The following is a 230686-nucleotide window of genomic DNA, read 5'->3' as shown; positions in this document are numbered from 1 at the left end:
CCAGGTCGGAGACGTGGATGTAATCGCGCACGCAGGTGCCGTCCGGCGTCGGGTAGTCGTCGCCGAAGATGAGCGGGGCCTTGCCCTTCTTGAGTCGGTCGAGCAGCATCGGGATGAGGTTGAGGATGGCCGGGTCCTCAAGCTCGACGGGACCGCAGCCGGCCACATTGAAGTAGCGCAGCGCGCAGAAGCGGATGCCGTAGCGGCCTTCGCAGGCGCGGGCCATCCACTCGCCGAACAGCTTGGTCTGGCCGTACGGGTTGATGGGGAGCATGGGGACGACATCCTCGGGCACCACGTCGACCGGCGGGACGCCGTAGGTCGCCGCGGAGGACGAGAAGACCAGCTTGCGGGTCTTCTTCGACTCGCTCATGCCGGTGAGCACGTTGAGCATGCCGCCGATGTTCTGCTGGTAGTACCACAGCGGCTTCTCGACGGACTCGCCGACCTGCTTGCGGGCGGCGAAATGGATGACGGCGTCGACGTCCTCGGCGTCGAGGATCTCGGCGAGGCGCTCCCCGGAGCCGGGCGCGGAAATGTCCATGCCGTAGAGTCGCGAGCCTTCGATGCGGGTGGGCTTGCCATAGCTCAGATCGTCGACGACGACGACCTTTTCGCCGGCCTGATGCAGCGCATGGACGACATGCGCGCCGATGTAGCCGCAGCCTCCGGTAACCAGAACAGTCATGACGTTCCTTCCTATACAATGAGCGAAGCGATCGCCGACGCCGATCGAATCAGTCGTCGATGCGACCAGCCATCAGGATGTTAGTTTTTGCTCGTTTTTGTTACTTTTTCTAACATCTTCAGTATAGCGCAAATCCGAACGACGACAACCTCGACATGACGAGACCGGCCATGCGGCACGCAACGACCATGCGGCACATGCCCGCATCCCCACGCAACCCCGCACACCCCACGACCCCGGTTTTGTGGGTCCATCCGCTCGCCACAATCGAAAAGTGGGTCCATCCGCTCACCAAACCACCGATTCTCACCTCCTCACGCATACTCTAGACCCACAAACCCCGTACATCCCCACGCAACCCGGTTTTGTGGGCCTATCCATTCGCCAAAATTAAAAAATGGGCCTATCCGTTCATAAAGAAGGGGTTTTCGACCTCCCCATGTATGCCTTAGACCCACAAACCCCTTAATGAACGATTTTGCCCACTGTTATTGAATAGCTCGGACCCACAAAACCGAATCCCGAACCCGTGGACCCACAAAACCGACTCAATAGACCCACAGAGCCGAATCGACAGACCCATCAATTCGACCCGATGGACTCACAAATCTGCCGAACGTCAAACTCGTCCGCCGCAGACAGCCGACTGACCCGCAAAACCAACGAGGTAGACCCACAAATCTGACGTGGTAGACGCAGCAGACCCACAAATCCATCAAGCGTCAACTCCGATTGGCACAGACGAACCGATGGACCCACAAAACCATTGACACCCTTGGAATATCGGGGATACCGAGACCGCACACCACACTGGAGAACAGCCGCGACACGCCGAACGACAGTCCGGACTTGCACCATCCACAGACCTGTGTAATATATACATTCGTTGCCTGCACAGCAGACAGCAGATGGCTCCGTAGCTCAGTTGGTTAGAGCGCCGCCCTGTCACGGCGGAGGTCGCCGGTTCAAGTCCGGTCGGAGTCGCTTGGATGCAGAGGCCCGGTGTTCCGGGTCTTCTCGTATTCATGGCTCTGTAGCTCAGTTGGTAGAGCGAGCGACTGAAAATCGCTAGGTCAACGGATCGACGCCGTTCGGAGCCACCATGAATCCCCGGCGGGCGATGCCCGGCCGGGGATTTCTCATATCATCCCCGGTTTGTGGTGCCTTTCCGCCGTTTCCAAGCGGAAAAACGGCGGAAAGACACCACAAACCGGGAACAACGGGGATTTCGGCACGTTATTCACAGCAGCTGTTCTGAACGACCCACAAATCCACCGCTCAGATCTGCGTTTCGATCCAGTCGACGATGTACGGCGCGACCTCCTCGATCTGGTCGATGGCGATGTCGAAATCGCGCGGACCGCCGAACCACGGATCCACCAGGTCGATCTCATATTCATGGCCGCGCTTCGGCGTCGGCAGGTTCGGGTCGAAACTGCGGTACATGTGCATCTCGGCGCGCTTGCCCGCCGGCAGCTGCCGCACGAGCGCCCGCATATGGTCGGCCGTCATCGGCAGGAACAGGTCGGATTCCTCGATCTCCTCGCGCGTGATCCTATGGGCGAAATGGTTCGGGTCCACGGCGTATCCACGCTCGCGAAGCACCTTCTGCGCACGACGGTCGATGGGGTTGCCGTGCTCCTCGTCGCTGACGCCGCTCGACATCACCCGCACACGGTCGTCAAGGCCACGTTCCTCGATGAAGTGGCGGAGGATGATCTCCGCCATCGGGGACCGGCAGATGTTACCGGTGCAGACGGTCATCACGGTGTACTTATGCGCGGTTTCGCTCATGACTTCCTTTCATAGTTGACGAAACGGTAGCGTTTGATGCCGGGGGCGTTCTTCGGCTTCATCCAGCCGGTCTCGCCCGTCACCCGCCACAGCCCGGCCTTGACCAGGTCCCCGATGGGCGGGGCGAACGTGTCGGCGTCGAATTCGGCGTCGATCTCGGTGACGAAGATCTTCGACGCGAACGGCAGGGCGTCGCGGAACACCTGCGCCCCGCCGATCACCCACAGCTCGTTGCGTTCGATGCCGTCGTCGGGGATGGATTCCTGCCGTGCGAGGTCGAGCGCGGCGTCGAGGTTGTCCATGACCGTGGCCCCCACGGCACGGTAGCGGTCGTCGTGGGAGATGACGATGTTATCGCGGTTCGGCAGCGGACGGTATTTCTCCCCCAGGGATTCCCACGTCCTGCGGCCCATGATGACCGGATGGGATATCGTCAGATTCTTGAAATGTCTGAGATCCTCGGCAAGATGCCACGGCATCCCGCCCTCAAAGCCGATCGCGCCCTCGCGACCGTCGCGGCTGCGGGCCTGCGCCCAGATGAGGTTCACACGGATCGGACGTAAGCCGTCGTCATGCAGGTCCTCGTTGGCGAGCTCCTCCTCGTAACGCCCGGCGGACCCGGGCCCGGGTTCGTGATAGCCGCTGCGACTACTGTCGTGCTCCATTGTTGACAACTCCTTCGATGATTGATGCGGTATGCAACATCTATACCCAACGATGCTAACGATTCGGCCGGACGCGTACCGTCCGGCCGCGCCGGCCCGTCATACGGCGACGGGCGCCTTGATGGCCGGATGATGACGGTAGCCGACGATGGTGAAGTCGTCGTAGTCGTAGTCGAAAACAGAATCGGCCTTGCGGATGTCGATCGTCGGATATGGGTAGGGTTCGCGTCCGAGCTGTTCGAGCACCTGGTCGATGTGGTTGTCGTAGACGTGGCAGTCGCCGCCGGTCCAGACGAATTCGCCGGGCTCGAGGCCGGCCTGCTGCGCCATCATGAGCGTGAGCAACGAATACGAGGCGATGTTGAACGGCACGCCGAGGAACATGTCGCAGCTGCGCTGGTAGAGCTGGCAGCTCAGCTTGCCGTCGGCCACGTAGAACTGGAAGAGCGCGTGGCAGGGCGGCAGGGCCATGTTCTCCACTTCGGCGGGGTTCCATGCGGTGACGATCATGCGCCGCGAATCGGGATGGTTCCTGATGAGGTCCATGACGTTGGCGATCTGGTCGATGGTGCGGCCGGGGTCGTCGGGCGTGGGCGCCGGCCAGCTGCGCCACTGCACGCCGTAGACGGGGCCGAGGTTGCCGTCGGCGTCGGCCCATTCGTCCCAGATGTGCACGTTGTGTTCCTGCAGCCAGCGGATATTGCTGGAACCCTTGAGGAACCAGAGCAGCTCGTAGGCGACTCCCTTGAAATACACGGTCTTGGTGGTAAGCAGCGGGAACGCCTGGGCCAGATCGAAGCGCATCTGCTGGCCGAACAGCGAGATGGTGCCGGTGCCGGTGCGGTCGGATTTCAGCGTGCCCTCGGCGATGATTTTGCGCACCAGGTCCTCGTACGGCATGGGGATGTCGGTTGCGGGGCGCGCCGGGATGCGTGCCCGGATGTCGTCGAGCTGTTCTTGAGTCAAAGCCATGACCACCAGTCTAGCGGCAGACCGTGGCGCATCGTGGCCGGGCCGGCCGGGGATTCCTCTGACCGCTTACATGCGCCGGCACCCGGTACGGGTTACATTGGTATCGGCAATGATGTCCATCACAAGGAGGAAAACCATGGGCAAGCGTATTTGGGTCGAGCGCAACAAGGACGGCTCCTGGGACGCCCGTTCGGAGGATGGCGCCCACATCAAGTTCGGCAAGGGCAAGGGCCTGTTCACCCCCGGCGACCTGATGAAGGTGGCGCTGGCGGGCTGTGCCGCATTGAGCAGCCAGTTCGCCGTGGAGAACGCGCTGGGCGAGGGCGCCGGCGCGACGATCACCGTGGACGGCACCGCCGACGCGAAGCACAACGCCTACAGCGATTTCAGCGAGAAGGTGGAGATCGACGCCTCCGAGGCGGGCCTGCGCAAGGCCCAGGTCGACGACCTCAAGGAGCGTGTGCGCCGCCACATCGAGAAGGGCTGCACCGTGCAGCACACGTATCAGCGCGAGACCCCGGTGAGCCTCGCCATCGACATCAAGGAGTAGGGCTTCCGGCTTCATATGCATATCGCGCCCGCCGGCGGGGGCTGCCGGCAAAGCCGACTGGGGGTGGCTGGTGCGCCATGAACGCATCCAGCCACCCCCAGTCCGTCGTAAAGACGGACAGCCCCCGCCAGCGGGGGCGATATTCCGGGTCCGAACTGCCAGCGGGGGCGATATGACCTTACGCCTTGTGCTCGGGGTCGATGGTGGCTTCGATGTCGTGCACGGTGGCGTCGTCGGCCGTGGGCACGGACACCTTCTGCACGCCGTCGATGTCGTCGATCGGCTTGGTGGGCACCTCGGCCGGGGATGCGGGCACGGTGTCGAGACGGGATTCGGCGGCCTCCACGTACTTGCGCGGCACCACATACACCGGACTGACGGAATGCTGGAGCAGCCCCTGGCTGGTGGAACCGAGGATCAGGCCGGTGAATCCGCCGCGGCCGCGGGAGCCGACGACCACGACATCACTGGTGTGGCTGGCCTCGGTCAGCGCGGTGACGGCCGAGCCGGGCACCACGGACTTGGCGATGACGAGGTCGGGGTACCGTTCCTGAATCGGCGCGATGCGCACGTCAAGGTCCTCGAGATACGATTCCATGATGCTGTTCGCCTCGGCGCCGCCCGCGCCGCCGGACGCGAACATGCCCATGCCGCCGAAGCTCGGCACGGCCGACATGACGGTGAGCTGGGCGCCCCACTGATGGGCGAAGCTGGCGGCGATGTCAAGCGCCTTGAGGCCCCACTTGGATTCGTCGGAGCCGACGACCACCTTGGTGATGGTGTTGTTGAGATGCATGAGGTTGCCGTCGTCGTCGGTGTACGGCACGACCACGATCGGGCAGTACGCGTAGGCCGGCAGCGAGGAGCTCGTGGTGCCGAGCAGGCGTTCCGCCAGACCTCCCTTCCCGCGGTTGCCGATGACGATGAGGTTGTAGTTGCGGGAGAGTTCCACGAAGACGGAGCTCGGATCGCCGGTGACGATGAGCGTCGCCGCCTCCACGCCCTGCTCGTCGGCGATGGCCTTGGCCTTCGACAGAATCTCCTGGGCGTCGGTGTGCGCCACGTTGTCGTCGCCCATGGCCGTGTAGGTGGCGTCGAAGGATACCGCCGCATAGCTCGGCAGCGAATACGCGCAGACAATCTGCAGGGTCAGGCCCGCGTGCTTGGCGTAGTTGGCCGCCCACCACGTGGCCTTGTAGCTGGCATCCGAACCGTCCACACCAACAAGAATGGCCTTTTCGTTGACAGTCATGATGTACCTCCCCGGTTAGGTTGGTGAGCCCATGCGCCTATGCATGGCTCCTATCTCCCTAGGATAGCGGGGAAAACGAAAAAACGCCGAAGCAACATTCGCGAAACGCGTAACGCCGTGGGCATGGGAACGCCCCCGGCGACGGTCGGTCGACACGCCGGGGGCGTACGGGAATGGCGTGGCCGGGCTGGCCCGGCGCCGTCACATCACGCGGTGGAAGGTGTATCCGCCGCCTCCCATCCATCCGGGGGTGAGGTCGGAGATGGTGACCTCGGTGAACGTCATATGAATGATCTTGCCGTTGCCCATGTAGATGGCGGCGTGGCCGGGACGGGCGACGATGTCGCCGGGACGGGCCTCGGACTCGGAGACCGTGGTGCCGAACGTCGTCAATGCGTGGGACGAGTGCGGCACGGCGATGCCGGCCTTCGCGAAGACGACCTGCACGAACCCCGAGCAATCCCAGCCGGTGTTCGGATCGACGCCGCCGACCACATACGGATGCGGTCCCATGAAGGTGGACGCATAGCTCAGCAGCGCGCTAGCGTCGGCGCTGGCCGGCGTGGAGACCGCCGTGGACGTTCCGGCGGAGGACGTCGATGCGGAGGACGCGGATGCCGAGGAGCGTTCGGCCGCGCGCGACACGGCCTCGGCCGCGGCCTTCTCGGCCTCCTGTTCGGCCTTCTTCTCGGCTTCGGCCTTGGCCTTGGCCTCCTTCTCGGCCTTGGACGCGGTCTTGGGGACGTTCAACGATTCGATGCCGCCGTAGTCGACGTCCGACTTGACGTCGATGGACGTCGCCTCCTTGAGCAGGTCGGCGTTGCGGGACTGCTGGCCCTTGAACGAACGGGACGATGTGACGGGGTGTTCGGTTTCGTCCGCCGCCGCAAACGGCACCACGGCGGCCGCGGAGAACATCGCCGTCGCGACGACGGCGGAAAAAGCGGAAAGACAGGTGAGGGATTTTCGTGGTGTAATCATCGTATTTGACCTTAGCAGACGTCAGAGGACAACGGCTATGCCGACGGATGAAACCACCCCTACGCAAAGACCCCGACCATGGTGGCCGGGGTCTTTGGAAAGCACGGTTGGAATCAGAGCGAGCCGCCGCCCATGAAGTTGGCGGAACCGGGGTTCACGGCGCGGACCTGGACGCCGCCGCCGGGGGCGGAGTCGACCATGGTGCCGTTGCCGATGTAGATGCCCACATGGCCCGGAGAACGGCCGGCGTACTTGAAGAAGACCAGATCGCCGGACTTGAGCTGGGAAAGATCCGTGGTCTTGTTCGAGACCATGCCGTAGTACTTCTCAGGCCAGTTGCTGTTGGACGGGTAGCCGAGGGCGAAGTCCACGAGGCCGGAGCAGGTGAACGACGAGGTGCTCACCGTGCCGGTCCAGTTGTAACCGCTGGACTGGTATCCGGCGCCGATGACCGACAGTGCGCGGTTGACGAAGCCGGAGGGCAGCTGCGTCGGGGTCGTGGAGGCGTCGGAGGACGACGTGGACGTGCGTTCGCTGGAGCGGGAAGCCGACTGCGTGGAGGCGAACGGCGAGGTGGAGGCGGCAGCGGCGGCCTTCTTCGCGGCCTCGGCCTGCTCCTTGGCGGCCTTGGCCTCGGCGGCGGCCTGCGCCTTGGCCTCCTTCTCGGCCTTGGATTCGGTCTTGGGAACGTTCAGCGACTCGATGCCGCCGTAGTTGGCATTGGCGTTGACCTCGACCGACGTGGCCTCCTTGAGCATGAGCGACGAACGCGTCTCAACGCCCTTGAAGGAGCGGGACGACGTCACCGGCCCATCGCTTTCGGCGGCGTTCGCGGCGGGAATCACCAATGCGCTGGAAAAAGTGGCCGCCGCCAATACGGCGGTCAGAATGGAAATGGATTTACGTGCTTTCATCATCGTGTCCCAACTGTAGCAGGGTGTCATGAGAAATATGGAGAAAACGTACGCATACGGGGATATTCTCAGGATATTCCAAGGTACGAAGTGATAGGGGTCACAATCCCGGAACCGTCCATGACCGGCGTCTCCGGCCCCTGACGGAATCCTCCCTCATCGGAGGGGAGGACAAGGGGGACATGGCATCAGTAGTGGATGTACTGGAAGTCGTGCACGTTCTTGAAGTTGCGGCTGAACGTCTTGCCATGATACGAGGCGCCGCATTCGCTGGTGGTCACACTGCCGTCGGCGTTGACCTTCTCGACGATGGCCACATGGCCGTACTGGGCGCTGGCGCCCTCCTGACCACGCTGGAAGACCATCACGTCACCCACACGCGGGGTGTTGTCCACCCAGTAGCCGTGGGCACGGGCGGAATCCGCCCACATGGCCCCGTCGCCGAAGTAGGAGCCGACCGGCAGGCCGAGCTGGTGACGTCGGGTGTAGGCCCACCACGTGCACTGCGAGAACGAATACGCGTTGCCGGAATCGCCGGTGGCGTGATTGGGGTTGAAGCCGGCGGGAAGCTCGCCCGCATCGCGGTCCATCAGCGCCGCGACCTTGGCGTTGCTCGCCGTGGACTTCGACATCTGCGAGGCATCGACCTCGTCCACGTTGGAGGTCATGGACCACTGCGCGGAATCGGACACCGGGGTACGGGCCTCGGAACGGGAGACCTGGGCGGTGCCGGCCGCCACAGAGGACGACACATCGTCGGAGGCCATGGAATCGTTGGCGATCACCGAGGAATCAGCCTCGCTCGCCGACGGAAGACCGGTGGAATTGGCGGAGGACGCGTAGGTGAAGCTGCCTGCCGTGGCCGCAAGCAGCGCGAAGGCGGACGCCGTCACGAACTGCTTCTTGTGGGCCTGCTGCCTGGCCGCCTGGCGAAGTGCGCGCCGCGTGCGCGGCACCGCTTCGTTCATCGCCTTGGCCACCTCGGGAACCAGCGCCATCGGGGTGTTCGCGTACACCACCGCAGCGGTATGCGCCGCGCGCACCTCACGTGCACGTCCGGCCGCAGCGTCGTTTGTCGGACGCTGGGCATTGCGTGCCTTATGAGCCGCATGTCTCATTACGAATCACTCCTTGGTCATGAACTACCAAACGACGATGATAACCGTCTCGTATTGCGCCCACAAGTCGGCGATTGCCGCCTCGCCATCATCCCCGAAGATGATTTTCGCCCGACGCCGGGCGTCGGCGGGCGGTTCCGGCCAACACGGCGTCCACCAACCGAACGGTAGAGAAATCAGGGGTTTATCACCATTTCGTCATATTGCATACAGTCTGACGCCATAAACACGGCCGGACCGTCGCATCCATCGAAAACCCCTATATCACACGATGTCCAAATTCTCATATTCTGAGAAAATACAGTCTGCTCACTAGTGTTGGGACTCATGATCGACTCCATGAAAATTCCTTCCTCCATGCTGCCCGAAGACGGCCGTTTCGGCTGCGGGCCAAGCAAAATCCGCCGCAAACAGGTCGCTGCGCTCGCCGAGGCCGGCACCACGCTGCTGGGCACATCGCACCGCCAGTCGCCGGTGAAGCACGTGGTCGCCTCGATTCGCGAGGGTCTGGCGGAATACTTCTCCATCCCCGACGGATGGCAGGTGGCGCTGGGCAACGGCGGTGCCAGCGCGTTCTGGGAGGTTGCCTGTGCGTCGCTGATCGCGAGGCGCGGTGCGTTCGCGTCCTACGGATCCTTCAGCGGCAAGTTCGCCGCAAGCGCCGCCAAGGCTCCGTTCCTCGAGGAGCCTGTCGTCTACAAGGCCGACTTCGGCTCCTGCACGCTGCCGCAGTACACCGACGACGTCGACGTCTACTGCTGGGCGCACAACGAGACCTCCACCGGCGTGATGGCACCCGTGCGGCGCATCGAAGGCAGTCGGGAGCAGGGGGCGCTCACGCTCATCGACGCCACGAGCGGCGCCGGCGGCCTGCCCGTCGACATCGCCCAGACCGACGCCTACTACTTCTCCCCGCAGAAGGTCTTCGGCTCCGACGGCGGACTCTGGTTCGCCATCCTCTCCCCCGACGCCGTCAAACGCGCCGAGGACGTGGAGAACAGCGCCACCCTGGAAGGCGCCCGCCGCTGGGTGCCGCCGTTCCTCTCCCTTACCCAGGCGCTGGCCAACTCGAACAAGAACCAGACGCTCAACACGCCCGCCATCGGCACGCTCGTGCTCATGAACGAGCAGGTGAAGTGGCTCAACGAGCACGGCGGGCTCAAGTGGGCGTCCAAGCGCTGCGCCAAGTCGGCGAAAACGCTGTACTCCTGGGCCGAGAAGTCGGATTACGCCAAGCCGTTCGTCGAGGACGAGTCGATTCGTTCCAACGTGGTCGTGACCATCGACCTCGACGACTCCATCAAGGCGTCCACCGTGGTCTCGGCACTGCGCGAGAACGGCATCGTGGACACGTCCGGATACCGCAAGCTCGGCCGCAACCAGCTGCGCATCGGCGTGTTCCCCTCCGTCAAACCCAGCGACGTGGAGGCCCTCACATACTGCATCGACTACGTGGTGGAGCACCTGCAGTAGCCGATGCGGCGGTCGGGACGGCGACGATTCCCGACGACGCCGGGACCATGACCGCTAGATGCCGGTGGAGGCGACGAGGAAGCCTCCACCGGCATCGTTCGTATGGGCGTCCATATATATATGCGCGTCACCGTCCGCTGCGGGTACGAACACCGACTGGCCACGCTTGAGCGTCATCGCGCCGGCATGCGCCGTATCCACATGCACGTCGTCGCCCAGCGCGATGACCACGCGCGGACGCGCCGGGACCATCGCATCGGCACGGACGGGTCCGCGGCCGGAGCCGTCCGATACGCCGCCGACCGTCAGCGAGAACTCCTCCAAGGCGGGCGGCGCATAGGTGACCGCGTCTCCGGAGATGGGGTGGGTGATTGCCGCGGGCATCGGCGCCCCGGCAGCCGTGACGATGTTGCGCAGGACGTTCGGGATGTCCTTGTGCTTCACCGTCAGTCCGGCGCGCAGCACATTGTCCGAATTGGTCATGATCTCGGCCGCCACGCCATGGATGTAGGCGTGCACGGTCCCCGGAGGCACGACGCATGACTCTCCCGGCCGCAGACGGACCGCGTTCATCATCAGCAGGCACAGCACGGCCGCATCCCCCGGGAACGCCCTGGCCGCGGTGATGGCGTTGTCGAACACGGCGGTGATACGACCGCCCCTCGCCGCCCCGCGCGCACGGCACAGCAACGAGAGCCACGGCACCTCGACGCCGCCGTTCCTTCGCTCCCCGTCCGTCACCGCGAGCGCGAACGCACGGAACACCCGCCGCCGTCTGCCGTCCCAGGTGCGGGAGGCCACCGGCATCATGGCGTCGGCGGCCGCGGCGCCGTCATTACCGCCGTCATCGCCGCCATCGAGGGCATCGGCCATGCGCTGGGCGAGCGGATGGTCCACCAGCCGCAGCGCCGCGATCTGCGCGCGCACGGGCATGAATCCCACGGCGGCGGCGAACGGCTCCAGGGCCACCACCATCTCGAACTTGCCCACGGTGTCCTTGAACGAGCGTTCGGGGGCCTCCAACGGCACGCCGAGCGCGTTCTCCCGGTTGAAGCCCGCCCTCGCCTCGAAATCCACGGGATGCACCTGCAGCGAAAGCGGCCGGTGCACGGCGATCACCTTCATCAGGTACGGCAGCGTCGGCCCCCAGAGCGCCGATGCCCGCTCCCCCAACGCCGCCGTGGGATGGCGCCGGATCCATTCGGCCAGGGGCATGGGCCGGCCATCGTCCGCGACCGTGGAGGAGAACCGCGTATGGCCGCTGAACCAGAGCTCCGCCAATGGTCCGCGAACGTCATGGAAGCGGGGGAACATCGACTGCAGCCTGCAGGCCGACCCCCACGCGTAGCGGCGGAGAAGCGGTTGCATCGGCAGCATGGCCATGATTCCTTTCCACGCCGTCCCGCTGGATGGACGGCGTTCGACGGGCGTCTGACCGGGCCTGGCGGGCTCGCCGGCGCGGCAATCCACCTAAGGATACCCCGAGTTGTAAGGTATTCTCTATGAAATTGGCACCCATTGTTGATCCAGGCGCCCGCAAGCCCGGCCCGAAGCCGGCGCAGGTGGACCTGCATCGGGTGTTCTTCATCGGCACGGCGATGTGGCTGATCGCCGCCGTGATCTGTCTGGTTCTCGTGTTGTGTGGCGTCGACTGGGCGTTCAAATCACTGATTTCCTGCGTCGCCGGCATGATCATCGGCGTGGCACTGCTCACATGGGAGCATTTCAACCGCTGGTATTACCGCCGTCTTGGCAACCAGAAGTGATTCCCTTTGTGTCGTCCTGAACGCAGTCCGTCAGGACGAAGTCGAAGGCTCCCCTTGTCAGGGGAGCTGTCACGCGTAGCTCGACCGAGGGGTAATCGGCACCTCACCTTCTCGGTGAGTTCCGGTTCTTCCCCGGCCTCCCTCTCCGACCGGCTTACGCCGGCCACCTTCCTCGTCAGAGGGAGTTCATGTCGAGATTCTTCGACTCGCTTCGCTCGCTCAGAATGACAATGGGCCACCCCAATCAGCGGATGACAATGGGCCACCCGATCGGCGGATGACAATGGGCCGAGCATGGCCCCTATCGTGTCAGCGGCAGCGTGAAAGTGAAGGTGCTGCCCTTGTTCGGGGCGCTCCATACCGACACCGCGCCATGGTGCGTAAGCGCCACGTGCTTGACGATTGCGAGGCCCAGTCCCACGCCGTCCTTGTTGGCCGCCGCATCCTGATTGCCGCCGCGGTAGAAGCGTTCGAAGATGCGGGCCTGGTCCTCCTTGGCGATGCCGCAACCCTGGTCGACCACACGGATCACCGCATGCTCGCCGTCCTTCGACGGCGACACGGCCACGCCGACCGCGCTGTTCGGCCGCGAATACTCGATGGCGTTCTCGATGAGCTTGCCGATGGCCCCCTGCAACTGCTCGCGCTCCGCATGGACCATCAGCGTGTCGTTGCCGTTGACGACCAGGCGCACGCCGCGTTCGACGGCCTGCGGACGCACCCGCTCGGCGACCTCGCGCACCTGTTCGAGCAGATTCACTCGGTTCGCGTCACTGGGCACCACCTTGGACTGCGCTTTGATGAGCAGCAGGAGGTCGGAGACCAGATGCCCGAGATGCCCCGCGTATTCGCGCACCTGCGACGCCTCCACGAGGATCTGGCTGATGTCGACGTCGTCCTGCTCGAGGTCCTCGCCCAGCGTCTCCAACGCCTTCGTGGGCTTGAGCAGCTGTTCGGTCACATTGGAGACGAAGTCGTCACGCATCTGTGCGAAGCGCCGTTCCTCGCTCACGTCGTTGATGAGCACGATGGTCTTGCCGTCGCTGATCTGCCCGACCGTGACCTTCAGCCAGTTCGGCCGAGAGACGCCCGTGTCGCCGGAGCCGGCGTCGCCCTCGACGGCATCGACCATCGGATCGGCAAAACGCATCGACGTCTCGGTCACGAGCTCGCACGATCGTTTGCCGCCGCTTTCGCGCACGCTGTGGATTGCGGCGAGCACACGGTCGTTCACGATGCGCTCATCGTCGACGATGCCGAGACGGTACGCCGCCGTGCCGGCAATCATCACCTCGTCCTCGTCGTTGACGACGATGGATATGGAGGGGATGACGGCGAGCAGGCGCATGGTCTCGTAGTCGAGCTCCTCATCGTCGTCGTCATCGTCGTCATCGCGGGAACGGCCGCCCCGATATCCCATACGGGCACGCCAGTGGGCAATAGTATCGGCGTTGATGTACCGTGAAAGAAACGGATACGCCCAGTTGTAGAGCTTGGCGAGTATCGCCATAAGCGCGATGATCACCATCACGCCGAACACGACGAGAACTATCGTTGAGAAAACATCCGGGCTGCCTTGCGTCACGGCACCATTGTGTCACGAGTTGCGGCGTTGCAACAAACCGGACGCGGTTCCCGCAGGGATTTCGCGGTCTTCGGGGGCATAAGGGGACGCACGGCGATTCGTTATTGATAAGTGAACAAGCAATGAACACAGGGGTGAACACTCAGACAATTCGGGGTTTACTCTCCGAGTCGGTTGTAGGCCTTTCCCGTTCTTCCCATAGAATAGGAGAGGTTGCACTCAGACCAAATGGAAAGGCAATAGAACAATGCGCGTTATTTTCACCGAGGAGCTGAAGCAGGTGGCTGACGACCTCGACCGCATGGCGCAGGAAGTGCATACGGCGATCGTCGGTGCCGGCAAGGCGCTGCTCGAGTCTGATGTTGAGGCAGCTCAGAACGTTATCGACGGCGATCTTGAGATCGACGCCCTGGAAACCAGCGTCATCAACCAGTGCGTCCAGCTGCTGGCCAAGCAGAGCCCGGTGGCCACCGACCTGCGCGTGGTCGTCTCCACGCTGCGTCTGGCCTCCACGTTCGAGCGCATGGGCGATCTGGCCCGTCACGTCGCCGAGATCGCACGCCGCACCTACCCGGAGTCGGCCCTGACCCCGGAGACCCGTGAGACCTTCGAGAAGATGCAGGCGTTCCTCGACGACACCTCCGCCAAGCTGATCACCGTGCTCGCCAGCCGCGACGACAAGGCCGCCGAGCAGCTGATCATCGACGACGACAAGCTCGACGATCTGCACCACCACATCTTCGACATCGTCAACGGCGCCGACTGGACCGGCAACACGCAGCAGACCATCGACGTCGTGCTGCTGAGCCGCTTCTACGAGCGCTTCGGCGACCACGCCGTCTCCGTCGCCCGTCGTCTGGTCTACATCGTCTCCGGCTTCGACCCTTCGAAGGCCCCGAAGTCCAAGGCCGACGATTCCGCTAACGATCCGTACCTCGCCGCCCCGGCCAAGTAACAAGTAATACGGCTTCGCGGCCCCCGAAATCCCCGCCCGGTCGATGTCCCGGCGGGGATTTTTCGTATCCCGTCCGGTAGGCCGCCCACGGTTGGTCAAGAAATACGGGCGGAAGACGGGCGGAAAGCATACACAACGCAAACAAAAGGGTCCGCCGATGTGCATCGACGGACCCTTCGCGTTATGCGTTATGCCTTATTCAGCAGGACGAAATCACTTGCCCTGGTTGGCGACGGCGGCGGCACCGGCGGCGGCGGCCTCCGGGTCGAGGTACTCGCCACGCGGCTTGATCGGCTTGAAGTTCTCGTCCAGCTCATAGAGCAGCGGGATGGCGGTCGGAATGTTGACCTTGGCGATCTCCTCTTCGCTCAGGCCGTCAAGCATCTTGACGATGGCGCGGAGGCTGTTGCCGTGGGCGGCGATCAGCACGGTCTTGCCGGACTTGAGCTCGGGGATGATCTCGGACTCCCAGTACGGGGTCACGCGGGCCACGACGTTGGCCAGGGCCTCGGTCTCGGGGACCGGGTCGCCGGCGTAACGCGGGTCGTTGTTCTGGGAGTACTGGTCGTTCGGGTCGATCTCGGGCGGCGGGGTGGCGTAGGAACGACGCCACAGCATGAACTTCTCGTCGCCGTACTCCTGACGGATGGCGGACTTGTTCTTGCCCTGCAGGGCGCCGTAGTGGCGCTCGTTGAGGTGCCAGCTGCGCTTGACCGGAATCCACAGGCGATCGGCGGCGTCAAGGGCGATGTTGGCGGTGTTGATGGCACGACGCAGCAGGGAGGTGAAGACGATGTCCGGAAGGACGTTCTTCTCCTTGAGCAGCTCGCCGCCGCGCTTGGCTTCGGCTTCGCCCTGCTCGGTCAGCGGGACGTCCACCCAACCGGTGAACTGATTGGTCTTGTTCCATGCGCTCTGTCCGTGACGGAGCAGTACTAGTTTGTAAGTCATAACTAGCAGTCTAAGCCATTCTTGCGACGAAACACAACGGCCATCCACGGTGTTGGATGACGGCTCGGTGAACTTTCCGGCCGCGGCCCCCGAATCGTCACCATACGGCGCCCACGACGACGCCGACGGCCGCCGCGACGGCGAAAACCAACGTCTGCAGACCGGCAAGACCCAGCGCCCGGCCGAAGTCACGGCGGGAGACGGCGCGCAGCATGGCCACGGTCACGGCCGCGAAGGCGACCCAGGTCGCCAGCCCCCACGGCAGCCACGACATCATCATGACGAGCAGGGCGGCCATCCAGTCGACGGCGCAGCAGACGGCGAGCGCCGCACGCGAGCCCCGCTCCCCCAGTCGTACGGCCACGGTGCGTTTGCCGTGCAGACGGTCGTCGTCGATGTCGCGCATGTTGTTGACCATCAGCAGCATGACCGCATTGAGGCCGACGCATATGGCGGCGAGGATGCCCGTCGCGTCGATGCCGAACTGGCCTTGGGCGAACCAGGCCCGGCTCCATTCGGAGCCGTCGCCGGGCGTGGAGAAATCGATGACGGAGACGTTGGGGATGCCGAATCCATCGAGCGACTGGCAGATGGCGTATTCGGTGCCGAGTGTGGCCACGAGGCCGAAGAATATGAATACGAAGAGCTCGCCGAAGCCGGCGTAGCCATAGGGATGCCTGCCGCCGGTGTAGCCCCAACCGGCGAGCACGCATACGGCGCCGACGGCGATGAGCCAGTATTGATGGGAGATGATGGCGACGGCGAGACCACAGATGCAGGCGAGGAGTGCGGATGCTCCGGCCGCGGCGAGCACGGCCCTCGGTTTCACAAGGCCTGAGGCGACGAGGCGCTGGGGCTTGCCAGTGCCGGATTCAGGGCCGGCGCGATGGGCATCGGTGCCGCGGATGCCGTCGGAGTAGTCGTTGGCGAAGTTGACGGCGATCTGGAGGAACAGGGCGACGCCGGCGCACAGCAGCGTCATGCCGAGAAAACGCGGGAAGGCGCCATCGAGTGCATACCATGGCGTGGCGCAGGGGCCGTAGCCGGATTCCATATCCATCCACGTGCCGTCATCAGCGGCGATGCAGCGCAGTCCCCAGCCGCCTGACCGGGTGAGGACGCCCCACGCCGCCGCCGCGCCGACGACGACCGGCGCGATGGACGCGGGCAGTGTCCTGGGACGTATGCCGTGGAGCCAGAGTCGTGCAAGCCGTATGTTTTGAGTCACGTGCGGTATGGTACCTCCGACGATGCCTTCCGAGATATGGAAAGGCCTCCTCTGCCGAGGAGGCCTATGCCGTGTAATCGGGGATGGGGTCTAGCGCGTCCTGCCGTAGGCGCGGAAGAACATGGCCATGCAGGCGATGTACACCACGCCGACCGACATGACGAGGATGGCGCCGAGCTGCATGCCCATGGCGTCGGATGCCAGGCCCATGAGCGGCGGGAAGATGGCGCCGCCGATGAGGCCGATCATCATGAGCCCGGAGACCTCGTTCTGGCGTTCCGGCAGATGCAGCAGTCCGGTGGTGAGCATGATGGAGAACACGTTGGCGTTGCCGAGGCCCACGAACGCGAGTCCGGCGTAGGCCAGCCACACGGGCAGGCCCGACACTCCGGAGAACAGCAGGAAGCATACGGAGGAGGCGGCCATGAGCGCGCCGCAGACACGCAGCATGGCCTTGCGGCTGAAGCGCTGCAGCAGTACGGATCCGGAAAGGCAGCCGAGCGTGCGGAACGCGAAGTACACGCTGGTGGCGCCGCCCGCCGCCTCGAGGCCGAGACCGGAGTGCTCCATGAGGATCTTCGGCGCGGTGGCGTTGATGCCGACATCCACGCCCACGTGGCAGACGATGCCGAGGAAGCACAGGAGGATGACCGGGTTCCGCAGCAGCGCGAAGCAGCCGGCGATGCTGGTGTGGCCGGCGTCGGGCGCGTTCTCGTGTATTTCGTCGAAGCTCAGCATGGCGAAGGCGAGCACGGCGACGATGAGGTAGATCGGGTAGAGCAGCCACCACTTGCCGAACGTGACGGCGGCCCAGCCGGCGATGAGCGGCGCGATGAACGAGGCGATGGCCTTGACGAACTGGCCGAAGGTGAGCATGCCGGCGAGCTTCTCGTCGTGGGCGAGGTTGCCGACGAGCGGGTTGAGCGAGACCTGCATGAACGTGTTGCCGATGCCGAGCAGACAGAACGAGACCACGATGAACACGAGCTGGGCGTCCTTGGCGGGGATGAGGTAGCCGATGATCGGCAGCAGGCATCCGAGCGCGGTGACGGCGATGCTCAGCAGCACGGTGTGGCGGCGGCCGATGCGGTTCATGAGCATGCCGGCCGGCACGGAGAGCACCAGGAACCAGAAGAACACCATGGTGGTGAAGATGTTGCTCACGGAGTCGGAGAGCCCGAAGTCGGACTGCACGTAGTTGGATGCGGTGCCGACCAGGTCGACGAAGCCCATCACGAAGAACGACATCATGACGGGGACCAGCACGGTGAAGGGCGCGCTGCCGAGCTTGTCGGCCTCGGCCGGGACGTTCCGGGACGCGACCTCCTCGGGAACGGTCTGGGAGTTGCTCATCGGTTACTCTTTTCTGCGTTTCGTGCCGCGGACGGCCACGACGGTTGTGCGATGCCGGTTGCGCCTCCATGGGATTCGCCGGCATGCGCATCTGCGGCAGATATGAAGTAACGCCCTTAATCGATTAACGGAGTTTATTTATTGAACGTTCAAACCGCAAATCGAGACACGCTGGAGGAACTTCGGGACGCGTCGTGGGGCACGGATCCGCGGGAACACGCCGATGGGCGCAAGAACACAACGAAGCGACGAGACGACGGACGGGAACCCGACGCCGCATACGGTTCCCGTTCGTCCTCCGGCATGCAACGGACGGGAACCCGATCTGCGGTTCGATTCCCGTTCGTCACATACCTCGCAACGGATGGGAAACCGACGCCGCCCACGGTTCCCGTTCGTCACACGGAGCACAACGAACGGGAACGGAGCATCCCCTATAACGACATCACCCCTCCACATGGGAGGGGTGACGGAGAGCGCAATGCGGCCTACAGCGCGAGGGGCTTGACCAGCGGGAAGGTGATGGTCTCGCGGATGGTGGCGCCGGTCAGCGCGATGAGCAGACGGTCGATGCCCATGCCCATGCCGCCGGCCGGGGGCATGCCCACACCGAGCGCCTCGAGGAAGTCCTCGTCGATGTCGCACGCCTCCTCGTCGCCGGCGAGCGCGTCCTTGGCCTGGGCGACGAAGCGTTCGCGCTGCACGACCGGGTCGTTGAGCTCGGAGTAGCCGGTGGCCAGCTCGAAGCCGCGCACGTAGAGGTCCCACTTCTCCACGACGCCGGCCTTGGAGCGGTGGCCCTTCACCAGCGGCGAGGTCTCGACCGGGAAGTCGCGCACGAAGGTGGGCTCGTAGAGCTTGTCCTCGTAGAAGTGCTCCCAGAGGTGTTCGACGAGCTTGCCGTGGTTCTCCACCTCGTCGCGCTCCACGCCGAGCTTGTCGGCGATGGCGCCGAGATGCTCGACGGAGGTGCCGGGGTTGTCGGGGCCGCCGTTGGGCACGATCTCCTCGCCGAGCGCCTTGGAGAGGGAGTCGTACATGCTGATGGTCTTCCATTCGCCGCCGAAGTCGTATTCGGTGCCGTCGAGCAGCGTGACCTTGTGGGAGCCGTAGACGTCCATGGCGGTCTTCTGCACGAGCTCCTTGACGAGCTCGCCGATGGTGTCGTACGTGCCGTACGCCTGATACGCCTCGACCATGGTGAACTCGGGGGCGTGCGTGGCGTCGACGCCCTCGTTGCGGAAGTCGCGGTTGATCTCGAACACGCGGTCGATGCCGCCGACGAGGCAGCGCTTGAGGAACAGCTCCGGCGCGATGCGCAGGTAGAGGTCGAGGTCGAACGCGTTCATGTGCGTGGTGAACGGGCGGGCCGCGGCGCCGCCGTGCACGGTCTGCAGCATCGGGGTCTCCACCTCGATGAAGTCGTGGTTCGCGAACGTGTGGCGCAGGGAGGCGACGGCCTTGGAGCGGTTGCGCACCATGTTGCGGATGTTCTCGTCGGCGATCATGCCGATGTACGGCTTGCGGGTGCGGGTGTCCTCGTTGAGGTCCTTGTGCAGGGCGGGCAGCGGCTGCAGCGCCTTGGAGGCGATGGCCCATTCGGTGGCGAACACGGAAAGCTCGCCCGTCCGGGAGGCGATCACACGGCCGCGGATGTACAGGTGGTCGCCAAGGTCGACGAGCTGCTTGAACTGCTTGAGCGAGTCGGCGCCGATCTCGCGCTTGGAGACCATGCCCTGGATCTTCGTGCCGTCGCCGGCGGAGAGCTGGACGAAGCACAGGCCGCCCGCGTTGCGCAGGAACAGCACGCGGCCGGCGATGCCGACCACGTCCTCGGTCTCGTCGCCGGCGTTGAGCTTGCCGTCGTACTTGGCGCGCACGGCCTCGATGGTGTCGGTCACGTCAAGATGCACCGGGTAGGGCTCCATGCCCTCGTTGAGCATCATGGCGCGCTTGGCCACGCGCATCTGCACCTGCTCGGAGTGGGCGAGCGGACCGAATTCCTTGTTGGAGGGATCGACGGCGTCGTCAAGGGAGGCGCCGTCCTTCACACGCTCGGTGATGGCGGCATCCTGCCTGAGGAGCATCTCGGCGCGTTCGACGGTGGTCATGCGGGGGGCGGATTCCTGCTCATGCTCGGCGGAATCAGCGATGGGAGTGTTCTCATTCGACTCAGTCATATCTTCACAGTGTAGCGATGCGGCGATACACGCGGAAAATCACGCGACACGCCGATGTTTTGCCATAAATGGGCACTCGTGTAATATCTATCGAGGTCTTACGGGCTGTAGCGCAGCTTGGTAGCGCGCTTCGTTCGGGACGAAGAGGCCGCGGGTTCAAATCCCGCCAGCCCGACCAGCAAACCCCGCTCTTCACGAGCGGGGTTTTTCATTTTCCTACGCAGTCGCACAACCCATCGCACACGTGGAGAGAAGAAGATGAAGAAAAGCCTTGTCGCGTTGGCCTTCGGCGCGTTTGCGCTCGGCGCCGCGGAATTCGTCATGATGGGCATCCTCGCGCAGGCCGCGCACGACATGCACGTCACCATCCCCCAGGCGGGCCACTACATCTCCGCATACGCGATCGGCGTATGCGTCGGCACGCTCATCCTCGTGTTCGGCCGCCGCATACCGCCGAAGCGGCTCATCCTGCTGTTCATGGCGCTCGTCGTCATCGGCAACGCCATGTCCGCGTTCTCCGTCGGCAGCGGCATGCTCATCCTCGCCCGGTTCATCTCCGGGCTGCCGCACGGCGCGTTCTTCGGCACGGCGACCGTCATCGCCAAGACCGTGGCCGACAAAGGCAAGGAGGCGCAGGCCGTCTCCGCCATGGTCACCGGGCAGACCATCGCCAACATGCTCGGCGTACCGGCCGGCACCATGCTCGGCGAGTTCCTCTCCTGGAGGCTGGCGTTCGGCGTGCTCGCCGTATGGGCGGCCGTCACCATCGCGCTCGTTATCGCATGGATCCCCGCACTGCCGGCCGTGAAGGACGTGGGACTGGCCGGGCAGTTCGCGTTCCTGCGGCGGCGCGGCCCGTGGCTCATCCTCGCCGCCGTGTTCCTTGGCAACGGCGGCGTGTTCTGCTGGTGGAGCTACGTCTCCCCGTGGCTGACCACCGTGGGCGGCTACGATTCCGGATTCGTGCCGATGCTCATGATGCTCGCCGGCTTCGGCATGGTCGTCGGCGGCCTTGTCGGCGGCAGGATCTGCGACGCGTGGCGCTACGCCGGAACCGCCGCGCTCGGCCAGACCATCTCCATGATCGGCCTGGTCGTCGTCTTCCTCATCCCCGGCGGCCACGTCGGCACCGCGGTCATGACGTTCGTCGTGGCGTTCGGCCTGTTCTTCGTCTCCTCGCCGCAGCAGCTGCTCATGGCCAACGCAGGCAAGGGCGGCGGCGAGCTCATCGGCGGCGCGGCCGTGCAGGTGGCCTTCAACTTCGGCAACGCCGTGGGTTCCATCATCGGCGGCGCCGCGTTGAACGCGACCGGCATGAACTACCACTATCCCGCGCTGGCTGGCGCGCCGCTGGCGTTGCTGGCCGTGGTCTGCCTCGCCGTGTATTCGCTGCGTCACGAGACCCATACCGACGCCTACGAGCGACTGCGCCGCGTCGAGGTGTGACGGGCGTCGTGACCGCATCCCCGTCGTCGTCCCAAGCGGAGCCGCGCCACTTTTCGGCATCCTGAGCGGAGCCTCACCACTTTTCGGCATCCCAAGCGGAGCCGCGCACTTTTTGTCATCCTGAGCGGAGCCGCCTGCGGCGAAGTCGAAGGATCTTGAAGCGTCAAAAGATCCTTCGACTCGCTATGCTCGCTCAGGACGACATGATGGCATGAAAAGGGCCCCGCTCAGGATGACATGAGGGAAGAGTCCGCTCAGGTGACGACTCGGGGGAAAGACTCCGCTCAGGTGACCGAAGTGGGCTGTGGGTAATATCACATGGGTTTTACGGCCGTCGTCCGGCATACTCCCCCGCCGGACGTCTAGACTTGATGTGAATACAAACCCGCTATCGAATCAGGGGGATGCATGGGCAACGAAGCGTTTGACGTCAATGGTTTCATCAAGGGTCTCGACGCGATTTTCTCGGCGCATGACGCGGCCACCAAGGCGGAGCCGTATCTGCTGGAATCGCTGGACGAGGCCCGACGGCTCGGCGACGACGCCGGCCAGCTGACGGTCATCAACGAACTGCTGGGATTCTACCGTTCGCAGGGACGTCACGACGACAACCTGCCGCTGGTCAAGGAGTCGTTGGATCTGGCGAAACGCATGGGACTCGAGGGCAGCGACGCCTGGGCGACGACGCTCATCAACGCGGCCACCGCCACCCGCGCGGCCGGCAAGTACGACGACGCCGAGAGGCTCTACCGCGAGGCGCTGGAATCCAGCGAGAGGACGCTGGCGCCGACCGACCGTCGTCTGGCCGCGTTGCACAACAATCTTTCTATCCTGTATTCCGAAACCAACCGTCTGGAACCGGCCGAGCAGGAGCTGCGCAAGGCGCTGTCGATCCTTGAATCGTCGAGTGTGAACGTGACCGAGGACGTGGACGTGGCGTCCACGCACACGAATCTCGCGCTGATCCTCATGAACGAGGGACGCGACGACGAGGCGCTCAAGCACGCGGCCGAGGCGCTGCGCATCTACAAGCGCGGCCATCTGGAAAACAGCGCCCACTTCGCATCGGCGCTGGCCGGCTACGCGCAGGCGTGCTTCCATGCGGGCGATCTCGCGAACGCGGTGCGCGCCTACCGCAAATCGCTGGCCGTCATCGAGGAATGCTACGGCCACAACGACTACTACACGATCACCAAGGAGAACCTCGAAGGCGCGGAGGCGGCCGCGGCCAAGGCCGGCGTCGCCGTGCCGGCCGACGACGGCTCCGACTTCTGGGACGACGAGGGCTCGCGGTTCGCCGACGACTCGGCCACGGCCACGAAGCTTGCGGGCGCGGCGCAGTCGTTCGACTGGCATGTGGACCAGGAGCGTCAGGCGATGACGTCGTCGGCCGCACAGGCGGGTGCCGGCGTGGCGGCCTCCCCGGCGCCGGCCGTACCCGATGCCAGGCCCGTCGCCACGGCACGCCCGGCCATCACCGGACTGAAACTGGCGAAGGAGTACTGGAAGCACTGCGGCAAGCCGATGATCGCCGACCGCTATCCGGAATACAAGGGCCGCATCGCCGCCGGTCTGGTCGGCCACGGTTCGGAATGCTACGGATTCGACGATGAGATCTCGCAGGACCACGACTTCGGCCCGCGCTTCTGCATGTGGCTGACCGACGAGGACTATGCGAAGATCGGCGAGCAGCTGCAGCATGATTACGAGACGCTGCTGCCGAAGGAGTTCATGGGCTTCACGGTGAAGAGCGCCGATTCGGCGACGCCGCGCGCCCAGGGTGCGAACCGGCGCGAGGGCGCGTTCTCCATCGGCGACTTCTTCGAGGGCATCACCGGCTACCGGCAGGCGCCCGGAGACGACCCCTCCAAGGCGCACGAGTGGCTGATGCTCGACGAGGCGACGCTTGCCGCCGCCACCAACGGCCAGATCTTCGCCGACCCGCTGGGCGCGTTCTCCAAGACCCGCCAGGGCTTCAAGGACATGCCCGAGGACGTGCGCATCGCGCTGGTCTCGCGCAGGCTGGGCATGATCTCGCAGGCCGGCCAATACAACTTCCCGCGCATGATCCAGCGCGGCGACGGCGCGGCCGCGTGGCTGTCCATCGAGGAGTTCGTCAAGGCGGTCTCGTCGTTCGTCTACCTCGTCAACGAGCCGATCACCGTGGGATACCTGCCCTACTACAAGTGGCAGTTCGCCGCGCTGCGCAAGCTGTGCCGCGGACCGGTCACGCGCATGGACGACTCGGCCGAACAGCTGGAGACGCTGCTGCGGCTCTCCTCGGCCGCCTGCTTCGGCGGTGCCGGTTTCGGCGAGGGCGGCAAGGGCGCGGGCCCGGTCGTCGACCAGGTGAAGTCGATCATCGACCACCTATGCGCCGAAGTGCTCACGGAGATCCAACGCGACGGCTGGACGCGCAGCGATGAGACGTTCCTCGAATGGCAGCGCCCGTACGTGGAGGAACACATCGCCAACCCCTGGCTCAAGAGCCTGTAGAACCGACCCACGGAACCCATCATCGGAGGCAATGCAATCATGTCCGTCACCAACACGACCAACGAAAGCGCCGACCACACGCTCATCAGCACGCTGTGGTACGACGAGCAGCACGACATCAACGAGCAGGCGCATAAGGCCGAGCTCATCGTGCGCCACGAATGGAACCAGTTCCAGGAGGTCAACAACCAGGGAGGCCGCGCCAACTGCCAGGGCAACTGGCCGACGTTCCACCAGATGCGCATCAGCCAGTTCCTCACCTGGCGCATCGACCTGCTCGACAGCTACGCGCAGGACCTTGACGACGCCGACGCGAACGGCCGCAACCTGCTGACCGAGAAATACGCGCGCATGATGGAATCCACCGAGCCCGAACGCTACCACAAGGAGCTCGAACCCTCGCTGCCGAAGCTCGACCATGAGCGCGTGGAGGCCCAGGAGGCCGTCATCAGGCAACAGGTGCAGTGGGCGCGCGAGTTCCGTGAACGCTATCCCAAGCTCGGCGAGGCCATGCGCGTGCTGACCACCGATCAGGACGAGATCGGCACCACGTCGTTCGAGACGTATCTGCGCGGCGAACTCGGCACGTATTCCGACCGCACGTTCCACAAGTACGCGCTGATGATCATCGACCTGCGCAACGCCGGCGTGAACATCACCGAGCAGACCATCGCCACGACGGTGATCCTCGGTGGCTTCGACGGCCTCGACGAGGCGGAGGCCGCGCAGTAGACTTCGTGGCCCTGCGTGTGGCCCACACGCGGGGCCACGCACGTCCGCACGCAACCCGCAATAGGGTTTTCCTATATGTGGAATAGGTATTCACTTGGGCGGCAATCTGACCTATGATGAAGGTGTTCTCACCAATCAGAGCGTTGCCGCCCTTTCCGCGATCACGTCACGACCATGGCCCATGCCGACCGTGGCATCAGTGTACGTATGCGGCGAAAACACGGCGGCGAGGCTCCCTACATGCTAAGGAGCATGATGCTGAACAACGAATATCTCAAGCGCGTCTACGATCAGGTGGAGCAGCGCGACGGTGACCAGCCGGAGTTCCTGCAGGCCGTTCGCGAGGTCTTCGAATCCCTCGAACCGGTCGTCGAAAAGCACCCCGAATACGAGAAGAACGGCGTCCTCGAGCGCATCGTCGAGCCCGAGCGCATCGTCAAGTTCCGTGTGGCCTGGGTCGATGACGAAGGCAAGGTGCAGGTGAACCGCGGCTACCGTGTTCAGTTCAACTCCGCCATCGGACCGTACAAGGGCGGCCTGCGCTTCCATCCGACCGTGAACGAGGGCGTCATCAAGTTCCTCGGCTTCGAGCAGATCCTCAAGAACAGCCTGACCACGCTGCCGATGGGCGGCGGCAAGGGCGGCTCCGACTTCAACCCGAAGGGCCGTTCCGATGCCGAGGTCATGCGCTTCTGCCAGGCGTTCATGACCGAGCTGTGCCGTCACATCGGCCAGTTCACCGACGTCCCCGCCGGCGACATCAACGTGGGCGGCCGCGAAATCGGCTACCTGTTCGGCCAGTACAAGCGCATCCGCGACGAATACTCCGGCGTGCTCACCGGCAAGGGCCTGGAGTTCGGCGGCTCGCTCGCCCGCACCGAGGCCACCGGCTACGGCGTGTGCTACTACACGGCCGAGGCCCTGCGCGTGCTGAAGAACGATTCGTTCGAAGGCAAGACCGTCGTGATCTCCGGTTCCGGCAACGTGGCCATCTACGCGGCGCAGAAGGCCGAGCAGCTGGGCGCGAAGGTCGTGACCGTCTCCGATTCCAACGGCTACGTCTACGATCCGAACGGCATCAACGTCGACGTGGTCAAGCAGATCAAGGAGGTCGAGCGCGGCCGCATCAAGGAGTACGCCGAGCGCGTGCCGGGCGCCGAATACCATGAGGGCTGCAAGGGCGTGTGGACCGTGAAGTGCGACATCGCCCTGCCGTGCGCCACCCAGAACGAGATCGACGAGGAATCCGCCAAGGCCCTCGTCGCGAACGGCGTCCAGGCCGTGGTCGAGGGCGCCAACATGCCGTCCACCCCGGAGGCCATCGCCGTCTATCAGGAAGCCGGCCTGCTGTACGGCCCGGCCAAGGCCGCGAACGCCGGCGGCGTCGCCGTCTCCGGCCTGGAGATGAGCCAGAACAGCTACCGCCTGTCTTGGACGTTCGACGAGGTCGACGCCAAGCTGAAGAACATCATGGAGACCATCGTCGCCGAATCCCTGGCCGCCGCCAAGGAATACGGTCACGAGGGCGACCTCATGCTCGGCGCCAACGCCGCCGGCTTCGTCAAGGTCGCCAACGCCATGGTCGCCCAGGGCATCCTGTAGCCACATGAGGAGGCGGCCGTCCGCACGTCGGCCGCCTCGTGAACAACCGTGCCGTTCCCGGCACTTCCCGACGCCATGACCATATGGCGGGAACCGGCCCGTCCACCCGTCCACACCGCGGGAGGACGGGCCGGTTTTTCATCCACCGCGAACAGTTCGTGCAGGCTTCAACGTTCCGGCACCTGTTATTCAGGTTGGTGAACCCCACGGATATAGAGTGGTGTCCATGACACTTCGATTTCGCGAGAACGGCACGTTCCGTGTGCTGCAGATGGCCGATATCCAGGACGGTCCCGACGTCAACGAGGATACGATACGACTGATCCGCGAGGCCATCGCCGTCTCCGACCCCGACCTCATCGTGCTCACCGGCGACCAGATCCGCGGATACGACCCCGCCTACATCGACACGTTCCTCCGTCGGCGCGGCGATCGGCCAGGCGCCCATGTGCGCGCCATCACGAAGTTCGAGGCGGCCGTGCAGGGCGTGAAACCCTCGGACGACAACGCCGCCGCGGCCATGAACCGCACGCGAGAGAAGGTGCGCGCGACGTTCTCCTCGTTCCTGGAACCGGCCACGACCGCCGGGGTGCCGTTCGCCGCCACCTACGGCAACCACGACTTCCAATGCGGCGTGCTCGCCGACGAGCAGGACGACATGTATCGCGAATTCCCCGGCTGCCTGAACCGGCGCTGCATCCCCGACACGCCGAGTGCGCTGGCCGCCGACCACAACGACCCGCTGGCCTGCGAGCCGGGCACGTTCGCTTTGCCTGTGGAGGCGTCCGACGGCGCGGGACGCATCACCATGAGCGTGATGATGGTGAACTCCGGCGACTATGCCGGCGAGACCGGCGGCGAGGACGGCGAGCCCGGATCGCACGTGGAAAGCCCCGTCCAGCTTGCCTCCCAGACCGCCGACACCGTCCCCTACGAACTGTACGCGAGCCATTCCCGCGCCCTCGACCTGGCCGACAGCGCCGGATACGGCACGCCCAGCCCCGAGGCCATCCAATGGCTGCACGACGTGCAGCGCCATCTCGGCGAACGCAACGGCGACGGCCGACCGGTGCCGGCCATCGCCTTCCAGCACATCCCCCCGCAGGAGTTCTACCAGTGCCTGCGCGAAGTGCCGGCATGGACCCCATACGCCGTGGAGGGCACACGCACGTTCGCCGGCAAATGCTATCTGCTCGACGAATCGAAATGCCGGCCGGGCTCGCTGCTCGGCGAATCCATCGGCTGCGCCGACGTGAACTGCGGCGAGGTGGAGGCCATGCGCAAGGCCGGCGGCTACTTCGCCCTGTTCGCCGGGCACGACCACAAGAACGCATTCGTCGGCAACGTCGACGGATTCGACCTGGGCTACGCCCCCACCTGCGGATTCACGTCATACGGGCCGAAATCGGCGTTGCGCGGCATCCGCCTGTTCACGTTCCACGAGGACGACCCGGCCGCATACGACACCCGCATGCTCACTTATGGCGAACTCATCGGCCGCCATTCCGGCAACGAGGTGCGCGTGTTCGTCGGCGACCATATCGTGACCGATGGCGCGTCCCTGCGCAACGAACTACGCAAACCGAAGGTGGCGGCCACGGTGGCGCTTACCGGAGCCGCACTCGCGCACGTCGTCTGGCATGGCCTGATCCACCGAAAATAAGCCCGTGCCTGCCAGCCGCGCATCGGTCGCGGCGCGCGGCGAATCCTGCCCGGCCGCCGGTCGCCCTACAGCCGTACGCCGGCCTGCGCCAGCTGGCCTCGGGCGTCCATGGCGTTGACGAACACGAACGCCTGGAATCCGGCGTCGCGCGCGGCCTCCACGTTCCATGGCTTGTCGTCGATGAACACCGACCGCGCCGGGTCGACGCCGAACCGTTCTGCGGCGAGCTCGTAGATGCGCCTATCCGGCTTCTTCAGACGTTCCACGGACGAGACGACGACGTCGTTCAGCAGCCGCATCGCCGGATACCGGTCCTGCGCGTAGGCTACCGCGTCGGCGGTGAAGTTCGTCAGCCCCCAGGTGGGGACGCCGCGCGCATGCAGCAGTTCAAGCAGCGTGTCCATGCCCGGAATCATGCCGCGGAACGCCAGATCACGATGGGCGAGGTAGAGGTCGAACGCTTCCTCCCCGCGCTCCCCCGCATGACGGCGGCGGTAGTCGGCGGCGGCCTCGGCGGCATCCATGCCGGCGTCGAGCAGGCCGTCGTAATGCCAGAATCCGTAGTCGGCGTCCTTGTCGTAGAACGCCTTCCACACGTCCACGGACGACCGTTCGGCGAACAGGTCGTAGGTGCCGCCCTTCGGGTCCCACTGCAGCAGTACATCGCAGAAGTCAAAAATGACGTTGGCCTCTTCGGAACGACGGTTTTTCGGCGTATACGGCATCGGAATCCCCCTGATGTTGGCTGTTACTAGGCCACTGTACTCCCGTGTTGCCGTTCACTCTTTTCAACGGGGCTAGAAAGAGTGAATAGGAACCATTCTCAACAGAACATGACATTCCCGGAATCTCAACGATTGCGCAGTTGCATAATGTTGCGTTTCGACCATTTGACGATTCACTCTTTTACAGGGTGGAAAAAGAGTGAACCGGTCGGCAACGAAAAAGGCTCCCGGGAAGGTTCCCGGGAGCCGATGGCGGACAGGGCGAGATTCGAACTCGCGGAAGCTTGCGCTTCAACGGTTTTCAAGACCGTCTCTTTAGACCGCTCAGACACCTGTCCATGCGATGCACGGCCGTCGTGGACGACGTTCGTGCAAAAGCACGCGTTACATCATAATCCATAATGCGGGTTTCGCCAAACCCTGCGGGACGTCACGCCTTGGCGGCACCGCCCCCGGCGGCCTCGCGACGCTTGAGGTCGACGTTGAGCCACACGGCGGTCAGGAACGCGCACACGGCGAACACGGCGCCGAACGGCCCGAGCCAGCGCATGCCGATATGGTCGGTCACCAAGCCGCCGACGGCCGAACCCAGCGCGATGCCGATGTTGAACGACATCGAATTGAACGACGAGGCGAGGTTCAGCGAGCCGGGATGCGTGGCGGCGGCCACGTCCATGTACAGCACCTGCGAGGCGGTATTCTGCAGATACATGAGGAATCCGAGCACCAGCAGCACCACGCATCCGACCACGATGTTGAGCACGGCGAACGGCAGCGCCGCCATGAACACCGCCTGAATCAGATAGATGGGCCGCCCCTTGACCAGCGGTACGACGCCGCGGCCACGGTCGCCGAGCTTGCCGCCGTACAGGTTGCTGGCGAGGCATGCCACGCCGTACGCGCCCAACGCCAATGAAATGTACTGCGCGGGGATGCCGATCTCCTGTTCAAGAATCGGCGTGAGATACGTATAGAACACGTAGGTCGACGCCGCCGCGAACACGACGGCGAGGATGCCGCCCCAGATGCGCTTCTCGGTGAAGATGAAGAACTGCGCGAGGAAGCGCGACTTCGGCCCGTAATGGTTCTTCGGCAGCACGAGGCACATGACCACGATGAGCACGACGGTGAGGATGTTGATGACGTGGAACGCCCAACGCCAGCCGAACGCGTTCGCGATGGACGTGCCAATCGGCACGCCGAACACTGAGGCGATGGAGAAGCCGGAGAACACCCAGGCCACGAACTTGGTGCGGTTGCGTTTGGAGGCGACGTCGTCGGCGAAGGTCATGGAGACGGCGACCGTGGTGCCGGAGATGAGCGCGATGACGATTCGGGCGGCCACGAGCATGCCGTAGCCGACGGCGAACGCGCACATGAGATTGCCGATGAGAAAGACCACAGCGAGGAAGATCATGGTGCGGAAGCGTTCGAACCGGGAGCTGATGGACGCGCCGATGGGCGTGGCCGGCGCGTAGACGAACGCGAACAGCGAGACGAGGCCGCCGACCGTGGTGAGCGGCACGTTCAGACCTTCGGCGATGTCGGGCAGGATGCCGACGACGATGAACTCGCTCATGCCAAGCATGAAGCTCATGGAGATGAGCGAGATGACCGGCAGGGTGAAGAAGCGGCCGGCGCCGGGGGCTGAGGCGGGGCGGCCGGCGGATGCGGCGGACTCCACCGCCGCCTTGGAGGATTCGCTCTTGACGTTCTTCTGACTGGCGCTGTTCTGCTCCTGCGTCATCGTTGGTCTCTTCCATACGAGGCCCGCCGTCGTAGCCATCGAAGGTCATCTCAGCGACGCCTCGGGCACGGTCGAACGGGATTGTTGGTTTACTCGGAACGAGAAAAAAGTAACGCTGTCATCCGACAATTATCAGCGTTTACGACACGCTAACAATTGCAGTAGAGACAGCGCTTGCGCACAGTTGACGCAGCATGATTTTGGCGCCATGCCACGGAAGAAAGATTCATGACCATGTTGCGTTCCGTGCCGGAATATCGCGGCAGGGAACGACGACGGTCGTCATGATTGCATTCCCTGACACGACGCCCAGCACCCGACTTCGGGGAATCATTGAAATTCCAACGATTGCCAGAAGCGCCCGCATCCGTGACGCGGCACGGAACGCGCGCAGATACGACAATGCGGTTCCGTGCCACGGATGTATGGCACGGAACCGCATCATGCGTCAATCAATGATTCCCTGACGGAATCAGGCCTCCAACTTAGACGAACAGCCCAGTGGACTGTTCGTAGCAGGAGGCGAAGCATCGGGCCTCAGTCGCGGAATACCGTGGGCCGTCAGGCCTCCCACTTCGTCGGCTCGATGACCTCGCGGCCGCCCATGTACGGGCGCATGGCCTGCGGGATCACAATGGAACCGTCCTTCTGCTGGTGGTTCTCGAGGATGGCGACGAGCCAGCGGGTAGTGGCCAGCGTGCCGTTGAGCGTGCTCACCGGACGGGTGCCGCCGTCCTCCACGCGCTCGCGGATGTTGAGGCGGCGGGCCTGGTACTCGGTGCAGTTCGAGGTGGAGGTCAGCTCGCGGTAGCGTCCCTGGGTCGGCACCCAGGCCTCGCAGTCGAACTTGCGGGCGGCGGAGGAGCCGAGGTCGCCGGCGGCGGTGTCGATGATGCGGTACGGCACCTCGACCTTGCCGAGCATCTCCTGCTCCATGGCCAACAGCGCCTGGTGCTGCGCGCGGGAATCCTCCTGCTTGCAGTAGACGAACATCTCGACCTTGTCGAACTGGTGCACACGGATGATGCCGGAGGTGTCCTTGCCTGCGGCGCCGGCCTCACGGCGGTAGCAGGAGCTCCAGCCGGTGTAGCGCAGCGGGCCGTCGGACAGGTCGAGGATCTCGTTCTCGTGCATGCCGGCGAGCGCCACCTCGGAGGTGCCGACGAGGTACTGGTCGTCGGGTTCGCGCAGGCGGTAGATCTCATCGGCGTGGGAGTTGAGGAAGCCGGTGCCGGCCATGACCTCGGGGCGCACGAGCGTCGGGGTGATGGCGAGGATGAAGCCGTTCTTCTCGGCCTGGTCCACGGCCATGGTGAGCATGGCGATCTGCATACGGGCCACGGCGCCGCGCAGGAAGTAGAAGCGGGAGCCGCCGACCTTGACGCCGCGGCGCATGTCGATGCCGGCCACGCCGGTGCCGAGGGTCAGGTGGTCCTTCGGCTCGAAGCCCTCGGCCGCGAAGTCGCGGATCTGGCCGACCTTCTTGACGACCACGTAGTCGTCCTCGCCGCCTTCGGGGGCCTCGGGCTCCACGATGTTGGAGAGCTTCCACATGGCGGTGGTGTATTCCTCGGACGCCTTGTCGGCCTCGGCCTTGAATTCGGTGACCTTGTTGGCGAGCTCCTTGGTCTGGGCGATGATGGCGGCCTTCTCGTCGGCCGGGGCGGAGGCGACCTTCTTGCCCATGGCCTTCTGCTCGGCGCGGGCGGTCTCGAACTCCTTGAGCGCGGTGCGACGCGCCTCGTCGGACCGCAGCACCTCGTCGACGAGCTCGACGGACTCGCCGCGCTTGCGCTGGGATTCCTTGACGACGTCCGCATGTTCACGAATGAATTGAATATCAAGCATAGGGCTTACGATAATGCCCGCGTAAGACACGCCGGCCCCTGTCCGGGACCGTATGATTCGTGCAGAAAACGAAGAAATTCATGGCACCGCGGCGCCTCCACGACCGTCGGTTACGACAATGGACTCATGTCTGTAGGCTGGATCATCCTCATCGTCATCGTCGCCGCGGCCGCGGCCGCGGCCGTCGTCGCCGGCATCGTCGCCGTGGTTCGCCGCCGCCGTCTGATCACCGCCATCGAACGGCGTGACGAGGCATCCGCCACCTACGCTTTCATTCTCAACCCGTCCAAGCCGGGTGCGGAGGACATCCGCGCCCAGATCATCGAGTTCTTCAAATCTCGCGATATGACCCCGCCGATGTTCATCGACACGCAGCTCGACAAGGACGGCAAGGCGTGCGCGCTCGAGGCCATGGACCGTGGCGCCGACGCCATCGTGGCGGTGGGCGGCGACGGCACGGTGCGTACGGCGGCCAGCGCGATGGCCGGCACGGACCGTCCGTTCGGCATCGTGCCCATCGGCACCGGCAACCTGTTCGCCCGCAACATGGGCATTCCAATCGGCGACGTCGACGCCGCCCTGCAGGTGGCCATCTCGCACGGCTCACGCAAGGTGGACATGGGACGTATGACACTGCTGGACTCCGACGAGCCGGAGCGCCGACACGCGTTCCTCATCATCGCGGGCATCGGCTTCGACGCCGCGATGATCGACGACACCGATCCGGCGTTGAAGAAGAACATCAGCTGGCTGGCGTATTTCGTGGGTGGGGTGAAGAACCTGTTCACGCCGAAATACCGCGGCAGCTTCACCATCTGCGGGCCGGACGGGCGCGAGGAGACGTCCGGCGACGTGGCGTTCCGCACGTTCATGGCCGGCAACTGCGGCCAGATCCCCGGTTTCGCGCTCATGCCCGAGGCCTCGTACGACGACGGCATCCTTGATTTCGAGCTCATCGACACGACCGGCGGCATCATCGGATGGGCGAACCTGTTCGGCGACGTATTGCATCAGACGATCACGAGGAAAGCCGAGCAGAATCCGTTGTCGACGAATTCGTCGGTCGACCAGATCCAGGGGTCGCGTGCGGAAATCCGTCTGGAGAAGCCGGCGCTGGCGCAGGTGGACGGCGATATCCTCGGCAGGACCTCGCATATCGAGTTCACCGTGGAGCATCGCGCGCTGTGCGTGCGCGTGCCCGAGCCGGCGGCGTCCGCCGCGTAGACCGACGAATCTCGACGCCTGGCCACCGGCGGTCAGGCGTCGAGATTCGTCGCGAGCAGTGCGGCCAATGCATCCAGCCGTCCGGCGACGTCGGCGATATCGTCCCGTCCGTTGTCGTCGACCGTCAGCGTCACCGTGTCGCCGCCGTTGACGTCCAGCGACATGACGCCGAGGATGCCGGCGGCGTTGACCGTGCGGCCGTCGCGCGTGATGGTCACGTCGAGTCCGGTGTCGGCCACGGCCTGCACGAACCGGGCGGCCGGACGGGCGTGCAGTCCGAGCGGGGTGCCGATGACGACCGTGCGTGCGATCATGCCGAATCCCTCCAACGATGCGATACAAACAAACGACGCGATACAGCTCCGATACGGAATATATATCATATGGCCCTCGCCATGCATCGCACGGCGAGGGCCATATCATGTAATCCGAATGATCGGATGCCGGAAAATTGCCGGACTACGTGCCGGACTATTCGGCGGCTTCGGTCTTCTCGGCCATGTCCTTGAGCTGGGCGGGGGTGTACTTGTCGCGCTTGAATTCGGTGATGAAGTACAGGCCCACGATGGCGAGCTCGACGGCTGGCAGGATGAAGGAGAACTGCATGGTGGAGGCGTCGGAGAGGGCGCCCTGCAGGGTGGGCAGGAACGCGCCGCCGACGAGCGCCATCACGATGATCGCGCCGGCGGTCTCGGTGTGGCGACGGTCCTCGACGGTCTTCAGCGTACGGGAGTAGATGGTAGGCCAGCCCGGTCCGAGGAAGAAGCTCACGGCCACGGCGAACCATACGGCGGTCATGCCGGGCAGGAACGCGGTGCCGAGCAGCACGATGGCGCCGCCGATCATGAACACGGCGAGCACGCGGGTCTCGCGGAAGCGGGAGAGCAGGTAGCTGGCGCCGAGTCGTCCGACGAAGAACACGATGTAGCTGATGATCATGAAGTTCGCGGCGTCACGGTCGGTCATGGAGGCGCCGCCCTGGTTCAGGGCGAGTCGGATGGTGAACGACCAGATGCCCGTCTGCGCGCCGGCGTAGATGAACTGCACGGCGATGCCCTTCCAGAAGCGGCCGTTGTGGAACAGGTAGTTCATGGTCTCGCCGAGGGTGGCCTTGGCGACGGCGCCCTCCTTGGTGGCGGGGCGGCACTTCGGGAACTTGGTGATGGCGAACAGCACGATGAGCACGGCGAGCACGATGAGCAGGTACTTGTACGGTTCGAGCGTGCGGCCGAGCTGTTCGGCGCCGTAGGCCTTGGCGGCGTCGGGGGCCATCTTGGCCATTTCGGCGTGCAGGTTGGAGTCCTGGAACACGAGGTACTTGCCGAGCAGGATGCCGGTGATGAGGCCGAGGGCGTTCATGGTCTGCGCCACATTGAGTCGCACGGTGCCGAGACGCTTCGGACCCATCAGGGTGGCGTACGTGTCGGCGGAGGTCTCGAGGAAGCTCAGGCCGATGGCCTCGACGAAGATGGCGAAGAGGAAGACCTCGTACGTCACCAGTCGGCTCGCCGGGAAGAAGATGAAGCATCCGACGGCGAAGAACGACAGGCCGGCGATGATGCCCAGCTTGTAGCTGGTCTTCTTGATGAACAGCGATGCGGGGATGGCGATGAGGAAGTAGCCGCCGTAGAACGCGCTCTGCACGAACGCGGTGGCGAGGTCGCTCAGCGAGAACACGGCCTTGAACTGGGTGATGAGCACGTCGTTGAGGCTGGATGCGACGGCCCAGATGCCGAACAGGATCGCCGTCATGGCGAACTGGAGCACCGGGGTGCGGTCGAGGTAGCCGTCGGAGAACTCGATCCACTTGGTCTTCCTGCCGGTGGCCTCGGCGTTCTCGGGCTCCGTGGATTCGGGGTCCATGGTGGGGATGGTTGCTGCTTGTGTCATGATGTCTTCTCTCATGAGGTGCGCAACCCGGCGACGCATGGCCGCGGGACGGCATGGCGGGCCGTCGTCGACGCCTGTCGTCGGCCTTGGCTCGGCAAACACGCCGGGTTACGCGAATGGGTAATCGATACTCAGGCCCTCGATCGCTTCGCCGCGACCGTCCGTCATGCACCGGCGCATGCCATATGCGCCGGGAGACGGCTGGAGAGCCTGGAGGATTCGCCGTAACCCGCGGAAGCTAAGGCCAACGAAAGAAGAATGGCGTTCAGTTATGGATATTCGGTTATCGGTTGCGGCCGGGAGCCGTTTGCGGGTATCTCGGCCTGATGCGATTCGGATTCGTGGGATTCCCCGGAGAATCCAAAGGTTCTTAGAGGATCTGGCAGAATTCGATGGTCTCGTGGTTCGGTCCGAGGACGTTGAAGTAGCGGATGCCGTTCTCGTGGAACGTGGGGATGTGCTGGACGGAGCCCTCGACGAGGTTCAGCCCGAGCTTTTCGGCCTCGGCGAACGCGGCGTCGATGTCGGTGACGTCGATGGCGAAGTGGTTGATCGCGCCGGTGACGCCGGCCGGTTCCGCCATCGTCCACACCTCGAGGACGAGGTTGTTGAGATGCAGGAAGGTGCAGCGGTCGTCGCCGTTCGGATAGATGCCCTCGCATTCGAAGCCCAGCTTCTCGTAGTATGCGATGGTGCCTTCAAGGTCGTTCGTGGGGATGCCGACATGCCCGATACCGGTGAGGTGATCGCGGATGCTCATAGTTCGTAGCCTCCATTGCCTACAGATTTGTGTTTGCGAAAAACAATATACATTAACGTCGTTAATAGGTCAACGTGAATAACGTATCGGCGTGTCGAACGTTTGATGCAGGTCGGATGGCGACGAATCGGGCATCATAGGGCATCCGCTTCGGACCGGACCGACCACCCTCAGTCCGCCTGCGGCGGCCAGCTCCCGCCAGCGGGAGCGAAGGCGTCTACCTACTCGGGGGTTTTTCGAATGATGTGCTGAGGCGTCAAGCGGACAGTCCAGTGGACTGTCCGTAGCCGATGCGAGCGCGATCCATCGAGCGCGAGGCATGCGACGGCAGGCGAAGGCGTACGAAGGTACGTCGAGTCTGCCGACGTGCCGATGACGCTTCTCTACTCGGCGATTTCAGGATTTCCGAATGATGCGTGCGACTTCAAGGCGCACCGAAGGAAGGCGTACGAAGGTACGTCGACTGAGGAGCAACGCGGAAGGCGCTCCATCATTCGGAAATCCCGCTGACGCGGGCGATGTGGAGAGCCAAATACGCCACCTCGTCCCGTGTGAGGTTGGCGTCGAGCCGCATTTCCAGTACCGCGGCGATGCGTTGGGCGCATTGGAGGGCTTTGGGGTAGGACTGGCCGATGGCGTGGATGATGGGGGCGGGTTCGTCGGTGAGCTGGTTGTTTTGGCGGATGCGGACGAAGAGGTAGCGGACGTGGGTGATGAATCGGCTGACGTTGACGGAGTCGCGGTCGAAGACGACGTCGAAGGTGGCTTCGATGATGGTCATCATTTGTTGGATGACGCCGGTCATGGTGTAGGTGTAGGAGAGGTCGCCGGTGGCGAAGCCGGCGTTGACGAGGTGCATGGCGAGGGCGGTGGTTTCGTCGGCGGGGAGGGTGGGGTGTCCGTCGGCGGCGAGGTGGGTGTTGATGGCGTCGAGGAGCCGTGTGGCCTGATCGTATTCGTCCGGGTAGAGGTTGCTGACTTCGGCGCGGAGCGGGTAGGCGATCTGGGTTCCGGCGGCGATGCGTTTGAGGGCGTTGTCGATGTGGTCGGACAGTGCGGTGACGACGGTGGTGTTGTCGCCGAGTGATGCGAGGCCGGCGTCGCGGAGGGCGTTGATGACGGTGCGGACGGTTTCGGGGGCGATGCCGGCGAGCATTTGGGCGAGGTGGTCGGGGTCGCGGCCGTCGGCGGGGATGAATTTCCGTACGATTTTGGTGGTGTCGACGGGTCGGCCGGGTTTGCCTTGGAATCCGATGCCTCGTCCGGTGAGGACGGTTTCGGTGCCGTCGTCGTCTTTGGCGAGGACGACGTTGTTGTTGAATACGCGAAGAATCTCCATGATGCCGCCTTTCGCCGCCGTTACCGTTCGACCATGATCACCGGGTCGCCGACGTCGGCCGTGAATCCGGTGTGGGGGGCGACCGTCGTCATTTTCGCGGTGTTGGTGATGGTCATCATCGTCGTGGCGTCGTATCCGGCCCGGCGTATCGCCGCGAGGTCGACCGTGGCCAGCGGTTCGCCGGCCTGTACGCGTTCGCCTTTGGACACCGTCATGGTAAAACCTTCACCTTCCAGTCTTACTGTATCAACTCCGATGTGCAGGAGTATCTCGATGCCGTCGTCGGTGCGGACGCCGAAGGCGTGTCCGGTGCCGGCGACGGTTTTGAGCACGCCGGATGCGGGGGCGTGGATGGTGCGGACGTCATCGCCGTCGGCCGGGCGGATGGCGACGCCGTCGCCGAGGGCGCGCGAGGCGAAGACGGGGTCGGCGACGTCGTCGAGCGGCTGTACGGCGCCGGCGATCGGCGCGAGTACCGCGGTGACGTCATCGTCGATGATGCCACTGTCGATTTCGGCGGCGTCCGCATCATCGGCAACATCGGCAACGATATCGGCCGCCGTATCGGCGTCGTTTTCGGATATCCCCAGCGTTATCCCCTTCTCCCCCGCCGACTGTGGATTATCGCCATCCGTGGTGGGGACCTTCGTACGATAGTCGAATATCGCGATAAGCGCCATCGGTACGACGAACGCGACGGCGATGGACGCCACGTACACCCACATGCGGCTGAACAGGGGGATGGTGAGCAGCGACGTGAACGCGAACGACCATGCGATGACGCCATGCATGACCTCGCCGGAGGGCGTCACCGAGGGGAACAGGCCGCCGAGGACGGCGCCGGTGAGGCCGCCGGCCGCACAGCCGGCGAGCATACGACGGTAGATGAGCCGATGCCGCAGGTGGATGCCGTAGAGGCTCGGTTCGGTCAGGCCGCCGAGCAGTCCGGCCAGGAGCGCGCCCGTGGCGGTGCGGCGCATGGCGTCGTCGCGCTCACGGACGGCGAGGAGCAATACGCCGGCGGTCGATCCGAAGCAGGCGAAGTTCCATACGGCCATCGGTCCTTGGATGAAGTCGTAGCCGAGCGTCTGCACGTTGACGATCATGAGCGCGTTGAGCGGCCAATGCAGACCGATGGGCACGATGAACGGATAGATGAGCGGCAGCAGTATCGCGAACGCGAACGGCGCGTGCATGCTCAGCCATGCCAGCGAGACGCCGATGCCGTTGCTCAGCCATGCGCCGAACGGGCCGAGCACGAACGCGGTCAGCGGAGTGATGACGACCATGCTGACGAACGGCAGGAACACGATGCGCACGCTGCGTGGCAGCACGTGTCTGAGGCCGCAGTACAGGGCGGCGAGCGCAAGTACCATGATGAGCGGCACGAACACGTTGCCGCTGTAGTCGTTGAGACGCATGGGCAGGCCGAACACGTGCACCGTGCAGGAGCGCACGCCCAGCGTGGGGTCGACGGAGCAATCGGCGTCGGCGGCGTTCATGAGGCCGGTGAACTGCGGGGTCATGAGCGCGGCCATGATCATCGCGCCGAGCCATGGGTCCACGTGCAGCTTGTTCGAGGCGTTGTAGGCCACGATGATCGGCAGGAAGACGAACACGCCCTTCCACATCGCCTTGACGAACACCCAGCCGGCCGATGCCTCGTCGTTCGGCATGACGCCGAGGGCGAGGCACATGTTCACCAGCGCGATGATGATGGATGCGCCGAGCAGCACGCCGATGATGGGCCGGAACGAGTCGGAAAGATATTCGAAGAACCAGTTGCAGCAGCGGGCGACGCGTCGTGTGATGCCATGTTTCCCGTGAAACACGGCGGATATGCCGGATGACGGGGGCTCGGTGGCCTCGTCGCCGTCCCGGCGCGGTGTCGTTTCGATGCGGGCGTCCGCGTCATCATCATCGGTGGCGGCGATGTCGGCGTCGCGGTCGGCGTCATCCGTATGCGATACCGCATCACGGACCGCGGGCATGGCCATGATCGCGTCATAGACGTCCTCCACGGCCCCGCCGATGACCACCTGGTACCGCCCGCCGTACTGGGCGATGGCGGCGAGAACGGCCGGGTCGGCGTCCAGCATCCGTTCGTCGACGCGCCCGGCGTCGCGCAGTTCGAACCGCAGTCTCGTGGCGCAATGCGTGAGTCCGCGGATGTTGCCGGCGCCGCCGAGCGCCGCGACGACGACGCTCGCGGCGCGCCTGTCCTCCGTCCTCATCGTCTCGCCTCCTTGCGTACCTCTGTCACTGTAATCGTTTCCGCGGCGTCATGACAACGTCACGAACCGTATGAACGGAACAATAACGAACATTGATGATTATCCGAACATTCACAACACGGAGAAGCGAACACGCCGGTTTTGAAACGGCCTGTGGCAGAATGGATTCATGGTTGCTAACAATGCGGGCAAGCCCGCCACCCCAGAAGATCTGATCAACGTCGATGAGGTCATCGGCAAATACTATGACCTCGTCCCCGACCCGTCCGTCCCCGAGCAGCGTGTCATCTTCGGCACGTCCGGCCACCGCGGATCGTCCCTGAAGACCTCGTTCAACGAGGCCCACATCGTGGCCATCTCGCAGGCCATCGCCGAATACCGTAAGAAGGCCGGCGTCACCGGCCCGCTGTATCTCGGCTCCGACACGCACGCGCTGTCCGGCCCGGCGAAGAAGACCGCCATCGAGGTGCTCGTCGCCAACGGCGTGCACGTGCGCATCGACTCGCGTGACGACTTCGTGCCCACGCCGGTCGTCTCCCAGGCCATCCTGACGCACAACCGCGCGGCCGACGGCACCCAGCGCTTCACCGGCGAGGGACTGGCCGACGGCATCGTGGTGACGCCGAGCCACAACCCGCCCACCGACGGCGGCTTCAAGTATGATCCCGTCACCGGCGGCCCGGCCCCGGCCGAGACCACCAACGCGATCGCCGCCCGCGCGAACGAGCTGCTCGGCGACTACAAGAACGTCAAGCGCGTGCCGTACGAGGAGGCCGTCAAGTCCGAGTACGTCGAGGGCTTCGACTTCCGTGAGCACTACGTGGCCGACCTCGGCAACGTCATCGACTTCGACGTGATCCGCAACTCCGGCGTGCGTCTGGGCATCGACCCGCTGGGCGGCGCGTCGGTGAACTACTGGCCGCTCATCAACGAGAAGTACGGTCTGAACATCGGCGTGGTGCGTCCGGAGGTCGACCCGACCTGGCGCTTCATGACCATCGACCACGACGGCAAGATCCGCATGGACCCGTCCTCGCCGTACGCGATGAAGGGGCTCGTGGACGAGCTCAACGCCGGCGCGTGGGACAAGTACGACCTCGTCGGCGGCACCGACCCTGACGCCGACCGCCACGGCATCGTCTGCCCCGACTGGGGCGTGATGAACCCGAACCACTACATCGCCGTCGTGGTGGAGTACCTGTTCGGCGGCAACCGTCCCGACTGGCCGAAGGGCGCCGGCATCGGCAAGACGCTGGTGAGCTCCTCGCTCATCGACCGTGTGGCCGCGTCCATCGGCGCCAAGCTCGTGGAGGTGCCGGTCGGCTTCAAGTGGTTCGTCGACCCGCTGTTCAAGGGCGAGGTGGCGTTCGGCGGCGAGGAGAGCTCCGGCATGAGCTTCCTGCGCCGCGACGGCCGCGTGTGGACCACCGACAAGGACGGTCTCATCCCCGACCTGCTCGCCGCCGAGATCACCGCCAAGACCGGCAAGAACCCGGCCGAGCTGCACAAGGACCAGGTGGCCCGCTTCGGCGAATCGTGGTACAAGCGCGTCGATACGCCCACCACGCTCGAGCAGAAGCAGAAGTTCGCCAAGCTCACCGGCGACGACGTGACCGCGTCGACGCTGGCCGGCGAGGACATCACCGCCAAGCTCACCGAGGCGCCGGGCAACGGCGCGAAGATCGGTGGCCTGAAGGTGACGACCAAGGACAACTGGTTCGCGGCCCGCCCCTCCGGCACCGAGAACATCTACAAGGTGTACGCCGAGTCGTTCGTCTCCCCCGACGCGCTCGACAAGGTGCTCGACGAGGCCGAGGACGTCGTCGACAAGGCCCTCGGCGAGTAAGTCTCGCCACCGGGCGCTGCAGCCCCGTTTGATCAACGCGATGATGTCCGGTTCGTGGGCGGTCTTCCACGAACCGGACATCATCGTATTCGCACGAATCCGCTCGGTTCCCATCCGTCGCGTAGACCATAACGGATGGGAATCGTGCCCCGTTCCCGGTTCCCATCCGTCGCGGTCGCACAACCAACAGGAACCGTACAACCATCACCGTTCCCATCCGTCGAATGTATACGACGAACAGGAAACTAGACACGTTTCCGGTTCCCGTTCGTCACATGTTCCATAACCGACAGGAACCGTGTCGGCCCTCCGGTTCCCATCCGTTGAGCCAAGGCGACGCGCAGGGCAAACGGAACCGGTTATCCACAAACCGCATCAGGGGTGGTCCATCCGCTAACATTCCCCCAAAACATTGTCTTCGGATTCCCACCCGCACTACCGTCCGTGATATGAGAACACATGCACCGACGGAACGTCTCCTCGACGAAGCGGAACACGACAACCGATGCGCGGCAGGGCGCACCGAGCTGCAGAGAAAGGCGCTTTTGCGGCGACGCAAGGCGGGACTTCTCGTATCGCCATACAGAAATCTGTATGCGCGTTTCCCCTACTGGAACGCATTGACCCCGATCGAACGGCATATGCACGTCGCCAAGGCGTTGGCGCTGCAACATCCCTCGTGGGTTTTCGCCGGATTGACGGCAGCCTGCGCACATGGGCTCGATCACGGGTACTCGCTGCACGATGACAAAATGATTACCATTGCCAGCACGTTCCCGCCGACAAAACACCAATACAGAAAACTCAGACGAATATACATGCCGACCGTGGATTCCGTGCAGCGGTCGTCACTGACTGTCACCGACATCAATCGGACGCTGACGGACTGCGCGATGGCGTACTCCTTCATCGAAGCGTTGCCGTTCTTCGATTCCGCGGCACGTCAGGGGACAGTGCTGACGAAGGTTCTCGAATATTGCCGCGGTCTCGGCATGGACACGGCCCGTATCGTCCGGCTTTGCGAATACGCCGATTCGTTGAGCGAGAACGGTGGGGAATCGATGGTACGTGCGGTAATCATCGAACTGGGGTTCATGATTCCACGTCTGCAACGGCCGTTCCGCAATCCCCGGAATCCGGATGCCCCGTTCCGCGCCGACTTCTCCTGGGAGATGCCCGACGGAACCATCATCGTGGCGGAATTCGACGGCATGGGGAAATACGTGCTGGAGGACGGTACGCGGCAGGGAATCCGGGAGCGTGTATACGCCGAGCGGGAGAGGGAGACGGCGCTACGGTCCGGGAGGGTTCGCCGAATCGTTCGTCTGGAATATGAGGATGCGCTGTATCCGGAACGTCTGCGCAAGAAACTGCTCGATGCGGGAGTGCCACTACGTCGATGCCGGTAGCCGTACCGCAACCGACGGGAACCGGAAGACATTCGCGGATTCCTGTTTGTTGCGGGGAATACAACGAATGGGAACGGGAACGGTGCGACGGTTCCCGTGTGTTGCTCCGTGTGCAACCAACGGGAACGGGCGGCCTCATACGATTCCCATTCATCGCACTCATCCCAACGAACGGGAACCATAGGCGCGGTGCGGTTCCCAAGCGTCGTGCCCCACCTGACAACCAGGAACCGCGCGGGGTGCTCGGTTCCTGGTTGTTCGTTGCGCCGCAACGGAAAGGAGCCGTACGGTGCGGTTTGGCTCCCGTTGGTTCATTACGCAGCGGCTACAGGCCGAGGCGGGAGTCGAGGGCGGCGGAGGGGTCGAGGCCGAGACGACGGCGGATGAACCAGCCGAGGCCCAATGGCAGGCCGGCCGCCGCCGCAACGCCGCCGGAACCGAGGGCGATGGTCCGCGCGTTGTCGGCGATGAGCGGGGCGGCGGCACCGGCACCGGTCGAATCGGCAGCCGCGTCGTCGGAGGCCGCCGCCGGATCCGCGGCGTCATCGGACTTCGACGAGTCGGTCTTCGCCGCGGCGGATTTCTTCGCGGCGGACGACTTGGCCGAGGAACCGCCACGCGACAGCGCCCCGCCACCGCCCAGACCGGACGACGACGAACCCGACGACCCGCCGGCCGCCGTGGCCGCCGCCGCGCTGCCCGCCCCGGCGCTCACCTTGAACGAGGAGTCGTACTGCACTGAAAGCGGGAGCGTCGGCTTGGCGTAGTCGCGCTGGCTGTTGGCCGTGTACCAGTACGCCGACTGGCCGGTCTCCAGCTGGAAGTCGACGAACGACTGCGGGAACGAGCCCCAGTAGGCGGCGTTCGCCGAGTCCTTCGCCGCCTGCCCGCCATGGTCGCCGCTGGCCTTCACCGCGACGCCCAGGTATTCCGGGGTCTTGGTGAATCCGTGCGCACTGGCCGCCGACTTCACGTCCACGCCTTTGAAGTCGGCCAGATGGATCGTCCGGGGCGACAGCGTGACCCATTTGCTCGCATCGTTCATGTCGGCGCCGTATCCGGAGGCGGTGGCGGTGATCGCGCCGTTGCCGGAGGCGTCGAGGGTGAGCTTGGGGTCGGTGACGCTCCAGTAGGTCATGCCGCCGTAGTAGGCGACGGTGAACGATCCCGTCCAAGAGATCTCGACCGACCCGTCGGCCTGCACGGTCCCGGAGCCCTTCGACAGCACCACCTGCGATTCCGTGTTGATGGAGCGGCCGTCGACGCGTTTGGCCATCTTTACGCTGTCGCCGTCGCGGGTGAGGCACCTGCTGTTCCACGAGGCCGTGACCCACTTGCCGGACGAATCCGGCTTTTCGATGGTGACGTTGCCGTCCTTGGCCCTGTAGAACGATGACGTCCACGTCTTCGACGAGCCGGTGTTGCCCGCCTTGCCGGCGGATATGAAGTTGCAGCCGCCGTAGTAGGCCGCGGAGTTCGTCTCGTCGTTGATGCCCCAGCGCAGGGTGACGTTCTTGTACGTCGTGCCGCCGGCGCTCGACCCGCTGCCGGAACCCGACACGCCTCCAGCCGAAGAGCTGCCGCCGGACGAGGACCCGGCCGCGGTCGTGATGGTCATCGCGTTCGATGCGGCGCCCGGGCCGAGCGCGTTCGTGGCGGTGATGGTCACGTCGTAGGTGGTCGCGGCCTTGAGCCCGGTGATCATGCCGCTGCGTTCCTTCCTGCCGAAGGACGCGATGACGGATTCGCCGCCGGATTTCGGCTTGGCGGTGGCCACGAAGCCGGAGAACTTCGGATCGCCCTTCTCGCCCGGTGCCGTCCAGAACAGTTCGACGCGGTCGGTGCCGGCGTTGTCGTGGCTGGTGAGGGTCGGCGCGCCGGGCAGCCGGCCGACGACGAATGTCGTCCGTGCCACGGCGGCCGCGTCATCGCCGGCGGTCTCGTCGTAGAGTTCGAACGTGTAGGTGCCGGCGAGCGCGTCGGCGGGTACGTCGTATCGCCATGTCGTGGGGTCCGTGGCGGTCGGTTTCAGTTTGTTCGCCACGGTTTCGCCGGCAGGGCTGATAACCCGTCCGGCGTATGACGCATCGGCAGGCCCGTTGCCGGTGAAGGTGATCGTTCCGCCGCGTTCGACCGATTTCGCGCCGGCGGTCACGTTCGGCGTCCGCTTCCATGTGATGGTGATCGGCGAGGCGACTTTGCGCGGCTGGATGGTGTTCGTGCCGCCGCTGGTCGTGTACCAGTACGATGACTGTCCGGTGGCGTTGTTGAACTGCACCCATGTGGCGGGGAACGATCCCCACCATGCGGCGTTTCCGGCGTTCCGGTCGGCCTGTCCGGCGTGGGCGTTCGCCCCGGCGTCGGCTTTCACGCCGAGATAGTCGGGTTGTGCGGTGATGGTTCCATTGCTGCCGTCGAACGTGATCTGCGGGTCGGCGCCGCTGGCCGTCCCGGTGGTGAAGTCGGCGAGGTGGATGGTCGTCGCGGGCAGGGTCTCCCATTTACTGGCGTCGTTCATGTCGGCGGCGTAGCCGGATGCGGTGCCGGTGAGCGTTCCCCTGCCGTTGCTGATGTCGAGCACGGGGTCGCTGATGGACCAGTAGGTCATGCCGCCATAGTAGACGATGGTGAACGAGGCGCCTTTCCATGTGAGGTGAGCCGAGTTCGTGGCGGCGTCGATGGTGCCGGTGCCGCCGGAGAGCCGCACGATGTTTTCGGAATAGGTCGCCTCCCCGTTCATTGTCGCACCGGAGGTCTTGCCGGCGATGGAGGTGCCGTTGCGGTTGGTGCAGCGTGCATCGAATCCGCTCACCCGTTTCATGGTGCCGTCGGATGTGGGTTTGAGGATTTCGGCGTGGGCCGTTTCGTCGACGGTGCGGTAGAGCGTCTTGCCGTCCTTGCCGGTTTTGTTCGCCGTCCAGACGCCACTGCCGCCCGCGTCGCCGGCGGTGCCGGCGGACAGGGCGTTGCACCCGCCGAAGTACGATCCGCCGCCGGTTTCGGGGTTGACGCCCCATTCGAATATGGCGTCGTCGACGTTGGTCGCCGCCGATGATGATGACGCCGCGCCGTCCGCCGCGAACGCCGGCGCGATGGCGGCGACGGATCCGGCGCAGACCGCCACGATGGATGCGCCGGCGCAGATGGTCTTCAGTATGGTGCGGGTGATGCTCATCGTTCGCCTCCCTCATCCGTGGATTCCGCGGTTCGGTTCATGTGTCGTGTGAAGAATCCCCGGATTCCCGACGTCGCCGCGCCGCCGGCCGAAGCCACGGCCGCCCCGGTTGACGCCGCAGCCGCGCCGTCCGTCGCCGCAGCCGCAGCCGCCCCGCCGGCCTCGATCGGTGGAATGACCTGCGTGGCCTGCGCTCCCGCGTCAGGCCGTTGCGCATTGGGAATCGGCAACGGGGCGTCCTCGACCATGGACTGCACCTGGTCGGCCCTCCCCTGCTCCTTGAGCAGCCGCTCATACTGTTTGCGCTTGCGTTTGGCGGATTTCATGGCTTCGCGGGCACGCACGTCCTCCGCCTTGCGTTCGCGTTTGGCGATCTCCTTGTCGAGCGCGGCCGGTGAGACGCCGAGCAGCACCGATTTCATGGCGAGGTATCCGCCGACGCCGGCCGCCAGCACGATGATGGCGATGCCGAGGATGATGACCGCGGCGACGATCAGCCATCCCGCGATGCCCAATGTGGGAACCTGTGTGCTCATGGTGGTCTCCTCCGCCGCCGTCCGCGGCTGTTCCTGCGCGGCGGCAGAGGCCGCTTTCCTCTTCGCTTCCTCCGCGGCCTTCTTCTTCGCCGCAGCCTCGGCGGCGGCCTTCTTCTTGGCTTCCGCGGCCGCCTTGGCCTTGGCGGCCGCATCCTCATCCGACGTCGACGATTCGGCCGTCGTATCCGTCGTTCCGGAATCCCCGGAATCCGATGACTGCTGCGCGGCGGCGAAACTCAATGGCGTGAATGTCTCGTTGCTGGCGTTGACGACGCCGTGGGCGCCGATGGTGATGATGCCGCATTGCACGGCCGTGCAGTCGACGTCGGTCGGATTGTTCGACCGGTCGTAGCTGGTGAATTTCGCGCCGGGCACGGTGATCTTGGCGTTCCATGTGCCATTGGCGGCGATCTGACCGCCGTTCGCGGCCGACGCCGTCGAATCGCCGGGGAACGCGACGAACACGTCGTACCCCGCGGGATTGTTCTCGTCGTCGGGCACGTATCGGTAATCCTGGCCGGTGACGCCGCCCTGCGACGGCTTCCACGAGCCGCCGTCCGGATCGTCCACCCAGCCGAACAGCACGTAGATGCCGCCGAAGCCGCCCTGCACGGATTGGAATCCACTGCCCGACAGGTCTACGGTCGTCTTGCCGTCCGGATTGAGGGAACCGCCCTCGACGTTGACGCTTACCTGGGCGCCGGCCGCCATGGTCGACGGCACGTCACGCAGCACGTCAATCGCCGCGACGACGCCGCACGACAACGCGACCGTCATCATCACGACGACGCAACGACGGAACACACCGACAATATTCCCCATCATCAGCCCCTCCCCCAATGCGTGCCATACACGTTGCGACGAACGACCGGCCGCTTCGGCACGATGATCAATCCGCCCGCCGGATGCGGCAGCACCTCGATCGGGCACTGATAGACATCACTGAGCGTCGACGACGTGAACACCTCCTCCGGCGTGCCCACGGCACGAAGCCGACCGGCCTCCAGCAGCGCCACGCGATCGGACCATGCGGCCGCCGCGTCGAGCGCGTGCACGATGACGACGACCGCGCATCCGGCCGCCGCGTATTCGCGGCCGATGCGCATGAGCATCTCCTGATGTTTGATGTCCATGGCCGCGGTGGGTTCGTCAAGCAGCAGGATCGGCGCCGCCTGGGCGAGCACGCGCGAGAACGCGGCGCGTCCGCGTTCGCCGCCCGACAACGACGTATACACACGGTCGGCGAGCGGCGTGACCTCGGTCATCGCCATCGCGGAGTCGACGATCATATCGTCGTCCATCTCCTCGGCGGTGCCCTCCCACGGGGAGCGGCCCATGCGCACGATGTCGCCCACGCTGAACGGGAACGTCACGTCGACCGACTGCAACAGCACCGAACGACGCATGGCCAGTTCGGTCGCATCCCACGATGCGACCGGCATTCCGAACAACGAGATATCGCCGCCGGCAAGCGGCACGTCGCCGGTGATGGCGTTGAGCAGCGTCGACTTGCCGGCACCGTTCGGGCCGGCCAACGACAGCACCTCGCCGGCACGGATATCCAGACTGATGTCGGAAAGAATGCGGCGTTCGCCGATTTCGACGCTCACATCGTCGAGCTGGAGCACCAGGTCGCCGGGATTCGGCATCTGCGGCGTGCGATGGACGGTGTTCCACGGCAGTTGAATGGCCACGCTCATGCCCAACCCCCTGACTTGGAACGGCTACGGCGAAGCAGCCAGAAGAAGAACGGACCGCCGACGAGCGACGTCAGCATGCCGATCGGCAGGTCGGCGAACTGGATGGTCGTGCGGGCGGCGAAGTCGGCGATGGTGAGCAGCAGCGCGCCGCCGAGCGCGGACGCCGGCAGCAGCACACGGTGGCCGGGTCCGATGATCATGCGCAGCAGATGCGGCACGACCAAACCCACGAACGAGATGATGCCGGCGAACGCGACGGCGGACGAGACCAGCAGCGCCACGGCCAGCATGGAGCAGAAGCGCAGGCGTTCCACGTTCACGCCGAGATGGCGGGCCGGCTTTTCGCCGAGCGACAGCAGGTCGAGCCGCCGGGCCAGGAACTGCACGCCGATGATGCCGATGAGGCACATGGGCGCCACGAGCGCGACCTGCTGCCAGCGGCTGCCGTTGAACGAGCCCATCTGCCAGAACACGATCTGGTCGCGCGCGTTGGTGGGTGCGGCGAACGTGAAGAACGAGATGAGCGCGCCGGCGATGGCGTTGACGGCCACGCCGGTGAGGATCAGCGTGACGATTTCGGTGCGGCCGCCGCGCCGGGCCAGCAGATACACCGACATGGTGGTGGCGAGTCCGCAGACGAATGCGAGGAACGGCGTGGTGAACGCGCCGAGGAACGTCCACCCCATGAGGATGGAGGCGCTGGCGCCCACCGCCGCGCCCGAGGAGACGCCGACGGTGCCGGGTTCGGCCAGAGGGTTGCCGAACACGCCCTGCATGACGGCGCCGGCGACGCCGAGGGCCGCGCCGACAACGATGGCCATGACGATGCGCGGGAAACGCACGTTCCACAACGCCTCGTTGCCGAATGCGCGGGCCGGCCCTTCGAGCCAGTGGATGCCGACCTTGTTGAGCACGGAGCCGATGACCTGGTCGAACGGGATGATGAGCTGGCCGAGCGACGCCGAGACGACGGTCATGACGAGCAGTCCGACGATGAGGATGATGAAGGTGAGTGTGGTCCTGCCCATATGCGGCTTGCCGGCGAGGCCGAGATCGGCGGCGTTGGCGGCGATGCGCCGGCTGCGCGCCTGGTCGGCGCGGGCCGCGGCGGTATGGATGCCGCCGGTCCCGCCGGCCGTGCGCGGGGCGCTGGTTCCGTTGCCTGTCACTTGTTCTCGTTCTCCTGTTTCATCTCGTTCAATCGTTGTTCGACCACTTCCGGCTTGTGTTTGGGCTGGTAGGCCTGGCCGGGCGCGTAGACGGCCGTGGCGAGCGCCGCGAGGACCTGCGCGGTCTGCGGGCCGAAGCTCATGATCTCGTAGTCGCTCATGTCGACGACGCGTCGGTGCTTGCCGGCTGGCGTCTCCTTGATGCCGGGCAGGTCGAGCATGCCGTCGAGTCCGCCGGCCGACTGCACGCCGAGCGTCATGGCGAATATGACGTCGGGGCTGGCCTTGATGAGCGCTTCGGCGTTGGTGGCGGCCATGCCCTTGAACCCGACCTCCTTGGCCACGTCGTTCGCGCCGATGGACTGGATGAGCGAGTCGGCGCCCGATCCTTCGCCGAACCAGTAGTAGATGGATTTGCCGCGCACGTAGAGGAACACGATGCGTGGCTTGCGGTTGACGTCGGCCGGTGCCATGGTTTTCTGGATGGTCTGGATGGTTTGGCTGATTTCGCTGTTGGTGCGTTTGACGAGCTGTTTGCCGAGGTCGCTGACGCCGAGCGCGTCGGCGACGGCCTGGATCTGCGTGCCGACGCCGTTGACGCCGTCGTTGCTGGTGAGCGGCACGAACACGACCGGCACGCCGGACTGCCGCAGCTGCAACTGCACGTCGTAGGGGCCGATGCTGGTGTCGGTGATGATGACGGTGGGCTCCAACGCGAGGATGGCTTCGGCATTGAGGTCCATGCCGTTGACGGTGACCTTGGGCAGTTTGTCCATGCCGGAGGATCCGGTGGCGGTGTCACGGCCGACGAGGTTGCAGCCGAAGCCGAGCGCGTAGACGGCTGCGGCAAGACCGCCGTTCTGGTTGAGCGCGAGGATGCGCGTGGTGTCCTTGACCGTCTGCTTGGGACCGTCGGAGCTGGTGACCGTCACGGGCAGCTTCTGCTGTTCGAACGGCGCGTTGGAGATGGGGATGATCTGGTCGGAGCGAGTGTAGGCGGTGGTGGGGCCGGTGATCTCGCGTGGGTTCTTGAGTTTGGATTGCGTGACGTTGGGAAGTTTCGGCGGATTGGGTGTGGTGGATGCGTCGGGCACGTCGCAGGAGTCGAGGCTTGACTCGGAGATGGTGCCGATGTTGGCGCAGCCGGCCATGCCCATCAGGCACACGACCGCGAGAACGGACGCCAGCGTGGCTTTCGCGTGGCGTCGTGCATCGACGATCAGATGTCCGATGTTCATGAGGCGGATTCCTTGAGGTTGGATTCGATGGCGGATAAGCGGGGCAAGATAAGCGACTGGCTTCCGCAGGCGGAAGCCGTCACGCGGAGCGTGGCTGAAGGTGGTCCAATGGCCGATTGACGCACAGCCACCTCCAGTCCGGCATACGCCGGACAGCCCCCGCCAGCGGGGGCAAGACCGTTGGGACACGGCAGGGTGTCGTCATCCTGAGCGAAGTCCGCGCCACAGCTTTGTCATCCTGAGCGAAGTCCGCCCCGCAGCTTTGTCATCCTGAGCGAAGTCCACGCCACAGCTTTGTCATCCTGAGCGAAGCCCACGCCACAGCTTTGTCATCCTGAGCGAAGTCGCGAAGCGACGGAGTCGAAGGATCTTCGGCTCCCGCTGGCGGGAGCCGTCAGCGCAGCTGACTGAGGGTGGTCGGCGCGCCGTCGCGGTCGGAGGGGTAAAGATCCTTCGACTCGCTACGCTCGCTCAGGATGACAAAAAGGCCGCTCGCTCAGGATGACGGAAAGGCCGCTCGCCAGCGGGGGCCGGTTGCCGAGTCCAATTGGCTCCCCTCATGAATGAGGGGATCTGTCGGCAAAGCCGACTGAGGGGAGTTCACCACAAAACTGCTCCCCTCTCAGCCAAGCTTCACCTGACAGCCACCCCTGCTCACGCGGGGGAGCCAACCCGTTGAAAGGTCGGCTCCCATTGCCGCCGCCGCGATTCAGCGTGTGGCGCGGCGACGGGCGGCGAGCGCGATGCCTGCGCCGGCGGCCAGGACGACGGCCGCGGCGACGATGCCCATGATGGCGGAGCCGGTCTTGCTCAGCTGGCTGGTGGACTTCGTGGCGGTGCCGTTGGCCTTGGCGGAGGCGCCCGCGCTGGACGACGTGGTGCCGCTGGTGCTGGCGGAACCGTTGTTCTGGCCGTTGCCTCCGGTGCTGGTGCTGCCGTGGGTGCCGTTGCCGGCGGCCGGGTCCTTCACGGTGACGGGCAGGGTGGCCTTGACGTCCTTGCCATCGATGGTCGCCGTGATGGTGATGGTGGCCTTGCCGGCCTTGCCGGCGATGACCTTCTGCTCGTCGTAGCCGACGGCGGCGGTCGCCGGGGTGTTGGCGTCGGCGGAGTCCTCGGCCGGGAAGGCGATGACGGTCTTGTCGGAGGATTCCCAGGTCACCTTCTCGCCGTCGACCTTCTCGCCCTGGGCGAAGGCGTAGAGGGTCTTCTCGTCCTTCGTGTTCAGGGTGAGCGAGGTGATGGCCTTCTTGTCCGCGTCGGCGAAGGCAAGCTTCGGCTCGATGGCGGCGGGCTTGGCGGCTTCGGCGGTCTGGGCGTCGGCGGAGCCGATGGCGTTGGTGGCCGTCACGGTCGCCGTGTATTCGGTGCTCGGGTCGAGGTCGGTGAAGACGTGCTGGAAGGTGTTCGCGTCCACCTTAGCGGTCAGGGCCGCGGCACGGGCCTTGGTCTTCGGGGTGAGCGTGACGGTGTAGCCGGTGATGGCGCTGCCGCCGTCGGATGCGGGCTTGGCCCAGCTGACGAGCAGCTCGTGGGCGCCGGCCTGCTTCACGGTCACGTTCTGCGGAGCGGAGGGCGCGACGGCCGGGATCGTCAGATCGGCATCGGCGGCGACGGCCGCGGACTGCTGGCCGTTGGCGTCGATGGCGGTGACGGTGGCCTTGAGCGTCGAACCGGGCTTGGCGACGCCGGCGAAGTCGGCGGTGTACTCGGTCTTGCCATCCGCAGTCTCGACGGTCTTGGTGGCGACCTGCTTGCCGTCCTTGTCGGAGACGACGATGGTGTACTTGGCGACCTTGGAGTCGTAGGTGCCGGCGGCAGGGGCCTTCCAGCTCACCTTGGCGTCGGTGTCGCCGGCCTTGGTGATGGCCACATCGCTCGGCGCGGTCGGAATCTGGGCCTTGAGGGTGATGGCCTGGGCGGTGTCGAGACGACGGTCGGTCAGGGACAGGCCGTGCGCGGCGGTGGTGCCGACCACGTAGGTCTTGCCGTACTGGAAGGTGCCGGCCTTGACGGTGACGGTCGCGGTGAACGCGCCGTCCTTGATGTCGGCGGGCTTGACCCACGCCGATCCGATGAAGTCCTTGGCGGAGGTCGGGTTCTTGCCGGCGTTCCACACGTTGGCGTCGGCGACGACGGCGTACGCGCCGTAGAAGGCGGCGCCGCCGGTGAAGCCGGTGCCCTTGACGGTGAACGTGGTGTCGGCGGCGGGATCGATGCCGTCGGTCGGCTCGACGGCGATGGCCGGCGTGGCGGCCGGATCGGCGTTCGGCGTGACCGCGTCGGAGGCCGGGGACGCGGCGGAGTCGCCGACAGCGTTCTTCGCGACGACGGTCGCCGTGTAGGAGACGTTCTTCGCGGTGAGTTTGCCGAACGTGGCGGTGGTGGCGGTCGCGTCGACGTCCCGGCTGATCGGGTCACCGGTGGACGGGGTGAGCGTCACCGTGTAGCCGGTGATCGCGGAGCCGCCGTCCTTGGCCGGGGCCTTCCAGTCGACCTTCACCTGGTACGGGTCGGCCATGGTGCCGGCGACGGTGGCGGTCGGCTTGGCGGGAGCGGCAGGCGCGGTGGCCTCGGGCGTGGATGCCTTGAGCGTCAAGTCGACGGCGTGGTCGAGGTTGCGGTTGGTGACGGACAGCATGTGCGCGGCGAACGTGCCGACCACGTACTGCTTGGAGGCGTCAAGGGTGCCTGCGGGGATGTCGAGCACCTGGGTCCAGTTGCCGTCCTTGTCGAGGTTGGCGTAGCCGTCCTTCGGGTCGTTGTTCGGACGCACCCACTTCTGGATGGGGAAGGCGTTCTGGTCGGTCGGGACCTTGCCGGGCTCCCAGACGGACTTGTCGGCGATGACCACATAGGTGCCGTAGGCTGCGCCGGAGCCGGTGTATCCCTTGCCGGTGACGGTGATCTGCTGGTCCTTGGTCGGATCGATGGTGGTCGGATCGGCGGCGAGCGTGCCGACGTTGCCCACCTTGCTCGGATCCTCGGCCGCCTTCGCGGTGTAGGAGATGGTGATGGGCGTCGCGGCCTTCGCCTTCGCGTTCGCGTCGCCGGCGGTCGAGTTGTACCAGTAGGAGGACTGGCCTGTCTTCGACTGGAAGTCGACGAAGTCCTGCGGCCAGGAACCGCCATCGGGGGCTTCGGTGGTCTTGATGGAATCGTATTCGGGTGTGACGGTGAAGCCGGTGTCCGTGACCTTCACGTTCTTCAGCTCGGCGATGGTCTTGTCCTGTTCGACGGGCAGCTCCACCCACTTGTTCGGGTCGGTCATATCGGCGCCGTAGCCGCCGAGGTCGGCGGTCAGCATGGCGGTGCCGTCGGCGTTGACCTTAAGTTCCGGGTCGGAGGCGAACCAGTAGGTCATACCGCCATAGAAGGCGACGGTGAACGTGCCGGTCCACTTGATGTCGGCCGTGTTGGCCGCAACGTCCACCGTGCCCTCGCCCTTCGCAAAGTTCACGGTGCCGTCGGTGGAGACGCCCTTGCCGGCCATATACGGGCTGGCGTTCGCGCCCGTGGACGTCTTGCACTTGGTGTCCCAGGTCGGGGTGACGGTCAGGTCGCCGTTCGCGTCCGGGTACTTGATGGTGACGTTGCCGTCGGCGGCCTGGAAGCCGGGCTTGGGGCTGTCCTCCGTCCACTGCTGCTGGCCGCCGCCGGAGTTGCCGGCCTTGCCTGCGGACAGGAAGTTGCAGCCGCCGGCCCAGGCGCCACCGGTGGCGATTTTGCTCAGTCCCCAGCTCAGGGTGGCGTCGCTGGTGGTCTTGGCGGTCGAGTCGGCGGCGGAGGCTGCCGGCACGACGAGGCCTGCGCCGAGCGTCGCCAGGGCGACGACCGAGGCGAGGGCCGCGCCACGTTTCTTGTTCGAGAACACTGTTATTCCTTTCGTCTCATGTTCCCCTTCCCGCGACCGGGACGCTATTCGTCCACCGGCACGGGAACCAACACTGCCCTCACGGGTGATGCCCCAAATGCGGTAACTGGTGACGGGCACGGTTTCCGTGAAGTTCACCCGCACGATACGATGAGGAAAAAATCATTCTCAAGTCTTGTTTTTCCCAGAGGCATTCCGTATTCGCGTACGCGCGATATCAAGAATCATTCCCGAAATCAATAGGTGTGATAAACATCACACTCTTCTTCCGGCCAAGGCATCCATTACGCTGGCAATCATGACGATCACGGCATCAACAGACGGCAGCGCCCTCGGGAATCCAAACGCTGAGCCGTCAAGCAGGACAGTCCGGTGGACTGTCTGTAGGCGAAGGGAGAGGCCGCCAAGGCCTCGACGGGACCGGTTGGATTGCCCGACCCACCACAAGGAGCTGAAACATGACCATCACGGTATCCACGGACGGCAGCGCATTGGGCAATCCTAATGCTGAGCCGTCAAGCAGACAGTCCGGTGGACTGTCTGTAGGCGAAGGGAGAGGCCGCCAAGGCCTCGACGGGACCGGTTGGATTGCCCGACCCACCACAAGGAGCTGAAACATGACCATCACGGTATCCACGGACGGCAGCGCGTTGGGCAATCCTAACGGTCCAATGGGCTGGGCGTGGGCGGACCACGAGGCGAACGCGGGCGGACGGCCCGGCCATGAGCATCCCGGCGACTGCGATGCGGGCGGTGCGACGAACGGCACGAACCAGATCGGCGAACTGTGCGCGGTGCTGGAGGCGTTGCGCGCGCATCCGGGCGATGAGCCGCTCGTCATCGAGACGGATTCGCAGTACGCCATCAACTGCTCGACCAAGTGGGTGCATGGCTGGAAGCGCAACGGCTGGAGGAACTCGCAGAAGAAGCCGGTGAAGAACGCGGAGCTCATCAAGGCCATCGACGCGGAGATCTCCCGCCGCGCCGGTTCGGTGAAGTTCGTATGGGTCAAGGGCCATGCGGGCAACGCCGGCAACGAAAAGGTCGATGAGCTGGCGCGCACGTACGCCGGCGACTGCCGTTCCCAGGTGCGCGACGGATACCTGCCGAAGGAGGGGTGGCAGTCGCTGCTCGGCTCCCCCTATTCCAAGGGCACCGACGTGCCGGCGGATGCTCGGATGCTCATGGATGGCAGCATCACGGCGGAGGAGTATCACCTTGGACGGGGGGAGGGATCCTTCGACTCCGCCGCAAGCGGCTCCGCTCAGGATGACAATAAACATACCGCAAACGGCTCCGTCCGGAACGGCGGGAAGCGGAATGCAAGCGGCTCCGCTCAGGATGACAACAAACGCAACGCGAACGGCTCCGCTCAGGATGGCAGGAAGCAGGATGCGAGTGGCGGCGTCCGAAAGGACCGGAAGGGCGGCGGCACGCGAAACGGCAACGATGATACGGCAACAGGCAGGCAGACCCTGGCGGAACGGCTGCGCAAACCGGAGGGCGTACCGGCGGACCTGTTGGAACACGCAAAAAAGCAGGAGCGGGCCTCTTCGGAGGGTTCCGCACACACCGCCGCAATCACCCCGAAAAAAGCCAACGCCACATCCCTTGCTCACGTCCTCCCGAGCGAGCCAGCCCCCTCTCATGTCATCCTGAGCGAGCGCAGCGAGCCGAAGGATCCCTCACCCGCCCGCCGCAGCGCCTCCGGACTGCGCGCGCAGGGCACCATCCGCATCACTCCCCCGCCGTCGAGCAGCCCGTCGTTCCATGGCGGTTCCGTCACCATCACCGGCACCATCACGTTCACCGGCACGGTGAGCGCCGACGGCACGATGGAGCTCGACGGCGACGTCATCATCGGCCGATAGTTCGCCGAATCCACCGCAAATCCCCGTCGTTCGCCGAATCCACCGCAACACGCCGAGGAAAACCGTCGGAATGCGGTGGATTCGGCGAGTAACCAAAATTTGCGGTCATTTCGGCGAACAACCACGCTCCCAAGTTCCGCGCCGTTGCCTACACTTGGTCAATGAATGTGTAGAACGTTCAAAAACCGGTTTATCGAAGGAGAACATCATGGACAAGGCACAGCAGGACGCTTTGAAGAAGGCGGCGGGCATCGAAGCCGCCAAGCTCGTCACCGACGGCATGATCGCGGGTCTGGGAACGGGTTCGACCGTGCGTTTCCTCGTCGATGAGCTCGGCCGCCGCGTGCAGGAGGAGGGCCTGAAGTTCACCGGTGTGACCACCTCCCGCCGCACGCAGGAGCAGGCCGAAGGCTACGGCATCAAGATCGTCGACGTCGACGACGTGGATCACATCGACGTGACCATCGACGGCGCCGACGAGGTGGACAAGAACTTCGATGGCATCAAGGGCGGCGGCGCGGCCCTGCTGTGGGAGAAGATCGTGGCCACGAACTCCAACAAGATCGTCTGGATCGTGGACGAGTCCAAGGTCGTCGACACCATCGGCGCGTTCCCGCTGCCGGTCGAGGTCATCCCGTTCGGCGCCGGCCATGTCATCAAGAAGTTCGAGGCGAAGGGCTACAAGCCGGTGCTGCGTCTCGACGCCGACGGCAAGGAGGTCCGCACCGACGAGAACAACTACGTCGTCGACCTGCATCTCGGCCGTATCGACCATCCGCATGAGCTGGCCGAGGATCTCATCAACACGGTCGGCGTCGTGGAGCATGGTCTGTTCCTCAACATGGTCGACACCGTGATCGTGGGCGATCCGAACGGTCCGCGCGTCATGACCAACGGCAACAAGTGATGCTTCGGTAATGGGCGTGACGGCTCCGGCTCCTGTCATCCTGAGCGGAGCCGCTTGCGGCGGAGTCGAAGGATCTTCTCGCCCCGCGCGATTCCAAGATCCTTCGACTTCGGGCTTCGCCCTTCGCTCAGGATGACAGAGGTATTGGCCAACCCTTCACTCCGCTCAGGATGACGGAAGTATTGGCGAACCCTTCACTCCGCTCAGGATGATGGAGGTATTGATGAACCCTGCCCCTCGCTCAGGACGATAGACGTACCGAAGGGTCCACGCCCGTCGTCCATGACAGAAAGCCTATGACAAAAGCCCCGGAACCGTAAGGTTCACGGGGCTTTTTCCTACGTCTGCTCGACGCTGCGCCATACGGCGCTGAAGACTACTTGCGCTGGTGGCGAGTCTTACGCAGCAGTTTGCGGTGCTTCTTCTTGCTCATCCGCTTGCGGCGCTTCTTGATGACCGAACCCATCTCAGCCTCCGTTCTATACGTATCGAAAAGATTGCAACTTGCCCAATAGTACTACGGCTTTCGGACTAACACCACCATCCGTGGCGATCGTCGGACAAATCGCCGGACAAATGCATCGGACGCAATCACATGGGGAACTTCTGATAGAACGCCATGACCGCGCTCTTGGAACCGGAGACCTGGAATACGACGGTGTCGTTCTGCCACAACGCCACGGCCTTGTTCTTGTCCTTGGCGTCGGCACGCACCACGTAGGAGCCCTTGTTCGCGCCGGAGACCTTCACGCTGCCGTGGGCGAGCATGTCGCCGGTCAGGGCCTCGGCGAGCTTGTCGTACTGGGTCTTGGCCGAGTCGGCGGTGGCCCACTGGCCCACGAGCATGGTCACGTCCTTGGCCTTGGCTCCGGTCGAATACGAGACGGCGTATTCCTCGATCGGCTTGGCGGACTGCCAGTCCTTGGTCTCCTTGACGCCGGTGCGGGCATAGTCGGTCACGCTGTCGGGCAGGGCCTTCACCAGATCGGTGGCGTCCTTGGGCAGCGCCGACGCCTTGATGGTCGGCGTCGCGGGCGCGGACTGCGTCTGGGCGGCCTCGCCGCCGTCGTTCTGGTTCTTCATGGCCCAGCCCGGCCAGATGAAGGCGCTCAGCAGCGCGACCACGATGACGACGGCCGCGATGACGATGACCACCAGACGGCGACGGGAGGAAGTGGCATTCGCATTACTCGCATTAGACATAGCGCGATTCTCTCACGGCGTTAGGACGCCTTTCGCTTGTCTCACAAAGCCAATAGCGTTGGCGTCATGGCGAAATCATCGACCCGGTATCTGTGCTCCGAATGCGGGTGGAGCGGCGCGAAATGGTTCGGACGATGCCCGGAATGCGGCGAATGGGGCACGGTCGAGGAATTCCACGAGGCCCGTCCGCGTGCCGCCGCCAGGTCGAGGACGACCGTCGCGTCCGGTGCCGCCGGCGCGCGCGGAGGCGTCGGCGCCGCGGCGATATCCCGCACCGCGGCCACGCACGTGCCCGAGACGATGATCACCCCGATCACCGATGTCGATACGCAGGACGTGACCCGCGTGCCCACCGGCTTCGGCGAGTTCGACCGGGTGCTGGGCGGCGGCATCGTGCCCGGTTCGGTGGTGCTGGTGGCCGGCGAGCCCGGCATCGGCAAGTCGACGCTGCTGCTGGAGACGGCCGGCCGGGTGGCGGCGCGCGGCGACGGCAAGGTGCTTTACGTCTCCGGCGAGGAGTCCACGTCGCAGGTGCGCATGCGCGCCAGCCGCATCGACGCCGTCAACGAGAACCTGCTGCTCGCATCGACCACGGACCTTGCCACGGTGCTGGGCCTCATCGAGCAGGTGAATCCGGAGCTGGCCATCGTCGATTCGGCGCAGACCATCATCTCGCAGGACGTCGAGGGCATCTCCGGCGGCTCCACGCAGGTGCGCGAGGTGGCGAGCGCGCTCATCGACGTGGCCAAGACGCGCGACATCCCCGTGCTGCTGGTGGGCCATGTCACGAAGGACGGCTCCATCGCCGGGCCGCGCACGCTCGAGCATCTGGTGGACGTGGTCTGCCAGTTCGAGGGCGACTCGCAGACGGCGCTGCGCATGCTGCGCGCGGTCAAGAACCGTTTCGGACCGACCGACGAGGTCGGCTGCTTCGACATGGGCGGCGAAGGCATCGACGAGGTCGCCAATCCGGGCGCGCTGTTCCTGTCGGATTCCGACAAGCCGACCGAGGGCACGTGCGTGACGTTCACCGTGGACGGCCATCGCAGCCTGCCCATCGAGGTGCAGGCGCTGGTCACGAATTCGGTGCTGCCGACGCCGCGACGCGCGACGAACGGCATCGATTCCAATCGTCTGGCCATGCTGGTGGCCGTGCTGTACCGGCATGGGAAGATTCCGTTGCTGACCAACGACCTGTACATCTCCACGATCGCCGGCGGCCTGGCGAAGGAACCGGCCTGCGATCTGGCCATTGCGGCGGCGTTGTCGAGCGCTGCGTTCCATAGTCCCATCCCCCGCGATTATGCGGCGATCGGCGAGATCTCGCTGACGGGGCAGATTCGCCCGGTGCCGCGTCTGGAATACCGGCTTCGCGAGGCGGCCCGTCTGGGGTTCACTCATGTGGTGACGCCGAAGCGGCGCAGGGGTGCGAAACCCGTCGTCATCGACGGGCTGACGGTCATCGAGGCCGATTCGGTGTCGCGCGCGTTGAAGGCGCTGGGCGTGGAACGTCGGTAGATGCCGGTATCCCCTACTGCACGGTGATGGTGAGGGGGTCGGATTTCACGGCGGCGTTGTCCTTGAGACTGAGCATCGCCACGTAGGTGCCGGCGTCGACGTGCGGCAGTGAGCCGTCCTCCGCGCATTTCTTGCCGGTGCGGTTGGTGTTCCATACGACGGACTGGATGTCCTTGTCGGAGCCGGTCATGAGCAGCTGCCGTGAATCGGCCGGGCATGAGTCGGACCGCCATATGGTCTCGTTGCCGGATGTGATGGTCAGCACGCGGGAGTCGTTCGCCGCGTTGATGAGGCAGTCGGTCTTGCCGCCGTGCAGTATCGTCGCCTTGAAGTTGACCGTGCCGCCGACGCCGACGGTCGTCACGTCGGATGTCAGGGTCAGGGTGACGTCGCTGCCACCGCAGTCGGGGACGCCGGCCGTGGTTTTCGTGTCCGTTTTGCCGTCCGACGGCGATACGGTGCCGGAGGCCGTCTGCGATGACGACGCGGAGGCGGAGCTCGTGCTCCCGGCGAGATGACGGATGCCCGAGACCGCGCCGTAGATCAGTCCGCCGAAGACGGCGAGGACCGCCACCAAAAGAATCGCCGCCACGATGCGGCGACGACGATAGATCTGCTGCTGCCGTCTGCTGATGTTCCTCGCCTTTTTTGCCATGCCTCCGAGTGTAGGGGCGTCCGGCGGCGATCGTTGCCGTGCCAGACGATTCCTAGCGGCATTTCCACATCATGAACGACGACGACGCCGTCACGGCGGTCGCGGCGTCATCGTGACGTCACCGCGGCAGCGTCAGAGAACCGTCCGGCAGGATGTCGATGAGGCCGTCGTCGTCGAGCGAGGCGATGCATGCGGCGAGCTGGCCCTGGTCGGCCCACAATGATTCGATTTCGGCGCGTGGCACGCCGGCGGACGCGCCGTCGGCGCCATGCCGCCGACGAAGCGCCTGCAATATGATGCCGCGCACCTGACGGTCGGTGCCTTGGAACCGTTGGCGGGGCCGGGTGCGCCGCTCCCCCAGTCCGGGCAGGCCGGCGGCGAGGAACGCGCACTGTTCGGATATGGGACAGATCTCGCACATCGGTTTCTTCGCCGTGCAGACGACGGCACCGAGCTCCATGACCGACTGGTTCCATATGACCGACTTCGCGACGTCGGCGGGCAGGACGTCGTTGGCGAGGTCGCGTTCGAATCGCGTGGCGGCGCCGCCACGCGATTCGACGCCGAGCAGCACGCGGGAGAGCACGCGGCGGATGTTGGTGTCGATGACGGCGACGCGGCGGCCGAACGCGAAGCTTGATACGGCGCTGGCCGTGTAGTCGCCGATGCCGGGCAGGGACAGCAGCGTGTCATGGTCGTCGGGCAGCACGTTGCCGTACCGGTCGGCGACGACGCGGGCGCATTCCTGCAGGCGCAGCGCGCGACGGGGATATCCGAGACGCCCCCACGCGGTGATGACCTCGGCGGTGGACGCCTTGGCGAGCGCGGCGGCGTCGGGCCAGGCGCGCATCCAATCGGTCCAGTACGGCACGACGCGGCTCATCTGCGTCTGCTGGCTCATGACCTCGGAGACGAGCACACCCCACGGGGTCGCGCGCCCGAACCGCCATGGCAGGTCACGGGCGTTGGCCTCCCACCATGCGGCCAGGCGTGCGCGAATCGGTTCGCGGGCGTTGTCGATATGTTCTTCCTGCATCACTGCAACCATGCCAACACCATGCGACGGCGCGGATTCAGGTGCCTGCCCGTATGAGGCCCGTGTCGTTTGGCGTTTCTATCCTTGACGATTGTGAATACGGAACAGAACCCCACGAATCCCGCCGAGAACAACGGCACCGACCCTGAGTCCAAGGTCGAGAAGATGTTCGAATACGGCTACCGCAAGTCGAACTACGGCCCCGACGAACTCGTGACCGACGCCCACGGCAATCCGATCAGCGTGGTGGACGCCATGCTGTCCGCCGAGAAGGCCGCCGAGGCCGAGACCGTCACCCCGCACCTGTGCTACTACTCGCCGCGCATCCCCGGCAACACGGGTTCGGCCATCCGCCTGTGCGCGGTGACCGGCACGATCCTGCATCTCGTGGAGCCGCTGGGCTTCAACCTGCGCGACACGAAGCTGCGCCGCGCGGGCCTCGACTACCACGACATGGCGCATGTGGTGCTGCATCCGAACTTCGACAACCTCGTGGAGTCGATGCCGAACTCGCGCATCATCGCGTTCACCGCGCACGCCACCAAGCTGTACACGGACATCGAATACAAGCCGACCGACATCCTGCTGTTCGGCCCCGAGCCGGGCAACATCCCCGATCCGATGGACATCATGGAGGGGCCGCATGTGGCGGAGCAGGTGCGGCTGCCGATGCGTCCGAGCCTGCGCAGCCTGAACCTCACGAACTGCGCCTCCATCGCCATCTACGAAGCCTGGCGCCAGCTCAATTTCGCTGGCGGCGCGTGAAGCAAAACAGTCGACAGACTGTTTTGTAGCGCCGCGAGCCGCGATTCATCGAGCGGCGAGGAAACAGCATCCGAAGGATGCCGACAGGAACCGGCGCGTGAAGCAAAACAGTCGACAGACTGTTTTGTAGCGCCGCGAGCCGCGATTCATCGAGCGGCGAGGAAACCAACGAGGTCCCTGCCGTGCCAGTCAATTGAGACTTCGCCGGCACGGCAGGGAAACGGCGGGTAAACTGGAAAGGTCCGGTGTTTTCAGCCGGGATGGATTCAACGGTTGTACGGTCTTAAGGGAGACTTCATGAACAAGGCAATCATCACCGTCGTCGGTCAGGACACGGTCGGCATCATCGCCCGCGTCTGCACGTATCTGTCGAAGCACCACGTGAACGTGCTCGACATCTCGCAGACCATCATCGACGGCTTCTTCAACATGATGATGATCGTCGACTATTCCGAATCCGACAAGGATTTCAGCGCCATGGTCGGCAATCTCGAGGATCTCGGCGACGACATCGGCGTGCGCATCCGCTGCCAGCGCGAGGAGATCTTCACCAAGATGCACCGCGTGTGATACGCGCCGCGGGAAGGGATTACATACCATGCTGAATATCATGGAGGTCCACGAGACCAATCAGATGATCGAGCAGGAGAAGCTCGACGTGCGCACCATCACGATGGGCATCAGTCTGCTCGACTGCGCGGCCGCCGACGTGGACACCGTCTGCGACAACGTCTACAACAAGATCACGTCGTATGCCAAGGACCTGGTGAAGACCGGCGAGGAGATCAGCCGCGACTACGGCATCCCGATCGTCAACAAGCGCATCACCGTCACGCCGATCTCGCTGGTCGGCGCCAGCTCGTGCAAGACGAGCGACGACTTCGTCAAAATCGCGCACGCGCTCGACAACGCGGCCAAGAAGGTCGGCGTCGACCTGATCGGCGGCTATTCCGCACTGGTCTCGAAGGCCATGACCCCGGCCGAGGAGCTGCTCATCAGGTCGCTGCCCAAGGCGCTCGCCGAGACCGACCTCGTGTGCTCGTCGGTGAACGTCGGCTCCACGAAGACCGGCATCGACATGAACGCGGTCGAACTGCTCGGCCACATCATCAAGGACACGGCCGAGCTCACGAAGGACAACGACTCCTACGGCTGCGTGAAGTTCGTGGCGTTCTGCAACGTGCCGGACGACAACCCGTTCATGGCGGGCGGATTCCATGGCGTGACCGAGGGCGACGCCGTCATCAACGTGGGCGTCTCCGGCCCGGGTGTCGTCTCCCGTGCGCTCGATGCCGCCAAGGGCAAGGACTTCGAGTTCCTGTGCGAGACCATCAAGCGCACCGCGTTCAAGATCACGCGCGTGGGCCAGCTGGTGGCGCAGGAGGCGTCGCGCCGTCTCGGCATCCCGTTCGGCATCATCGACCTGTCGCTGGCCCCGACGCCGGCCGTGGGCGATTCGGTCGGCGAGGTGCTGGAGAAGATCGGCCTCGAACAGGTTGGCGCGCCCGGCACGACGGCCGCGCTGGCCATGCTCAACGACCAGGTGAAGAAGGGCGGCATCATGGCGTCGTCGTACGTCGGCGGCCTGTCCGGCGCGTTCATCCCCGTCTCCGAGGACAAGAACATGATCGACGCCGCCACATCCGGCTGCCTGACGATCGAGAAGCTCGAGGCCATGACCTGCGTGTGCTCGGTCGGCCTCGACATGATCGCCATCCCCGGCGACACGTCCGCCGCCACGATCTCCGGCATGATCGCCGACGAGGCGGCCATCGGCATGGTGAACCAGAAGACCACGGCCGTGCGCGTGATTCCCGTGGCCGGCAAGGGCGTGGGCGAGATGGCGAACTTCGGCGGCCTCATGGGCTATGCGCCGATCATGCCCGTCAACCAGACGGGCTGCGAGGCGTTCGTGACCCGCGGCGGCCGCATCCCCGCCCCGATCCACAGCTTCAAGAACTGACGAACAACCGTCGAGCAACCCCTCCTGTCTCCCGTCATCCTGAGCGGAGCCGGTTGCGGCGGAGTCGAAGGATCCGGAACCGACCAGTGGCGCAAGATCCTTCGACTCCGGGCTTCGCCCTCCGCTCAGGATGACAACAATCACCCCGGAGCTGTGCCCTCCGCTCAGGACGACGGTGGCTGTCCCGGGAGCTGTGCCTTCCGCTCAGGACGACGGTGGCTGCCCCGGGAGTCGTGCCTTCCGCTCAGGACGACAAAGAACGGCTCGCCCCCAGCATTCCGCGCTTCCTCATGTACATGACGTAGTACGGCACCTCGAACAGCAGCATGGCGCTCCATCCGATCGCGCATGCGAAACTGATGCCGTACATGCCCAGCGATCCGATCAACACCCACGTGAACACCGCACGCAACGACGCCTGGATGAACGTGGAGACCAGCGTGACCGACATGTTCCCCATGCCGCGGAAGAACCCCTGGATGCCGTTGGTGAACGACGGGAAGATATAGAACAACGCCATCGTCGTCAGATACTGGCTGCCCAGGTCGACGACGCGCGTCTGGTCGGCGGTCACGAACAGGTGCATGATCGGCCGGTGCAGCAGCAACACGACCAATCCGATGAGAATCCAATAGAAGAATTCCAAGCGAAGTCCCGCACGGAATCCGGGACGGATGCGATCAGTCCTCCCGGCGCCGCGGTTCTGCGCCACATACGTCGTGATGCCGTGCGAAATGCTCTGCTGCGGCGTGAACGCGAAATCATCCACACGCGTGACGGCGTTGAACGCGGCGATCACATCCACGCCCAACGAATTGACCGCGCCCTGAATGAGCAGCTTGGCGATCGGCTGAATCGACTGCTGCAGCGCCGTGACCGAACCATACTCCCACGTCGTGCGCAGCAACGCGAGGTCTATGCCGAATTCGTCCCGCCGAATACGGAAGTCGGGCATCCTCCACGCCATGAACACGGCGGTCATCGTCATGGCGAGCGCCTGCGCGATGACGTCGGTCGTGGCCGCCCAGTCGATGCCGAAGCCGAGGAATCCGATGCAGACGAAGTCCAGCAGGCCGTTGACCGTCAATGCGATGCTGAGGAACACCAGCGGGGTCTTCGAATCGCCGGCGCTTTTCAGCGCGGCGGCGAGCGCGTTATAGCAATACGTGAACGGCACGCCGAGGAACGTGATGCGCAGGTACGTCCTGGTCATCGCGAACGCTTCCGCAGGAACGTTCAATACGCGCAGCAGCGGCACGGTCAGCGCGAATCCCAATGCGGCGACGGCAACCGACACGATCAACCCGGAGATGATGGTCGTCGACATCTCGCGTCGCAGGCGTGAAAGGTTCTTCGCGCCGTAGTATTCGCTCATCAGCACGCCGGCGCCCATCGTCAGGCCCGAGATGCCGAGGATCAGCAGGTTCATGATCGGGCTGGCCATGCCGGTGGCGGCGAGCGCCTCCTTGCCGATGAACCGGCCGACGATGATGGCGTCGAGCGCGTTGTACGACAGTTGGAAGACGTTGGTCAACACCAGCGGAACGGCGTAGTTCACGAGATGCGGTGTCGGTCTGCCTTCGGTCATGTCGATTGTTGCCATGGTTGCATACTAGGCTCGCCAATTCACGAATCATCAGTTACTGCCGATTTTTGCATGATTTTGAGGGGTATCTGGCGATTCGTGAATTGGATGCCGCGCAACGCGCCGACATCCGCACTTCCCCATATAATGTTTTCTCGTCCGGGACACGAAAGCACCCGGCATCGCTGATTTCATCATCGGGGCACATTCAGGCGACCGCTTTCCCTATCGTTCGTTGTGGGCAAGTATGCGGCGATCTCGCGCGCATGAGGTCGATATATGTATCGCGATAAACGGTTTGAATCGCGATATTCCGAGGCGGGAGCATGCCCGCCGTGTTGTATAACGCTTTCTTGATTTCCGAAAGGCAATAGTGTCCGATATCAATATGCCCATCGAGGGCGTCACCGAAGAGACGACGATTACCGAAACAACCACCGATAACGACGAGACGACGGCCCCTGCCGAACCCCCCCAGCCCACGTTCTTCGAGCTCGGCGTGCCGAAGCCGATCGTCCGCGCGCTCGCGGACGACGGCAAGACCCGCGCGTTCCCCATCCAGGCCGATACGCTGCCGGATTCGCTCAAGGGCCGTGACATCCTCGGCCGCGGCGCGACCGGTTCCGGTAAGACGCTCGCGTATTCGATTCCGCTGGTCGCGCGGATCTCCCAGCGTGCGACGCCGACGCGTCCGCGCGCGCTGATCCTCGCCCCCACGCGCGAGCTGGTCAATCAGATCAACGACGTGGTGTCGATGCTCGCCGACGCCCGCCATATGAAGACGACGACCGTCTACGGCGGCGTGCGCCAGAACCGTCAGGTCAACGACCTGCGTCGCGGCACCGACATCGTGGTGGCCTGCCCGGGCCGCCTGCAGGACCTCATCAACCAGCACCGCTGCCGTCTTGACGACGTGGAGGTCGTGGTGATCGACGAGGCCGACGAGATGGCCGACATGGGCTTCCTGCCCGAGGTCACCAAGCTGCTCGAACAGGTACCGGAGGACTGCCAGCACATGCTGTTCTCGGCCACGCTCGACAACGACATCGATTCGCTGGTGAAGCGTTTCCTGCATGAGCCGAAGGTGCATGAGATCGATTCCGCCACCGCGCAGGTGGCGACGATGACGCAGCATGTGTTCCAGGTGTCCGCGAAGGACAAGCCGGGCGTGGTCGAGGCGTTGGCGTCGGGCACGGGCAAGCGCATCATGTTCACGCGCACGAAGAGCTTCGCCACCGAGCTGACGGCGCGTCTGATCGCGGCGGGCATTCCGACGGCCGAGTTGCAGGGTGATCTTTCGCAGAGCCTGCGCGAACGCAACATGCGCGCGTTCCGTTCGGGCGAGGTGCATGTGATGGTGGCCACCGATGTGGCGGCGCGAGGCATGGACATCAGCGGCGTGGAACTGGTCGTGCAGATCGACCCGCCGCGCGATCCGAAGTCGTTCCTGCATCGTTCCGGCCGCACCGCGCGCGCCGGCAAGGACGGCGACGTGGTGACGCTGGTCACCTCGCATCAGCGTCGAGGCACGGCCCGCATGCTGCGCCGCGCCGGCATCGACTGCAAGTTCGTGCGTGTGACGGCGGAATCCCCCGAAGTGCTGGAGCTGGTCGGCGAGAAGGCGCCGCTGGTCGACGACTGGACGTTGCCGATGCTGGACAACGGTGCGAAGAAGAAGGGCCGTCGCGGCGATGGGCGTGGGTTCCGTGGCGGCCGTCGCTTCGACGACCGGGGCCGTGGCGAGCGCCGCCGGGATGACCGCCGTGGCGACCGTCCGTTCCGTGGTCGCCGTGACCATGGGCGTGACGACGACCGGTTCGCCTACGCCGACGACCGCCGTGGAGGACGCAGGGACTTCAAGCACGACCGTTTCGACCGTGATTTCGACCGTCGCGAGCGGTTCGGCCGCGGTGACGAACGCTTCGACCGTGGCGGGCGCAAGGGTCGCTTCGACCGTGACGACTACCGCAAGGACCGCCGCAACGACGACCGCCGTGACGGTTTCTCACGCGGTGGACGCCGGAACCGTTCCGAACGGGATTTCGACCGCTTCGAAAACGGTGGATTCCGCAGGAACCGTTTCGAGAGGAAGGACCGTCGCGACCGTCAGGATGATTTCCGTCGCGGGGGCCGCAACGGCCGCGGCTACGACAGGGACGCCTCGGGCAAGCACCACCACTCCACCAAGCGCGACCGCCAGCACTCCTACCGCTGAGCGCCGTTCATGAACGGGACTTTTCTCCCCTGAAGCAGGTCCCGCCCCTTGTCCAGGCACCTATCCTTATCTTCTGGGGTGACGAGAGACGAGAGCCGGGGTATTGGCATTGGGATTCCAACGTCAATACCCCGGCTCTCGTTTGTAATCACCCCAGAAGATGGAGATACGCGGCTCCGGCTCCATGAATCACCCCAGAAGATGAATATTGCCGGTTAACCGCATCAGGAAAACCTCTCCGCAGCGGCCTTGGACAGTCCACAGGACTGTCCAAGCCACGCTGATTGCTTTCAGCGCCAATCAGGCGTTGCGGGATGCGGACGAGCTGGCCACGGCCGCAAGCGCACGCGGGGCGTGGAAGCCTCGGCGGGCGAATTCGTCGGCGATCTTCTGCGCGACCTCCTCGCTCCTGCCCTCATCCACCAGCGCGATGATGGAGCCGCCGAAGCCGCCACCGGTCATGCGCGCACCGTAGGCGCCGTTATGGCGGGCCACATCCACGGCCACATCCAGTTCGGGCACGGTCACCTCATAATCGGTGGCCAGCGAATCATGCGAGGCGTTGAACAGGCGTCCGGCCTCTTCGATGTCGTTGTTGGCGAACGCGTGCACGAAGCTGCGCACACGTTCGATCTCGGTGACGACGTGGCGCACGCGCTTCTTCATCACATCGTCCGGCAGGGCGTCCAAGGTCTCCTTGAGCGACTGGAACGGGTCGCCGGCCTTCATGATGCCGTCGGCGCAGTAGCGCAGGTTCGGCACCTTGAGGATCTCGGCGGCCTTCTCGCAGGTGGCGCGGCGTTCGGCGTACTGGCCGTCGTTGAGCTGATGCGGCGCCTGCGTGTCGAGGGCGAGCAGTTCGAGCTTGTTGGCCTTGAGGTCGAACGCCTGCTGCGAGACGTTCTCCAACGGCGTCAGCTCGGGGCGGCAGTCGAGCAGCAACGCCTTGTTCTCCTCACAGCGCATGGACGCGTTCTGGTCGAGGCCGCCGGTGGAGGCGCCGGCCATCTCGTTCTCCGACTTGATGGCGGCGTTGATGAGCGTCACACGGCCGGCGTCGGACTGGCCGTAGCCCAGGCCGTACACGTCGTCCAAGGCGAGCGCGGTGGAGCAGGTCATGGCGGCCGACGAGCTCAGGCCGGAGCCGAGCGGCACGCAGGAGACGAACGCGGCGTCGAATCCACGCACGTTGAAGCCCTTTTCACGCAGCGCCCATGCCACGCCGATTGGGTAGGCGCCCCATCCGTCGACGCCGCGGGCCTTGAGACCGTCAAGGTCCGCGGTGACGACCTCGTCGGGACTGATCTCGGACACCACGCGGGCGATGGTGTCGGTGCGCGGCTTCAGCGCGATGAACGTGCGGTGCGGCAGCGCGATCGGCAGGCACAGGCCGGCGTTGTAGTCGGTGTGCTCACCGATGAGGTTCACGCGGCCCGGGGCGCTCCACACGCCCTCCGGCTTCTCGCCAAACGCCTTCTCGAACAGTTCCGTAACGCGGGAGACGCCTTCGTCCGCCTCGATCGGGGCAATGAATTCTACGTTCGCCATGATTCTCCTTCCTCGCAGCATGGCATTCATACCCGAACATATGGCGTTCGCCGATAACACGCCATTCCATTATCAAACAGATAATGTTTGGGTATGTTAAGTTTTGTTCGCTTATCGACAAGTATAGTCACATAATCCGCGATAACGCAATTCGCGGCGCGCATAAAGCATACGATTCTCACAACATTGTGCGTATATGTGCGATTGATGAATCGTCGCTCACATCCCGAGCGAAATAGGACGTCTTATGTCATCCCGGGCGACGATTGGACGACCTCCCGTCATCCCGGACGACAGCCTCGGCCGGAGTCGAAGAATCAGAAGCCAGCGGGGGCGAGATCCTTCGACTCCGCCGCTACGCGGCTCCGCTCAGGATGACAGTTGGGATAGGCCGCAGCTCAGGATGACAGTTGGGATAGGCGCCGCCCCGGCCCGGATGACGATTGAGATAAGCCGCAGCCCGCCCCGGATGACGGTCGGGACAAGCCGCAGCCCCACCCCGGATGACGGTGAGGGGGTAGACGGCACCTAGTCGATGTCGACGTCGCCGAGCTCGTGGAAGCGCTTGGCGATGAGCTCCGGCGTCGTGTCGGAAATCCAGGCGGCCATGCCGGACTCGGAGCCGGCGAGGTACTTGATCTTGTTGGCGGCGCGGCGGAAGCTGAAGAACTGCAGGTTCAGGCGGTAGTTCTCGCGGCGCGGGTCGTGAATCGGCGCCTGATGCCAGGCGGCGATGTACGGCAGGTCCATGCCCTTGCCGTCGCCCTTGTCGAAGAACGCGTTGCCACGCTTGAGCAGGTGCGAGTACATGGACGCCAGGTCCCAGCGCTCCTGGTCGTTGAGCTGGTCGAGCGTGAGCACGTCGCGCACCGGGGCCACATGCACCTCCAGAGGCCAGCGGGCGGCGGCCGGCACGTAGGCGACCCAGCTGTGGTTGCGCATGACCACGCGTTCCTTGGCCTCCAGCTCGGCGTTCATGAGGTCCTTGAGCAGGTTGCCGCCGGTCTTCTCATGGTAGGCCTCGGTATGCTTGAGCTCGGCTTCCATCTTCGGTGCGATGAACGGGTAGCAGTAGACCTGGCCGTGCGGGTGGGCAAGCGAGACGCCGATCTCGGCGCCGTGGTTCTCGAACGGGAAGATCTGCTCGATGCCGTCCATGGCGGAGATCTCGGCGGTGCGGAACGCCCACGCCTCGACGACCGTGCGCAGTCGCGAGACCGGCAGGTCGGCGGGCAGGCCGTGCTCGTTCGGGTCGAAGCAGATGACCTCGCAGCGTCCGGCGGCCATCTTCTTCTCCCACAGCGGATTGCCGTCCACATAGGTCACGTCCTCGGAGCGGCCGGGCACGCGCACCATCGACGGGAAGCGGTTCTCGAACACGACGACGTTGTAGTCGGTGTCGGGCACCTCGCCGTCCTGGTACGGGTCGCCGGGCTTGCGGGCGGCCAGCGGGTTGCCCTTGGCGGTGGCGCCGGGGCCGGCGGTGATCGGTCGGTTCATGCGCGCGGTGGCCATGGGGATCCAGTCGCCGGTCAGCGGGTCGCGGCGCATCTCGGGGGCCGCGTAGGGCACCTCCTCGCCGGCGGCGTTCAGCTGGTTGGCGAACCGGTAGGCCAGCGGGCGCGGATCCTTGAGTTCGCGGGTCTTCGCCCCGGACACGTATTCCGGGTCGTCGTCGAGATAGAAGAAGTCTCGTCCATCCGCCAGCGTGGTGGGTGTGATGCGGATATGCTCCTTCGCATAGTCTCCGGGCGCATACTGATTGAATTCAGTCATTGCTGTTCTCTTTCCTTGTCGGTGTCGCCCTGAGCGGCCAGGACGAGTTCCTTCACCAAATCCTTTGCCTGTTCGGCGTATTCGGGGTTGAGGCCGTCGTCGGTGATGAGCACGTCGATGGATTCGAAGCTCGCGAACATGGACAACGACGTGTTGTCCCACTTCGTATGGTCGGCGAGCACGATCTTGCGGTCGGCGATGTTGATGAGCGCCGCGTCGGTGGCTGATTCCAGCGAGTTCGGCGTCAGGAAGCCCCGTGGCATCGAGACGGAGTGCGTGCCGAGGAACAGCGTGTTGACGCGCAGCGACGAGATGACCTTGTCGGCGATCGGCCCGACCAGCGAGTTCGACCGGGTGAGCACGCCGCCGGTGACGATGACCTCGGCGTCCTTGTTCTCCATGGCCTGCACGAGTTCGGCCACGGGAATGGAGTTCGTGAGGATGGTGATGCCGGACGAGTTCTCGCTTTCCAGCAGATGCTGGGCGAAGATGTAGGCCGTGGTGCCGCCGCCGATGGCGATGACGTCGCCGGGCGAGACGTAGTTGATGGCCTGCCGGGCGATGGCGTCCTTGAGGCCGATGTCCATCTGTGATTTGACGGAGAAGAGGGGTTCAGCGAGCAGGGTGCTGGTCGTGACCGCACCGCCGTGGACACGTTTGAGCAGGCCTTTGTCCGCGAGCTCGGCGATGTCTCGGCGGATCGTCATTGATGAGACGCCGAGCTCCTTGCTCAATGCCGTGATACGCACAGCGCCGCGCGTACGCAGCCTGCTGAGAATCACATGCTGTCGTTGTGAGGAAATCATAGTAACATTATCGCACACAACTACTCAAAAAGTAAAGTTAAATGAACACGCGGCGTATTCCCCACACCGTCACCCGCCACAGCGCCTCCACAACAATGGCGGAACTCATCTTCGACACGCCCCTGACACGCTGCACGAACGTGATGGGCACCTCTCGGATCACGCCGCCGGCCGCGGCCACACGCCTCGTCATATCGATCTGGAAGACGTATCCGCTGGCCTGCACATCCGAAAAATCAATGCGCCGCAGCATCGACGCCCGGTACGCCCGGAACCCCGCGGTCATGTCGTAGACGCGCAGCCCCAGCATCGTGCGTGCATACCACGATCCGCCGCGCGAGATCAGATCGCGGTACCATGGCCAGTCCTCCATGCCGCCGCCGGGCACGCGACGCGAGCCGATGACCAGGTCGACGTCCGCATCACCGCATACGACATCCAGCAGACGCGGCAGGTCGGCCGGCCGGTGCGAGCCGTCCATGTCCATCTCGCAGACCACATCGTAGCCATGGTCCAGCGCCCAGCGGAAGCCGGCCAGATACGCCGGCCCGAGGCCGTTCTTCTCACGGCGGTGCATCACGTGGATGCGGTGGTCGCGCGAGGCCATATCGTCGGCCAGCTCGCCGGTGCCGTCCGGCGAGCCGTCATCCACGACCAGCACGTGGACGTCGGGGCAGTGGTCGAACACCCCGCCCAGCGTGACGGGCAGGTTCTCGCGTTCGTTATACGTGGGCATCACCACCACGACCGACAAGGAACCGTCGCGTCCGTCCATCGACTTCGTCATCATCACACTCCATATATGTACGTCTTTATGTATATGCACGCCCGCGCGGAATCGCGTCATGCATCGTCATGACATGCGATTTCCGCCATTTGCCATATCGTATTGTCGCACGTCATCGCCGCCGCGCATATGCGCGGGACAAGGGGAAACGCCGGACGACGTCGTTCGTCCGCCCCGATGGCGGCGACGGACGACGATGATTCGCCCAGCGTTTCCCCATCCGGCGAGGTAGACTACATATTCTAGGTGTCTATTCTGTCCAGACCAACGAAGCACGGAGGTGAGGACCCTAGTGATCCACGACAACGGCGAAGGTGAGATGGAACATCAACGCGATGCCCTTCTGCACACCGCCCTCTTCAAGCAGGTAAGGCCCGACGAGGCCGATTTGCTGCTCCCCCATCTTCAGCGTCGATACTACGCTAAAGGCGACGCGGTGTTCCGCGAGGGGGATACGGATCATCGACTGTACCTGCTGGAGAACGGCAGGGTGAAGCTCATCCGCGAGTCAAGCGACCACCGCATCCACCTGCTCAGCATCCACGGCCGCGGCGAGGTGCTCGGCGAGATTCCCGTATTCGATCCGACCGGCGGACCGCGCACCGCGTCCGCCATCGTCATGACCAACGGCACCGTCGTCTCCTCGCTGGAGCGCAGCGCCATCTTCGCGTGGCTGGACGAGCATCCGCGCGTGGCCATCGACATGCTCCAGGTGATGGGCAACCGCGCCCGCCTGAACAACGAACGCATCACCGACCTCGTGTTCGCCGACGTGCCGGGACGCCTCGCGAAGACGCTCATCGACCTGGCGCAGCGGTTCGGCGAGCCGAGCGAGGACGGCCTCGTGGTGCCGCACGACCTGACGCAGGAGGAGATGGCGCAGCTCGTGGGCGCCTCGCGCGAGACGGTGAACAAGGCGCTCATGGAGTTCACCCAGCGCGGGTGGATTTCGCGCAAGGGCCGCACCATCATCATCTACCAACCAGGCAAGCTCATCCGCAGGGCGCACCAGTAACGGACACGGGGGAAGGGAGTCAGACGAACCCCGCAGAATCCGCCCTTTGTCATCCTGAACGGGTGTCCCGTCCTGTCATCCTGAGCGAGCGGAGCGAGTCGAAGAATCTACAGGCATCAGATCCTTCGACTCCGGGCTTACGCCCTCCGCTCAGGATGACAATGGGAGGTGGTTGCCCTCCACTCAGGATGACAGGAGGGGGCACACGACCCCGCCGGGGACGGCAAAGGCCCATTCACCGAACTTTCAGGAAATTCCTATGGAATGGCAGTGCTGTGGAGATTGGGAACCCAGTGATAAAAGGTAGAGTCGGCATTTTACAATGGGCACCATGCCCGAAAAGAAACCAAAGACAGCACGTCGTGTATTCACGCTGATCCTGGCTTACCTCCTCTTCTGCGTCGCCGGCGGCGTGGTCGCATCAGGATTCATGCTTCCTGCCGTATTCGGCGCCAACACCGTGACCAAGAGCCTGACCGCGCAGCTCAAGGCCGAGGACATCGACTTCGACCTCGCCGACCTGCCGCAGCAGTCGCGCATGTACGCGCGCGACGGCAAGACGGTCATCGCCACGTTCTATGAGCAGAACCGCATCATCGTCCCGCTGAAGGACATCTCCGACCTCATGCAGAAGGCCGTCGTGGCCCGTGAGGACCACCGCTTCTTCGAGCACACGGGCATCGATCCGCAGGGCATCGCGCGAGCGTTCGTGCAGACGTACATCAAGAAGGGCGACACGCAGGGCGGATCGACGCTCACCCAGCAGTACGTCAAGAACATCCTCATCGACCAGGCGCTGGAGGACGACGACCCGATCGCCGCATACCACGCGCAGGAGGAGACCATCGCGCGAAAGCTGCGCGAGATGCTCATCTCCGTCGAACTGGAGAAGAAATACAGCAAGGCCGAGATCCTGCAGGGCTACCTCAACATCGCCCAGTTCGGCAAGAACGTGTACGGCGTGGAGACCGCCGCACAGCGCTACTTCTCCAAGAGCGCCAAGGACCTCAACCTCGTGGAGTCGGCCACGATCGCCGCCATCACGAAGAACCCGACCAGCTACGACCCGCTGGTCAACCCCACCGAGGCCGAGAAGCAGCGCAACATCACCCTCGACCTCATGAGCGAATGGGGCTTCGTCTCCAAGGCCAAGACCGATGCTGCCAAGAAGATTCCGCTGGCCAAGACGCTGCATAAGAAGAGCGTGGCGGTGGGCTGCCAGGCGGCAGGCAACGCCGCGTACTTCTGCGACTACACACTGCACCAGATCGAGAACTCCACGCTGTACGGCAAGACGCTCAAGGAGCGCAAGCGCCTCATCAAGCAGGGCGGCCTCAACATCTACACCACGATGGACGTCAACGCGCAGAACGCCGCATGGAAGGCCGTGACCGACAACCTCCCGGTCGACGACCCCAGCGGGTACGAGAACATCATCGCGGCCATCAAGCCCGGCACCGGCGAGGTGCTGGCCCTCTCGCAGAACCGCATCTACGACGTGGCCGGCTCCCCGGGCACCACCAAGACGTCGATGAACTACGCGGTCGACCAGAAGGACGGCGGCGGCACCGGCTTCCAGATCGGTTCGACGTGGAAGCCCATCAACTTCGCGGCATGGGTCAAGTCCGGCCATTCCATCAACGAACCGCTGGCCACGTACACCAGCTATCCGGTCTCCTCGTTCCCCGGCGCCGGACGCGCCACCGACGTGTGGGAGCTGCAGAACTCGGGCGGCGGCACCGTGAGCCCGGAGACCCCGCTGCAGGCGCTGAACCAGTCGCACAACACCACGCAGGCGTCCATGGCGCAGATCATCGGCCTCAAGCCGATCGCCGACATGGCGCAGACGCTCGGCTACCATCGCCCCGACGGGCAGCCGATCTCGAAGCTCTCGCCGTCCATGGTCATCGGCACCATGCCGGCGTCCCCGCTGACCATGGCGAACGTGTACGCCACGATCGCGGCCAACGGCAAGGAGTGCACGCCCATCGCCATCACGAAGATGACGAGCTCGGCCGGCAAGACGTTCAAGGTGCCGAGCGCGAACTGCCATCAGGCCGTCTCCTCGGCCGTGGCGCAGACCACCGCCTACGCGATGAACCTCAACGTCACGCAGGGCATCGCCAAGGACGCGCAGCTCAGCGGCGGCCGCAAGACCTTCGCCAAGACCGGTACGAGCGAGCAGAACGCACTGGCCACGTCCGGCTTCGTGCCGCAGGTGGCGGCCTTCGCCATCATCACGAACGCCGAGAACTCCGGCACATCGCTGTACGGCACCATCAACGGCGTCTACCGTTCGTCCTGGTACGGCTCCGACATCGCCCTGCCGACGTGGAAGGAGTTCATGGAGACGTATCTCTCCACGGCCAAGATTCCGATCGACAACAACTACGGAACGGGCGACATGTCAGGTTCCGGCACCAGTTCGGGGTCGTCGGATAATTCGTCCTCCGGCACGACGGGCGGCACGGGCACCGGCACGACCGGCGGCGCCTCCGGTACGACCGGCAACACCGGCGGGGCCACGTCCGGCACCGGCACCGGCACCACGGGTGGCACCTCCGGTACGACGGGCGGCACCACCTCGGGTACGACATCAGGTACCACATCGGGTACCACATCCGGCACGACCGGCCAGTAATCGGCCCGCCGACGGCATGTGGTAGAACAGGCGTAGGGGAATACTCTACGCCTGTTTTTTCATATGCACCCGTCGTATACGAACCGTCGGGCCGTGGCAACGGCCCGCATCGGCATACGACATTCGTCGTGAAGGAGACGATACATGGCCGAGAAGCCAAGGAAACCGCATCTGTTCGACCCGTTGGCGCTGCGCGGCGTCGACATCCGCAACCGCATCTGGCTGCCGCCGATGGACACCTACTCCGTCTATGCGCAGGACGGCAAGCCCACGCCATTCCACTACCAGCACTACGTCTCCCGCGCGCTCGGCGGCTTCGGCATGGTGATCGTCGAGGCCACGGCGGTCAGTCCGGAGGGCCGCATCTCCCCCAACGACGTCGGCCTGTGGAACGACGACCAGATCGCCGCATGGCGCTGGATCGTCGACGACATCCGCAACGCCGGCGCGGTCCCGGCCATTCAGCTCAACCATGCCGGACGCAAGGGCTCCACCGGCGCGTTCTCCATCGGATACCAAGGCCAGAGCATTCCCGCCGAGGCCGGTGGATGGGGCACCGTCGCGCCGTCGGCGATTCCGTATGGCAACTACGCCACGCCGCATGAACTCACCGTCGACGAGATTCACGGCATCGTGGACCAATTCCGCGCCGCGACGGAACGCGCGGTCAAGGCTGGCTTCCAGGCCATCGAAATCCATGCCGCGCACGGCTATCTGCTCAGTGAGTTCCTCGATCCGCTGACCAACGAGCGCACGGACGAATACGGCGGCGGACTTGACGGTCGCATGCGTCTGCTGGTGGAGGTCGCCGACGCGGCGCGCAGCGTCATGCCCGACACCCTGCCGCTGCTGGTGCGCATCTCGGCCACCGACTGGGCCGCCGGCGGCTGGGACCTCGACCAGACCGTGGAGACGGCCCGCGTACTGCGCGGCCACGGCGTCGACCTCATCGACGTCTCGACCGGCGGCATCGTCCCCGGCGTGACCATCCCCGCAGAGCCGGGATACCAGGTGCCGTTCGCGCAGCAGATTCGCAAGCGCGCCGACGTGCGCACCACGGCCGTGGGTCTCATCACCAAGGCCAAGCAGGCCGACAAGATCATCCACCGCCGTGACGCCGACGCCGTGGAGATCGGACGTGCGGCGCTGCGCAACCCGTACTGGCCGTTGCGTGCCGCCTACAAGCTCGGTCTCACCACCGAGCAGGCCCCCTACCCCGACCAGTACGTCCGCGGCGCGTTCTGACAGCCAGAACTACTGCACGTCCACGCCGACGGCTTCGGCAACGTTGTCGAAGCCGTCCTCGTGGAGCAGTTCGACCAGACCGCGCTTCAACGTCGTGATGTTCTGCGGCCCGCAGTACATCAGCGACGAGATGAACATGACCAGCGAAGCGCCGGCGCGAATCTTCAGATATGCCTGCCTCGGGGTGAACACGCCGCCGATGCCGGCGATGGCGAACCGGTCGCCGTACTCGCGGTAGGTCTGCGCCACCATGGCGTCGCTGCGTTTGCGGCACGGCAACCCGGAAAGGCCGCCCTGCCAGTCGGCCGGCACATCGTCCATGCCGGTGCGGTCCTTCTGCAGGTTCGCGATGGAGACGCCCTGCACGTTGTGGTCGGCCAGCACGTCGAGCAGCTCCTTGAACTCGGGCCACTGCTTGTTGAGCGGCAGTTTGACGAGCACCGGCTGCGGACGGTCCACCTTGTCGAGTTCGGCGAACAGGCGGTCGAGGTTGTTCGGGTCGTCGGTGAACGGCTCGCCGGCCTTGGTGTTCGGGCAGGAGACGTTGACCTCAATCATGTTCGTACGGCCGACGGCGCGTTCGAACGACGTGCGGTAGTCGGCGATGCCCTCGTCCAGGTCGCCGACCAGGTCGTCGTTCGTACGGGCAATCGACACGGACATCCTCATGGTCTTCGCGGTCGTATAGGCCTTCTCCGCACGGGCGATCACCTTTTCGGAGCCGTCGTTGGCAAGCCCGGCGTGCACGACCATCGAACCGTAGTCGGGCAGGCGGTGGAACCACGGGCGGGGGTTGCCGGCGCAGGGGCGCGCGGTCGTCGATCCGACGGTCTCGAAGCCGAATCCGGCCGCGTCCAGTACGGTCGGCAGCTGGCAGTCCTTGTCGAGTCCGGCGGAAAGACCGAAGGGATTGTGGAAGCGGATGCCCATGACCTCGGTCTCCAGCGCGGGATCGGTGTAGTCGAGCATCTCACGCAGCAGCCACATCAGCGGCGGCACGTGACCGGCGGCCGCACAGCCGGCGATCATCGTATCGTGGGCCTTGTCCGGCGGCATGGCGAAGAACGCCTTCTTGGCGACGTTTCTGTAGGCAAAGGTGAACAGATCGGTGCTGGCCTTGTTGATGGCGTTTTGTACTGGCGACTGCGACACGTAACTCATACAGTCCTTTTTACACGCATTCGCCGCCCAACGCCATCACATTGTCTCAGGGGTTTGTGGGTCTGACGGTTCGCGCCAAATCGGGGTTTGTGGGTCCGACGGTTCGCCAAGTCAGGTTTGTGGGTCCGACGGGTTGCCGATTCGGGGTTGTGGGTCTGACGGGTCGCGCCAATCAAGGTTGTGGGTCTATCGGCTCGTCAAATCGGGTTTGTGGGTCCATCGGCTCGTCAAATCGGGTTTGTGGGTCCATCGGCTCGTCAAATCGGGTTTGTGGGTCCATCGGCTCGTGTAGAGGGGATTTTCGACGTCCCCATGTATATCCCGGACCCACAAACCTCTTAATGAACGGATTTACCCACGGTTATTGAACACCCCGGACCCACTAACGGCCGGAACCGATCCAACAGACCCACAAAACCAAACCTCAGACCCACAGAACACACGCGCGGACCCACAAAACCAAGCCCACAGACCCACAAAACCGAACGTACAGACCCACAACCCAACGCGCGGGTCACAAACCACACGCACAGGCCCACAAAACCATTTATGAATTGTTATGAATCTAGGGAATCCGATATGTCCAGTCGGGATTTTCGAACTTCTTTCCCGCCAACGATTCCGCCTCGTCGATGACGTCGGCGGGAAGATGCGCGGGCTGGGCGCCGGGAATGTGGGCGAGCGCGTACGCACGCATCGATTCGACGACGACGTCGCGGCCGAGCGACGTGAGCGTCCGCAGCGGCGTCACGCGTTTCTTCGCCGAGGAGACGGCCTTGTCGACGAGTTTTTCCCTGGATATGCGCAGTACACGGGTCATGAGCCCGGCGTCGATGTCGTACGCCATGGTGACGTGATGAAGCACGCAGCCGGGGCCGTGGCCATGGGGGTCGCCGAAGTCGTGGGAATTCTGCGGGCCGTGATTGCCGTACGAACCGCGCGGCGCAGGGAACCGGCGTTGTGCGGCGCCGCCGATCTTGCCGCCGTCCGTTGTGGCGATGTCGTTGAGCGACTGCGAGACGGCGGGGATGCCGATGGCGTGCAATGCGCCGAACGCCCATGTGTCGCAGAGCCGGTAGGATGCCGCGGCGTCGAGGCCGGCCGTGAACGATTCAGGCACGTACAGCGAATAGGTGATGGTGTCATCGGGCCGCACGAACATCGCGCCGCCGCCGGTCACGCGACGGACGACCGTGAAACCGGCGAGATCGGCCGCGCGCCCGTCGACTTCGTTGCGTACCGACTGATAGGCGCCGATGACGACGGCAGGGCTCCCCCACCGCCAGAACCTGAGCGTCGGCGGCTGGATTCCCGCTGCCACGCGCCGGGCGATGACCTCGTCAAGCGCCATCTGCATGGGGGGAGCGTACGGTTCGGCGTCGATGACGACGTCGACGCGCGGGGCGAGACTAGACCAGCGTTCGGTGAGATTTTCTGCCGGCTTGACGTCGGCAGGCTTGGTATCGGTGGGTTCGGGAGCGACGGATGCGCCGGTATCGGGGACGGCGACATCGACGGATTTGGCACCGCTCGCCATCCCCCGTCGGCGTTGCCGACAGACCCCGCCAGCAGGGGCGATATTGATGGGTCCCGACACAGTGTTGTTACCAGCGGGAACGATATTGTGGATGGCGCGCATCGTGGCGGTGACGATGGCGTCGGCGGTCGTACCGACCAGCCGCGTATGCGGATGACCGGCAATCACCGCTTCGATGGTGGCAAGCAGTGCAACGGCGTCGGGCGAAGTGCGGCAATCGTCGACGGATGCCGCATGGTCGTTCCCTTCGACGGATGCGATAATCTTCCCGTCGGCGCCCGTATCGGAGATTGCGTCAACGGTCACGCCAGCCGAGACGATGGCACGTTCGATGTCCGCGATCAGCGAACGGTCAGCTTCCCCGGCAACCGAACCGTTCTCGTCGATGAGGAAATCACCGTCGATATGGGCCTCCGTGATGGTGCTTCCGCACAATCGGACGGATACCGCCACCAGTTTGCCGCCGATCGTCTTGCATTCGCCGCGGCCGACGGTGCCGACGGTTGCTGCGGTCCGGGATTCAACGTTGCGTTTGACCATACCGCCACCGTATCGGCTCCCGTCTACGTCCGTTACGTTGTACACCGGGCAACGGATGGGAACCAAATGGCTCCTCCGGTTCCGGTCCGTTGCATCGCACGCAACGGATGGGCACCGCACCGTCCGCACGGTTCCGGTCCGTCGTATATACACGACGGATGGGAACCGGACGGCGTCCCCGCGTCCTGTCCGTCGCATCTACGCGACGAAACCGACCCGTGCAGCCCCTCCGATTCCCGTTCGTCGCATACATACGACGAAACCGCCCCGTGGACGATGCACGGGGCGGTTTCGTTACGTATGTGGGTGCAGGACCCGACGCATAGTGCGTGAAGCGCCGACTACAGGCGGGCGAGGATGTCGTTGCCGACCTGTTCGGTGCTACGCTGCGTGGAGCCGAGCTCCTCGATGTCGGCCTCCACGGCGGCGTCGATGCGGGCGGCGATGTCATCGTAGCCGAAGTGACGCAGCAGCATGGCGGTGGACAGCACGGCGGCCGTCGGGTTGGCGATGCCCTTGCCGGCGATGTCGGGGGCCGAACCGTGGATCGGCTCGAACATCGACGGATATTCGTTGCTGGCGTTGATGCAGCCGGAGGCGGAGTATCCCACGCCGCCGACTACGGCGCCGGCCTCGTCGGTGATGATGTCGCCGAAGAGGTTGTCGGTGAGGATCACGTCGAAGCGGCTCGGGTTGGAGACGAGGAAGATGGTGGTCGCGTCGATGTGCAGGTAGTCGTGCGTGACCTCGGGATATTCCTCGCCGACCTTGTCGACGATGCGCTGCCACATGTCGCCGGCGTTGACGAGCACGTTCTTCTTGTGCACGAGGGTGACGTGCTTCCTGCGCTTCATGGCCAGCTCGAACGCGTAGCGCACCACGCGCTCCACGCCGTAGGCGGTGTTGATGGACACCTCGGTGGCCACCTCGTCCGGCGTGCCGACGCGCACGGCCCCGCCGGCGCCGCAGTAGAGGCCCTCGGTGCCTTCGCGCACGACGACGAAGTCGATGTCGCCGGGGTTGGCGAGCGGCGAGGTGACGCCCTTGTACAGCTTGGTCGGGCGGAGGTTCACGTACTGGTCGAGCGCGAAACGCAGCTTGAGCAGCAGGCCGCGTTCGAGGATGCCGGCCTTGATGCGCGGGTCGCCGACGGCGCCGAGCAGGATGGCGTCCTGCTTCTTGATCTCCTCGAGCTCCTCGTCGGGGAGGATGGCGCCGTCGCGCAGGTAACGCTCGGCGCCGAGTTCGAAGTTGGTGTAGTTGAAGTCGATGACGCCTTCGGAGGCCTTCTCCAATACGGCCTGGGCGACGGGCGTGACTTCCTTGCCGATGCCATCGCCGGGGATGACCGCGATGTTCAATGTCTTCTTGTCATGTGCCATACCCAACAGGGTAGGTGCGCCCGTCCGAAACCAATGTCCGGAGTCCGTCTGGTGGACACACGGCGGTTGCCGAGGTCATTGCCGCATTGCCATGCGCGCAAGCTGCATCAGCGTCTTGGTACTGCCCGGCTTTGCGGTGTCGAGATAGGTCTGGTAATCGAATCCCACGGTGTCCATCGCCTCGCAGAGCGTGGCTCCTGACTCATATACGACGTCCGAGGGTATGAAGCTGGCGTCCAGCTTGCCGGATTGTATGTTCGGGACGATATACGTGAACGGCACGTTGTCCTTATTGGAGAAGTGCATGATGTTCAATGTCGTTCCCGTCGATCGGACGGCCTGGTCACGCACATATTGCGCGGTCCCTTCGAAGGTCTCCTCGCCGGCGTATGCGTGCACGAACTCGGGGTCGAGCCGGTTGAGCCGGTCCATGGCATCGAGGTATCCCGTTACGCCCTTCCGCACCTGCTGCACGTCCGGCGTCTTCTTTCCCAGTTCCTGTTGGGCGATGGTGAGCGAGGTATACGCCTCGCCGAGGGTTTCGAAGTTCTTCCCCTTGAGCGATTCGGTGGAGAATCTTCCGGTGTCGTTCAGCAGGCCGCCGTCCCAGTTCCAATGCTCTTGCTTGAGTTTGTGGAAACCCTCGTGGCTTGCCAGCGCCAAAAAGGTCTGGGCCGGATCCCGTTTGGCCTTCTTGCCACTGTATCGCTGCCAGAACACCGCATTGCCCTGGACCGTGGGCAACGACGTCCCCTCTCGTGGGAAGTTTCCGCTCAGCGGATTGCGGAGGATGGGCTGCATTTCAGGCGTGATCGGGGAAAGCCGATATACCTTCAACGGGGAATCATCCGGCATGGTGATGCGGGCGGCGAACAGCCAGCCGGGTTCATGTTCGGGATTGATGAGATACATCGCATGCGTATCGTTGTCTATCGATACGACGGGTTGACGAGACAGTGGATAATCGTGCCATACTTCCTTATGTTCCGTTGCCGGCATGGTTCCCGCCGGCTCCATCGGCCAGCGTTCGCTGCGTTGCGTGCATTCCAGACTCCCCCTCGTCATCATTCACGATTCCTCAGTAGGAATCATATTCAGAAGAGCTGAAATGTCGTGTCCCCGCCGATTCCAGTCGGCCGCGCCGACGGATCCCCCTCCTCCGGAGGGGAGGGGGATCCGGAAAGAGTCCAAACGCCTGCCTATTCGGTGATGCCCATGACGGCGAGGCACCAGGCGTTCTCGTAGGCGATCTCCTGCCAGCGCTTGTACCGGCCCGTCACGCCGCCATGGCCGGCCTCGACCTCGATCTTCGCGACGGCGTCGACCTCGGCCTCGGGCTCCTGCAGGCGGGCCAGCCATTTGAGCGGCTCCACATACAGCACGCGCGTGTCGTTCATCGACGTGGTGATGAACATGGACGGGAAGTGGCGGGTGCCGTACTCCTGCTCGCGCTCGTCGGCGTCCTGCACGTTCTCGTACGGGGAGTACTGCTTCATGTAGCGGTAGACCTCGGCGTTGTGCAGCGGGTCGCCCCATTCGTCCCATTCGGTGACGGTGAGCGGCAGCGACGTGTCGAGGATGGAGGTGAGCGCATCCACGAACGGCACGTCCGCCTCGATGCCGGCGTACAGCTGCGGCGCCATGTTGGCCACCGCGCCCATGAGCAGGCCGCCGGCCGAACCGCCGTTGGCCACGGTGCGCTTCGGGTCGGCGATGCCGTTGCGCTGCAGGGCGGCGGTCACGTCGATGAAATCGATGAACGTGTTCATCTTGTTGAGCTTGCGGCCCTGCTCGTACCAGCCGCGGCCGAGCTCGCCGCCGCCGCGCGTATGCGCCACCGCATACAGCACGCCGCGGTCAAGCATACTGAGGCGCGGCACGGAGAAGCTCGGGTCGGAGCTGATCTCGTAGGCGCCGTAGCCGGTGATGAACATCGGGGATTCACGCCGGTCGTAGCGGGCCGACATGTCCTCGTAGGAGAGGATGAGCTCGCGGGGCACCTCGATGACCTCATCGGTCAGGCCCTCCTTCGCGCCACGGAGCGCGGGGATGCGCCCACGACGCCACACCAGCGAGACGGGCACATGCTCGCCGTCGCGCACACGCACCCACATGCGCTTCTCCGCGTAGTCGGCGGGGTCGAAGTCGCCGAGCACGGTGGCGCGCTTGAGCAGCACGTCGGTGTCGGTCTCGGGGTCGTATTCGTGCAGCTCCCCCGGCTGCGTGTAGCTCACCGTGGTGTAGCGCAGGCGCGGCGCATCATACGAGGGGTTGCCGCTCATGCCGATGGAATACAGCTTGCCGTCCACGCGGGGCACGATGCCGCCGAACCCCCACGGGCGCCCGGCGAGGAAGTCGTCCTTGGCGGCCCGCTTGGGCATGACGGCCAGCTGCGGCAGGCTGTCGGCGCGGTACGAGAGCACCACGAAGTTGCGGTACATGGCGATGCCCTCGATGCGCAGCCCCTGCACGTCCTGCAGTATCTCCGGATTGTTCGTGATGTCGCTGAGCGTGCTGATGGACTGGTATCGGATGGCGCGCGTCTCGGGGGTGGGCTTGTGCCCGTGCGGCGGCTCGCATCCGGCCGGCGAGCCCTGCGCCACGCACACGCCCTCGCCCAGCTCGTACGGCGGCTCATGCGTGCGCATGTCGATGACGTCGATCTCGAAGTTCGGGTTGGTCACGTTGTGGATGACCAGCGCCACGGGGATGTCGCCGCCCTCGTCCTCGAAACGGGCGAAGCTCACGTCGTATTCCACACCTTCGACGCGCCGGATGAACGGCTCGAACTCGCCTTCCGGGTTCTCCACGGGCAGCATGAGCACCTCGGACGTGGTCTTCGACCCGGATTCGATGATGATGTGGCGTTCGTCGAACGACAGTCCAACGCCCACCCAGAAGCGTTCGTCGGGGTCGTCGTAGACCTTCACGTCCTCGGATGCGTCGGTGCCGACGCGGTGCCGCCACACACAGTACGGCCTCCATGCGTCGTTCACGCGCGTATAGAACACCCATTTGCCGTCGGGCGTGATGCACCCGCCGCCGGCCACCTCGTGGATGACCTCGGGGAAGTCCTCGCCGGTGGCGAGGTCGCGAATTCGCAGATCGTAGCGTTCGTTGCCGCTGACGTCCACGCTGTAGGCCATCATGCGGCCGTCATGGCTCAGGTCGAGGCCGCCGACGTTGAAGAAGTCATGGCCTTCGGATTCGGTGTTGCAGTCGAAGACGACCTCCTCGCCGTCCAGCGGCTCCGACACCCCGGCCGCGGAGAAGCTCGGCGGGTTCCAGTCGTTCTCGCCGCGGATCGGCACGCGGCATTGGATGCCGTACTGCTTGCCCTCTTCGGTGCGGGTGAAGTACCAGTATCCGTTCATGCGCGTGGGCACCGACATGTCGGTCTGCTGCACGCGGGAGCGGATCTCGTCGAACAGCGTGCCACGCAGCGTCTTCAGTCCCGCCATGCGTTGCTCGCAGTACTCGTTCTGTGCGGCGACGTACCGCTGCACGCGGTCGGATTCCTTGTCGCGCATCCACTCGTATGGGTCGACGAACGAATCGCCCTGCGCACGACGTCGATGCGGCTCCTTGATCGCCTCCGGCGGTTTGAGCCCCTTTACTGCTGACCAGCCATTCTCCAAAACCATAAGGTACAGTATCGCACCATTGGCGAAAATCAGCCAATCCACCTGTCCACATGTCATCCTGAGCGAAATCCCTCACCTCACATGTCATCCTGAGCGAAATCCCTCACCTCACATGTCATCCTGAGCGAGCGCAGCGAGTCGAAGGATCCATGAACCTGGTGGAAAGATCCTTCGGCTCTGTCCTACGGACTGCGCTCAGGATGACGGAGGATGGAGAACGCTCCTCGACGACAGTGGCCGTCTTCCTAGTGGAAGAGGTTCTTGAGGTAGGGCATCATCGTGTTCATGAGATTGACGCCGTTGGGGCCGTAGAACACGGGGACGTCGATTTCAGGCGAGGGCGGCACGACGCCGGTGACGCGCTGCGGCAGCGACCGGCCCATGTCGGTGGGGCCGAGCTGGCGGATGCCGATGGCGATGACGCGGCCCTTGTACCGCTGCGCGATGGTGGAATACGTGGTCGGGTCCTTCTGCCCGTCGTCGCCGAGGAGGATGAACCGCATCTCGGGGAAGTCGGCCATGAGCTGCTCCACGAATTCGAGCTTGTGCTGCACGCCGGTGGGGATGAACGTCTTCGGCCGCGGGTCGAGGTCGCGCAGCAGCAGCGGCCCTTCCGGGAACCCGTGGTACTCGATGAAGTGCCGGATGGAGCTTTCGACGTTCCACGGCGACGTAGACAGGTAGAAGAACGGCGCGTCGGGGAAAAGTTCGCGCAGTTTCGAATAGAACACCGACATCGAGGGCACCGACATGCGTTTGCGCGGGTCGAGGAACAGCATGTTGAACACGGCGCGCCACAGCGTTGGCACCTGCGTGACCATGACCGTGTCGTCGATGTCGGAGATGATGCCGACCTTGGCGTCGGCGGGGATTGTGTAGAGCTGCGAATGGACGGGATGGCGTCCGTCGACGATGTACGAGACATCATGCTTGCCGGGCGTCAGCTCCCGTTCGGCCACGAGGTCGAGATAGCCCTGGGAGTCGGAGACGGCGAATTCGCTGCTTTGCTCGCGGGACGCGTCCACGGCGTCGAACAGTTCGGAGTCGCCGACCTGCACGGTGCGCAGCGGGATGTCGTCGATGCTGATTCGCACCTGCGTTTCGGCGGCCGGCACCATGAACGCGGCGCGGATGCCGCGCATGACGAGGCCGGCGGTGCGGCGCACGGGGGCGTAGACGGTGCGGCAGATCAGGCGGGAGTACGCGCCGGTGCCATAGCCGACGTACGGCTCCACGCGCGGAAACCACCCGAGACGCCGTGCGACCGCGGTGGCGGACATGCTCCACAACCCGAACGCCCTGGTGATGGAGTGCCGCATGACGCGCACGCCGAACGGTTTGAAGTCGGTGCGTTCCCGGCGGCTGGCGGTCTCGAAGTTCGAAGTGGCCGGCTGCGCGATGATCGGCCGCTCGCCGTTGTGGCGCGTGCCGTCGTTCCCGCCGTCGTGATTGTGTTCCCGGTCGTGATTGTGTTCCCGAGTGGTTTCAACCATGGTCTACCTTCGGATTGTCTACCTTCGGATTACTGATGCAGTACCTTGGCGTATTCCTCCGCGGTGAGCAGGTCGGGCTCGTCGTCATCGAGGGCGATCTTGACGAGCCAGCCTTCGCCGTACGGATCGGTGTCGACGACCGACGGATCGTCGTAGGCCTCGCGGTTCACGTATTTGACGGTGCCGGACACCGGGCTGATCATCGGGGTCACGGCCTTGGAGGATTCGAGGGAGACGATTTCGTCGCCGGCCTCGACCCGCGTGTCCGTTTCGGGGAATTCGATGAAGACGAGCTCGCCGAGTTCCTGGACGGCGTGCTCGGTAACGCCGATGACCACGGGGTCGACGGAATCGTCGACCCAAACGTGGTCATCGGTGTAGTGGAGATGGTCGGGAATGTCGACGCTGGCGGCCGCGGCCGCTGATGCGTCGTCGATTCCGGATTCGTAATCGTGCTGTGCGTCTGTCATACCGACAAGCGTACCGTCAGGCGTTTACCTCACGGCGCCGCTGGGCGTGCTGCCGATGACCTGCACCATGCCGCCGACCGGCAGGAAGTCGTAGACCCACTTGGCGTCGGCGACGTTCATGTTGGTGCAGCCGTGCGACTTCGGCGTGCCGCTGGCGATGCCGTCGGGGTTCCATGGGGCGCCGTGGAAGCCTTCGCCGCCGTTGTAGTACGTGACCCACGGCACGTTCGGCGTGACGTAGTCCTCGCCGACCATGGTCTGGCTCTCGTACTTGAGCGTGGCGAAGAAGGTGCCGGTATCGGTCGGCGTGCTGGGCTTGCCGGTGGAGACGTTGAAGGTCTTGACCAGCGTGGTGCCCTTGTAGGCGAATGCCTGCTGCTTGCTGAGGTCGATGACCATGTGCGGGTCGCCGTTGGGCACGTCGTAGCGCACCTTGCGGGACTTGGTGTCGTACTTCGTGACCTTGGTGTTGGCCTTGATGGTGCCGGAGGTACCGTTCTGGAGGGCGGCGGCCACCTGCTTGGCGGTGTCGGTCAGGTCGCTGTTCACCTCGACGCCGTTGACGCCCTTGACGTTCGTGGTGATGACGGTGCCTTCGGTGTTGACGACGTTCTCCTCGGTGACCATCTTCTGGTTGAGGGCGCCCGGCAGGGCGCTGGAGAGATAGGAGTTGATGGCGTTCTGGTCGTACGAGAGGGAGATGGTGCCCTTGGTGAGGTCCTCGTTCACCTTGATCCACTTGGCGATCTGCGCGGCGGGGATGGTGAGCGTCTTGTCGTCGCCGTTGGAGATGACGAGCTGGCTGCCCAGACGCGTGTTGGCGTCGGCGGCGGCCTTCGCGGCGGTGGAGTCGGAGATGGCCGGCTTGGTGCTCTCGGTCTCGACGGAGACCTTCTGGGCGTTGCCGGGCTGGGCGAGGAGCTCGCTGATCTTGGCGGTCACGGCCTCGGTCTTGGGGGCCTGGCCGACCTTGCTCGCCGTGGTGACGTACTTGGAGCCGTCGTATTTGACGGTGGCGTTCTCGGCGCGGGCGTCCTCGCCGACGAGCTTGTCGGTGAGGTACGTGGTCATGGCCAGGTTGTCGGTGGAGGCCTTGAGCGGCACCGACGTCTTGGCGAACGGGTTGACCTTGGCGAGGAAGTTGTCCTTGTTGGCGTTGAGCAGGTTGTTCACCGTGGCGTCGACGTCGACGGTGGTGCCGAGGTCCTTCAGCGATGCGGTGGCGGACTTGCCGTCCTTGCCGGAGACCTGGATGGTGGAGTTCCGGACCGCGTCGTTCACGGTGGTCTTGAGCTCGTCGGCGCTCTGGCCGGCGACCGAGATGCCGCCGAGCTGCACGCCCGGGGCGGCTTTGTCCTTGAAGTAGAGCTGGCCGCCGCCGATGTAGCCGACGAGGGCGAGCACCACCACGGCAATCAGGGAGAGGACCACGATCAGACCGACGTTCCTCTTCCTGGCGGCGGGCCTGTGTCCACCAGCCATCGGGGGTACCGAAGCCGCCCCCACGGCTCCGGCGTCCGCGGGCAGCGGTGCCATGGTCATCGTCTTGGCCTCGTCGGACGAGGCGTCTCCCGGAAGCGGCACCGGGGCGAAGTCCTTGTCATAAGTCATTGTGGTCCCATTTCTCGTGCATTCTCAACGTTCCCCACTATACCCGGCGAAATGACAATTGCCGATGGCGCGTATTGTGATTAATCCAACAACGAACGACCCCCGACCGTGTCCCTCGAAGGACACGATTCTCGTCTTGGATGGTATTCGGGCGTTTTGACGAGCGACACCACCTTCTTCTCATCCAGCGATACCACCTTCTTCTCATCCTGAGCGACGCCACCTCCTTGTCTTGTCATCCTGAGCGACGCCACCTCCTTGTCTTGTCATCCTGAGCGACGGCCGCAGGCCGGAGTCGAAGGATCTTGCACCCCAATCAGCCCAAGATCCTTCGACTTCGCCGCAAGCGGCTTCGCTCAGGATGACAGGGGGGCGGCCGCTCAGGATGACAAAAGGTGCCCACTCAGGATGACAAGGGCGCGACGCTCCCGCCGGCGGGTGCTGTCGGCGAAGCTGACTGGGGGCGGCCGGGCACTTGCTCACCAGCCCACTACTGCAGGGGCTGGCCGTACCATTCCTCGAGCATGTAGCGGGCGATGGTGGCCTTGCCGGGCACGGCGATGCGGCCGGTGATCATGGCGTTGGTGAACTCGTCGCGGGTGAACCACTGCGCGGTGCCGGTCTCCTCGTGGTCCACGTGGATGTCGGTGGTCAGGGCGCGGGCCTTGAACGCCATCATCAGCGAAGCGGGGAACGGCCACGGCTGCGAACCGAGGTACTTCACCTCGCCAAGCGTGATGCCGGTCTCCTCCTTGGCCTCGCGGCGCGCGGCGTGTTCGAGGTTCTCCCCCGCCTCCACAAATCCGGCCGAGACGGAATACAGGTTGCCCTTCCAGGCCGTGTTGTGCTGGAGCAGCAGACGGTCGCTGCCGTCCACGATGGCGGTGATGACCGCGGGCTCGATGCGTGGGAACAGGATGCGATTGCCGTCGGCGGCGTTGGTGCAGCGCTGGGCCCATCCGGCGAGCGCCGCCTCCACGGGCGCGCCGCAGCAGGGGCAGAAGCGCTGACGGTTGTGCCAGATGCTTACGGTGACGGCGCTGGTGGCGAGCCCGGCGTCGCGCGAGCCGACGTGCGGGGCGAACCCGCGCAGGTCGACCCAGTCGAACTGTCGTGCGGCGCGGGAGACGAGCGAGCCGTCGTCGTCCCCGAACCCGTGGTCCACGCCGTGTTCGTCGGCGGGGACCGCCGAGACGGCCCTGGTGATGTCCAACGCCACGAAGTGGGTCCTGGGCGCGGCGCCGTTACGGTCGGTGCCGAGGAAGATGGCGGTGATGTCGCGGTGGCGGGCGAGGTCGTCGCGCACGTACATGCCGGGGATGAGCGCGGGGCGGATCTTGGCGGCGTCGTAGTCCACGGCCGCGCCCTGCCCCTTGGGCACGGCGATGAGCCCGTTGTTGACCAGCATGACCTTGGTGGCGGATTCGTCCAGGACCACGTCGATGAGTCCGGGCTCGCCGCGGCGTTCGACCTCGTAGTCGATGGTGCCTTGGGCGAGCGGGAGGAACGGCAGCGCCTGGGTGAGCGCCAGCGGGGAGAACATGGCGTTGTTGGTGTTCACGGTGGTTTCGGTCATGCTGATACTTCCTTCGATGACTGGATGTCGTGGAGCATGCGCAGCGCTCCACGGCGTATCGTGCGCGTCACGCGCGCTGCTGGACGTCGATGATGGCCTGCGCCACGACGTCGGGCTTCTCCACGCAGGTGAAGTGGCCGGCGTCCTCCACGACGGTGAACGAGGCGTCGGTGCCGGTCATGCGTTCCTTCATCGGGCGCATCCGGTCGGGCGCGCTGGAGGGGTCGAGCGTGCCGGAGACCAGTCCCGCCGGCACGGTGATCTTCGCGAGCTGGGGCGTTTCGTCGGGGCGTCCGGCGGCCATGCGCTGGCGCCACGCCACGCCCTTCGGATCCTGCTCATTGATCCATCGGGTGAACAGGTCCACGAACGCCTTCGATTTCTTGAGTGCGGAGTCGCCGGGCTGGGGCTGGGCGAAGTGCATGACCGGGGCCACGGTGTCGTGCTCCTCGCATTCCGTGGCGATGCGCAGCCTGTTGGCGCGGGATTCGGGGCCGTCACCCTCTGATTTGGTGTCGCACAGCACCATGCCGGCCACGACCTCGGGGTGCAGACGGTGCACGGCGAGCGTGAGGTAGCCGCCCATGGAGATGCCGACCCAGACGGCCTTGTCGTGGCCGGTGGCCTTCAACGCCTCGACGAACGATTCGGCCATGCGGTCCATGGCTTCGGGGTAGGCGCCATCGTCGGCCACCGGCCCGGTCTCCTCGGCATCGGGCACGGGGCAACGCCCGGCGCCCGGCATCTCCAGCGCGTACACGCCGAACGGCTTCAGCCCCTCCTCGTCGGAAAGCCGGCAGATCGCGGCCGCACAGTCGTCCCAGACGCGGTGGTCCACGGGGAACGCATGCACGAGCACCACCGGCACGGCCTCCTCGGCGGGGTCGGCGCCGGGACCAGCCTCCATCACGTCACGGTATATGGTCGTGAGAATCGTCATCGTCATATCAGCGGCATCTCCTCGTCATCGTTATCGTCGTTGTTATCGTTATTGTCATCATCGTTGTCGTCTTATTTCGTTCCGCCGTCACCGTCCGCTCCGGCCGTCGTCAGGACATGCCGGGCACGGATCATTCGGCCCAGGCGATCGCCTGGCGAATGATCTGGTCGTGGCCGTTCGGCATCTGCGCCAGGAAGTCGGGCCTGGTCACCTCGGCCGGGCTCAGCCATTCCACGTCGAGCGTCTCGTCCTGAGGCTTGCAGTCGCCGGCGATCAGCACGACGTAGCACAGCGCCACCGCATGCTGGCGCGGGTCGTAGTAGCGTGAGACGCCGGGCGTGGGGAAGAACTCGGCCACGCTGAACGGCTGGAGGTTCACCGGCAGCACCGGCAGCGCGATGTCGCCCAGGTCCTTGGAGATATTGCGGGCCACGGCCTCACGCAGCGATTCGTGGAACAGCACGCGCCCGGTGATGAGCGTGCGTTCGATGGAGCTGTCGTCCCCCACGCGCAGCAGCGTGCCCACCTTGCTGATGCGGCCGAACTCGTCGGTACGCACGGGCACGACCTCCACATAGACGATGGGCATCTCCCTGCGCACGTGGTCGATTTCGGAGGAGTCCATCCATCCGGGCGGGTTGCCATGCCCCGATCCGCGGATGAAATCGTCGGGCGTGATGTTGTCGAATTCGCCACGGCGTCGTGATGCGTCGTAATCGCCCTCGTCGGGCACTTCGTCATTAAGAACCGGCATGGGTCCATTATCATGCCGCCACATGACCTTTGCGTGACCATTCGCTGAAAACCTGCGAAATGTCGGGGACGATGTGCGCCCTGAGCGTAGTCCGGCCCGTCCGTTGGCGAGTCACGGACTCTGTGAGATGCTTGAATACGGCAGAATCCGTAAGCATACGAACAACGTATTGATATACGTATATATAGATACATATATAGAGGAGTGAATCATGGCAACGCATGAGCTGACCGCCGAGAACTTCGAGACGACCATCAAGGAGCATCCGCTCGTCTTCATCGATTTCTGGGCCACGTGGTGCGGACCGTGCCGCGCGTTCGGCCCGATCTACGAGGAGGCGTCGAACCAGCATGACGACATCTACTTCACCAAGGTCGACATCGACCAGCAGCAGGGTCTTGCCGAAGCCGCCGAAATCAGCGCCGTCCCCACGCTGATCGTCATCAAGGACGGGGCGGTGATCTTCAAGCAGGCCGGCGCGCTGCGCGCCTCCGGACTCGACGAACTCATCGTCAAGGTCAAGGAGAACGCCGCCGAAGGCAAGTGACGAACCGGCCGCAAGGGTTTTCCCATCGGCTCCCCTCATGGTTGAGGGGAGCCATCAATCGAAGACCGGCAGGGGGAGTTGCATTCAGGGGGTTGATTCCCTCCCCATTTGCCGCGGTCATCATAGGTCGCTAAAATATGGTGGCAGTGTGAGACTTTATAAGTCTACGTAAGGAGATTTATGACAAGCCACCGCAAGGAAAAGGCTTCCATTTTCAAACGCGTTACCCGCCGTCAGTGGATTCGTTCAGGCGCCATCGTCGCCGCGGCGGCACTGCTGGTCACGGGTGGTTTCGTCTCCCGTGACTTCTACAAGACCAACGTCAACCGCACCAGCACGTCGACGATTTCCGCCTACTCCGCCACCAAGAGCGACGAGGTCGACCAGTTCCAGGCCGCGTCCCGCGGCGAGCTGCGCGACGACATCAAGGCCGGCCGGCGCGGCGCCGACGCCAACACCTCGTACGTGAAGGTCGTCATCAACGGCAATTCACGCGTGGTGCTCGGCGAGAACTTCACCGACGTCAAATCCGTGCTCCAGCAGGGTGGCATCACCCTCGAACCGGAGGACACCGTCTCCCCCGCGCTGAACACGAAGGTGAACGAGTCCACGACCATCACCATCGAACGCGCCGGATCGACCATTGAGACGAGCGAGAAGGCCATTCCGTTCAACACCGTCGAGAAGAAGACCGACGCCCTGCCCGAAGGCACCAAGAAGGTGCAGGAGGAAGGCGAGAAGGGCATCATGGAGATGACCAACCTCGTCACCAAGGCCGGCGGCAAGATCGCGGAGTCGAACACCATCAGCTCGTGGGTGAAGAAGGCCCCGAAGTCCAAGGTCATCCTCATCGGCACCGGCTCCACGCAGAGCCAGAGCACGGGTTCGTCGTCGAGCGGTTCGTCGTCGAATTCGGGTTCATCGTCCTCGTCGTCCGATTCCGGGAACCTGGGCACCACGGTCCCGGCCAGCGAGATGCAGAAGTGGGCACACGACTATCTGCTCGCCAACGGCTACAACGAATCGGACTTCACGGCCACGGTGTACATCATCAACCACGAGTCCGGCTGGGATCCGACCGCCACGAACCCGTCCTCGGGTGCGTACGGCCTGCCCCAGGCCCTACCCGGCAGCAAGATGGCCTCCGCGGGCGCGGACTGGCAGACCAACTACCAGACGCAGCTCAAGTGGTTCCTCAGCTACTGCAACGAACGCTACGGCAGCGTGCAGGGAGCCTACAACTACTGGCTGAGCAACCATAGCTACTGATTCATCGGCATACCTTTCGATGATCCCCGGTATCCATAATCCGTATGGGTATCGGGGATTTTTCGTATGCGTTCGGGATTGTCGCATCCGGGCGAGGGTCTTCCCTCCCCGCCTCCCCCGGCGTGGGCCGACGACGGCTACGGCTACGGCAGACCCACATCGACTTCCAACGATGCTCCTCTCCCGGCATGGTCTGATGACGGACCGCCACGATGACCACTACGATGATGACCGCTACGATGGTGAAATGAGCGTGGTTGCCGGCATGACGAGGGCCGGACGACCGGTCGATGCTCGGAACGGAGATGACTGATGTTCGGTAAGGCGAAACGCAGAACCGCGGTCTGCTGGGGAACGATCGTGCAGAACGGCAGACAGGGCGGCAGCGGCACGATTTCGGTGATTGTGGAATTCCAGGCCAATGGAGTCGTATACCGTTTCGAAGAGCCGTTGCATATGAGGTGCTCGGCCATCAAGCTCGGTCCCATCCCCATCGGCCAGCGGTGGACGCCGGTTCTGGAGCATACCAATCGGGGCGCCGCCGTCGTCGTCTGCTATGACCCCGCCGACCCCACGAACGCGAAGATGCGCGACAACGTGGGCGGCATCACCGTCGACTAGGGTTCCAACCACTCCCGTCACGCCCAGATTCACACAGGTCTTATGGGTTTGTGGGTCCATCGGGTCGTTGCCAATTCAGGTTTGTGGGTCTGGCGGATCGCCGAATCGGGTTTGTGGGTCCATCGGGTTGCCAAATCAGGTTTGTGGGTCTAGCAGGCCGCCAATTCGGACTTGTGGGCCTGACGAGTCATCAATTCGGGCTTGTGGGTCCATCGGGTTGCCAAATCGGGCTTGTGGGTCCATCGGTTCGTGTCAATCAGAATTGTGGGTCCGACGATTCTCTAAGTCAGGTTTGTGGGTCCATCGGATTGCCAAATCGGGCTTGTGGGTCCATCGGTTCGTGTAGAGGGGATTTTCGACGTCCCCACGTATATCCCGGACCCACAAACCTCTTAATGAACGGATTCACCCACGGTTACTGAACACCCCGGACCCACTAACGGCCGGAACCAATCCACCAGACCCACAAAACCAAACCTCAGACCCACAAACCACACGCGTAGACCCACAAAACCGTTAGGATAGACCCACAGAACCCACAGAACCGAGCTGTGGGTCTATCGGGTCACGATAAAACAGGATTGTGGGTCTGACAAGCCGCCAAATTAGGCTTGTGGGTCTATCGGCTCGTGTAAACAGGATTTTCGACGTCCCCACGTATATCCCGGACCCACAAACCCATTAATGAACGGATTTGCCCACGGTTACTGAACACCCCGGACCCACTAACGGCCGGAACCAATCCACCAGACCCACAAACCCAACGTAAGGACCAACAAGCCGAACCCACGGACCCACAAGCCGAACCCACGGACCCACAAGCCATACGCGACGACCCACAAAACTATTGGAATAGACCCACGAATCCGTTGATACACCCACAAAACCGTTGGTATGGACCCACAAACCGAACATACGGGCCATGTATGTGCCGTACGGGCTTACGTATGGGTCATATACGGGCCATGAACGCAAAAACTCCTGTCTGCGCGAGGCAGTACAGGAGTCTTGGTATCCCCCGTCGGAGAGAAGAAACAGAACGACGGGGGAAGAGTCGTACCGTTGGACGTCGTATGTCCGTGGGACCGGCCAGCGATGGTCATCGCATCCGTTGTTGCACTCTGATTCGGATGCCGGTCCGTGGAGCATCGTCGCCGTCGTGCCGGTTCACGCGGCACAGGCCATGGCCATGGCCACGGATGGCGGCCTGACATGGGACCCTATGCCACGGGAACGAACATCGACGACCTTCGACGATCGTCCAACGGCGGGGATCAGCCGAAGCGGCCGGAGATGTAACGCTCGGTGTCCTTTTCCTTCGGGTTCTCGAAGATGACCTTGGTCTCGTCCATCTCGACGAGGTGACCGGGCTGGCCGATCTCCTTGAGGTTGAAGAAGCCGGTGTAGTCGGACACACGGGCAGCCTGCTGCATGTTGTGCGTCACGATGACGATGGTGTAGTCCTTCTTCAGCTCGTTGATCAGATCCTCGACGGCGAGCGTCGAGATCGGGTCGAGGGCGGAGCAGGGCTCGTCCATGAGCAGCACCTGCGGGTGCACGGCGACGGCGCGTGCGATGCACAGACGCTGCTGCTGGCCACCGGAGAGGCCGATGCCGGGGTTGTCGAGACGGTCCTTGACCTCGTCCCACAGGTTGGCGCCGCGGAGGGCCCACTCGACGAGCTCGTCGGCGTCGGACTTGCTGACGGAGCGGTTGTTGAGCTTCATGCCGGCGAGCACGTTCTCACGGATGGACATCGTGGGGAACGGGTTCGGGCGCTGGAACACCATGCCGACGTCACGACGGACGGCGACCGGGTCGACGTCCGGGCCGTAGAGGTTCTTGCCTTCGAGCAGGACCTCGCCGGTGACGTGGGCGCCGGGGATGATCTCGTGCATACGGTCGAGAGTGCGCAGCACGGTGGACTTGCCGCAGCCGGAAGGTCCGATGAACGCGGTGACCTTGTTCGGCTCGATCTTCATGTTGACGTCTTCGACGGCAAGGAAGTCGCCGTAGTAGACGTTCAGATGGTTGACATCAATTCGTTGTCCCATTTTGTTTCCTTATGTTTTCCGAATTACGGCGATTACTTCTGGGTGCCCTTGATGGCGAACACCTTGGCCACGATGCGGCCGATGATGTTGAGCAGGAGCACGATGATAATCAGCACGAGGGCGGCGGCCCAGGCGCGTTCCATACGGATGCCGGGGAGGCACGGCGGGTTCAGCGTGAGGGCCTTGGCCGAGCAGGTGGCCTGTCCCTGGGAGTATTCGTTGTAGACGTACACAGGCAGGGTGGTCATGCGTCCGTTGAACAGGTTGAAGTTCGTGTTGGCGATGAAGCCGGATGCGATGAGCAGCGGGGCGGTCTCGCCGATGACTCGTGCGATGGCGAGGATGGCGCCGGAGACGATGCCCGGCAGGGCCGTGCGCAGCACGATCTTCGTGATGGTGCGCTGCTTGGTGACGCCGAGTGCGTAGGAGCATTCGCGGAGGTCGTTCGGCACGATCTTCAGCATCTCCTCGCTGGTCTTCACCACGGTCGGAATCATCAGCAGCGAGAGGGCCACGGAGCCGACGAAGCCGTTGACGGTGTCGGGGCCGAACGCCATGGTGAACAGCGAGAAGGCGAACAGACCGGCGACGATGGAAGGAATACCGCTCATCACGTCGACCAGCAGGGAGATGGTCTGCGCCAGGGCGCCCTTCTGCGCGTATTCGACGAGGTACACGGCGCACATGAGGCCGATCGGGATGGAGATGACCATGGCGCCGAGCGTGATCTCCACGGTGCCGATGATGGCGTGGAGGATGCCGCCGTACGGGTACATGCCGCCGATGACGCCGACCATGTTGTGGCTCAGGAAGTAGGGCGTCAGGCGCTTGTAGCCATCGGCGAGGCAGGTCCACAGGACGGAGACCAGCGGGATGAGGGCGATCAGGAACGCGATGTAGATGAGGACTCGCATGGCGAGGTCCTTGTACTTGCGCGCCTGGTTGTAGGAGCGGCTCGGGGCGAACTTGTCGAAGTCCGGCTGCGGTCCGCGCTTGAACTCAGGATTGGTTGCTGCGGAAGTCATGTTGGTCAGTCCTTCTTATCCGTGATCTTGCGTGCGGCATAGTTCACGAGGAACGTGATGACGAACAGCACGAGACCGGTGGCGATCAGGGTGCTTACGCCGAGGCTGTTGGCCTCCGGGAACTGCGCGGCGATGTTTGCTGCGATGGTCTGGCTCTGGGATGCCTGGAGCAGCTTGAAGCTGTAGAGCATGCCCGGGGACAGGATCATGAGGACGGCCATCGTCTCGCCGAGTGCACGACCGAGGCCGAGCATGGAGGCGGAGATGACGCCGGACTTGCCGAACGGGATGACGGCGAGCTTGATCATTTCCCACTTGGTGGCGCCGAGCGCGAGGGCGGCCTCCTGCTGGAGGTTCGGGGTCTGCTGGAAGATATCACGCGAAACGGAGGTGATGATCGGCAGGATCATGACGGCGAGCACCACGGCGACCGTGGCGACGGTACGCGGCGGGTTGGAGGCCGGTCCCTGGAAGATGTACGTCCAGCCGAGGTACTTGGCGAACCAGGCCCACACGCCGTAGATGTGCGGCACGAGGACCAGACCGCCCCACAGACCGTAGATGACGGAGGGGATGGCGGCGAGCAGGTCGATGACGGCGCTCAGGACGGAGGACAGCTTCGGGGAGGCGTAGTGGGAGATGAACAGTGCGATGCCCACCGCGATGAAGAAGGCGATGATCAATGCCAGCGCGGAGACCAGGATGGTTCCGAAGACCAGCGGGAGCACGTACTGCCAGAAGTTATGGGCGGCGCCACCGGAGAAGCCCTCGATGGTGGCCTGGTTGGCGGCCTTGTCGCCGACGAGCAGCGGCATGGCCTTGACGAACAGGAAGATGAACACGGCCGCGAGTGCGACAAGAATCAGGATGCCGCAGGCGTAGGCCACTCCCTTAAACACTTTGTCGGCCGTTTTGCCGTCGCTGACGGACTCCGCGGATGCCGACTTCGTTTGAGAAGTCACCTCATTCTCCTTCAATTGGTTTTCTCATGCGAATGCGTCCCGTTCACCTCTCCGCGACCGCTGTGTCGCGATGTTGCGGAAGAAGCGAACGGGACGCACCACGTTCGAGTATTACTTGGTCTGGATGGCGTCGATGGACTTGGTGACCTTCGCGCGCAGGGTGTCGGACATCGGGGCGGAGCCGGCGGTGTCGGCGGCGGTCTGCTGGCCGTCCTTGCTCACCACGTAGGTGAGCCACTGCTTGGCGAACTCAGCCTTGTTGGCGTCCTTGTAGGCGGGGCAGACGATGTCGTAGGAGACGAGCACGACCGGGTAGGCGCCGTCCTCGGTGGTCTTGTGGTCAAGCTTGATGACCACGCGGTTGTCGCCCTTGGCGGACTCGTCCTGCGGGGAGGCGTCAACGACCTTGGCGGCGGCTTCGGCCGAGTACGGCACGTACTTCTCGCCGACCTTGACGGCCACGGTGCCGAGGTCGCCGGCCTGGGAGGCGTCGGCGTAGCCGATGGTGCCTTCGGCCTGGGTCACGGTGGAAATCACGCCGGAGGTGCCCTTGCCGCCCTGGCCGACGTTGTTCGGCCAGTTCTCGCCGACCTCGTACTTCCAGTTGGCGTCGCCGGCGGCGTCCTTGACGTAGCTCAGGAAGTTCTTGGTGGTGCCGGACTTATCGGAACGGTGCACCACGGTGATGTCGGTGGACGGAAGCTTGGCGTCCGGGTTCTGCTTGGTGATGGCAGGATCGTTCCACTTGGTGATCTTGCCGTCGAAGATCTTGGCGATGGTCTCGGCGTCGAGATTGATGTGCTTGTCGGCACCGTTGAGGCCAGCGGACTTCAGGTTGTAGACGATGGCGATCGGGGAGATGTAGACCGGCACGTCGAAGGCGGTCTTGCCTTCGCACACGCTCTTGGACTGCTCGACCTGGTCGGCCTCGAGCGGGGCATCGGAGCCGGCCCACACGGCGGCACCGTTCAGGAAGTTGGTCACGCCAGCGCCGGAACCGGACGGATCGTAGGCGATCTTGGCGTTGGGCTGCTGGCCGTTGAAGCCGGCGATCCAGGCGTCGACGGCGCTCTTCTGGGAGGAGGCGCCGGCACCGGAGAACTCGCCGCTCAGCTGGGCGCCGGAAGCGGCGGAGCTGGAGGAGGAGCTACCGTTGCTGGAGGTGTTGTCGCCACAGGCGGCAAGAGAAGCCAACATCGCCAGGCCGGAAACCACGGCCATGGAGCGAAGCAGAAGATTCTTTCGCATAACTATTTCCCTCTTATCTGTCACGCGCCCGGCAGGTCCGGGCCCGTTGCACGTCTTCCTCGGTGCTGTACTTGAAACTCGTACACGGCCGACGTGCTTTGTTATGACAATTCAAGGTTATTGATGGTTTCGAGGGTCGGAGACCAAAAACGGTAAACAGTCAGTGAACTTGTGCTGATATCTGTTTTGTAGGTTTTGACCCATATTCCATGTAATCGCGCCACGTCATGGCAATCCTTGGAAACACTAGGGTTTTCTTAGCGCTCAGACGACGTCCCACTATATGAAAATACGCGCCGGGCCAATGGTCCGACGCGTAGTTACATCATCAGAAAATTCAAAAACTACGTATTTTGTTCATTGCGCGGAATACATGACTACGCCCGCGCGACGCCGTCACGCCGCCGGTTCGTCGATCTTGTAGCCGAGGCCGCGCACCGTGGTGATGTAATGCGGATGCGCCGGGTCCTCCTCGATCTTCGAACGCACGCGCTTGATGTGCACGTCGAGCGTCTTCGTGTCGCCGACGTAGTCGGATCCCCACACGCGGTCGATGAGCTGGTGACGGGTGAGCACACGGCCCTTGTTCTGCATGAGGTATTCGAGCAGTTCGAACTCCTTGAGCGGGAAGAACACGGTCTCACCGTGCACGGTGACCGAATGCTGGCCCACCTGCATGCAGATGGGGCCGCATACGAGCGGCAGGTCCTCGCTGGCGGCGTCGCCGGAGACGGCGGCGGACTGGTTGCGGCGCAGCACGGCGCGCACGCGGGCCAGCAGCTCGCGGAACGAATACGGCTTGGTCACGTAGTCGTCGGCACCGATCTCCAGACCCACGACCTTATCGATCTCCGAACTCTTGGCCGTGAGCATGATGATCGGCACACGGCTCTGCTCCCGGATGCGACGGCACAGCGAGGTGCCATCCAGGCCGGGAAGCATGAGGTCGAGCAGCACCAGGTCCACGCCGCCCTTGGTGAACAGCTCCAGCCCCTCCTCACCGGTGGCCGCGGCGATCACGTCATAGCCCTCATGCGTGAACTGGTAGACCAGCGGCTCACGGTAGGATTCCTCGTCTTCGACGATAAGTATGCGCGTCATATACGTTGACTTCCCCTTGACTCAGTTCGACTTACACAGGCCGGCGGAGCACACCGCCCTTACACAGACATCCCTATAGTAGACCCATGTCTTACGGGACGGTTAATCATGCCTGATTTTTTGACGTATTTGCCTTCGGCAGGCGGATGGTGAACGTGCTTCCCTCCCCCGGTCGCGACCATACGGATATGGTGCCGCCGGCCTCCTGCACGATGTGCTTGGTGATCGACAGGCCGAGACCGGTGCCGCCGGTGGCGCGCGAGCGCGCCGGGTCCACGCGGTAGAAGCGTTCGAAGATGCGACTCTGCGCCTCGGCGGGGATGCCGATGCCCTGGTCGATCACGCGGATGCTCACATCGTCGTCGTCCTGCTTGACGCTCACGCCGACGTGCGTGCCCTTGGGTGAGTAGTGGATGGCGTTTTCGACGAGGTTCTTGACGGCCGTCTTGATGGAGTCGGCGTCGGCGTTGACGATGATGGCGGGGGTCTTGCCGGCGGCGGGGCCGTCGCCGACGGTGTCGTCCTCGGCGTCGGCGGTGACGCCGACGGTGTCGTCGCCGACGTACATGCGCAGGTCGATGTTCGCCGCGTCGGCCTGCACCTTGTTCTCGTCCAACGCCTCGCGCACGATGCGCAGCACGTCGACCGGCTTGGCGTCGACGGCGGAGAGGCCGTCGTCGTCCTGCACCTTCTGCAACGCGATGAGCTTCTGCACGAGTTCGGTCAGACGCGCCGACTCCTTGGAGATGCGGCCGGAGAAGTACCGTACGGCGTCCGGGTCGTCGGCGGCGTCGGATACGGTCTCTGCCAGCAGGGAGATGGCCCCGGCGGGCGTCTTCAGCTCATGGGAGACGTTGGTGACGAAATCGCGTCGCATGCGTTCGAAGTTGCGTTGCTCACTGATGTTCTCAAGGAAGACCGCGTACAGCCGGTCGGCGCCGCCCGACGTGGACATGTCGTCCGGATCCGGCGATGCGCCGCCGGCGGGGGCGATGTCGGCGATGCGGCCGATGCGCGCGCGCAGGTAGACGGGCTCGCGTTCGGTGATGCGACCGGATTCCGCCTCGACGTCCATCTCTATCTCTCGGTCGCGGATCGTGTCGTCCGCGACCACCTGGTTGAGCATGTCGCGGATCTCGTTGGATTCGATGTGGCCGTCGACGACCACGCCGAGATGACCGGCTAGGGGGCTGACGTACCGCGCGCGGCCGAGTCCGTCGGTGAGGATGACGGCGCTGCGCATGACGTCGAGCAGGTTATGGGCGGCCTCCTGGGCGGAGACGCCCCTGCCGAACACCGTGGACGCGCGCTGGGCGAGCGAATCGGCGAGGCGGCGTTCGGCCTGGGCGGCGCCGGATTCGACGCCACTGCGGTAGGAGCGCCACACCAGCAGGGCGGATATGGCTGCGAGGAACAGGAAGACGATGGCGAAAACGTAAGGCATGGTCACGCAGCCTACGATACCCCATGCCGCGGCATCGTCAGCCCCCGGCCCCACCCTGCAATCCTGATTGGAGTCAGGCCCCATGTCATCCCGAGCGGAGTCGGACACCATGTCATCCTGATTGGAGTCAGCCCTCATGTCATCCTGAGCGGAGTCGTGAAACGACGAAGCCGAAGGATCTCCACACCACGCAAGATCCTTCGACTCGCTCCGCTCGCTCAGGATGACACGTCTCACCCGACTACGCCTGCCCCATGAACGTCAGCACCACGAGCACGACGTTGAGCAGGATGATGAGCGCGGCCACGGCGATGAACACGACGTGCTTGGCCATGCCGTCCGCCCACTTGCCCATGAGCGTGCGGTCATGTGTGTAGCGCATGAGCGGGATGATGGCGAAGGGGATGCCGATGGAGAGCACCACCTGGCCGACGACCAGTGCGAACGTGGGGTTCGAGCTGAACCAGAGGATGACGAGTGCCGGGACGAGCGTGATGATGCGGCACGCCCACATCGGCGCGTCGACGTGCAGCAGACCGTGCATGATCTCCTGGCCGGCGTAGGTGCCGACCGACGTGCTCGACAGGCTGGAGGCGAGCAGGCCGATGGAGAATATGGTGCCGATGACGGGGCCGAGCACCTGGACGACGGCATGCTGGGCACCTTCGATGGTGTCGGTGCCGGGCATGCCATGCAGGGCGCTGGCGGCGAGCAGCAGCAGGGCGAGGTTCACGGTGCCGGCGAGCAGCAGCGCCCAGACGACATCGACCTTGGCGGCGAACAGCTCGCGTTTGATGCCGGGGCGGTCGGTGCTGCCGGCGAAGTGGTCGTTGACGAGCGTGGAATGCAGGTAGATGGCGTGGGGCATGACGGTGGCGCCGAGCATGGAGCTGGCCATGAGCACGGAGTCGGTGGTGGTGAAATGCGGGATGAGGCCGCCGAAAACCTGACCGGGGTCGGGCGGGGCCACGAACAGGCCGGCGATGAACCCGAAGGTGATGACGAGCAGCAGCGCGATGATGAGCTTCTCGAACGTGCGCTGGGTGTGGCCGCCCTGGAAGCGCAGCAGCACCGTCGATATGGCGCCGATGATGCAGCCGCCGACGAACAGCGGCAGACCGAACAGCAGGTTGAGCGCGATGGCGCCGCCGATGACCTCCGCCAGGTCGGTGGCGATGGCGATGACCTCGGCCTGGGCGAAGAACAGCAGACGTCCGCCCGGGTTCATGCGGTTGCCGAGCAGGGCCGGCAGCGACTGGCCGGTGACGATGCCGAGCTTGGCGGACTGGTATTGGATGAGCACGCTCATGGCGTTGGCGAGCACGAGCACCCAGACAAGCAGGAAGCCGTAGCGGGCGCCCGATGTGATGTTCGCGGCCACGTTGCCCGGGTCCACGTAGGCCACGGCGGCCACGAAGGCGGGTCCGAGCAGCGCACTGAGCTTGGCCTTGGCACCGGTGTGCGGCGCGGCGAGCTTCGGCACGCTGTGCATGTGCTCGGTGAGCGGCCGCCCGCTCGCCTCCAGAACCGCCGCCTCCTCCGGGTCGACGTGACGCTGCTTCGTGGGCTTCGTCGACGCCGTGGATGTTGCGGATGTTGCGGATTTCATGGATTCGGATTCGTCCATTCGTTGCCTCCCCGCCTACCGGTTATAGCACGCCGAATCCTCCCTCGTGTATCCTGCCCCACGACCACCGAATCTCTGTCATCCTGAGCGAAGGCCACCGACCACCTCTGTCATCCTGAGCGAAGGCCGAAGGACGGAGTCGAAGGATCTTCAGCACCATCCCAAGATCCTTCGGCTCGCTCCGCTCGCTCAGGATGACAACAAAGAGCGCTCAGGATGACAATATGAAGGCGATCAGGATGACAACAGGGGCACTCAGGATGACAACAGGCAACGCGCACTCAGGATGACACGTCTCGGCACCAGCCCCGCTACTGCCGAGGCACGGTCTGACCGGGGCAGTCGTGCAGCACGCGAAGCATGGCCTGCTTCTCCCGGCTGGTCACGCTCAGCCCATATTTGGCCTTGACGCCGATCTGCCGTGCCACATAGTCGCAACGGCATCGGGTGTTCGGCGGCAGCCAGACGGAGGCGTCGGCGTCGCCCTTGTCCTCGTTGGCGGGGCCATCGACGGCGAGCAGGTTGTACGGGTCGTTGCTGAACTCGTAGCGCTTCTTCGTGCTCCATTGGTCGGCGCCGGACTTCCACGCGTTGTTGAGCGCCACCACGTGATCGATCTGCACCTTGGCGCTGGTGGACTGCCCGCGCACGAACTCGATGGTCCTGCCGGTGTACGGGTCGTCGAGCGTGCCCGACTGCACCTTGCAGCGTTCGGCGTTCGCGTACCGCACGTCCTTGAGGTCCCGGGCGAGCACGTCGTTGCGTGAGTCGCAGCCGTTGCCGTCGGGGTCGTATTGGCGGAATCCGAAGGCGCTGCGCTGGTATGTGCCCGCGGGGCGTCGCCCGTCGGCCACGGCGAGCGTGCCCAGCGTGGCGGCGGCGTCGCCGGTCGCGGTGTATTCTCCGGTGACCTTGCCGGCGGTTTCGCTCACCTGCGGCAGCACGAGCCCGGCCGTGACGCCGGCGACGACGGCCAGGACGAGCAGCACGAGGAACCGCTCCAGCGCGGAGGCCGCCCGGAATCCCCTACGTCGACGCCCCATGGGTCAGCTGTAGGAGAAGGTGCGGGGGTCGTGGCCGGCGCGGGTCGGACCGTCGAGCGCGTCGATGGCGGCGTGCTCCTCGGCGGTCAGGGCGAAGTCGAACAGCGAGGCGTTCTCGATCTGCCGCTCGCGGTGCGTGGACTTGGGGATGATGATGGTCCCGTTCTCGATGTGCCAGCGCAGGATCACCTGTGCGTGGCTGACGCCGTGCGCTTCGGCGATGCGGCCGATGACGCCGTCGCCGGCGTCGAGGTCGGCGCCACGCGCCATGGGCGAGTAGGCCTCGACTGCGATGCCGTGCTCCCTGCAGTAGGCGACGACCTCGCGCTGCTGCCACGTGGGGTGGAGTTCGATCTGGTCGACGGCGGGGTATTCGCCGGTCTCCTTGTGCAGTCTTTCGAGGTGCTCGGGCAGGAAGTTGCAGACGCCGAGCGTGCGCACGCGGCCTTCGTCGCGCAGCCGCACGAACGCGCGCCATACCTCGTCGCTGCGCCAGTCGAACGGCGTGGGCCAGTGGATCATGTACATGTCGACGTAGTCCGTGCGCAACAGGCCGATCTGCCGGTCGAACGCCTTGAGTGCGGAGTCGTAGCCCTGTTCGGAGTCGCGCAGCTTGGTCGTCACCCAGATGGCCTTGCGCCGCTCGCCGGTGGCGTAGCCGGTGTTTTCCAGCGCCTTGCCCACGCCGCCCTCGTTGTTGTATCCGGCGGCGGTGTCGATGTGGCGATAGCCGGCGGCGATGGCCGATTCGACGACCGGCGTGGTCTGCTCGTCGTCGATGCGCAGCACGCCGAGGCCGATCTGCGGGATGCGGTTGCCGTCGGCGAGGGTGATGTCTGGGATTGGTCCGAACGTCATGATGGCTCCTTCGAGACGTTTCTTTCCTGTGGCTGTGTATTTCAGGGTAACTGGACGACTGGTTTCATCATGTCAAAATCGTTGAGAACATTAGCGACACGCCATTTACACAAGTTATACAAAAAAGATTTGCAAAAGTATTTTTTATAAGCTATATTGAACATCAACAACCGCAACGAAGCAGCCACCGCTCAACGACGACAGGAGGTGAACCACCATGATGAAATTCTTCGCCGACTCAGCCCTCACGGAAGTACAGTTCCGACACCGCCGCGAACGTCTGGTCGGCCGCCTCACCCACATGTAGACCTTCCACGCAATCGTCCCGTCTCCCCAAAAAAACAATGAAGTCAACGAATTCAACGAAGAAATCACTATCGCGTAATCGACCAACGCGTAATTGCAAGATGGAAGGCAATATCATGAAGGCTCTTGTTCTCACCGGCGTCAAGCAGTTCGAAATCCAGGACCTGCCCACCCCCAAAATCTCACCAAACGAAGTGCTCATCAACACCGCCTACGCCGGCGTATGCGGCACCGACCACGACCTGTACGCCGGCCGCCCCGGCTCCGCCGCCGCCGTCCCGCCGATCGTGCTCGGCCACGAGAACTCCGGCATCGTCGAAGCCATCGGCGACGAAGTCACCAACGTCAAACCCGGCGACCGCGTGGCCGTCGACCCGAACATCTACTGCGGCCAGTGCGAATACTGCCTCACCCAGCGCCCCGAACTGTGCGACCACCTCAGCGCCGTCGGCGTAACCCGCGACGGCGGCCTCGCCGAACAGTTCACCGCCCCCGCATCCGTCGTCTACAAGCTGCCCGACAACGTGAGCCTGCGCGACGCCGCCGCCATCGAACCCGTCTCCTGCGGCGTGCACGGCCTCGACCTGCTCGACCTGCACCCCTACCAGAAGGCCCTCGTGATCGGCGACGGCTTCATGGGGCAGATCTTCGCCCAGCTGCTCCAGGCCTACGGCGTGCACCAGGTGGACCTCGCCGGCATCTTCGACGAGAAGCTGCGGCGCAACAAGGAGCGGTTCGGCGTCACCGAGACGTTCAACACCACCCGCGAGCAGATCCCCGCCGACGCCTACGACGTGGTCATCGAGGCCGTGGGACTGCCGACGACGCAGGCGCAGGCCGTGGCCGCCACCAAGAAGGGCGCGCAGGTGCTCATGTTCGGCGTCGGCCCGCAGGAGGCGCACTTCGAGATGAACACGTACGAGATCTACAAGAAGCAGCTGACCATCCAGGGCTCCTTCATCAACCCGCTCACCTTCAAGGACGCCATCGCGCTCGTCTCCACCGGCAAGATGAACATCGGCGGACTCATCAGCCACGAGCTCGGACTCGACCAGGTGCAGGACTTCCTCGACGGCAAGATCGAAGGCGTCTCCAAGGCCGTGGTCCAGGTCGGCAAGGTCGGCAAGTAGGACTTGCTTCACCGCTGAAGTGAGCGGGAGGGGTGTGCCCTTCGCGACACACTCAAGGCCGTTCGGCCTTGAGTGTGTCGAGCATCATACATCGGCACGTGGCGCGACACAGCACCCCATTTACATCCATAGAATCCCGCAATGAGGCGGGCATGAAACACCAAGAGAGACATTATGATCAGGCTTTTTGAGAAATTCGGTATTCCACGAACCCTGCTGCTCGGCTTCCTTGCCGTCGCCATCTTCATGACCGGCGACGGCTTCGAGCTCACCTTCCTCTCCAAATACATGGTCGACCAGGGCTTCACCGCGTCGCAGGCGTCGCTGCTCGTCACCGTCTACGGCCTGTTCGCCGCGCTCGGCGGCTGGACGGCCGGCGTGCTCGCCGAGATGTTCGGCGCCCGCCGCGTGATGATGTTCGGCGCATGCTGGTGGATCGGCGTGCATCTCGTCTTCCTCGGCCTCGCGCTGCCGAGCGGCGTCTACCCGTTCATCCTGGCCGTGTATGCGGTGCGCGGCATCGGCTATCCGCTGTTCATCTACAGCTTCGTCGTGCTCATGGCGCAGTACATCACACCGGCCAGGCTCGCGAGCGCCACCGGCTTCTTCTGGACGTGCTTCTCGCTGGGCATCGGCGTGTTCGGCGCGTATCTGCCGAGCTTCATCATGCCGCATGTCGGCGAATACACGACGTTCTGGTTCGCGCTGCCGTTCTCCATCGTCGGCACCGTCATGTGCTTCCTGTGCGTGCCGAGGAACAAGGTGGTCAAGGGTGATGGTCTGAGCACCGTCGAGAAGCTTCGCGAGCTTTCCGAGGGCGCGACCATCCTCGTCACGAACCGCAAGATTCTCATCTGCGCGGTCATCCGCATCATCAACAACCTGCTGCTCTATGGTTTCCCGGTCATCATGCCGCTGTATCTGTGCACCACGAAGTACGGCGGCATCAACATCTTCAAGACCGAGGAATGGATGCGCATCTGGGGGTTCGTGTTCGTGGTCACGCTGGTCTTCAACACGTTCTGGGGCTGGTTCATGGACCGTTACGGCTGGATCTGGCCGATGCGCTGGTTCGGCTGCGGCGTGCTGGCCGTCGGTTCGGTGCTGTTCTACTACATGCCGCGCTGGTTCGGTCCGAACGCGCTGATGATGATCGTGGCGTCCATTGTGGTGGGCATCGGCACGTGCGCGTTCTCCTGCCTGCCCACGGTGATGACGCTGGAGGCTCCGGACAAGCAGGGTGCGGCGCTTTCCGCCTATAATCTGGCCGCCGGCCTCACCACGTTCGTCGGTCCCGGCATCGCCACGGTGCTGCTGCCCGTCATCGGCATCGAGGGCATCTGCTGGACGTATGCGGCGCTGTATGTGGTGGCGCTGCTGCTCACGTTCACCCTGCATCCGAAGCAGCCCGGCTTCGATGAGAAGGGCCATCGCATCCCCGGCGCCAGGACCATCGGCGACGAACTGGTCGATGAGGCCGACCAGGAGGTCACCCTCGTGGCGTCTACCGCCGAGACCAAGGCCGTGGCCACCGCCTGAAACCGCCAATCACGCCGGCTGCTCCCATCATCCGCCGCATCCCCAGGAGCACCGGCAATGGCATGGAGTACGGATTCTCGACGATTCCGCGCTCCGTGCCATTTTCCATAGCATGGCACGCACTAAGAACGTTGATTTTTCAACGATTTCAATATCCTCTCCGCTAGCAGATCAGGCAGGGAACGAAGAAAACAACCATCCGGCCGTTCCCTGCCACAGCAATCCGGCACGGAACGCCAAAACACGGTCCAGATGGCGTTCCGTGTCAATCGTTCATGATCGTCCATGATCGTCCACCACGAAACGCCGGCACATGCCCCGTCCTATGCCACGCGGCGCATCCTCGTCGCCATCTTCCAGAACAGCACCGCCGCGGCCACCGACAGCGCGAACCCGGCGACGAGCAGCAGCGGTCCCATGCCCTTGCCCAGGGAGACGAACGGCGCCAATGAGAGCTCCTTCGGATACCTGACCACCATGAGGCACAGAAAACCGTTCAGTAACGTCGCGCAGGCGACGAACAGCACGGCGCCGATGCGAATCATCGCGATCATGCTGTTGAGTACGGCGTCCGAAAGCATACGCCCCGTCCGCTCATGCATGATGCCGTGCGCTTCAAGCGACTGGTAGTAGTTTCCCCTCCGCGTATCGGCAAGCGCGTTCCGCCTCACCCAGGCGTTGAAGAGCGCCACGCTGGTGAAGAACAGCATGATGCCCTTGAACAGCGTTCCGAACACGCCCACAAACGGGTTCACGAAATCACAGGCGATGCTGAGCAGGGCGAGGATATATGCGACGAATGCCATTGCACGGCTCCTTTGCATGATGCGGTTCGCTCTTTTCGCACCCGCCGAAAAGAGTGAATCCAGCATACTACCGGAAGGCTCACCGGGCGTATGCCCTGCGGTATTGCGATGGCGTCATGCCGGTCCTCGCGAGGAAACGACGATTGAAATTGGAGACGTTGACGTATCCGCTCAGTTCCCGGACCTTGGCGATGGGCATCGTCGTGGTGGTCAGCAGACGGCATGCGCGTCCGATCCGCAGCTGGCAGACGAAGTCGGAGAATCCGATGCCGGCCACGTTCTTGAAGAACCTGGAGAACGTCGACACGCTCATCGACGCCGTCCTCGCCGCCCGTTCGAGGCTGGCGTCGGCAAGATTCGAGGAGATGTAGGCGATCGTGGCGTTGATGGCGGATTCCGCGCCGACGGCGACGTCGGGGTCGTAGTTCGGCGTGACCACGGTCCGGGATTCATCCGCCGGAGCCTGTTCGAACACCGCAAGCATGGCGACGAGGTCGGCGACCCTCTGCGCCGGGGCATGGCCGCCCATGGCCACGAGCAATTCGCCCGCGGTTGCGGCCGATTCCCCGGAGAGGACGATGGCCTGCCGCGAGCGCCGCAGCACCCGTTCGAACACCGCGGTCTCGGGGAAGATGGGGAAGAGGCCGCGAATGGTCTGCGGGCGTACGTGGCAGAGCACGTCCCGGTGCGGCAGACGTTCGCCCGGCATGATGTCGGACAGCCAATTATGTGGAAGATTCTCCCCGACCATGGCCACATGGCCCGCTTCGAACGGCACGAGCCCGTCGCCGGCCATGAATTGTCCGCCGCCCTCGCGGATGAGATGGAATTCGATCTGCGGATGATAATGCCACTTGGCCAGCGAATTCGGATATCCGTGGCATGACCATCTGATCGAGGCGTCGGCGTCGGGGACGATGACCTCCAACGCCCCGGAACCGGCCTGCGTTTCGGAGGATTCCCTGACCGCGTCCATTGGCCATACGCTCATTCCCGACACTCCTTAATCCACTCCGTCCAGGAGCCCCGTTCACACGCTTTGCGGGAGGAGACGGCGGCACCATGGTCGTTGTTCCGCATCATACGACGAGAGGCCCTCGACGATGCCATCGGGGCCTCTCATGCGGGGATTCCGCGTGCCGTCATGGACGTTGCGGCGATCAGTCGCGGTCCACGGTGATCTGCAGCTTGATGTCGCCCGGACGGCCCTCGTCCATGCGGTCGAACGCGGCCTTGGCGTCCTTCATCGCGAACGTGTCGGTAATGAAGGGCTTGAGGTTGAGCCTGCCGCTGGCGACCAGGTCGATGGCCTTCTGGTACACGTTGGCGTATCGGAAGATGTTTTCGATGCGCACCTCGGTGGCCTGCAGCTCGGTGATGTCGATGGACACCGGATCGACCGGGATGCCGACAAGCACCGCACATCCGCCTGGGGCGATGAGCTTCCAGAACGTCTCGTACGCCTTCGGCGCGCCGGAGCATTCGAACGCCACGTCGGCGCCCCAGCCGCCGGTCTCCTCGCGCACCCGCTCGACCAAATCCTCCTTGGTGAGGTCCACGGGGATGACGCCGGGAATCTGGCCGATGATGCCCAGTTTGATGGCGGAGACGTCGGAGACGAGCACCTTGGAGGCGCCTCCGGCGAGCGCGGCGGAGGCGGTGAGCATGCCCACGGTTCCCGAACCGGTCACGACGCACACGTCACCGGGCTTGATGCGGGCCTTGGTCGCGGCCCACATGCCCACGGCGGTGGGTTCGAGCAGCGCGCCCTCGCCGAAGCTCATGTTGTCGGGCAGATGGTAGGTGAACGCGGCCGGGTGGATGACCTCCTCGCACAGGCAGCCGTCGATCGGCGGGGTGGCGAAGAAGCGGACGGCCGGGTCGACGTTGTACATGCCGAGGCGGCTGGCGCGGGAGGTCATGTCCGGGATGCCGGGTTCGAGGGCCACGCGGTCGCCCGGCTTGAAGTCGGTGACGCCCTCGCCCACCTCGAGCACGGTGCCGGCGGCCTCATGGCCGAGGATCATCGGCTTCTCGACCACGTACTTGCCGACCCGGCCATGCGTGTAATAGTGCAGGTCGGACCCGCAGACGCCGACGGTGTGCGGGGCGATGCACAGCTCGCCCGGACCGGGTGCCGGGACGTCCGGGACCTCGCGCACGTTGATGACGCCCTGCTTTTCGAGAACTACTGCCTTCATGGTGATACTCCTTTGTGTTATGGAAATTTCGGTGTTATGAAAAATCGGTGCGATGGATGATGATGGATGGCCGACCTTGGGACGACGAGGTCAGGCGGTGGCCGCGACGGTCGCCGGCGCGCCCTGATTGGCGACGGAGGCGGCGGACAGGCCGCCGTTCTCCGGAGCCTCCGGCGTGGCGTCGGCCTTGATCCTGCGGCCGTGCTCATCGAAGCCGGGCTGTTTCGGCCTGATGAAGAGCGAGATCGCCGAGCCGCCGATGTAGCAGATCGCATACGCCCAGCACACCCCGGCGAAACCGACCGTCTCAAGCAGGATCGTCGCGATGAACGGGCCGCAGAACGTGGTCAGCCCGGAGGCGAGGTTGTGGGCCGAGACGGCCGCGCCCTTGTGTTCCGGCTCCAGGGCCGGGAAGATGGCGCCCATGGGGACGAATGCGGAGATGCCCATGCCCAGCACCACGGCGCATGCATACATGACCGGAAGATTGCGGCCGAGCAGCTGCGGCACGTAGTACATGGCGAGCGTGCCGAACGCGGAGAGCCAGCAGCCCCACCAGCGCATCTGGCGCATCCAGCCGAAGCGGTCGCCCATACGTCCCCAGAACACGTTGCCGAACACGGTGACGACGAAGAGCAGCCCCCAGATGGTGGACCATTCGGTGACTCGGAACCAGGCGCCGCCCCCGTTGGTATGCGTGGCCAGATACAGCGGCATGATGACCGGGAACCCGTACAGCGTGAGGTTGCAGATGACCCGCAGCACCGCCGCGAGGGCGATCTGACGGTTCTCCCCGAGGATGGTCACGCCGCGGGAAAGCTCATGCAGCTTCTCCTTGGTGCTCATGGCGTCGAGGTTCTCGTTGGTGGTCTTCGGCACGAAGAACAGGCAGATGAGCATGCCGACGATGGAGAACGGCAGCGCGACCCACAGCGAATAGTATTCGCCGATCACCGGCGTGATGAACGCCGGAAGATAGGCGCCGAACACGCCGATGCCGAACGAGTAGGCCGTCCAGAACCAGCCCATGGCCGAGGCCAGCTTGCCGGGATCCACCGTCTGGGCCAGCAGCACCACGAACGAATAGATGAACAAGGGGTATCCCATGCCCCGCAACGCGTATACCAGCAGCATCAGCGGATACAGATGGCTGGGCAGCGCCACGCCGATGAACACCAGATGCAGTCCGATCCACGAAACGGCGCCGATGAGCATGATGCGCTTGGCTCCGAACAGTTCGGCCAACACGCCCGAGGCCCATCCGGCCAGCGCAGCCATCAGCCCGTACAGGGTGAACAGCATCGACGCCTGCGATGAACTGAATCCCTGATCGACCACGTATTTCGAGAGGAACGTCAGTTCGAATCCGTCTCCCGTCATGAATACGGCTATCGCCAGGAATCCCGGCAGCAGCCTGCGCATCAGCCCCTGTGCCATGCTCGTCTCCTTATCCTGAAACTTCGTTGTCTTCCGCCCGTCTTTGAAGCGTTAATACAAGTTTCATGCCATAGGGACCGGGGTTTATGGCTGGATATGGGAGAGAATTGATACTTTTTTGCACAGCATGCGGCGTTCAGCCAAACGTATGGGCGACGGCAGCGCGATGCGCCGGTTCACTCTTTTCGGCGCCCCCGAAAGAGTGAACCGCATCATGTGCATATGAACGGTTGGTGAGCGCGAAGCGCGACGTTTTCCGCGCATTCCCGTTCATGTTTGTGCGCTTCCGGTTCACTCTTTCCGCACCCGCTGAAAAGAGTGAATCCAGCATGCTACCGGATGACCGGATACAGCAGCAGCGCGGTGACGATGACGACGAGACCGATGACGATCACCGTCACCAATCCTCCCCGCAGCCCGAACAGCCGCCCCCGCCTCGGCGCGCGCGGGTCGACGGCACGGCCGCTTTCCAGCAGGGCCGAGAACGCGCCGAACGCCACGAGCAGTGAACCCATGAGCAGCAGCACCATCAGCGCGCGCGTGGGGAACTCCAGTCCGTCGCCCAGCTGGATGGAGGCGATGACGAACGAGATGATGCCGGCGAAGAAGCCGATGAACTCGAGCATGTCGATGCGTTCGTTGTCGAACCGCCGGCCCAGCTCGTCCATCCTGTCGTCGAGTTCGCGGGCGCGGTCCCGTTGCGCGGCTTGCGCGTCGTCGATGACCGACGACAGCGAGCGCATGTTCGACAGCATGTTGCAGGTGTTGCGTGCGTCGAAGATCTCGTTCATCTCGGTCACGTACGTGCTTTCCTTGATGGTCCTGCCGTCGCCGGCCGAACCGTCGCCGGCCGGCCCGTCGCCGCCGGAACCGTCCCCGCCACGAGTCTCACGCCACGCGTTGTACCGCGCGTTCTCGATGTCGACGGCCTGGGAGAACTCGCCCTGCGCCTCGCCGTACCGTCCGAGGCATGCCAGAATCCGCCCGTAGCTCACGTGGAATATGGGATGCCAGTCCCCTCGCGGCCGTTTGTCGAACGCCTCCAGCAGCCGGTTCAGCGCCGCGATGTCGTCGTCCTCGGGCATCTGCCGGCCGGAGGAGATGAGCTCGTGCTCCACGCGGTCGAGGATCTGCTCGGTGTACGTGTTGAGGAATCCGATATGGTCGGGCGCGATGTCGAGCGCCCGCCGCGACGCCTCTTCGGCGCGCGTCTCGTCGCCGCCGTACAGATAAAACATGGACAGCGCGTACTGGTACAGCGAGAATTCGCCGAGGCATACGCGCATCAGCGGCACGAACCGACCCCAGTAGCGCAGCCGCCGTTCGGCGTCGAACTCGCAGCGGTGGAACCATTCGAAGGCGATGAAGAACGCGACGAGTAGCGCCGCATCCCCCTTGTGCCGGGCGCTGACGTCCAGTACGGAGTCGCTGATGTCGATGGCGTCGGCGCGGGAGAACGTCTCATGCTCGATGACGTCCTCACGCAGGTAGCGTTCGAATTCGGGGTCGTCGGGCGAGACGCCGGCGAGATGGCCGTAGACGTCGCGGAGCCTGTCGATGACGTCCGTCGACACGGGGAATTCGGAGCCGGCGAGTTCGTCGAGCAACGCGTCGGCACCGGGGAATGCGGATTCGCCAGCGGGATTGTCGGCCATGACGGGACCTCCACTCGAATTCATGGAAATTCATATAATCGCAGTTGACGTATACGTCATATTTCATTCAGTGTATCGCCGTCAGCACGGCAGTAGGGAAAGGCAAGGCCGATGAAGCCCGTCGTGGCGTTGATGATGCAGTATTCGGAGACCGTGCCCGGGGCGTTCGACATCGACCCCGGCTATTTGCGGCTGATGGAGTTCGCGGGGGCGAACGTGCTGACCGTCGACCCGTCCGACGACGACGATTATCTGCTGGCCATGCTCGACCGCGCCGACGGCCTGCTGATTCCCGGCGGCAACGACATCGATCCGACGCTGTACGGCGGCGAAGATCTTCCCGGCATGGACGAGCCCGTGCCGTTGCGCGACCATGCCGAGGCGACGCTGCTGCGCGCCGCCTACGAACGACGCATGCCGTATCTGGGCGTCTGCCGAGGATTGCAGATGATGTGCGTGCTGGCCGGCGGTGATCTCTACCAGCAGATTTCGCATGATATTCCCGGCGCGTTGGACCATTGGCAGAAGACGCCGTTCGCCGAACCGTCGCACGAGGTACGCATCCTGCCGGACACTCCCCTGCATCGCATCCTCGGCCGGGATTCGCTGCCGGTCAACAGCGTGCACCATCAGTCCGTGCATAGGCCCGGCGAGGGCGTGGAGGTCCAGGCCGTTGCACCCGACGGCGTCGTCGAAGCCGCCTACCGTCCCGACCGCGACTTCTTCATGGCCGTGCAATGGCATCCCGAACAGACGCCGGCCGACGAGCCGAGCCGACGTCTGGCCGGCGCGTTCGCGACGGCAAGCGACGGGTACCGGCGGCGTCGGACCGCGTGACGACGTTTTGTATTGGCGTACAACGTCATGGAAAGAAGTTGATAGGGCGAGACAATACGTCGGACCTCCCGGCACCGTACCATGGGAAACGGATTGTCATGTTTTCGCCGGAATCATAAACGCGCGACGGAACGCACAACGCGCCGAGAATCGAGGACCCATGAAGGAATATACGGAACCGGGAACGATCGAGGTTCGCGATGACGAAACCCTGTACTCGCTGCTGACCGAACGCATCGAACGCACGGGCGAGGACACGGTGATCGCCAGCCGCAAGACCGGTCCCGGCACGTGGGCGAACATCACGGCCGGCGAGTTCCACAGGCTCGTCCTGGCCTGCGCCAAGGGATTCATGGCGTTCGGCGTGAAGAAGGGCGACGCGGTCACGCTGTTCTCCGCCACCCGCTGGGAGTGGGGCGTGCTGGACTTCGCATTGGCCGCCATCGGCGCGGTGAACGTGCCGATCTACGACACCGACTCCGCCGCCCAGGCCAAACGCATCCTCAACGACTCCGACGTCACGATCGCCATCGCCGACGACAAGGAACGGTTCGACCGACTGCATTCGGTGATGGACGAATGCCCGGCGCTGCGCCGCATTCTCATGCTCGACGCGAACGCGATAGGCGCGCTGGAGGGACTCGGCGTCGCGGTGGGCGACGACGAACTGCGGGAGCGCATCGACTCCGTGCATGCCGACGACCTGGCGACGATCGTGTACACGTCCGGTTCGACGGGCGCGCCGAAGGGAGCGGAGCTCACGCACCGCAACTTCCTGTCGATCGTGCGCGCGGGATTCATCTGCATGAAGGAGATGATCTGCGACGACCATCCGCGCCTGCTGCTGTTCCTGCCGCTCGCCCACTGCTTCGCCCGCTACATCCAGTACTGCTCCATCGGCTCCGACGACGGCGTGGTCGGCTACCTGCCCGACACGCATTCGCTGCTCCCCGACCTGCGTTCGTTCCGGCCGACGTATCTGCTGGGCGTGCCCCGCGTGTTCGAGAAGGTCTACAACGCGGCCTCGCGCAAGGCCGGCATGGGCATGAAGGGCCGTCTGTTCGCCAAGGCGGCCGAGGCGGCGCGCGACTGGTCGCGCACGGCGCAGGAGGGCCGGCGGCACACGCTGCGGCAGATCTCCGAGCACGCGATGTACGAGTCGGCGGTCTATCGTACGGTCCGTGGCGCATTGGGCCCGAACATCAAGTACGTGGCGTGCGGCGGCGCGCCCCTCAACCCCGATCTGGCCCACTTCTTCGCCGGCATCGGCCTGCCGATGATCCAGGGCTACGGCATGACGGAGACGGCGGCGCCGTTCACAGTCACGCGCGTGGACGACAACCGCATCGGCACGGTCGGCCGCTGCGCGCCCGGCTCCTCCGTACGCATCTCCGACGACGGTGAAGTGCAGGTCAAGGGCGCGAACGTGTTCCGCGGCTACCACAACCTGCCCGAGAAGACGGCCGAGGCGTTCACCGAGGACGGATGGCTGCGGACCGGCGACCTCGGTTCGCTCGACGACGACGGCACGCTCACCATCACCGGCCGCATGAAGGACATCATCATCACCGCCGGCGGCAAGAACGTCTCCCCCATCCCCATGGAGGCGACGATCAACGAGTGCCCGATCGTGGACCATGCGGTCGTCGTGGGCGACGGACGTCCGTTCATCGCCGCCGTGGTGACGTTGGACGTCGAAGGACTGGCCGCATGGCTGCCGGCGCACGGCCTGCCCGCCTCGACGCCGATCAGCGACCTCGTGGACAACGCGATGGTCCGCAACGAGATCCAGGTGTACGTGGACCGCGCGAACGCGCAGGTCTCCCGCGCCGAATCCGTACGCAAGTTCGTGATCCTCGACGGGCAGTTCACGCAGGACAACGGCTGCCTGACGCCGTCATTGAAGGTCGTGCGCCCGAAGGTGCTGAGCGTGTTCGCCGACGTGATTGATAATGACGTCTACGCCGGCAAGAAATAACCGTTGGGGTTGTCATGATGGAGTGTCTTCGGCGTTGTGGAGGGCTCGACGTACCGTTGTACGCCTTCGCCCTCCACGCCTTGAAGCCACACGCATCACGACAACCCCGCTTGTGTTGGATTTGTGGGTCGAATCGTTCACTGATAAGGGTTTGTGGGTCTAACCGTTCGATAATCGTGGGTCTATTCCATCCGTAATCGGATTTGTGGGTCCACACTATTCAATAACCGTGGGTCTAACCGTTCATTTATCGGTTTGTGGGTCTAGACCATACGTGAGGACGCCGAAAATCCCTTCCTCACGAACCGATAGACCCACTTCACCATTTTTACGTTCTGATAGACCCACTTTGCCTTCCCCACGAACCTATAGACCCACAAACCCGTGAAAGGCCGGTTTACGGTCAGTCCCTCATTGAGCGTCGTCGTTGCGGATGCCGAAGGGGATGTGCACGGCGGGGATCTGCAACGCCGGATTCTCAAGGTTGCTGAGCTGGTCGTCGAAGAAGATGTGCGGCTGGACCTCGTTGAGGAACGGGGTCTTGTTGAGTCCGCCGAGGAAGAACGCCTCGTCGACGGCCAGACCCTTCTCCTCCAGTGTGCGGATGGCGCGTTCGTGCGCGGGGGCGCTTCTGGCCGTCATGAGATAGACGCGCAACGACGGCTTGTGCTCGGCCGTGCTGGCGCGCGCGGCGCTCTGCAGCCGGTTCAGCCCCTTGAGCAGCTGTTCGAGCGGGCCGTTTTCGAGCGGCCGGTCGGCGTTCATCATCTCGTGTTCGCCGTACCGTTTGGTCGCATGTTCGGGATCCGTGGCCTGCACGCGGCGGAACAGCCGTTCGGAGGAGTCGCCGGCAAGCACGCCGTCGAAGTCGAAGGCCACGCGCAGCTCGCCGTCGTCGGCTATATGCTGCCCGTTGAACGGCAACACGAGTCCGGCTGGCAGCCCCTTGCCCACGGCGTTCTTGACCTCGTCCGCGTTGGCCGAGAGGAACAACGCCATGTTGAATTCGCGCATCAGGGGGAAGGTGGACATGCCTCCGCGGAACACGGCCCGCGTGATGGCGAGGTCGTAGTGACGGATGCTGTTCATGATGCGCAGGCCGGTACGTGGGCTGTTGCGCGATAATACGACGACTTCGACGCCTTCGTCGGGGTCGTCGAACAAATCATTGAATTTTAGGAGCCGGGAGACGAACGGGAACGCGGTGCCGGGTTCGAGCGGCTCGTCGACGTGGTCCTGCTGGTACTGCTCGTATGGTCCGACGCCGTCGCGGTCATAGATGCCGTTGGCCTCCTCGAGGTCGAACAATGCGCGTGACGATACGCCGATGACCAATGCCTTGCGTGATAGGTCGGCCATGATGATTCCCCCGTCGTCGACCGCCGCCGTTGCGACGGTGTTGTAGTGCACATTGTAGGCGAAATCACGGTCGAAGTCACCGTCCGTCATCGGAGATGGATGCCGGCATGCCGACGGGCCCCGCCCCTTTCGCGCCGTGGAATCGGCACGGGAAGACGAAGGCCCGCCGGTGCCGGACGATGCCGGCCGCGGACTCGCCGCGGATGCGTGGACGTCAGAACGACGTCCACCCTCCGTCCGGCGCTATGGTCGCCGCGGTGAAGAACGAAGCGTCGTCGGAGGCGAGGAACAGAATCGCCGACGCCTGCTCGTCCGGCTGCGCCTCGCGCTCGAGCAGGGAACGCGTCTTGAGACCGGCCATGGACTTCGCCTCCTTCGGGTCCATGCCGGCGGCGATGGCCTGCTCGTAGTGGCGTTTGACGTATTCGTACGCGGCCTTCGTCAGGGGCGTCGTCGTGCCGGCGGGATTGACGGAGTTGACCCTGATGCCCTTGCGCGCGTAGTCGATGGCCACGTTCTTCGTCAGGCCGTTGACCGCGTGCTTCGATGCGCTGTACGGCAGGTTGCCGGGCAGGCCGGTCAGACCGGCGATCGAGGCGACGTTGACGATGGATCCGCCGTGCTCCTCCTTGAGGAACTCGATGACCTCGTACTTGCAGCTGAAGAACACCGAGTAGAAGTTGTTGGCCATGGTGTGGTCGAGCTGCTCCTTGGTGACGTCGACGATTCTGCCCGGCTGTCCCATGATGCCTGCGTTGTTGATGGCGATGTCGAGCCGGCCGAACGTCTTCACGGCCAGTTCCACCATCGCCTTGCAGGTCTCCTCCTCGGAGACGTCGCCGTGCAGGAACACGGCCTGTGCCCCGAGGTCGCGGACTCGGCGCAGGATGTCCTGCCCCTCCTCCTCGAGCTTGTCGACGAGCACGAGGCTCGCCCCCTCCTGCGCGGCGCGCAGGGCGGTGGCCTCGCCGATGCCCAGGGCGGCGCCGGTGATGATCATCACCTTGCCGTCGAACCTTCCCTCGAATGGCTTCTTCATGTCATGCTCCTTGCGATGTCGTGTTCGGTGTGCGCCGTCATCGTTCGTCGCCGGCGGCGATGTCGTCGGCGATGGCCTTGCGGCGGTGCAGGATCAGGGCGATTGCCGCGATGGCGAGCACTACCGCCGCCACGACGATCGCCGAGATGGCCGCGCCGGTGGTGGCGAGCTGCTGCCCGCCGTTCTTGTCGGACTTGGTCTGCTGGCCGGTGCCGGTGCTGGCCGGGGTGGCCGTCTTGTTGGCGTTCAGCTTGGACGGGGTCTTCTGCCCGTTCGTGCCGAAGCCGGGGAAGTTCAGGCCGCCGTTCCACTGCGGGTTGATGTCGTGGATGTCGATGTTGAGGCCGTCCTTCTTGAGCGTCGCGGTGAGTGTGGTGTCGGCGGTGGCCTTCAGACCGGTCAGGTCGGCGTCGTAGGTCTTGCCCGCGGCGTCGGTCCAGCCGGTAATGTTGTAGCCGAGGGGCGCCGCCAGCTTGGTGTGGACCGGCACGTTGACCTGCTGCCCTTCCTCGAATTCACGGGTCTCGCTGGAAAGCCGGTGGCCGTCCTTCGGGTCGTTGACGATGAACGTGTAGGCGAATTCCTTGGTGTTCGGGTCGCTGGGCTTGGTGCCGGGATCGGTGCCCTGCGAGCTGTCGTCCTTCGGGGTGAGGCCGGTGGACGCCTGCTTGAGCACGTAGTATGCGGTGATCACGGCCACTGATGTGGCATTCTTGTCCTCGGCGGTCCGCTTCGCGTTCTCGAGGCTCTGCTGGAAGAACGTCTTCTGGCCGTCGTCCTTGTATTTGCTCAGGTCGACTTTCTCGGCGTTGGCGATCTCCTGGTTGAGCATCGCGCGTTCCTGGCTGCTGGCTGGTCCGGTGACGGATGACGCGGCGCCGTCGGTGCTTCCGTAGGTCTGGGTGTTCGTGGTCGACGCCGACTTGCCGCTTTCGTCGGCGGCATCGTCCTTGGCGGAGTCGTTCTTGGCCGCTTCGTCCTTCGCGGCGCCGTCTTTCGCGGCGTCGCCGTTGCCGTCGGCCTTCTGCTGGTTGGTGGAATCGGAGAATCCGCCGAACCACTGCGACAGGTCGAGGAACCATGAGGATCCGGCGTTGTCGGCGGGCTGTTCGTTGCCGTCCGTCGTGTCGGCGAGCGCCGCGCCGTTCGGCACGAGCATGGCGAACGCCGCCACCGATCCGATGACTATCCTGCTCCACTTGTTCATTGTTGCTCTCCTTCTGTAGTGTCTTCCGATGATTGATAGGTGCTATGCGCCGTTGTTGCGTGTTGTGCGTGACGGGATGCGGCGGTGCCGTGGACGATGGAGCATCGGTATCGTCGTCCGTGGCTTCGGAGCGTCATCTGGCATACTTCGAGTCCGCGGTCCCGGCAGAACGCCGGGTTGCAGGCGCGTATGAGGGCGAGGTCGCGCAGGCCGAGTCCGATGAGTTTGCCGTACGCCTCCTTGAGCGTCCACAGTCCGGATGCGTACTCGCTGGCCCGCCGGGTGTCTGATGCGCGGATGCTCGCCCGTTCGTCGGCGGAGAAGCAATGCCGGAGCACGCCCGCCGTCGGGAACCGGACCCCTTCGACGTCGATGCCGATGGGGGCCGCGCTCATGGCACAGGCGACCAGGCCTTCGGTGTGGGATATGCTCACCGACCATCCGGGCATCGTCCGGCGTGTGTGCGCATCGACGACGACCGGACGCCCCGAGGCCTCGTGGCGGATTATCGTCCATGCCCCGCACAGGCGGCGTGCCAGGCGTTCGGCGATGCGGTGCGCGCGGGCGGACAGCATCCGCTCGTATTCGCGGGTGTTCTCCCCCGCGCGGCACTGCACCTGCTGGACGACGACGTTCATGATGCGTCCGTCTCCGTCGCCGGGTCGGGCATGTCGTCGGGGGTCTCGATGCGCATGCCGGCGGCGCCCGCGCGCGCCGCGTCGCGCAGCTCGCCGATGGTGCGGTCGGGGTCATGGTCGATTTCGGCGAGGAACGCCAGCAGGAACCGGTGGAACTTGCGGATGTTCACCGGGTCCACGTAGCCGACGATGTATTCGTAGTTCACCCACAGGTCGCCGCTTTGGTCGAGCGGCATGATGCTCACGTACAGCGGCATGGTGTTGGCCCCGTTGGGCAGGCGCCGGAACCGGAACCGAGGCAGGTCGCCGCCGTCGGCGAAGTACGGCTGGAACGTGGTGCTCACGCTGACGTATCCGCGGCAGGGCTTGAGATGGAATTTGGCGCGCAGTGCGTCGTCGAGGATTTCGGCGGTCGCCACGTTGGCGCGACGGTAGGCGTCCATCTGTTCGCGGAAGAGGATGTCGCAGGCGTCATCAAGGGTCGTCTCCGTGGGGATGACGGTGTGCAGGGGGACGGCGTTGACCATGGTGCCGCCGGCGCGCTTCTGGTTGAGGGTGGCGCGGCGTGCCACGGCGTTCATGAACATCACGTCGTCGGTGCCGCTCACCATGCCCAGATAGGTGCGCAGCGCCATGAAGTACGGTATCTGCATCGGCATGTGCCGCGACTCGCAGAACCGTTGCATGGCCTGCACCGTGGCGGTGTCTATCCGGTAGTCGGTCATGCCGCCCTTGGTCTGCCACAGGCGCAGGGTGACGCCGAAGCGCTTGTCCTTGATGAACTCCTTTGCCTCCCCGGCCGTTGATGGACGTGAACTGCGGTTCGGTGGTGTAGTGGTCCTTCCACCACTGCTGCTGGCGGCGGTACCGGTCGGAGCGCCGCATGGCGAAGTCGTCCTCGTAGGCGGGCAGCGGCGAGTGCGGCTCCTCGGGGAGGGGCGTGCCCTGTTCGAGGGCGCGGTAGACGGCGAATATGTAGGTGAGGCAGGTCATGAGGGAGTAGGCGTCGAATACGACGTGGCTTACGCAGAAGTACAGGCTGTGCAGTCCGTGCGCGCGCCGGATGATGCGCACGCGGTACAGCTGCACGTCGTTGCCGCCGTTGGGGAACGGCTTGGAGCCGATCTCGTTGCATGCGGCCTCCACCTGCTTCTGCGTCCTGTCACTCATGTCGACGAGTTCGATGTCGTGCGGCACGTCAGTGGCGAAGTACTGCATCGGCTGCTTGTCGACGATGTGGACGCGCACGGAGTTGGAGGGGATGCGCATCATCGCCAGGTATACGGCCTGCATGAGCCGACCCTCGTCGAGCCTCTCGTACAGGTCGACGAGGCTGCAGATATTGACGATCTGCTTGCGGAAGCTGAACTTGAGGTTGTAGAACATCAGCTTCTGGGATTGGGTCAGCGGATAGCAGACCTTGTCCCCAACCTTCCTGGCCACGTCGTCGATGCTGAATTTCTCTGCCATGGTTTTTCCCCTTCCTCTATTCCACCGACTTGAGCGATTCGACCATCGGGATGCGTATGAGCTTCGGATACATGGCAAGCATCACGATGATGGAGAACAGCGCGGTCAGCAGGAACGACCATATGTAGCTCCATGGGGATATCACGTATCCGAACGTGATGTCCTTCTGTTCGATGGCCTGCATGATCACGCGGTGCAGGGCGCTGCCGATGAGCAGGCCGAACACGGCGCCGATGAGCGTGAGCAGGAAGTTCTCGCGGTAGATGTACATGGCCACCTCGCCCCGTTTGAAGCCGAGCACCTTGATGGTGGCGATCTCGCGTATGCGTTCCGAGACGTTGATGTTGGTGAGGTTGTAGAGCACCACGAAGGCCAGCAGCGCCGCGCAGACGATGATGAGCAGCACGATGCTGTTCATCGCCTTGATCTGGTTGCGGAAGTCGTCGGCGACCTTGGTGTAGGACGTCACCGACGTGACCGAGGGGACGCTCTGCAGCACGCGCTGCAGCGAATCCTCCTGACGGGCGCTTACGTTGTCGTGCAGCTTCACGAGCAGCGTGTTCGTGTCCATGTCCTTGAGGAAGTATTTCGCATACGCCTTCTGGCTCATGTACGCGTAGTGGAACACGTAGTTCTCGGTGACGCCGGTCACGGGGATGCGCTTGGTCATGCCGCCCTCGTTGCGTACGGACACGGTGTCGCCCGCGGTGACTCCGAGGTTCCTGGCGAGCTTCTCCGTGAGCACGATGCCGGAGTCGTCCAGCGCGATGGGCCGTCCGTTCGATGGGTCGTCGAGGCGGATGTAGTCGGTGAACGAGTCGGGGGTGTTGGCGGCGTACAGCGCCAGCGTCTCGCTGGTGCCGCCTTCGCTGATCGTGGCGCTGCCGACGCCGGCCTGCGTGTACGACGAGACCGAGTCGGCGATATCGAGCGTGTGGTACACGGCGTCGGTCTCCGCCTTGTCGGCGGTCGGGTCGAGGGTGACCGACATGTCGTAGGCGAACACCTTGTCGTACTGTTTGGACACCACCGAACCGATGGTGTCGTTCATGCCCAGGCCGGCGACCAGCAGGCCGGTGCATCCCATGATGCCGACGACGGTCATGATGAGGCGCCGCTTGTAGCGGAACAGGTTGCGCATCGTCACCTTCTGCGAGAAGTTGAGATGCTTCCAGATGACGGGGATGCGTTCCAGGAGGATGCGCTTGCCGACGCGGGGCGCCTTCGGACGCATGAGCGTCGCCGCCTGGCTGTTCAGCTCCTTGCGGCAGGTCAGGTAGGAGACCAGCGCCATGGCGATCACGGTGACGGCGAAGCTCGACGCCATGATGCCGGGATGGAACCCGTGCTCCAACGGGGGCTGCCGGTACATGGCCGACCATGCCTTATACACGGATTCGGGGAAGGTCCATGAGCCCACGGCCGCGCCGATGACGCCGCCCAGGGCGCTTGCGGCGACCACGTAGAGCACGTATTTGAGCGCGATGGCGTTGTTCTCGTAGCCGAGCGCCTTGTAGGTGCCGATGACGCCGCGCTGCTCGTTGACCATGCGCGCCATGGTGGTCATGCACACCAGCACGGCCACGAGGATGAAGAACACGGGAATCACCTGCGCGAGCGCGTCCACGCGGTCCACGGTGTTCCGGTAGCTCAGGAATCCGGCGTTCGTGCTGCGGTCCAGCACGTACCAGTGCGGGTTGTCGATGTTGTCTATCTCGTATTTCGCGCCGATCAGCTTCGCCTTGGCGTCGTCGAGGCGCGCAGCGCCGTCCTGCTTCTTGCTTTCGAAGTCGGCCTTGTTCTTCGCGTAGTCCTTCTTGCCCTTGTCGAGTTTGCTCTGCGCCGCGTCGAACTGACGCTTGGCCTCGCCGTCCGCCTCGTTGAGCTTCCTCTTGGCGGCCTCGAGCTGGGCCACGCCCTGGTTGTACTGCCGCTTGGCCGCGGCGAGCTGGTCCTTGCCGTTCTGCAGCTGGGTGTCCGCGGAGTCGAAGGCGTCGGAGATGGTCTGCTGCAGCGTCTCCACCTGGCTGACCATCTTATCGAGGGATTCCTTCTGGGAGGAGAGCTGGTCGAGGAACGTCTGGTACGAGTCGAGCATCGACTGGTATTGCGCCCGCTGGCTCTGCGGCACCTTGTCAAGCTGGCCGTTGAAGTCCTTGAGGTTGCCGCTGACCGTGTCGGTGGCCTGCTGCAGCCATTTCATCATCGCGAGCGCCTGGGAGACCTGCTCGTTCATGGAGTCGTACTGCTGTTTGAGGCTGTCGTAGATCTGCTGGCCGGCCTGGACCTTCTGCTCGCCTTCCTGGATCTGCTGCTGCGCCTGGTCGAGCTGCTGCTGGCCGCTTTGGATCTGCTGCTCGCCGTTCTGTTTGCGCAGCTGGTAGTTCTCCTTCTCGCCGTCCAGCTTCGCACCGCCGCTGGCGAGCTGCGCGTTGGCGTCGCTGAGCTTGTCTTCGGCGTCGGCTATCTGCTTGTCGTATTCCTTCTTGCGCTTGTCGTATTCGGCCTGCGCCTTCTGCAGCTTCTTCAGGGCCGTGGACCGCAGTTCGCTGCCGCGTTCGCGCGCGCGGTCCGATCCGATGTTGGTCAGGGAGTCCTTCGCCTTGTCCACGAGACGCTCGTAGTCCTTGCCGAACGCGTTGAGGCCCTTGGCTCCCTTGACGGTGACGGACGCCTGCGTGTACATGGGGTTGCCGTTCTCGTCCTTGACGGAGAACGCGGAGGCTGGCACGTAGGCGAACAGGTTGAGCGACTTGCCCGAGATGCGGGACGTTCCCTTTTCGACGGTCAGATAGTAGGGGGTGATGGCGCGTCCCACGATGGTGAAGGTGTCACCGGTCAGCGTGCCGTCCGTGATTTTCTTGTCGGTTCCGGATTCGAAGGTGATCCTGTCGCCGATCTTCAGCGACTTGCCGTAGTTGGCGCTGTCCTCGATGACGACCTCGTTCGCGGTGCGCGGCATGCGTCCGGCGACGACCGTGACCCTGTTGGGGTCGGTCCCCTCGGGGAGGCTGTGGATGCGGAACACCAGCTGGCTGCCGTTCTCCTTGGCCAGGGCGTCGGTGAAGTATCCGGGCTGCACCGCCTCGACCCCGTCCGCGCCCCGGATGGCGTCGATGTCCTTGCCGGTGAGTCCCAGCGACGACAGCACGTCGATGTCCTCGACGTTGCCGCTGTCGAAGTAGTCGTCCATCGTGTGGCGCATGTCGGGCGCGGAGGATTTCAGTCCGGCGAAGAAGCCGACGCCGATCGCGACGATGCACAGGATGGAGAAGAACCTGTTCGCCGAATGCCGTATCTCGCGCCAGAAGTCGAGCAACAGTGCCTTGGTCATGATGGTCTACCACTCCACATCCGCGATGTTCTTGGGGTGCGCGTTGAGCGATATGGACTCCACCTTGCCGCTTTTCACGTGGATCACCTTGTCTCCGATGTCGGTGAGCGCATAGTTGTGGGTGATGATGATGACCGTCATGTGGCTGTCGCGCGCGTAGTCCTGCAGGAGTTTGAGCACCTGCTTGCCGGTGTTGTAGTCGAGCGCGCCGGTCGGCTCGTCGCACAGCAGCAATTTGGGGTTCTTGGCCAGGGCGCGTGCAATGGCCACGCGCTGCTGTTCGCCGCCGGAGAGCTGCGAGGGGAAGTTGTCCTTGCGGTCGGAGAGCCCGACCGCGTCGAGGACCTCATCGATGTCGAGCGGGTCGCGGCTCACCTGGGTGGCGAGCTCCACGTTCTCACGGGCGGTGAGGTTCTGCACGAGGTTGTAGAACTGGAACACGAAGCCCACGTCGTACCGACGGTAGAGGATGAGCTGGCGGTCGTTGTATGAGCTCACCTCGTTGCCGTCGACGAACACCTCGCCGCTGGTGAGGGTGTCCATGCCGCCGAGGATGTTGAGGATGGTGCTTTTTCCGGCGCCGCTGGCGCCGACGATGATGACGAATTCGCCGTCGTCGATGGTGAAGTTCACGCCGTCGAGCGCCTGGATCCGGGTCTCGCCCATCGTGTAGTCCTTGACCACGTCGTCGAATTCGATGAAGGCGTGGCCGTTCTTCCGCACGGTGTCGTCCGCCGCATCGGTGGATGCGGAGGGGACCACGGCCGCGGTCCGGGCCCCAGGAGCGGGCGGCAGCGGGACCGTCGACGCCACGCGACGTGACCGGCCGGCACGGTGCCGCGCCTTCGCCTTCGCGCCCCGTGCGCCTTCTCCGCGACCGTCCGCGACGTGGCCGTCGCCTTCGCCGTCGGGCTGTGCGAACACGCTCAGGCTGTTCACTTCCGTGGTTGAATCATCCGTGTTTTCCCTCATCATGGTCTTCCTCGTTCGTTGCGTCGTCGTCGATGCGGCCGTCCCGTCGGCCCGGCGATCAGGTGTTGTCGGACAGGTACTGCGCGAGGTCCCCCACGGTGACCATGTCCTTGAGGTCGTCGTCGCTGATGCTGATGCCGAATTCGTCCTCCAGTTCGCCGATCATCGTCAGGATGTCGTATGACGTGACCTTGAGGTCCTTGAGGAACTCCGTCTCCGGAGTGATCGTCGTCGGATCGACGTCCACGTATTCCAACAGCATGGTCCGTACTTTTTCGAACATCGTCTTATGCTCCCTTCGTTGTCGTTCCCGGCACGTCGTCAGTCCGACGTGCCGGCCTTGCGTTTCCGCACGCTTTCGATCACCTTGAAACGACGGATCTTCTGGGTCGTGGTCTTCTCGAACTCGTGGTCGGAGATCGTCACGTCGTTGATGCGTTTGTATGACGGCACGGTCTTGTTGAACTCGCGGACGTCCTGCATAAGCCTGTCGTGGCGGGATCGTTCGTCGCCCAGTCCGAGCCGGTCGCATTCGTCGTCGTCGAGGAAGCACACGGCATAGATGCCGGTGCCCGCCTCGTCGGCGTAGACCACGGATTCCCGCACGTAGGAGATGTCGTGCATGAGATGGTCCTCGATGTCCTCGGGGCTCACGTTCTTGCCGTTGGCAAGGATGATGAGGTTCTTGAGGCGGCCGGTGAGGAACACGTAGCCGTCCTTGTCGATGTGGCCGAGGTCGCCGGTACGCAGCCATCCGTCGTCGGTGAAGACCGCGGCCGTGTCCTCGGGCATCTTGTAGTAGCCGAGCATCACGTTGTCGCCCTTCACCTGGATCTCCCCGTCGCCCTTCTCGTCCTGGTTCGCGGCGCGCACCTCGATGTTCGGGATGACGTGTCCGACCGAACCGGCCCGGCGGAAGTGGTCGCCGGTCGTGGCCACCAGGGGCGCGCATTCGGTGATGCCGTAGCCGTTTTTCACGGTGACGCCGATGCTGTCGAGGAAGGATTCGGTGTGATGGTCCAGCGGGGCGCCGCCGCAGATGACCATGGAGAAGTTGCCGCCAAGGCCCTGCAGCACGGGTTTGAAGAACTTGCGGCGACGGTCGATGCCGACGGCGCGCAGCAGCCCGCTGACCTTCATGCCGTACTGGAGGTGGCCCCACAGGCCGTTCCTCTTGGCTTCTATGGTGATCTTGCGTACGAGCAGATCGAGCATCATGGGCACCATGCTCGACATCTCGGGGCCGAAATGCTCGAGGTTGCGGGCCACGTGCCGCAGGTCGTCGTTGATGGCCACCGTGGTGCCCTCCCAGATGGAGCAGATGATGTTGCACACCAGCTCGTAGGTGTGGTTGATGGGCAGCACCGACAGGTTCGTCCTGCGGTAGGTGACGAGCTGCCGGGCGCCCTTCATCACCGTGACGATGTTGCGGTGGCAGAGCATCACGCCCTTGTTCGCGCCCGTGGTGCCGGAGGTGAACACGAGCAGGCTCATCGCGTCGGCGTCGATGGGGGCTTCGGTGAAGGAGACGTCGTGTGCGCGCAGCAGTCCGCGGCCATGCTTCACCAGTTCCGTGTAGGCGTAGTAGTCGCGGCCGGTGTCCTGCGCGGCGAGGCGCTTGAGCAGGTCGACCGTCGGCCCGGTGCCGCGCATCACGATGACGGCCCGCACCCGGGGCAGTCTGGCGAGCAGCGGTTCGAGTTTGGCGAGGAACGATCCCTCGCAGAAGATGGCGTCGACGTCGGCGAAGTCCAGCTGTTCGACCATGGTGTCCGGGTCGAGCAGACGGTCGATGGGCACGGCGCATCCCACGCCGTTCATCGTGGCGAGGAACCCGGTGATCCATTCGATGGAGGTGCCTCCGATGAAGGCGATATGCGTCTGGGCTAGGGAGTCCCCGCGGCTGCGCTCCGACCCGTTGAACGGGGCGGGCAGATGCATGAGCGCGGTGCCGAGCGCGTCGATGTTGCCGGCGAATCCTCGGAAGGTGATGGCGCTTTCGTACACCGGCGTCTCGATCTGTCGGTAGGCGATCCTGCTGGAGTACTTCCGCTTCGCATAGTTGACGGCGTCGCGCAGGTTGCTTATCTTCTCCAGCTGCGGGATTCTGTAGAACCGTCTCATCGGTCGCCTCCGACTCCGGCCGTGGTGAATCGGTCCTTCCCTCGGACCCGAACATGCCGTACGCTCATGCTGCGCCTCCCCCTCTCGCGCATCGATGTCGCGGCGGGCGCTTCCCCGCATGACATGTGCGATGGCGAACGATGACGAATATTGTTTTTGAAACCCCTCTGGTCATGAATCTACCCGGCCGTTCCATCGGGGCAAAGCACCCCAACCCCACCCCCGGGGATTGGCGACATGCACCCCGTACCGGATGGGGCGATTGGAAACTTGATGTTTCATTGACGTTGGCTGAATCCACGTCTTCATAAGAGCTTCACAAAAAGTTATTCGTCACGACATCGTCGATATGCCGAGGTCGCGGATGTGTCGGCGCATCCGTCGCCATACGTGATGGGCCCCATGAACGCAGGAAGCCGGGGAGCCGTCCATCATGCACATGATGGAGGCTCCCCGGCTTCTTCCGGATTGCGGTCGGACCGCCGGTCAGCGGACTGCCGGCCAGTATGGACCGCGCATCCGCCGGTCACGCATGAGGACTCATACTCATGCGCGGCGGCGACGGATGGCGATCACACCGGCGCCGGCGGCCACGATGGCCAGTGCGGCGATGCCGGCGACCGCGGCGCCCGTGCGGCTGAGCTGCTTGGCCGGGGCGGTCTGGTTCTGCTGCTGGACCTGCGGCTTCTCGGTCGGGGTGGTGGGCTTGTTCGGCTGCGGCTTCTCGACGGGCTTGGCCGGGGTGAGCGGCGTGGCCGGAATCGAGGTGTGGTTGACGAACGCGATGGCGTCGGCCGGGGTCTTCGTGCCGTCGGCCGAGGTCTTCTCGATGGCGGTCTTCGTGATGGTCAGTCCGCCCTTGGTGTCGTCGGCCACGGTGTACGTGACGGTGTAGGTGGTGTCGTCGTACTTGACGTTCTTCTGGGCGTCGTTGGTCTCGGCCACCTTGTAGACGTACGTGCCGGCCTTGTCGAACGTGACGGTGCCGAAGCTCACCTTGCCGTCGGCGTCGTTCTTCGCCGTGGGCTGCTGGAACTTCGGGGCGTCGGCGTCGTCGGAGGCGGCGGTGAAGGAGAACTGGCCGTCGGCGAGCTTGGTGCCGGCGAGGGTCTTCTTGGCGGTGAGCGGGTCGGAGGTCACGTCGCCGGAGACGGCGTACGTGTTCTTGAACTCGTTGCTGGCGTCGCCGGGCTTGGCGACGGCTTCGAGCTGGCCCTTGCCGTTGTCGGTGACCGTCACGTTGACCACGTAGGCGTGGGCGTCGTAGGTGACGCCGGGGATGTCGCCCTTGGTCTCGCTGATCTTGAACGAGTAGTCGCCGGCCTTGGCGAAGGTGACATCGCCGAAGCTGAAGGCGTGGTCCGGGGTCTTGCCGTCGACGGTCACGGTGGTGTCCTTGGGCAGCGTCACGTCGTCGGCCTTGATGGCCGCGGCAGTGGCGTCATCGTTGGCGGCGAGGGTGAAGGCGAACTTGTCGGTGTCGAGCCACTTGTCGCCCTCACGGCCGGTGAACGTCTTGGTGCCCTTGAGGTAGTCCTTGCCGCTGAGGGTCGCGGGCTTGGCCTCGTAGGTGTTGGTCACGGTGATGGTGCCGGAGTCGGCCGTGCCGACAGCGAACTTCTTGTCGTTGTCGCCGGAGATGGCGACGGTGTAGCCGTCGCCGGGGGTCGGTTCCTTGACGCTCCACGTGTAGGCGTCGAGTCCGGCGGGGACGATGACGTCCTTGGTCCAGCCGTCCTGTTCGGTCAGCGTGACGTCAGCGTACTTCGCGCCGTCCTTGTCGAGTTCGACGGTCACGTCGGACTTCGGGCCGTTCCCCTCCCAGACCTTCTTGATGGTGACCTTGGAGACGGGCACGGTGATGTTGCCGTGGAGCAGCGTGACCGGAGTGCCGTGGTTCACGGTCTCCTTGCCGTTGACCGTGGTGACGACGTCGTAGCTCACGGTGGCGTCGTCGTTGGACGGCAGCGTGGATTCCTTGCCGTTCTTGACGGCCTGGTCGTAGGCGGCCTGGGTGGGCTTGAGCTTCACGGAGATCTCGTACTTGACCGGGTCGAGCTTGGAATCGCCGAGGTTCCAGGTGATGGTCTTGCCGTCGACGGCGGGCGTCGGGGCTTCGGCCCACGGCTTGCCATCCTTGGTGGCGGTGAACTGCGGAGTGCCGTCGGCGAAGGTCACATACTCGGAGAGCGCGTCAGTGATGACGACGTTGCGGTAGGCGGCGGAGGTGGTGATCTTCTCGTAGATGCTGTTGAACGCGTCGTTGAGCTTGGTGGAGTCGCTGCCGTCAAAGAAGGTGCCGTGGGTCTCCCTGGCAAACTCGCTCATCCGAGCATTGGCCTCGGGGGCGGCGCTCACCGAGTAGAGCTCGGCGTTGCCGCGCTTGTTGGCCTCGGCGACGGCGGCCTCGAAGTTCTTACCGTCGTTGTCGTCGTGCCCAGTGCCGGAGATGTCGGAGCACTGCTCATGCCACCCCCAGCCAGTGCAACTGCGACCATTACGGTAGGTGGGCTGGCCATCGGAGAGGAACACGATGTACTTGGCGGAATCGCGGTCAGTGGTCCGGGCGTTGGCCTTCTCGAGGGCGTCGTCCCAGTTGGTGCCGCCGTCCTGGCTCTCACCATCGGGACCGTTGCCAATGGCACGGTTCACGGCATTCGCATCGGTGGTCCAGGAGGTCGCCTGATTGGCACGCGAGGCGAACGTCACGACGGACATGCGCACGGTGCCGGACTTGGCGTTGTCAGCGGTGAGCAGCTTGTTCGCCAGACCGGTGGCGGCGTTCTTGGCGGTGTTGAAGCGGTTGCCCTCCATGCTGTTGGACTTGTCGACGACGAGCACGATGTCGGTCGGCGTGGTCTTGGTGACGCTGTCCTCGGCGGTCTTGCCGGTGACGCTCAGCTTCATGGTGTAGGTGCCGTCGTTGTTGCGGGTGACGGTCTTGGAGCTTTCAGGCTGCGGCAGTGCGGCCGTGGTCTCGGTGGCCGAGGCGACGCCGGCGCCGGCGATGGCCAGGGTGCCGAAGGTGGCGACGGATACGACAGCCGCCACGGCCGCCTTGACCATGCCGCGCAGACCGGTCTTCCCGGCATGCTTACGCAATGGACTCATTTCATTCTCCCCTCGCGCATGCACCGCATCGTGGTTGCCTCTTCAATGCGCGGCATGCGAAATAAGTGAATATCCGTGGATATAGTTCAATGAACCAAGCTAGACGTATTCCCCCTCTGGAATGAACCCCCTGACATGCCCTCGGGAATGATGCACCACTCCCCTGTCCAACGCTGTGCGATTGCGGTTGCTGCCGTCTGAAGATGCGATGAAATCCCCCGTTTTCACCGAATCGTCACATGATGTTTGTTCGGTCGTCATCGTTGACGTGCCGAAATCCGCCGGCATGGATACGAAAAAACAAAAGGGTCTTGTGGAAGTATCCGGTTGAGACCGGATTACTCCACAAGACCCTATACCTACCGAGGTATCGTCTCTCCCTCAGTCGGCCTGACGGCCGCCAGCTCCCTCATCAGAGGGAGCCGGGATGGAGTGTCCTCGATTGACACTCCGTTATGTAATGACGGTACCGGAGCTGATTGCCTTTGACAGAATAAAAACTGAATAACGTGTGCGGTATCGGTGTTGTGGAGGATGAAGGCGTACAAAAGTACGTCGATTCCTCCACAATGCCGATAACGCTCCGTTATTCAGTTTTTATCAGTGACGGTTGTTGAGGCGGTGGTACATTTCGCTCAGCTCCAGCTCCTTTTCGAACTGGCGCGTGGTGGTCTGGTCGTCGATGACGGCGAGTTCGACGCCGGCGATGCGGGCGAAGTCCTCCCAGGCTTCACGACCGACGGAGGTGGTCATGCAGGTGTGGTGGGAGCCGCCGGCGGTGATCCAGCACTGGACGGCGGTCTTGAGGCTCGGCTGCGGCTTCCAGACGGCGCGGGCGCAGGGGAGTTCCTTGAGGGAGCCCTGGGGCTCGACGACGTCGACGACGTCCATGAGGAGGCGGAAGCGTTCGCGCTCGTCGGCCATGGAGACGACGACGGCGTCCTTCTTGGGCTTGCCGGAGAAGACGAGGCGGACCGGGTCGGCCTTGCCGCCGATGCCGAGCGGGTGGATTTCGAGCTTCGGCTTGGCGATGGTGCCGATGGCCGGGGAGACCTCGAGCATGTGGGAGCCCATGTCGAGTTCGTTGCCTTCGGTGAAGTTGTAGGAGTAGTCCTCCATGAGGGAGGCGCCACCTTCAAGGCCGTAGCCCATGACGGCGCCGATGCGGACGAGGACGGAGGTCTTCCAGTCGCCTTCGGCGGAGAAGCCCCAGCCGTATTCGGACGGGAAGCGCTGCGGGCCGACGCCCGGGAGCTGCGGGAGGGCGCCGAGGTCTTCGAAGTTGTCGACGCCGGCGGTGCAGCCGTTGGCGCGCATCATGTTGACCATGGCGGCCTCTTCCTTGGCGGCGATGAAGAGGGAGTCGTACTTGGCGTCGAGGAGGGCGGGGTCGATGTCGTACTTGGCCTTGTAGTCCTCGATGAGTTCCTTGACCTGGTCGTCCTTGACGGCGTCGTAGGCGGCGACGAGCTCGTTGACGGCCCAGGTGTTGATGGAGGCGCCGAAGACGCGCTCGGCTTCGGTCTTGTCGCCTTCGGTGACGGCGACGTTGCGCATGTTGTCGCCCCAGCGCATGACCTTCATGTTGTTGGAGGCGTCCCAGCCGGCGCAGGCGCGGGCCCAGGTGCCGACCTTTTCGGCGACTTCGGGGTCGGTGTAGTGGCCGACGACGATCTTGCGCGGGATGCCGAGGCGGGAGACGATGTAGCCGAACTCACGGTCGCCGTGGGCGGCCTGGTTCAGGTTCATGAAGTCCATGTCGATGGTCTCCCACGGGATCTCCTTGTGGTGCTGGGTGGCCAGCTGGAGGAGCGGCTTGGTGAGGACTTCGAGGCCACGGATCCACATCTTGGCCGGGGAGAAGGTGTGGCACCAGGTGATGACGCCGATGACGTTGGGGTTGGCGGAGGCTTCGACCATGAATTCCTTGACGCCGTCGGAGGACTTCAGGGTGGGCTTGAGGACGATCTTGGCGGGGATCTTGCCGGTCTTGTTGAGGTAGTCGACCATTTCGCCGGAGTGGATGGCGACCTGGCGCAGGGCTTCCTCACCGTAGAGGTCCTGCGAGCCGACGCCGAACCAGATTTCCTTGCCCTCGAAGGGGTTTTCGAATGCCATGTTTGGCTCCTTTTGTGTTGTTGGTTACTCCATTGTGGAAGTGTGTGTGGTGGGGGCTGTGACCGTGTGGGTCTCTCCCCCGGTCAGCCTTCGGCTGCCAGCCCCCTCGTCAGAGGGGGCCAAGGGACATACGTCCCATCTCGCCGAAGACGCTCCGTCCTGACGAGTGCGGATTCGGTGCGGTGGAAGGCGAAGGCGTACAACAGTACGTCGAGTCTTCCATCTCGCCGAAGACGCTCCGTCTGATGTGTGTGTCATCAAGGCGCAGGAGGCGAAGGCGTACAGATGGTACGTCGAGCCTCCTGCAACGCCGATGACACTCCATCAGATCAGTGCTGGCCGTAGACGTTCTGGTAGCGGTCGTTCAGCTTGTCAATGTCCGCCTGGTCAATTTCGATGATGTCGCCGAGCTGGCGGGCGGCCCACATGGTGTGGGCGACCTCTTCGGTCATGGCGGCGGCCTTGACGGCGCCTTCAGCGTCCTTGCCGATGGTGAAGGGGCCGTGGTTCTGCATGAGGACGGCGGGGGACTTGGGGTACTTCTTGAGGGTTTCGACGACGCCCTTGCCGATGGCTTCGGAGCCGATGAGGCGGAACGGGCCGACGGGGACGGGGCCGCCGAATTCGTCGCCCATCATGGTGAGGCCGCAGGGGATGTTCTGGCCGGTGGCGGCCCAGGCGGTGGCGTAGGTGGAGTGGGTGTGGACGACGCCGTACACGTCGGGCATGTTGCGGTAGATGTAGGCGTGGGAGGCGGTGTCGGAGCTGGGGGCTTCGGCGCCGTCGACGACGTTGCCTTCGAGGTCGGTGACGACCATGGAGTTGGGGGTGAGGTTCTCGTAGCGCACGCCGGAGGGCTTGATGACCATGAGGTCGGCGGTGTGGAGGCGCTGGGAGACGTTGCCGGCGGTCCAGACGACGAGGTTCCACTTGATGAGCTGCTGGTGGAGGTTGGAGACGACCTCGCGCACCTGCTTGACTTCGGCGCGAACTTCGGGACCATAGTCAGCCAACGTAGCCATGTTTGTTTTCCTTTCGATGGTTGCTTACATTCCAGGGCCTCCTCCGGGGAGGAGGCCGAAATCCTGTGATGTGCCGGGTTACTTGCTTTCGAGGTCGATGTTGCGCACGGCGCTCTTCTCGATGGCGAGTCCGGCCTGGAAGCGGGCGAAGAAGTCCTCGAAGCCTTCGACGTCCTTGGGGTCGGGGGTTTCGGTGGTGGACTGGGCGTCCTTGAAGACGCGCTGGTCGAGGTATTCGTCGAGCGGCCACGGGGTGTGCCACAGGTAGTCGGCGAGGACGGCCATGCCCCAGGCGCCGCCTTCGGCCGCGGTGGTCATGACCTTGATGGGGGTGTTGAATGCGGCGGCGAGAATCTTCTGGGCGACCTTCGGGGTGGTGAAGATGCCGCCGTGGCCTACGAGGGAGTCCACCTTGACCTCTTCGTCCTTGGTCATGACGTCCATGCCGATCTTGACGGGGCTGAATGCGCTGAACAGCTGGGCGCGCATGAAGTTGGCGAGGTTCATGTGGGCTTCGGGGCTGCGGGCGAAGAGCGGGCGGCCTTCTTCGAGGCCGGCGAGGAATTCGCCGGAGCGGAACGGGTAGTTGAGGAGTCCGCCGGCGTTGGCGTCGGCCTGGTCGCTGATGGCGAGGCGGAACAGGGTGCCGTAGAGGGCGCCGGTGTTGACGGGCTGGTCGATGGCCTTGGCGAATTCGCCGAAGAGGCCGACCCAGGCGTTGAGGTCGGAGGTGAAGTTGTTGGCGTGGCTCATGCCTGCGAGGTCGCCGGCCGGGGTGGTGACGAGGTCGACTTCGGGGTGGAGGCGGACGAGCTTCTTCTCGAGCACGACCATGGCGAAGATGGAGGTTCCGGCGGAGACGTTGCCGGTGCGCACGCGCACGGAGTTGGTGGCGACCATGCCGGTGCCGGCGTCGCCTTCCGGCGGGGCGAGCACGATGCCGGGCTGGAGCTTGCCGGAGGGGTCGAGCAGCTTGGCGCCTTCGGCGGTGAGTTCGCCTGCGGGGGTTCCGGCGACGAGCGGTTCGGGGAGCAGGTCCTCGATCTTCCACGGCTGGGCGGCGACTTCGGGCAGGGCGGAGAACTTGGCGAGGAGGTCCTTCTCCCACGTGTGGGTGGTGGGGTCGATGGGGAACATGCCGGAGGCGTCGCCGACGCCGAGCACCTTCCTGCCGGTGAGCTTCCAGTGCACGTAGCCGGCGAGCGTGGTGAAGTAGGCGACCTTGCCGATGTGCTCCTCCTTGTTGAGCACGGCCTGGTAGAGGTGGGCGATGCTCCAGCGTTCGGGGATGTTGTACTGGAACAGGTCGGAGAGCTTGAGGTGGGCTTCGTGGGTGTTGGTGTTCTGCCAGGTGCGGAACGGCACGAGCAGTTCGCCGTTCTTGTCGAAGGCGAGGTAGCCGTGCATCATGGCGGAGAAGCCGATGTGGCCCACGCGGGTCAGTTCGATGCCGTAGGCCTGGTTGACGTCCCATGCCATGGCGCCGTAGGCGCTCTGCAGGCCCTTCCAGATTTCTTCGACGGAGTAGCTCCACAGGCCGTCTTCGAGGTGGCTGGCCCACTGGTAGTCACCGGAGGCGATGGTCTTGTAGTTGTCGTCGATCAGGACGGCCTTGATTCGGGTGGAGCCGAATTCGATGCCGAGGGAGGTCTTGCCCGCGCGGATCTTTTCGACGATTCCCGAGATGTCCATGTCGGAGGCGTCGCTCATGTGTCTACTCCTTTTATCGGTCACTATGTGATTCCAACGTCGTCGTTGCGTCCATTCGGCGGCCTCCGACGGAAGGTATCGAAAACCACGGTGAGAACGCTCACATTCCATTACCTATGGTACAACCCGCCACGCCGATGCCGCAACACGAATCGATAACAAAATCGCGACATCGGCGACGTGTTCGCCGCCGCCCCCGATGGCGGACGGCGCGCCGCGAACCCCGCGCCGGTCAGCGCGTCGGCGCCGCCGTCGAGTCGCGCACGACGAGCGGCGCGCCGATCACCGCCACGCCATGCATCTTCGGCAGCTCGACCTTGTCGGCCGGGGTGCCGAGCAGCGAGAATAGCACGTCCATGGCGGCCACGCCGAGGGCCGAGAAGTCGGGGTGGATGGTGGTCAGCGGCGGCATGAGGTTGTCGGAGCCGGACATGTCGTCGTAGCCGACGAGGCTGACGTCGTCCGGCACGCGGAGCCCGTGCTCGCCGAGCGCACGACGCACGCCGATGGCCTGCAGGTCGTTGGCGGTCACGATGGCCGTGGGCAGCTGCGTCTTCGGGTCGTCCAACGTGCCGAGATAGCGTCCGAAGGATTCGTAGGCCGCCTGCGCGGACCAGTCGTCCACGGGCAGCGTCCGCGAGTCGATGCCGTGGGCGGCGCTCTCGGCCTCCCATGCCACGCGTCGCGTGACGGCGTCGCGCCAGTCGTGCGGGCCCGCCAGATACAGCGCGCGCGTATGCCCGAGTCCGGCGAGGTGCTCGGCTATGGTCCTCAGCGCCGACCACTGGTCGATGCCGAGGCACGCGATGGTCGGGTCCTTGGCCACGATGGATTCGATGTCGATGTCCGACGATCCGTGCGAGGCGGTGAGGACGATGCGCGGCGCCTTGAGTCGGGCGCTCAGCGCGGCGTCGACCATCGGCTCGGTGGGCGCCACGAACACGAACGCCTCCACGCCCTGGTCGAGGCACGAGTTCGCCACCTCCTCGAACGCCGCCTGCGTGTACTCGTGGTCGTTCATCATCGCGATGGACACGTACAGGCCGTGCTTGCGGGCCATGGACTCGATGGTCGAGATGGTGGAAAGGGGCCCGTGGTAGCTCATGCCGGCGGCGATCAGCGCGATGGTGCGCGTGCGCTGCGTGGCGAGCGCCCGGGCGGCGCTGGACGGCCGGTATCCCAGCTCGTCGATGGTGGCCTGGACCTTCGCACGCGTGGCGACCGACACGTTGGGCGAATGGTTGATCACGCGGGAGACGGTCTGATGGGAGACCCCCGCCGCACGGGCCACGTCGAAGATGGAGACGCGTTTGCTGGGCATGGAAAACAACCTCCGTAACTCGCTGCCAACGTCACGTCCGCCCTCGTCCCGACGATACTGCTGTCGGTCTGCCGCACGGCATCGGATAACCATCGACGGGGATCGCGCATGCATACCGCATGACGTATATCGATTCACATCGAAGAGTGAACGCTAACGGTTTCCTTTCTATCGTAACCGAACTGTTATCATGACGGCACCGACGCGCGCAATAGGAGGCGTCGAATCCGCCGTTCTTCACCACATGCCCCCATATTCGCCTCTCCCCCATGTTCGCCGGAATGGAAATATGGCCGTCGTAATACGTATGGTGTGGCAGTATTGACGCGTACCAAACGGAGGGAGCATCATGCCAGGCCTGTTGAGCGCAATGCAGGGGTTCTGTGTCATCGGCATCGTCATCGCGGTGGGATACGTCGCCGCACGCATGCACATCGGCGGCCCCCAGGGCCAGATGGTGCTCAACCGGTTCAGCTTCTTCGTCTCGAGCCCATGCCTCATGTTCGCCATCCTGTCGAAGGAGCCGATCTTCGAGATCTTCCATTCGTCGATCATCGTGGCGTTCTTCTCGGCGGCCATCGTCGGCGTGCTGTTCATCGTCCTCAACCGTCTGTTCTTCCACATGGGCGCGGCCGACACGACGATCGGCGCGCTGAATTCGCTGTACCTCAACTCCAACAACATCGGTCTGCCGATCGCCACGTACATCCTCGGCAACCCGGCGCTGGTCGCGCCGATCCTCGTGATGCAGCAGGCCATCTTCACGCCCGTGGGACTGACCGTCCTCGACGTGACGACCAAGGGCAAGGTGTCGGTCAAGGAGATCGTCAGACAGCCGCTGCACCAGCCGCTGCTCATCGGGTCGCTGCTGGGCATCGTCCTGTCGGCCGTGAACGCCAAGACCGGATGGTTCCTGCCGGACTATCTCTTCGACCCCATCAAGATGATCGGCGACTCCGCGGTGCCGATGATCCTCATGGCGTTCGGCATGTCATTGCACGGCACCCGTCCGATGCAGCAGAAGTCGTCGCGTCCGGCCATCTTCACCGTCGCCATCCTGAAGAACATCGTGATGCCGATCATCGCGTTCCTGCTCGCGTACTTCGTGATGGGGTTCCGCGGGGCGACGCTGTACGCGTGCGTGGTGCTCGCCGCGCTGCCGACCGGACAGAACGTGTACAACTACGCGGCGCGGTACAACGTGGGTCTTACGTTCGCGCGCGACGGCATCCTGATCTCCACGATGACGTCGCCGGTGTTCATCGCCATCATCGCGGCGCTGCTGAGCTGACGGTCGACGTACGGACGGCTCCACGTACGTTCCCGACCCACAAAATCCACGTACGTTCCCGACCTACACACAAATGTGTCCCCCGACCCACAAAACCGGCAACATACGGGCCAAAACACCCGTTCTCCGGTATTTATGGTGCCTTTTGGTCGTTATTCCGCGGAAAAACGACCGAAAAGCACCATAAAGTGGGAACGGGGGTTCCGGTTTACCGGCCGCAGATGGCCTGACGCAACATCGTGGCGTACGCCTCGGCGCCGGTGATGCCGGGGTGGATGCCGTCCTCGCCGAAGTACTCGCTGTGGCCCTCGCTGTATCCATGCCAGTCGATGATGCCGACGTTGGGGTTCTTCGCGGCGGCGGCCCGCAGCATCTTGTTGTTGTTGGTCTCCTGCCACGGATACGGCATGCGGATGGTCACGAAGAACGTGGGCTTGCCGCCGGTCGCGTCGATGAGCTTCTGCACCTCCTGCTCGTTCTCGATGATGCCGTTGGTGCCGAGTCCGAAGATGACGACGCTGCCATCATGCCCCGCGGCCACGTCGGTGCGGTAGATGCCTTCGGCCTCGGGCATCTGACGGTTCGGCTTGCCATCGATGTAGCCGTTGGGGAATGTCTCGCGGATGAAGTCCGACGTGCCGGAGGTCACGGAGTCGCCGACCATGGTGATGTCGGCGCTGCAGCTCTGCGTGGCGGCATCGTAATGGTATTTGGAGATGTCGAAGTTGTTCGGCACCTTCTCGGCCTTGGACTTGACGCTCGGCGTCGACTTGGTGGCCGCCGGCGTGGGTGTGGTCTTCTTCGGTCTGGGCTTGGGCTTCGGCTTGAGCGGTTGGCCGGGCGCGACCTCCTGGGCGAGCGCCGGATTGAGCTGGATGGCGCGGGCGCGGGCGACCTGCGCCCAGTTGACCGGCGCGAACGTGAGCGCGAGCACGGTGATGACGCCGAGCACCGACATGATCCACGCGCCGGGGCGGAGGCCGGAATCGCGCATGACGCCGAGCAGGGAGCGCCGGGAAGGCGGACGGTTCGTGGAGGATCCGGCATCGGCCGATGCCGCGTCTTCCGCGACTCGGACCTGGTCGCCACGGTCGGGCTGCATGGGATATGGCGTCCGTTCGCCCTTCGGCAGGGCCACTTTGGTGACGTTGAGGTCGGTGTCCTCATCGCTTTCGAATTCGGAGAGCGCCTCGACGAGATCGTCGGACGACCGCGCCGCCTCGAACTCCTCGACGACATGGAGGTTACGCTGCGGCAGTCCATGCGCCTCGACGACGCTGGAGCCCGCGCCGATGAACACGGGCGCGGCGTTCGGGTCCTGCGGGTTCGGGGCGGGTCGGTTCTGTGCGGACGGCTGCGGGGTTGCGGTTCCGGGCGCCGAGTCGTTACCGGCCTGGCCGCCGGCGACGTCGGCCGCCGATGCGCTTTCGGCCATGCGCGCGCCGCCGCGATGCTTGCGTGCGGCTTCGACCAACTGGTAGAACACCTCGCCGACGACGAGGATGACGGCGATCTGGATGATCCACCCCCACCAGGGCAACGCCTCGGTACGGGTGGCGGGGTTCATGATCTGCAACAGCGGATAATGCACGAGATACAGGCTGAACGAGCGTGATCCGATATAGCGCAGGGGCTGGGCGCCGAGGATCTTCGCCCAGATGGAATCGTTGTTCACTGCGCAGGCGAGCATGGCCAACGACACGATGGCCGTGACGAGATACCCGCCCTGATACATGTAGGAGAGATAGCCGTTGGCGAACCAGAAGCCCGCGAGCAGCGCGGCGAGCGCGAACGCGCCGACGATGTTCGCGGCGATGACGGCGGCACTGCGCTTCGGCGAGGCGGGAGCCGGCATCGGGACGGGCGCGACGGGCCGCGGCTCGGACGGCATGGGGACGCCCGGCAGGCCGTCGACGGTCCTCGACGGCATCGGCGCGGGAACGGATGCGGCCGGCGCCGGCACGGTCCTCGGCGTCATCCAGATGGCGAGCAGGGCGCCGGCGGCGAGTTCGGCGAGACGGGTGTCGAGACCGTAGTACACGCGTGACGTGCTGGCCGGGTCGAACATCAGGAACATCGCCGTGGAGGAGGCGGCCATGATGACGATGACGATTATGGAACGGATCCACTTGGATTTCGTAAGCTTGCCGAAGGCGAGCATGGCCAGCGGCCAGAGAATATAGAACTGCATGGTGACGCCGAGGAACCACAGATGGGTCAGCGGCGAGGGTAGGCCGGCGGCCTGGAAGTACGGGACCTTGCGGAAGATGTACACCCAGTTGCTGGCGAACAGGGCGCTGGGCAGGGTGTCGGAGACGACCTTCTGCAACAGGCTCGGCGCGAACAGCCAGACGAGGGCGGGCGTCAGGACGAGGGTCGCGAGGATCGGCGGCCAGATGCGTTTGATGCGGCGAATCAGATATCGTCCGTAGCCGAACGTGCCGGTGGAGTCGACGGCGTTCAGCACCGTGCGCGTGGTCAGGAATCCGGTGACGGCGAAGAACATCGTCACGCCGATGAATCCACCCTGCAATAACGACGGCCGCGTATGGAATGCGATGACGCCGATGATGGCCAATGCCCTGATGCCATCGATTCCGGCGAAATGCACGTGCTTCGTCGGCCGTGGCGAGGTCTTCTCTCCGTTTTCACTCACAGGCTACAGCATACCCCCGCGCCCGAGCCCATAGGTATACAAACGATGAAGATGCCACGGCAATATGTATGTCATCCCAAGCGAACGACTTCGCACATGTCATCCCGAGCGAGCGCCCGCCCCTGTCATCCTGAGCGAGCGCCTTCACATGTCATCCCAAGCAAGCACGCCCTAATATGTCATCCCAAGCGAACGACTTCGCACATGTCATCCTGAGCGAGCGAAGCGAGTCGAAGGATCTTCCCTCACAACGCCCCAAGATCCCTCGACTCCGTCGCTCAGCGCCCCCGGACGGCAAACGGTCCAGCCGGCTACGCCACATACGTGGCGGCGATGTGGCGCAGTCGCTCCTCGAATCGGGGCCAATCGGTCTTCATGGCGGTCAACAGCTTGAGATCCTTGACCTTGTCGAACGGAATCCATGCGATCTCGAGGCTCTCATCGTCGTTGGCGCGCGGCTCGACGGTGTGCCCCGGCTTCTCGAACGCGAAGACGGTGGTGTATCCCCACGGACCGTGATCCTCGAGATACGATCCGACGACGGTGATGTTCTCGGGGCGGATGTTCGCCTCCTCGAAGCTTTCGCGCAGGGCGCCCTCGAGTGGGCTCTCGCCGTCGGCGATGGCGCCGCCGGGAATGCCCCACGTGCCGCCTTCCGCGCTCCACAGGGCGCGATGCTGCATGAGCACGTCGGTGATCTCGCCGGTCTCCGCGTCGCGGCGCGCCAGTAGCACGCCAGCGGCGCCGTTGAGCCCCCAGTGCTTGCGGCCGCATGCGCAGTCGATGAAGCCGTCGCCGGGCTGGAGCACGTTCTCCTTGGGGGTCTCCCATTCGGAGTTGATGGTGTCGGCGCCCTGCTGGGTGTTGCGGTCCAGATTCCACAGGTCGGTCCAGGCGATGTCGAGTTCACCGACCAGCTGACGGGTGAGCGGCAGGCTCAGGCCGATGATGCCGCTCGGATCGCCCTGGATGCCGTCGATGAACGCGCCGCCGAAGCCGTCGAGCGTGAAGGATCCGGCCACTTCAAGCGGCTCGCCCGTGGCGATGTAGCGTTCGATGTCGTCGTCGGAATAGTTCGCGAACGTGACCTCGGCGTGGCTGGCGCGGCTCACCATGCGACCGGTGGCGGCGTCGATCACGCAGTGACCGGTCCACAGGGTGCCGGTGCGGCCACGCATGAGCCGCAGACGCTCCCGTGCGTGCTCCACGGTGTGCGGCTTGCCGTAGGGCACGCCGTCGAGCTCGAACATGGAGTCGCAGCCGATGATGAGCGGCCCCGCCATCGCATCGGTCATGCCGCGGTGCTCGGCGAGGGCCTCGCGAATCGTGGTGGTCTCGGCGATGGTGCCGAAGCCGTCGTCGAGCGGCCTCGAGACATGCTGCTCCCCCACCGCGGTGGCGGCGGTGGCGGAAATGGCGAGATAGTCGCGGTACACGGCGGCGGCCTTGGCGCGGGCCAGTAGCGGCACACGCTCCCGCGTGGTCATGTCGTCGGGGCTGATGCCTTGCTGGGCGGCGGTGTTCACCACGACCGCGGCCTCGTCCACATGCGACACGCGAATCGTGGGCCGTATGCCGGCGTGGAACAGCACGTCGCGGCGCGCCTTGGACTTCGACGCGAGAATCACCGGAATCGCCACAGCGTACCAGCCTTTCCTAGCAGGCGAGAACCGCGTCAACGGTCATCGCGACAATCGTAAAAATCAACGATGTGGACGACTTTCCATCGCCCACATCACACAAGCCCGTCAATGATACCCCGGCAGGTCGTCACCCCGGCTTCTCACCCCTGGGCCGTCACCGCTCCTCCGGGCCGTACAGCACGCCCTGGCGGTCGATGGCCGGATGCAGCATGCGCCAGTGGCTTGCCGACAGCCAATGCTCGAACAGCAGGTTGGTCAGGGCCGCGGTGTCGTCGCCCTCGTGCAGCACCAGCACGCACGGACCGGCGCCGGAGATCGTGGACGCATAGCCGTGCGAGCGCAGGAACGTCATCAGCTCCCACGACTGCGGCATGAGATGGCTGCGGTAGAACTGGTGCAGGGTGTCGCCGGTGGCGGAGAACAGCAGCGCGTTGGTGTCGCGGCTGGCGGCGCCGCTCATGGCCGCCGGCAGCAGCGCCATACGCGAGACGTTGAACAGCGCGTCCTTGCGCGGCACCTCAAGCGGCAGCGCCTTGCGCGCCTCCTCGGTGGAGAGCTTGTAGTCGGGCACGAACACCCAGGCGTTGATGCGCTCGCCCACCGGATAGTTCACGGTATGGTATCCGCCCTTGAACGGTTCGGGGGAGCCCGGGAAGAGCGCCCCGTCACCGGTGACGGGCACGACGTTCGGTTCCTTCGACGACGGCACGTCGCAGATCGGCACCTCGGTCTTCGGCTCGAAGTCCCAGGAGACGGTCATGCCGCCGTACACGGCCGGGGCCACATTGTCGGGATGTCCCTCGATGTGGGCGGCGAGGTCGAAGATGAAGTCGCGGGCGTCATCGCCGTAGCCGGCGAACGCCACCGCCGCGGAGACACCGGCCACGATGGCCTCGGCGGAGGAGCCCATGCCGCGCTCCTGCGGGATGCGGTTGTGCGCCACGAGGCTCACACCGGCCTGCGGCAGGCCGAGCTCATCGAGCGTACGGCGGAATGTGCGGACCACCAGGTGCGATTCGTCGCGCGGGAGCGTGTTCTCCCCCTCGCCGTGGATCTCGATCTGTGTGCCGGCGGACGGCGTGAGCCGGAAGCTCAATTCGTCGCGTACGCCGAGGGCCAGTCCGGCGGTATCGAAACCGGGGCCGAGATTGGCGCTGGTGGCGGGGACGGATACGCGCACGGCATCGGTGGCGAACTTCATAATGCTCCTTAGTCGAAAAACAAACGCTCCACTGTCATTCTGAGCGGAGGCCACTCTGTTTGTCATCCTGAGCGGAGGCCGAAGGCCGGAGTCGAAGGATCTTCCAGCGGAAAAGATTCTTCGACTCGCTACGCTCGCTCAGAATGACAGGGGGCAGTACCGCACGTCAACATGACAAGGGACAGTGCCGCACCGTCAGCATGACAGGGACGCACTGTCGGAACGGCATGGGAATCAGGCCATGACGCGCAGGATGGTGGCCTCGCCGGTCACGAAGTCCAGCTTGCTCACGGCCTCGACGGCCTCGCGCAGCGTGACCTCGTCGCACAGGTGGGTGACGAGACGCAGCTGCTGCAGTTCGCCGCTGTAGCCCGGCTCGTGCAGCGTGGGCTTGAGGTCCTGGTTCACGCCGTTGATGGAGAGGCCGCGCTTGGCGAACTCCTCGGCGATGGCGGCGAGCGTGCCCGGCTTGTCGTGAATCACGAAGCGCACGGCGAACGCGGACTTGGACGCGCTCAGCGGGGCCTTCGGCAGGTTCGCGTACATGGGGATGGACGGGCCGGTGCAGCCGTGCGTGATGTGGCGGGCCTCGGTGACGACGTCGCCGACCACGGCGGAGGCGGTCGGGTCGCCGCCGGCGCCACGGCCGTAGAACATGAGGTCGTCGGCGGCCTCGGCCTTGACGAACACGGCGTTGAAGCTGCCGCGCACGCTGGCGAGCGGATGCTCGTTCGGGATGAGCGCCGGGTACACGCGGGCGGAGATGCCGGCCTCGGTGTTCTCGCACACGGCGAGCAGCTTGATGACCTTGTTCTCGGCGGTGGCGGCGGCGATGTCGTCGGCAGTGATCTTGGTGATGCCCTCGACGGAGACGTCGTCTATGCGCACGTCGGTATGGAACGCGAGCGACGCCATGATGGCGGCCTTGTTCGCCGCGTCCTCGCCCTCGATGTCGCCGGTCGGGTCGGCTTCGGCGTAGCCCTTGGCCTGCGCGTCCTTGAGCGCCACGTCGAAGTCGAGGCCCTTGGTGGTCATCTCGTCGAGGATGTAGTTGGTCGTGCCGTTGACGATGCCCATGATGCTGGTGATCTTGTCGCCGACCATGGATTCGCGCAGCGGGCGCACGATCGGGATGGCGCCGGCGACGGCGGCCTCGAAGTAGAAGTCCACGCCCTTGGCCTCGGCGGCCGCGTAGATCTCCGGGCCGTACTTGGCGATGAGCGCCTTGTTGGCGGTGACGACGGACGCGCCGGATTCGATGGCCTTCATCACGAACGTGTGCGCGGCGGTCGTGCCGCCGATGAGTTCGATGACGATGTCGGCCCTGGTGCACAGGCCGGCGGTGTCGGTGGTGAGCAGCGACTTGTCGATCCACGGCACGTTGACCTCGTCCGGATTGAGGCAGGCGACGCCTACGAGCTCAATCGGGCGGCCGATGCGCTGCGCGAGTTCGTCGCGCTGCTCGACGATCAGCCGGGCGGTGGCGGAGCCGACCGTGCCGGCTCCCAGCAGCGCCACGCGAATCGGGGTTTCGTTCTGTGCCATATCCTTGCGTCCTTCCCAAAGACGGTGCGTATGCGTTGAAATTACAACCTATTCAATCCTACGGGTGCAAAGCGACAGGCAGCGGATTGCGCGCCCCCGTCCTCCCGGGCGGAGTCGAGACCGCAGCCGCCTCCCCGTCATCCGGGCGGAGTCGAGACCGCAGCCGCCTCCCCGTCATCCGGGCGGAGTCGGGGCGCAGCCACCTCCCCATCATCCGGGCGGACTTACGGCCGCAGCCACCTTCCTGTCATCCTGAGCGGAGGCCGAAGGCCGGAGTCGAAGGATCTTTGATCCTCAAAAACCATCAACACGATCCTTCGACTCGGCTTCGCCTCGCTCAGGATGACATGCTCACACCTCGCCTCGCTCAGGATGACGTTGAACCCAGGCCAGTCAGGCCTGTGTTCAACGTCAGTCCTGGTCGAGGTCCAGCAGATCGTCGATGGTCTGGCGGCGCAGCATCACGCTGGCGCCGGATTCGCCGATGCCCACGACGGCGGGGATGAGCGCCTGGTTGTAGTTGCTGGCCATCGTACGGCCGTAGGCGCCGGTGACGGGCACGGCGAGGATGTCTCCACGGTGCGTGTCGGCGGGCAGCCGCACCTCGTGCACCACGATGTCGCCGGATTCGCAATGCATGCCGACCACGCGGGCGAGCATGGTCTCCTTCGCGCCGGCGCGGTTGGCGAGCCGGGCCGTGTAGTCGGCTCCGTACAGCGCCGGTCGGATGTTGTCGCTCATACCGCCGTCCACGGAGACGTACACGCGTTCGTCGATGGGGTTGCCGGCGGAGTCCTTGGCGTCGGTGAGATGCACGGGCTTGACGGTGCCCACGCGGTACAGGGTCACGCCGGCGGGTGCCACGATCCAGCGTCCCGGCTCGAAGCTGATGGCGGGCGCGGGCATGCCGAGCGCGCGGTTGACGGCGGCGACCGCGTCGGCGAGGCGCTTGAGCTCCACGCGCACGTCCATGGAGTCCTCGCCGTCGGTGTAGGCCACGGAGTAGCCGCCGCCGAGGTCGACCTCGGGCAGCGTGTAGGCGTCGGTGGCGTAGAAGGTCTTACGAAGCAGCATCATGCGCTTGGCGGCCTGGATGAACGCGTCGGCGTCGTGGATGTTCGAGCCGATGTGCGAGTGGATGCCCACGAGTTCGAGGGCATCGGTGTGCGCGGCGATGGTCTTGAGCACGGCGAGCGCCGGCCCGTCGGCCACGGTGTTCATGGCGGCGACGAGCGCCTTGTCGGCGTCGGTGGCGTCGTCGTGGAGGGCGTACGGCGAGTTCTCCCCCACCTTCGGCTCCCCGCTCCCGCTGGCGGAAGTCGCCGCATCATCTGCCCCGCTCCCGCTGGCGGGAGCTGTCAGCGAAGCTGACTGAGGGTGGTTGGGCACATCCACACCCACTCCCTCCCCCAGTCCGTCGAGCACTCCGAGCGCCGCCGTGTCCGCGCCGGCGGGCAGCAGCGGCACGCCGAACTTCTGGTCCTCGTGCGCGGTGGAGATGTATTCGTGGCCGCCGGCGTGGATGCCGGAGGTCACGCGCAGCATGACCTTGGCGCGTTTGCCGAGCCGACGGGCGATGGCGGCGATGCGTTCGGGCTCGTCGGGCGAGTCGATGACGATCTTGGCGAAGTCGTTGGCGACGGCGAGTTCGATTTCGGCGTCGGATTTGTTGTTGCCGTGCAATACGAGGCGACGGCCGGGCGCGCCGGCGGCGAGCGCGATGCGCATCTCGCCCATGGTGCAGGTGTCGACGTACATGCCGGCGTCGATGACCTCGCGCACGATGCGCTTGGAGAGGAACGCCTTGCCGGCGAAGCTCACGTGCGTGGTGGAGTTGGTGAACGCGTCGGCGGCGGCGCGTACGAAGTACCGTGCGCGTGCGGCGACCTCGTCGGTGTCGATGAGGTAGAGCGGCGAGCCGAATTCGTCGAGGAGCGACGCGGCGGTCCGTCCGTGGAATTCGATGGCCCCGTCGTCGTCGATCGTCGTGACCGCCGGCCAGATCGGCGTGATGCCGCTTCCGAGTTCAACGTTTCGTCCCGCAGTCTTCTCACTCATCGTCGCTCCATTCTCGTGCACGTGCAATACCGTTCACATTGTGCCAGATGCTTTGGCGACCGGCCCTCGCCGTTCCATAACGGAATCGCTACCGTTGTCGGCCGCATCGTCACCGTTGCCGTAATGCCGCAGCATCATCGTCACCGGTCATTCCACGTCACTTGCCTCCCCATAGTGGGCTACGTGTCTGCCGACGACGTCACGGGACGCATGATTCCCTTATTCTTCGTTTCCGTGCCACGATTCTTTGGCATCGGGGAGGCAATTCGGCGATGTTGTCATTCCCTGACACATCCATCGTCATGCCGACAATAAGAAACCGCATGATTCCGAGGCTTTGTCCGTGTAATCATCATCAGAATCTGTCACGGAACATAAAAAATCGCATGTATCCCATTTCCGTGCCAGTTTTCCTGGCACGGAACCAATTCCGACCGGGGATTTGAATTCCGTGACAAAGCCTTCGTCACGGAGCCATTGTTCCTAATAACAACTGACTCTATGACAGTCGTTCCGATGTTCAGACGGACCGATTCGGCCATATGACGATTCAACGCCGGATGACGAGGCCTGTCCAGGGAGCATAGGAGACGTCGGTGGCCCGGATATGGCATCGGTCGCCGCCACGCGCGGTTTCAACGCCGTCGACGAATATCGTGCAGACGCCGGGGTCGCCGCGCTCGACGGATCTGCCGGCACCGGCGGTCGCATCGTCGTTCCGATGCGACGCGGTGCCGTTGTCCAAGTTGGCGACGTCGGTCGGAATGATGTCGAAATCCGCGCTGATTCCCTTGGACAAATCTGTCGTTCCCCGCCATGTGATGTCGCCGCCGGTGACGCGTTCGATTCCATTGTCGTTCCATTGGGCGGATGTGACGTCGTATCGGACGTCGTCTTCACGGGCCGTCGCATGGTCCGGCGGCGCATAGCGAATCTCGACGTCGGCCGGCACGCCGTATCCGTTGCGATACAGGCCGCCATACATGAGGGGCGACACGACAAGGGCGAGTATGGCCATGCCCGCGACGCCGCTGTGATACCGGCGGCCACTGACCGCACGTTTGCCCCGAATCTGGACGATGCGGAACGCCCGCCACCACGACAATGCGACGACGACGCCGAGCAACATCAAGACGGGGGCGGCATAGTGGAATATTCGTGCGGCGACGACGTGACGGCTCAGGCCGGCGACGTCCTGTATCGCCGGCCACAGCACGATGACGAGGGCAAGAACGCCGGCGGGGATATCCAGATAGTGGTCGGCCAGCCACGTTCCGATACGGTCGAACGGCGCGACGAACCGTTGCCATGGGGTCGAATGTTCCACTGGCCCATCTCCAATCGCCATAATGGGCGAATTCGTTCACGCAAGAATCATATACAAGTACAAGTTTGTGGGTCTATCGTGACAGCGTCGTCCATGGCTTCGTAAGCTTACAGCGGCAGCGCCACCCATGGCTTTGTGGGTCTAGGATGACAGCTACCAATGGTTTGTGGGTCTATCGTGATAACAATGACCGACTTGCAGGCCAACACAACAACGCAACCGTTTTACGGGCCTACGACAATGGTTTTGTGGGCCGATAATGGTTTTGTTTGTGGGCCGACAGTGGTTTTGTGGGTCTGGCGCAACGGATTCGTGGGTCTAGAACTACAGGTCTGTGGGTCCACGGCAACGCAATCCCGACTTGTGGGTCCAACATGTTCAATAACCGTGGGTCAATCCGTTCATAAAGAGGTTTGTGGGTCTACCACGATCACGAGGAAGCCGAAAATCGACTCTACGTAATCGTAGTAGACCCACAAACCCATATGAGAGAACGGATGCCTGTTCAGGGCATCACATCTTTTCCGGAGCCGTGACGCCGAGCAGGGCGAGGCCATTGGCGATGACCTGCTTGGCGGCGTCGTTGAGACGCAGGCGGGCGGCGGCGCGGGCCGGCTCCGGGTTCTTGGCGATCTCGAGGGCGGCGCGCTCGGCTTCGGGCAGACGCTGTTCGGCGTCGGTCAGGGCCATGGGGGCCACGCGCTCGGCGGCGTACCACTTGTGGTAGCGTCCGGCCAGATCCTCGAGGTAGTGGGCCACGCGATGCGGTTCGCGACCGTCGCCGGCCAGTGTGATCATGCTCGGATACTGGGCGAGGGCGGCGAGCAGGTCGCCGTCGGCCTCGGTGTCGAGCAGTGCAAGGTCGGCGCCTTCCGTGGTCACGCCGGCCGCTGCGGCGTTGCGGTCCACGTTGCATCCGCGGGCATGCGCGTACTGCACGTAGTACACGGGGTTCTCGTTGGTGTGGCTGGCGAGCAGGTCGAGGTCGATGTCCACGCTCTGGTTGTAGTCGGTGCGGGCCAGCGAATAGCGGGCGGCGTCCACGCCGATGGCCTCGACAAGGTCGTCGAGCGTGACGACGTTGCCGGCGCGCTTGCTCATGCGCACGGGCTTGCCGTCCTTCATCACGTTGACGAGCTGGCCGATGAGGATCTGCATGTTCTCGCCGGGCTTGTCGCCGAACGCGGCGCACATGGCCATCATGCGGCCGATGTAGCCGTGGTGGTCGGCGCCGAGCATGTAGATGGCCACGTCGGCGGGGTTCACGCTGCGGTGGCGCTTGTTGCGATAATAGGCGATGTCGGCGGCGAAGTACGCGGCGTTGCCGTCGGACTTGATGATCACGCGGTCCTTGTCGTCGCCGTGCTTGGTGGACGCGAACCAGGTGGCGCCGTCCTTCTCGTAGATGTCGCCGCGCTCGCGCAGGTCGGCGATGGCCTTCTCGACCTCGCCGTCCTGGTAGAGGCTGTTCTCGTGGAACCAGACGTCGAAGTTCACGCGGAATTCCTTCATCGACTGCTGGATTTCGGCGAACATCATCGGCACGGCACGCTTGCGGAATTCCTCGCGCTGTTCGGAGTCGCCTTCGGAGCCGTCGTCGGCGGTCACGCGCGGCAGGGAAAGCACGTCGATGCCGTCGGCCTTGGCCTCGTCGATGACGCGCTGGGCGATTTCGTCGATGTAGGCGCCCTTGTAGCCGTCGGCCGGGGTGGGTTCGCCGTGGGCGGCGGCGACGAGCGACCGTGCGAAGCGGTTGATCTGCTCGCCGTGGTCGTTGAAGTAGTATTCGCGCACGACCTTGGCGCCGTTGGCTTCGAGCACGCGGGCCATGGAGTCGCCGACCGCGGCCCAGCGGGTGCCGCCGATGTGGATCGGCCCGGTGGGGTTGGCGGAGACGAATTCGAGGTTGAGGGTCTTGCCCGAGAGATGATTATTGCGGCCGAACGCGTCGCCCGCTTCGAGCACGGTGTCGACGATGCCGGCGGCGGACGCGGAGTCGAGGGTGATGTTGATGAAGCCGGGGCCGGCGATCTCCACGGACTTGACGCCGTCGTTTTTCTCGAGTTCGGGGGCGAACAGTTCGGCGAGGTCGCGCGGCTTCATGCCGGCCTTCTTGGCCAGCTGCATGGCGATGTTGGTGGCCCAGTCGCCGTGCGCGCGATCCTTCGGGCGCATCACGGTGATCTTCTCGACCGGGGGAATCAGGTCGTCGGTCAGTTCGCCGGCGGTGCCCGCCGCGGCGAGGTCGTGGGCAATTGCGGAAATCAGTTCACTAAGCGCTTCAGGACTCATTCTTCAAAGTCTACCGTCAACGCTGACAGCCCGAATGCACATACCCGGCTCCCGCCATCATCCAACCGCCCAACCATATCCACATCACCCAACCGCCCAACCGTGTCCATCACCCAACACCTCACTCGCCCAACTACCCAACCGTGTCCGCATCCAACACCTCACTCACCCAACTACCCCATCGCGCCCATCCCTATCCTGCTCCCTGCGTGCTGGACTTCCCCTTACGTGCTGGACTATCAGCTACGTGCTGGACTATTGGTTGTATGCGGGGAACAACAACGTTGCAATTCCAACAAAATCATTTTTTGGCGTCCAACACGAAACGTACAGTCCAGCACGCAATACAAAGTCCAGCACGCAACGTCGCACGCACACCATCACACCGCAACACAAAGTCCGGCACACAGAGCAAAGTCCAACACGCAGCAACGTCATCATCGCGTCAGCACTCATGCCATCACACTGCAGCGCCGCACGCCTTTACTCCACAGCACGCACGCCTTTCTCCACAGCACGCACGCCTCACCTCGCACCAGCGCGCCTCACCCATGCCGACGTCGCCATGCCTCGCGAGCATAGTGGAACGCGTAGCACAACGCGACGAACGGAATCATGTAGTACAACGTCGACCGTTGCGATTCGTCGAACACGACCAGCACCAACGCCAGCGCGCACATCACCAACGCCGCCCACGGCACGAACGGATATCCGGGCGCCTTGTATCCCAACTCGTCCACGCTATGCCCCTCGGCCAGCCACTGGCGACGGAACCGTATCTGGCACACCGCCACCGACGCCCATACCACGATGGTCGCCAATCCCGAGACCGCCACCAGCGCCAGATATACGGTGCTGGCCGCGATCACCGACGACAGCAACGCCAGCAGGCTGCCGGCCATGCTCACCATGACGGCGAACACAGGCACACCGCGGAAGTTCGTCTTGGCGAGCCGCATCGGCAGCATCCGCTCCTTGGCCAGCGACCACACCATGCGCGAGCACACGTACAGTCCCGAATTCGCCGCCGACAGCACGGCCGTCAATACGACGAAATTCATCACGTCACCGGCGAACGGCATGCCGATCGACTGGAACACGAGCACGAACGGACTGGTGTCCACGCCGGACCTGTGCCATGGGATCAATGCGGCCATCACGGCGATGGAGCCGATGAAGAAGATGGCGAGGCGCAGCACGGTGGTGTGCACGGCCTTCGGAATCGCCTTGCCCGGGTCGCGCGTCTCGCCAGCGGCCACGCCCACGACCTCGGTGCCGGAGAACGCGAACACGACGGTCAGCAACGTGGAGAAGATCGGCGCGATGCCATTGGGGAACCATCCGTCGGATACGAAATTGCCGAACAGCGGCGCATGATCATAGCCGGCGATCGGCATCGCACCGAAAATTGCCAGCAGACCGATGATGATGAACGCGACGATGGCGAACACCTTGATGGACGCGAACCAGAACTCCGATTCGCCATACAGCCGTACGGAAAGGATGTTCAGCGCGAACACGACGGCGATGAACACGGCGCTCCACACCCACGCCGGACTGCCGGGGAACCATCGTTGCATGAGCAGTCCGGCCGCCGTGAACTCGGAGGCGAGCGCCACCGCCCAGTTGAGCCAGTAGAGGATGGCGATGGTGAACGCCGTGCCCGGACCGATGAACCGGTTGGCATACAGATGGAAGCTGCCGGCGTAGGGCATGGCCACGGAGAGTTCGCCGAGGCAGAGCATCACGAAGTAGACGAGCAGCGAACCGATGGCGTAGGCGATGATCGCGCCGAGCGGGCCGGCCTGGTGAATCGTGTATCCGGAGCTTAGGAACAATCCGGTGCCGATGACGCCGCCAAGCGAGATCATGGTGAGGTGGCGGGATTCCATCTTGCGCTCGAGTCCGGTCGCCTCGGGTTCCTGTTCCTGCGTCTGCGTCTGCGTCGTCACGGCGGTCCGGGGTCCTGCGGCTTCCTGCGGCTTTGCGTTGCGCTGCTGTTCGTTCGTCACCCCAGAAGACTACCGCAAGCCATCCAAAAACGGTAATCCACCCAGCCAAATGACCGACCGTCCATCGATGACGTCCGTCACACCCTTCCTCCATCGGGCAGCGCCCCCTCAATCGGCCATGCAACACTACGGCGTCGTCTTCGAGCCGGCGGTCATGCGCCTCATCAGCACGAATGGCCCGATGAGCGACGCCACGACCATCGCAATCGTCATCGTCGTGATTTCACGTGAACGATGGGCGAGCCATCGGGCGAGGCATCCAACCGCCGCCACAACACCGAACGCACCCATCGCCACATAGGCCAGGCTTTGCAGATTGCCTTGGCTCAATATCGACACCGATGCCGGCAGGGTGCGGATTTTCCGCGCGTCCATACGTCACCCGACGGCGTAGACGATGAAGATGACCAGGAACGCGACCGTCGCCACGCCGCCGACCACGGCAAGCGCGAGACCGAGCGGATATACGGGAATCCTCGTCCTCGCGCGCATGAGCCTGACTCCGGCCGCCAGCACCGCTGCGGCCACGAGCGTCAGAACGAACATCAACACGAGAAACATGGTTGTATTGTAGGCCGTCGATTGCCGTCACGTCGCATCCAGGTTCTCGTTCGTCGCGTCTATATCAACCGACAGGAACCAAACTCCCCCTATGATTCCCACACGTTGCCGCTGGACCAACCAACGGGAACCAAACCATCGTTCCGTTTCCCATACGTTGTATCCTCCGCAACGGAACGGAATACGACAACGTCCTCGGTTCCTGTTCGTCGTATATGAACGACCGAAAGGAACCGAGGACGAGACGGCAGACGTCGTTATCAGTCGGCGTCGTTGAGCACGGCGATGGCGTCGATCTCCACGAGGGCGCCCTTGGGGATGTCATTGCCGCCGAACGCCACGCGGGCCGGCTTCACCGATCCGATGAACGCCTTGGCGTATTCTCCGTCGATCTCCTTGAAATCATCGACGTTCTTCATGTAGATGGTGGCGCGCACCACGTTCTCGATGCCGCTGCCGGAGGCGTCGAGGATGTTCTTGATGTTCTTCAGCGCCTGCGCGGTCTGTTCGCCCGCGGTGGCGCCCGCCAGCTCGCCCGTGTGCGGGTCGATGCCGAGCTGGCCGGAGACGAACACGAATCCGTTCGCCTTCACCGCCTGGCTGTAGGCGCCCAGCGCGGCCGGCGCGTATGCGGTCGCGACTTCCTCAAGCTTGTCCACCATGATGATTCCCTCCCATGCGAATGTACGAATTACGAATGCAGTATGAAATACCACGTTCCGTAGTCTCGCATTGTACGGCGTGAAGAACAGGAAACGGAGGGAAACGACCGCCATACGGGCGGAGAAAATGCGAAGCCACATCATTACAACCGCATCATTCATGTACCCGATGAGTACCCGATGGGTAATCCGATTACGGTACGGAATAAACAATAGGCATTGTAAGAACGTTGGAATCTCAACGATTTCGTGGGCTCGATGGGATTCGAACCCACGACCTTCTGTTCCGGAGACAGACGCTCTATCCACTGAGCTACGAACCCGAACACCCGCTTGCGGAGGTTCCCGCAAACACGCACCCCATTAGTTTACACAACCGCCGGACGAAAACAAGCGTCTGACGGCTAAAACGCGAGTTGTGTGGCTTTGCCTGCCGCATATGGCGCAAGCCGCCGACACCACCACGACCGCGAAGCAGCCGACGGCTTTGCACGCCGCATATGGCGCAAGCCCAATCACGCACCGCAGCACCGTCGCGCCCCATCACGTCACTGCCACGCCCTGCCATGGCCTGCCACGTAACCGTCGCCGCCCCACCTCCACCGCCCCATCGCAACGCGCCGCCACGCCCTACCACGGCACCTCCACCACCCCATCACGTCACCGTTTCCCCGCCACAGCACTACTTGTGTGCTGGACTCCCCACTACGTGCCGGACTCCCCACTACGTGCTGGACTTCGTCTTGCCTGCCGGGAACACAAACGTTGGAAAATCAACAAAGTCGTTTTTTGGCATCCAACACACATACAAAAGTCCAGCACGCACGACATAGTCCAGCACGAACATAGCCGTAAGCGACCCGTATGCGTACGCGCAGTGACCAGGCATAAGCGTCAACAGCCCCGACACAATCAACAACCACCAAACGCAAGTATCAGCCAGCTAGGCACAATCACTAGTCATCAGGCACAATCACCAACCGCCAAACACATCATCAGCCAAGCACAACATCAGTCAGCCGCCAAACGCAAGTGCCACCCACTCATACACAATCGCCAACCAGCCAGCAACAACAACATCAACCAGCCGCCAAACGCAAGTGCCAGCCAACCAGCCGCCAAACGTAAGTGTCAGCAGCCGGCACGGTTAACGACTCGTGCGTATGCGATGACGCGACTTACGCGGCTTGCACGACAACACCCGATTCATTCTGGGGTCGGCCAACGCCCGATGCTCCCGACTGGGCCTTCCCGGCAACGGGACATGCAATGCCGTCGCAAGTTCCTGGGCGAAACGTTCCTTGGCTTCCGCATCCCATAAATCATCCATGAACACCACGAGAACGCGCCATCCCGCATTGTGCAGAGCACGACGTTTATGTTGGTCTCGAAGGTACTGATTTCGATATATTCGATGGTGATCGCCGTCATATTCGACAATCACCCGCCGTTCCGGATAAGCCATATCCACAACGACAATCGACCCATCATCCAATCGAATCGCATAGTTTACTTGCGGCTGGGGAAGACCATGCCGCAATATCGTAAGGCGGACGCGTGTTTCCTGCACGGATTCGGATTTCTCATCAACCAGTGACAGCGCCTCGTAACATCGCGTCCTGCCCTTGAACCGCCCCGTCCGCTGCAGCCGTTCAAGAAAGTCACGCTTTCCGATTTGGCGTCGTCTGATAATGGATTCCGCCAACACGACCAATTCCGCAACGACCAGATATTGCGAAAACTGCAGCCAGACATCTACGGGAGCCATGCATATGACACCGTTCCTGAACCGTATTGTCTCGAACGGCCTTGCCCAGACATGAAATCTCACATCGCCAAGTTCCGACCGATGTCCCGCTTTTCTCACCGTGCAGTAAAAACTCGCTTTAGGCAAGGCCGGACATTCCGGATGTTCGATTCCCAGCAACGACAACGCCGTAAACAAACTGAAGCACAGGGGGTCGCAGAGGCCCTGACGTTTCCCGCTCTGCGTCCAGCACACGGATAATGTCTCGTCTCGTTTTCGCCGTAGCTCACGGGACGCGTAGTTTTTTACTTCCGACCATTCAGATTTTCCAACAGTACTCATATTCCGACGGTATCGTTTTTCGTCCGAAAGCAGCGGTCCCGACGAAAATGTTGACGGATGGACCACCCTCAAACGGATGTTGTATTCGTGGCATCGTCTGCACGCGCTGTCCGCGAATGCTGCGTGCTGGACTTGTGCCCGTATGCTGGACTTGCACCTGCGTGCTGGACTTGCACCTGCGTGCTGGCCCCATCAGTGCGTGCTGGACTCGCCATTGTGTGCTGGACTCATTACTACGTGCTGGATACGAAAAACACCATCGTTGAAATTTCAACGATGGTGTTACCGTCACGCAAGCGAAAGTCCAGCACGCAACGCAATATCCGTCACGCAACATGATGTCCAGCACGCAAGAGGAAGTCCAGCACGCAAGCGTGAACGTGAGAGTGCCGCCGGACAGTCGGATGGGTTCCATTGGGCTGGAAGCCGGTCCCTGCGGCCGTCCTGCGACCTTACGGTGCTACGGTGTTACAACCTCACGCACTACAGCCGTCCTACGACCTTGCAGCCTTACAGCACTACGACGACGCTACAGCGCTACAACTTTACGGCACTGCATCCGTCCTACGGCGCCGCAGCACTACAGCCATACAGCACCATGACTTCACGGCCTTATAACCATACGACATTACAACCATACGACCATACAGCCATACACCACTACGACCATGCGGTCTTACGGCGCTGCTGCGGCTATACGACCATACGGCTTTAACGCCATACGACCCTACAGCCATACGACCTTGCATCGCTACGGCGCTACAGCACCTTGGAGAGGAAGGAGCGCAGGCGCGGGCTCTGCGGATTGCCGAAGATCTGGGCCGGGGTGCCCTCCTCCTCGATGATGCCGGCGTCGGTGAAGATCACGCGCGTGGAGACCTCGCGGGCGAATGCCATCTCGTGGGTCACGAGCAGCATGGTCATGCCCTTGTTGGCCAGGTCGCGGATGACCTGCAGCACGTCGCCCACCATCTCGGGGTCGAGCGCGGACGTGGCCTCGTCGAACAGCATGATGTCGGGGTCCATGGCCAGCGAGCGCGCGATGGCCACGCGCTGCTTCTGGCCGCCGGAGAGCGAGTCGGGGTTGGCGTCGATCTTCTCCTCGAGTCCGACGGTGCGCAGCAGTTCGAGCGCGCGGGCGCGGGCCTGGTCGGCGGGCACCTTCTTGATGAGCGTGGGCGCGAGCATGATGTTCTCGGCCACGGTCATGTTCGGGAAGAGGTTGAAGTGCTGGAACACCATGCCGATCTGGGTGCGCACCTTGTCGATGTCGGTCTTCGGGTCGGCGATGTCGTAGCCGTTGACGATCACCGAGCCGGAGGTCGGGGTGTCGAGGCCGTTGAGGCAGCGCAGGAACGTGGACTTGCCGGCGCCGGACGGGCCGATGATGGAGATCACCTCGCCGGCGTGCACCTGGCAGTCGATGCCCTTGAGCACCTCGGTCTTGCCGAAGGTCTTGCGCAGGTCGCGCACGTCGATGACGACCTGGCCCTTGTGCTCGGGAACCGCGGGGGCGGCCGAGGCGACCTCGGGCTGGTGCGTTTCGTGCGTTGCGGCTGCGTTCTCCGCGGCGCCGCCCGTCGTGGTTTCGTTCACCGTGGTTTCGTTCGTCGCGCTCATCGCTTGTTCATCCTCCGATCGACGATATTGGCCAGCCAGGTCAGCAGGGTGATGGCCACGAAGTAGATGACGCCGACCATGAGCAGCGTCTCGGTGACGCGGAAGTTGGCCGCGTAGATCTGCTGGGCCTGGTACAGCAGTTCGCCGAAGCCGATGGCGAGCAGCAGCGAGGAGTCCTTGAGCATGATGACCAGCTGGTTGATGATCGCCGGCGTGCCGATCTTCACGGCCTGCGGCAGGATAACCTTGCGCATGGCCTGGTTGTAGCTCAGACCGAGCGAACGCGCGCCTTCCATCTGGCCGTGGTTCACGGACTCGATGGCGCCGCGCACGATCTCGACAAGATACGCGCCGGCGTTGAGCGAGAGCGTGAGCGCGCCGGCCACCCAGATGTTGATGCTGTGGCCGATGATCTGCGGGATGCCGAAGTAGAAGAAGAACGCCCACACCAGGATCGGCGTGCCGCGGAACACGGCCACGTACACGCGGGCGACCCACGACAGCGGCTTGTTCGGCGAGACGCGGACGAGACCGAGCACGATGCCGAGCACGAGCGCGATGACGAACGAGATGGCCGTGATGAGCATCGTGTTCTTCAGACCGGTCATGAGCGCAGGGAACGCGTCCTTCGCCAGGTCGATGAAGCTCTTCTTCGCGGTCGAGTCGGCGGTGGCCGGCTTCACGCTGGAATCCTCGCCGAGGTACTTCGCGAGGATCTTGTCGTATTCGCCGGACTTCTTGAGGTTGGCGAGGCCCGCGTTGAACGCCTTGAGCAGGTCGGCGTTCTGGCCCTTGTTCACCGCGAAGCCGTAGTCGCCACCCGGGACCTTCGGGGTGACGGTCTTGAGCCCGTTGCCCTGCTGGATGCCGTAGGCGAGCACCGGGTAGTCGTCGACGACGGCGTCCGCGTTGCCGGACTTCACCATCTCGTACATCGTGGCCGACTGGTCGACCGACTTGACCGTGTAGCCGTACTTGGCGGCGTTCTTCTTGGCGAACATCTCGCCTTCGGCGCCGGTCTTCGCCACGACGGTCTTGCCCTTGAGGTCCTCGTAGCCCTTGATGGCGTCGTTGTTCTTGGCGATGGCCATCTGCACGCCCGACTGGAAGTACGAGTCGGAGAAATCATAGATGGCCTTGCGTTCGTCGGTGATGGTCATGCCGGCGATCACGCCGTCGGCCTGGCCGGACGACATCGCCTGCAGCGCGGCGTTGAATCCGAGGGACTGGATCTGCACGTTGAAGCCCTGGTCCTTGGCGATGGCGTGCAGCAGGTCCATGTCGATGCCGACCATCTGACCGCTGGAGTCGCGGAATTCGAACGGCGCGAACGTGGTGTCGGTGGCGACCTTGAACGTCTTGCCCTGCACTTCGGAGACCTGTGCGGCCTGTGCCGAGGATACGCCGACGGTGCCGAGGCCGGCCACGCACAGCACGAGGGCCAGCATCATGCCAAGGGCCCGTCGCCACCGTGTGGCTCGCTGCATCACGGCAGCATTGAACTTCTCAATATGCATAGATTGAGCTCCTTTACAAACTTCTTCAGCTTACTCTGCGTCGTTTTTCCATTGTGTTACCGTACGGGATGCGCACGGTTTCCTTGAAAAATCAGGCTTCTCGGGGTTCTTTCACTACCATCCGGACGGTAGAATGGCGTTATGTCCGACGATTTCCAGTATGAACGCCGTTTTTTTCTGCCGTGAATTCCCCGTGGAGTACGACGACGGGGATGCGCCGGCATTGATCGTGCAAAGCTATTTCGTGCATCAGGATGGTTTTGCGCTGCGTATCCGATTGCGGTCGCGCGATATTCGTGTGCCGATGGGACCGCAGACCGACGGTCTGACGACGCTGATGCAGTATCGGGAGCATTTTTCGGAGGCGTTCGTCACCGTGCAGGGCAATGCGGTGGGGGGAACCCGTTATGAGGCGGAACGCACGATCGACGCAAACATCGCCATCGAACTGGTGCTGCGCGGGGGTACGCCGATCATCAAGAACCGCTACAGCGTCTGGCTTGGCGAGGATGGTTGGGAGATCGACGTGTTCGGCGCGAACAATTCGGGACTGATTCTCGCGCAGGTGGAGCGCAGCGGTCCGGTCACGAATCTGACGATTCCGTCATTCTGCACGGACGAGGTGACGGACGACCAGCGCTTCTACAACGACGGATTGGCCTCGAAGCCGTTCATCACGTGGAAGGACGACTATGCCGAGGAGCTGGAACGCCACGGTGCGCATTTCTCCCAGCTCTTCGGCCAGAATCGTCTGGAATAGCCTCAGTACATGAGCGTGGCGAGACGACGGCGAGCGCGGGCCACGCGGGCGTCGTCGGCGGCGGGGATGGCGAAGTATTCGAGCAGACGCTTGCGTACGGGCTCGACGTCGGCCTTGTGCCCGGCGAGGAAGTCGAGCAGACGGTTGAAGGCGTCCTCGATCTGGCCGCCGATCATGTCGATGTCGGCGACGGCGAGCTGGGCGTCGACGTCGTCGGGAGCGTCGGCCGCGGCCGCGCGCACGGCGCGCACGTCGGCGGTGGCGGAGCGGGCGAGCAGCAGGGCCTTGGCGTGTTCGCGGGCGGCGCGCGCATCGTTCGGGTCGGCCTCCATGAGCTTCGCGTATTCGACGGCGGCGCCGGCGTAGTCGCCTTCCTGCGCGAGCTGGTTGGCCTTCTGGTGCTCGGGCGGGACCTGGTCCTCGGCGGGCTTGCCGTCCTTGGCATCGGCGTCGGACGTTGCGCCGGCCTCCTGATAGGGCGCGGTGCCGGTGACGCCGGCCTGCTGCGCCATCTGGATGATCTGCGGAATCAGCGTGTCGGTGATCTGCTGCATTTCGGCTTCGGAGGGCACGCCCTGCATGATGGGCATGGGGCGGCCGCCGACGAGGCCGTAGATGGCGGGGGCGCCCTGCGCCTGCAGCGCCTGGGCGATGGTGGGGCTTTTGGCGATGTCGATGCGGGAGAGCTGGATCTTGCCTTCGAGCTTGTTGACGGCGTCGCCGAGCTTGCGGGCCACGTCGAAGCAACGGTCGTCGTTCGTGACCCACAGCAGCAGGAGGATGGGGAACGTGGCGGACGTCTGCACCATGGCCTGGAACGTGCTTTCGTCGGTGTCGATGACGTAGCCGCCGGCCGCGGGGGCGCCGCCCGTCTGCCCGGCCTCGGCATCCACCTTGTGCTTCAGCGCTTCGAGATCGACCGCGCCCGCCAACGAAAGACCGGGATTGAACTTCGGCTGCTCCGCCATGATGATGCTCCTTACACGATGCTTGTGCGTTGTTCGTCTTGCTACTGATTAGTATTACCAACGTTTGCGACAGTGCGGCCGTGTTTCAGCACTCTGCGAGATTTTTCGCCCCCATGGAAGCGCAATGATGCGTGTGTCTTCGGCTCGGCAGAAGGTGAAGACGTACAACCGGTACTTCGAACCTTCTGCCGAGCCGAAGACACTCCATCATTGTGCTTCCACCTTGATGGGCTGGCGTTCGGCGCCCACAGCCTGTATCTTCCCCCCGTCCTTCTTCGGCACCCAGAGGGCGACGACGTTCACGTAGGTGACTTTCATGGTGCTGGTGGCCTTGCCTTTGCCGAAGAGCGCTTTTTCGGCGTCGGAGGCGGGGAGGGATTCGCGGCCTTCGCCGGCGGATCGGGTCCATTCGGAGTTGATTTGGGCGACGACGAGGTCGCCGGTGCCGCCGGCGGCGCGCATGACGCGGATCTGGTCAGCCTGGGCGGTGAATTTCTGGCTTTGGGTGCCTTTGTTCGCTTCGATGCCTTTCTGCACGGTGGCGGTGAGTTCGGCGAGGTCGTTGCGGAGCTGGTCGTCGCCGAAGTCCTTGGCGTATTTGCTGCCGGTGCCGTTTTCGAGCAGGTCGGCGTAGTGGGCGACGGCGTCGGCGGGGGTGCTGACGAGGCCGGTGTCTTTGGCGGTGCCCATGGAGGAGCCGATCTTGGGGATTTCGAAGGCGGGGAGCTGGGCGCCTTGGAAGAGTCGGGCGATGCCCCAGAGCTTGTAGTTGCTGTGGGCGTCGTCCTGGTTGAGGACGAGGAGTCGTTGGGACTGCTGGTCGTCGGTGGTGGTGGTGATGGTGAAGATGGAGCGCGGCCAGCTGGAGTCGGTGGGAATCACGGTCTGGCTGATCTTGGAGGGGACGGTGCTGCGTTTGTCGAGCGTGTTGGTGGCTTTGGCGATGGTGAGCTGGCTGGTGCGGACGGCCAGCTCGGGTCCTTCGACGCGCTCGTCGAGCCCGTCGGCGCTTTTGGCCTGGTCGGTTTTGTTGAGCACGTCGAGGATCTTGCCACGGATGGCCTCCTCCTTGGCTTCGGTCATGACCGGGGCCGCGGTGGTCGAGGTGGGTTCGGATACCGTGGGGACTTTTTCCTGGCATGCGGAGAGCAGGGGCAGGATGCCGATGGCGAGGGATGCGGCGATGGCGCGCTGCAGGAGTGTTGTGGTCTTACTCATCACTTGCCTTCCTTGTTCGCTTCGTCGTCGTGGTTTCCGGCACCGCCTTCGGTCTTGCCGTCCTCGTGGTGTTCGTCGGCGTCGGCTGCGGCGTTCTCATTGGCGTCGTTGGCCGCGTTTTCGGCGGCGAGGCGTGCGAAGTACGCCTGGAGTTCGTCGTTGCTGACGGAGGGCGTGTTCTGCTGGAGCAGGTTGACGGAGGTGACGTCGAGCACTTCGGGCCCGTCGTTCTCGCGCTGTTCCTCTTCGGCCAGATGCTCTTCGTATTTGCGGGTGTGGCGTCGCGAGCCGCGGCGTCCGCCCCGACGGCTGCGGCGACGGTCGCGGCCGCTGGGGGCGGGCGGTTCCGCGCCGGGATGCATCCAGTGGGGTTTGCCGTCCGGATCGGGCTCCGGTTCGGGCTCGGGTTCGACGACGGGCTGCTTCTTGCGGCGGCGGTGTTCCTCGATGGAGAAGATGGATGCGGTGAGGATGGCCAGCAGTACGAGCAGTCCTCCGACGAAGAAGCATGGGGTGGCGTAGTCGGGGACCTGTGCGCGCATCCAGCTCATGGAGAAGTCGATGCCGGAGGCGGCGGATCCGTCGGCGCCGGTCGCGGTGGCGATGACGACGCGGTCGCCGCCGTCGCCCTTCCATTGGAGGGTGGCGGTGCCTTGGGCGCATTGCACGGATTCCCACATGTCGGAGTCCTGGAATGCGACCGACGAACCGGAGGATGCGTCGGCGCCGTTCTGTCCTTCGCCGGATTGTTCGGCCGACTGTTGGGTGGCGAACTTCTGCCAGGTCTGCATCTGGGTGACGCGCGTGTAGGTCTGGCCGGCGAGCCATCCGGTGGCGTCGCGCGGCGAGGCGACGGCCAGGCACACCTGCGAGGCGGAGTCCGCCTTGGCACTGAGTTTGACGGTGTTGTCGGCGAGCGCGAGCACACCCGGGTCGGTGACGATGTAGGCCGTGTTGATGTTGCCGGTGGCGATGTCGACGTTGGGATTCGGCTTCCAGATGGTCATGTTGAGGGCGCCGAGGACGAATGCGGCGACGGCGAGCAGGCCGAACAGCGGCGTGAGGATGCCGCGTGTGATCATGACGTGGCGTTTGCGTTTGCGCGCGGCGATTTCGGCGAGTTCCTCGTCGGTGGGCTCGTGTTCGGCGTCCTTGGCGTCGGAGCCGGCCGCATCGGCATCCGCTTCGGCCGAATCGTCGGTCTGATCGTCGTGGTTGGTCTTGCCGGTGACGGCGCCGACGAGACCGGCCAGACCGGTCGCGGTCTTCTTCTTCGGTTCGGCGTCGATTGGGGCGAATACTTCGGTCGCGGCGTCCGATGAGGGCGAACTCTTCGAGTCGATGACGCGGGTCGTGGCACCGTCCGTGGATTCGGCGGCCTTATCGCTTTCGGACGTCGTGGACGCCTTGCCCGTCTTGGCGTCCTTGTCCGTCGTGACGTCCTTGCCCGTCGCGGTGGTCGCGGCCTCGCTCCCGGCCTGTTCGGCAGTCTGATTGTCGGGCTGGTCGTTCTTCCGGTTCTTGCGCGCCACGAGGGCGAACAGGTCGTTGCCGATGTCGTCGATGTCGTCCTCCTGCGGGCCGAGCGGCTTCAGAACGGCGGTTTCGGCGGCGGGGCGACGGTCGTCATACGGGTTGTTGGCGGGCGGGGTCGGAATCGGTGCCGACGATGCGGCCCACGCCGGAGTCGTGTTCTCTGTTTTAGGCGCGTTCGAGGCGTCAACGGCATGGTCCGCCGTTGTTTTCCCATCGTTTGCCGTCGATGACGCAGCCTGATTCTGCAGGTTCTTATCACTCATATTGCCTGATATTCTACAATCCCCTCTGCACGTCGTCCCCATGCGAGTGCGCTCCCGGTCATGAAATGCCGATAGAGTTATGTGTCATGCGCGATTTTATTTCTTCGTTCCGCCCGTCCGTGCGACGCGGCATCGCCGTGGCCTGCGCCGCGGTGCTGACCCTTTCCCTTGCGGCCTGCGGCGGCTCCAATGGCAGTTCCGATTCGTCGTCATCGTCGTCGTCCTCGTCGTCGACGTCGCTGACCGAGATGTCCGGTATCACGGCTTCCGGCAAGCTGGGCGAGAAGCCCAAGGTCACGTTCAAGACCCCGTTCACGGTGAAGAACGCCACGTATCAGATTCTGCAGAAGGGTGATGGCGACGTCATCGAGGACGGCGACCGCCTGTGCACGCAGCAGATGATCCTCGACGCCAAGAGCGGCGAGGAGGTCGACAACACCTGGGACAAGAATACGCCCGAATGCGGCATCCTCGTCAAGAAGAACTCCATCGATGACGCCTACTACAACCTGTTCAAGGGCATGAAGGTGAACACGACGATCGCGCTCGGCGTCGATACGTCGTCGGGTTCGACGTCGTCGGGAACGTTGGAGAAGTACATCAACGTGATGACGATCGTCTCGAAGTCCAAGGCGATCACCAAGGCCACCGGCGACAAGGTGACGAACATCCCGTCCGATCTGCCGAAGGTGACGCTGGCGTCGAACGGCAAGCCGTCGCTGGATCTCAACGGCTACAAGCCGGGCAACAAGCTCGTGGTGCAGACGCTCATCAAGGGCAAGGGCGCCAAGGTCAAGGAGACGCAGACGGTTTCGGCCCACTACACGGGCTGGCTGGCGAGCAACGGCAAGCAGTTCGATTCGTCGTGGGACCGTGGCGAACCGTCCGACTTCGCCCTCAACCAGGTGGTCAAGGGCTGGACGCAGGGTCTGACCGGGCAGACGGTCGGATCGCAGGTGCTGCTCGTCATCCCGCCGAGCCTGGGATACGGCTCGCAGGCGCAGAACGGCATTCCGGCGAATTCCACGCTGATCTTCGTGGTGGATATCCTCGCCGCGTACTAAACGCCGGTCTCTCCCTCAGTCCGCCTTGCGGCGGCCAGCTCCCTCGTCAGAGGGAGCTTTTTTACCGCAACGCCCAGAAGCAGCCGTCCTAAGCCAATCGTCGAATAATGCGTGCGGCATTGGCCGAATGGAAGACGAAGGCGTACAAAAGTACGTCGAGTCTTCCAGTCGGCCAATGACGCTCCATTATTCGGCGATTTCAGAAGAGCCGCAGCTCGTCGGAGCCAACCCCCTTCATCTCGTCGTAGTCGAGGATGAGACATTCGAATCCGCGGTCCTTGGCGAGGACCTGCGCCTGGGGGCTGATGGTCTGGGCGGCGAAGATGCCGCGCACGGGGGCGAGCAATGGGTCGCGGTTGAGGAGTTTGCAATAGCGCGTGAGCTGTTCGACGCCGTCGATGCCGCCGTTGCGTTTGATTTCGATGGCCACGTGGGTGCCTTCGCCGTCGACGGCCATGATGTCGACGGGGCCGATGGCTGTGGGGTATTCGCGGCGGATGAGCTTGGCGCCGTCGCCGATGCGTTCGATCTGTTCGGCGAGGTAGCGCTGGAGGTGGTCTTCGACGCCGTCCTTGACGAGGCCGGGGTCGAGCCCCAGGTCGAAGTCCTGGTCGGAGTAGATGTGGTAGAGGGATACGACGAGCACGTCGGAGCTTTTGTCGGCGGCGACGTGGAGTTTTTTCACCGGCTGGTGGATATCACTGGGGATATCCCCGTCGGGCTCGACGTCGTGTTCCTTGATGGTGCAGGGGGCGGCCATCCAGTTGAGCGGCTTGTAGGAGCCGAGTTCGGAGAAGATCAGGCAGCTGGAGTCGGCCTTGATGAGGATGACACGCTTGGCTTCGGGGAGGGAGGCGTTGAGTCGGCCGGAGTATTCGGCCGAGCAGTCCGCGACGATGATACGCATACGGCACAGGATAGGAAAGGACGCGGACCGCGCCGGCGGATGCGCTCTTGTGGACTGAAGCAAAAAGAGTGCATCGCAGAGTGCATCGAAAAAGGGCGGAACCGCGTCATACGATTCCGCCCTTTGAGGCTTGGAGGCGAAGTCACTCGCCTTCGGTGATGGGCTGGGCCTCCTCGCAGGTCTCCACGGCTACGGTGAGCTTGTTGGAGTCGAACGAGATGAAGCCGTCGGTCACCTTGAATCCGAGTACGTTGCCGCTCGGTTCGGTCACCTTGACCAGTCCGTCGTTGGTGGCGGTCAGCACCGGCTCGTGGTCGGCGAGGATTCCCATGGAACCCTCGGAAGCCGGCAGCGAGACCATCGTCGCTTCACCCGACCACACGGGCCGGTCGGCGGCGACGATGTTCACCTTCATCGTTGGCTTGCTGGAGGCGGCCATCAGGCTGCGTACTCCTTCTGCATCTGATGCCACTTCTCCTCGAGGTCCTCGATGCCACCGATGCCGGAGAACGCCTGCTCCGGGACGTCGTCATACACGCCGTCGCAGATGCGCTTGAAGGCTTCGATGGTCTCGTCCTTCGGCACGTAGGAGCCGGGACGACCGGTGAACTTCTCGGCCACGTAGAAGTTCTGACCGAGGAACTGCTCGATCTTACGGGCACGGTTGACGGTGGTCTTGTCCTCCTCGCCGAGCTCGTCGATACCGATCAGGGCGATGATGTCCTGCAGCTCCTTGTTACGCTGCAGAATCGCCTTGACGCGGTTGGCGGTCTCGTAGTGGGCCTGACCGACGTAACGCGGGTCGAGGATTCGCGAGGTGGAGGCCAGCGGATCCACGGCCGGGTAGATGCCCTTCGATGCGATCTCACGGGAAAGCTCGGTGGTCGCGTCGAGGTGGGCGAAGGTCGTGGCGGGGGCCGGGTCGGTGTAATCATCGGCCGGCACGTAGATGGCCTGCAGGGAGGTGATGGAGTGGCCTCGCGTGGAGGTGATTCGCTCCTGCAGGGCACCCATCTCGTCCGCCAGGTTCGGCTGGTAGCCCACTGCGGAAGGCATACGGCCCAGCAGCGTGGACACCTCGGAACCGGCCTGCGTGAAGCGGAAGATGTTGTCGATGAAGAGCAGCACGTCCTGGTTCTGCACATCGCGGAAGTACTCCGCCATGGTCAGAGCGGTCAGCGGGACGCGCAGACGGGTCCCCGGGGGCTCATCCATCTGGCCGAAGACCAGTGCGGTCTTCTCGAGCACGCCGGCCTCCTCCATCTCGCCGATGAGGTCGTTGCCCTCACGGGTACGCTCGCCGACGCCGGCGAACACGGACACACCGCCGTGGTTCTGGGCGACTCGCTGAATCATCTCCTGGATGAGCACGGTCTTGCCGACGCCTGCACCACCGAACAGACCGATCTTGCCGCCCTGCACGTACGGGGTGAGCAGATCGATGACCTTGATGCCGGTCTCGAACATCTGGGTCTTGGACTCCAGCTGGTCGAAGGCGGGCGGGTTGCGGTGGATCGGCCAACGGTCCTTGACCGTGATGGTCTCATCGGCCTTCTTGTTGAGGATGTTGCCGGAGACGTCGAACACGTGGCCCTTGGTCACGTCGCCGACCGGCACCTCGATCGGGCCGCCGGTGTCGGTGACGAAGGCGCCACGAACCAGACCATCGGTAGGCTTCAGGGCGACGGCGCGCACGATGGAATCACCCAGGTGCTGCTCGACCTCAAGCATGATCTTGTGGCTTTCCTCGCCCTCCGTGCTGCCGGTGGCGGCGATTTCAACCGTCAATGCGTTATAGATATCGGGCAGATGGCCTGCAGCGAACTCAATATCGATAACCGAGCCTTGGACACGAACAATGCGGCCCTGCGAGGCTTCCGAGGCATCAGTCTCGGACGCCGTTGCCGCAGCTACATTTACTGCCATGGCGCTCCTATTCTTTCTCGTTGTTCAGCGCGTCAGCGCTGCCGATGATCTCGGTAAGTTCCTGAGTAATCGCGGCCTGACGTGTGGCGTTGAGCTTGCGCGTCAGTTCGTCGATCAGGTTGCGTGCGTTGTCCGTGGCGGTGTGCATGGCGTTCTGCCTGCAAGCCGTCTCCGATGCCGCGCTGGTGAGCAGGCACTCGTGGATGCGGGACTGCACGTACTTCGGTAGGACGCGATCGAGGACTTCATCACGACTGGGCTCGAAGGAGTAGAGCGGGCGGGCCTCGGGAGCTCCCGACGCCTCGGCCTTCTCATCGTCTTCGACGTTCACGAGCTCCACGGGGAGCATGCGCAGGATGCGCACCTTCTGCACCACCATGTTCACGAATTCGGTGAACACGATGTAGAGTTCGCTCACGCCGCCTTCGTCGGCCGGCTTCATGTAGGCATCCAGCAGGGCGTTGGAGATCTCCTCGGCGACTTCGACGCCGGGGGCATCCGTGTTGCCCTCCCAGGTGCCGCGCACATCGCGGCCACGGTACTTGTAGTACGTGACGCCGCGGCGGCCGTAGACATAAAGCTCGGGCTTCTTGCCCTGGTCATCAAGCTTGGCCAGCAGGCTTTCCGTCTCGCGAATGATCGACGAGGTGTAGGCGCCTGCCATGCCTCGGTCCGCCGTGAGGGCGAGGACGGCCACGTTCGGGTTGTCCTCGTCCTTCCTCACGATCGGATGCGAGATATGGGTGTGCTGGGCCAGAGCCTGGACGGCATCGAAAATCGCATCGGAGTAAGGCTTCGCGGCCAGGGCCACGTTACGGGCCTTGGCGATGCGAGAACTTGCGATCATCTCCTGGGCGTTGAAGATCTTCTCCAACGACGCGGTGGAGGCGATGCGCGCCTTATATGCGAGTTGCGATGCCATGGATTACTCCTCTTCCGCCTTGGTGGAAGCCTTGCGTGCGACCAGCTTCTCCTGCTCGACCGGGGTGTCGGTCTTCTCGACCGGCTTCTCGGCGACGAGCGGGGTGCCGTCATGCTGCACGAAGGTGCCGCGGAACTCCTCGACGGCCTTCTCCAGGGCGGCTTCGGTCTCGTCGGTGAACTGCTCGGTCTCGCGGATGGTCTTGAGGATGTCGGTGTTGTGGTCGACGTAATCCAGCAGGCCATGCTCGAACGGCAGCACGTCCACGAGGTCGAGGTCATCGAGCTTGCCGTGGGTGCCTGCCCACACGGAGACGACTTCCTGTTCCATCGAGTACGGGGAGAACTGCGGCTGCTTGAGCAGCTCGGTCAGGTGGGCGCCGCGGTTCAGCTGGGCCTTGGATGCCGCATCCAGATCGGAGGCGAACATGGCGAAGGATTCCAGCGAACGGTACTGCGCCAGCGAGATCTTCAGCGTACCGGAGACCTTCTTCAGCGCCTTGGTCTGGGCCGCGCCACCGACTCGGGACACGGAGATACCGACGTCCACTGCAGGACGCTGGTTGGCGTTGAACAGGTCGGACTGCAGGAAGATCTGGCCGTCCGTGATGGAGATGACGTTGGTGGGGATGTAGGCCGAGACGTCGTTCGCCTTGGTCTCGATGATCGGCAGGCCCGTCATCGAGCCGCCGCCGAGATCGTCGGACACCTTCGCGCAGCGTTCGAGCAGACGCGAATGCAGGTAGAACACATCACCCGGGTAGGCCTCACGCCCCGGCGGGCGGCGAAGCAGCAGCGAGATCGAACGGTAGGCTTCGGCCTGCTTCGACAGATCGTCGAAGACGATGAGCACGTGCTTGCCGTGGTACATCCAGTGCTGGCCGATGGCCGAGCCGGTGTACGGCGCGATGTACTTGAAACCGGCGGAGTCGGAAGCCGGGGAGGCCACGATCGTGGTGTACTCCATGGCGCCGGCCTCTTCGAGGGACTGGCGCACGGAGGCGATGGTGGAACCCTTCTGGCCGATGGCCACGTAGATGCAGCGGACCTGCTTCTTCGGGTCTCCGGACTCCCAGTTGGCCTTCTGGTTGATGATGGTATCGATGGCGATGGCGGTCTTGCCGGTCTGGCGGTCGCCGATGATGAGCTGTCGCTGACCGCGGCCGATCGGCGTCATGGCGTCGATGGCCTTGAGGCCGGTGGACAGCGGCTCGTCGACCGGATGACGGTGCATCACGTCCGGGGCCTGCGCCTCGAGGATTCGGCGGCCTTCACTCTTGATTTCCCCCAAGCCGTCGATGGGCTGGCCGAGCGGGTCGACGGTGCGGCCGAGGTAGCCGTCGCCGACGGGCACGGAGAGCACGTCGCCGGTGCGGCGCACTTCCTGGCCTTCCTCGATGCCTGCGAAGTCACCGAGCACGACGACACCGATTTCGCGGGCATCCAGGTTGAATGCCAGACCAAGCGTGCCGTCTTCGAACTTCAGCAGCTCGTTGGCCATGCATCCGGGGAGACCCTCCACGTGCGCGATACCGTCGCCGGCGGTCCGGACGGTGCCGACCTCTTCGGTCGGAGTCTCGGACGGCTTGTAGGACTCGACGAAGTCGTCGAGCGCCTGGCGTATCGCCGCGGGATCGATGGTCAATTCTGCCATTGATCACTCCTTTTGTTGTTTGTATTCAAGAACGTTCATTCAGTTCGTTCAGCTTGCCGGGCCGACCGCGGGGGTCAGGCCACGGCTCGCTTGAGATTCTGCAGTTGGGCCGCAACGGTGTTGTCGGTGACTTCCGACCCCACCTGGATGCGCATGCCGCCGAGGACGCGCGGATCGACCACGCTGTTGACGAACACCTGACGACCAAGTTTCTTGGCGTACACCGCCTTGATCTTCTGGAACTGTTCGTCCTTCAGCGGCACGGCGCTCGTCACCGTGACCATGGAACGGTTGCGGTGCGAGGCCACGATGCCGATCAGCCAGTTGATCGTCGACAGGAATCGACGATTGCGCAGATCGCGGGTGGCGTGCTCCGCAAGATCCATGGTGACCGGATCGAGGGCCTGCCCCTTGAGCAGATTCTTCAGGAACTTCACGCGTACTTCGGGCTTGGCGTGGGCATCGGACAGACGCTGGCGCACGACCGGAAGAGTGAGCAGCGCGGAGGCCAGCTCCGACAGCTCGATGGATACGGTCGAGCAGGCGTTGCGCACATCGGCGGCGCTCAGCAGCGCGTCGACGGCCAGATCCTCCGTGGCGTCCGCGATGTCCGCGGGCTTGCTCCAGCGCTGGGACGCGAGACCTTCGGCGATCTCGACGGTCAGCGGTGTGGCCTTGCCCTGCAGAATCGTGGAGACCAGCTTCACCTTGGTTTCGGCCGGGTACGCGGGGTCGGTCAGCGCGCGGGAAAGCGCGCGGTTGCCGTCGAGCACCGCGGCGAGGTCGAACAGCTCGTCGCCCACGGTCTTCGCCTCGGCGCCGACCGAGGCCAGCTTCTCGGCGAAGGACTCACGCAGTGCCTTCACCGAGCCCTTTGAAGTCTCTCCATACATCGAAAGTTCACCTCCTGCCCTTTGCTTCGCGAGTTTTCACCAGTCCAGCCATATGTCACTTGGCCTTTCCGGCGTTGTCCTTGTCGATGCCGTCGATCATCGAGTCGATCATCGAGGACTGCACGTCGGAATCCGAAAGCTTGCTGCCCAGGATCTTGCCGGCCAGAGCCGTCGCCAGAGCGCCGACCTCGCCCTTGAGGCTCACCAGAGCCTGCTGCTGCTGCGATTCGATGGACTTCTGCGCGTTCGCGGTGATCTGCGCCGCGTCGGACTCCGCCTTGGTGCGGGCGTCGGCGATGATGTGCGAGGCCTCGGTACGCGCGTCGTCGCGAATCTTCGCGGCGTCCACGCGGGCCGTGTTGAGCTGGTCCTCGTACTTCTTCTTGGCGGCGTCGGCATCGGCCTGGGCCTTCTCGGCCTTGGCCATGCCACCCTCGATCTTGGCGGCCCTTTCATCGAAGATCGCCTGGAACTTCGGCAGGAAGAACTTATAGAAGAATATGGCGACGACGATCAGGACGACCGAAGACCAGATGATGTCGTAGCTCTCCGGAACGAACAGCGCGATGCCGCTCTTACCTTCCGCAAATGTCTCCATATCCGCCTCCTTTCACTTCGTTCGTCTGGATTACTTACCGTGTTCCAGAGGAATCAGGCGGTGAAGATGAAGCCGGAGATGAAGCCGAGGAGGGCAAGGAACTCGATCAGACCGAAGCCGATCCACATCAGGGTCTGGATGCGGCCGCCCAGCTCAGGCTGGCGGGCGGTGGCCTCGATGGCCTTGCCGAACACGATGCCGACGCCGATGCCGGGGCCGATTGCGGCGAGGCCGTAGCCAATGGCGCTCAGGTTGCCGGTCACCTGTGCGAGAGTGATGAGATCCATTGTTGTTTCCTTTCTTTTGGGTTCGTAAGAGTACGAATCAAACCCAGTAAAAACCGTATTGAATTATGAATGATACGAATCTATGCGGGCCATGGGCCGGGCATCAGTCGACTTCGGGGTAGCTCATGTTGATGTACACCGAAGACAGCGTCGCGAAGATGAACGCCTGCAGGTAGGCCACGAAGGCCTCGAATAGGGTCATGATGAAGCCGAACGCCAGCGTGACCACGCCCGCGCCCATCATCAGCTTGTTCTCCGCGATGATCAGGAAGAACTGCGTGGCCGAGAAGCACAGCGCCACGATGAGGTGGCCTGCGATCATGTTGGCCAGAAGTCGCAGCGTCAGCGATGCCGGGCGGATGATCAGGATATCGATGAGCTGCATCGGGACCAGCAGAATCAGCACCGGGAACGGGACGCCGGGAGGCGTGCACTCCTGCTTGAGGTAGCTCAGCAGGCCCTGCTCACGGCAGGCCGCGATCCAGTACTGGACGAAGGTCCACAGCGCGAAGATCAACGGCATCATGATCGTGGCCGTGGCCGCGATGTTCATGCCGGGGATGATGCCGCACAGATTGAAGAAGAAAATCGTGAAGAAGATCGTCGAGATCATCGGAACGTAGCGCTTGCCGCGCAGCTCCCCCATGACCTCGTACACGATCTTGTCGCGAACGTACTCGATGCCCCATTCGACGAATCCCTGCCAACGACCGGGAATCAGCTTCGCACGGGACGCGGTGATGCCGAGAACCACCAGCATCACGACCGTCATGATCAGACGGACCATGATGATCCTGTTCATGGCGAACGGCGTGCCGGCGAAGATGATCTCCGGAGGGAGGAATTCATCGATCGAGGGGATTTCAGGGCCTGACTGCGCGGCCAACACCACGCCCGCAGCCCCTGTCAATGCTGCAACGCCTGCCATACTGCGTGCCTCCTCTTAATCGAACCTGAACCAATATAGCGCTTTTTGCGGCGATATTGTGTCACGAACGTAAACGCGCAGTATGTCTTCTTTGCATGCCTGCGCGAGCCTCCATTGCCATACACAGTACCGGAATTCGGACGATTATACAGTGGCGGTTTCAGGATGTTGCCATGGCGAATCGTTCCCCGGCCCCATATGGGGAATTCGTCCGGTACACCCCGACCGCTTGATTTTGCAAGGGTTTCCTCCACATCGGCCGTTTACGCCGGTCTCACGAACATGGCCATTATTCGGACGCTTGGCTATCGTAATGTGGTCATTATGTGGACGTCGGCGCAAGACCGATGCCGGACGATTTGCACACGCCGCGGAGGACCTTTCTCCGGAACGGCGACACATGCCGGCGCCGGTGTCGCGAATGCGACATCGACACCGGCCGGCGAACTGTCGATTTTGGCATGGCGTCTCATATGTCCCCGCGGCGTGTCTTTACCATATCGATATCCACGGCCCGCCTCCGCGACGCCGGAACCTTCGGCTACCGCTCGATGACGCCGCAGCCATCCCCACCCCGGCTCCCCTCAATCATGAGGGGAGCTGTCGGCGCAGCCGACTGAGGGGAGTTCACCACAACAAACACCGGCTACCGCTCGATGACGCCGTAGCCGCATCCGTCGAACGTATGGAAATCGTCCCCGCGCGGCCCGGCCGGCGACCGACGGTACCGGCGGTCCGTGCCCAGCCGCTTCTCCTTGCGCAGCTGCGGCACCTCGGTCAGGTCGTACGGCGTGGTCTGATACACCCAGTTCAGCCAGTTGCGCCACAGCAGGTTCGCATGGGACCGCCATGCGAACAGCGGCTCCTGGCTCGGATCGTCGTGCGGGAAGTAGTTCGTCGGGAACGGCACGTTCTTGAGCCCCCGCGCCATGTCACGCTCGTACTCCTCGGCGAGCGTCCACTTGCCGTACTCCCAATGGCCGAGCGCGAACACCTCGGAGAAGTCGCGCGTGGCGACCAGACCCGGCCCGCTCTCCGGCCCCCAGGTGAGCACCTGCAAATCGGGGTTCGCACGGATATCATCCATGTCGACGTCGGCGAGACGCGAATGCGGCTGCAGCGCGATCTCGTCGAATCCGTTGGTGATGAAGCAGTACTCGTCCTGCAGCCGCTGCGGGAACACACCGAACGTCTTCTTCTCCAGCAGATGCTTCCTCACGCCGTACCGGTAGTACAGCGCGCCCATCGCGCCCCAGCACAGGTACATCGTGGAGAACACATGAGTGCTCGCCCAGTCGAGGATGCTCTTGAACTCATCCCAATAGTCGACCTCCTCGAACGGCATATGCTCGACCGGGGCGCCGGTGACGACCAGCCCGTCGTAGAAGTTGTCCTCGAAGGCGTCAAGATTCTCATAGAACTTGAGCAGATGGTCGCGGCTGGTATGCGTGGCCTCATGCGTCGACGTCTTCATGAAGTCGATGTCCACCTGCAGCGGCGACTTGGAGATGAGCCGCAGCAGCTGCGTCTCCGTCTCGATCTTCTTGGGCATCAGGTTGAGGATGACCAGACGCAGCGGACGGACGCGCTGCTTGACCGCATCGTCGCTTTCCAGCGCGAAGATGCGTTCGGAGTCGAGTATCGCACGGGCCGGCAGACCCTTCGGAATCTTGATAGGCATGTCTTCAATTATTGCAGTCCCGCATCACGTATGCCATGCCGTGGAGGCGTTATCGCCCACGGTGCCAACGATTCCCCTTATGTCCGGTCATCGATTTCGGATATCGCATGACGGCACGCTTCACGACGACCATTATCCGACACGCCGACAAATATCAATATTTTCAACGATTATCGACAAATAATTCTTCGAATGGCGAATATCGAATTGACTTCCCTCAAAAAGTACGTATAGTAATACAGGTTGCCCGAGATAAGGGCCGACGCGGGGTGGAGCAGCTCGGTAGCTCGCTGGGCTCATAACCCAGAGGTCCATGGTTCAAATCCATGCCCCGCTACTAGCAAAGGCTAGGAATCGCAAGGTTCCTAGCCTTTTCATTTTCGACCGGATTGACACCGCCACGATTTCTGGGGTTATGGGCCAAATGTGTGTCTGGTAGCTTAGTCGTTCGATGGCCATTCGACGTGGGTGCGGAAGTCGGGCCATAGACCAAATGTGCGTCTGCCGGCCCGGTATCCGAGGCCGGTGTCCGCCGGTCCGGTACCCAAGGTCGGTATCCGCCGGTTTTGTGGGTCCACCGGTTCGCTGGAATATGGAAGTGGGTCCATCGGTTCGCGAGGACGCTGTTTTGGACGCCCCCATGTATGCCGCGGACCCACAAATCCGTAGATGAACGGATTGGCCCACGGTTACTGAACATGCCGGACCCACGAATCCGTTTGCATGAACGGATAGGCCCACAAATCTGGTTCATTGACTGGTCCATTGATTAGAAAGACCCACAAACCAGACAGACCAGAGGGTGGGCAGGCCCGCAAATCGGAGGACATAGGCCCTTGAGCGGGTCGATGACTGGTGTTGTGGGTCTATCGGTTCGTTGAAATATGAAAGTGGGTCCATTGACTCGCAAAGAGGGTGTTTTTGACGTCCTCGTGTATGGTTCGGACCCACAAACCTCTTTATGACCGTCTCAGGCCCACTATTAACGAACGGATAGACCCACAAACCCGACACATTGAACGGGAGGACCCACAAACCCGGCCCAGCGAATGGATAAACGGATAGGCCCATGGTTCCGTAGTCAAAATCCATGCCATGCCACTGAACGGGAACCCACCGCGCTATGCGGTGGGTTTCTCATATCCACATGACTGTCTGCCAAGCCACAAGGGCACAGGCCGGCAAATTTCGGGCATGGAATCCGCTTGGGCCTATCCACGCCCCTCAGCTGCGGCGGCGGATGGTGGCCAGGGTGAGGCCTCCGACGGCGAGCGCCGCCATGGCGATGCCGGATATCATGCCGATCGCCGTACCGGTGCGGGGCAGTCCAGCCGGCTCCTCGGGCTCCTCCGACGCGGGCTCTTCGGGCGTAGGCTCCTCGGGTTCCTCAGGCTCCTCCTCGATGGTGGTGACCTCGCCGTCGATGCCGAGCGGATGCGAGTCGATGACCTCGCCCTCCGGGCTCCATAGCGTGGCTTTCCAGTAGACCTTGCCGGGCTTGTCGGCTTTCGCCGCGGGACTGAGCACGGTCTGGTTGTCCTTGCCGGCGTCGAGGTCCACACGCGCCTCGTCGAGGATGCGCTCGCCGGTGCCGGGCGTCGCGCCGTCGGCCACGGGCTCGTAGGCGGTGAACGTCACGTAGGACCCGACCTCAAGCCGGCCGGACACTTTGGCGCTGTCGCGGAACTCCTCCCCCACCTTCACATGCGGGGGGATGACGGCGGTGGTGAGGCTGGGCGCGTGGGGCCGCGCCGTCTCCTCCACGAACACGCGTTCCCATGCGTCGCCATAGGAGCTGGAGGCGGGTTGCACCCGGTCGTCGCCTTCGAACGTGTAGACGAACACATAGTATCCGTGGGTTTCGGCGGTGATGTGCACGGGATTGCCGTCCGCGTCCGGCGCGCCCGCCCCGACCTTGATTTCGCCGTTCTTCGCCGCATACTCCCATGTACCGATGCGCTTGTGGTTCGCGTCCTCGGCCGGCACGGCGTCGCCGGAGGGCTTGTATTGCCTGTCGTTGGCCGCGTCGTCGGGGTCGCCGGCCCACCAGACGCTCACCTGGGCGCGTTTCCGGTCCGCACCGATGCCATACGCCTCGTCGCCGGCGAATTCGCCATGGTCGTCGGGGAACCCGGAGACGGTGATCCGGTCGCTGATTTCGGCGCCCACGAGTGCGGAATGCTCGGTGGCGACGGAGTCCACGGAGACGGGCGCGCGCACGGACAGGGTCTCGGCCCGTTCGAGCAGCCCGCTGCTGTAGTCGGCCCGGATCCATTCCCTCACCTCCGCGGCCTGCCGGGATTTGTCGATGACCCACACCCATGTGCCGATGCCCGAGCCCCCGGTGGACGAATAAGGCTCGCTTCCTCCGGGTTCGGTGACGGCCTGCACGGTTTTCTTCTGCCCGGCGGCCGTGAACTCCGCGGTCCCGTAGGCATCCGGCTTGTGGCCGGCCTTGCCTACGCGGGCGAGGAAGTCCGCCGCGCTTTCACCGTCGTTCGGTGTCATGCCCTCGCCCAGCGCCGACGGCGCAAGCCCCGCATAGTAGTATCCTTCCGCCTTCACCGTCGTTCCGGTCTTCCATGTGTCGCCGTCGGCCATGGTGGAGGTCACGTCGTCGGAGACCGGCTCGCCGGCGTCCACTATCTTCCTGTTCACGACCGTGGTCACGCCGGGCTGGAAGTCCTTGACCACGTCGAAGGTGGCCACGTCGTTCTTCACGCTCGTCGAGGTGCCGTATCGCAGATAGTCCTGTCCGCTGACGAGCCGTTCGATGGTGCCGTGGTCGTAGGCGACGTTCGCGGTGACGTCGCCGTTGCCGTTCGCCTTCCATGCGAGCCGTATGGTCTTGCCGGCGGTCTTGCCGGTTTTCACGGTCTTGCCGTCGTCGAAGACGGCCGGCCCTTTCAGCGTGACGGTGTAGGGCACGCCGGACACCTTGGTCCCTCCGGAGCCGGTGATCTCCACGTCCACGTATCCGCTGCGTTCGCCCTCCAGATAGGTGACGGTGGCTTTCGTCGTGGTGGCCACATGCGCGGCCGATTCCTGCCACAGGACGTCGGCCTTGGCCTGCACGGTGGGATGCTCCTTGAGGAACGCCGCCTTGCGCTTCTGCCACAGAGGCTTGTCGAGCATTTCGAAACGGTCGTGAATCAGCATGCCGATGGCCGCCTGGGTCGCCGGATCGGTATTCGACTGGTAGACGTCGACCAGATAGGCGATTCTTCGGGCGTTCTCCGAGTCCGCGATGCTCACGGTCTCGCCGTACTCGTATGACGCCGGCACGCCGGTCTCGATGCAATAGGCGTTCCTGCCGTTCGGCGCCACCGCGATGACGCCGATGTTGTATTGCTCTCCCTCGAACGTGTACCACAGCTGGCTGTCCTTGGGCGCATGCATGGTGGCGGCGGACGCCGGGACTGCGGCGGCGAGGCCCGTCATCGCGGCGAGCGCGACGACGAACGCCAGCAGTCGTCGCAACACGTGACGGCCCGGTGATCGTGACGGGCCGTGGGGCGGCGCGCCCCGCCGTCGGGGACCCGCAGATGTGATGGTGTTCGGCATTGCTCTCATCCTTCCTATGAACTCTTCCGCGTGGCAAAAGGCGGATAGCACGACGATGTCATAGGATGGGCCGACGTCCGGGGCCGGACGGGCAATGTTGACGAACGTACGGAAACGGCAGATCCTCCATCACCGATGTGGATAGATGTGGATAATCGGCGATGGAATACGCGGATGTGGATGGTTTTCGTCACCATCCACATCGCACGATACGATGCCCGCGCATACGGATGCCGGGGTGAGTCAGGCACTCCCCGGCATTCGCATGCGTCTCTTAGGTAAAGACGGAACGGTGACCGACGGACCGATTCCCCGGCAATCACCTTGCAATCAGCCGACGATCACTTGACGAAATCCTCGGGGTGCTTGGCGAAGGCGGCGGCGCAACCGGGACCGCAGAAGTAGTAGGTCTTCCCGTTGTAGTCATGGCTCGCGGCGGCCTTGGCCGGATCCACGCTCATACCGCACACGGGGTCGGTCTCGGACCCGCCGTGGTGCATCTGCATGCCGCCCATGCCATGGCCCGCATGCCCCATGTGCCCTTCCTCGCTCTTCCTGCTGAACAATGCCATGATGGCTCCTTTCCTATGGTGATGTTCCGGAATCGAAATCCTATACGGCCTTACGCGTTCGGGGTCGAATCCGTTCAACCGGCCGGCGTTGGTCACGACCGACAGCGACGAGCACGCCATGGCCGCGCCGGCGATCATCGGATTGAGCAGCATGCCGGTGAACGGATACAATACGCCGGCCGCGACCGGTATGCCGATGCCGTTGTACCCGAACGCGAAACCGAGGTTCTGACGGATGTTGCGCATGGTGGCGTGGGCCAGGTCGATGGCCGTGACGACACCGCCGAGCGAACCGTTCATCAACGTGATCTGCGCGGATTCGATGGCCACGTCGGTGCCGGTGCCGATGGCGAACCCCACGTCGGCACGCACCAGCGCCGGGGCGTCGTTGATGCCGTCGCCGACCATGGCGACCACATGACCGTCGGCCCTGAGACGCGCCACCTCGTCGGCCTTGTTCTCCGGTCTCACTTCGGCGACCACATGGTCGATGCCGACCTGCGCGGCCACGGCCCCGGCGGTGCGTTCATTGTCCCCGGTGAGCATGACCACGTCGATGCCGCGTGAACGCAGCGTCGCGACGGCGGCCTTCGACGTCGGTTTCACGACGTCGGCCACGGCCACGACGGCGGCCAGAAGCCCGTCGACGGCCACCAGCACCGGCGTCCTGCCTTCGGCGGCCAGCCGGTCCATGGCGGCGAACACGTCGTCGACGCTTTCGCCGGCGTCGTCGGGCATGCCGACGTCATGGTCGTCCATGTATTCGGCATTGCCCGCCAGCACGCGCCGGCCGTCGGCGAGCGCCTGCACGCCGCCGCCGGCCTGTGCGTGGAATTCCCGCGGTTTCGGCACGTCGATGCCGCGCTCGCGGGCGCCGGAGACTATGGCCGTGGCCAAGGGGTGTTCGGAATCATGTTCCGCCGCCGCGGCGAGCCGCAATATGTCGTCGTCATGGCCATGCCAGTCGCCGAACGTGACGATGTCGGTCAATGCCGGCCGCCCCGCGGTGATGGTGCCGGTCTTGTCGAGCACGACGGTGTCGACGCGCGCGGCGGTCTCCAACGCCTCGGCCGACCGGATGAGCACGCCGTATCGGGCGGCCTTGCCGGTGGCGATGGTAATCGACAGCGGCGTGGCGAGACCCAACGCACACGGGCAGGCGATGACGAGCACGGAGACGGCGGCCACCAGCGCATGCGTGACGCGCGGTTCGGGGCCGAACGCATACCAGAGCGCGCATGCCCAGATGGCGATCAATACGACGACGGGCACGAAGATCGAGGAGACCTTGTCGGCCAGTCGCTGCACCGGCGCCTTCGAGCTCTGCGCCGCCTTGACCAGGGCCACGATCTGCGAGAGCACGGTGTCGGCGCCGGTCGTCGTCACGCGGTAGCGCAGCGATCCGGCGCCGTTGACGGTGGCGCCGGTCACGTCGTCACCGACCGTCTTGCGCACGGGCATGGATTCGCCGGTGATCATCGACTCGTCCACCGACGATTCGCCGGACACCACCGTGCCGTCGGCCGGCAGCTGTTCGCCGGGGCGTACGACGACGACGTCGCCGACGACGACCTGTTCGGCGGGGATTTCGGCCTCCACGCCGTCGCGTTCGACGCGCGCGGTCTTGGGCCGCAACGCGACGAGGCTTTTCACCGCCTCGTCGGTGCCGGCGCGGGCGCGCGCCTCCAGCACCTGCCCGACGAGCATGAGGGTGATGATGGTGCCAACGGCCTCGTAGTACGGCTCGCGCGAGCCTTCGGGCAGTATCCATGGCGCGAAGGTGACGACGAGGCTGTAGACGAACGCGGCCATGGTGCCCACGGTGATGAGCGCGTTCATTTCGGCGTTGCGATGGCGGATGGCCGCCCATCCGCTGACGTATATGGGTCGTCCGGCGTAGGCGATGACCGGCAGCATGAGCACCAGCTGCGCCCACGGTTCGAGATGGTAGAGGTGGAACATCGCGGCGACGAACACCGGCAGCGTACAGACCGCGGCGACGGCGAGACGGCGGACGAGGGAACGGAATTCGGCGCGGCCGCCATCGTCCACGGTCGGCGTGTCGGCCGATCCTGCACGAGGATTCCCGCCGTCACCGGCCGCTTCCGCAGCCGCGGGGGCGTCCACCGCGCCGACGCCGCCCGACCGACCGTCGGCGGCGGCATGACCGTCCGCGGTCGTCTTGGCGCCGTGCCGTCCCGGCAGGACGCGCAGCGTGCCGTGCAGCATGTTCATGCCGCAGGCGAAGCCGTAGTCGCCGGAATCGGTCGGCGTCAGACGCACGGTCGTCGACCGGAACGGCGGCAGCTCCCTGTCGATGCCGAAGTCGGGGAACACCACGTGCGACGAGCATTCGCCGGTCTCCTTCCTGTCGAAGACCAGATGCACCGGCACGCCGGCCTCGACCTCGATGACCGACGGACTGTAGCCGCCCTGCACGGCGATGACGGCCTCCTGGCCCCCGTCGCCCATCGTCGCGCGGTACGCCTTGCGCGGCGCGAGGAAGAACCAGACGACGCCCGCGCTCAGCACGAACGCCACCAACAGCGCCACGATGATTCCCACAGTCGTGATTCCCATGCGTCTCCTCCTTGTTCCACGGACCACCATATACCCCATAGGGGTATAATGCAATCAAGAAAATCCGCCATGCGCAAACATCCGAACAGCCATCGCGATACGGCATGCGACGGCAATCGGCCACCGCAACCGGCCGCGGCGCGTACCATCGGCAGGCGCGGCAAGGACCACTACAGCGAGAACATCACGGCAAGGACCATCATGGACAAGACCCAGTCACCGACCACACCATCGACAACGACCCCGACGCCGCCGAACCCGAACGCGACCAGCCGTGCGGATACGCCGAAGGCCTGCTGCTGCAACCACCCCGATCATCGCCCCGATCATCACCCCGACGAGGAGCCGCACACCCCCCGTAACGGATACGACGCCGACCAGAAGCGGATCATCGCGCGGCTCAACCGCATCGAGGGCCAGATCCGCGGCATCAGGCAGATGGCACAGAACGGCGAATACTGCATCGACATCCTCACGCAGATCGCCGCCGCGAACAGCGCCCTGAAATCGGTGGCCCTCCTGCTGCTGGACGACCATCTCAACCACTGCGTCCGCCAAGCCGCCGCCGAGGGTGGCGACGTCGCCGACGAAAAACTCGACGAGGCCAGCGCCGCGATACGACGTCTCGTCAAGTCATGAATGTCTCCGCGTCACCCCACGTCTCCGCGTCACAATAGACCCACAAAGCCAACAGGCAACGGCCATCCACAGGATTTGTGGGTCTACCCCATTCATCAACCGTGGGCCGAACCGTTCATAAACAGGCTTGTGGGTCCACGGTATACATGAAGAGGCCGAATATCCCTTCCTCGCGAACGGTTAGACCCACTTACAGATTTTCGAGGCCGAACAGACCCACAAATCCCAGCAGAGCAAACGAATAGACCCACAAACCACGCAAACCACGACAGGTCACGAAACCCAGCAAACGAATAGACCCATAAAACCCCGGCAGGCCACAAACCCCAGCAGGCCACAAAACCCCGCCAAGCCACAACAAGACCCGCAAACCCCGCCAGACCACGAAAAAGGCGGACGCCTCGAAAGAGACATCCGCCGATGACGCATACCGGTCAATCATGGTAAGACCGGAGGAAACGAACCGGCAAACGCCGCCGATCCCGAAGATCCACCGGCCCACCGATCACCAGTGGTTGGCGCCGGGGCCCTCGAACTTCACGTTGAAACCGCGCTCGTAGTGCAGGTACATGTTGGCACCGTAACGATCGACGTCACGGTGGGTGAAGAGCATACGGATCGCGAACGCGGTCTGCACGTCAAGCGGCAGCGCGCGGAACGCCTTGTAGGCATCCCAGCCGTCCTTGGCGACGGCCTGGTCGGAGACGAACGCGTAGCCGTAGCCGTCCTCGTTCACATAGCCGAGGAAAGGAAGGTCCCATGCGTCGTGCTCGGTCAGCGCGGCCTTGTAGTCCTCGACCTTGGCGAGGGCCTCCTCCGAGATGCCGAACGAGCGGGCCACACGGTTGGCCTCCGCCGTCTTACGGTCGGCGTAGGAGCCGTACAGCGAAGTATCGACGGTAATCTGCTTGTTCTCCGTCATTGTCATCCTTTCCCCCTACACGCTCACCACTGAGCGTGCGGTTTTCATTTCGCGTGTGAGATGTAACATAAAATGAAACATCCAACGCCGGTTTGTTCTATGACATCAACCGGTTTAGTTGATGTGCACATGTAAAACCATACCGCATTTTTTCCGCATAGCATGACGCGTTCACATGTTTTTAACGCGTCTTTTCGTATTTTGTCATATTGCACGTTCAAATGATGAAATGAACATTTCAGTTGTTCGTTTCATGTTCGTCTTTTCGGGAGAAAACGTTCGAAATCGTTAATTAATAGTTATTTAACTTAGGCACGCCCCGCGTGTCGCACCGCAACACTTACAATGGCAGCATGACTGAATCAAGTAGTACCAAGGTCACCACATCCACTTCTGCCGCCGCGCCCGACGAGAAATCGCCCGAGACGCGGAGCGCCACCGCGGGCAATCCGTCAAGCGCGGGTACTCGCAGAACCTCGGCGAAGGCGTCGTCAACGAAGACGAAGCGCAAAACCGCCACCTCCCGCAAACGCCGTTCGGCATCCAAGATCTCCCCAGACACCCCAGACGCCCTGATTGCGGCGCCCTCGCTCCCCGTCAACGAACCGGGGCAGTTCGGACGCATCAACGTGCTCGACGTCACCCCGAACGAGGAGGGGGGACTGTATCCGGGACGCGTGGAGCTCGGCGAGCTGTTCACCGTCACGGCGCAGGTGTTCATCGAGGGCCGCAACAAGGTCGGCGCCACCGCCGTGCTGCGCACCCCGCGCGGCAAGATCATGGCCAGCCGCACCATGACCTGCGTGAACCCCGGCCTCGACCGCTGGACCGTCGAGCTGCAGGCCGGCGAACACTCCGACGTCAAGCCGTGGGAGGAGGGCTTCGCCGCCGTCAAACGCCAGCTCGGCCATTGGACCGTCACCGTCGAGGGCTGGGAGGACACCTTCGCCACCTGGCTGCATGACGCACGCATCAAGGTGCGCGTGCACGACTCCGACGTGGAGAACGCACTGGACGAGGGCGCCGAGCTGCTGACCCGCTGGTCGAAGACCCGCGGCAGCAAGCTGCATGCCGAGGCCAAGAAGACGCTGCAGGCCGCGGCCGCCACGCTGGCGAACAAGGAGCTCGACCCGGCCGAGCGCCTCGCCGCCGCCGACAACGACGAGATCGCCGCGCTGCACGAGTCGAACCCGCTGCGCGATGGCGTGAGCGAATCGCGCCCCGTGAAGCTGAAGGTGGAGCGCCCGAAGTCGAGCTTCGCCGCATGGTACCAGTTCTTCCCGCGCTCCGAGGGCGCCTACGTGGACGAGGCCAACGGCAAGATCGTGCAGGGCACGCTCAAGACGTCGGTCGCCGGCCTCGAACGCGCGAAGGCCGAGGGCTTCGACATCGTGTATCTGCCGCCGATCTTCCCCATCGGCGTGACCAACCGCAAGGGCCGCAACAACACGCTGGTCGCCGGCCCCGACGACCCGGGCTCGCCGTTCGGCATCGGCAGCGCAGAGGGCGGGCACGACACCGTAGACCCGCTGCTCGGCACGATGGACGACTTCAAGGCGCTGTGCGCCAAGGCGCATGAGCTCGGCCTCGAGATCGCGCTCGACTTCGCGCTGCAGTGCTCGCCCGACCACCCGTGGGTCAAGGAGCACCCGAACTGGTTCCGTCACAAGCCGGACGGCACCATCGCCTTCGCCGAGAACCCGCCGAAGAAGTACCAGGACATCTACCCCATCGACTTCAACGCCGACATGGAAGGCATCGAGAAGGAAGTCGTGCGTCTGATGAACCTGTGGATCGACGCCGGCGTGACCATCTTCCGCGTGGACAACCCGCACACCAAGCCCGTGCGCTTCTGGCAGGACGTCATCGCCTCCGTGACCAGGCGCCACCCCGAGACGCTGTTCCTCGCCGAGGCGTTCACCCGCCCGGGCATGATGCGCGCGCTGAGCTACGCCGGGTTCACGCAGTCGCACTGCTACTTCCCGTGGCGCAACACCAAGGAGCAGCTCGAGGAGTACCTCAACACCACGAACTGCGACGACGGCTTCTACCAGCACAACACGTTCTGGCCCACCACGCCCGACATCCTCACCGCCTACGTGCGCGACAACGGCATCGCCGGCCACGCCGTGCGTGCGGTGCTCGCCGCGCTCGGCTCCCCCAGCTGGGGCATCTACAACGGCTACGAGCTCATCGAGAACCGCCAGCGCCCCGGATTCGAAGAGCAGATCGACAACGAGAAGTACGAGATCAAGGTGCGTGACTGGTCGCAGGCCAAGAAGTACGGCATCGCCGAGATGCTCACCAGCCTCAACCGCATCCGCCGCGCCCACCCCGCCACGCACAGCTACCACAACGTGACCGTGCTGCGCAGCTCGGACGACAACGTGCTCGCCTTCGTGCGCCACACGCCCGCCGAGTTCACCGGCACCGGCAAGCCCGACACGCTCATCGTGGTGGTGAACCTCGACGGCCACAACGCCCACCAGTCGCTCATCCACCTCGAGCTGGGCGACTTCGGCCTGCCGACCGACCGCGGCGTACAGCTGAAGGACGAGCTCACCGGCCGCGAGTTCACGTGGGGCTGGGACAACTTCGTCTCCCTCGCCCCGTGGGCCGACGTCGCACACGTCCTCAGCGTCCAGTACTGAGCATACGTTTCCGCGCCCGAATCCGCGATTCATGGTGCCAAACGGTCGTTTTTCGGCTGGAAAACGACCAAAAAGCACCGTAAATCGCGGATTTCAGTGTTTACATGCCGTTTCTTCCCAGGAACAACGATGTCCCTTAATTCCGCCGAATCCCCAACACGCTCAAGTATGCCGTGGCGCCTTGCAATCGCCCTGCTCATCGGCCCCGCTTGTTGGCTCATGCCGCATCAAGGTGTCGCCATGATCCTGATTCCGCAAAAAATCGCCGATATCGACCCAAATGACAAAGTGACTTTGGTCGCCGCATTCTCCAGTGTCAGCATGATTATCGGCTTGTTCTTCAACATCCTGTTCGGCGCGTTTTCCGATGTCACCCGGACCCGTTTCGGCAAGCGCACCCCGTGGATAGTCGGAGGTTCCATCATCTCGGCCGTGCTGTTGTACGGCCTTTCCACGGCATCGTCAATCCCGTCGCTCCTAGTATGGTGGTGCTGTTGCGAGGCGGTTATCAACGGAGTGGCGGCCCCGATGATCGCCCAACTTTCCGACCGCGTTCCGGACCATCGGAAAGGAACGGTCTCGGCCTGCTATGGCATCAGCCAAACCATCGGTAATCAGATCGGCATCGCCGTCGCCTCACTGTATCTGGACAACGTGCGGTTCGGCATCCGGACGTTCGCCATTGTCGCCGTCATCGGAGGTCTGACGTCCGCGGTGATTGCCGGAGAACCATCAAATCTCGCAGAACGAGGCCATCATGTATCCACGCGTATACTGTTGCGCCATTTCATACCGCCGACACAGAACGCCAGCAACTTCTATAAAGCTCTCATCTCCAAGTTCCTTATGCTCGTATCCGCCGGAATGACCAGCAGCTACCTGCTATACATAGCCACGGATTATCTACATGAGCCCAACCGGCAATCGCTGTTATCCGCCACCGCCGTCATCACACTGACTACGGGAATCGTATGCTCACTGATTGCCGGCCCGCTGTCGGACCGTCTCGGCAGGACGAAAGCCCCTGTTGTCATGGCGTTGCTCATTATGGCGGTCGGCTCCCTGCTGCCTGCGTTCTCCGATGACGGTACGCTCTTCCTTACCGGTATGTCCGTCGTCGGCATCGGCATGGGCATCCACGCTTCGGTCGACCAGAAACTCAATCTGCTGGTTCTGCCCGACCCCGCCACCACGGCCAAGGATCTCGGCATCATGAATACGGCGAATACATTGGGAACGCTATGTGGATCGCTGACCGCCGCTTACATCATCGGAGCATGGGGATATCACGGACTGTTCATCATGGAGTGCCTGATCATGTGCGTCGGCGCAGTCTTCGCGGCCTGCGTTCGAATCAACCATCGGAGCGATGGCACATCCTCGGCGCCGGGAAACGCGTGATGACAGGCAATCGTCACTGCGGAAGCGCCGTCACACTATCTCGTACTATCAGTTCCGGCGAAAGAATGATACGACGCTGCCGGTCTCGCGGCACGCCTTCATAGTTGACATCACGATAGCTGTAGACCAGGTCCATGGCTTTGCACATCATGATGTCGAACGGCTGACGGACCGTGGTCAATGCAGGACCAAGGAACCTCGAGGGAAATACGTCGTCGAACCCCATAACCGATAACTGGCCGGGAATGACGATATGTCGTTCGGACGCAGCCTGATACACACCAACCGCCATCAGATCGTTGAGCGCGAAAATCGCGGTAGGCGGCTCGTCCAGCGACAACATCTCCAAGGCGGCACGACATGCGGTCTTGGGCATGTAATCGCCTTCATGGATGAGACTGTCATCCACCTCGACGTTCGCCGCACGCAACGCCATCTTGAACCCCTCCAGACGAGCGCACGAGGCCTCGGAGTCGTTTGGACCGGTAACGACGCCGATACGTCGATGGCCCATATCGGTGAGATACCGGCCGGCCATAAGGCCTCCCGTCCAGTTGTCGACGCCGACGGAAAGATATTCGTCCCCCGCTCCCTTTGGCAGATCAAAAACGACATAGGGAATTTCATTGTCGGAAAACAGCTGACGTTCTTCATCCGTCATGTCGGTCAGCATCAGAATGACGCCCAGCGGATTGCGTGCGATAATCCGCCGGAACAGCTCGTATCGCCCCTTCGGCCTGGTCTCATGCATGACGACATCAACGCCAAGCTCGTCGCTATACCGGGAGGCTCCACGTATCAGTTCAAGTGTTCCACAGCTGTCGATGTGGGAAATAACGACGTCAATCACATGGGCAACACGTTGATTCCCGGTGCCTTTACGCTCATATCCGATATCCTCGAGAATCTTCTCGATACGTTGACGGGTCTCATCCGACACATCACTGCGCCGGTTGATGACCTTGGAGACCGTGGACGCGGAGACACCGGCGATTTCGGCGATCTGCGTCACTCGAAGGTTCTTCTTTCCGCTGTTGTCATCCATGAACGATTCCCGATTCCCGTGAGTGCTTCGATAAGTGCCTTCTCACTTTATCGCACGGCTTCCGCGCATTTCATCGGAATTCACTTTATAACGGCTCGAAATGCAGAGGTGCCGAAGCGATGATGAGGAGATTCGCTTCGACACCTTTGAGAACCCTCGGATGACGGAGGAAGAAACATCATCCGAAGTCACGAGTCTACGGTCAATCGTCCGTCATGGCGGCCGACAATGCAACGGCCATGACGGACGCCGCACGACCGAGACTATTGCCGACGACGGGCCAGCAGACGCATCGCCACGGCCGAGCCGGCCAGCAGTACGGCGGCCAAGACCAACCCGCCGACGGCGGCGCCTGTGTGGGAGAGGCTGCCTCGCTGCTGCGCGCTTGTGGACTTGCCGTCTGCCGTGTCGGTCTTCTGCTGAGAGCCGGAAGACGTAGCCACCGATGGCTTATCGGACGGAACCGGCGATGGCTTTTCAGACGGATTATCCGACGGCTGGCCACCCGGGTTTTCCGACGAGCCCGCCGACACCGTCAGCTTCGCAGAACCCGAAACGCCCGAGCCATCCTTCGCCGTGGCCGTAATCGTCACCGTGCCCGCACCTACTGCCGTCACCCGGCCCGAAGCATCCACAGTCGCGACCTTCTCGTCCGAAGACGACCAGGAAACCGACTTGTCCGAAGCGTTCTCCGGGGACACCGACGCCTTCGCCAACACGGACTCGCCAACCTTCACCGCATCACGCTCCAACGAAACCGACACACCAGAAACCGGCACAACAGACGAGGTCGTACGGTCTACGGCCAACTGCGCAAGTTGCACCTCCAAAGCACGTTGGGGGGCATCAACTTCATTCTGGGTGGAAGGCTTGTTGACGAGCGCGGTCTCCGCTTTCGTCAACAGCGTCTGCATTACAGTCCATTCATCTGCTGGATATTCAATTGGCTTGAGCTTCTTGGCTTTCGCAATCGTGTCCTCCAACGCAGCGGTGGAAACACTTTTACCATCAGCGCTAAGCACATCGCTCAGGTCGTAGTAGTCAAAGTCCACATAACCGCCAGTGGTGTCTTTGGCATAGTTGAACAGTCCGATACGGTACCCCTTGAAGTGAGATAGGCTCCAGTCATAGCCGAACGGCCCTTGTTCGCCTCCGAGCTTCTGCCAGATCTTGCCATCAAGGCTGTATAGATACTGGACGGTAAGACGACCGCTGCTATTGTCAAGCACGTTGTCGCTCTTAAGCCACACGTTCGTGTTGCTTCCAAGGTCGACCGTGGAACCATCTACAAACGCCTCGGTCTTGTCCCTGTCAATGGTGTCGTCAATGATATTGCCGGAGGAATCCTTCCTACCGTTGTCATAGATTCTCTTGACCACACCCAGTACTCGCTTACCGTTTTCTTGACGCACTGCGGCGTAGGAGAAGCTACGGGTATAGGTGGCGATACCTGCGGTATCACCATCCTTCATATGACTTACATCCATCTTGGTCTCAGCCGACATATCGCCACCAAAAGTGCGCTGCGAAAGCATATTTCGTGCGGTCTCGAAATAAGTGAGATCACCCTTGGTGCCTTTCATATATTTGGCGTTCTTCGATACCTTGTGTCCATTGGTCAGACGTAGCCAGCCATTACGATCGGTCAATGACCAGTATCGATTATCCGGATTGTGAGCCCATTCCCATACCATGTCAAGATTGGAACCATTCGGCTTGTACTCATCCGCCACCGCATATTCCTTGGTGCCGTCCGTCCTCATCGAGACGTCGTCCACAAAGAAGTTCATCAGATCATTTGTCTTGTCAGGCGTCGCCGTCCACGGAGTTTCAAAGAACACTTCGGCACTGTCCGCATCAAAGTCCTTCGGAACGGTGTACGAACCGCTGATCTGGGACCATTCGCCCCTCTTCGCAGTCGCGGACGCCATCACGTAGGCCTTGTTCTTATCCCGAATGGTGAAATTAAATGTTTTGGTGTTCGGACCGTCCTTATATAGCACATATGCGGAAACCGTGTATGTGCCGCCAGCCACTATCTTGCCGGAAACAGACTGAACAGGGCCAGCGCCCGTAGCGGTTCGACCGGTCACTTGCAACGAGTTCGGAGCACTATGGTTAGTGGAGTCAAGAGATATCTTTGCTCCCTCTCTGCCTTCCCATCCGGATTCATCCTTTACCTCACCGTTGGAGATCACCTCGGTTTCACCAGATGCGGGAGCTTCGTCCAAGGTCCACCAATCCTGATCTTGATACGTCTGGTGAGGGGCATCATTGTCAAAATCGTCGGAATTGACGATGCTCTTGAGCCGTACCAGATTTTCCAGATCAGACGGCAACGAGATGGGCTTGTCATAGGTATCGCCGGCGGATACCTTGTTGTCCTTCCCGAATGTAGGCCAGCCGTCCTTGTCCCATGTGGCCGGGATCAAACCGGGAATACGACCATTCGGATAGGTATCACGGAAGAAAAATCCTTCCCAATGAGTACCACCACCTTCTTTATCGGACACTTCCACGAGGCTGCCCTGAGCGAAGCCACCGAGCGTGTATTTCCTAGCCTCATATTTGGAACCATCAAGCAAGTCGGTGGTGCGCAGCAGCATCACCGTCCGACCATCCTTGCCCCAGTAAATAGTCGGATTGTAAAAGTACTTACCGATTTTAAAAATCTGGGAACCTTCGAATCCGGTGGGCACTTCACCCAACGCATCTTCGAATTGCTGGGCGGAGATGATATTCTCATGCGACTCCACCACAGTCTTCATATCATTCTTATCGAGCTTGTACTCGTTAGCGCCGGAGATAATCCATGGATCATCGTTCTCATCAAAATATAGAGAAGGATCATGAAAACCTCTGCCAAGTGCAACCTTGGTCCATGTGCCGTGTTCGATGTCATCAGTGTAGTAGATGAAGGCACCACCCAAATTGTTGGTGTTAAACAGCACATAGAATTTACCATTGTGGTATCGAATGGAAGGAGCCCATTCCCCTTCTCCATACGAGCTTGCACCATTGCGCAACGACGATGCGTCACTCATCGATATACGGTCGTATACATAGGTGACGATCTGCCAGTTAATAAGATCATAGGATTTCATGATCGGCGCGCCCGGACTGAGCTCCATGGTGGTGCTGACCATATAGTAGACATCTCGCCCTTCAGTGTTCTTGGGATCGTTCTTGGGCAGACGCATTACACTGATATCCGGAACGTCGGAATTCAACACAGGAATCGAGTAGGTACCGTCGCCGTTGTCGGATGTGGTATAGCCACGATCAACAGTTGAGGTATCAGCAGCCGTGGCCGGCATGACGAAAGCCGTCACACTCATGCCCACTGCTATCGCTCCAGCAAGAAGCCCCGATAACCGACGAATAGTATGGAATTCCTTCATAAGGTTCCCTTTCTTTGAGGATGAAATTGGCAAGTGACAGCCAAAAATGGCCAATGACGTCAAGTTATATGATTTGAGGGGCACTGCGAGCCCGGAAGAGAAATCCGCAGGGCCCCTCTGAACATGGAATCCGCACAGAGGAGGAACAGACTCCAAGAACCGATTACGACAGGCGACGCTTGCGACAAATTGTCAGCACAACACCAACGGAGACCAGCACAGCCGCGATACCAAAGATGCCCGCAACGGCTGTTCCGGTTCGCGTCAGCGAACCATCAGACGCCTGTCGCCTAGATGTGTTATCGACACCCGAAACGGTGGCCGATGGGTTCTGCGATGGTTTGCCGGACGGGCCTTCACCACCACCCGGTTTTTCCGACGGCCCCGCCGACACCGTCAGCTTCACAGAACCCGAAACACCCGAGCCATCCTTCGCCGTGGCCGTAATCGTCGCCGCGCCCGCGCCCACTGCCGTCACCCGGCCCGAAGCATCCACAGTCGCGACCTTCTCGTCCGAAGACGACCAGGAAACCGACTTGTCCGAAGCGTTCTCCGGGGACACCGACGCCTTCGCCAACACGGACTCGCCAACCTTCACCGCATCACGCTCCAACGAAACCGACACACCAGAAACCGGCACAACAGACGGCTCGGAATCGGCCTTGGCAAAGGTGTAGGTCTTGATGTCGAACAGTTCGGGGTTCGATTCGTCGGCCTGTGCGGCCTTGAAGGTAAAGAACACGTTGTGTACGCCGGTCACGCCGGAAAGCGCGGCGGTGTAGTCGGTGTAGGAGGAGCCGTCGCCGGCGGGTACCTTCACCGTGGCAACGGGGTCGGTGTCGTTGGAGTCGAGACGGACCTCGATGTTGCCACCCGCCTTGGCCGCAGCGTTCACGGTGATGGACCCAGCACCGATCTTGCCGAAATCGACGTTGGCGAGCGATGTCCATTCACCGTCATTGATGTTGCCGAGCTTCTGCCCATCGGCATTGTCGGAGGTCAGGTCGATCACACGTACGCCGGACTTGGTATCGTAGGCGTCCTGGATGCCGGAATCCCATGCGATGGTGGAGGCGCTGATGCCGCCATCGGGATAAGCATCGAGATTCTTGACCTGGTCAAGACCCTTGTAGGTCATGGTGATGGGCGCGATGCTGCCGTCCTCATTGATGGTGATGGGGTCGACATGAGTGTTGCGGTAGCCGCGGGCTTTGTCGAGATTGCCGCCATCGGTGAGTTCCTTGGCCACCGTCTGCGCATGATAGACCATGTACCAACTGTTACCAAGCTGCACCATGGCATGGTGGTTGTTGCCGCCGACGCTGAAGAACTTGCTCGGATTGTCCATGATTTCACCCTGGTACGTGAACGGACCCATCGGGCTCTTCGACGTCATGTACGCGATGTTGCCGTAACCGATCTTGTTGCCGTCGATGATGTTCTCGTGGCTGAAGTTGGTGCAGTAGGAGTAGTAGTAGGTGTCGCCAATCTTCGCGATGCCAGAATCCTCGAACATGGCCGGCGCATCGATGGTCTTGGCGTCGCCGACGGTGCTGATCATATCGTCACCGAGCTGAATCACACGGGCGGTGTTCGGATGCTCTTTCTTACCGTCAGGCACTCCGCCGCCATAGTAGAGATAGCCGGTGCCGTCAGAGTCGGTGAACACAGCCGGATCGAACAGCCAAGTCACGCCGGAGGATGCCTGGGTGCCCCACTTGATGAGCAGACTGCCACGCTCGTCCCTCCACGGACCGACCGGGGAATCGGCCGTCAGAACACCGATGCCACTGGCGCCGTTGGCGAAGTACAGGAAGAACTTCTCCTTGCCGTCGATGGTCTTGTGCGTGACGGCCGGCGCCCACGAGTTGCCGGCCCACTTGGCGATGCCTTGGTCGCCTGCCACACGGATGTAGCCTTCATTGCGCCAGTTCACCATGTCGTCGGTGGAGAGCACGTTAATGGTCTTTACATCGGCGAAGGAGTTGTCCTTGATGTTACCGTCGGCATCGTATTCGTAGTCATAGGTAAGCGACCCGTCCTCGTTGATCTTGGTCGCGTCCCCGGTAGTGTACACGTATACACGGCCGTTGTATTCCATGGCCCAAGGGTCGGCACCGTACCAGTAGTCGATGATGGGGTTGCTGTTGCCCATCCGCTTGGCCGCCTTGGCCGTACCGGCAGGACGTACGACGGGTTCGCTCGTCTTGCCGGTCAGGGTGACGTCATCGACGGTGAAATCACCGGTCTTGCCGGTACCGTACACGGTTTCGATGACCAGTGACGGGTTCGAGTAGTCACCGTTACCGCCCAGCGTGGCGGTGCCCTTGATTTCGGTCCATACGCCAGCCTTCACGGCGGCGGAAGCAATCTGTCCGCAGCCGCTGCCGTTGCCGGAGCAAATGGTGAAGTTGAACGTGGCGTCCTCGGTGGACTTAATCCACATGCTGCCGGTATAGCTTTCACCCTTGGTGACCTTGCCGTTCAGCGACTGGATGGCACCGGCGTCGGTGCTCTTGCGATCAGTCACCTTCAGAGCCTTGGAACCGCCGTGGACGTCATCCGACACAGCCGTAATCGTGGACTTGGACGCGTCCCACACGGTTCCGGACTTCCATGACGCCGTATCGTTCTCGAAATCACCGTTGGCAATCAGATTGACGGCTCCACCGTCAGCAGCTGACGCTGTCTCGGCTCCCATCGGCATCATCACTGCGACGAGACAAATCACAGCCGAAAACGCCGAGACAACGGTTCGCGCAGAAATCCGATGGATCCCCCTAGACCATATGTGCTCCATAAACACTCCTCCACCGGTGGCCTGACTCCTCGAGGATGGGACACCGATTTCCTCATATCGTCTCGTCGCCGAGACTGCTCAGCACAGCGGCAATTTCGGACGGTGTTCCTAACTGCCGATGTGAACGCTCACCAACGAGCATCGCGAAAATAATATATCGAATTAGCGAATTTCGTCAAATTATTTCGGATTTTTTCGAGAAGAATCATTTAATTCCCTAAATTTACAATATATGTTATCCCATATTTTTCGAAATATATACATCCATTGATTACACATTGACGCCTACGCTCGACATTAATTAACACATTTCGAAAACAGCATACTTCCCGGCCTTGATTGCCGCATCACGAAACGTACACGACAACATACGGGTCTAAATACCGGAAATCTGTGATTTATAGCGTCAAACAGATGTTTCCCACTTCGAAGACATCCAAACGCTGCAAATTACGAAGCCCGATGTTTTAGTCATCATAATGACGGGCTGGGCTCGAGAGCAAGGTTGCACCTCATCGAGCGTGCCGTCCGGCGGGAAATCAATGATATCTTCGATGAAATGAGAACGGCAGGCTTCAAGGCCATATGGTGCTTGGCCTGATGAAATTCTGATTCCGCAGCCCATTTCCCAGTTAAACGACAGCCAAACGCCAGCGAGTCGGCGCGGGATTGAGTATCCTTGGATTCGGTAACACACAATGTCAACTCATATAAAGGAGAAAGACATGGCAGAGACGTTCAACGTCGTCGTCGAGATTCCGCGCGGATCGAAGAACAAGTACGAAGTGGACCACGAGACCGGTCGCGTGTTCCTGGACCGCGAGCTGTTCACCGCGATGGGCTACCCGGATGACTACGGCTACATCGACGGCACCCTAGGCGAGGACGGCGACCCGCTCGACGCCCTGGTCATGATTCCGAACTCGGTGTTCCCGGGCTGCGTGGTCGAGTGCCGCGCCGTCGGCCTGTACCACATGGTCGACGAAGCCGGTGGCGACGACAAGGTGCTGTGCGTGCCGGCCGACGTCCGTTACGACAACATCAAGGACATCGACGACGTCTCCGAGTTCCACAAGGCCGAGATCAAGCACTTCTTCGAGCAGTACAAGGCCCTGGAGCCGGGCAAGGAAGTCCTGCCGGGCGACTACTGGACCGGCGTCGAGAAGGCCGAGGCCGAGATCAAGGCCGCCCGCGAGCGCCTCGCCGCCTCCGAGAAGTGATTCCCCGCTTCCGAACGTTTTGAACAACGTTTCGAAATGTTCCGAAGCGTTTTGAAAAAAGCCTGCCGAACATGTTCCGGCAGGCTTTTTCATGCCCGCGGAACATTGTACGGACATTGGCCGCGGAATCTGCTATCATCACTCGTTGTCCATTGCGAGCGACCGATGAACGGCATTCGTCTGAATTCAAAGCCCGATCCACGGCAGTTTGTTGTTGCCTCGCCAACGAGGCGTAGGCCCGCCGGCAGGCGGTGTCGAGGCCCATTCCGCGAACCCGTCAGCGGCGGCGGAATGAACCAAAGGAACATCCACGAGTGATTGTCGAGATTCTTCTTATTGCAGTTTCCGTTTCCATGGACGCGTTCGCCGTCGCCATCGGCAAGGGGCTGACCGTGAAGCATGTGACCGCTGGACAGCGGGTGACCGTGGGCCTGTGGTTCGGCGGATTCCAGGCGCTGTTCCCGTTGCTCGGCTATTTCGCGGCGTCCACGTTCAGCAAGTATGTGACGGCCGTGGACCATTGGATCATCTTCGTGCTGCTGGCGTTCATCGGCGGCAACATGATTCGCGAGGCCGTGTTCGAGGATGATGAGGAGAACGCGCGCGAGACGTCGGCGTTCGACTGGCGTCATATGCTGCCGCTGGCCGTGGCGACGAGCATCGACGCGTTCGCCGTGGGGGTGAGCTTCGCGTTCCTGCCCATCAACATCTTCCTTGCCGTGGTCATCATCGGCGTGACGACGGGCCTGTTCTCGGCGGCCGGCCTGAGCATCGGCAACGTCTTCGGTTCACGCTGGCAGAAGCCCGCGCAGATCGCCGGCGGCGTGGTGCTGATTCTCATCGGCCTGAAGGTGCTGCTGGAGCATCTCGGCCTGCTGCCTTGGTGATATCCCGTCGCCGTGCCGGATTAGCGGCTACCACACCCAGTGAGTGAGGAACGCGGCCACGTAGACGAGGTATCCAAGCATCATGACGGGCAGCATGCCCATGCCCATCCATGCATAGGGGGCGGGGTTCTCCAACTCCTTCCACCATGAGGTGGAGGCCACGAGCAGCAGCACCGCGGCCACGACGATCACGATGAAGATGCCCCAGCCGAGCGTGGAGTCGGCCTTGTCGCTCATCATGGCGGTCATGAACGCGGGGACGAACCCCCAGCAGGAGGCGCCGAGCGCGGCGACGGCGGCCATGATGCCGGCCGACATGGATGCGATGAGGTGGCTGCGGTCCTTGCGTAGCATCTGCCGCAGGAACGATACGACGACGATGGCGAGGAACGCCAGGATGAGGAACTTCGCCCAGCGGATGAACGTCTCGTCGGAGTAGAAGTCGCCTTGGGTGGCGTAAATGATGGCCGCGACGAACACGGCCGCCGAGAGGAATCGGGCGAACAGCGACTGTCTGCCGCTTTCGGCGAAGGGCCATCCGACGATCATGAGCATGGTCATGCTGGCGGCGAGCAGTCCGGATCCGACGATGCCGCCGGGGGTGAGCACGCCGAGGCTGGTCACGATGCCGAACACCAGCGCATAGGCGACCAGCTGGGTGACGACCACGGTGAACTCCCCGTGCTCGGTCATGCCGAATCGTCGTCCGGACGGCCGCGCCGGCCCGGCGACGTCCTTTTCCGTCTTCTTCTGAGGCTTTTCCCAGCTTCTCGGCTTGCCCATTGTCCCGCCTTTCCCGCGCGGCCGTCATCGCCGCGACACACTAGTCTCAACAATTCTAAACTATTTCGAACAATTCCGAACTTCACGGCATCGCGAACGTCTTCCGCCATGTTCTCATACGGTCGCCAGTCGTCCGCAATCGGCGGCCCGACGACCGTCCACATGTTGGGAAAACGTCCTATGGTGTCGCAACGTAGGGAAACAATGGCCTTGTCGGGAATGTTAAGCAAATGTAATGACCCGCCATCGAATCGATTAACAATCGCTCGTAAAATGATGGCTATCGTCGATTCGAAATAATGAGTTTACAGCAATGGGGAGTTGAAGTCGTGACCGATCTTACTTTGATGACCAGCGCGGACGATCCGGCGTCCGTGCTGCCATCGCTGGCACTGCTTTCCCACCGGGTGAGGGTGCTGCCGATGGACGCGGCCTCGCTCGTGAAGATGCCGGAGAACACCATTCTCTTCCTCGACGCGCGCGACGACCTCGCCACGGCGAAAACGCTGTGCCGTCTCATCCACGCCTCGGGGCTCTCCACGCCCATCGTGCTGATCCTCACCGAGGGCGGATTCACCGTGGTCACGTCGCAGTGGGGCATCTCCGACGTGGTGGTCGCGAGCGCGTCGCCAGCCGAGGTGGAGGCCCGTCTCAGGCTCGTCTCCGAGCGCGGCAATTCGTTCGCGACGGCGGGCGCGGCCAAACAGGCCGACGAGCAGACGCAGGAGGGGCAGATTCGTTCCGGCGACCTCGTCGTGGACACGAACGGCTACACGGCGTCGCTGCACGGGCATCCCATCGATCTGGCGTACAAGGAGTTCGAACTGCTCAAATACCTCGTGCAGCATCCGGGACGCGTGTTCACGCGTGCGCAGCTGCTGCAGGAGGTGTGGGGCTACGACTACTACGGCGGCACCCGCACGGTCGACGTGCACATCCGTCGTCTGCGCGCCAAACTCGGCGGCGAATACGAGCATCTCATCGGCACCGTGCGCAACGTCGGCTACCGCTTCGACCCGCCCGAGGACGACGCGCGCGACGAGGACGCCAAGTCCGCCGCGAAGACCGGCGCCTGAGCGACACGGCATGACGGCGGGGCGTGGAATCGACGCCGCCTGCCGCCGGTAGGTCATTGCGTTCGGATACACCGGTAGGTATGGCCAGAGAGACGAAGACGGCGCGGTTCGCACGCATGCATGAGGAGTACCGCATCCTGTGCGAGGAGATTCCCGCGCCGCAATGCGCACTGCACTTCTCCAATCCGCTCGAACTGCTCGTCGCCACGGTGCTGAGCGCCCAGACCACCGACAAGCGCGTGAACTCCGTGACCGGCGAACTGTTCCGCCGCTACCCCGAGCCGGAGGACTACGCCAACGCGAACATCGAGGACGTCGAAGCCATCATCCGCACGCTCGGCTTCTACCACGCCAAGGCCGGCCATCTCATCGGACTCGGCCAGGCGCTGTGCGAACGGTTCGACGGCACGGTGCCGCAGACGATGGAGGAGCTCGTCACCCTGCCGGGCGTGGGGCGCAAGACCGCGAACGTGGTGCTCGGCAACGCGTTCGGCATCCCCGGATTCCCCGTCGACACGCATGTGATGCGCGTGACCGGCCGTCTGCGATGGCGCACGGACTGGCGGACGAAACGCTCCGACCCGGTGAAGGTGGAGAAGGAGATCTGCGCGTGCTTCCCTCCCGAACAGTGGACCGACCTGAGCCATCGTCTGATCCTGTTCGGCCGCGCCACCTGCCACGCGCGCAGGCCCGACTGCGAGGACTGCCCGCTGGCCGCGACCTGCCCGTCGTTCCCCATCGCATGACAGCCGCGTGACCGGCACGTGGCCGGCGCACGTCCACCGCGTGACCAGCGCATAACCGGCAGGCAGATATACTCCCCTGCGTATGCTCGTAACCATGCGTAAGGAACATTCTCGCCACTCCCGCACCTCCCGTTCCACGATGCCGCCGTCATACCAGCCGACGAACGCCATGCCGACGGACGGACCGTCATACGACGGCATGGACCGCGCCGGCGCCCCGGCATCGCGCCGTGAGGCGCGGGCGGCGCGTCGGGCGCAGTCTGGCGGCATCAAATCCGTGGCGGTATTCCTCGTATTGCTGCTGGTGTTCGGCGGTGCCGGATGGGCCGCCTACACCATGCTCGTCGACCATCGCAATCCGTTCGCCTCCCTGACCGACCTCGGCGACTCCGGTCCGAAGACCTCGCTGACCATCGGGCTGTCTCCGGCGCCGAAATCCCTCGACATCCGCACGCAGAGCGGCGACGCCGTCTCGCAGGCGCTGCTCGGCAACGTATACGAGACGCTGCTGAACCGAAGCCAGCAGAACAAGCCCGAGGCCGGCATCGCGAAATCATGGACGACGTCGGACGACGGCCTGACGTACACATTCCACCTCAACGGCGGCCTGACGTTCTCGAACGGCCACACGCTCGACGCCGACGACGTGGTCTGGTCGCTGCAGCAGACCATACAGCACAAATACGTGGGCGCCGACGGTCTGGACGGCCTCGCGTCGGTCAAGGCCAACGGGCCAACGACCGTCGTCATCACGCTGAACAAGACCATCCCCGACCTGGCATGGCTGCTCTCCGGCCGTGCCGGCATCGTCTACGATGCCGAGGCCGGCATCGACTACGCCACGCAGGCGGTCGGTTCGGGCCCGTTCACCGTCAAGAAATGGGACGCCGGCTCATCGCTGACGCTCAGGCACAATCCGAAGTACCGGGGGGCGAACGCGGCGAAGACCGGCACGATAACGCTGCGGTACTACGACAACGCCGGGCTCGCCGCCACGGCCATGGCCAAAGGCGAAGTGGACGCCGTGCCGAACGTGGCCACCGACGACCTCGACACGTTGCGCTCCCACGACGACATCACCCTCAAGCAGGGCGACAGCTACGAAAAGGTGCTGCTCGGATTCAACTCGGACGACAACTCGCTGTTCTCCGACGCGCACGTGCGCCAAGGCGCCCGCTACGCGCTCGACAACGCCGCTTTGGTGAAGGAGAACGGCGCCGCCGGCGAACTCGGCGGGCCGATCTCCTCGCTGGACCCCGGATACGAGGACCTCACCGGACTGTATCCGCACGACATCACCAAGGCGCTGTCGCTGCTCAACTACTTCGTCTTCCGCGCGCCCTCCGAATACCGCAAGATGCCCAACGGCCCGCAGATCGGCGACCGTCCGATGAAGCTCGTCTATCCGCAACGCTACGGACGCCAGCTCGGCGAGACCATCAAGGAGCAATTGGCGCAGGGCGACATCCCCGTGGACATCACGATGGTGGACGACGCCACCTGGCAGAAGCGCGTGGTCGAGAAACGCGACTTCGACATGACCATCTTCACCATGGATTCCAGCCATGACGTCGGCGACCTCGTGGACCCGGACCTGTTCCTCAACTACACGAGTTCGAAGGCCGAGGAACTGTACAAGAACGCCCAGGCGTCGAAAAACGACCAGGAATACGAGCAGCGGCTCAAGGCGCTGGCACGCCAGGTGGCAAGCGATTCCCCCGTGGACTGGCTGTATGTGAGCCGGCCGTGGGTGGCGGTGCGGTCCGGCATCACGGGCATGCCGACGAACATGGTCGACTGCTACCTGCCGCTGGCCGGCGTGGCCAAGGGCTGAGCCGGTTAGACGGAGGCAAGGGCTGAGCCACCGCAGCCGTTCCATGTCATCCAAAGCGGAGCCGCTCAGCCCCCCCGTCATCCCGAACGAAGCCGCCTGCGCCGTCATCCCCACTCCGTCATCCTGAGCGAAGCCGACTGCGGCGGAGTCGAAGGATCTCGTCCCGACGGGTGTGCAAGATCCTTCGGCTCCGGGCTTCGTCCTCCGCTCAGGATGACGGGAACGGCGCAGGCGTCCCCCGCCCGGAACGACGAACGCAACTCCGTGCAAATACGGCTGAAAATCAACATGAATGTCATAGAACGTCCATACACTGACGTGTATGACTGACAATGCTGAAGGCGCCATCAGCGCCCATCTGACCGCACTGCCCGACCGCGTGGGCGTCGACGGTCTCGAAGAGAAATGGACCAAGGCCTGGAACGATGCCCAGACCTACAAGTTCGGCAACACCCGCGACCGCAAGGCCGTCTACTCCATCGACACCCCGCCGCCCACCGTCTCCGGCCACCTGCACGTGGGCCACGTGTTCTCCTACACGCACACCGACGTCATCGCCCGCTACAAGCGCATGCGCGGCTACGACGTGTTCTACCCGATGGGCTGGGACGACAACGGCCTGCCGACCGAGCGCCGTGTGCAGAACTACTACGGCGTGCGCGTCGACACGTCCCTGAAGTACGATCCCGACTTCAATCCGCCGTTCGAAGGCACCGAAGGCAAGAAGATCCAGGCGAAGGACCAGGTGCCCTGCTCCCGTCAGAACTTCATCGAACTGTGCGAGAAGCTCACCGCCCAGGACGAAAAGCAGTTCGAGGCGCTGTGGCGCGAACTCGGACTCTCCATCGACTGGTCGCAGACCTACCACACCATCGGCGAGCATCCGCGCCGTGTGGCCCAGAAGGCGTTCCTGCGCAACCTCGCCCGCGGCGAGGCCTACCAGAAGGACGCCCCCGGTCTGTGGGACGTGACCTTCCAGACGGCCGTGGCCCAGGCCGAGCTTGAGAGCCGCGAATACGACGGCTTCTACCACAAGATCGCGTTCCGCTTCGAGGACGGCACGCCCATCTACATCGAAACGACCCGTCCCGAGCTGCTGGCCGCCTGCGGCGCCCTGATCGCCCACCCGGACGACGAGCGCTACAAGAAGTACTTCGGCCAGTACGTGTACTCCCCGCTGTTCAAGGTCAAGGTGCCCATTCTGGCGCACAAGGCCGCCGAAATGGACAAGGGCGCCGGCATCGCCATGTGCTGCACGTTCGGCGACGTGACCGACGTCGAATGGTGGCGCGACCTCAACCTGCCGACCCGTTCCATCATCCAGCGCAACGGCCGCATCGTGATGAGCGTGCCGGACTGGATCGAGGACGAAGGCGGCCGCGCGATCTTCGAGGAGACCGAGGGCAAGACCACGTTCACGGCCCGCAAGATCATCGTGGAGCATCTGCGCGAATCCGGCGACATGGACGGCGAGCCGACGCCGACCAAGCGTATGACGAACTTCTACGAGAAGGGCGACAAGCCGCTCGAGATCGTCACCTCCCGCCAGTGGTACCTCAAGAACGGCGGCACCGACGAGAAGCTGAACGCCGAGCTCATCGAACGCGGCAAGGAACTCAACTTCCACCCCGACTTCATGCGCGTGCGCTACGACAACTGGGTGCACGGCCTCAACGGCGACTGGCTGATCTCCCGCCAGCGCTTCTTCGGCGTGCCGTTCCCGCTGTGGTACCCGGTCAAGGAGGACGGCTCCGCCGACTACGACCATCCGATCACGCCGAGCGAGGACATCCTGCCCATCGATCCGACCACCGACGTGCCGGCCGGATACACGGAGGACCAGCGTGACGTGCCCGGCGGCTTCACCGCCGAGAAGGACATCATGGACACGTGGGCGACCTCGTCGCTCACCCCGCAGATCGTGACCCGCTGGGAGGAGCCCGGCGAGGAGAACGAGGCGCTGCACAAGGCCACGTTCCCGATGGACCTGCGTCCGCAGGGTCAGGACATCATCCGCACCTGGCTGTTCTCGACCGTGGACCGCGCACACCTCGAGAACCACTGCCTGCCGTGGGCGCACGCCACGCTCTCCGGCTGGATCCTCGACCCCGACCACAAGAAGATGTCGAAGTCCAAGGGCAACGTGGTCGTGCCGAACGAGCCGCTGAAGAAGTTCGGCGCCGACGCGGTGCGCTACTGGGCCGCCGCCGCACGTCTGGGCCTCGACGCCACCTATGACGAAGGCCAGATGAAGATCGGCCGCCGCCTGGCCATCAAGCTGCTCAACGCCACCAAGTTCGCGCTGGCCATCGGCCGCGAGGACGAGAACCATCACGTGGGTTCGGCCGCCGAAGCCACGTGGAACCCGACCGACGTGACCGAGCCGCTCGACCGCGCCGCCATGGCCAAGATGGCCTTCGTGGTGCGCACCGCCACCGATGCGATGGAGTCCTATGAGCATTCCAAGGCGCTGGAGATCATCGAAAGCTACTTCTGGCAGTTCTGCGATGACTACATCGAGCTGGTGAAGAACCGCGCCTACGGCACGCCCGACGAGCACGGCAAGACCCCGAGCGAGAAGGCCGTGCTCTCGGCCCGCACCACGCTGGGACTCGGCCTTGACGCATTCGCCCGCCTGCTCGCCCCGTACCAGCCGTACGCCACCGAAGAGGTGTGGCACTGGATGCACGACGGCGAAGGCTCCGTACACCGCGCCGCATGGCCGACTCCGGAACCGTACGTGATCGCCGCCTCCGGCGCCTCCCCTGAGACGCTCGCCTGGGCGGGCCGCGCCGTCGAACAGCTGCGCAAGATCAAGTCCGAGGCCAAGGTCTCCATGAAGACCCCGATCCTCTCCGTGGCGCTCTCCGCCGCGAAGGACGGTGTGGACGCGATCCGCTCGGCCATCGATGACATCGCTCAGGCCGGTCGTGTGGTCGGCAAGTTCGATCTGGTCGAAAAGCATGCCAAAGAGGCCGCCGCCTCCGACGAGGCTGCCGATGAGAACGACGACACCGTCGTCATCGAAACCAGCGAACTCGGCGAGCCCCCGGCCAAGAAGCCGAGGAAGAAGTAGGGACTGCAGGCCGAGCAGGCCTCGCACTCCTTTTCTCGGCCCCCTCTGACGAGGGGGCTGTCAGCCTTCGGCTGACTGGGGGAGAGACCGCGGTCAGGAAGCTTTGCAACAAGAAGTGAAGCGCGGGTGAGCTGAGTAGACCTCGCGCTCGCATCGCCTACGGGGAGTCCACCGGACTCCCCGCTTTACGGCTCATGCCTCCGCCGTCGGACTGCCTACCGGCAGACAATATTCCCACCTCGCGCTCGATACATCGCGCTCGCATCGCCTACGGGGAGTCCACCGGACTCCCCGCTTAACGGCTCAGCCCCCTCTGACGAGGGGGCTGTCAGCCGAAGGCTGACTGGGGGAGAGACCGCGGTCGCAAGACCGCCAATAATCATCGAGCCGGTCCAATGGACCGGCTCCTTGTATATACGTACATCTACGCAATACGTCCCACGCGACCGACACGGTCACGCGAACACGTCCAGCACGCCCGGGTCTCCCCCGGCGTCGGCGATGCGCTTATGCCGCTTCTTCGATTCGGTGACGACGAACTCGCGGTACATCTCGGCGATGTTCGTATCCAGCCCGGCATCGATGGCGATACGCTGCAGTCGGGCGATCTGATAATCCTCACGCTTGTAGTCGGCGGGCGCGAACCCGGCGCCGGCCTTGAGCACACCCACGGCGGCCGTGGCCTTGAACCGCTCCGCCAGCAGATGGATGACGGCGCCGTCGATGTTGTCGATGGTCTGGCGAAGAGCCTCGATGCGCTTCACCACGTCGGCGACCTCCGGGTTCTTCGCGGCGGCCTCATCATCGATGGTGGACGATTTCTCGGCCTCGATCTCGTCGCTCACGGACGACGCCTGTGCAATCGCCGCGGCACTGATCGGCGGATTCGCCGCCGAAATCACGTCATCGGAATTCGTATCGGTCTGATTCTCCGCTGGCCGAAGCCAGTCGCTGCTGTCGGTATCGCTCATGATTCCTAGAATATCCCGAACCTTGGGCGACGGATAGGAACCGAAGCCGGTTTTTGGTTCCCATGGGTTGCAGAAGATGCAACGAATGGGAACCGGAACGACGGTAAGGTTCCTATTCGTTGCATAGAACGCGACGAATGGGAACCGGCCCCGGAATTCGGTTCCGGTTGGTTGTGAAATCTCCGACGATCAGGAATCAAAACGAAGGCACGGTTCCGGTTGGTTGCATAAACCTCAATGGATGGGAACCGAGGGGCGCAGACACTCGGTTCCCATCCGTTGCATACGTATACGCCGGCGCCACACTACGCCAGCAGTTCGGCGCGACGCCGTTCCAGCGCGTCGAGCGCGTCGTCACCCTCGTGGATGCGGAACGTCACACGCTTGTGCTCGCTGGCACCGGGCGCGATGGTGTGCAGATCGCCGCGACGCTCGTGGTATCCGCGCCCGCGCACACTGGAGTTCGCGGGCTCGAGGCCGACCACGTAGTCGCCGGAGGCCACGGACTTCCATTGCATGAAGTACGGGAAGTCCGCCGCATCGAACTCCACCGAAACGCCCAATCCCATCGCGCGGTTGGCCACGGCGGCGAAGCTGCGCCCGTCCTCGCCCGCGGCAAGCGTATGGATGTACACGCTTTCCGGCTTGTTCGGCACCGGCTCGCCGATCTCGCTCCACGGTGTGGGGTCATTGGCGGCGTCCTCGTTGCGTGGTTCGGCGTGGCGGCTGGGGATAATCACCTGCGCCCCTTCGGCGAGCAGCGGCCATCCGAAGTTGCAGTGGTACATCCACATCAGCGGCTCATCGCGGAACCCCTCGTTGGTCACGACGTCGTCCACCACAATCTCCGGCCGGCCGTACACGGTGCTGATGGTGCGGCGCATCACCAGGTTCTCGCCGAACAGCTCGGCCTCGCGCACCTCACCGGAAATGGTCATCACATACTCCCCCTGAGCGTTCCAGTATGCGTCGGAGCTTACGTGTTCGGCCGGCGTGGTGCGGATGCGGCCGTGCATCGGAAAATCCTTGCCTTCGGCGTCGGTGTACGGCGCGCCGATGTTCTCGAATCCACAGGTGAAGAACAGACCGCCCATGATGCTGCGCTGCGCCTCGGCGCCGTTGGTGTCGAACTGGTTGCGGCCATTGAGTCCGGGCTTGGAGAGGAACGTGAGGTTCTCTCCGTGGTATTCGAGCTGCGAGACGTCGAGCGCCTTGTCGGCCATGGAGACGAACCGCATTGGGCCGTTCTTCACCTCGATGGCGCGCATGCCGCCGGCGCGTCCCTCCTGATACTGCAACGGCCGCACATATGCCGCCTGCTGGATGCTGCCCACGTGCGCCTGCAATGTGCGGCGGTCGGATGTGGCGCCGGCAGCGGATTCGTTGACAACGGTGGTGATATCGCCCATGATATGCTCCATATGAAATCGGTTTCTTATCGAAACCAGTGTACCCCGATTCCAGGCCCCGCCAAACTGCGACTTCAGGGAGGATTCCGAAGCGCTGCTCCCTCTATCTCCAAGTTCTGGGGGAGAAAAACAGCAGACCACAAGTACAAGCACCGTAATTGCAACGTCCGTACCTGGCATTTCGCAATTACACACCCCAGAAAACGGAGATAGGTGGTCACATGCCGTGGGAATCACCCCAGAAAACGGCGATTGCCGTTGCCCAACTACAGAAAAAGGCCGTTCGTTCCCATATCACATATGACAACGAACGGCCTTGACCCCTCTCGGGAAGGATGAATCCTCCCCTACCTGCTCACTTGTTCTGCGGCATGGTGGAGGTGATGGCGGCCAGGAACTCACGGTTCGTGGCGGTCTTCTTCAGACGCGGCACCAGGGTCTGGTAGGCCTGCTCCGGCTCCATGCCGCCGAAGAGGCGACGCAGACGGTAGATGACGGCCAGTTCGTTCGGCGGCGTGATGAGCTCCTCGCGACGGGTGCCGGAGGCGTTGATGTCGATGGCCGGGAACAGGCGCTTCTCGGACAGCTCGCGCGAAAGACGCAGCTCCATGTTGCCGGTGCCCTTGAACTCCTCGAAGATCACCTCATCCATCTTGGAGCCGGTCTCGACCAGCGCGGAGGAGATGATGGTCAGCGAGCCGCCGTTCTCGATGTTGCGGGCCGCACCGAAGAACTTCTTCGGCGGGTAGAGCGCCTGGGCGTCCACACCACCGGAGAGGATGCGTCCAGAGGCCGGCTGCGCGATGTTGTACGCGCGGGCGAGGCGGGTCATGGAGTCGAGCAGCACTACCACGTCCTGGCCGAGCTCGACCAGACGCTTCGCGCGCTCGATGGCCAGTTCGGCCACGATGGTGTGGTCGGAGGCCGGACGGTCGAAGGTGGAGGAGATGACCTCGCCCTGCACCGTGCGCTCCATGTCGGTGACCTCCTCGGGACGTTCATCCACGAGCACGACCATGAGATGCACTTCCGGGTTGTTGGCCGTGATGGAGTTGGCGATCTGCTGCAGCGTGATGGTCTTGCCGGCCTTCGGCGGGGAGACGATCAGGCCACGCTGGCCCTTGCCGATCGGCGCCACGATGTCGATGAGGCGGCCGGTGAGCTTGTTCGGCTGCGTCTCCATGCGCAGACGCTCCTGCGGGTACAGCGGCGTGAGCTTGTTGAAGTGCGGACGCTGCTGCGCCTCCTCCACGCTCATGCCGTTGATCTTCTCGATGGACTGCAGCGGCACGAACTTCTGGCGCTGGTTGCGGCCGCCCTCGCGCGGCGGACGCGTGGTGCCCTGCACGGCGTCGCCCTTGCGCAGGCCGTACTTCTTCACCTGTCCCATGGAGACGTACACGTCGTTTGGGCCGGGCAGGTATCCGGACGTGCGCACGAACGCGTAGGATTCCAGCACGTCGATGATGCCGGCCACGGGGACCAAGTCCTCGTTCTGCTGGAAGTCGTCGTGGACGGCGCGGTCGTTGCGGTCCGTGCGCATGGCGTCGTCGCGACGGTTGCGGTTGCGACGGTCGTCGTTGCGGTCCCGACGATCGTTGCGGCCGTTGCGCTCGTTGCGGTTGCGACGGAAGTCGCGGTCGTCGTCCTCGTAACGGTCCGCACGCATGTCGCGATCGCGGTCACGGCCGTTGCGTTCGGTGCGGCGGTCGTCGTTGCGGTTGCGCTTGCCGCCCTTGCGGTCGGACGGACGGTCGGAACGGTCCGGCAGCGCGGCGAGGATGTCGCCGAGGTCGCGCACGCGGCCCTGGCCGCCGTGTTCGGTGCGGACGGCATCGTCGTTGCCGCCATTGTCCTTGCGGCGACGGATGCGCGGCAGGTCGAGGTCGAGGTCGAGCTTGCCCACGGAACCGTGGTCGTCGCGGTCATGGTCGTCGTTCTTGCGCACGGCCTTGGCGGCGCGCGCACGACGCACGTCCTTCGGCTCGGGAAGGTCGATATGCAGGTCGGGCAGGTCGGCGTCCGACTTCGGTTCATGCGACGCCGCGGCCTTGCCGTTCTTCACGGCCGGCAGTTCGATGTTCACCGGCGTCTTGGCGGCCACGTCGTCGGCCGTCGTCGTTTCGGCCGTCTCGTCCGCGGCCTTCGGGGTGGTCTTCTTCGCCGCGGGCTTCTTCGCGGTCTTGGGGGCGCGCACGGTCACTCCGGCCGGCGCTTCGCCGCCGTTGCGCGCAGCCTCGATGGTGCTCAGCAATTCGCCTTTGCGCATGGCGGAGGTTCCGCGCAATCCCATCTGCTTGGCGAGCTCCTTGAGCTCCGGCAGCTTCATATCTGCAAGATTCTGGCTATCTGCCACGTGTAATGCCTTTCGTCTGACCGTATGAACGATTGCCATAATCAAACATGACCCGGCAAACCGTATTCACAGGGTGTGCTGACGCGATGCGTATGCTTCCTCGATGAGCACTACCTCACCTTGAGCATTATCTCGTCATCGAAATCCCGAACTACAGAACTCGTTCGGAACTGCCCTCACTATACGACGACTCGACGACCAGCGCAAAATCGGTGTTCATCGATCGTTGCATCCCGTCTCACCATGTGTCGGACAGTCCAAAAGCCGCGCGACGAACGATTGAAACCATACGTCAACAGGCCACGAAGGCCCGCGACGATTCGCTACCGCAGCCTGAAGTCGTCGAGCGCGGCCACGGTTTTCGCAATATCGTCGCCGATGGCGATGATGCGGCCGGTGTCGTGCCCGGAACGTACCGACATGCCGGTGAGCCGCAGCTCCCTGCCGCTTTTCGCCTGTTCGGCGGCGATGGGAACGGCCACGACGACCGTGCGGCCTTTCGTCAGGGCCATGTGGTCGACCGAGCCCTGCACCTCCGCCACGGTCTTGCCGGACGCGTCCCTGAGGTCGAAGTCCAGCCCCAGGTCGGTCACGGTTCCGGGGGTGTTGCTGCGCACGGTGACGTTGACGATGCGTTTGCCGTCGTTCGTCGTGGAGCCCATGCCGTCAATGTCGTCGGCTTCGGCGTCGTGGATGCCGGCGTCGTCGGCCGCGAGGATGTCGACGGGCATGGTGTGTGGTTTCGCGGCGCCGATGCCGAGTTTGTCCCGCAGGTACGTGTCGACGTCGGATGTCGAGTACATGTCGTCGTCGGTCAGCTCCCGGCCGGCGTCCTCGCTGGCCGACGACGCCACGTAGGCCATGTCGGCGCGCAGTTCCATGTAATGGCGGACGACGTCCTTGACGGCGTTCGTGGCGCCGGACGGCCACGTATGCGATTGCAGCGCGGTGATGGTCTCGTCGATGGCCGATTCGGCGGATGCCGCGGCGGCGCGCATGGACGGCAGGTCGCCGCCCATGACGGCGAGCAAGGCCTCGTCGATCTGCCGCCACGACCGGTCGACGGCCTGCTGATAGTATGCGCCGGCGTCGGCGTCGGTGAGTTCCGAACCGTGGAAGGAGACGTCGGCGGAGGCCGAGACGGTGTCCGGCATGCCTTCGATGTCGTTTCGCGCATCGGACAGGCATCGTTCGCCGCCTGCGCCCGCCATGCCGAACGCATCCATGCCGCCAAGCGCGTAGCCGGCGGGGACAGCCAGCACGATCGCCAGCATCGACGCAACGACCGAGACGATCGCGCTGCGACGTCGGCGTCGTCGCAGCCGCGGTCCGCCGTTTCTCCCGTTCATGGCCTCTTTTCCAGTCATCACATCACTCCCCCGCTCATCGGGCTGCCGTTCCTCCCATCGAATCGTTCTCCACCCATCGCATCGTTTCCGTTCATCGCATCGCCCCCGTTCATCGCATCAGCCGCACGGCGATCGACGTCAGGTCGCCGTCGTCGATGTACGATCGGCTGGCGTTGTTGCCGAAGTCGAACGTCATTTCGTAGGACTGCACCGCCGGGCCGGAGATGCGGCCGGACCGTCCGCTGCCGGGTAGCCACCAGAACCGTTTTCTTTCGCCGGCCTGCCGGGCCTTGCTCTGGTCGGCTTCGGTGTAGAGGATTCGCCCGGATTGGTAGTCCGCACGGAATGTGACCTCGATGAACTGGCTGGACAGATCGATTGTGCCGGCGTGCACGTATTCGCGGTCGAAATCGCCGACCGTGATGAAATAGTGTTCCCGGTTGTTCTGTTCGGCAAGTCTGTCCTCGTCCGACATATACGATTTGTAGGAGTCGCTGCCGCCGTCGGTCACGTTGATCTCATATGCGGTCATGCCGCCGTATCGTTTGACGAAGTCGTTCCAGCTGCTGCCGGGCCTGATGCCGCGTGACGTGACGAGTATGTCGTTGCAGTCGCGTTTGTCGATGCGGCATGTGGTTCCGACGCGCTCGTCGCCCTCGCCGCTCCCGGAGGAATCGACGACGTTGGTGTATTGGCTGGCGTAATGCCATCCGTTCGGTTTGCTGACCGGCTGGTTCTCGCCTTGGCGAATCAGCGAGTATTCACTGACCGGCAGGTATCCGTCGGGGACGTCGTCATGGCGAAGCAGCACCGTGGAATAGTCCCTGAAGTACACCCACAGTCCGCTGACGCCGAAAACCAACGCCACGACGATGATGGCGGCGACGGCCGGATGTATCTGATTGCGGCGCGACGTCTTGGTGGTGTTTTCGACTACGGCATCGTTGCCCTTGGTATCACCGCCACCTTCGTCACCCGTGCCGGCATCCATATCGGCATTCATATCGGCTTCATCCCAGGGGTTCACGTATCCATTGCGACTATGGTTGCTGCGCTCCGCCATGTCATATTCCCTTCATCGTCCATCATCCATCGCGTCATCGGAATCGGAAATCGCCGACCGCGGCCGATGCCGCCGCCTGTGCGGCGGTGATGTCGTCCATGTGGATGTCGTTCCGCGTATCGGTGATGCTCCACTGCGTCAACGCGATGCGGTCGCCGGATTCGACGGTCTTGGGGTTGAGCGTGGCGCGGACGGTGACGGAGGCGCCGGACGCGATGGTCGCCGGATTGTCGGAGTCTTCGGCCAGCGACGACGATATCGCGGTGAGATTTGTCCGCCGGATGCCACCATCCGCGCCAAGCAGATTGAATTTCAGCAGAATGGTCGAAATCGCGGATTTCGTACGGTTCGTGACGGTGAAGTCGACGCAGCGGCGTGTGGCCTGCACCGCCTTGCCGTTCTTCATGACGTATGCCGTGCAGTCGCCGGCATCCCTGACCGCGGTGACGGCGACGGGCAACGCCGGCGCCGGCTCGGGATCGAGTTCCAGCGTCGCGCGGACGAGGTCCTGCGCGCCGGAATCCTTGAATTGGTCGAATGCCATGTAGTCGATGGCCTCGTGGTTGGAGTTTTTCGTCAGGTTCTCGTAGATGGTGGCGCGGGCCTGGTATTCCACGATGACCATGCGCATGGCCTTGGTGACGCTGCCCGGCCAGGTCCGGGAGGCCAGTGTTTCGGCGGCATGGTTGGCGGCATCACGGGCTTTTTCGGCGGCAGCGTTCACGGCCTTGGTGTCGCCGGCCGCGGCGGCCAGCCGTACGGCGTCGTCGGCGGCGAACGTGTCGGCCACGGCCTTGGTGAAATACGGACCGGCCTGGGTTTCACTGAGTCGTTCGCCGCTGGGTTCGAGTGGTGTGAAACCGCCGTAGCAGTAGTCCTTGGCGGTCACGGAGGTGCCTTGATGGGAGCAGTTCAGCACGGATCCGCCGGTCTGGGAGCGCCTCCACAGGAATCCGCCCGCCGCCGCGGCCAGGACCGCCATGACCACCAGCAGGGCGATCCATCGTTTGGGTTTGGGGCTTGGCTGGGGTTTGGGACCTGATACCGCTATCGCCGTCTTCCCGGCTCTCCCGGCTCTCTCGGCTCCCCCATGTCGCGCTTCCATGCCGCCCCCGTTCACGTCGTCGTACTCTCTGTTGCCATCATACCGGCCGTCCGCAGGTTCTTCGGGGATTGCGGGATTCCATTTTCGGGGGGCGGTTGCGCGAGGGGCGAATCATGATGGCCACGACGATGCATGCGAATTCCGCAACGCAGTCCACCGCGAAGGAGCCGTTTTTCATGGACTACGATGCAATATGACGATTTTGTAGCGTAATCCATCGGCAATTCATGAATCGACAGATAGAAACGCTGCAATTCCAAGGTTTCTGATGTCCCGAACATCGACCGTCGGTGGACCGCAATGCAAAAAACACGAATTTTCGACGTAATCCACCGACGACCGGATGTTTTTCAAGGATTACATTGCGAAAACGAATTTTTGCGACATAGTCCACCACGGCATAGCAGACGATGAAGGGGAGCCAACCGCCGGATGACGGTCAACTCCCCTTATGTCTTATGCCGTGTTTTGGTCGCGGCATGATGGCTCCCTCGGTCATGCCGCCCGGACGACGCGGCCGCCTTGCGACCCGCCGACCGGCCCGGCCACGCGCCGTAGCGCTAGTTGGCGTTGCGGATGCGCGTGGCGATCAGAGCGCCGATGCTGCAGAACACACCCATGGCGATGAAGATGAACCCGTAGTTGTGGGTAATCATCACAATGGTGGCGGCGATGGTCGGCGCCACGGTCTGCGGTCCGGCGTCGGCGAAGTTGATGACGCCGAGGTCTCGGGCCGCGGTCTCATGCGATGGCAGTACACGGGCGACCAGCGCCTTGTCCACGGAGTTGTAGGTACCAAGGCCGATACCGATGATCGCGCAGGAGAACAGCAGCGCCGGCCATGAAGGGATGAAGAACATGACCAGCGCGGGGATGACCCACAGCAGCGCCGCGCCGATGACGAAAATCTTGATGCGGCCGAGCCTGTCGGAGATGAATCCACCGACCAGCGAGCAGGTGAGGTTGCCCACGGTGATCACCATGGTGACGACGGCCATGCCCGCGGTCGCCGCCTTCATCGACCCGTCGCCATAGTGGATGTACTCCTGCAGGGTGTAGATCATGTAGCCGGTGATCATGTAGTAGGAGCCGAGCACGCAGAAGCGGCTGGCAAAGGTGAGCCAGAAGTCGTGCGCACGGGCGGTGAACAGCACGTCGCGCTGGCCCTTGACGCGCACTGGTCGCTTCTCTGCCGTCTTCCGGGTGGTTGTGGAGTTCTTGATGTCCTTGGTGGTGAAGAAGTAGAGTATGCCGGCGACCGCGCAGATCACTCCGGGGACCATGTACTTCACGGTCAACGAGTCGATGTAGCCCATGATGACCACGCCGAACGCGGAGCCACCGAACTGCGAGACGGCGTACACGCCGGAGAGGAAGCCACGATGGTTCTCCGGCGTACGTTCGGGGATGAACGCCGCAAGGTTCACCTGCATCATGTTGAGCGGCCACATGCAGATGGCCCATGTGACAACAAGCATGGTGACGGAGCCGCTCATCGCCATCGGGAACAGGCAGATGAGCGAGAATACGGCGCCGATCATGATCCAGATGTTGCGCTTGCCGAATGGCAGGTGCACGCGGTCGGCGATCCATCCCGTGACTGGCTGCGCAATCATCGACGAGAACGCGCCGACGCCGGTGACGACGGCAAGCTGCGCCACGCGGTTCTGGGGTCCGGCGAGCACGTCGACGTGCGTGGCGAGCAGCACCTGCAGCACGGCGCCGTATACCGAGCACAGACCGAAGTTGGCGATGACGAACGCGATATAGGTCCAGAGCGTCGTGGGAACGGTCGTATCGGGTTTAAATGTGCCCGACATCTGGTCGTCGTCATGATTGTCGGCCTGATTCACGGCAGATGGGGAGATTCCCCCGACACCGCCATGCATCACGTCATGCGCCGGGTCTCCGGCACCGGATCCTTCGGCCACGGGCGCTGCCGCCACGGGCTCTTCCAACTTTGGTTCCTGCATCTTGTCTCTCCTTTGAGGACGATGACATCCACCGCAATGTGAAAATGTTTACATAATGAATGTAAGTGTTTTCATCATTGCTGTCAAGTCGTGTCGAAACACGCCATAAAACGTGTAATAAGTATTGAAAAATCAACATTTATAAAAACACCGACTTGCTTTTTCCAGCCAGTGTGCTGTAATGGCAGCATCACCAAAATGTAAACGGTGACATTTGCATGTGACTGCTTATGGCCGGCGCATGCAAACGAGCTTTTACCGCAAAGGAGCGAAGCACCATGACCGAACAATTCACCTGGGGCAACGACCGCATACAAGTCACGTTCACCTATGCCGACGATCAGCCCCTGTCACTGACCGCGATCCGGGCGGCGGACGGTGACTACACCGATCCCGAGCCGTTCCCCTATCCCCAGTCGTTCGTCGAAATCACGGCGGACGGATTCATGCAGGGCAACATGGGATCGCGGTATTCGGAGACCATGATCGGCAACGACCTGCGATACGTCGACCGTCACGAGGAACACGTCGATGGCGCGTCCAAGCTGCACATCGCACTGCATTCAGCCAAATACGGCCTAGATGCCGAGGCCGTGCTCACCGCACCGAATGACGCCGCGGCAATCAGCTCCACGGTACGGGTGACCAACACCGGCGATGGCCCCATCACCCTCACGTCAGTCAGCTCGCTCTCCGCCTACGTACGTCTGGGAGACAACGACCCCGATCACTGGGACCTGTACACGGCGAAATCGGACTGGGCCGCGGAGAACCGCTGGAGCCACGAACCGATCCGCGACAACCAGCTGGTGAAATCACTTGGTCTTAAATCGGCGTCAATCCTCTCCATCGGCAATCCGACGGCGTCATGCATCGAGATCGGCGGCACGGTCACCCATCAGTCGACGACCAGCCGCTCAACCGGCTCCGAGGAGCCGACCGGCGCAATCGTAGACCGTACGTCCGGCACGGCGATCGTATGGCAGGCGGCGAACAACGGTCCATGGCTGTGGCAGCTCGGCGAGCGCCCGGACGGCGTATATCTCGACGTGTATGGGCCCACCGACATCGAGCACCATTGGAGCATCCCGCTGGCACCGGGCGAATCCTTCGTCACGATTCCGGCCACGGTGGCGGTCTCCGGCAAAGGGTTCGACGGTGCGATTGCCGAAATGACGCGGTACCGCCGTTACGACGTGCTCGACCATCCGGATCACACGAACCTGCCGGTGATCTTCAACGACTATATGAACACGCTGTCGGGAGACCCCACGACCGAACGCGAGCTGCCGCTCATCGATGCCGCCGCCAAGGCCGGCGCCGAATACTACTGCGTGGACTGCGGCTGGTACGACGACGGGGGCGACTGGTGGCCGTCCGTGGGCGAATGGCACGAATCGAAGCGCCGCTTCCCGAACGGATTCAAGGAGGTGCTCGACCACATCCGCGAGCGCGGCATGAAACCGGGCGTGTGGCTGGAGCCGGAGGTCATCGGCGTGAACAGCCCGATGGCGACGAAACTGCCGGATTCGGCGTTCTTCCAGCGTGACGGCAAACGCATCGTGACGCATATGCGCTATCTGCTCGATATCCGCGATACCGCGGCGAGGGCGCATCTCGACGCCACGGTCGACCATCTGGTCGACGATCTGGGCGTACGGTTCTTCAAGTTCGACTACAACGTGAACACGGGCGCCGGCACCGACTGCGACGCGCCCAGCCGTGGCGAGGGCCAGCTGGAAGCCGGACGCGCCTATCTCGCCTGGATCGACGACCTGCACGCCCGCCACCCCGACCTGACCATCGAGACCTGCTCGTCGGGCGCGATGCGTTCGGACTGGGCCACGCTCGCCCACAGCCAGATCCAGTCGACGAGCGACCAGACCGACTACATCCAGTACGCCAACATCGCGGCGAGCGCCCCGGCGATCATGCTGCCCGAGCAGGCCGGCAACTGGGCATATCCGAACAAATTCATGACGCCGGCGCAGACCCGGTATGCCATGCTGGCCGGCATCGTCGGACGACTGTACCTCTCCGGGTATCTCACACAGATGGACGACAGCCAGCTGCAGCTGGTCACGAAGGCATTGGATGTGCACAAGACGATCCGCCACGATGTGGCGCATTCGACGCCGTTCTGGCCGATTGGTCTGCCGAAGTGGAACGATGACGTGCTGGCGCTAGGTCTGCGCGTGGATGGCGGCGACCATGGATATCTTGCCGTATGGAAGAAGACGCCGGCCACCGACAGTCCGCTGACGCTGCATCTGGGCGGACACGATGCCGGGTTCAGCGGCATCACGCAGCTGTTCGGCTCGGATTCCGCGGCGACATGGACACCGGACAACGCCACGCTGACGATCGATGACCGCAGCAGCGACGACCCGTTCTGCGCCCTGTACAGAATCACATACTAGATTCCATCGGAATTCACGTCTCTCTTTTCCTTCCGACCGGCAGTCCGCCGCTTCGCCGCCTATGCTCGCGGCGGTGCGGCGGACTGCCGTATTTTCAGCTCGCCGGTGAATTCGCGCGTATGGCGACCGGCGATGGCGTCGGCCGCGCCGTTGCCATCGTCGCCGACGCCGTCCGCCACGTCGATGAGCATCGAATACAACGCCCGCCCCACCCGGTCGAACGGTACGGCATATGTCGTCAGCGCGGGCGTATACACCTCGGCGATGGGCGTGTCGTCGAAACCGACGACGCTGATGTCGTCCGGTACACGCTTTCCCTCAGCTACGATGCCGCCGATGACCGACATCGCGATGACGTCGTTGCCGGCGAATACGGCGGTCACATCCTCGTCATGGGCGAGACGACGGCCGATTTCATAGGCCTGACGCGGTGTATCGGCGCCGGAGACCGGCAGCGGCGGCGTGATTCCCGCTTTGAGCAGGGTGTGCCGCCACCCAAGTTCGCGTCCGGAGACCGGACGCTCCCCCGAGATGCCGGTCAATGTGCCGGCCACGTAATGCACGGTCCTGTGGCCGAGGGACAGCAGATACGACGTCACCCGCTCGCCGCCGGCCTCGTCGCATACGGACACCTGGTTGTAGTCGCCGTCGGTGAGGTCACCCACGATGGATACCGCGGGGATGGTGAATGGCATCGCGTCGAGCGTCTTGCGCCCGTAGCTTTCGAAATCCGTGAAGATGAGCCCTTTGGGCCGTTCCTCGCGAACGTGGTCGATGGCGGTGTTCACGGAGGCGTACGACGACGGATCGACGGAAAATATGGAGATGAGGTTGCCGGACCCCCTGCCCTCCTCGATGATGCCGTTGATGACCGACGACGGTCCGAACAACGGCAGATTCCATGTGAATACAAGAATGGTGTCGGTGGTTCCGGTCACGAACGCGCGAGCCAACGGATTTGGCTGGTATCCGAGTCTGGAGACGACCGCCTCGATCTTCTCGGCGGTCTTTGGGCGCACCACACTGCGGTTGTTGAAATATCGGGATACCGTTGCGGTGGATACGCCCGCCAGCTTCGCCACGTCGGTGATGGATGGCTGACTGCTGCGTTTGCTTCTCATTGATGACATTCCATTGACTGTTGTGTTTGACGTGGCTGCCGATATGACTCGTCTGACGAACCGTTCTACGCCACTGTACGACATCCCGACGTCATCGACCCCATGATAAACAACTGAGGGGGAGCCAGCCACATGGGTGTGACTGGCTCCCCCTCAGTTTCGCGACGGTTCTGATTTTCCTAACGAAAATCAGAACTCCCTGTGACGAACAGTCCAGTGGACTGTTCGTGGCAGCGAATCCGCCAAGGATTCGCGTCGCGAAATACTGTGTTCTAGTCGAAGACTAGAACTCCCTGTGCTCACGGTAGAACTTGATGAGCGCCTGGGTGGAGGCGTCCTGGGCGGCGAGGGCGTCGTCGTCCTTGGAGATGGCCGGGGTGATCTGCTTGGCGAGCTGCTTGCCGAGCTCGACGCCCCACTGGTCGTAGGAGTCCACGCCCCACACGGTGCCCTCGACGAGGGTGATGTGCTCATACAGGGCGATGAGCTCACCGAGCGAGAACGGGGTCAGGGCCACGCCGAGGATGGACGTGGTCGGACGGTTGCCCTTGAACACGCGGGCGGGAACGATCTCCTCCGGGGTGCCTTCGGCACGGACCTCGTCGGCGGTCTTGCCGAACGCGAGCGCCTTGGTCTGGGCGAGGTAGTTGCCGAGGAACAGCTCGTGCACGTCCTGGTCGCCATCCTTCACCGGGTTCGGGGTGTTGGCGAAGGCGATGAAGTCGGCGGGGATGAGCTGCGTGCCCTGGTGGATGAGCTGGTAGAAGGCGTGCTGGCCGTTGGTGCCGGGCTCGCCCCAGAAGATCTCGCCGGTGTCGGTGGTCACCGGGGTGCCGTCCCAGCGCACGGACTTGCCGTTGGATTCCATGGTGAGCTGCTGCAGGTAGGCCGGGAAGCGGTGCAGGTACTGGTCGTACGGCAGCACGGCGTGCGAGGCGGCCTTGAAGAAGTTGCGGTACCACACGTTGATGAGGCCCATGAGCGCGACGACGTTCTTCTCGAACGGCGTGTTGGCGAAGTATTCGTCGATCTCGTGGAAGCCGTGCAGGAACTCCTCGAACTGCGCCGGTCCGTAGACCACGGCGAGCGAGGTGCCGACGGCGGAGTCCACGGAGTAGCGGCCGCCGACCCAGTTCCAGAAGCCGAAGGCGTTCTCCGGGTCGATGCCGAACTCCTCGACCTTCTCCAGGTTGGTGGAGACGGCCACGAAGTGCTTCTTGATGGCTTCGGCCTTCTGGGCCTCGTCGCCGTCGGAGATGGCGCCGGAGGCGGTGAGCTCCTCGAGCAGCCAGGTGCGGGCCTCGCGGGCGTTGGTGAGGGTCTCGAGCGTGGTGAAGGTCTTGGAGACGATGATGAACAGGGTGGTCTCCGGGTCGAGGCCCTTGGTCTTCTCGGCGAGGTCGTTGGGGTCGATGTTGGAGATGTAGCGGGCGGAGATGCCGGCGTCGGCGTAGGGCTTGAGGGCCTCGTACGCCATGACGGGACCAAGGTCGGAGCCGCCGATGCCGATGTTGACGACGGTCTCGATCTTGCGGCCGGTGATGCCGGTCCACTTGCCGGAACGCACGTCGTCGGCGAAGGCGTAGATCTTCTTGAGGGTGTCACGCACGTCCTTGACGACGTCCTGGCCGTCGACGATGTACTTGCCTTCGTCCTCGACCGGGCGGCGCAGCGCGGTGTGCAGCACGGCGCGGTCCTCGGTGTTGTTGATGTGCACGCCGGTGTACTGCTGCTTGATGCGCTCGTCGAGCTTGACTTCCTTGGCGAGATTGACCAGCAGGCGCAGCGTTTCGTCGGTGACGAGGTTCTTGGAAAGGTCGAAGTGCAGGTCACCGGCCTCGAAGCTCAGCTTCTTCACGCGGTCAGCGTCTTCGGCGAACCACTTCTTGAGGCTGATGCCCTCGGCCTGGAGTTCATCGTAATGCTTCTGCAGCGCGGCCCATGCGGGAGTGGCGGTCGCGTCGATGGGAGGATTAATGGCCATGTGAGGTCCTTTCATCACTATGGAATGGTTCATGAGAACCGTCCTGTTCCACTTCCAAGATACTGTGCTTGACGGACAGCGAAAAACGCACATAAATGTTGTCATTTGTGCGTTAGAACGTGCAATAAATACGATTTATCGACGCCATACGCCCGCAACGCGCCGTTCATGTTCTGTTCAGTGCGAATTGGGGAAATCCGGCGACGTGCTACAGGATGGCGTCGCGCCCATGGGCGGCGAGCGCCGCGACCATGCGCTTGACCTCCTGGCTGCGGGCGCGCGGCGCGACGAGCAGCGCGTCGGGCGTGTCCACGACCACGAGGTCGTCCGCGCCAAGCAGGGCGATGACGCGCCCCTCCCCGCCGGCCGGCGCGACGACGTTGCCGGCCGAGTCGAGGCACACCACACGGTCGCCGTCGCCGATGATCTTGTTGTTGTACCGGTCCGCGCTGGGGATGAGCGCGGCCACGGAGTTGAAGTCGCCGATGTCGTCCCATCCGAATCCGCCGGGCACCATGGCCACGCCACCTTCGGCCGCCAGCGGTTCGGCGACGGCGTAGTCGAAGGCGATTTTCTCCACGCCGGGCCAGAGCCGTTCCATCATCGACGCGCGGCGGTCGTCGTCGGCGTCCCATGCGTCGGCGATGGCGGTCACGGTCTCGTGGATCCGCGGCTTGAGCCGCGCAAGCGTGTCGAGCAGCACGCCGGCGCGCATCACGAACATGCCGGCGTTCCAGCGGTATTCACCGGTCATGAGGTATCCCTGCGCGGTGGCGGCATCGGGCTTCTCCACGAATGCGCGCACCATCCGGACATCGGGTGCGCCGGGCGTGTCGGCGGCCAGCGATCTTCCCTGCCTGATGTATCCGAACGCGGTGGAGGGGCGTGTGGCCGCGATGCCGATGGTGGTCACGTATCCGGCGCGCGCCGCGGCGGCCGCCTGCGCCACGCATTCGCGGAACGCCTCGTCGTCGCGGATCACATGGTCCGCGGCGAACGATCCGACCACCACGTCGCGGCCGTGGCGCTTCGCCAGGATCGCGGTCGCCAGGGCGATGGCGGCCGTGGAGTCGCGTCCCACCGGTTCGGCGAACAGGTTGCGCGCGTCGAGTCCGGGCAGTTGCGCACGGACCGCATCCGCGTGCGCCACGCCGGTCATCACCGCCACGTGGTCCCCGCCGGCGATTGCGGAGAGCCGGTCGAACGTGGCCTGGATCATCGTGCGCCCCGAGCCGAGGAAGTCGTACAGGAACTTGGGCCGGGCGCCGCGGCTCAGCGGCCACAGGCGCGAGCCGACGCCGCCCGCCGGAATCAGCGCATAGAAATCTTGGAATCGCTCATCGGTCTGCTGCATGGTCCTATTCTCACACGGTCCGCGCGGAATTCGACGCCTCCCGCACGGCGGGAACGGCAATTCGCATCTTCTGGGGCCCGAAAACGCGATATCGGAAGTATCGGCGTTGCCATTGCAACGTCGATATCGCGAATACACCCCGTCACACCCCCAGAACTCGCAGTTTGCTGCCGCACCGAGGATTTTCCCACCCGACCGATGCCCCTCCACCGCACGCCACGCCATGCACCTGATTGATTTGCACAATCGAAAATCATGCAGTATGCTAATCTACTTGTGTGCGCATTGCTGCTGCAATGCTCCACGGATTGCCACTTTAGCTCAGTCGGTAGAGCGGCTCACTCGTAATGAGCAGGTCGACAGTTCGATTCTGTCAAGTGGCTCCATGAAAACCCTAGGTCCCGGCCTAGGGTTTTTGTTTCCCCGCGCCCGCCCACCCGTGAGCCGTCGCCGGGGTTCGCGCGAGTGGCGGAATTGGTAGACGCGCAGGATTTAGGTTCCTGTGTCTTTGACGTGTGGGTTCAAGTCCCATCTCGCGCACCATGCATCCTCCCGAACCAACGTGGCTTCCTGCTTATCGCGGCCGCGTCGCGTCCGGGAGGATTTTTCGCATCCGCGCCCGGTACGGGAGCCGGAGGCATCAGAGAGAAAGAACCAGAGGATTCGGGAGAGACGACCATGTCGGGACTGATTCATCCTATTGCCCTGCTCGCCATCGTTTTCGTCGGCTATGGGTTCAAGCGCGCGCACATCTTCGGTGAGAAGGACTACCGCATCCTGCAGCGCATCGTGTTCAACCTCACGCTGCCGGCGGCGATCATCGTGTCGTTCCTCACGAACCCGCATGACCCCAAGCTGCTGTGGATCTCGCTGTTCGGCCTGGCGTGCGGGCTCTTCCCCACGCCGATCCTGTATTTCCTCAGCCGGCACAAGCCGGTGAACGAGCGCGCGTTCCTCATGCTCAACGGCGCGGGGTTCAACATCGGCAACTTCTGCTTCCCCGTCATGCAGTCCATGCTCGGCTCCGCGTCCCTGGTCACCGGCGCCATGTTCGACATGGGCAACTGCGTGGTGGTGGCCGCCGGCAACAACCTGCTCACGCAGCGGCTGCTGCATATCGACCCCGACAGGCCGCTGAGCGAGCAGAACCATGGCGACATGACCGTCACGCGCCTGCCCCGCATCAAGCCGAAGGACCGGGACGCCCGGCGTCTCGCCCGGCACGCCACGATCCGCGGCATCGCGAAGAGCTTCCTCACGTCGGTGCCGTTCGACACCTATCTGCTCATGATCGTGCTGATGTTCACCGGCGTGAAGCTGCCCGGCTTCGTGGTGGACGTCCTCAGCCCGGTGGGCGACGCCAACGGCTTCTGCTCGATGCTCATGGTCGGCATGCTCATGGACTTCCCGAACGACCGCAGGGAGGTCGCGCAGGCCTTGCGCGTGGTGGCCTGCCGCATCCCGTTCGCGGTCCTGTTCGGACTGGTCACGTGGTTCCTGCTGCCGTATGACGCCCCCACGCGCAAGGCCATCATCATGCTGTGCATGGCGCCGACCGCCGTGTTCGCCACCCTCTTCTCCGACCGTGTGCTCGGCAACGCGAAGATGGCCGGCTTCTGCCTTTCCGTCACGGCGGTGATGGGCATGGTCGCCATGACCGCCGCGAACTATCTGATTCCCGCCTGAGCGCCCCGGTCCCCGCAGCCGCCTCCGATTCCCGCAGCCGCAGCCGACGCCGTCAGTCGATGAGGGCGCGGCGGATGCTGCGCGTCAGCGCCTTGATGGCCTTGGATCGATGCGAGATGGCGTTCTTCTCCTCGGCCGTCATCTCGGCGCTGGTCAGCGGCATACCGCCTTCGCCGGAGCGTGCCGGCTGGTCGTCGGGCACGAAGATCGGGTCGTAGCCGAAGCCGTGCTCGCCGCGCGGCGCTCGGATGATCACGCCACGCATGTCGCCGAGCTCCACGTTCTCGTTGTGGATGCTGTACGGCGCCCCGTCCTGTCCCTCCTCGGGCGTGACGAATGCGGCGGCGCAGCGGAAGCGCGCGGTGCGGTTGCGGTCGGGGATGTCGGCGATCTGGGCGAGCAGCAGCTCGTAGTTGGCCACATCGTCGCCGTGACGGCCGCACCAACGCGCCGAAAGGATGCCGGGCGCCGCGCCCAGCACGTCGACGATCAGCCCGGAGTCGTCGGCAATGGCCGGCAGACCGGTGCGGCGAACCACGTCGCGCGCCTTGAGCAGCGCGTTCTGTTCGAAGCTCACGCCGTCCTCCACCGGGTCGGGCAGCCCGAGCTGTCCGGCGGTCACGAGCTCGATGCGGTCGGCGTCGGCCCCCAGGTCCTCGGTGAGGATGCGGCGAATCTCCACCAGCTTGCCTTCGTTATGGGTGGCGACCACCAGCTTGATCGTAGTGCTCATTGCAGTAACCTCTCTGAAACCGTGAAAACCGTACGGATCCGGACGGGCCACGTTGCGATCGCGGCGCGATGCCTCCATGCCGCCTTCATGCCGCCCGGTCCTTCCCCACAATATATGGGAAACCCCGTACGTCCCGCCGATCGTTGCCGCCGTTGCCGCCATCGTCATGATGCATAGGTGGCGCAACGGCCCGTCCGACGGCCCGCACGGGGCTTGGCCCGAACCCGGCTCAGTCCTCTTCCCCGGCTCAGTCCTCGTTCAGGGCCTTGCGCTGCAATGCCTGCAGCTCCTTGTTGCCCTTCTCGGCCAGGTCGAGCAGCTCGCCGAGTTCCACGCGCGTGAACGGACGGTGCTCCGCGGTGCCCTGGATTTCGATGAACGCGCCGGCGCCGGTCATGGCCACGTTCATGTCGGTCATGGCCTGGCTGTCCTCCACGTATGGCAGGTCGAGCATCGGCTTGCCGTCGATCACGCCCACGGACACGGCCGACACCTGGTCCTTGAGCACCTGACGGTTGGCGCGCAGCACCTTGTGCTCCTTGGCCCATGCCACCGCGTCGGCGAGCGCCACGTAGGCGCCGGTGATGGATGCGGTGCGCGTGCCGCCGTCGGCCTGCAGCACGTCGCAGTCGAGCTGGATCTGGTTTTCGCCGAGCGCCTTCATGTCGACGACGCCGCGCAGGCAGCGGCCGATGAGGCGGCTGATCTCGTGGGTGCGTCCGCCGATCTTGCCGCGCACGGATTCGCGGTCGGTGCGTTCGGATGTGGCGCGCGGCAGCATGGCGTATTCGGCGGTCACCCAGCCGAGTCCGGAGTCCTTGCGCCAGCGCGGCACGCCCTGGGTGAACGTGGCGGTGCACATCACGCGCGTGTTGCCGCATTCGATGAGCACGGAGCCTTCGGGCGCGTCGGTCCAGTGTCGGGTGATCTTCACCGGACGCAGTTCGTCCACCGCGCGCCCGTCGGGGCGAATCGTCTGGTCGACGTCGAGCATGTCTTTGATCTGCACCATGGTGTCCTCCAAAAACACGACGGTCGTTCGTCCACGGCCGTTTCGCCGGCGACGCCTTGTGTCGGTCGCGTCGTCGACCGGCCGTCCATACCGGCGTGGATATGGTTCCCGTGGCCGTCGTATATGTTGTGATATTGCGGATTTTTCGCTGTCTTGACCGTATCCGCCTTAGCCGACAAAACCATGGTGCCGATGAGGCGACGACCATTGTACGGAACGTCCGCCGCCTGCCGGCGCCCGACGTTCATCGTGGCCAATACACTGGGTGTCATGAGATTTTTGGCCGCGATTTTCCGATTTGCCACGTCGGCCTGCTGTTTCGCCGGCACGTATGAGATCTGGCATCTGCATGAGTTCGCCTCCTTGACGTATTTCACGTTCCAGACGGTGCTGCTGCTTGGCGTCGTGATGCTGTGGGCGGGGGCGGCCACGCTGCTCAAGGGCATCGAACCGCCGGTGTGGCTCAAGGGGTGTCTGACGCTGTATATCGTGGTGGCGGGTCTGACGGCCGCGTTCATCCTGCCGGCGCCCGACCCGGCGACGCCGCGCGTGTTCGGTCTGATGACGGTCACGTATGCGCATATCATCGTGCCGATCGCCGCGTTCGTCGATTTTCTTGTGTTCGACGAACATAGGAAATTCCAGTGGCCGTATTGTCTGACGTGGCTCATCTATATTCCGGTCTATGTGATGGGAGTGCTGATCCGTGCGGCCGTCTGGCCGCATTCGGGACCGTTGAAGGACGGCACGCCGTATCCGTATGATTTTCTCAATCTGCCGAAGATCGGGTGGACGCAGCTGGGCATCAACGTGGGCGAGGGGCTGGCCGCGTTCCTGGTGCTGGGCCTGGTGATGGTCGCCCTCGACCGTGCGTTGCCGGCGAAGCTCGTCAAATAGCGTTCCCGTTTGGTCGTGGACGGCCTACAATCGCATACAACAGAAATCATATTCCGATATTTCGTGAACCAAAGAAGGACGATATGGCAAACACCGATTATTCCTCCGCCATGCTGACCGACATGTACGAGTACACCATGCTGGACGCCGCCATGCAGGATGGCACCGCGGACCGTCACTGCGTCTTCGAGGTGTTCACCCGTCATCTGCCGGCGGGACGTCGGTACGGCATCGTGGCCGGTCTGGGACGCATCGTGGAACTGCTCAAGGATTTCCGTCCGAGCGAATCCGATCTCAGGTTCCTGCGCGACCGTCATGTGGTGAGCGAGAAGACGGCGAAGTGGCTGGAGGATTTCTCGTTCTCGGGCACGATCCGCGCCTACCGTGAGGGCGAGGCGTTCTTCGCGAACTCGCCGATCCTCGAGGTCGAGGGCACGTTCGCGGAGTGCACGCTGCTGGAGACGCTGGTGTTGTCGGTGCTGAACTATGATTCGGCCATCGCTTCGGCGGCGTCGCGCATGACGTCGGCCGCCGGCAACCGTCCGTGCATGGACATGGGCGGCCGGCGCGCGAACGAGGGCGCTGCCGTGGCGGCGGCGCGTGCGGCCATCGTCGGCGGATTCGCGGGCACGGCGAACCTGGCGGCGGCGAAGAAGTACGACCTGCTGTGCATCGGCACGGCCGCGCACGCGTTCACGCTGCTCCATGACAACGAGCGCGACGCCTTCGTCTCGCAGGTCAACGCGCTTGGTCCGGGAACCACGCTGCTCACCGACACCTACAACATCGAGAAGGCCATCACCACGGCCGTGGAGGTCGCGGGCCCCGAGCTCGGCGGCATCCGCATCGACTCCGGCGACCTGGCGTCGCTGGCGCAGAAGGCCCGCAAGCAGCTCGACTCGCTGGGCGCCACGAACACGAAGATCACCGTGACCAACGACCTCGACGAATACGCGCTGGCCGCACTGCAGACCGCTCCCGTGGACTCGTACGGCGTGGGCACCATGCTCGTGACCGGCTCCGGCCATTCCACGTGCGCGATGGTGTACAAGCTGGTGGAACGCGAGGGCGCGGACGGCGAAATGCATCCGGTGGCCAAGAAGTCGTTCGGCAAGAGCACCGATGGCTGGCGCAAGCGTGCGC

Annotated in this window: 167 protein-coding genes, 8 tRNA genes and 1 pseudogene (2 of these 176 cut by a window edge); 51 read left to right on the top strand and 125 right to left on the bottom strand. The window is 63.7% G+C overall.

Features of this window, described 5'->3' with window-relative positions; translation table 11 throughout:
* Positions 1 to 688: the 5' portion of a UDP-glucose 4-epimerase GalE gene (galE, locus tag KIH77_RS02845; protein ID WP_219099552.1), read on the bottom strand. It extends 326 nt beyond the left edge of the window; the window shows 688 of its 1014 coding nt (coding positions 1-688); its start codon is at positions 686 to 688; its stop codon lies beyond the left edge, outside the window.
* Between the two features lie 910 nt (positions 689 to 1598).
* Between galE and KIH77_RS02840 the strand changes: the two genes are divergently transcribed.
* A tRNA-Asp gene (locus tag KIH77_RS02840) sits at positions 1599 to 1672 on the top strand.
* A 43-nt stretch (positions 1673 to 1715) separates the two neighbouring features.
* A tRNA-Phe gene (locus tag KIH77_RS02835) sits at positions 1716 to 1791 on the top strand.
* 175 nt (positions 1792 to 1966) lie between these two features.
* Here KIH77_RS02835 and KIH77_RS02830 read toward each other — a convergent pair.
* The 3 genes from KIH77_RS02830 to KIH77_RS02820 form a co-directional block, all read right to left on the bottom strand.
* Positions 1967 to 2482: a low molecular weight protein-tyrosine-phosphatase gene (locus tag KIH77_RS02830; RefSeq protein ID WP_219099551.1), complete on the bottom strand. Its 516-nt coding sequence runs from the start codon at positions 2480 to 2482 to the stop codon at positions 1967 to 1969.
* Complete coding sequence (locus KIH77_RS02825; protein WP_219099550.1) at positions 2479 to 3147, bottom strand: dihydrofolate reductase; 669 nt, start codon at positions 3145 to 3147, stop codon at positions 2479 to 2481. Before KIH77_RS02825 ends, KIH77_RS02830 begins: the two co-directional genes overlap by 4 nt.
* A gap of 99 nt (positions 3148 to 3246) precedes the next feature.
* Entirely contained in the window at positions 3247 to 4119 is an 873-nt protein-coding gene (locus KIH77_RS02820; protein ID WP_219099549.1) for a thymidylate synthase, read from the bottom strand.
* 136 nt (positions 4120 to 4255) lie between these two features.
* Here KIH77_RS02820 and KIH77_RS02815 point away from each other — a divergent pair, with 136 nt between their 5' ends.
* The gene (locus tag KIH77_RS02815) at positions 4256 to 4669 is read left to right on the top strand and encodes an OsmC family protein (protein ID WP_219099548.1); all 414 of its coding nucleotides are present in this window, start codon (positions 4256 to 4258) and stop codon (positions 4667 to 4669) included.
* A 178-nt stretch (positions 4670 to 4847) separates the two neighbouring features.
* On the opposite strand, the gene KIH77_RS02810 is transcribed toward KIH77_RS02815, so the two are convergent.
* The 4 genes from KIH77_RS02810 to KIH77_RS02795 all read right to left on the bottom strand — a co-directional run bounded on the left by KIH77_RS02810 (position 4848) and on the right by KIH77_RS02795 (position 8934).
* Positions 4848 to 5921, bottom strand: a complete 1074-nt coding sequence (locus KIH77_RS02810; protein ID WP_219099547.1) for a universal stress protein — start codon at positions 5919 to 5921, stop codon at positions 4848 to 4850.
* A 201-nt stretch (positions 5922 to 6122) separates the two neighbouring features.
* Entirely contained in the window at positions 6123 to 6902 is a 780-nt protein-coding gene (locus tag KIH77_RS02805; RefSeq protein ID WP_219099546.1) for a C40 family peptidase, read from the bottom strand.
* Between the two features lie 113 nt (positions 6903 to 7015).
* Positions 7016 to 7819, bottom strand: a complete 804-nt coding sequence (locus KIH77_RS02800) for an NlpC/P60 family protein (protein ID WP_219099545.1) — start codon at positions 7817 to 7819, stop codon at positions 7016 to 7018.
* 185 nt (positions 7820 to 8004) lie between these two features.
* Positions 8005 to 8934 carry a CHAP domain-containing protein gene (locus KIH77_RS02795; protein WP_219099544.1) on the bottom strand — a complete coding sequence of 310 codons (930 nt, stop codon included), beginning with the start codon at positions 8932 to 8934 and terminating at the stop codon, positions 8005 to 8007.
* Positions 8935 to 9261: 327 nt separating this feature from the next.
* Between KIH77_RS02795 and serC the strand changes: the two genes are divergently transcribed.
* The gene (gene serC, locus KIH77_RS02790) at positions 9262 to 10407 is read left to right on the top strand and encodes a phosphoserine transaminase (RefSeq protein ID WP_219099581.1); all 1146 of its coding nucleotides are present in this window, start codon (positions 9262 to 9264) and stop codon (positions 10405 to 10407) included.
* Between the two features lie 54 nt (positions 10408 to 10461).
* Here serC and manA read toward each other — a convergent pair whose 3' ends face one another.
* Positions 10462 to 11784, bottom strand: a complete 1323-nt coding sequence (manA, locus tag KIH77_RS02785) for a mannose-6-phosphate isomerase, class I (RefSeq protein ID WP_219099543.1) — start codon at positions 11782 to 11784, stop codon at positions 10462 to 10464.
* Between the two features lie 125 nt (positions 11785 to 11909).
* Between manA and KIH77_RS02780 the strand changes: the two genes are divergently transcribed.
* On the top strand, positions 11910 to 12173 hold the full coding sequence (locus tag KIH77_RS02780; protein WP_219099542.1) for a DUF2530 domain-containing protein: 264 nt from the start codon (positions 11910 to 11912) through the stop codon (positions 12171 to 12173).
* A 301-nt stretch (positions 12174 to 12474) separates the two neighbouring features.
* On the opposite strand, the gene KIH77_RS02775 is transcribed toward KIH77_RS02780, so the two are convergent.
* The gene (locus KIH77_RS02775) at positions 12475 to 13758 is read right to left on the bottom strand and encodes a sensor histidine kinase (protein WP_308283160.1); all 1284 of its coding nucleotides are present in this window, start codon (positions 13756 to 13758) and stop codon (positions 12475 to 12477) included.
* 247 nt (positions 13759 to 14005) lie between these two features.
* On the opposite strand from KIH77_RS02775, the gene phoU reads away from it, so the two are divergent.
* A complete protein-coding gene (phoU, locus tag KIH77_RS02770) occupies positions 14006 to 14713 on the top strand; it encodes a phosphate signaling complex protein PhoU (RefSeq protein WP_219099541.1) in 708 nt (235 codons plus the stop codon).
* A gap of 213 nt (positions 14714 to 14926) precedes the next feature.
* Here phoU and KIH77_RS02765 read toward each other — a convergent pair whose 3' ends face one another.
* From KIH77_RS02765 to lysS, 4 genes are all read right to left on the bottom strand, one after another.
* The gene (locus KIH77_RS02765) at positions 14927 to 15664 is read right to left on the bottom strand and encodes a phosphoglyceromutase (protein WP_219099540.1); all 738 of its coding nucleotides are present in this window, start codon (positions 15662 to 15664) and stop codon (positions 14927 to 14929) included.
* Between the two features lie 97 nt (positions 15665 to 15761).
* Positions 15762 to 16892, bottom strand: a complete 1131-nt coding sequence (menA, locus tag KIH77_RS02760; protein WP_308283158.1) for a 1,4-dihydroxy-2-naphthoate octaprenyltransferase — start codon at positions 16890 to 16892, stop codon at positions 15762 to 15764.
* Positions 16893 to 16982: 90 nt separating this feature from the next.
* Complete coding sequence (locus KIH77_RS02755) at positions 16983 to 18245, bottom strand: MFS transporter (RefSeq protein ID WP_219099539.1); 1263 nt, start codon at positions 18243 to 18245, stop codon at positions 16983 to 16985.
* A 488-nt stretch (positions 18246 to 18733) separates the two neighbouring features.
* The gene (lysS, locus tag KIH77_RS02750; protein ID WP_219099538.1) at positions 18734 to 20425 is read right to left on the bottom strand and encodes a lysine--tRNA ligase; all 1692 of its coding nucleotides are present in this window, start codon (positions 20423 to 20425) and stop codon (positions 18734 to 18736) included.
* Positions 20426 to 20526: 101 nt separating this feature from the next.
* Here lysS and KIH77_RS02745 point away from each other — a divergent pair.
* From KIH77_RS02745 to KIH77_RS02720, 6 genes are all read left to right on the top strand, one after another.
* A tRNA-Pro gene (locus tag KIH77_RS02745) sits at positions 20527 to 20603 on the top strand.
* A gap of 80 nt (positions 20604 to 20683) precedes the next feature.
* Entirely contained in the window at positions 20684 to 21871 is a 1188-nt protein-coding gene (locus KIH77_RS02740) for an MFS transporter (RefSeq protein ID WP_219099537.1), read from the top strand.
* Positions 21872 to 22279: 408 nt separating this feature from the next.
* Positions 22280 to 24367 carry a DUF4037 domain-containing protein gene (locus KIH77_RS02735; protein WP_219099536.1) on the top strand — a complete coding sequence of 696 codons (2088 nt, stop codon included), beginning with the start codon at positions 22280 to 22282 and terminating at the stop codon, positions 24365 to 24367.
* A gap of 39 nt (positions 24368 to 24406) precedes the next feature.
* Positions 24407 to 25099, top strand: a complete 693-nt coding sequence (locus KIH77_RS02730) for a DUF4125 family protein (protein ID WP_219099535.1) — start codon at positions 24407 to 24409, stop codon at positions 25097 to 25099.
* Positions 25100 to 25354: 255 nt separating this feature from the next.
* Entirely contained in the window at positions 25355 to 26701 is a 1347-nt protein-coding gene (gdhA, locus tag KIH77_RS02725) for an NADP-specific glutamate dehydrogenase (RefSeq protein WP_219099578.1), read from the top strand.
* A 226-nt stretch (positions 26702 to 26927) separates the two neighbouring features.
* The gene (locus KIH77_RS02720; protein WP_219099534.1) at positions 26928 to 28364 is read left to right on the top strand and encodes a metallophosphoesterase; all 1437 of its coding nucleotides are present in this window, start codon (positions 26928 to 26930) and stop codon (positions 28362 to 28364) included.
* A gap of 65 nt (positions 28365 to 28429) precedes the next feature.
* Here the strand turns inward: KIH77_RS02720 and KIH77_RS02715 are convergent, their stop codons facing one another.
* From KIH77_RS02715 to serS, 4 genes are all read right to left on the bottom strand, one after another.
* Positions 28430 to 29089: an HAD family hydrolase gene (locus KIH77_RS02715; RefSeq protein WP_219099533.1), complete on the bottom strand. Its 660-nt coding sequence runs from the start codon at positions 29087 to 29089 to the stop codon at positions 28430 to 28432.
* A gap of 250 nt (positions 29090 to 29339) precedes the next feature.
* Positions 29340 to 29427 (bottom strand) — tRNA-Ser (locus KIH77_RS02710).
* A gap of 92 nt (positions 29428 to 29519) precedes the next feature.
* Positions 29520 to 30686, bottom strand: coding sequence for an MFS transporter (locus tag KIH77_RS02705; RefSeq protein WP_236024417.1), 1167 nt, complete (start codon positions 30684 to 30686; stop codon positions 29520 to 29522).
* A 711-nt stretch (positions 30687 to 31397) separates the two neighbouring features.
* The gene (gene serS, locus KIH77_RS02700; RefSeq protein WP_219099531.1) at positions 31398 to 32684 is read right to left on the bottom strand and encodes a serine--tRNA ligase; all 1287 of its coding nucleotides are present in this window, start codon (positions 32682 to 32684) and stop codon (positions 31398 to 31400) included.
* Between the two features lie 126 nt (positions 32685 to 32810).
* Between serS and KIH77_RS02695 the strand changes: the two genes are divergently transcribed.
* Positions 32811 to 33908: a diacylglycerol/lipid kinase family protein gene (locus tag KIH77_RS02695; protein ID WP_219099530.1), complete on the top strand. Its 1098-nt coding sequence runs from the start codon at positions 32811 to 32813 to the stop codon at positions 33906 to 33908.
* A gap of 32 nt (positions 33909 to 33940) precedes the next feature.
* On the opposite strand, the gene KIH77_RS02690 is transcribed toward KIH77_RS02695, so the two are convergent.
* From KIH77_RS02690 to KIH77_RS02670, 5 genes are all read right to left on the bottom strand, one after another.
* Positions 33941 to 34222, bottom strand: a complete 282-nt coding sequence (locus KIH77_RS02690; RefSeq protein ID WP_219099529.1) for an HPr family phosphocarrier protein — start codon at positions 34220 to 34222, stop codon at positions 33941 to 33943.
* A gap of 157 nt (positions 34223 to 34379) precedes the next feature.
* A complete protein-coding gene (gene fucP, locus KIH77_RS02685; protein WP_236024405.1) occupies positions 34380 to 35798 on the bottom strand; it encodes an L-fucose:H+ symporter permease in 1419 nt (472 codons plus the stop codon).
* 370 nt (positions 35799 to 36168) lie between these two features.
* Positions 36169 to 36558: a VOC family protein gene (locus tag KIH77_RS02680; protein WP_100510055.1), complete on the bottom strand. Its 390-nt coding sequence runs from the start codon at positions 36556 to 36558 to the stop codon at positions 36169 to 36171.
* A 490-nt stretch (positions 36559 to 37048) separates the two neighbouring features.
* On the bottom strand, positions 37049 to 37897 hold the full coding sequence (locus KIH77_RS02675) for a PRD domain-containing protein (protein WP_219099527.1): 849 nt from the start codon (positions 37895 to 37897) through the stop codon (positions 37049 to 37051).
* Positions 37898 to 37917: 20 nt separating this feature from the next.
* Entirely contained in the window at positions 37918 to 40131 is a 2214-nt protein-coding gene (locus KIH77_RS02670) for a glucose PTS transporter subunit IIA (RefSeq protein ID WP_219099526.1), read from the bottom strand.
* A 169-nt stretch (positions 40132 to 40300) separates the two neighbouring features.
* Between KIH77_RS02670 and pgm the strand changes: the two genes are divergently transcribed.
* Positions 40301 to 41977, top strand: a complete 1677-nt coding sequence (pgm, locus tag KIH77_RS02665; protein WP_219099525.1) for a phosphoglucomutase (alpha-D-glucose-1,6-bisphosphate-dependent) — start codon at positions 40301 to 40303, stop codon at positions 41975 to 41977.
* A 449-nt stretch (positions 41978 to 42426) separates the two neighbouring features.
* Positions 42427 to 43386, top strand: coding sequence for a hypothetical protein (locus tag KIH77_RS02660; RefSeq protein ID WP_219099524.1), 960 nt, complete (start codon positions 42427 to 42429; stop codon positions 43384 to 43386).
* Between the two features lie 325 nt (positions 43387 to 43711).
* Here the strand turns inward: KIH77_RS02660 and KIH77_RS02655 are convergent, their stop codons facing one another.
* The 6 genes from KIH77_RS02655 to KIH77_RS10595 all read right to left on the bottom strand — a co-directional run bounded on the left by KIH77_RS02655 (position 43712) and on the right by KIH77_RS10595 (position 55078).
* Complete coding sequence (locus tag KIH77_RS02655) at positions 43712 to 46561, bottom strand: fibronectin type III domain-containing protein (RefSeq protein ID WP_219099523.1); 2850 nt, start codon at positions 46559 to 46561, stop codon at positions 43712 to 43714.
* A complete protein-coding gene (locus KIH77_RS02650) occupies positions 46558 to 47922 on the bottom strand; it encodes a hypothetical protein (protein ID WP_219099522.1) in 1365 nt (454 codons plus the stop codon). Before KIH77_RS02650 ends, KIH77_RS02655 begins: the two co-directional genes overlap by 4 nt.
* Positions 47922 to 48797 carry a heme ABC transporter ATP-binding protein gene (locus KIH77_RS02645; RefSeq protein ID WP_219099521.1) on the bottom strand — a complete coding sequence of 292 codons (876 nt, stop codon included), beginning with the start codon at positions 48795 to 48797 and terminating at the stop codon, positions 47922 to 47924. Before KIH77_RS02645 ends, KIH77_RS02650 begins: the two co-directional genes overlap by 1 nt.
* Complete coding sequence (locus KIH77_RS02640; RefSeq protein ID WP_219099520.1) at positions 48794 to 49966, bottom strand: FecCD family ABC transporter permease; 1173 nt, start codon at positions 49964 to 49966, stop codon at positions 48794 to 48796. Before KIH77_RS02640 ends, KIH77_RS02645 begins: the two co-directional genes overlap by 4 nt.
* Positions 49963 to 51204, bottom strand: a complete 1242-nt coding sequence (locus KIH77_RS02635; protein ID WP_219099519.1) for a heme/hemin ABC transporter substrate-binding protein — start codon at positions 51202 to 51204, stop codon at positions 49963 to 49965. Before KIH77_RS02635 ends, KIH77_RS02640 begins: the two co-directional genes overlap by 4 nt.
* 709 nt (positions 51205 to 51913) lie before the next feature.
* Positions 51914 to 55078: a fibronectin type III domain-containing protein gene (locus KIH77_RS10595; protein ID WP_219099518.1), complete on the bottom strand. Its 3165-nt coding sequence runs from the start codon at positions 55076 to 55078 to the stop codon at positions 51914 to 51916.
* 617 nt (positions 55079 to 55695) lie between these two features.
* Between KIH77_RS10595 and KIH77_RS02625 the strand changes: the two genes are divergently transcribed.
* Entirely contained in the window at positions 55696 to 56949 is a 1254-nt protein-coding gene (locus tag KIH77_RS02625; protein ID WP_219099517.1) for a ribonuclease H family protein, read from the top strand.
* Between the two features lie 208 nt (positions 56950 to 57157).
* Entirely contained in the window at positions 57158 to 57856 is a 699-nt protein-coding gene (rpiA, locus tag KIH77_RS02620; protein ID WP_219099516.1) for a ribose-5-phosphate isomerase RpiA, read from the top strand.
* A gap of 376 nt (positions 57857 to 58232) precedes the next feature.
* On the opposite strand, the gene KIH77_RS02615 is transcribed toward rpiA, so the two are convergent.
* Both KIH77_RS02615 and KIH77_RS02610 read right to left on the bottom strand, forming a co-directional pair.
* Positions 58233 to 58322 carry a 30S ribosomal protein bS22 gene (locus KIH77_RS02615; protein ID WP_004268639.1) on the bottom strand — a complete coding sequence of 30 codons (90 nt, stop codon included), beginning with the start codon at positions 58320 to 58322 and terminating at the stop codon, positions 58233 to 58235.
* Positions 58323 to 58447: 125 nt separating this feature from the next.
* Positions 58448 to 59059 (bottom strand): hypothetical protein, encoded by a 612-nt coding sequence (locus tag KIH77_RS02610; RefSeq protein WP_219099515.1) that lies wholly within the window; start codon positions 59057 to 59059, stop codon positions 58448 to 58450.
* 66 nt (positions 59060 to 59125) lie between these two features.
* Between KIH77_RS02610 and radA the strand changes: the two genes are divergently transcribed.
* Positions 59126 to 60577, top strand: a complete 1452-nt coding sequence (gene radA / locus KIH77_RS02605) for a DNA repair protein RadA (RefSeq protein WP_219099514.1) — start codon at positions 59126 to 59128, stop codon at positions 60575 to 60577.
* A 13-nt stretch (positions 60578 to 60590) separates the two neighbouring features.
* Here the strand turns inward: radA and KIH77_RS02600 are convergent, their stop codons facing one another.
* Positions 60591 to 61232 carry a hypothetical protein gene (locus KIH77_RS02600; RefSeq protein ID WP_219099513.1) on the bottom strand — a complete coding sequence of 214 codons (642 nt, stop codon included), beginning with the start codon at positions 61230 to 61232 and terminating at the stop codon, positions 60591 to 60593.
* Between the two features lie 118 nt (positions 61233 to 61350).
* Positions 61351 to 62268 (bottom strand): iron-sulfur binding domain-containing protein, encoded by a 918-nt coding sequence (locus tag KIH77_RS02595; protein ID WP_219099512.1) that lies wholly within the window; start codon positions 62266 to 62268, stop codon positions 61351 to 61353.
* Positions 62269 to 62433: 165 nt separating this feature from the next.
* Here KIH77_RS02595 and KIH77_RS02590 point away from each other — a divergent pair, with 165 nt between their 5' ends.
* From KIH77_RS02590 to KIH77_RS02580, 3 genes are all read left to right on the top strand, one after another.
* Positions 62434 to 63033 carry a tRNA (cytidine(34)-2'-O)-methyltransferase gene (locus KIH77_RS02590; RefSeq protein WP_236024414.1) on the top strand — a complete coding sequence of 200 codons (600 nt, stop codon included), beginning with the start codon at positions 62434 to 62436 and terminating at the stop codon, positions 63031 to 63033.
* 297 nt (positions 63034 to 63330) lie between these two features.
* Positions 63331 to 63603 carry an ACT domain-containing protein gene (locus KIH77_RS02585; RefSeq protein ID WP_094664857.1) on the top strand — a complete coding sequence of 91 codons (273 nt, stop codon included), beginning with the start codon at positions 63331 to 63333 and terminating at the stop codon, positions 63601 to 63603.
* A 28-nt stretch (positions 63604 to 63631) separates the two neighbouring features.
* On the top strand, positions 63632 to 64996 hold the full coding sequence (locus KIH77_RS02580) for a PFL family protein (protein WP_219099510.1): 1365 nt from the start codon (positions 63632 to 63634) through the stop codon (positions 64994 to 64996).
* A gap of 244 nt (positions 64997 to 65240) precedes the next feature.
* Here KIH77_RS02580 and KIH77_RS02575 read toward each other — a convergent pair whose 3' ends face one another.
* Complete coding sequence (locus KIH77_RS02575) at positions 65241 to 66599, bottom strand: MATE family efflux transporter (RefSeq protein ID WP_219099509.1); 1359 nt, start codon at positions 66597 to 66599, stop codon at positions 65241 to 65243.
* Between the two features lie 355 nt (positions 66600 to 66954).
* Between KIH77_RS02575 and KIH77_RS02570 the strand changes: the two genes are divergently transcribed.
* Positions 66955 to 68796 carry a DEAD/DEAH box helicase gene (locus KIH77_RS02570; RefSeq protein WP_308283153.1) on the top strand — a complete coding sequence of 614 codons (1842 nt, stop codon included), beginning with the start codon at positions 66955 to 66957 and terminating at the stop codon, positions 68794 to 68796.
* 300 nt (positions 68797 to 69096) lie between these two features.
* On the opposite strand, the gene galK is transcribed toward KIH77_RS02570, so the two are convergent.
* The 4 genes from galK to KIH77_RS02550 all read right to left on the bottom strand — a co-directional run bounded on the left by galK (position 69097) and on the right by KIH77_RS02550 (position 73716).
* The gene (galK, locus tag KIH77_RS02565; protein WP_219099508.1) at positions 69097 to 70344 is read right to left on the bottom strand and encodes a galactokinase; all 1248 of its coding nucleotides are present in this window, start codon (positions 70342 to 70344) and stop codon (positions 69097 to 69099) included.
* A 528-nt stretch (positions 70345 to 70872) separates the two neighbouring features.
* Positions 70873 to 72120, bottom strand: coding sequence for a galactose-1-phosphate uridylyltransferase (galT, locus tag KIH77_RS02560; RefSeq protein WP_219099507.1), 1248 nt, complete (start codon positions 72118 to 72120; stop codon positions 70873 to 70875).
* Positions 72117 to 72926: a DeoR/GlpR family DNA-binding transcription regulator gene (locus tag KIH77_RS02555; protein WP_219099506.1), complete on the bottom strand. Its 810-nt coding sequence runs from the start codon at positions 72924 to 72926 to the stop codon at positions 72117 to 72119. The genes galT and KIH77_RS02555 overlap by 4 nt, the downstream gene beginning before the upstream one ends.
* Before the next feature lie 37 nt (positions 72927 to 72963).
* Positions 72964 to 73716: a polyprenol monophosphomannose synthase gene (locus KIH77_RS02550; protein WP_236024404.1), complete on the bottom strand. Its 753-nt coding sequence runs from the start codon at positions 73714 to 73716 to the stop codon at positions 72964 to 72966.
* 316 nt (positions 73717 to 74032) lie between these two features.
* On the opposite strand from KIH77_RS02550, the gene KIH77_RS02545 reads away from it, so the two are divergent.
* From KIH77_RS02545 to KIH77_RS02535, 3 genes are all read left to right on the top strand, one after another.
* Positions 74033 to 74728: a Crp/Fnr family transcriptional regulator gene (locus KIH77_RS02545; protein WP_109136602.1), complete on the top strand. Its 696-nt coding sequence runs from the start codon at positions 74033 to 74035 to the stop codon at positions 74726 to 74728.
* 322 nt (positions 74729 to 75050) lie between these two features.
* Positions 75051 to 77369 (top strand): transglycosylase domain-containing protein, encoded by a 2319-nt coding sequence (locus KIH77_RS02540; protein WP_372445345.1) that lies wholly within the window; start codon positions 75051 to 75053, stop codon positions 77367 to 77369.
* 144 nt (positions 77370 to 77513) lie between these two features.
* Positions 77514 to 78614 carry an NADH:flavin oxidoreductase/NADH oxidase gene (locus KIH77_RS02535; RefSeq protein WP_219099504.1) on the top strand — a complete coding sequence of 367 codons (1101 nt, stop codon included), beginning with the start codon at positions 77514 to 77516 and terminating at the stop codon, positions 78612 to 78614.
* A 9-nt stretch (positions 78615 to 78623) separates the two neighbouring features.
* On the opposite strand, the gene KIH77_RS02530 is transcribed toward KIH77_RS02535, so the two are convergent.
* The 11 genes from KIH77_RS02530 to KIH77_RS02480 form a co-directional block, all read right to left on the bottom strand.
* Positions 78624 to 79775, bottom strand: coding sequence for a quinone-dependent dihydroorotate dehydrogenase (locus tag KIH77_RS02530; protein WP_219099503.1), 1152 nt, complete (start codon positions 79773 to 79775; stop codon positions 78624 to 78626).
* A 565-nt stretch (positions 79776 to 80340) separates the two neighbouring features.
* The gene (locus KIH77_RS02525; RefSeq protein ID WP_219099502.1) at positions 80341 to 81852 is read right to left on the bottom strand and encodes a lipoate--protein ligase family protein; all 1512 of its coding nucleotides are present in this window, start codon (positions 81850 to 81852) and stop codon (positions 80341 to 80343) included.
* A 341-nt stretch (positions 81853 to 82193) separates the two neighbouring features.
* Positions 82194 to 83234, bottom strand: a complete 1041-nt coding sequence (locus KIH77_RS02520; RefSeq protein WP_219099501.1) for a 3-isopropylmalate dehydrogenase — start codon at positions 83232 to 83234, stop codon at positions 82194 to 82196.
* Between the two features lie 75 nt (positions 83235 to 83309).
* A complete protein-coding gene (locus KIH77_RS02515; protein WP_219099500.1) occupies positions 83310 to 84302 on the bottom strand; it encodes a hypothetical protein in 993 nt (330 codons plus the stop codon).
* A gap of 131 nt (positions 84303 to 84433) precedes the next feature.
* A complete protein-coding gene (locus KIH77_RS02510) occupies positions 84434 to 86878 on the bottom strand; it encodes a S9 family peptidase (RefSeq protein ID WP_219099499.1) in 2445 nt (814 codons plus the stop codon).
* Positions 86879 to 87123: 245 nt separating this feature from the next.
* Complete coding sequence (locus KIH77_RS02505; RefSeq protein WP_219099498.1) at positions 87124 to 88371, bottom strand: App1 family protein phosphatidate phosphatase; 1248 nt, start codon at positions 88369 to 88371, stop codon at positions 87124 to 87126.
* 29 nt (positions 88372 to 88400) lie between these two features.
* Positions 88401 to 88841: a glycine cleavage system protein GcvH gene (gcvH, locus tag KIH77_RS02500; protein ID WP_219099497.1), complete on the bottom strand. Its 441-nt coding sequence runs from the start codon at positions 88839 to 88841 to the stop codon at positions 88401 to 88403.
* A gap of 24 nt (positions 88842 to 88865) precedes the next feature.
* The gene (locus KIH77_RS02495; protein ID WP_219099496.1) at positions 88866 to 90452 is read right to left on the bottom strand and encodes a L,D-transpeptidase; all 1587 of its coding nucleotides are present in this window, start codon (positions 90450 to 90452) and stop codon (positions 88866 to 88868) included.
* Positions 90453 to 90942: 490 nt separating this feature from the next.
* A complete protein-coding gene (nudC, locus tag KIH77_RS02490; RefSeq protein ID WP_219099575.1) occupies positions 90943 to 91995 on the bottom strand; it encodes an NAD(+) diphosphatase in 1053 nt (350 codons plus the stop codon).
* Between the two features lie 100 nt (positions 91996 to 92095).
* Entirely contained in the window at positions 92096 to 92974 is an 879-nt protein-coding gene (locus KIH77_RS02485; RefSeq protein ID WP_236024403.1) for an alpha/beta fold hydrolase, read from the bottom strand.
* A 124-nt stretch (positions 92975 to 93098) separates the two neighbouring features.
* Complete coding sequence (locus KIH77_RS02480) at positions 93099 to 93722, bottom strand: NUDIX hydrolase family protein (protein WP_219099495.1); 624 nt, start codon at positions 93720 to 93722, stop codon at positions 93099 to 93101.
* A 211-nt stretch (positions 93723 to 93933) separates the two neighbouring features.
* On the opposite strand from KIH77_RS02480, the gene trxA reads away from it, so the two are divergent.
* The 3 genes from trxA to KIH77_RS02465 all read left to right on the top strand — a co-directional run bounded on the left by trxA (position 93934) and on the right by KIH77_RS02465 (position 96159).
* Positions 93934 to 94269, top strand: coding sequence for a thioredoxin (gene trxA / locus KIH77_RS02475; RefSeq protein ID WP_219099494.1), 336 nt, complete (start codon positions 93934 to 93936; stop codon positions 94267 to 94269).
* A gap of 180 nt (positions 94270 to 94449) precedes the next feature.
* A complete protein-coding gene (locus KIH77_RS02470) occupies positions 94450 to 95538 on the top strand; it encodes an aggregation-promoting factor C-terminal-like domain-containing protein (protein WP_219099493.1) in 1089 nt (362 codons plus the stop codon).
* 312 nt (positions 95539 to 95850) lie between these two features.
* The gene (locus KIH77_RS02465) at positions 95851 to 96159 is read left to right on the top strand and encodes a hypothetical protein (protein WP_219099492.1); all 309 of its coding nucleotides are present in this window, start codon (positions 95851 to 95853) and stop codon (positions 96157 to 96159) included.
* Positions 96160 to 97433: 1274 nt separating this feature from the next.
* Here KIH77_RS02465 and pstB read toward each other — a convergent pair.
* The 9 genes from pstB to KIH77_RS02420 form a co-directional block, all read right to left on the bottom strand.
* Positions 97434 to 98213, bottom strand: coding sequence for a phosphate ABC transporter ATP-binding protein PstB (gene pstB / locus KIH77_RS02460; protein WP_109136503.1), 780 nt, complete (start codon positions 98211 to 98213; stop codon positions 97434 to 97436).
* Positions 98214 to 98245: 32 nt separating this feature from the next.
* Positions 98246 to 99238, bottom strand: coding sequence for a phosphate ABC transporter permease PstA (pstA, locus tag KIH77_RS02455; protein ID WP_219099491.1), 993 nt, complete (start codon positions 99236 to 99238; stop codon positions 98246 to 98248).
* 5 nt (positions 99239 to 99243) lie between these two features.
* On the bottom strand, positions 99244 to 100200 hold the full coding sequence (pstC, locus tag KIH77_RS02450; protein ID WP_219099490.1) for a phosphate ABC transporter permease subunit PstC: 957 nt from the start codon (positions 100198 to 100200) through the stop codon (positions 99244 to 99246).
* Positions 100201 to 100311: 111 nt separating this feature from the next.
* Complete coding sequence (gene pstS, locus KIH77_RS02445) at positions 100312 to 101448, bottom strand: phosphate ABC transporter substrate-binding protein PstS (protein ID WP_219099489.1); 1137 nt, start codon at positions 101446 to 101448, stop codon at positions 100312 to 100314.
* Positions 101449 to 101844: 396 nt separating this feature from the next.
* A complete protein-coding gene (locus KIH77_RS02440) occupies positions 101845 to 102549 on the bottom strand; it encodes a response regulator transcription factor (protein ID WP_219099488.1) in 705 nt (234 codons plus the stop codon).
* Positions 102550 to 102655: 106 nt separating this feature from the next.
* Positions 102656 to 103993, bottom strand: coding sequence for a sensor histidine kinase (locus KIH77_RS02435; protein WP_219099487.1), 1338 nt, complete (start codon positions 103991 to 103993; stop codon positions 102656 to 102658).
* A gap of 241 nt (positions 103994 to 104234) precedes the next feature.
* Positions 104235 to 105485 carry an Nramp family divalent metal transporter gene (locus tag KIH77_RS02430; protein WP_219099573.1) on the bottom strand — a complete coding sequence of 417 codons (1251 nt, stop codon included), beginning with the start codon at positions 105483 to 105485 and terminating at the stop codon, positions 104235 to 104237.
* 446 nt (positions 105486 to 105931) lie between these two features.
* The gene (locus KIH77_RS02425; RefSeq protein ID WP_219099486.1) at positions 105932 to 106663 is read right to left on the bottom strand and encodes an HNH endonuclease family protein; all 732 of its coding nucleotides are present in this window, start codon (positions 106661 to 106663) and stop codon (positions 105932 to 105934) included.
* 3 nt (positions 106664 to 106666) lie between these two features.
* Positions 106667 to 107521, bottom strand: a complete 855-nt coding sequence (locus tag KIH77_RS02420) for an aldo/keto reductase (RefSeq protein WP_219099485.1) — start codon at positions 107519 to 107521, stop codon at positions 106667 to 106669.
* A gap of 422 nt (positions 107522 to 107943) precedes the next feature.
* Between KIH77_RS02420 and KIH77_RS02415 the strand changes: the two genes are divergently transcribed.
* Both KIH77_RS02415 and KIH77_RS02410 read left to right on the top strand, forming a co-directional pair.
* Positions 107944 to 108957, top strand: coding sequence for a zinc-dependent alcohol dehydrogenase family protein (locus KIH77_RS02415; RefSeq protein ID WP_219099484.1), 1014 nt, complete (start codon positions 107944 to 107946; stop codon positions 108955 to 108957).
* Between the two features lie 174 nt (positions 108958 to 109131).
* The gene (locus KIH77_RS02410) at positions 109132 to 110496 is read left to right on the top strand and encodes an MFS transporter (protein WP_219099483.1); all 1365 of its coding nucleotides are present in this window, start codon (positions 109132 to 109134) and stop codon (positions 110494 to 110496) included.
* 323 nt (positions 110497 to 110819) lie between these two features.
* Here the strand turns inward: KIH77_RS02410 and KIH77_RS02405 are convergent, their stop codons facing one another.
* The 5 genes from KIH77_RS02405 to KIH77_RS02385 all read right to left on the bottom strand — a co-directional run bounded on the left by KIH77_RS02405 (position 110820) and on the right by KIH77_RS02385 (position 116595).
* Complete coding sequence (locus KIH77_RS02405) at positions 110820 to 111302, bottom strand: hypothetical protein (RefSeq protein ID WP_219099482.1); 483 nt, start codon at positions 111300 to 111302, stop codon at positions 110820 to 110822.
* Positions 111303 to 111381: 79 nt separating this feature from the next.
* The gene (locus KIH77_RS02400) at positions 111382 to 112293 is read right to left on the bottom strand and encodes a helix-turn-helix domain-containing protein (RefSeq protein ID WP_372445344.1); all 912 of its coding nucleotides are present in this window, start codon (positions 112291 to 112293) and stop codon (positions 111382 to 111384) included.
* Positions 112294 to 112462: 169 nt separating this feature from the next.
* Positions 112463 to 113503: an NAD(P)-dependent alcohol dehydrogenase gene (locus KIH77_RS02395; protein ID WP_219099481.1), complete on the bottom strand. Its 1041-nt coding sequence runs from the start codon at positions 113501 to 113503 to the stop codon at positions 112463 to 112465.
* Positions 113504 to 113593: 90 nt separating this feature from the next.
* The gene (locus KIH77_RS02390) at positions 113594 to 114940 is read right to left on the bottom strand and encodes an MFS transporter (protein ID WP_219099480.1); all 1347 of its coding nucleotides are present in this window, start codon (positions 114938 to 114940) and stop codon (positions 113594 to 113596) included.
* A gap of 332 nt (positions 114941 to 115272) precedes the next feature.
* Positions 115273 to 116595, bottom strand: coding sequence for a hypothetical protein (locus KIH77_RS02385; protein WP_219099479.1), 1323 nt, complete (start codon positions 116593 to 116595; stop codon positions 115273 to 115275).
* Positions 116596 to 116706: 111 nt separating this feature from the next.
* Here KIH77_RS02385 and KIH77_RS02380 point away from each other — a divergent pair, with 111 nt between their 5' ends.
* Both KIH77_RS02380 and KIH77_RS02375 read left to right on the top strand, forming a co-directional pair.
* On the top strand, positions 116707 to 117432 hold the full coding sequence (locus KIH77_RS02380; protein WP_219099478.1) for a gamma-glutamyl-gamma-aminobutyrate hydrolase family protein: 726 nt from the start codon (positions 116707 to 116709) through the stop codon (positions 117430 to 117432).
* 160 nt (positions 117433 to 117592) lie between these two features.
* Positions 117593 to 119410 carry an AMP-dependent synthetase/ligase gene (locus tag KIH77_RS02375; protein WP_219099477.1) on the top strand — a complete coding sequence of 606 codons (1818 nt, stop codon included), beginning with the start codon at positions 117593 to 117595 and terminating at the stop codon, positions 119408 to 119410.
* A 411-nt stretch (positions 119411 to 119821) separates the two neighbouring features.
* Here the strand turns inward: KIH77_RS02375 and KIH77_RS02370 are convergent, their stop codons facing one another.
* From KIH77_RS02370 to KIH77_RS02300, 15 genes are all read right to left on the bottom strand, one after another.
* Entirely contained in the window at positions 119822 to 120859 is a 1038-nt protein-coding gene (locus tag KIH77_RS02370) for a 5'-nucleotidase (protein ID WP_236024402.1), read from the bottom strand.
* 124 nt (positions 120860 to 120983) lie between these two features.
* Entirely contained in the window at positions 120984 to 121808 is an 825-nt protein-coding gene (locus KIH77_RS02365) for an SDR family NAD(P)-dependent oxidoreductase (protein WP_219099476.1), read from the bottom strand.
* A 37-nt stretch (positions 121809 to 121845) separates the two neighbouring features.
* Positions 121846 to 123015, bottom strand: coding sequence for a hypothetical protein (locus KIH77_RS02360; protein WP_219099475.1), 1170 nt, complete (start codon positions 123013 to 123015; stop codon positions 121846 to 121848).
* Complete coding sequence (locus KIH77_RS02355; protein ID WP_219099474.1) at positions 123012 to 123653, bottom strand: 4'-phosphopantetheinyl transferase family protein; 642 nt, start codon at positions 123651 to 123653, stop codon at positions 123012 to 123014. Before KIH77_RS02355 ends, KIH77_RS02360 begins: the two co-directional genes overlap by 4 nt.
* Entirely contained in the window at positions 123650 to 124234 is a 585-nt protein-coding gene (locus tag KIH77_RS02350) for a hypothetical protein (protein ID WP_219099473.1), read from the bottom strand. Before KIH77_RS02350 ends, KIH77_RS02355 begins: the two co-directional genes overlap by 4 nt.
* Positions 124128 to 125123, bottom strand: coding sequence for a condensation domain-containing protein (locus tag KIH77_RS02345; protein ID WP_219099472.1), 996 nt, complete (start codon positions 125121 to 125123; stop codon positions 124128 to 124130). Before KIH77_RS02345 ends, KIH77_RS02350 begins: the two co-directional genes overlap by 107 nt.
* A 16-nt stretch (positions 125124 to 125139) precedes the next feature.
* Positions 125140 to 128457: an FtsX-like permease family protein gene (locus tag KIH77_RS02340; protein WP_219099471.1), complete on the bottom strand. Its 3318-nt coding sequence runs from the start codon at positions 128455 to 128457 to the stop codon at positions 125140 to 125142.
* A 6-nt stretch (positions 128458 to 128463) separates the two neighbouring features.
* Positions 128464 to 129123 carry an ABC transporter ATP-binding protein gene (locus KIH77_RS02335; RefSeq protein WP_219099570.1) on the bottom strand — a complete coding sequence of 220 codons (660 nt, stop codon included), beginning with the start codon at positions 129121 to 129123 and terminating at the stop codon, positions 128464 to 128466.
* A 364-nt stretch (positions 129124 to 129487) separates the two neighbouring features.
* A complete protein-coding gene (locus tag KIH77_RS02330; RefSeq protein WP_219099470.1) occupies positions 129488 to 129712 on the bottom strand; it encodes an acyl carrier protein in 225 nt (74 codons plus the stop codon).
* Positions 129713 to 129750: 38 nt separating this feature from the next.
* Positions 129751 to 131553 carry an AMP-binding protein gene (locus KIH77_RS02325; protein ID WP_219099469.1) on the bottom strand — a complete coding sequence of 601 codons (1803 nt, stop codon included), beginning with the start codon at positions 131551 to 131553 and terminating at the stop codon, positions 129751 to 129753.
* Between the two features lie 546 nt (positions 131554 to 132099).
* Complete coding sequence (locus KIH77_RS02320) at positions 132100 to 134664, bottom strand: Spy0128 family protein (protein ID WP_219099468.1); 2565 nt, start codon at positions 134662 to 134664, stop codon at positions 132100 to 132102.
* 600 nt (positions 134665 to 135264) lie between these two features.
* Positions 135265 to 136782 (bottom strand): L-arabinose isomerase, encoded by a 1518-nt coding sequence (araA, locus tag KIH77_RS02315; RefSeq protein WP_219099467.1) that lies wholly within the window; start codon positions 136780 to 136782, stop codon positions 135265 to 135267.
* A 329-nt stretch (positions 136783 to 137111) separates the two neighbouring features.
* Entirely contained in the window at positions 137112 to 137804 is a 693-nt protein-coding gene (locus KIH77_RS02310; RefSeq protein ID WP_219099466.1) for an L-ribulose-5-phosphate 4-epimerase, read from the bottom strand.
* Between the two features lie 78 nt (positions 137805 to 137882).
* On the bottom strand, positions 137883 to 139514 hold the full coding sequence (locus tag KIH77_RS02305) for a xylulokinase (protein ID WP_219099465.1): 1632 nt from the start codon (positions 139512 to 139514) through the stop codon (positions 137883 to 137885).
* Positions 139515 to 139746: 232 nt separating this feature from the next.
* The gene (locus KIH77_RS02300; protein ID WP_219099464.1) at positions 139747 to 140835 is read right to left on the bottom strand and encodes a LacI family DNA-binding transcriptional regulator; all 1089 of its coding nucleotides are present in this window, start codon (positions 140833 to 140835) and stop codon (positions 139747 to 139749) included.
* Between the two features lie 349 nt (positions 140836 to 141184).
* On the opposite strand from KIH77_RS02300, the gene KIH77_RS02295 reads away from it, so the two are divergent.
* Positions 141185 to 142126 (top strand): AEC family transporter, encoded by a 942-nt coding sequence (locus KIH77_RS02295; RefSeq protein ID WP_219099463.1) that lies wholly within the window; start codon positions 141185 to 141187, stop codon positions 142124 to 142126.
* 208 nt (positions 142127 to 142334) lie between these two features.
* Here KIH77_RS02295 and KIH77_RS10405 read toward each other — a convergent pair whose 3' ends face one another.
* From KIH77_RS10405 to KIH77_RS02215, 15 genes are all read right to left on the bottom strand, one after another.
* Entirely contained in the window at positions 142335 to 144782 is a 2448-nt protein-coding gene (locus KIH77_RS10405; RefSeq protein ID WP_308283141.1) for an acyltransferase family protein, read from the bottom strand.
* 311 nt (positions 144783 to 145093) lie between these two features.
* On the bottom strand, positions 145094 to 146422 hold the full coding sequence (locus KIH77_RS02280; RefSeq protein ID WP_219099462.1) for a Maf family nucleotide pyrophosphatase: 1329 nt from the start codon (positions 146420 to 146422) through the stop codon (positions 145094 to 145096).
* Positions 146423 to 146579: 157 nt separating this feature from the next.
* A complete protein-coding gene (thrB, locus tag KIH77_RS02275) occupies positions 146580 to 147626 on the bottom strand; it encodes a homoserine kinase (RefSeq protein ID WP_219099461.1) in 1047 nt (348 codons plus the stop codon).
* A gap of 234 nt (positions 147627 to 147860) precedes the next feature.
* Entirely contained in the window at positions 147861 to 149171 is a 1311-nt protein-coding gene (locus KIH77_RS02270) for a homoserine dehydrogenase (protein WP_219099460.1), read from the bottom strand.
* A 411-nt stretch (positions 149172 to 149582) separates the two neighbouring features.
* Positions 149583 to 151229, bottom strand: coding sequence for a diaminopimelate decarboxylase family protein (locus tag KIH77_RS02265; RefSeq protein ID WP_219099459.1), 1647 nt, complete (start codon positions 151227 to 151229; stop codon positions 149583 to 149585).
* A gap of 550 nt (positions 151230 to 151779) precedes the next feature.
* Positions 151780 to 152556: a hypothetical protein gene (locus KIH77_RS02260; RefSeq protein ID WP_219099458.1), complete on the bottom strand. Its 777-nt coding sequence runs from the start codon at positions 152554 to 152556 to the stop codon at positions 151780 to 151782.
* Positions 152557 to 153069: 513 nt separating this feature from the next.
* Positions 153070 to 154848, bottom strand: coding sequence for an arginine--tRNA ligase (gene argS / locus KIH77_RS02255; protein WP_219099457.1), 1779 nt, complete (start codon positions 154846 to 154848; stop codon positions 153070 to 153072).
* A 545-nt stretch (positions 154849 to 155393) separates the two neighbouring features.
* The gene (locus KIH77_RS02250) at positions 155394 to 156740 is read right to left on the bottom strand and encodes an amino acid permease (RefSeq protein WP_219099568.1); all 1347 of its coding nucleotides are present in this window, start codon (positions 156738 to 156740) and stop codon (positions 155394 to 155396) included.
* Positions 156741 to 156986: 246 nt separating this feature from the next.
* On the bottom strand, positions 156987 to 157235 hold the full coding sequence (locus KIH77_RS02245; RefSeq protein ID WP_219099456.1) for a hypothetical protein: 249 nt from the start codon (positions 157233 to 157235) through the stop codon (positions 156987 to 156989).
* Between the two features lie 3 nt (positions 157236 to 157238).
* Complete coding sequence (locus tag KIH77_RS02240) at positions 157239 to 157421, bottom strand: hypothetical protein (RefSeq protein ID WP_219099455.1); 183 nt, start codon at positions 157419 to 157421, stop codon at positions 157239 to 157241.
* A gap of 260 nt (positions 157422 to 157681) precedes the next feature.
* Complete coding sequence (locus KIH77_RS02235; RefSeq protein ID WP_219099454.1) at positions 157682 to 158083, bottom strand: Rid family detoxifying hydrolase; 402 nt, start codon at positions 158081 to 158083, stop codon at positions 157682 to 157684.
* A 250-nt stretch (positions 158084 to 158333) separates the two neighbouring features.
* Positions 158334 to 158406 (bottom strand) — tRNA-Arg (locus tag KIH77_RS02230).
* Positions 158407 to 159230: 824 nt separating this feature from the next.
* The gene (locus KIH77_RS02225; protein WP_219099453.1) at positions 159231 to 160172 is read right to left on the bottom strand and encodes a DUF559 domain-containing protein; all 942 of its coding nucleotides are present in this window, start codon (positions 160170 to 160172) and stop codon (positions 159231 to 159233) included.
* A gap of 759 nt (positions 160173 to 160931) precedes the next feature.
* On the bottom strand, positions 160932 to 161792 hold the full coding sequence (locus KIH77_RS02220; protein ID WP_163198335.1) for an amino acid ABC transporter ATP-binding protein: 861 nt from the start codon (positions 161790 to 161792) through the stop codon (positions 160932 to 160934).
* Positions 161789 to 163309, bottom strand: coding sequence for an amino acid ABC transporter substrate-binding protein/permease (locus KIH77_RS02215; protein ID WP_236024400.1), 1521 nt, complete (start codon positions 163307 to 163309; stop codon positions 161789 to 161791). The genes KIH77_RS02220 and KIH77_RS02215 overlap by 4 nt, the downstream gene beginning before the upstream one ends.
* Positions 163310 to 163450: 141 nt before the next feature.
* On the opposite strand from KIH77_RS02215, the pseudogene KIH77_RS02210 reads away from it, so the two are divergent.
* Positions 163451 to 164069: pseudogene (locus tag KIH77_RS02210) on the top strand (CYTH domain-containing protein).
* Between the two features lie 2 nt (positions 164070 to 164071).
* Here the strand turns inward: KIH77_RS02210 and KIH77_RS02205 are convergent.
* From KIH77_RS02205 to KIH77_RS02195, 3 genes are all read right to left on the bottom strand, one after another.
* Positions 164072 to 165037: a tetratricopeptide repeat protein gene (locus KIH77_RS02205; RefSeq protein ID WP_219099452.1), complete on the bottom strand. Its 966-nt coding sequence runs from the start codon at positions 165035 to 165037 to the stop codon at positions 164072 to 164074.
* A gap of 207 nt (positions 165038 to 165244) precedes the next feature.
* Positions 165245 to 166255, bottom strand: coding sequence for a hypothetical protein (locus KIH77_RS02200; RefSeq protein WP_219099451.1), 1011 nt, complete (start codon positions 166253 to 166255; stop codon positions 165245 to 165247).
* Positions 166255 to 168054, bottom strand: coding sequence for a hypothetical protein (locus KIH77_RS02195; RefSeq protein WP_219099450.1), 1800 nt, complete (start codon positions 168052 to 168054; stop codon positions 166255 to 166257). The genes KIH77_RS02200 and KIH77_RS02195 overlap by 1 nt, the downstream gene beginning before the upstream one ends.
* 86 nt (positions 168055 to 168140) lie before the next feature.
* On the opposite strand from KIH77_RS02195, the gene KIH77_RS02190 reads away from it, so the two are divergent.
* Positions 168141 to 169118: an FKBP-type peptidyl-prolyl cis-trans isomerase gene (locus KIH77_RS02190; RefSeq protein WP_219099449.1), complete on the top strand. Its 978-nt coding sequence runs from the start codon at positions 168141 to 168143 to the stop codon at positions 169116 to 169118.
* Between the two features lie 199 nt (positions 169119 to 169317).
* Here the strand turns inward: KIH77_RS02190 and nucS are convergent, their stop codons facing one another.
* The 10 genes from nucS to KIH77_RS02140 form a co-directional block, all read right to left on the bottom strand.
* Positions 169318 to 170025 carry an endonuclease NucS gene (nucS, locus tag KIH77_RS02185; protein ID WP_219099448.1) on the bottom strand — a complete coding sequence of 236 codons (708 nt, stop codon included), beginning with the start codon at positions 170023 to 170025 and terminating at the stop codon, positions 169318 to 169320.
* 142 nt (positions 170026 to 170167) lie between these two features.
* Complete coding sequence (locus tag KIH77_RS02180) at positions 170168 to 170464, bottom strand: F0F1 ATP synthase subunit epsilon (RefSeq protein WP_219099447.1); 297 nt, start codon at positions 170462 to 170464, stop codon at positions 170168 to 170170.
* Positions 170464 to 171951 (bottom strand): F0F1 ATP synthase subunit beta, encoded by a 1488-nt coding sequence (atpD, locus tag KIH77_RS02175; RefSeq protein ID WP_219099446.1) that lies wholly within the window; start codon positions 171949 to 171951, stop codon positions 170464 to 170466. Before atpD ends, KIH77_RS02180 begins: the two co-directional genes overlap by 1 nt.
* A gap of 7 nt (positions 171952 to 171958) precedes the next feature.
* A complete protein-coding gene (locus tag KIH77_RS02170; RefSeq protein ID WP_219099445.1) occupies positions 171959 to 172873 on the bottom strand; it encodes a F0F1 ATP synthase subunit gamma in 915 nt (304 codons plus the stop codon).
* A gap of 3 nt (positions 172874 to 172876) precedes the next feature.
* Positions 172877 to 174526 (bottom strand): F0F1 ATP synthase subunit alpha, encoded by a 1650-nt coding sequence (atpA, locus tag KIH77_RS02165; protein WP_219099444.1) that lies wholly within the window; start codon positions 174524 to 174526, stop codon positions 172877 to 172879.
* A 74-nt stretch (positions 174527 to 174600) separates the two neighbouring features.
* A complete protein-coding gene (locus KIH77_RS02160) occupies positions 174601 to 175419 on the bottom strand; it encodes a F0F1 ATP synthase subunit delta (protein WP_219099443.1) in 819 nt (272 codons plus the stop codon).
* Between the two features lie 55 nt (positions 175420 to 175474).
* Positions 175475 to 176017, bottom strand: coding sequence for a F0F1 ATP synthase subunit B (locus KIH77_RS02155; RefSeq protein WP_219099442.1), 543 nt, complete (start codon positions 176015 to 176017; stop codon positions 175475 to 175477).
* A 53-nt stretch (positions 176018 to 176070) separates the two neighbouring features.
* Positions 176071 to 176304, bottom strand: a complete 234-nt coding sequence (gene atpE, locus KIH77_RS02150; RefSeq protein ID WP_093960642.1) for an ATP synthase F0 subunit C — start codon at positions 176302 to 176304, stop codon at positions 176071 to 176073.
* Positions 176305 to 176407: 103 nt separating this feature from the next.
* Positions 176408 to 177232, bottom strand: coding sequence for a F0F1 ATP synthase subunit A (gene atpB / locus KIH77_RS02145; RefSeq protein ID WP_219099441.1), 825 nt, complete (start codon positions 177230 to 177232; stop codon positions 176408 to 176410).
* A 646-nt stretch (positions 177233 to 177878) separates the two neighbouring features.
* Positions 177879 to 178913, bottom strand: coding sequence for a homoserine O-succinyltransferase (locus KIH77_RS02140; RefSeq protein WP_219099440.1), 1035 nt, complete (start codon positions 178911 to 178913; stop codon positions 177879 to 177881).
* A gap of 263 nt (positions 178914 to 179176) precedes the next feature.
* Here KIH77_RS02140 and KIH77_RS02135 point away from each other — a divergent pair.
* Positions 179177 to 179250: transfer RNA gene (locus KIH77_RS02135), tRNA-Met, on the top strand.
* Positions 179251 to 180137: 887 nt separating this feature from the next.
* Here KIH77_RS02135 and KIH77_RS02130 read toward each other — a convergent pair.
* Together KIH77_RS02130 and KIH77_RS02125 are read right to left on the bottom strand one after the other, a co-directional pair.
* Positions 180138 to 182396 carry a peptidase gene (locus KIH77_RS02130; protein ID WP_219099439.1) on the bottom strand — a complete coding sequence of 753 codons (2259 nt, stop codon included), beginning with the start codon at positions 182394 to 182396 and terminating at the stop codon, positions 180138 to 180140.
* A gap of 422 nt (positions 182397 to 182818) precedes the next feature.
* Positions 182819 to 185629, bottom strand: coding sequence for a heavy metal translocating P-type ATPase (locus KIH77_RS02125; protein ID WP_236024399.1), 2811 nt, complete (start codon positions 185627 to 185629; stop codon positions 182819 to 182821).
* A gap of 387 nt (positions 185630 to 186016) precedes the next feature.
* Between KIH77_RS02125 and KIH77_RS02120 the strand changes: the two genes are divergently transcribed.
* A complete protein-coding gene (locus KIH77_RS02120) occupies positions 186017 to 186268 on the top strand; it encodes a metal-sensitive transcriptional regulator (RefSeq protein WP_219099565.1) in 252 nt (83 codons plus the stop codon).
* Positions 186269 to 186773: 505 nt separating this feature from the next.
* On the opposite strand, the gene KIH77_RS02115 is transcribed toward KIH77_RS02120, so the two are convergent.
* Complete coding sequence (locus tag KIH77_RS02115; protein WP_219099438.1) at positions 186774 to 187190, bottom strand: glycerophosphodiester phosphodiesterase; 417 nt, start codon at positions 187188 to 187190, stop codon at positions 186774 to 186776.
* 353 nt (positions 187191 to 187543) lie between these two features.
* Between KIH77_RS02115 and KIH77_RS02110 the strand changes: the two genes are divergently transcribed.
* Together KIH77_RS02110 and KIH77_RS02105 are read left to right on the top strand one after the other, a co-directional pair.
* Positions 187544 to 189841, top strand: a complete 2298-nt coding sequence (locus tag KIH77_RS02110) for an alpha-1,4-glucan--maltose-1-phosphate maltosyltransferase (RefSeq protein ID WP_219099437.1) — start codon at positions 187544 to 187546, stop codon at positions 189839 to 189841.
* 240 nt (positions 189842 to 190081) lie between these two features.
* Positions 190082 to 191242, top strand: coding sequence for an MFS transporter (locus tag KIH77_RS02105; protein WP_219099436.1), 1161 nt, complete (start codon positions 190082 to 190084; stop codon positions 191240 to 191242).
* 13 nt (positions 191243 to 191255) lie between these two features.
* Here KIH77_RS02105 and KIH77_RS02100 read toward each other — a convergent pair whose 3' ends face one another.
* From KIH77_RS02100 to KIH77_RS02090, 3 genes are all read right to left on the bottom strand, one after another.
* The gene (locus tag KIH77_RS02100; protein WP_219099435.1) at positions 191256 to 192287 is read right to left on the bottom strand and encodes a LacI family DNA-binding transcriptional regulator; all 1032 of its coding nucleotides are present in this window, start codon (positions 192285 to 192287) and stop codon (positions 191256 to 191258) included.
* A 263-nt stretch (positions 192288 to 192550) separates the two neighbouring features.
* Positions 192551 to 195604 carry a beta-xylosidase family glycoside hydrolase gene (locus KIH77_RS02095; protein ID WP_308283169.1) on the bottom strand — a complete coding sequence of 1018 codons (3054 nt, stop codon included), beginning with the start codon at positions 195602 to 195604 and terminating at the stop codon, positions 192551 to 192553.
* 247 nt (positions 195605 to 195851) lie between these two features.
* Positions 195852 to 198398, bottom strand: a complete 2547-nt coding sequence (locus tag KIH77_RS02090; protein ID WP_236024397.1) for a family 43 glycosylhydrolase — start codon at positions 198396 to 198398, stop codon at positions 195852 to 195854.
* Positions 198399 to 199213: 815 nt separating this feature from the next.
* Between KIH77_RS02090 and KIH77_RS02085 the strand changes: the two genes are divergently transcribed.
* Positions 199214 to 199708: an inorganic diphosphatase gene (locus KIH77_RS02085; RefSeq protein ID WP_219099433.1), complete on the top strand. Its 495-nt coding sequence runs from the start codon at positions 199214 to 199216 to the stop codon at positions 199706 to 199708.
* 314 nt (positions 199709 to 200022) lie between these two features.
* On the top strand, positions 200023 to 200595 hold the full coding sequence (locus KIH77_RS02080) for a manganese efflux pump MntP (protein WP_219099432.1): 573 nt from the start codon (positions 200023 to 200025) through the stop codon (positions 200593 to 200595).
* A 27-nt stretch (positions 200596 to 200622) separates the two neighbouring features.
* Here KIH77_RS02080 and KIH77_RS02075 read toward each other — a convergent pair whose 3' ends face one another.
* Positions 200623 to 201378 (bottom strand): hypothetical protein, encoded by a 756-nt coding sequence (locus KIH77_RS02075; RefSeq protein ID WP_219099431.1) that lies wholly within the window; start codon positions 201376 to 201378, stop codon positions 200623 to 200625.
* Positions 201379 to 201707: 329 nt separating this feature from the next.
* On the opposite strand from KIH77_RS02075, the gene KIH77_RS02070 reads away from it, so the two are divergent.
* The 4 genes from KIH77_RS02070 (at position 201708) to valS (ending at position 208110) form a co-directional block, all read left to right on the top strand.
* Positions 201708 to 202454, top strand: a complete 747-nt coding sequence (locus tag KIH77_RS02070) for a winged helix-turn-helix transcriptional regulator (RefSeq protein ID WP_219099430.1) — start codon at positions 201708 to 201710, stop codon at positions 202452 to 202454.
* A gap of 80 nt (positions 202455 to 202534) precedes the next feature.
* Complete coding sequence (gene nth / locus KIH77_RS02065) at positions 202535 to 203200, top strand: endonuclease III (RefSeq protein WP_236024395.1); 666 nt, start codon at positions 202535 to 202537, stop codon at positions 203198 to 203200.
* A gap of 94 nt (positions 203201 to 203294) precedes the next feature.
* Positions 203295 to 205034: an ABC transporter substrate-binding protein gene (locus KIH77_RS02060; protein WP_219099429.1), complete on the top strand. Its 1740-nt coding sequence runs from the start codon at positions 203295 to 203297 to the stop codon at positions 205032 to 205034.
* Between the two features lie 322 nt (positions 205035 to 205356).
* On the top strand, positions 205357 to 208110 hold the full coding sequence (valS, locus tag KIH77_RS02055) for a valine--tRNA ligase (RefSeq protein WP_219099428.1): 2754 nt from the start codon (positions 205357 to 205359) through the stop codon (positions 208108 to 208110).
* Between the two features lie 455 nt (positions 208111 to 208565).
* On the opposite strand, the gene KIH77_RS02050 is transcribed toward valS, so the two are convergent.
* From KIH77_RS02050 to KIH77_RS02020, 7 genes are all read right to left on the bottom strand, one after another.
* Positions 208566 to 208919, bottom strand: a complete 354-nt coding sequence (locus KIH77_RS02050; RefSeq protein WP_308283168.1) for a chorismate mutase — start codon at positions 208917 to 208919, stop codon at positions 208566 to 208568.
* Positions 208920 to 209386: 467 nt separating this feature from the next.
* Positions 209387 to 210490 carry an aldose 1-epimerase family protein gene (locus KIH77_RS02045; RefSeq protein ID WP_236024394.1) on the bottom strand — a complete coding sequence of 368 codons (1104 nt, stop codon included), beginning with the start codon at positions 210488 to 210490 and terminating at the stop codon, positions 209387 to 209389.
* 355 nt (positions 210491 to 210845) lie between these two features.
* Positions 210846 to 212846, bottom strand: coding sequence for a transcription termination factor Rho (rho, locus tag KIH77_RS02040; RefSeq protein WP_219099426.1), 2001 nt, complete (start codon positions 212844 to 212846; stop codon positions 210846 to 210848).
* 323 nt (positions 212847 to 213169) lie between these two features.
* The gene (locus KIH77_RS02035; protein ID WP_219099425.1) at positions 213170 to 214213 is read right to left on the bottom strand and encodes a hypothetical protein; all 1044 of its coding nucleotides are present in this window, start codon (positions 214211 to 214213) and stop codon (positions 213170 to 213172) included.
* Positions 214214 to 214304: 91 nt separating this feature from the next.
* Complete coding sequence (locus KIH77_RS02030; RefSeq protein ID WP_219099424.1) at positions 214305 to 215186, bottom strand: hypothetical protein; 882 nt, start codon at positions 215184 to 215186, stop codon at positions 214305 to 214307.
* 106 nt (positions 215187 to 215292) lie between these two features.
* Positions 215293 to 216246 (bottom strand): hypothetical protein, encoded by a 954-nt coding sequence (locus tag KIH77_RS02025; RefSeq protein ID WP_219099423.1) that lies wholly within the window; start codon positions 216244 to 216246, stop codon positions 215293 to 215295.
* Positions 216247 to 216923: 677 nt separating this feature from the next.
* Complete coding sequence (locus KIH77_RS02020; RefSeq protein ID WP_219099422.1) at positions 216924 to 218336, bottom strand: MFS transporter; 1413 nt, start codon at positions 218334 to 218336, stop codon at positions 216924 to 216926.
* A gap of 278 nt (positions 218337 to 218614) precedes the next feature.
* On the opposite strand from KIH77_RS02020, the gene KIH77_RS02015 reads away from it, so the two are divergent.
* The gene (locus tag KIH77_RS02015) at positions 218615 to 220756 is read left to right on the top strand and encodes a glycoside hydrolase family 36 protein (RefSeq protein WP_219099421.1); all 2142 of its coding nucleotides are present in this window, start codon (positions 218615 to 218617) and stop codon (positions 220754 to 220756) included.
* Between the two features lie 59 nt (positions 220757 to 220815).
* Here the strand turns inward: KIH77_RS02015 and KIH77_RS02010 are convergent, their stop codons facing one another.
* The 3 genes from KIH77_RS02010 to KIH77_RS02000 form a co-directional block, all read right to left on the bottom strand.
* Complete coding sequence (locus tag KIH77_RS02010; protein ID WP_219099420.1) at positions 220816 to 221877, bottom strand: LacI family DNA-binding transcriptional regulator; 1062 nt, start codon at positions 221875 to 221877, stop codon at positions 220816 to 220818.
* Between the two features lie 283 nt (positions 221878 to 222160).
* Positions 222161 to 223861 carry a glucose-6-phosphate isomerase gene (pgi, locus tag KIH77_RS02005; RefSeq protein WP_219099419.1) on the bottom strand — a complete coding sequence of 567 codons (1701 nt, stop codon included), beginning with the start codon at positions 223859 to 223861 and terminating at the stop codon, positions 222161 to 222163.
* 208 nt (positions 223862 to 224069) lie between these two features.
* On the bottom strand, positions 224070 to 225215 hold the full coding sequence (locus KIH77_RS02000) for a mannose-1-phosphate guanylyltransferase (protein WP_219099418.1): 1146 nt from the start codon (positions 225213 to 225215) through the stop codon (positions 224070 to 224072).
* A gap of 310 nt (positions 225216 to 225525) precedes the next feature.
* Between KIH77_RS02000 and KIH77_RS01995 the strand changes: the two genes are divergently transcribed.
* From KIH77_RS01995 to KIH77_RS01985, 3 genes are all read left to right on the top strand, one after another.
* A tRNA-Thr gene (locus tag KIH77_RS01995) sits at positions 225526 to 225601 on the top strand.
* Between the two features lie 73 nt (positions 225602 to 225674).
* Positions 225675 to 225758 (top strand) — tRNA-Leu (locus KIH77_RS01990).
* Between the two features lie 135 nt (positions 225759 to 225893).
* Complete coding sequence (locus KIH77_RS01985; protein WP_219099417.1) at positions 225894 to 226901, top strand: AEC family transporter; 1008 nt, start codon at positions 225894 to 225896, stop codon at positions 226899 to 226901.
* Between the two features lie 52 nt (positions 226902 to 226953).
* On the opposite strand, the gene rdgB is transcribed toward KIH77_RS01985, so the two are convergent.
* Both rdgB and rph read right to left on the bottom strand, forming a co-directional pair.
* Positions 226954 to 227622: an RdgB/HAM1 family non-canonical purine NTP pyrophosphatase gene (gene rdgB / locus KIH77_RS01980; RefSeq protein ID WP_219099561.1), complete on the bottom strand. Its 669-nt coding sequence runs from the start codon at positions 227620 to 227622 to the stop codon at positions 226954 to 226956.
* 259 nt (positions 227623 to 227881) lie between these two features.
* On the bottom strand, positions 227882 to 228646 hold the full coding sequence (gene rph / locus KIH77_RS01975) for a ribonuclease PH (RefSeq protein WP_219099416.1): 765 nt from the start codon (positions 228644 to 228646) through the stop codon (positions 227882 to 227884).
* A gap of 270 nt (positions 228647 to 228916) precedes the next feature.
* On the opposite strand from rph, the gene KIH77_RS01970 reads away from it, so the two are divergent.
* Together KIH77_RS01970 and KIH77_RS01965 are read left to right on the top strand one after the other, a co-directional pair.
* Positions 228917 to 229543: a Pr6Pr family membrane protein gene (locus KIH77_RS01970; protein ID WP_219099415.1), complete on the top strand. Its 627-nt coding sequence runs from the start codon at positions 228917 to 228919 to the stop codon at positions 229541 to 229543.
* A gap of 83 nt (positions 229544 to 229626) precedes the next feature.
* A protein-coding gene (locus KIH77_RS01965) for a nicotinate phosphoribosyltransferase (RefSeq protein ID WP_219099414.1) crosses the window boundary here: on the top strand, positions 229627 to 230686 show its 5' portion. The gene runs 281 nt beyond the window's last position; the window shows 1060 of its 1341 coding nt (coding positions 1-1060); its start codon is at positions 229627 to 229629; the stop codon falls past the right edge of the window.

Origin of the sequence: Bifidobacterium pluvialisilvae (genome assembly GCF_019331695.1) — a bacterium.
Taxonomy (GTDB): domain Bacteria; phylum Actinomycetota; class Actinomycetes; order Actinomycetales; family Bifidobacteriaceae; genus Galliscardovia; species Galliscardovia pluvialisilvae.
Note: the sequence above shows the minus strand (reverse complement) of the source record. Positions and strands in the feature narration are given on the sequence as shown.

What these genes read in the sequence shown, in the direction of transcription:
- KIH77_RS02830 (WP_219099551.1), bottom strand. Translation starts at nt 2,482, where the DNA reads ATGAGCGAAACCGCGCATAAGTACACCGTGATGACCGTCTGCACCGGT.
- KIH77_RS02825 (WP_219099550.1), bottom strand. Translation starts at nt 3,147, where the DNA reads ATGGAGCACGACAGTAGTCGCAGCGGCTATCACGAACCCGGGCCCGGG.
- KIH77_RS02820 (WP_219099549.1), bottom strand. Translation starts at nt 4,119, where the DNA reads ATGGCTTTGACTCAAGAACAGCTCGACGACATCCGGGCACGCATCCCG.
- KIH77_RS02815 (WP_219099548.1), top strand. Translation starts at nt 4,256, where the DNA reads ATGGGCAAGCGTATTTGGGTCGAGCGCAACAAGGACGGCTCCTGGGAC.
- KIH77_RS02810 (WP_219099547.1), bottom strand. Translation starts at nt 5,921, where the DNA reads ATGACTGTCAACGAAAAGGCCATTCTTGTTGGTGTGGACGGTTCGGAT.
- KIH77_RS02805 (WP_219099546.1), bottom strand. Translation starts at nt 6,902, where the DNA reads ATGATTACACCACGAAAATCCCTCACCTGTCTTTCCGCTTTTTCCGCC.
- KIH77_RS02800 (WP_219099545.1), bottom strand. Translation starts at nt 7,819, where the DNA reads ATGATGAAAGCACGTAAATCCATTTCCATTCTGACCGCCGTATTGGCG.
- KIH77_RS02795 (WP_219099544.1), bottom strand. Translation starts at nt 8,934, where the DNA reads ATGAGACATGCGGCTCATAAGGCACGCAATGCCCAGCGTCCGACAAAC.
- serC (WP_219099581.1), top strand. Translation starts at nt 9,262, where the DNA reads ATGATCGACTCCATGAAAATTCCTTCCTCCATGCTGCCCGAAGACGGC.
- manA (WP_219099543.1), bottom strand. Translation starts at nt 11,784, where the DNA reads ATGCTGCCGATGCAACCGCTTCTCCGCCGCTACGCGTGGGGGTCGGCC.
- KIH77_RS02780 (WP_219099542.1), top strand. Translation starts at nt 11,910, where the DNA reads ATGAAATTGGCACCCATTGTTGATCCAGGCGCCCGCAAGCCCGGCCCG.
- phoU (WP_219099541.1), top strand. Translation starts at nt 14,006, where the DNA reads ATGCGCGTTATTTTCACCGAGGAGCTGAAGCAGGTGGCTGACGACCTC.
- KIH77_RS02765 (WP_219099540.1), bottom strand. Translation starts at nt 15,664, where the DNA reads ATGACTTACAAACTAGTACTGCTCCGTCACGGACAGAGCGCATGGAAC.
- KIH77_RS02755 (WP_219099539.1), bottom strand. Translation starts at nt 18,245, where the DNA reads ATGAGCAACTCCCAGACCGTTCCCGAGGAGGTCGCGTCCCGGAACGTC.
- lysS (WP_219099538.1), bottom strand. Translation starts at nt 20,425, where the DNA reads ATGACTGAGTCGAATGAGAACACTCCCATCGCTGATTCCGCCGAGCAT.
- KIH77_RS02740 (WP_219099537.1), top strand. Translation starts at nt 20,684, where the DNA reads ATGAAGAAAAGCCTTGTCGCGTTGGCCTTCGGCGCGTTTGCGCTCGGC.
- KIH77_RS02735 (WP_219099536.1), top strand. Translation starts at nt 22,280, where the DNA reads ATGGGCAACGAAGCGTTTGACGTCAATGGTTTCATCAAGGGTCTCGAC.
- KIH77_RS02730 (WP_219099535.1), top strand. Translation starts at nt 24,407, where the DNA reads ATGTCCGTCACCAACACGACCAACGAAAGCGCCGACCACACGCTCATC.
- gdhA (WP_219099578.1), top strand. Translation starts at nt 25,355, where the DNA reads ATGCTGAACAACGAATATCTCAAGCGCGTCTACGATCAGGTGGAGCAG.
- KIH77_RS02720 (WP_219099534.1), top strand. Translation starts at nt 26,928, where the DNA reads ATGACACTTCGATTTCGCGAGAACGGCACGTTCCGTGTGCTGCAGATG.
- KIH77_RS02715 (WP_219099533.1), bottom strand. Translation starts at nt 29,089, where the DNA reads ATGCCGTATACGCCGAAAAACCGTCGTTCCGAAGAGGCCAACGTCATT.
- KIH77_RS02705 (WP_236024417.1), bottom strand. Translation starts at nt 30,686, where the DNA reads ATGAGCTTCATGCTTGGCATGAGCGAGTTCATCGTCGTCGGCATCCTG.
- serS (WP_219099531.1), bottom strand. Translation starts at nt 32,684, where the DNA reads ATGCTTGATATTCAATTCATTCGTGAACATGCGGACGTCGTCAAGGAA.
- KIH77_RS02695 (WP_219099530.1), top strand. Translation starts at nt 32,811, where the DNA reads ATGTCTGTAGGCTGGATCATCCTCATCGTCATCGTCGCCGCGGCCGCG.
- KIH77_RS02690 (WP_219099529.1), bottom strand. Translation starts at nt 34,222, where the DNA reads ATGATCGCACGCACGGTCGTCATCGGCACCCCGCTCGGACTGCACGCC.
- fucP (WP_236024405.1), bottom strand. Translation starts at nt 35,798, where the DNA reads ATGACACAAGCAGCAACCATCCCCACCATGGACCCCGAATCCACGGAG.
- KIH77_RS02680 (WP_100510055.1), bottom strand. Translation starts at nt 36,558, where the DNA reads ATGAGCATCCGCGATCACCTCACCGGTATCGGGCATGTCGGCATCCCC.
- KIH77_RS02675 (WP_219099527.1), bottom strand. Translation starts at nt 37,897, where the DNA reads ATGGAGATTCTTCGCGTATTCAACAACAACGTCGTCCTCGCCAAAGAC.
- KIH77_RS02670 (WP_219099526.1), bottom strand. Translation starts at nt 40,131, where the DNA reads ATGAGGACGGAGGACAGGCGCGCCGCGAGCGTCGTCGTCGCGGCGCTC.
- pgm (WP_219099525.1), top strand. Translation starts at nt 40,301, where the DNA reads ATGGTTGCTAACAATGCGGGCAAGCCCGCCACCCCAGAAGATCTGATC.
- KIH77_RS02660 (WP_219099524.1), top strand. Translation starts at nt 42,427, where the DNA reads ATGAGAACACATGCACCGACGGAACGTCTCCTCGACGAAGCGGAACAC.
- KIH77_RS02655 (WP_219099523.1), bottom strand. Translation starts at nt 46,561, where the DNA reads ATGAGCATCACCCGCACCATACTGAAGACCATCTGCGCCGGCGCATCC.
- KIH77_RS02650 (WP_219099522.1), bottom strand. Translation starts at nt 47,922, where the DNA reads ATGATGGGGAATATTGTCGGTGTGTTCCGTCGTTGCGTCGTCGTGATG.
- KIH77_RS02645 (WP_219099521.1), bottom strand. Translation starts at nt 48,797, where the DNA reads ATGAGCGTGGCCATTCAACTGCCGTGGAACACCGTCCATCGCACGCCG.
- KIH77_RS02635 (WP_219099519.1), bottom strand. Translation starts at nt 51,204, where the DNA reads ATGAACATCGGACATCTGATCGTCGATGCACGACGCCACGCGAAAGCC.
- KIH77_RS02625 (WP_219099517.1), top strand. Translation starts at nt 55,696, where the DNA reads ATGACCATCACGGTATCCACGGACGGCAGCGCGTTGGGCAATCCTAAC.
- rpiA (WP_219099516.1), top strand. Translation starts at nt 57,158, where the DNA reads ATGGACAAGGCACAGCAGGACGCTTTGAAGAAGGCGGCGGGCATCGAA.
- KIH77_RS02615 (WP_004268639.1), bottom strand. Translation starts at nt 58,322, where the DNA reads ATGGGTTCGGTCATCAAGAAGCGCCGCAAGCGGATGAGCAAGAAGAAG.
- KIH77_RS02610 (WP_219099515.1), bottom strand. Translation starts at nt 59,059, where the DNA reads ATGTCTAATGCGAGTAATGCGAATGCCACTTCCTCCCGTCGCCGTCTG.
- radA (WP_219099514.1), top strand. Translation starts at nt 59,126, where the DNA reads ATGGCGAAATCATCGACCCGGTATCTGTGCTCCGAATGCGGGTGGAGC.
- KIH77_RS02600 (WP_219099513.1), bottom strand. Translation starts at nt 61,232, where the DNA reads ATGGCAAAAAAGGCGAGGAACATCAGCAGACGGCAGCAGCAGATCTAT.
- KIH77_RS02595 (WP_219099512.1), bottom strand. Translation starts at nt 62,268, where the DNA reads ATGCAGGAAGAACATATCGACAACGCCCGCGAACCGATTCGCGCACGC.
- KIH77_RS02590 (WP_236024414.1), top strand. Translation starts at nt 62,434, where the DNA reads ATGTTCGAATACGGCTACCGCAAGTCGAACTACGGCCCCGACGAACTC.
- KIH77_RS02585 (WP_094664857.1), top strand. Translation starts at nt 63,331, where the DNA reads ATGAACAAGGCAATCATCACCGTCGTCGGTCAGGACACGGTCGGCATC.
- KIH77_RS02580 (WP_219099510.1), top strand. Translation starts at nt 63,632, where the DNA reads ATGCTGAATATCATGGAGGTCCACGAGACCAATCAGATGATCGAGCAG.
- KIH77_RS02575 (WP_219099509.1), bottom strand. Translation starts at nt 66,599, where the DNA reads ATGGCAACAATCGACATGACCGAAGGCAGACCGACACCGCATCTCGTG.
- galK (WP_219099508.1), bottom strand. Translation starts at nt 70,344, where the DNA reads ATGGCGAACGTAGAATTCATTGCCCCGATCGAGGCGGACGAAGGCGTC.
- galT (WP_219099507.1), bottom strand. Translation starts at nt 72,120, where the DNA reads ATGACTGAATTCAATCAGTATGCGCCCGGAGACTATGCGAAGGAGCAT.
- KIH77_RS02555 (WP_219099506.1), bottom strand. Translation starts at nt 72,926, where the DNA reads ATGATTTCCTCACAACGACAGCATGTGATTCTCAGCAGGCTGCGTACG.
- KIH77_RS02550 (WP_236024404.1), bottom strand. Translation starts at nt 73,716, where the DNA reads ATGATGACGAAGTCGATGGACGGACGCGACGGTTCCTTGTCGGTCGTG.
- KIH77_RS02545 (WP_109136602.1), top strand. Translation starts at nt 74,033, where the DNA reads ATGGAACATCAACGCGATGCCCTTCTGCACACCGCCCTCTTCAAGCAG.
- KIH77_RS02540 (WP_372445345.1), top strand. Translation starts at nt 75,051, where the DNA reads ATGGGCACCATGCCCGAAAAGAAACCAAAGACAGCACGTCGTGTATTC.
- KIH77_RS02535 (WP_219099504.1), top strand. Translation starts at nt 77,514, where the DNA reads ATGGCCGAGAAGCCAAGGAAACCGCATCTGTTCGACCCGTTGGCGCTG.
- KIH77_RS02530 (WP_219099503.1), bottom strand. Translation starts at nt 79,775, where the DNA reads ATGAGTTACGTGTCGCAGTCGCCAGTACAAAACGCCATCAACAAGGCC.
- KIH77_RS02525 (WP_219099502.1), bottom strand. Translation starts at nt 81,852, where the DNA reads ATGGTCAAACGCAACGTTGAATCCCGGACCGCAGCAACCGTCGGCACC.
- KIH77_RS02520 (WP_219099501.1), bottom strand. Translation starts at nt 83,234, where the DNA reads ATGGCACATGACAAGAAGACATTGAACATCGCGGTCATCCCCGGCGAT.
- KIH77_RS02515 (WP_219099500.1), bottom strand. Translation starts at nt 84,302, where the DNA reads ATGATGACGAGGGGGAGTCTGGAATGCACGCAACGCAGCGAACGCTGG.
- KIH77_RS02510 (WP_219099499.1), bottom strand. Translation starts at nt 86,878, where the DNA reads ATGGTTTTGGAGAATGGCTGGTCAGCAGTAAAGGGGCTCAAACCGCCG.
- KIH77_RS02505 (WP_219099498.1), bottom strand. Translation starts at nt 88,371, where the DNA reads ATGGTTGAAACCACTCGGGAACACAATCACGACCGGGAACACAATCAC.
- gcvH (WP_219099497.1), bottom strand. Translation starts at nt 88,841, where the DNA reads ATGACAGACGCACAGCACGATTACGAATCCGGAATCGACGACGCATCA.
- KIH77_RS02495 (WP_219099496.1), bottom strand. Translation starts at nt 90,452, where the DNA reads ATGACTTATGACAAGGACTTCGCCCCGGTGCCGCTTCCGGGAGACGCC.
- nudC (WP_219099575.1), bottom strand. Translation starts at nt 91,995, where the DNA reads ATGTTCTCCCCGCTGGCGCTCACCCAGGCGCTGCCGTTCCTCCCGCTC.
- KIH77_RS02485 (WP_236024403.1), bottom strand. Translation starts at nt 92,974, where the DNA reads ATGACGATGACGATTCTCACGACCATATACCGTGACGTGATGGAGGCT.
- KIH77_RS02480 (WP_219099495.1), bottom strand. Translation starts at nt 93,722, where the DNA reads ATGCCGGTTCTTAATGACGAAGTGCCCGACGAGGGCGATTACGACGCA.
- trxA (WP_219099494.1), top strand. Translation starts at nt 93,934, where the DNA reads ATGGCAACGCATGAGCTGACCGCCGAGAACTTCGAGACGACCATCAAG.
- KIH77_RS02470 (WP_219099493.1), top strand. Translation starts at nt 94,450, where the DNA reads ATGACAAGCCACCGCAAGGAAAAGGCTTCCATTTTCAAACGCGTTACC.
- KIH77_RS02465 (WP_219099492.1), top strand. Translation starts at nt 95,851, where the DNA reads ATGTTCGGTAAGGCGAAACGCAGAACCGCGGTCTGCTGGGGAACGATC.
- pstB (WP_109136503.1), bottom strand. Translation starts at nt 98,213, where the DNA reads ATGGGACAACGAATTGATGTCAACCATCTGAACGTCTACTACGGCGAC.
- pstA (WP_219099491.1), bottom strand. Translation starts at nt 99,238, where the DNA reads ATGACTTCCGCAGCAACCAATCCTGAGTTCAAGCGCGGACCGCAGCCG.
- pstS (WP_219099489.1), bottom strand. Translation starts at nt 101,448, where the DNA reads ATGCGAAAGAATCTTCTGCTTCGCTCCATGGCCGTGGTTTCCGGCCTG.
- KIH77_RS02440 (WP_219099488.1), bottom strand. Translation starts at nt 102,549, where the DNA reads ATGACGCGCATACTTATCGTCGAAGACGAGGAATCCTACCGTGAGCCG.
- KIH77_RS02435 (WP_219099487.1), bottom strand. Translation starts at nt 103,993, where the DNA reads ATGCCTTACGTTTTCGCCATCGTCTTCCTGTTCCTCGCAGCCATATCC.
- KIH77_RS02430 (WP_219099573.1), bottom strand. Translation starts at nt 105,485, where the DNA reads ATGCACAGCGTGCCGAAGCTCGCCGCGCCGCACACCGGTGCCAAGGCC.
- KIH77_RS02425 (WP_219099486.1), bottom strand. Translation starts at nt 106,663, where the DNA reads ATGGGGCGTCGACGTAGGGGATTCCGGGCGGCCTCCGCGCTGGAGCGG.
- KIH77_RS02420 (WP_219099485.1), bottom strand. Translation starts at nt 107,521, where the DNA reads ATGACGTTCGGACCAATCCCAGACATCACCCTCGCCGACGGCAACCGC.
- KIH77_RS02415 (WP_219099484.1), top strand. Translation starts at nt 107,944, where the DNA reads ATGAAGGCTCTTGTTCTCACCGGCGTCAAGCAGTTCGAAATCCAGGAC.
- KIH77_RS02410 (WP_219099483.1), top strand. Translation starts at nt 109,132, where the DNA reads ATGATCAGGCTTTTTGAGAAATTCGGTATTCCACGAACCCTGCTGCTC.
- KIH77_RS02405 (WP_219099482.1), bottom strand. Translation starts at nt 111,302, where the DNA reads ATGGCATTCGTCGCATATATCCTCGCCCTGCTCAGCATCGCCTGTGAT.
- KIH77_RS02400 (WP_372445344.1), bottom strand. Translation starts at nt 112,293, where the DNA reads ATGAGCGTATGGCCAATGGACGCGGTCAGGGAATCCTCCGAAACGCAG.
- KIH77_RS02395 (WP_219099481.1), bottom strand. Translation starts at nt 113,503, where the DNA reads ATGAAGGCAGTAGTTCTCGAAAAGCAGGGCGTCATCAACGTGCGCGAG.
- KIH77_RS02390 (WP_219099480.1), bottom strand. Translation starts at nt 114,940, where the DNA reads ATGGCACAGGGGCTGATGCGCAGGCTGCTGCCGGGATTCCTGGCGATA.
- KIH77_RS02385 (WP_219099479.1), bottom strand. Translation starts at nt 116,595, where the DNA reads ATGGCCGACAATCCCGCTGGCGAATCCGCATTCCCCGGTGCCGACGCG.
- KIH77_RS02380 (WP_219099478.1), top strand. Translation starts at nt 116,707, where the DNA reads ATGAAGCCCGTCGTGGCGTTGATGATGCAGTATTCGGAGACCGTGCCC.
- KIH77_RS02375 (WP_219099477.1), top strand. Translation starts at nt 117,593, where the DNA reads ATGAAGGAATATACGGAACCGGGAACGATCGAGGTTCGCGATGACGAA.
- KIH77_RS02370 (WP_236024402.1), bottom strand. Translation starts at nt 120,859, where the DNA reads ATGACGGACGGTGACTTCGACCGTGATTTCGCCTACAATGTGCACTAC.
- KIH77_RS02365 (WP_219099476.1), bottom strand. Translation starts at nt 121,808, where the DNA reads ATGAAGAAGCCATTCGAGGGAAGGTTCGACGGCAAGGTGATGATCATC.
- KIH77_RS02360 (WP_219099475.1), bottom strand. Translation starts at nt 123,015, where the DNA reads ATGAACAAGTGGAGCAGGATAGTCATCGGATCGGTGGCGGCGTTCGCC.
- KIH77_RS02355 (WP_219099474.1), bottom strand. Translation starts at nt 123,653, where the DNA reads ATGAACGTCGTCGTCCAGCAGGTGCAGTGCCGCGCGGGGGAGAACACC.
- KIH77_RS02350 (WP_219099473.1), bottom strand. Translation starts at nt 124,234, where the DNA reads ATGAACGCCGTGGCACGCCGCGCCACCCTCAACCAGAAGCGCGCCGGC.
- KIH77_RS02345 (WP_219099472.1), bottom strand. Translation starts at nt 125,123, where the DNA reads ATGGCAGAGAAATTCAGCATCGACGACGTGGCCAGGAAGGTTGGGGAC.
- KIH77_RS02340 (WP_219099471.1), bottom strand. Translation starts at nt 128,457, where the DNA reads ATGACCAAGGCACTGTTGCTCGACTTCTGGCGCGAGATACGGCATTCG.
- KIH77_RS02335 (WP_219099570.1), bottom strand. Translation starts at nt 129,123, where the DNA reads ATGGGCGAGACCCGGATCCAGGCGCTCGACGGCGTGAACTTCACCATC.
- KIH77_RS02330 (WP_219099470.1), bottom strand. Translation starts at nt 129,712, where the DNA reads ATGTTCGAAAAAGTACGGACCATGCTGTTGGAATACGTGGACGTCGAT.
- KIH77_RS02325 (WP_219099469.1), bottom strand. Translation starts at nt 131,553, where the DNA reads ATGAGACGGTTCTACAGAATCCCGCAGCTGGAGAAGATAAGCAACCTG.
- KIH77_RS02320 (WP_219099468.1), bottom strand. Translation starts at nt 134,664, where the DNA reads ATGAGTCCATTGCGTAAGCATGCCGGGAAGACCGGTCTGCGCGGCATG.
- araA (WP_219099467.1), bottom strand. Translation starts at nt 136,782, where the DNA reads ATGGCATTCGAAAACCCCTTCGAGGGCAAGGAAATCTGGTTCGGCGTC.
- KIH77_RS02310 (WP_219099466.1), bottom strand. Translation starts at nt 137,804, where the DNA reads ATGGCTACGTTGGCTGACTATGGTCCCGAAGTTCGCGCCGAAGTCAAG.
- KIH77_RS02305 (WP_219099465.1), bottom strand. Translation starts at nt 139,514, where the DNA reads ATGAGCGACGCCTCCGACATGGACATCTCGGGAATCGTCGAAAAGATC.
- KIH77_RS02300 (WP_219099464.1), bottom strand. Translation starts at nt 140,835, where the DNA reads ATGCCCAGCAAACGCGTCTCCATCTTCGACGTGGCCCGTGCGGCGGGG.
- KIH77_RS02295 (WP_219099463.1), top strand. Translation starts at nt 141,185, where the DNA reads ATGCCAGGCCTGTTGAGCGCAATGCAGGGGTTCTGTGTCATCGGCATC.
- thrB (WP_219099461.1), bottom strand. Translation starts at nt 147,626, where the DNA reads ATGAAGTTCGCCACCGATGCCGTGCGCGTATCCGTCCCCGCCACCAGC.
- KIH77_RS02270 (WP_219099460.1), bottom strand. Translation starts at nt 149,171, where the DNA reads ATGGCACAGAACGAAACCCCGATTCGCGTGGCGCTGCTGGGAGCCGGC.
- KIH77_RS02265 (WP_219099459.1), bottom strand. Translation starts at nt 151,229, where the DNA reads ATGAGTGAGAAGACTGCGGGACGAAACGTTGAACTCGGAAGCGGCATC.
- argS (WP_219099457.1), bottom strand. Translation starts at nt 154,848, where the DNA reads ATGAGTCCTGAAGCGCTTAGTGAACTGATTTCCGCAATTGCCCACGAC.
- KIH77_RS02250 (WP_219099568.1), bottom strand. Translation starts at nt 156,740, where the DNA reads ATGGAATCCCGCCACCTCACCATGATCTCGCTTGGCGGCGTCATCGGC.
- KIH77_RS02245 (WP_219099456.1), bottom strand. Translation starts at nt 157,235, where the DNA reads ATGGACGCGCGGAAAATCCGCACCCTGCCGGCATCGGTGTCGATATTG.
- KIH77_RS02240 (WP_219099455.1), bottom strand. Translation starts at nt 157,421, where the DNA reads ATGTTTCTCGTGTTGATGTTCGTTCTGACGCTCGTGGCCGCAGCGGTG.
- KIH77_RS02235 (WP_219099454.1), bottom strand. Translation starts at nt 158,083, where the DNA reads ATGGTGGACAAGCTTGAGGAAGTCGCGACCGCATACGCGCCGGCCGCG.
- KIH77_RS02225 (WP_219099453.1), bottom strand. Translation starts at nt 160,172, where the DNA reads ATGAGTACTGTTGGAAAATCTGAATGGTCGGAAGTAAAAAACTACGCG.
- KIH77_RS02220 (WP_163198335.1), bottom strand. Translation starts at nt 161,792, where the DNA reads ATGAGCGCGACGAACGAAACCACGGTGAACGAAACCACGACGGGCGGC.
- KIH77_RS02215 (WP_236024400.1), bottom strand. Translation starts at nt 163,309, where the DNA reads ATGCATATTGAGAAGTTCAATGCTGCCGTGATGCAGCGAGCCACACGG.
- KIH77_RS02205 (WP_219099452.1), bottom strand. Translation starts at nt 165,037, where the DNA reads ATGGCGGAGCAGCCGAAGTTCAATCCCGGTCTTTCGTTGGCGGGCGCG.
- KIH77_RS02200 (WP_219099451.1), bottom strand. Translation starts at nt 166,255, where the DNA reads ATGAGTAAGACCACAACACTCCTGCAGCGCGCCATCGCCGCATCCCTC.
- KIH77_RS02195 (WP_219099450.1), bottom strand. Translation starts at nt 168,054, where the DNA reads ATGAGTGATAAGAACCTGCAGAATCAGGCTGCGTCATCGACGGCAAAC.
- KIH77_RS02190 (WP_219099449.1), top strand. Translation starts at nt 168,141, where the DNA reads ATGCGCGATTTTATTTCTTCGTTCCGCCCGTCCGTGCGACGCGGCATC.
- nucS (WP_219099448.1), bottom strand. Translation starts at nt 170,025, where the DNA reads ATGCGTATCATCGTCGCGGACTGCTCGGCCGAATACTCCGGCCGACTC.
- KIH77_RS02180 (WP_219099447.1), bottom strand. Translation starts at nt 170,464, where the DNA reads ATGGCCGCCTCCAGCAAGCCAACGATGAAGGTGAACATCGTCGCCGCC.
- atpD (WP_219099446.1), bottom strand. Translation starts at nt 171,951, where the DNA reads ATGGCAGTAAATGTAGCTGCGGCAACGGCGTCCGAGACTGATGCCTCG.
- KIH77_RS02170 (WP_219099445.1), bottom strand. Translation starts at nt 172,873, where the DNA reads ATGGCATCGCAACTCGCATATAAGGCGCGCATCGCCTCCACCGCGTCG.
- atpA (WP_219099444.1), bottom strand. Translation starts at nt 174,526, where the DNA reads ATGGCAGAATTGACCATCGATCCCGCGGCGATACGCCAGGCGCTCGAC.
- KIH77_RS02160 (WP_219099443.1), bottom strand. Translation starts at nt 175,419, where the DNA reads ATGTATGGAGAGACTTCAAAGGGCTCGGTGAAGGCACTGCGTGAGTCC.
- KIH77_RS02155 (WP_219099442.1), bottom strand. Translation starts at nt 176,017, where the DNA reads ATGGAGACATTTGCGGAAGGTAAGAGCGGCATCGCGCTGTTCGTTCCG.
- atpE (WP_093960642.1), bottom strand. Translation starts at nt 176,304, where the DNA reads ATGGATCTCATCACTCTCGCACAGGTGACCGGCAACCTGAGCGCCATT.
- atpB (WP_219099441.1), bottom strand. Translation starts at nt 177,232, where the DNA reads ATGGCAGGCGTTGCAGCATTGACAGGGGCTGCGGGCGTGGTGTTGGCC.
- KIH77_RS02140 (WP_219099440.1), bottom strand. Translation starts at nt 178,913, where the DNA reads ATGCCTATCAAGATTCCGAAGGGTCTGCCGGCCCGTGCGATACTCGAC.
- KIH77_RS02125 (WP_236024399.1), bottom strand. Translation starts at nt 185,629, where the DNA reads ATGGGAATCACGACTGTGGGAATCATCGTGGCGCTGTTGGTGGCGTTC.
- KIH77_RS02115 (WP_219099438.1), bottom strand. Translation starts at nt 187,190, where the DNA reads ATGACGGAGAACAAGCAGATTACCGTCGATACTTCGCTGTACGGCTCC.
- KIH77_RS02110 (WP_219099437.1), top strand. Translation starts at nt 187,544, where the DNA reads ATGACTGAATCAAGTAGTACCAAGGTCACCACATCCACTTCTGCCGCC.
- KIH77_RS02105 (WP_219099436.1), top strand. Translation starts at nt 190,082, where the DNA reads ATGATCCTGATTCCGCAAAAAATCGCCGATATCGACCCAAATGACAAA.
- KIH77_RS02100 (WP_219099435.1), bottom strand. Translation starts at nt 192,287, where the DNA reads ATGGATGACAACAGCGGAAAGAAGAACCTTCGAGTGACGCAGATCGCC.
- KIH77_RS02095 (WP_308283169.1), bottom strand. Translation starts at nt 195,604, where the DNA reads ATGCCGGCCACGGCTGCTGATACCTCAACTGTTGATCGTGGCTATACC.
- KIH77_RS02090 (WP_236024397.1), bottom strand. Translation starts at nt 198,398, where the DNA reads ATGATGCCGATGGGAGCCGAGACAGCGTCAGCTGCTGACGGTGGAGCC.
- KIH77_RS02085 (WP_219099433.1), top strand. Translation starts at nt 199,214, where the DNA reads ATGGCAGAGACGTTCAACGTCGTCGTCGAGATTCCGCGCGGATCGAAG.
- KIH77_RS02075 (WP_219099431.1), bottom strand. Translation starts at nt 201,378, where the DNA reads ATGGGCAAGCCGAGAAGCTGGGAAAAGCCTCAGAAGAAGACGGAAAAG.
- nth (WP_236024395.1), top strand. Translation starts at nt 202,535, where the DNA reads ATGGCCAGAGAGACGAAGACGGCGCGGTTCGCACGCATGCATGAGGAG.
- KIH77_RS02060 (WP_219099429.1), top strand. Translation starts at nt 203,295, where the DNA reads ATGCGTAAGGAACATTCTCGCCACTCCCGCACCTCCCGTTCCACGATG.
- valS (WP_219099428.1), top strand. Translation starts at nt 205,357, where the DNA reads ATGACTGACAATGCTGAAGGCGCCATCAGCGCCCATCTGACCGCACTG.
- KIH77_RS02045 (WP_236024394.1), bottom strand. Translation starts at nt 210,490, where the DNA reads ATGGGCGATATCACCACCGTTGTCAACGAATCCGCTGCCGGCGCCACA.
- KIH77_RS02035 (WP_219099425.1), bottom strand. Translation starts at nt 214,213, where the DNA reads ATGACTGGAAAAGAGGCCATGAACGGGAGAAACGGCGGACCGCGGCTG.
- KIH77_RS02030 (WP_219099424.1), bottom strand. Translation starts at nt 215,186, where the DNA reads ATGGATGCCGGCACGGGTGACGAAGGTGGCGGTGATACCAAGGGCAAC.
- KIH77_RS02020 (WP_219099422.1), bottom strand. Translation starts at nt 218,336, where the DNA reads ATGCAGGAACCAAAGTTGGAAGAGCCCGTGGCGGCAGCGCCCGTGGCC.
- KIH77_RS02015 (WP_219099421.1), top strand. Translation starts at nt 218,615, where the DNA reads ATGACCGAACAATTCACCTGGGGCAACGACCGCATACAAGTCACGTTC.
- KIH77_RS02010 (WP_219099420.1), bottom strand. Translation starts at nt 221,877, where the DNA reads ATGAGAAGCAAACGCAGCAGTCAGCCATCCATCACCGACGTGGCGAAG.
- pgi (WP_219099419.1), bottom strand. Translation starts at nt 223,861, where the DNA reads ATGGCCATTAATCCTCCCATCGACGCGACCGCCACTCCCGCATGGGCC.
- KIH77_RS02000 (WP_219099418.1), bottom strand. Translation starts at nt 225,215, where the DNA reads ATGCAGCAGACCGATGAGCGATTCCAAGATTTCTATGCGCTGATTCCG.
- KIH77_RS01985 (WP_219099417.1), top strand. Translation starts at nt 225,894, where the DNA reads ATGTCGGGACTGATTCATCCTATTGCCCTGCTCGCCATCGTTTTCGTC.
- rph (WP_219099416.1), bottom strand. Translation starts at nt 228,646, where the DNA reads ATGGTGCAGATCAAAGACATGCTCGACGTCGACCAGACGATTCGCCCC.
- KIH77_RS01970 (WP_219099415.1), top strand. Translation starts at nt 228,917, where the DNA reads ATGAGATTTTTGGCCGCGATTTTCCGATTTGCCACGTCGGCCTGCTGT.